Genomic DNA, 230,686 nt, shown 5'->3' on the forward strand with positions numbered 1-230,686 from the left:
ATAATCCAGATCAGTACGTACACAATACCCACTAGTTTTTTTGTGTAATAATGTGCCTGTTCGTAATCCCCTGCCCCCACGCACATTGCGATCACGGAGGTGATCGCAAGATTCAGTGCAATCCCCGGCAGAATTTGGAACAGAGCCACCGCATTGCTGACCGCATTTGCAGCGATCGCATAGGTACCAAATGTAGATACCAGGCTCAGCACCATAATTTTCCCCAGCTGGAACATGCTGTTTTCCAGGCCGTTGGGCACTCCGATCGACAGGATTCTTCGTATCATCCGCCAGTCCGGACGGTAATGGAAGCTCCTGCTGATGTGCAGCTGCCGCTTCTGGTCAGTCAGCAGCACGGTAATTATAACGGCCGCCACGACCCTGGAGATCAGTGTTGGAATTGCTACTCCTTCCGTTCCCCGATGGAATCCATATATCAGAAGCGCATTTCCTCCAATATTAATCAAATTCATAATGATCGAAACCTGCATGGACACCTTAGAGTTGCCCATGGCACGGAATATTGCCGCTCCGGCATTGTATAATGCCATGAACGGAATGGAAGCTGATACAATCAGCAGGTATGTATTCGCATGTGCCATTACATCCGCGTCGATCGCACCGAATACCACATGCAGGATAAACCATTTTCCACAGTAAATAATAGCCATAATCCCCACGGCTACGATCGTGATAAACCATACAATCTGATTGGAAGCTTCACAGGCGTTTTCGTCACTCTTCTGCCCCAGATACTGCCCCGATATAACCGCGCCTCCGGCGGCCAGAGCTCCAAAGGCATTAATAAAGAGCACCATGATATTGTCAACCAGTGACACCCCGGATACCGCCGCCTCTCCGACACTCGCTATCATAATCGAATCCGCCATACCGACCAGTATTGCAAGCAGCTGCTCGATAATCAGCGGAATTATCAATGCTCTCAGTGCCTTGTTATCAAATAAATAGGCGCTTCTGTCTCTTTGTTTTTTCATACTCTCATTCCTACTCTTTCATTCCCATATCAAAGTGGGCAGGCACACCTCAAATCACCACGCCCTCACTCAAGAGGGACTCGCACACTTTGGCCCGCATAAATAACAAAGTGGGCAAGACCACTCAACTCCCCACCATCTCACTCAAGAAGAGCATGCATACTTTGGCGCCGTCGCGATGCTGCTTTGCGGTTATATACCTTATTGCGGCGTGTACATCTCCCAGAGGGTTTTCTATAATAGGAAAGTGCCAGGCACTTTTCCTTCATAGAAAAAACTTCTCAGCGCGTACATTATACGCCGAGAAGTTTTGAGATGCAAGTTATACGCTTTGTTTGATTAATATCGCCCAGATATCGCAGTTAAATTACAGCCCGCACTGCCGCTTTTATGCCGCAGCGTACTTTGAGATTTCCTGTTTCAGGTCTTCGCAGTCCTCATCATAGATTTTCAGTTCAATGGGATGATTGAATCCCAGATTCATAATCCCAAGTATCGACTTGGCGTCTACTACGAATCTGCCTCTCTTCATATCCATATCATAAGGGTACTTAGCAACCTTATTTACAAAATCAAGCACTTCTTCAGGGTTTTGAAATTTTATGATCATTTGATTCATTGTTTTCTCTCCTTTTTTCAGACTATCTATGACGGCTTTCATTAGCTTCTGCTTTTTTGTTATCGACATCATAGCACAATTTTTTCCATTTACAAGGACGAAATTTCTGAAAAAGGTAGAAAAATTTAATAGACTGACTTACGAAACTCATTTGGAAGCATGCCCACTTCCTCTTTAAAAACCTTGCTCATATACTTGGGATCCGAGTATCCGGCCAGCTCTGCGATCTGATTTAGCTTCAGGTGCGTATCGGCTAAGAGCTGTTTCACCTTCTCAATCCGCAGCTTCCGGATTGTTTCTGAAAATGTGACGCCGGTTTCTTTTTTGAACTGTGCGCTCAGATATTCTTCCGAAACAAACAGTTTATTTGCCACTTCCTCCAGGGTGATGCCCTGGTCATAGTACTTTCGGATCATCTGCTGGGCCTTCTGCACAAGAACACTCACCGGCAGCTCCTCTTTTTCCTGCATATTAAGATCCAGCAGTTCAAAGAACTTTTCCATGCTGCGTTTAATCTGGTCCCAGCTCGCCGCCCCGGACACTTCTCCCAGGATCCCTTGAATCTCGAGTTCCGCATCCAGTTCCTGGATGTTCCCCCGCGAATTTGCTACAGCCCAGTTGAAACGTATGAGAGATTTCTTGATTTCTTCCGGCAGATGGGGAGACTCCGGATAATATTGGAACAGCTTCCTGTAACATTCTTTGAGCGCCTCCCGATCCCCCCTCTTGATCGCCTGGCATGCCTCGTCCTCCAGCTCAGCTGGATGCTTCAAGGGCACGATTTTTAACTTTTCAATCTCCTCTTTCCTAAGCAGGATTCCCTTATTCAAAAGAAGGTTCCATTCCTTTTCCTTCTGTATTCCGCTGACAGCCTCCGGTAAATCCAGAATCCGCTCCATGCTCTTCCAGATGCAGACCACTGGGCTTTTCAGATTGCTGCACAGCATAGGGACTACAGAATTCTGGAAGTATTCATATAAGGCACAGTCCCGTGGAACCCGGTAGAGTATCATAATCAGCATCTGCCACGCATCGGCTTCTATCACACAGGAGGCAAATTTAACAGTGTGGGCGCCCACATCCTCCAGCAGATCCTTTGCCGTTTTTTTCTGTTCTTCATACCCGTCTCCCAGCCACAGAGCGAAGACCTCGGCGGGATCTTCCACGGAGAATCCGTATTTTTCCATAGTCATATTATGAAACTGCTTGTCCGGAGCCAGCTGTCCGTTTAAGCATCCAATGAAGATGCCCTGGACGGTAAATACTTTATCCTGGCTTTTCTCTTTGTCCAACTCCTCCTCGATCTGTCCCAGAGCCCGTTTCAGCTCCGGGATCTTGATTGGCTTCAGGAGATAATTCTCAATATCAAGCTCTATTGCCTGTTTTGCATAATTAAAGTCTGAGTAAGCTGACAGGATGAGCACTCTGCAGTGGTTCTGCTCCTTCCGCAGCATTCTGAGCATCGACAGCCCATCCATCTTCGGCATCTGTATGTCCAGTATCACCAGATCGGGTTCCATTCTCCGGATCAGCTCATATCCGGCCTTTCCATCCCCGGCCTTCCCCACCAATTCATAATCCGGGTTTATTTTATGTAAAATTTTTGCAAGGCCTTCCCGAATCGGCGCCTCGTCTTCCACAATTACAATTCTCACTGCTGATCCTCCTTTCCGGGCACAAACAAATGCACCTTTGTCCAACTTCCCAGCATACTTTCAAAATAAATGGTGGCATCATCCCCGTAGTACAGTTTCAGGCGTTTCCGGACATTTACAATACCTACGTGTCCCTCCATGTCCTGCTCTTCATCATTCAATCTCTTCAACGTCTCCGGCCCAATGCCGAATCCGTTATCTTCTATAACCATGTGGATCTGCTCTTCTGTCCGGCGTATCACAATCGTCAGGCGGCAGTCCCCGTCCTTCCCCCCAAACCCATGTTTGATGGCATTTTCCACAAAGGGCTGCAGCAAAAGCTTATGGATCTTATATCCCATCATATCCTCAGGCACTTCTTCCAATATCGTCAGCGGCTTTCCGAGTTTTGCTCCCTGCAGCATACAGTAATGCCGAAGCCATCCCAGTTCCTGGCGCACGGTAGTCGTGCCTCCCGCATTTTTGACGGTATAGCGCAGAATATCCGCCAGCGCTCCAACCATCCCGCTGATGTCATACTGCTCATTTTCTATGGCCTTCCAGTTGATCGTGTCCAGCGTATTATACAGAAAATGAGGGTCTATCTGTGCTTCCAATGCGGAGAGTTCCGCGTTTTTCTGCTCCACAACAGCCGCCTTCACCTGGCCGATCAGGTCGTCAATATGGACAACCATCTCATTAAACCCTGTTCCAATCCGCCGTATTTCCGGCGGCATACTTTCAGGAATCTGGATGCTGACTCCAAAATCTCCTTCTTCCAGATCATTCATAGCATTTACGAGAGAATCCACTGCCGCCAGATACGGCTGCGTGGACATGTAAATCAAACATACCATAATTGCACAGGATACCACAGCAATCACGAAGAAAAACAACACCTGTTCCCAGATTGCCCTGTTATAATCAGCCAGCGGCTGCTCATTGCAGATTGTAAAACCGCTTTTCTCATGCAGCATCGCCGTATACTTACGATCAGCTGTATCCTTCTGACTGTTAAATTGGCTTCCGATAGCTGCAGAGTCCGGAGAACTGATCACCGTATTACCCTGCAGCAGATATGTGGCATTGTCCGTACCCGACACCAAAGTATCCCGTATCTGTTCCTCGTTGATGCTGATTACCACGATCCCCAGGGGATCATTGATATTCCTGTAATCGATCAGTTTTCTCCCGATCTGAAATAAATACGTTTTCCGTTCATTTGCAGTCACCGGATCTGTGAGCCCCTGATACACATATCCCTTCCCAATCTCCGGAACCGTGATTTTATCCGCCCAGACACTGTTTGTGGAGGAAGAATTCAACCGGTCATAGAATATAATACGCCCGTTCCGAAGCGATATCGTGATTCCTTCCACTCCCGGGTTACTATTGCAGATATGGCTCAGTTCATGACGCAGTGTACTGCTGTTAACGTCCAGATCATCCTGTTCCTTAATAATTTCAAGCACGGTATCTATAATCGTATCATCCGTACACATATCATACAGGATTGTCTCATACTTTTCCAATACCATGTCCAGGGATTTGTTGGCATTGTACAGGTTGCTGCTGATACGGCCGTCTATGTTGTCCTGCAGGCTGCTCCTGAGTCTCATCTGGGAAATAACAGCAAACAGACAGACCGGCACCAGCGCTGCCAGCAGAAATCTAAGAGACATCCTGGTTCTCAAGGTTCTTTCCCGTTTCATAAGTCTCCCCTCCTGATCTCAGCCATCCTTTCAGCTGCCTCCCTCAGAATCTCGTCCTCCGTTTTTTCTCCAATGACTGTCTCCCCCATTGCATCCGTAAGTACTCTGGATATGTACGGCCATTCCACGGAGAACTCTCTCGTCCTGGCAGATTTGGCAATCTCTATCATACTCCTATTCAACGGGTCTTCCACATACTGGTTTTCAAGCACATCCCGGCGGGGAGCCATATAAGCGGAACGGTCCATATAGGAAGACATTCTTTCCTTATCGCTGACATACTGCAGAAATTTGACCGCCGCATCCTGATGCGCTCCCTTCGTAACCCCAAAAATCTCCCCGCCCAGCACGGTTGTCCGGGTACCATCATCGGCCGCGGGCAGAACCGTTACCCCGTACTTCAGAAAAGGGTTTAAATCCCGGATAGAGGCAATCATAGACGAAGAGGTAATCATCATAGCAATATTGCCCTCAATAAACTGCCGCAGAAGATCGCCTTCTGTCAGGCTGATTGTCTGCCTGCTCATGGCCCCCGATTCCGTTAGCTGCCGAAGAAGATGGAATGCCTGCCTGCTTCCGGCCGAATCCAGTGAATCTACCTCTCCGCCCATCGACCACAAAAGGGGCAGGAAACTATATACACTTTCTTCACTCTCCACTGCCGGAAGGCCGAAACCATAATGACCGTGATCAGAGAGCTTCACTGCAGTATCATAAAGCTCCTGCCATGTCTGCGGTACTTTTGCCCCATGCACTTCCATGATGTTCTTATTATAATATAGGACCGCACAGTTCATTCCATAAGGCAGCCCCATCATCCGTCCCTCTACACTGCAGGCTTCCTTTATTTCCGGCAGATATTCCTCAAAATCCTTGATCTCATCTGTCAGATCCACAAAAGGTTCCATTGCATGAAAATAATGAAAATCCGATGAATCCACCAAAGCCAGCTCCGGCATATTACCATCCGCCATGCTTAGGGCCAGTTTTTTCTTAAAATCTTCATCCGGCACATACTGGGTCGTTACTTCAATCTCATCCTGGGTGCGGTTAAATCCATTTACCAAATTCGCCAGTTCTTTTTTTACATAGCTCTGGCTCCAGTAGTACCAGATCGTGATCTTCTCCTTTTCTTTCACCGTGTCCTGCTCTTTTTCTGCACATCCTGCGGCAGTCCCCGCTGTCAGCAAAAAAGCAAGCAGAAGTGCACAGATTCTCTTATATCTCTTCACAGTCGTTTCTCCTTTGTCACTATAACTGAACCTGTTGTCATTTACATTAGGCATTATTCCATTCTTCCAGTACATCATAAAATAAGTCGTCGTTCATTCATTTATGATGTGCCAGCTTGCTGTCCCGCCGGGAGGGCACCCCTTCCGCCGGTTATTTGACCTGCTCTATGCAGCACTGAACCGATGATGGTATAATGTCTAACCACATTATACCATAATCAAAGAATTCATGAAAACCCTGGCATCAGGCGGGGCACTTTGCCGATATCTATGACGTGCCTTCGACTCCACTGCTGTTACACGCAAAGTCTATATCTGTACACAATAAAATGCACCTAAGTACCGGGTTGTCTGATTCCCGGCGCCTAAGGTGCATTCTATCTGTATTTCTCCGTTTCGCTGTAGTTACTAGCATATCGTAAAATAAGTAACTGACTCATAAGCTGAGATAAATTTTCGAGAGTGCCGCTCCACAAACGCAGGCGTAGTGGGCTACGCTGAGGCTTGGAGAGCAGTGCTATCGGAAATTTAGGCCGGCTTATGCGGCAATTAATTATGATACGATGTCTAGTGCTGATGCAGATATTTTTCTCTGGTAGCAAGTCCGCCGCGTATATGGCGCTCAGACTTATTCATGTCCAGCACCTTCCGTGCCTCTCCCGCCAATGCAGGATTAATCTGTAGGAGCCGCTCCGTCACATCCTTATGTACCGTACTCTTGCTGATTCCAAACTGCTTCGCCGTCTGCCGAACTGTGGCACTGTTATCTATGATATAATTGGCGATTTCCACGGCTCTTTCCTCAATATAATCTTTCAAAAAAATCCCCCTGCAATCATTGTTTTTACAATGTATGCGCGGGGGAAGGAGAGTATGACTTGCTAATTGCCGCATGATTGTATTCTTTTCATACAAGCGTAAATTTCTCTCTATTATTAGGACTTCACCTCAAAGCCCAGTTCTTTCAGCATCTGCATATCCTGCTCTATGGTTATCCCTGCTGTCGTCAGCATATCTCCTGTAATAGCCGCATTGGCGCCTGACTGAAAGCACTGTTTACCTTTATCCGCCATCAATCCGCGGCCGCCCGCCAGGCGGATAAATGCATCCGGCACAAGAAACCGGAAAACTGCCGTTATCCTGCACATATCCTCAATCGTTAGCCGGGGATTCCTCTCATATGGCGTGCCTGGAATCGGGTTCAGCATATTAACCGGAATAGAACGCACCCCCAGATCTCTGACCGTTAAAGCCAGGTCAATCCGGTCTTCCATCGTCTCCCCAAGCCCCACAATCCCCCCGCTGCAGACGCTAAGCCCGGCTCGCTTAGCAGCCTTAACTGTCTCAATCTTTTCTTCATAAGAGTGTGTCGTACAGACCTCCGTAAAATAATTTCTGGAGGATTCCAAATTATTATGTACCCGGCAAGCACCTGCCTCTTTAATTTTCCGAAAAGCCATCTCATCCAGTAACCCAAAAGATACGCAGACCGAGATATCCACATTCTCCCGAATTGCCCGGATACTTTTACACACAGCCTCCACTTCACCGTCATCCAGCCTTTTCCCTGACGTCACAATCGAATATCTCATAACTCCCCGCTCTGCATTGTACTTGGCCTGTTCCAGCAGCTGCTCCGTCTTTAGAAGCGGGTAGCTCTCAACCTCTGTGGAATAAAATACCGACTGTGCACAATACTTACAATCCTCCGAACACTTTCCATTTTTCCCATTAATAATGGTGCAGAGATCAAAGCGTTTTCCACAAAACACCGCCCGGATCTCATCCGCAGCCTCACATAAAGGTTCCAGCGGCAGCTCTGCCAATTGCATAGCATCTTCCTTCAAAAGAAGATCGCCGGCAAGCACTCTATTCTTCATGTTATCCAGTAAATTTTCCATCAATTTGTCTCCCTTTGTTACTGTTTTTACTACTATATTATAAAATCCCGCCTCAATTGTCAACTCATCTTTGATAACAGTTTACATTCATCATAAGTTCTATTAAATCAGGATTTAGTTGGCAAGCTTTAGACTTGTCGACGTACGGGGACGCTTCATGACAGGGAGGCCGGGAAGGCACTGGGGCTGGCTCATCCAATCGGCAGGAAAGCCCACCAACCGGGTGGGATCCCGGACCAGGGCAGCGGATGTTGATTGGCTATGCGTATCCTTTCATCTTCAAGATGTGTATTGAATTATTTTGATACTGGAACCGTATCCCATTGCTTTTATACACCTACTAGGGACATAAAAGTACCACCAATTCTATATCCATACGCTGCCCCCGTTTGAGGCCCCACCTTAGGAACGAGTCCTTTTCCTGCCGGTTGGATGCGCCAGCTCCATAAAGGGATAGCCGAACACCTCCCGGAGAACATCCATGTCCTTTCAAAAACGCTCAAAGCGGACCTTAGAAATTCTTGGTGGGAAACAGCCCGGAAAATGGAGAGATTTTTGGATTCCGAATCCAAAAATCAGCTGACCCAGCGCGAGAAATCATCGGATTTCTCGTGATGTGTCAGTGGTGCTCCATTTTCCGGGCTGTTTCCCGCCTAGAATTTCTTAGGTTCGCGGCCGCGTTTTTGAAAGGACATGGATGTTCTCCGGGAGGTGTTCGGCTATCCCTTTATGGAGCGCCCCCATCCGCGCCGAGGCTAAAGCTCGTCGCTAAATCCCGATTCACGCAAAAAGCTCCTGATACAGTCTTTTCGCATAGTTATCCGTCATACCGCTGATATAGTCGGTTATCATTAATATTCTTAAATAAAGTTTTTCCTCCTCGCTTTTCCCCGCCGACTCATGCCTGTACATTGATTTATAGAATTCTGACACCGTATCAATTATCCTGCGGTCAATAAAATTGATTTTTTCTTTTGTATCATATCCGACCGCCGCCGGCATAAACTGGCTGAGCAGGGAATCGATCACACGCCGTCCGAATAATTCCCTCCGGGTTTTTACGGAACTGGTATAAATCTTCTCCTCGCTCAGATCCGAGATCGCGCAAATAATATGCCCGGAAACAGTATCTTTAAACAAATCTCCTGAAAAATGTCCCTGCATAATCAGCTCATATTCTCTTACAAAGGTTTCCCCCGCATCTCTTATCATAATCCCCTGCATGAACTGATTCCATCTCTGCACTGCCGTCAGTCCCGGTTTTCTTGTATTCTTTGCGGCTTCCTCCCGATACATTTCCGATAGTTTTTCCACACACTGGCAGACCCCCTGCTTGTTTTCATGATTGTCTTCCAGATTTTTTCCGCATTGCTCAAATGTTTCCATGATCTGCTCGAAACTGATCACTTTCTTTACCATTGCATCTTCCAGGTCAGACGTCCGGTATGCTATATCATCCGCGGCTTCCAGCAGATATGACAGCGGGTGGCGGGAACCATTCATTCCCGTTTTATTGTTTATCTCCTCAAATAACTTCCGTTCAGAATAATAGTACCCTATTTTCTTATAATGGTTCGGATTACTGTTCCTCAATTTTTCCGATGAAATGGGATATTTAATGATGGCACCCAGAACACTGTATGAAAGATTAAAGCCATTTTCCCTGCCAAGGTAAGGAGTCTTTGATAATAAGCGCAGGGACTGCGCGTTGCCCTCAAAAGTATACAGATCCAGAAGCTGCCAATTCGACAGGATCTCTGTAAGTTTCCGTTCTCCGAGAGCCAAATCTTTCAGATGTGTCTGGAACCATTCCCTGATCGCATATTCCCCAAAATGCCCAAAGGGGGGATTGCCGATATCATGGATCAGTCCGGCGCACAAGAGCACCTCCGAAAATTCCTTCTCAGAGTGATTCCCAAACCATGGATCTTTTCTGCTTTCTCTTGTTTTCTTAAAAGCATACTCACCCAGTTTTTTGCCTATGGCAGAAACCTCCAGAGAGTGTGTCAGACGTGTTCTTACATAGTCGTCCTCGTCAAGAGGAAATACTTGTGCTTTATCCTGCAGCCTGCGCAGAAAAGTACTGCAGATAATTGTCTCATAATCGTTTCTGTCCGCTATGCTGCTCTCATGCTGCATTTCAACAAAATGATCTTTTGAAAGTAATGTCTCCCATTCCATCTGTGTCCTCTCCTTTTAAAATGCCTTAGAGCGTGTCTGAAAATTGCTTGCTGCAAGATGTTTTCCCGGTTTGCGGGGGATTTACTGCCAAATGCAAGAGGCGTCGTGGGCTACATTAACTGGATTTGGCAGTAAATAGACCGTGAAGCGGGGCGGCATATTGCAGCAATGAATTTTCAGACACGCTCCAGCAGCGCTACTTAATGAATTTGTCTATAGCCTGATTCAGTTTTCGGATTGCCTCCTGGTCATTTTCCTCCACAGCTTCCACGATGCAATGGTCAATATGATTCTTCAGGACAACTTTTCCCGTATTATTGATAGCGGAACGCACCGCGGCCAGCTGGATCAGCACCTCGCTGCAGTCCTCATCCCTCTCGACCATTCGCTTGACCGCCTCCATATGTCCAATCGCTTTGGAAAGACGATTTATAACCGCCTTTTTCTCCGCCTCGCTGTGGACATGGCGGTGCGCCGTTCCATGCGCATGAGCCTCTTCGCTTCCGTGAGTATGTGTATGGAGATGAACGTGAAGTTTCCCGTTGTCATGCATGTGTTCCTGCTTATGCAGGCCGCTTGTCACGTCCAATTCCTGTTCCTGCATTTCTGTTTTCTTTTCCATGGCTGTTATTCTCTCTTTTTTCTGTTTTGGGCACTCTCAGAAACTCTCTTGCATCCATCTTTAAGGCTGAGTTTTCGAGAGTACTCGTTTTTACATTTATTCATCTTTATATTAAAATATCCCGTCCAGTACTTATATCTTAACAAATTTTGCCGGACATTGCTATTAGAAATCATTACTATGCACGGCCCCGGAAATAGTAATCAGATTTCATTCTGCCATGGTTTCGCTTACTGATCCATCTGTACCTGTCTGGTGCATACCCGGCCCAGCAGTTCCCGGTTATGGCTCACTGCAATCAGGCCGATCCCTCTCCTTTCTACTTCCCGGACAAGAAAATTCCAGATCTGGCTCTGGGTAATCAGATCCAGCATGGTACTGATCTCATCCGCAAGAAGGAAGCGGGTCCTCTTCCCCAGCGCCCTTGCCAGGCAGAAACGCTGGAGCTCCCCTCCAGAGAGCTCCGATGGAAAACGGTTCAGCCAGTCCGGCTCGATTCCCAGTTCCTGCAGGATCCGCTCCTCCACCTCGTCTCCCTCCAGAATCACGTCCCGCATGCGCATCCTTGGATTTACCGCAAGCTCCGGCTGCTGCCAGATCATCTGTACCGGACAGTATCCCCTATAAGTATGCAAGGGCTTCCCGTCCAGCAGGATTTCTCCGGTGTCCGGCTTCAGATACCCCGAGAGCAGCATACACAGCGTGGTCTTACCATACCCGCTGGGTGCAGCGAGTCCAACCCTTTCCGTATGCTCCACAGACAGATTAAAGTTCTCCAGAATCATCCGATCTTCTTTTTTATATTGATAAGAAACATTTCTTAATTCTAGTCTCATAACGGCTCCATCTCCCCAGACCTGTTCTCCCCTGGCTATATTTTTTCCGAATCAGCATTATGGTGTTAAGAACCCCCCCCGGTTGTTTATACGGCAGATAAACACCTCACCCGGCCGCCTCTCAGTTCCCTATAGGGAATCTCCTGGCTGCACTCCTGCGTACACCTTGCGCATCGGGGTGCAAACGCACAGCCCTTCGGCATATCTTTTGCATAGGGCTGTACGCCGTCTATACAATAGAATCCATTGCGCGGCATGGCCCGCCAGAGTGCTTTTGTATAAGGGTGCCGCAGGGTCTCCTCGTGATGGAAATCAGACACCCCGGCCTCCTCTATAGACTCTCCCGCATAAAAGACGACAATACGGTCTGCGGTTTCCAGCGCCAGTTCCAGATCGTGTGTAATGACCAGGACCCCGGCCCCCATATCCGCTAATTCCCGAAAATGGCCCATGGCCCGTTTGGCCACTCTGAGATCAAGCCCGGGGGTAGGTTCATCGGCAATTACAAGCTTCGGCTCTTCCATCAGGGCAGTTGAAATCAGGATCCTACGGCTCATCCCCCCCGACAGTTCAAAGGGATACAGCCCCTCCACGCTTTCTTCCAGATCATATCTTGTAAAGATATCTTTCAGCTTATTTCTTGTCCTTTTATCCTTTTTGCCCTTGCGTATCTGCGGCCCGATCTTCATCAGGGGATCGAGGCATGACAGGCTTTGGGGAACCATCACAATTTCACTGCCCCTGAGCTGTTTGATGCGTTCCGCAGTCAGTTCACTGCCGCAGTATGTGATCCTGCCGCCCGCCTTGGCATTGTAAGGAAGCAATCCCAGAACCGCATGTGCGAGCAGGCTTTTGCCCGAGCCGCTTGAACCCACAACCGCCACCATCTCACCCGCAAAAACGTTTAGATCCATATCCCGGATTACACTCATTGTCTTTCGGTACAGTCCCTGTTCATACCGGGTAAAGGAGATATTCAGGTGTTCTATTTTTAAGACAGGAGCCGCTTCTGTACTCTCCGTTTTTATGTCTTTATCTAATCCCATCATTATTTCATCCCTTCCGCAAAACTATTCGTGCATACTTCCTGGTTCCGTAAGCTTCCTCAGATTTTCTCCCGCCTTGTAGAATAAAACTACAACCAGTGCCAGCATAATGCCGGGGAACAGTGCAAGCCACCACTTTCCGGTGATCAGATATTTCATGGACTCCGAAAGGATAATGCCGATAGCCGGCTGCTCCGAAGACAGGCCGAACCCTAAAAATGTAAGGCTTGATTCATGCAGGACCGCATGCGGAAAGATCAGAACCAGGCCCACAAGAAACTGTGGCAGCAGGTGGGGAATAAGATGTTTCCTGACAATATACCATCTGCTTTTCCCCATCTTCTCTGCAACTTGTATATAAGGGCTTTCCCGAAGCTGAATCACTTCCGCACGGATCAGCCTCGCCAGGGAGGGCCAGTGTGTCAGCGCGATCCCTGCCGCCACCCCTCCAAACCCCTTCCCCATTGCAACGGATATCAGTATCAGAAGCAGAATATGGGGAATTCCCATGATCAGGTCGATGAAAAAGGTAATCACCGTATCCACTGCCTTTCCCAGCATCGCCGATGCGGCTCCCAGAATCAGCGCAATGACCGCGCTGGCCGCCGCCGCCAGAATTCCAAGCAGAATGCTGATGGAAAGCCCGCGCAGGGTGCGCACCAGCATATCCCGTCCCATCCAGTCCGTACCAAAAAGGCAGTTTAGCGAAGGAGCCAGGTTCTTTTTGGAAAAATCCGTGGCACGTGCTGCATCTGCGCATAGTGCGCCCACAATGCAGACAACAGTCAGAACCACGGCAGATATAGTCAGGCTTATGAGTACTTTTTGTCTCCGGTTCATTTCCCCCTGCCTCCTCTCCTGATTCTCGGATCCACGACGCCATAGAGGATATCCGCCAGCATATTACCGCCGAATACAATGAGAGCGGTGGTCACCGCGACCGCCATCAGAAGTGGCAGATCGCTTCCCAGCCCGGCAGTCACTGCAGCCTGTCCCAGCCCCGGATAGGAAAAGACCTGTTCCACCAGTACAGAGCCTCCGAATATTTCACTGATGGAGGCAAAATGAAGAGTGACTGCAGGCAGAAGGACATTGCGGAAGCCATGCTGGCAAAACAGCCGGAATCCCCGCTGTCCTCTCGCCCTTGCAAACATCATATAATCACTGTTCATGATCTCAATCATTTTTTCTCTGGTATGCAGCGCAATATTCGCTACTCCCGTAATACTCAGCGCCGCCGCCGGCAGAATTGCATGATAGATACGGTCCCAGACGGTAACCCCGGCAGCCTCCACACCGATAGGCACACTCAGGCCAATGGGCAGGACCTTCAGCCATACCCCGAATACCAGGAGCAGCACAAGCGCCAGCCAGAACGTGGGCGTGCCTGCTATCAAAAGGCAGTATCCTTTCACCGCTTTGTCCGCCCATCCGCCCTGATTCATCCCGGCAACTGCTCCCAGCGCAAATCCCAGTATTCCGGAAAGAATCCAGGCGGTAATCATCAGCACAAGGGAGTTCATCAGCTTAACCTTCAGCACCTCCGACACCGGCTGACGGTATAGCAGGGAAGTTCCCATATCCCCCCTGATAAAGTCCGACGCCCAGGATAAAAACTGCCGCACCGGAGAGCCATTTACGCCCCAGTATTCTCTCAGTTTCTCCACCTGATCCTGGCTCATGCTGCCCAGTGCTGCCTGCCCTACATTAGCCTGCAGCGGATCCACCGGTGAAGCTTTCATGAGCAAAAACGTAAGGAGACTGGCCGCGGTGACCAGAAGTAGCATATATATCAACTTTTTCCCTATGCGAATACTCCACTGCCGTACCATATGAAACTTCCTCCACTTCTGTCTCTCTAACGGGAAAACGGGACGCTTTCTTGTAAGGCAGCGTCCCTGATCTCTATTTCTCTTTATTCCCACGACCACTGATCGACATTGTTAATGATGGACCAGCCATGCCCGTGGGGATGTATTTTCTGTTCTGCAATCTGAAGCCCGTCCCTAACAAAATAAAGATGATCCACATTGCACAGCCAGATCCACGGAATGTCACCGTCCTGCGTAATCCCCTGCGTACCATCCCACTGTGCCTTCTGCCACAGCTCATAGGACTCCTCCAGAGTGCCTGTCTCCAGTGCTTCATCCATGTACTTGTCAACCGTCTCATTTGCGTAAGGCGAATACTCTGCCTGGCCTATGCCGGTATCCGAAAGTGTATGGTAAATGTTATAGAGCTCCATCGGTGTATGTGCGCCCCAGCCCCAGATCAGCGGTTCGGACTGTGCGCGGTCATAGGCTGTATCCCAGCCTACACCCTCGGTGGTCACGTCAATGCCCAGCTCCTTTAACTGGTTCGCAGAATCCTCCGCCAAAGCCTGGCGTACAGAATCTCCACTGCTGAACATCAGAGTAAACGCCGCTTTCACGCCGTCTTTCTCCCGGATGCCATCCTTCCCTTCTTTCCAGCCTGCATCGTCCAGAAGTTTTCTTGCCTCGTCAGGATCGTATTCCACTTCGCAGGCGCTGTTGTACCATGGCAGTTTATCGCATACGCTAAACGCTGTTGTACCATGCCCGTTCAGAACATTATCGATCATCTCAGCCCGGTCAATTCCGATATTGACCGCCCTTCTTACATTAACATCGGCTGTGAATGCATTACCATATGGAATGCCGTCCTTTTCTTCCGGTTCGGATGCAGGCAGATTAAATCCACGGTTATCCACGGTCTGCACCGCAAACAGTTCGTATCCGTCCACAGACTGTTCACTGTAGGATGCCGCCGTATGCGCCACGTCAGCCTCACCTGCCATCGCTGCCGCAAGTGCCGCATCCTCCTCCATGAACAGCACGGTTACCTTCTTCATCTTTGGCGCCTCCCCGTAGTAATCCGGATTTGCCTCAAAGATCACCTGCTGTCCCTTGTCCCACTGCTTCATAATGTAGCGCCCTGATCCGATGGGGTTCTGTCCGTAATTTTCATCGTAGGCGTGTTCCGGCACAATGCCCACAATGGCCATGGTATAAGGCCAGATGGAAAAGGGCTTCGTCATCCGGAATTCCACAGTCGTGTCATCCAGCGCAGATGCCCTGTCCAGCATCGTAAAATCATTGACCGTACTTTTTTCTTTGCAGTTATTATACGTAAAAGCAACATCAGACGCCGTCAGCGGCTCACCGTCGGTAAACTTCACATCATCCCGGATCGTAACCGTCCAGGTCAGCCCGTCTTCGCTTACCTGGTAATCAGCAGCCAAATCCTTTTCTATCTTCAGATCCTTTGTCGTCACCGTAAGTGTACTCTGAATGAGAGGCTCATGAACATGCTCCCCCGCGCCCCAGCCATAGGCCGGATCGAACCCGGCTTCGGGTTCTGACGTGGCCGGCATAGTGACTACAACAGAGTCCCGCTCTGCCTCTGCGGCGTTCTCTGCCTTGCTTTCTCTTCCTTGTCCGCAGCCCGCTGACAGACCTGCCATGAGTACTGCTGTGCATACGATACTGATCACTCTTTTCCTCATATTCCCCTCCCATTTTAAGCCGATTTTTGTCCAGTATAGCATCCTCTTTTTTCCGTCACAACCCCCTTGGGGGGATACTTTTCCAAAAGAAAAAACACAGACGGAAATTTCTTTCTGCCGCCTGTGTTCTCCATAATTATGCCACAACAATCTGATATTCCTTTCGAAATGTCTCCTGGCCTTCCAATCGGTTAATCCCTGGTTTTTCGGAAATGTCTCCTGCAAATCCATGATCATCACAGCGCCCGGCCCAAGGCTCCAGGCATACAAAAGGCGCATCCTTAACGGACCAGATGCCAAAATTAGGGAAGCCCTTACAGCAGAGCCCTGCATAAGGGGTCCCATCCTTATGGCAGATCCACACTTCCTCTATCTGCCCATTATCGAATATCAGCGCATCATTGGCAAACAGTTCCTCTGTCAGAGGGTACGTTTCATTTTCCAATTCCATTTTAAAAACCTCATCCGGATTACCCGCGCCGGATTCCGGATGAACCAGAATATACTCCAGCACTTCTTTTCTTGGAAATCTGAGACAGTAATCTTCTTTTTTCTCGTACTTTCCGGCAAAACGAAATGCCGGATGGCCCCCAATCGTAAAATACATCGGTTCATCGGAAGGATTTTTAACTTTCCACTGTACATGCAGCGTCTTTCTTTCCAGCCTGTATGTGATGTACAATTCAAAGTCAAATGGATAAACCTCCTTTGTCTCCTCGCTGGAGTGCAGAAGGAAGCTGGCCGTATCCTCTGTGGATTTGATACAGGTAAATGTGTTATCTCTGGCAAATCCATGCTGAGACGTAGGATACTGAAGCCCGTCTATACGGACCGTATTCTGGTAGGTCTTCCCCACATTCGGAAACAGTACCGGGGAATGGCGCTTCCAGTACAACGGATCCCCTTCCCACAGCACCTCTGTATCCTTTTGTTTGTCAAAGATTCTGGTTGCTTCTGCACCTGCTTCTTCGATGTCCACGCATAGAAATTCATTTTCCAGTCTCATATTCACTGCTCCTCCATTTCTGGTCTGCCGGCCGGTATAGGTCCCTTTTTCTTCTATTATTGATCAGTTCAGAAATATAACCGGTTACTATTCTACCATAATTTTTATGATTTCCTCGTTGGTCTCCCGCATGCCCTCTTTTCCCAAGCGTCCTACATTTGCTATGGTCTTTTCCACACCCTTTGTGATGATTCCATCCCCGCCGTAGAACTGCTGTCCCTGCATGTACATATGATACCCCAGGATTCCCGCATCTACCGACGCTGCTATCTTAGCCGCGCAGGATGCCTTTGCCCCGTCGCAGACCATTCCGGACACGATTGCCAGCGCATTTACCACCGTATGTGTAATCTCTTTATATCCGCCCCCGCAGAGATACGCAATTCCTGCCCCCGCAGCCGCACCTGCACTGACTGCCCCGCAGTATGCGGACAGCCTGCCGATCCCGGTCTTCTGATGGATCGCGACCAAATTGGACAATGCAAGAGCACGGTACATCTTTTCTCTGTCCACGTTCAGTTCCTTTGCGTACTCCAGAACCGGAAGGGAACAGGTCAGCCCCTGGTTTCCGCTGCCGGAATTGATAATCACCGGAAGCTCACAGCCGTTCATGCGGGCGTCTGATCCTGCAGCCGCCATGGCCTTTGCCCGGTTCCTGACATCATTTCCATAGGACTCCAGAATCACGCTTCCGATATTCGCGCCATAATTGCCACGCAGGCCTTCCTCGGCGATCTCGGTATTATAATCAATCTGGCGCTTCAATATGTCACGAATATCCTCAATATCCACTGTCTGTACAAAATCCCATATATCCTCCACAGACAACACCCCGCGGTCCGTCAGGCCCTCTTCGTTCTCCCCCCGCACCGGAATATCCAGCAGAATTTCCCCGTCTTTATCAATATGTACAATATTGGTGTGGTAATTGGCAATCCGCACCTGCGCGTAGGATTCCCCTGCAGAAACAGTTATGATAATGTCAAATGTAATGCCGTTATCTATGTGCTCTACCCGGATCTCTTTCTCATCCAGAAATTCCTGTATTTCTTCAATCTCTTCCCTGGACACTTCTGCAATTACTTCCAGCTCTTTTTCCGGTCTTCCGGCAATGATACCGGCAGCAGCAGCAGCAGGGATTCCTTTTAAATGGTCTGTATTGGGCACTATGACGCTTTTTACATTCTTAATGATACTGCCGCTTGCCCCGATATGGACACGCTCGGGTATACACCCCAGCACTTCTCTGGCCTTGGCCGCCGCATATGCAAGAGCTAACGGCTCGGTACATCCCACTGCCGGAACCAGCTCTTCCCTCAAAATCTGTATATACGCCTGATATTTTTGATCTGTTTTGTTCATCTGTACACGATCTCCTTCCAAAATCTACCGGCACTTCCTGTCCGGTCCGCATATTACAAATGTACACTATTCCGGAGGAAAGTGCAAGAACCATGAGTTACCAGACAACCTAATTTATCGTAACAATTCAGGCGGGCTGGAACTGCTGCGGTCTATTCTCCGTTTTTGTGGCTGCCTCCTGCCTATGCCCATATTTCCTCTGGCAGAAATTATCTGTATAACAAAGTGTGCATCCCCCGAAGGGTTTTTATGATATAGGAAATTCCAGAGGAATTTCCTATATCATAAAAAATCCCCGGCGGTCTATAAGACACCGGGGACTCTTCCTTTCATCTGCTTATGCAATTTTCCTGTCTTTGACATAATTCTGGAGACGATCCAGCAGTTCCTGGCATTCATCACTGTGAATGACAAGCTCTACGCCGTCAGCCTTACTGATTGCAATAACTCCTAACAATGATTTTGCGTCTACTATATTCTTTCCGCTTTTAAGATCCACGTCGTATTCAAACTGGTTGATAATATCCACAAACTCAGTAATATCTTCTGGCTGACGAAAACAAATTCCCAATTTATGCATGTCTTGTTTTCCTCCTTTACTTTGTGTATATGGTTATTTTATCCAGAATACTGGATTTTATTCCCAATGTCCAGGACTTTATTTGTAAATTTATATGTCGTTATTTGCAGAAATTTGTCGAACACCTAAAAACAGACCTTAGCTCATGGGCTTTAGATTCGTGAGCTGATAGAGAATGCTTAATGAAAGGACAGCCGCGAGCCTCCGCAGGAACATACCTGTCCTGAAAAACCGCTAAAACGGATCTTTGTAATTCTAGGCGGGAAACAGCCGTGAAAATGGAGAGATTTTTTGATCCCGAATCAAAAAATCAGCTGACACAGCACGAGAAATCATCAGATTTCTTGAGCTGTGTCAGCTGTGCTCCATTTTCACGGCTGGTTCCCGCCTATAATTACTTAGTTCCGTGTCCGCGATTTTTCAGGACAGGTATGTTCTTACGGAGGCTCGCGGCTGTCCTTTTATTGAGCGTCCTCATCCGTCGAGGCCACACCCCCAGTTCACTTACTTCTCTTCTTCACTGCTCTCAGACTGTTCTACCTGTACGCATTTATCTGCCAGATACTCTGCCACTTTCTGCTGCAGTATCGTTCTCTTGAGTACATCTTCTCCAACCTGCTCTTTGAACTCATCCGCATTCTCATAGCCTGAGCCCTTTGCGTATTCCGCGATCTGCTCTTCATATTCTTTGCTGGACGGCTCCAGTTTTTTCTCCTTAGCAATCAGTTCGCATGCCAAACTTCTCTGTACTGCTGTCTGGGCAGCTTCTTTTGCCTGTTTATTGAAATCATCTTCTGAAAGCCCCATGTACTGCTCAGCAAAATCTTTGAACTCCATACCGTAGGCTTCTGCCATACTGCTGTAATACTCATTGATGGACTGTATCTGATCTTCAACCTGGTCATCCGGATATTTCTTTACCTCGATCTGACCGAGCAGAGCTTCCATCACTTCGTTCTGCAGTGTACTCTCCGCACTTTGTTTACTGCTTTCTTCCAGCTGCTTTTTGATTTCCTTTTTATATTCTTCTACGGTCTTGGACTCTTCGCTGTTCTCTTTTACCCAATCGTCCGTCAGCTCCGGAACGGTAACTACAGAGATTCCGTTCAGTGTGATATTAAATACAGCTACTTTATCGGCCATTTCAGTATTTTTATAATCAGAAGGGAACTTTACCTCAATATCAAACTTCTCTCCTATTTTATGTCCTACGATCTGCTCTTCGAAACCCTTGTAATCTCCGTTTGCCCCGATGAAGCTGTTGGAGCCCAGTTCCAGGCTGGCGCCGGTGGCCGAACCGCCCTCGAACTCTACTCCATCCACAGATCCCTTATAGTCAATATTGACCGTATCTCCTTCTTTGGCTGCCCTGTCCTTGATCTCCTCTGATGTGGATTTTGAAGAAAGCGTGGAATTAATCGTAGACTCAACGCTCTCATCTGTTACCTCGCTTTGTTCCACTTTGGGAACTTCCAGACCCTCGTACTGCTTAACCGTGATATATTCGTTAGAAAGTTCCTTGCTGCATCCTGCCAGTGATGCCGCCATCAGAACGCTTAATGTCAATGCCAATATCTTTTTTTTCATTCTTTCACCTCATATTTTCTTATCTCCGGGCAGACTCCTGCCAACATACTTTGTTACTATACACGGCCTATGACCGTACATAGTAACGGCATCTGGCTCATTTAAAGTCGCCTATGGCGAAGAGCCAGATGCCCGCCCTATCACTTTATTGGCTCGGATGCCGTGCAGCAAAGTGCACGGCCCTGTGAATCGTAATCATACTTTAACGTTATATCATATTTTTTCTTCGTTGAAAAGGTTTTTCATAGTTATTTCACTTTTGTCTTTACAAAAGCGGCGAAAGCAACCGCGAAAACTGCTCTTTGATCCGGATCAGCAGGCTACGCTGGTCATAAACTTTGCGGGTGACATGGGTACATTTCGTCATGTCATTTTCAAATGCACGCTCCAGGCGCTGCACGGTCCGCTCGCTGTAGACAACTGCATTTACCTCAAAATTCAGGCCGAAACTGCGGATATCCATGTTGGCTGTGCCCACACAGGCCACCATGCCATCCACACTCAGGGTCTTTGCATGGAGAAATCCATTGTTGTACACATAGCACTTTGCCCCCGCTTCCACCATGTCTCCGAGATAGGAATAGGTTGCCCAGTACACAAACGGGTGATCCGGTTTGCACGGCACCATGATTCTAACATCGATCCCGGAACGGCTGGCGATCTTAAGTGCATCGAGTATGGAGTCGTCCGGTATAAAATACGGGGTCTGCAGGTATACATGGTCTTTTGCGCTGTGGATCAGGCGCAGATAATTATCGTGGATCGTCTTTATCTGGGAGTCAGGGCCGCTGGAAATAATCTGGACCGGATCATGTCCATTTCGCACGTAATCCGGTATCTCGAAGAGATGATCCTCCAGGAAAAGATTTTCCCTGGCAGCATAATTCCAGTCCAGCACAAAACGGACTGCCAAAGATGTTACGGCAGCCCCCTCTATACAGAGATGCGTATCGCGCCAATATCCAAACTTCTTGCTGTCCAGGCCAAGGTACTCCCGGCCCACGTTGAATCCGCCCACAAAGCCCACGCGGCCGTCGATTACCACAATCTTTCTGTGGTTCCGGTAATTCACACGAAGCTGAAGCTGTCCCAGCAGAGCCGGGAAGAATTCCGCCACCTGCACGCCTGCTTTTTCAAGGCGTTCCCAGTCCTTGTTATGCATGGTCCGGCATCCCATACTGTCAAACAGCACCCGGACTTCTATTCCTTCCCTTGCCTTCTGGGTCAGGACTGGTTCAATTTCCTGCCACAGCTCATCGTTACGGATAATGTAGTACTGCATATGGATGTATCGCTTCGCCTGTTTCATTTCTTCAATCAATGCCCGGAACTTTTCTCTGCCGTCCGTATAGATTCGGACATCGTTGTTGTCAGTCAGCACGGACTCCCCTGCCTCCAGATTGTAAAGAATCAGGTCCTTGAAGCGCGCCATCTCCGGATTGGCAAGCCTGAGCTGTTTTCTATAAATCGTTTCCTCCTGCCTTCGAACGGCATATTTCAGTTCGCCTTCAATCTCTTTCGCCTTAAACATCCTGCTTTTATGAAAATCCTGTCCGATAACCAGATAGAGGAAAAAACCAAGAATCGGGATAAAATAGAGCAGCAGCAGCCAGGTCCAGACTGTCTGCGGAGATCTGCGCTGAAAGAAAATTATGATCAGGGATAGGAGAATATTGATGATAACCAGATTATCCATTACAAAGTTATAAGCCGTTATCAACCCATTCCATATCGTTTCTGCCATATAATATTAACTCCTTTATTCATCGGTATGTAACATATTTGATTATACTATTATATTTCCAAAAAAGTAACCCTAAAATGTGACAGATCATAAATAAACAAGAAAAAACTTACTGTTCATACCCTGCGGACGTGCACAGTAACTGCTGAGCCTGCTTGGCACGTGCCCCTCTTTGAAAAGTTTCTTTATAAATTTAATTTTCTGAGCAGGCTGTATATATCAAGGGTTCCATATCCCCCATTTTTATTGGGGTAAGTGTATCCTTGGTTGCTTCTGTCTGCACCGCGTATGATCAGCCGATTGACATCGTATCCCGTAATGGTCGAATAATATCCCTTTACAACCGCCCATTCGAGCAGCATTGCAATCGTTCCTGCGGCATGGGCTTCCCCAAGTTCACAGGGATAAGGATTCGGATTCAAAACATTTATAATCGAATACCTGTCATTGATTTTTATGGCCTGACCGTTTTCTGATTCTGCATTTCTCACCAGCATATTATCGATAATCAGGTCTAGATAGTTTTCATCTATAATTTTATTCAATATTCTGCCTCACTGTATTTTTAATATATTATATTAAAACTTCCTTATTATAGAATATCAAATTGCTTGCACTTCCCTCCAAAGAATGGTACAATACTACTTGCATAATCGCGGAAAAAGAGTATTTATAGGAGGGTTCATCGTGAGTTTAGGATTGAAAATAATGCTCATTGTCTTGGTAGTACTGATCATCGCATTAATTTTACTGTATATTTTCGGCAAAAGATCAGAAAAAAAGCAGGCAGCACAAAGAGAGCAGATGGAAGCAGCCGCACAGCAGGTAACGATGCTGATTATCGATAAAGGAAAGATGAAGCTGAAAGACGCCGGTTTCCCTTCCGTTGTCGTGGACAATACCCCTAAGTATCTGAGACGTACGAAAGTACCGGTAGTAAAGGCAAAAGTCGGACCAAAGGTAATGACGCTGATGTGCGATGCACAGGTATTTCCTCTCATTCCTATTAAAAAGGAAGTTAAAGCAACCGTAAGCGGCATCTACATAACTGCCGTAAGAGGAGTCCGCGGATCACTGGAAACACCGCAGAAAAAGAAAGGGCTCTTCGCTAGATTTAAAAAGGACAAAAAGTAAATTCCTTATGATAAAAAATAACCGCAGTAATCTGATCATAATCAGAAACTGCGGTTATTTTCTTACAATGGAGCGCAAAGGGGTCAGACCCCTATGAAAAGGGGTCTGACCCCTTTGAGTAAATGTCCATCTTTATTTTACAATCAGCCAATGGTTCATGGTTCACATCCAGTTCGTAATCCACCCTGACTCCAATGTTGTCGTCCGTAACATTTACTTCCATGTTCTTTGTATTCACTCCGATCAGCATCTGCCCATAAGGTGTCTGATAATACGTGAGATTCTTTTTATTCTTTTCAAAAATCATATGGGCATTGGATATACCGGTTTTCATGATCTCCAGGCTGTCTGAACCGGTTATTTTTATTTTATTTTTTATTGTTCCGGGCATGCCTTCCATTACTTCATCATAAAGTACGTAATGGTTCCCGTTCCTGCAGTAATAACTGCCGGGTGTTACGACCTCGATGGCCTCGTTTTCTTCATCCGTCATGCCGGCGATAAAGTCCGTGTGCAGTCCGGATATGCTGACCAATACATCCTTTGTCATATGGTTCACCTAATATTCTTCAATGTTAACTACGTTTGTGGTTGATATGTCAAACGGCATGACCGTGTTTGCAAAATGCCGGAATTTTTCCGCAGCATCGCTGACAAAAAATTCATAACGGCTGTGGGGCTCCTGCTGCCCGCCATTCTCCATATCCTGCTCTTTCAGCAGCTTTTTCAGATCCATGGCTGTCTCATAGGCCGGATTCACAATCTGGATTCCCTCTCCCATGTAGGCACGAATCTTAGACCGAAGCAACGGGTAGTGGGTACATCCAAGTATCATGGCATCGATGTCTGTCTTCTTCATCGATTCCAGATAAAAATCAATAATCTCCCGTGTGACATGATGTTCTTTAAACCCTTCCTCCACGAGAGGGACAAACAATGGGCATGCCTTTTCTATCACCGTTATCTCTGGATTCATGCCATGGATAATCTTCGTATACATACCGCTCTGCACCGTGGCATCTGTTCCGACAACACCGACCTTTAAGTTCTGTGTCGCCTCCACTGCTGCCCTGGCCCCCGGGATAACCACCCCGAGGATTGGAACGTCAAATTCATCGCGGACCGCGTCCAGCGCCAGTGCACTCGCCGTATTGCAGGCAATCACAATGGCTTTTACCTTTTTGTTTTTCAAAAACCGGATGATCTGCTCGGAAAAGCGGATAATGGTATTCTGGGACTTGCTTCCGTACGGAACGCGCGCAGTATCCCCGAAATACACGATATTCTCATTCGGAAGCTGTCTTATCATCTCCCGTACGACCGTTAGGCCTCCAACGCCCGAATCAAACACACCGATCGGCGCCGTTTTTTTACATTCCGCACTCAATGTCACTCGTCTCCTAGATTGCTAATACTTTTGCAATTTCATACTGATGGGCGGGAATCTCTTTCTTCATGGAGAGAGCTTCCTCGATATCATAGTCTACAAATCTTCCGTTCTTATATCCGACTACCCGGTTCGTCTTGCCTGAGCAGAGCAGCTCTACCGCCATGGCTCCCATGGTGGATGCATATACTCTGTCCTTACATGTCGGGCTTCCGCCGCGCTGCATGTGTCCCAGGATCGTTGCCCTTGTCTCAATACCGGTTGCCTCTTCGATTCTCTTCGCCATATTGATGGAGTCGCCCACACCCTCGGCGTTGATAATGATATAATTCTTTTTACCGCGTTTTTTATTCTCCATAATGTCGGAAATAAGGGCTTCCTCATTATAATCTTTTTCTTCCGGCATCAGAATTCTTTCCGCACCATTTGCAATACCGCACCACAGTGCCAGGTATCCTGCATCTCTTCCCATAACTTCAATAATGCTGCAGCGTTCATGGGATGTGGAGGTATCGCGCACCTTGTCAATCGCCTCCATGGCTGTGTTGACTGCAGTGTCAAATCCGATTGTATAGTCTGTACAGGCGATATCCAGGTCAATAGTTCCCGGAAGCCCGATTGTATTCACTCCCAGATGAGAAAGCTTCTGCGCGCCGGCAAAAGAACCGTCCCCGCCGATTACCACAAGGCCGTCAATGCCGTATTTTTTACAGATAGCAGCCGCTTTCTGCTGCCCCTCTTCCGTGCGCATAGCCTGACAGCGTGCTGTCTGAAGAATGGTTCCGCCGCGCTGAATCGTATCGGATACATCGCGTGCTGACAGGTCGATAATCTCCTCTTTCAAAAGGCCATGATATCCTCTTCTGATCCCGCGTACCTTCAGCCCTTTGGAAAGTGCTGTTCTCGTAACCGCACGGATCGCCGCATTCATTCCCGGAGCATCTCCGCCGCTTGTGAGGATCCCGATGGTGCGGATCCGGTCTTCAATCTCTTCCAGGTTTATTTTACTAACCGATGCTTTTGTTTCTGCCATATTTTTATCCACCTTTCTAAAAATACCTACCTAACCAAATGTCGTTTTTCCGCAATTTCCTGAACCCTTGCCATCGGGAGGGCGAAAAAGCCTGCCCTGCAGGGATTGCTTAAATTTTAACACTTTGGGTACTATTCTAACCTATTTATAAATGGTTTTCAATAGGTTTTTCTACCACTTTTACCCGCTTATCCCCAAAATGGTTCATCAACCTGCTTAACACCTGAGGGCCGATACTGATATTACGGTTTCTCGGCAGACGCTTCACCGCCCGTTCCGCCTGGCAGTAGATCACGACCTCATCATCGCCCTCCGAATCCGCAAGGTACCCGTAGACGATCTGCTCTTCTTCCTGAAATGCGTTCTTATCCGGGAACTGGAGCCAAAGCTCTTTCTTTGTCTGTGTAAACGGAATGATCTTCTCACAAATCAGCTTACTCGCCTTTTCATCCTCCTCAGACACTCTCCCTCGGATAAACACCTTATTATCCACTTCCAACAGAGGGCGGTTCTTCTCATAATCCCGCGGGAACACCACAACTTCCACCGTTCCCAGCAGGTCTTCCAGTGTCAGGAACGCCATCATCTGATTATTCCTGGTGTTTTTCACCGTCTTGTCAGTAATCATTCCCCCGATAATCTCTTTGGCGCCGTCACGGACCTTGGGTGTCCCTGTCTCCTCATCCGGCTGAAAATCAGCGGTTGTGGCAGAAATGGACCTGCGCCACTTTTCCTCCTCTTCCTCCAGCGGATGCCCGCTGATATAAATCCCCAGCACCTCTTTTTCAAAAGCAAGCAGATTCTCTTTCGTATACTCGCCTACATCCGGCAGTTTGATTTCAAACTCGCTCTTTTGCTCATCATCCACCAGATCAAACAGTGTCATCTGCCCGGTCATGGCATATTTCTTTTCCTGGTTGACATGGTCCACGATCTGTACGTAAATGCTCATGAACTGTTTTCTGGTTCCACCCAGCCCATCCAGCGCCCCTGCCTTGATGAAGTTCTCAATTACCCTTTTATTGAGGGAATCCTTCACGGACATTCTGCTGATAAAGTCTTCCAGATTTTTAAACGGCCCGAATTCTTTCCGATCCTCGGCAATCGCTTCAATGACAGGCTTTCCTACGCTCTTAATCGCAGCCAGTCCATAGCGTATATTGCCCTCATCCACGGAAAAGTCAGCCACTCCGCGGTTGATATCCGGCGGAAGTATCCGGATGTCCATCTGCCGGCAGGTATAGATATATTCTGCCACCTTTGACGGATTTTCAATCACGGAAGTCATCAAAGCTGCCATAAATTCAACCGGATAATAGTATTTCAGATACGCCGTCTGGTAAGAAACCACCGCATAGGCCGCGGCGTGGGACTTATTAAAGGCGTATTTCGCAAAATCGATCATTTCATCGTAGATCTTATTGGCAGTTTTCTCATTGATCCCGTTAGCAACACAGCCCGGAACCCCGCTCTCTTCGTCGCCGTAGACAAAGGTCTGGCGCTCCTTCTGCATCACATCGCCCTTTTTCTTGGACATGGCGCGGCGCAGCAGATCGCTTCTCCCCAGCGTATAGCCGGCCAGATCACGCACAATCTGCATAACCTGCTCCTGATACACGATACACCCATACGTCGGCGCAAGAATCGGTTCCAGCTGCGGGCAGTCGTAAGTGATTGATCCCGCATCATTCTTTCCCCGTATATACTGCGGGATGAAGTCCATGGGCCCCGGACGGTACAGCGAGATCCCGGCGATAATATCCTCCAGGCTGTGGGGTTTCAGTTCCTTCATAAAGCTCTTCATCCCCGCGCTTTCCAGCTGGAATATACCGTCCGTCTTCCCTGTGCCTATATAGTCCAATACGTTCTTATCATTATAGTCAATCCGATCCATATCCAGTTCCGGGTTCTTATGCCTTACCATCCCAACCGCATTCTGTATCACCGTCAAGGTGCGCAGCCCCAGGAAATCCATTTTTAAAAGGCCCAGCTCCTCCAGTGTGGTCATCGTAAACTGTGTGGTGATGGAACCATCCTGCGCACGGGACAGCGGCACATACTCATCCACTGACTTCTGGCTGATCACAACCCCGGCCGCATGCATGGAACTGTGGCGCGGCAGACCCTCGAGGCGTTTTGACATATCGATGAGATACTTCACCTGCTCATCCGTCTCATAGGTTTTCCGCAGTTCCGGGTTCATTTTCAGTGCTTTATCAATTGTGATATTCAGTTCGGTAGGAATCATCTTTGCAATCGTATCTACAAAGGCATAGGGCAGATCCATGACGCGTCCGACATCGCGGATGACTCCCCGGGCCGCCAGGGTTCCGAATGTGACGATCTGCACTACCCGGTCCTTGCCATATTTGCGTACCACATAGTCTATGACTTCCTGCCGTCTTTCATAACAAAAATCCACGTCAATATCGGGCATGGATACACGTTCCGGGTTCAGGAACCGCTCAAACAGAAGCTGGTAGCGGATGGGATCGATGTTGGTAATCTCCAGGCAGTAGGACACGATACTTCCGGCGGCAGAGCCCCGCCCCGGACCTACCGCGATTCCATGATCCTTCGCATACTTTATAAAGTCCCACACAATCAGAAAATAATCCACATATCCCATATTTTTTATGGTATTCAGTTCATATTCCAACCGTTCCCTCAGTTCCTGGGGCGGCTCGTCATAATGTCTCTCCAGGCCCTCGAAACACAGCTTATTCAGATATTCCCAGGAAGTCATGCCCTCCGGCACATCGTATTTCGGCAGCTTGGTTACGCCGAATTCGATCTCCACCTCACATCTGTCGGCGATCCGCTGTGTGTTCTCCAGCGCCTGCAGCGCATAGGGAAAGAGCTGCGCCATCTCCTCGGGGGATTTGACATAGTACTGTCCGCCCTCATAGCGCATCCGGTTCTCATCATCCAGCTTTTTCGCAGTCTGGATGCAGAGCAGGATATCATGGGGCTTCTCATCCTCCGCGAGAGTATAGTGAACGTCATTGGTGGCAGCAAGTTCGATATCCAGTTCCTCCGACATCTGCAGAAGCCTCTGGTTCACCAGCGCCTGATCCGGAATGCCGTGATCCTGGAGTTCCAGAAAATAGTTCCCTTTCCCGAAAATATCCTGATATTCCAGGGCGGACTTCTTCGCCTCCTCATACAGTCCTTTTGTCAGATACCGCTGTACTTCTCCGGCCAGGCAGGCGCTCAGGGCAATGATTCCCTCGTGGTATTCCCTAAGCAGCGCCTTATCCACCCTTGGCTTATAATAATAGCCTTCCACAAATCCCTTTGACACAATCTTCATCAGATTGGCATAACCTGTATTGTTCTCGGCCAGCAGGACCAGGTGGTAATACCTGTCCTCGCCGCCGTTTACTTCCCTGTCAAACCGGGAATTCGGGGCTACATACACCTCACAGCCGAGTATGGGCTTAATCCCCTGCTTCTTTGCCTCCCGGTAAAAATCTATCACACCGTACATCACACCGTGGTCCGTTATAGCCGCGCTGTTCATGCCCAGTTCTTTCACTCTTGCCACATATTCTTTTATCTTGTTCGAGCCATCCAGAAGACTATATTCTGTATGGACATGTAAATGTGCAAAATTCATTCTTCACCTCTTGCTTCTATCTGCATCCGTGCAGACCTTTCCACTGCCGCCGCGGTCGTCTCTGCCGACAGGCCTTCTTTTGCCGCGGAGCAGACCATCGGATCCCATCTGCTTCACAGAGTGAAAAAGGGCGGTCCCCTGTAAGAGAACTACCCTCATATGCTTCCTTTTTATGTTGATCCAGGACCGCCGGCGCCCTTGCCGGCTATCAGGGACTCACCCGTTACTGTTCGCACCCCCAGGGTGTGAATAGTAACACTCCCCTTGCGGTTCTTCTATACTCCACCGTTGATCATAAAATTGATCAGTCTGTCTGTATCTTCTTTTTCGTATGCAATGATCTCCAATTCAGGAATCTCGCCGTTTGAGAAGATGTTCGCCATGGATACATACTGGGATAACTTAGACTTCAGATTCAGTCTGTCCCCCTCGCCTGTTACTAATTCTACTCTTCCCTGGCATGCATCTACTACCTTAAAAAATGCCTCTATGTCCGTAATATTCTGTACTTTCATCTTTACAATCTCTCCTTTCATTCAACTACGTCTTACTGTTTCATTATAACTTATTTCAAAGGGATTGCAAGATTTTTTAACGAATTCTGATGCATTTTTCCAGAATCTCAATCTTACCTGCCTTTAAAAGACGTCCCACTGCACGCTTGAACGCTGCCTTGCTCATATTGAATTCCCGCTTAATCGTCTCCGGGTCTGCTTTGTCCGTAAACGGCAGTTCTCCATCATAGCTTTGGATCACCTTAAGAATGTACTGAGCATCTTTATCCATCTGCTCCGGAATCTTATCTTTTACGCTCAGATCCAGTTTGCCGTCCGCCTTCACGGAGGTCACCCTGGCTTCCACCGTCTGGCCCACCGTCAGACCGCCGAATACGTCTTTTCTTGGAATCAGCGCGGAATACTGCTGGTCCACCGCTACAAAAATTCCGAACTCATCACTGGTATCGTAGATAATGCCGCTTACCTTGTCATCCTTCTTATACGGAGAATCCGTCCGCAGCATATGATAGACTTTCATAGTGGCACAAAGCCTGCTGCTCTTATCGATGTAAAGGGTTACGAGGCATTGGTCACCCTTTTTTACCTTTGCCGTCTGTTCCTTAAAAGGCAGGAATAAGTCTTTTTCCAGCCCCCAGTCGAGAAAAGCTCCCATCTTCCCCACATCTGCCACTTCCAGTATCGCCAGCTTTCCCAGGGTCACCTTAGGTTCATGGGTGGTCGCAATCATCCGGTCGTCAGAATCGCGGTACAAAAACACTTCAACAGGGTCTCCTATCTCAATGTCCCGGGGCACCTGCTTCTTCGGGAGCAGCACCCGCTCCTCATCGCTTCCGAGATACACTCCGAACTCTACTTTCTTTACAACCGTCAGAACCTGTTTTTCCCCTAACTTCATTTCCTGTTCTCCTTCTATCTATATCGGGACATGATTGGTCGGCCTGCCCCTGTTTCTAACACTGATACTATGTTAGTATACCTTGTCTTTCCTGATTTAGCAAACATTTTCCCGATGTTCTTGACTATTGGCTGCAGGCTATTATAATAAGACACAATGACCCGCACTCTTTATTGTATATCATCATGAAAGGATCGATCCCATGGATAAAAAAACAAATCTGCCTTCTACACGATACCATAGAGCGGTTAATCTGCTCTGCATTGCCGCAATGGCCGCTGTATTTCTCTATCTCATTATAAATTGGGATCACATCCCGGACCAGATTCCCGGACATTATAACGGTGCGGGTGAGATCGACCGCTGGGGAAATAAAAGCGAGCTGTGGTTCACTCCCATTCTTTCCGTCCTCATGTATCTCGGCATCTCTCTCTGTGAGCGCACGCCCGGCATCTGGAACACGGGCGTCGAGGTGACCAGAGAAAACAAGGTACGCATTTTCCGCATCATAAAAAATATGATTGTTACCATGAAACTTGTCATGGTGCTTACGTTTGTGTTCCTCTCCTTTTACTCTGCCCTAACAAAACCGCTTCCCGCCTGGTTCCTTCCCGCAGATATGATTTTGGTGTTCGGGCCCATGGCCTTTTTCCTGATACAGCTCTACCGGAAACGTTAAGACTGCGAGCTCTTTGACTTAAACTCGATCACCGCGTAAGGCTTCTCCTCCCTGTCACATAGCTCTACCACGGTCCGCTCGGCTTCAAAAGCGGCCTTTGGATAGATGGTGTCGCCATAGACTGCGGATTTTTTATAGTCCACCCTCAGCTGTCCGATCTTCATATCTTCCGGAAGGATTTCCAGCGCCATCTGAACATACTGGCAGTTATTGACATGCTCGTTGGTATCGATATGGTATTTGCGCACCGGAAAGGATGGCAGGTTTTTGCAGGATTCCGGCAGTTTTATCTTTCTGTCCTCATAGTGCATCTCCAGCGGCGGCTCCATACCGTAAGGCGCGATATCTTCCTCCCCCGGCCTTGCCGGCCGGCCCTTCTCTATATCCATGAATACCCATACGGAGTTGGCGCAGGCAGTCATATTTCCCTGTTCATCCTTCATGACAAAGTTACGGTTCCCGTATAGTCCCTTGAACCCGGTGGCAAATGTGCCTACCGTAATCTGCTCTCCCATTTTCGGAAAGCGGTCGATCACCACCTGCCAGTAGGAAAGGAGCCATGCCTTTTTTCTCTCTCTCAGGACCTCGAGGCCCACGCCGATGTCTTCCGACTGAAAGGTGCTGCAGTCCTGAAAATAGTTGATAAGCGCCGGAAGTGTCATGGTTCCCTGGTGGTCGATTTCGCTGTATCTTACTCTGCTGTCAAATGAGTACATTTATAATACCTTCTTTCTTATCCTGTCATTTCACTGTTCGTGTTTCTTAATCATTTTTGCTGGATTTAAAGCTATGTTCCATTGTGATCACGCACCGGTAACGGTGATCCGTCTCCCTCAGCCTTGCCGCCAGTTTTGCCTGCAGCTCCCGCCGCTTTTTTTCATGGTAAGAGATAGGCACTACCATATCGAAGATCAGATTGATCTGCTCTTTTCCCTCGACCACGCGGAAATCATGGATACTGCAACTGCTGTCCAGCCCTTTCAACGCCCCGTCCACCTGCATGCGTATTTTCATGACTTCTTCATTCTGCGTTTCGATCGGATCCATATGGACAACCAGGAAGATACCCAGTTCTTCTATGGCATCTCTCTCGATCCGGTCAATGATTTCGTGGGACTCTTCGATGCTGACATTGTTGGGGACTTCTGCATGGATCGATGCCATGCTCCGGTTTGGCCCGTAATTATGTACGATTAGGTCATGCGTCCCCTCAATGCCCTCATAGTTTTCTACAAATTTTCGAATCTTATCATACAGCTCCGGGTCTACCCCCTCGCCGATCAGCGGCTCCAGTGTGTCTTTGGCAATTCCTACGCCCGCCCACATGACCACGAGAGCTACGCCTACTCCAACAAAGCCGTCTATATTAATGCCGGTCACTTTGAAAAATACCAGAGAAAGGATCGTTGCTCCAGTTGTGATGACGTCTCCCATAGAGTCCGTAAATACGGCCATCATTACTTTTGAGTCAATTTTCCGTCCCAGTTTCCGGTTAAAAATGCCCAGCCACAGCTTGACGCCGATAGACAACAGCAGAATGATCACGGACAGGAGCTGAAAGTTAAGTTCCTCCGGCATTCTGATTTTAGCCAGAGAATCCTTCAGAAATGTGAATCCAACTTCCAATACCAGAAAGGCTACGACAAGAGCCGCTATGTACTCCACTCTGCCGTGGCCGAACGGGTGATCCTCATCAGCAGGTTTCCCTGCCATTTTTACTCCGACAAAGCTGATCACCGACGATCCTGCGTCGGAAAGGTTGTTGAACGCGTCCGCTGTTACGGAAACGCTGTGAAGAACGATTCCGACAACAAATTTTACAATGAACAGAAATACATTACAAAAGATGCCCACGATACTGGCTAATACGCCATAAGCTGTACGCACGGACACCTTTTCTACTTTTTCATAATCTTTTACAAAATGTTTTACTAAAAATTCAGTCATGTTCCCTCCGCCTGGATCTCCGGAGATTCCGCCTGCACATTCGGGCTCTGTGCCGTCCCTGTGACGCCGGCCGTTCTGTTATTTAAAACGCTCCAGGAAATACCATTTTATCTTAAAGTCTGATTGTGCCGTCACCTGGGAGTATTCGTCCTCTGTCAGCACGCTCTTCAATTCCTCTTTACCTTCTTCCGGCACAACTGCATTTGTGGCATCCGTAAAGCACAAATTCGGGTACAGTACGCACCACCAGTTATGTCCTTTTGCTGCGCCGATCTCAATTCTTAACGCTTCATAATTCCCCGCCGGAAACGTCACATCCCCGTATGTCTTATCCGGGAAATAACAGGTCGTCACCGCGGCGCTGACGGGATAGTCTTTGTTTTGCGCCAAGATCGTCTGTCTGGCAGTCTCTTCCAGTTCATCCGTATGCCTGCGCATCCATTCTTTTGTTTCGTCCACATTCATCCCTTCCGGCATTGCGGCTTTCAGGTAGGCCAGAACCTGTTCCTTGACATCCATTTTCAGGGCCTGGTCTTCCTCACTGTCGCTGTTTGCAAGAATGTGAAACCGCAGAACCTCCTGAGCCAGATGTTCCTGCGTCTTGGCCTGAGCGGTCAGCTGCACACGCCAGACGGCAAACCCCGTAATCAGAGTCGCGATGATGACCGCGAGCATTAAAATAATTCTGTTTGTCTGTCTTTCTATGTGAAATGTACGATCCATATGTAACTCCTTCCATGTTTCAGATGTGTCAGATCTGTTTGATAAAAGGAGTATTGACAGAAATCTCAGAATTATACAACAATGGAACTGTCGGGAAATGAAATCTATATACAAGATATTTTTGCAGGCTATGCGGCCAAACAGCAATATATAGTATATATAATTTGTTGTCCGACACCGCCACTGTTTTTATACTTATTTATGACGCAGTATATCGGTCACCGCCGCCACCTGGTTATCGATATGCTGGCTTGTGATTTTCGCAGCTTTATCTCTTTCCCCATTCTCTATGGCCCGGATAATGTCCTGATGCTCCGCCAGAAGCTTAGGGTGGCATTCTTTTTGCTTCAGGTACTCCACACGGTACCGATACATCTGTTCACGCAGGTTGTTCAGTAGCTGGATCAGCCTTGTATTATCTGTGGCAATATAGATCACGTCATGAAACGCTACGTCTGCCTCGGCAATCTGGGTGATATCATCGCTGTCCAGGACGGCTTCGAATTCCTTCGCAGACTTTTTCAGATTCCGGATTCCCTCTTTGTCTATCCGGTCGCAGGCCAGCTGTACCGCCAGCTCTTCCAGGGCCCCTCTTACTTCCAAGACATCTCGCAGGTTCTTCTCCGTGATTTCCGCAACTTCGGCACCCTTGCGCGGGATCATCAGTACAAGGCCTTCCAGCTCCAGCTTACGGATTGCCTCACGGATCGGTGTACGGCTTACGCCCAGCTTATTCGCAAGCTGGATCTCCATCAGACGCTCTCCCGGCTTTAGCTCGCCCCGCAGAATGGCTTGTCTCAGCGTGTTGAACACCACATCCCGCAAAGGCAGGTATTCGTTCATAGTCACTTCATATTTAGGCTCCATATTCTATCCTCCTCGCACCGTGTATGTTCGTCACATACACCTGCTTTGCCAGTGCTTTTTCTCTGATCTTATCCTGCGCTTTTCTGGCCTGCGCCTTGTTCTCAAACAGGCCGAATACGGTCGGGCCGCTGCCGCTCATCATCGCGTTGAGCGCTCCCGCCGCTTTCATTTCATTCTTGATATCTTCAATGACCGGATACATGGGGATCGTCACATCCTCCAGCACATTTCCCATGGCAGCTGCGATGTCCGGAAGGCTTCCTTGTTCTAAACCGGCTATCAGGGCTTCGATATCCGGATGTTTTAGGATCTCTTTTGCATCCAGCGCCTCGTACACGACCTTGGTGGATACACTAATCGCCGGCTTGGCAACAAGAACCGTGCATCTCGGCATGGCAGGCAGCACCGTGAGTTCTTCCCCGATCCCCTCTGCCAGTACGGTGCCGCGCATGATGCAGTAGGGCACATCCGCTCCCAGCTTCACGCCTCTTTCCATCAGGTCTTTTTGGGACAGGCCCAGGCCAAACATCCGGTTCATTCCAAAAAGCACGGCGGCGGCGTTGGAACTGCCGCCCGCCATACCTGCTGCCACCGGTATATGTTTATCCAGCGTAATAATAACACCTTCCTGAATTGCAAACTCCCTGATCATCATAGCCGCTGCTTTGTATGCAATATTATTCTCATCCGTGGGAAGAAAATACAGATTCGTCCTGACCTCGATCCCCTTCTTTTCCGTCCGCTCTATTTTCACATCGTCATACAGATATATTGACTGCATCACCATGCGTACATCGTGGTATCCATTCGCCCTTCTCCCCAGTACGTCCAGTCCCAGATTGATTTTGGCAAGCGCCTTTAATGCGATCTGTTTCATCCTGTGTCCTCCAAATTGTATCTTGTATACATTATACCTACAGTATACTCATATTTTCTTTAAAAATCAACAATTTGTCACCCGGTTTTATGGTATCTGATTCCAATTCATTGATTTCCTTGATACCGTCTATGGTGGTCATATAATTCTTTGCAAGCGTCCAGAGCTCATCTCCGTCTTTTACAATGTAGCCTACGATTCCCGGCCGTTTTTCCATCTCTTCCATCGAAACCGGGGACAGCTCCACATCCGTAATTACCTGCATGGGAACGGGCTTGCGCATAAATGTATCAAAGGCAAGCACAGCCTTCACCTCTACCGCCTCACTTCCTGCCAGATTGACGGAAAGCTGCTCTACATGATAGGAGATGTTATAGCGCACATCTTCCGTCATTCCCGGGCATTCCAACAGATAGGAGAAGGGCACCATTCCCTGCCAGCCCCCAAACGGCATTGCATCATCCGCTTTCAGATAAAGGAAGGAAATGTGCAGAATGCCTTCGATCTGGATTCCTTCCTCTACCAGCTCCATGTGTTCGATCTGCACGCTGCCGTCGCTGTGGCAGATCTGCAGCACGTCGTCTTTTAGCTCCGGAAGGGATAGACGCTCCGCTACTTTACATTTCGAATAATTCTGTACAAGGAGTTCTTCATAGACCGCCTCTCTCGTCTCAAATCCGCAGTTTTGCTCCAGGGAGTACATATCCTCCAGAAGTTCGATTTCTTCCTCCTGATAAATGTTCATCCTCAAATTCAGAGTCCCCTCTATCCCAAGAATGCGCATTTCCCCATCCTCATCCATGCGGACATCCATCAGGGTATCCTCCAGGCTGTTGTGGACATAATAGTACATGCCTTCCTCCACGCCGCCGCATTCGATCCTGCCTTCATACGGGACGCTCTGTTCCAGCCAGTCTGCCTTCCCATCCTCAGACAGATACATGCAGAACACCAGGAGTTCCCCTTTCAGCTGCATCTCATCCTGACCCAGGCGGATCTCCAGCTTCCTGCTGCTGACGTCCGTCAAAAGCAGCTGCCCGACGCTTTCCTTTGTTCCAGGAAGCGTAATTTCTTCCTTGATCCGGTAGGTGTCCTTTTTGGTGGTATGAAGCTCCAGGAGGTTTACATTTTTCATTTTTTTGTAAATCGGAACCGGGCTGTCGATATCCACTGTGGTTTCTTCGTCCTCCAGCTTTTCCCGGCCAATCTCCATCTCTACCATTGCACGGATACTCAGTTTTCTGGAATGTACCAGAGATACCGTGAATTCCACGCGGATATTCTGTATAAAATAGCTTTCCATTTCTCCGCCATCCGTATACACCATCTCTTCAAATGGAATCTTGCCTTCTAATACCGCGGGCTGCGGATCTCCAGTTGCAGTGACATATAGTATCTGAAAATACAATTTGCCCGAAATCCTTATGTAATTCTCAACCAGCTTAATATCCTCAATTTTAACCGTGCCGCTTCCCTGGATAATCTGCTGTACATCCTCCTTCGCATCGGGGACATTGTAATCCTCATCCAGATAAAACTGGTCAAAAGTCCGTTTTCCCTCCTGTGTGTAGTGCACCTGTTTCTTAATCAGTTCCATATACATCCTCCTCTAATCAAAAATCACATTTTTTTCAATATATTCCAGTTTGACTACCACATAGGGATAGGTAGTTACCTCTTCTGTTTTCTCTCCCTTTTCCGGCCCCAGCAGATTCGTATGTATATAAATGGCATTTTCTGTCTCATAAAGTCCCGTCACTTCTACGCTGTACCCGCTTTTGGGCTGCGGCCCGTATCCTTCCGCAATATACAGATACCCCTGGTCTGCGTATGTCAGCTTAAATGGCAGGTCCCTGTTTTCCAGAATCGCCGTCTTCAGTTCATTTGGCACTTTCTCCTTATCCATAACGGTAAAATCCAGGTCCCGCAGCTTTTCCGTCTTTTGTGGGCGCGATATGCATCCCGTAAGCATCAGCACAAGCAAAAATCCCGCCAGATACATCATTTTTCTCTTCATATCCAATCCCCGCGGTATATTCTCTCTATTATCATATTATTCAAGTGTCCTGAATATTCTCTTTCTGCTGGATTCTGTGCCAAATGCTTTTTTGGGGGAAGGTTGGCTTATGGGGAGGCATTTTTACGAGGGCGGTGTATTGATTCGTTTGGTGGGATTTGTCATCTGTATAGATTTATTGATAAACTGTATGTTATTTGACCGAAGTATGGATAGTAACAAACTAGTATTAGACAATTACTAGTTACTGTTCTCTGGGACTTATACCATACTGTACGGCTCATAAGCCGTGAATAATGTTCAAACTAATTTTTTACAGAATTATATTCTGTACATTACTTGTTTTTTGAAGCGGCTTTTTGTATAATTGGAGGGTATGGTATTCTGGATTCGGTACGTGTTAACACCGGTTTGAGAAATACATAGACAAGAACAGAAAAGAGGGTATTTCCTGATGTTTAGATTTATCTGTATTGTAATCTTCCTGGTTACATTTTTAATTCTTTCCATTCCGATCTTCTTCGTGGAATGGGTGATCGGCAAATTCAACCGCGAAAAAAGGGACTACAGCTCTCTTCGGCTCGTGCAGTGGGCATTTAAAGTTATCTTAAAAATGACGAGCGTCCGCGCCACCGTCATCGGGGAGGAGAATGTTCCCGACGAACCGGTGCTTTTCATCGGCAACCACCGCAGTTTTTTTGATATTCTGCTGACCTACTCCCGCTGTAAAAGGCTGACCGGATACGTTGCCAAGAAAGAGATGGAGCACATTCCGCTGCTTTCCACATGGATGCGCTATCTGTACTGCATCTTCCTGGACCGCGAAAATCCAAAAGAGGGGTTAAAGACCATTCTACAGGCTATCGACTACATAAAAAAGGGGATTTCCATCTGTATCTTTCCAGAGGGAACGCGCAACAATGGGGAAGAACTAAGTATGCTCCCGTTTAAAGACGGCGCCTTTAAGATCGCTACGAAAACAAACTGTGCTATTGTACCAGTATCCATGAATAATACATGTGCCATTTTCGAGAAACAATTTCCCAGGATTCGCAAAGTCCATGTCGTGATCGAATACGGAAAGCCAATCTATCCAGATCAGCTGGAAAAAGAAGATAAAAAACATATTGGGAATTACGTACAGAACATCATACAGGAAACAATTATTAAGAATGCAGAGATCGTGTCATAATCAATTGAATGAAATTAGAGGTGCTGTCGTCAACAGCACCTCATTATTTTCAGAGAGACTTCGGAGGGGTCTGACCCTTTTGCAAAGGGGTCAGACCCCTCTGCGAATTTTTTCGAAATAGGCAAACATTCCTTCTGCTATGACCGGGTCTATCACCGGCAGCCCCGTTGCTTCTTCCAGCTCTTTTGCCACGCCTATGGTGCCAAGGCCTGTGCACGCCAGCGCTATAACCTGGGCGCCCTGCTCTTTCAGCTCTATTCCTTTTTTGATGGTATTCTCCCGTCCTTCCGGCGTCATCAAATCCAGCGTGCTGTCGACTCCGTCCGGCTTACCAAGTATCATCTTTCCAGCCAGCATCCTCTCATAAGCCTTGGGTGCATAGTCGGTGATGCCCAGCACGCCTACTTTATCGCCATATTTTAACGCCAGGGCCACCGTAGTCTCGCCTCCGCCGGTAACCGGGATTCCTGGGATCGCCTCTCTGATTTCTTCAACGCCCGGATCGTCTGCACAGCTGACGATAAACATATCCACGTCTGTAAATGTTTTCGCTGTCTCTACAATTTTTGGAATGGCCAGTTCACATAATTCGTCGTTATGTATTCCCTCGTATTGATCCGGAATGCATTTTGTCTCTACATCAATACCAGGGAAATTTTCCATAATTACTTTGCCGTGTGCCTGCAGCACGTCCTGGTCTTCTGTCGTCAGGACGCGTATTAATCCTACCTTAAACCTTCCCATGCTTCTTCCTCCTCAAAAAGCGGGCGTGCATCAGACCGGTTCTTTCCGCCTTCAGCGCTCCCGCCAGACTTATCCTTCCCGCAGCTTTTCTTAAAGTGTGTTTGTAAATTTGCCCTCCTTTATCACCTGAACATCATCCAGATAAAGGGTGGGTTTCAATATGATTCCATCCATATGGCACTCTGCCTTATTCATTCCCCCGAATGAAGTGTTTGTTCCAAATGCAATATGAACCGTTCCGTATACCTTTTCGTCTTCCAGAATAATACCATTCAAAATGGCTGCCTCGTTGGTTCCGATCCCCAGTTCACAGAGAGTTCCGTTGGTTTCATTTTTGAGCAGTACCTCCAGGTTTTCACTTTTCTCCCCTGTAACAGACCGCAGTTTTCCGTCCGTGATTACCATATGAAGCGGGGCATCCAGCCTGCCAATGCCAACCATAGAACCGTCAATTATCATTTCTCCGTCAGAACCGTCCTCCAACGGTGCGATATACGCCTCACCTGATGGAAGATTCCCGCATTTTCCAGGCGCTTTATAGACACCGGGGCTTGGCACTCCATCACGGCCTTTCAATGAAATTGTCAAAACCTTTCCGTCTTTTTCTATGCGGGCCGTGTCAGCCCTGGTCAGCATTGCAGTGATCTTATCCGTCAGTTTTTCAACCTTCGTATAGTCTGCAGTCATCGCTCCCTTGCTGAACATCTCTTTCGTGATACCAGGCATCGTCGCGATTCTTGTGCCCGCTGCCGCCGCCTGAATCCGGGCGTTGGTGTGCGTCAGTGATTTCGCCGTCGGTGCTATCACGATATCGGCGCCTTTCATTGCTTCCGCTACTGCTTTGGGCGGCTCCTCCCCGCTTAGTTCCCTCTCCTTCATGACCAGCATCATGCCCTCGCAACCCAGATTCTTGGATGCCTCGTAAAGCGCTTCCCCGATTTCTCTCCGGCTGTCATCCGTCACAACTAAAACAGCCTCCCCGGCTTTTGCATCCAGACAAGATATCAGGACGCCCTCCGCTATTTTTACTAATTCACTCATTTCTTCTCTGTCTCCCTGTCTTCTGATTTATTCCGCAGCATCAGTCAGTTCAGATACCACACGCGCCAGGAGTGTCCTCGGCAGAACTACCATCTTTTTCGTCTTCCTGGCAAACATCTCTTTCATTTCCTGAGTATACCCGATACAGTCCAGAACTATGAGATCAGCATCCATATCTTTTACTTCATCGGCGGCCTTTTCCAAAGTCTCCCAATCGCCGTACGGTGAAGCCGCTACAGCTTTCACTTCTTTCACATAGTGTCTCCACTTCTCCTCCGTCTGCTCAATCTGAAGCGGAGACGGCGTCATACAGATAATACTGGATTTTTTGCTCATCAGAGGAACAAGCCTGTCCAGAACCTCGCAAGGATAAATTACAGGTATACTTTTTGTTGTAAGAGTCTCCGGGAAACTGCCGGTGCAAAACATCATAATCAGACGGCAGCCCTCTTCCTCCATCTTATTCATCGCCTCCTGAAGCCTCGGGAGAATATGGCGTTCTGCAAACGTCACAGAACTCCCGTCATTCAGCCGGGACACCAGTACATAGTCTCCCTCCCCGGGAGCAAACTCAGCAATGTCTTCCTTCGTAAGGCCATCCAGTCCGCCCGCCTGTATCAGCTCAGCTTTTCCGTCAAATATATCCATAATATCGACAGTCACATCCACCCTGGGGGCCTGTCCTATCGTAACCGCACCTATCTTCATCCAGTGCACCTCCTGCATTATATAATAACTTCGCATCTAAATTTTAAGAATATTCTGAAAATGGACTGCAAAGGGGTCAGACCCCTTTTTACTCTGCTCCCAGCGTCTGCAGATGTTTCATCGGTCCATAAAGTTTTTGGATCCGTGCATACTCTTCCTCGTCATAGAATTTGCATTGTCCGCGCCCAAATGCCTTTGCCGCCTCCAGCATGAATCTCGCCGCTTCTTCTACGTCTGACGCATGGCTTGCCCCGGTCGCGCATCCCGGCACCATGGTCTCCGCGGTGATTGCGACTCCTACTACAGGAGCATTTGTTGCGGTACATGGCTGGAGTACGCTGTTCAGGTGGTGCAGATCATTGCCGTAAGGCGTGATGTCCTGGGTCGCCAGCGGAAATACATATGGCAGCCTGCCGGTTGTGATCTGCATCAGGTCCAGCAGATCCTCGGATGTGCGGAGAATATACCCTTCTTTTACGGTTGGTGAGATTGCGAATCCTCTTGTATTGATGACGCGGTTGCCTTTTGTTGTGTCTACTGACAGGATGGCGTCCAGCTCGTCGGATACTTCTTCTCTGTTTACCTGGGACATTTCAACTGGTGAACCCATAAAAGGCACGGGATCATGCGGTGCAGTCGGCGCGTTCGGACAGATATGGGTGGAAATAAATACATCCCCGTCCAGCACATCCCCTTTGTTCTGCATATCCAGAAGTTTAGCCGCAAGGGCAACTGCTGCAAGGGCACCGTCTCCATCCGATACAAAGCCGATGCGCTCCGGACGTGCTCCAATCCCGCCCAGCCGGCCAAGAAGACCAATCGTCGGCGCACTGCCGCCCTTTATCTTGCCATTGCTTCCTGGGATTCTGACCTTCAGCATATCCGTAGTCCCCTTGGGTCCCTTCAGCTCATATACGGTGATGTCCGCATCAGGCTGTATTGTGCGCAGATACTCCTCAACTTTCTTCCCCGTCACATAAGCACTGTCCAGTACCTCGTAGGCATCGATAATTTGTTTCATTAACATAAATTTGTCCTCCTTATAATATGAATTCTTACTTCTCTGCCGCTATGCTGCCCTAGTATAAGTCAATCTAAACACCTTACTGTTTTACTGGCCTGATTTTCCGATAACACAGATACAAAAGCCTCAGCGTAGCCCCACTACGCCAGCGTTTTTACATCTGCACTCTTGGAAAATCATTTTCACCGAACCAGCAAGGCGATTAGCTTGTCTTATACTAGATATGATACCAGGTTTTTCCCAATCACTTTTTCCGTTTCCCGCAGAAGTTCCGGCTCAAACATCGTAGGCGCGAGCTTCAGATTCTCCCGGTTGGCCGCAATCACATAAACGTCCAGACCAGTTTCCATCATGGCCGTTGTCACAGGCTCGCCGCTCACGGCATTGACCGTCATAATAAGATCCGGGAAGGTCGCCAGACGTTCCCCGTCTTTCTCCGCCGTCGCGTATTCATTCCAGAAAGTCAGTTCACATCCATCCACCGAGGCATACCCCACGTCAAAGCCTCCCGTGGTTTCTATCGAAAATGCATCTACCTTTCCCTTTGCCAGAATCCTTCCGCCCAGAAATCCGCACACATTTTCCACAGCTGCCTCCACCGAATGCTCCAAGCCCTCCAAAAATGCTTTACCTGTCTCAATTGCATGGCTGACACCGCCCAGCGCACAGTTTTCCCTGGCATAGGAAGCCTTCACCGGATTCCTCGCCACGGCCACAAGTCCGCCGGCCTCAATGGACGCCATACGCACCAGCCGGGACGTATGCTCAATCGTCCCTTCAAAATAACATTCCACGCGGCTGCCCGCCTCCGGATTGCCGCCCGCACATGCCTGTACGGTCCGATAGTCCGCCTGCTTGTGCAGATTCATGCTTCCCATCACGCCAGTAGGATGGGCACGGCCATTGCAGGGGGCATCGATTACAGGGAGCCCCAGTACCGCGGCCTGAAGCCAGCCATTAACAGTCGCCTCTCCACCCTGTTCATTTGTGATAATGCCGCCGACCGTAAAGTCACAATTCTTCTTTAAAATCTCCACCGTGCGGACCAGATCCTTTGCGGCCATATACTGCTCTGCAGCATTAGGCGCTCCCACAAGAGAAGCCGTCAGCAGAACAGCATCCTCATCCACGGCCTCAATGGGAAGCAGGCGCAGATCATCATAATCCACCGCAATCTCTGCGAACTTCCTCCCCTTTTTCGCATCTCCGCCGCCCCCGCCGCCTAAAATCGTTCCGCCGGCAAGCGCTGCATCCAAAAGTTCTTTTGTCAAACGAATTCCTTTTTTAACCATTCCCGCTGCTCCTTCATAAGATATAAGCCAATGCATACATCTCCTACATTGGCTCTTTCTATCAGTATAACACGTCAAACCGCTAAAGTCCTTATTCACCGGTACCGAATCTGCGTCTATCTTTTGTGCACAGTGCACAATCACATGTATTCTTTCACCCTGCAGGCAAACCCCAGTTCCTCCAGCTGTCCGGCATCACTCAGGTCACACCCCAAAACCTCCTCGATCTGGTTCAGGCGGTAAGACATCGTATTCCGGTGAAGATACAGCCTTTCCGCGGCTGTCTTGCGCGAGCCCCGGCATGCAGAAAGCATCTCCAGCGTCTCCGCCAGATGGCTCTCATGTTCCCGGTCATAGATCTCCAGGGCCGCCAGCTTTTCCTGTACAAATGCCCGCACTTCCCGCTGTTGTGCCATATGCATCACAATCTGCTCATATCTCAGCTTTTCCACCCAGAGGACATTTCCGGACAGCCCCTTTTTTTCCCGGATACGGAAAACATCTTTTACATCCTTATAAACCGCCCCCAGTTCCAGATAATCGTAAAACTGCTGCGATACCCCGGCTGCCACTCGGTACTTCAACATGCTGCAGATCTTTTCAACCATCGTTGAACAGAGGCTGTCCGCCTTTTCCTCCTCCACATCCTTCATAATACAGATGTACTGGTACTGGCGCACAATACCGGCCCCCCAGATACCTGCCCGCTCCATGGCCCCTTTCATCATCTGGTAAATGCTCTCCATATCTTTCTCCTGAGCGGCAGCCATACGCGGATTCTGCTCTGTCTGAATTAATATCATACGCAGCGGTGGGAACGGCCAGCTCAGAGAATTCACCCGCTGCTCCGCTTCCTCCGCCTGTGTAATTTTGCCGCTCTGCAGATCCAAAAATAACTTCCCGTTCATCTCCATCTGGCTGTAAGTGCCAATCCGGTACCGGCTGGACATCTCGAGCTGATTTCTCGCCTCCACGATCGCCGTCATAACCGGATACACAACCTCAATAAACCCGACGTCATTATTCAGGAAAAAAAGCGGAATCTCACACTCATCAGCCAGAGCCAGGGCTTCTTTAGGAAATTCATCGAAAAACCGCGTCTTGATCGCCAGCGCCGATGCATTGACCTCCCGCAGATCCCGGATCAGATTCAGCAGCGCCTTTTTGTCATTGCGGATCGCATATCCCGTTGTAATCACCAGGAGATTCTCCCTGAGCCAGGGTTTAATATCCGGCTGCTCCATCATATCGTAAAACTCCACAATCCGGTCCAGTCCCCCTCTGCCTGCGACAAGTGCGGCAAATCTGTCCTTCCATAATTCTTCTATATCACGCACTCTGATCTTCATCTGTACTCCTTAACCTTCTTTTGACAGGCAAATCCTAATCCCGCCCCGCAGCGTGTATAATAATTCATTGCTGCAAACTGAGACGGCATCTTACGCCAAGCTATTTATAAACACACTCTAAAACGCTGTATTCAAAAACAGCAGTGGCAGTGTCACCATGCAGAGCAGCGTTGTTACCACCACAGCTGCAGAAGCATAATCCTCATTTAGCTTGTACTGTCTGGCAAGCATACTGGAGGAAGTCATAGTGGGTGCCCCGGTAATCAACATCAGCAGGAGACTCTCCATCTGCGGCAGAAACCGAGATGCAATAACATACACAATCACCGGCACAACCACAAGCTTGCAAGCGGCCAGAAGCAGTACCGATCTATACCGCAATATACCGCCAAATTTCATAAAGCCGATACTGCAACCCAGGTAAATCAGCCCCCAACTGTAGCTCGTATCTCCCACAGCGGTTACAACATCCATCACCAGTGCCGGGACCGGAACAGAAAATGTGGTCAGCGCCAGACCAATGAAAATAGAAATAAAAATAGGTGTGGTGACTACCTTCTTGCAGATATTTTCCCGTCTCCCGCTGCGGCCGAGAAACAAAAGCAGGCCCAGTGTCCATACCACTGCCGTATCCACAACCGAGCAGATCGGTATATACTTGTCCCCTCCCGTCTCCTCAAACAGCGCCAAAATCAGGGGAATCACCAGAAACCCAAAATTACCGCCCACCATACAGCCGCAGAATACATTTCTCACGGTACCCGGCAGCTTAAATATCCGGCTCGCCAGAAGTCCCACACAGGCCAGCAACAAATATGCACCGATCTGCCATAACACAATCCGGCCATAGTAAAGCAGGGAAAATACTGTAGTGTGGTTCTCCCAGATCAGAGAGACAACCAAAGCCGGCAGCACGATCTTAATTAAAAACCCCGAAATAGAAGTCAGCGCTTCCCTTTTTACAACCCCTAACCTGGACGCCAAAAACCCGATCAAAACCAAGAGCAGGAATCCGCCCATTTTGGGCAGAACAATCCAGAAATACTCCATAGCAGCATAACTCTCTTTCCTCTTTAATATGTAAAACCTTCTTTAGAGTCCACTTTACTACATTCTACAGAGCGCTTCAATGATAAAAATTTACTTTTTCCGATTTATTGCTGAGACCTCTGATAGAGCCTTCAATTTTTCAATTGACACTCCCGGCGGGCAGCTGTCGCTATTCGAAAGAATATACCCCCTCCCTTTCATAATATTCACAAGTTCAGCCGCTTGGCTTACAACCTCCTTTGTTGACAATTGTAATAATTGAGTGGGTTCTATTCCTCCGACAATAGAAATATGTTCCGGTAATATATTTTGAACTCTTTGCATTTCAACATTTCCTGTTGGGGCCGGCGTAACTGATTCTAAGACATCTATTTTGGAGTGAGCAATATCCTCCAATAAAGCATTCAATTCCCCACAGGCATGTTGAATATATTTTTTATCCTTTTGGTGCAATATATCGCACCACATATTTATCTCCGGCAATATATAATCTCTATAGAATTGAGGTGAAATATTTGTGGTAGATGTATCCTCCCATGAAAGGAAAAACTGGGAGGAGGACCCGGCTGCAATTTCTGCGGCATCTCTTGATACTCTATACATTGAGGTTAACGTTTCCTGCACAACTTCCGGAAAATCTACTAAGGAATATACGATAGACTCCGTTCCTGCCCAATGTTCTATGAGTGATTGAAAGGAAGACTTCAATTCAGGACAAATAATGGGTAATAGTAAACCTCTTTCCCCCAGCTTTTCTGCCTCCCGCTCAAATTTTTCATAATTAGCTTTAAGACAGGTGGAATCCATAATATACTTCAAAAGCAAAAAGTCCTTTTCTTCCTTTATAGGATGATCCACTAAAAACCACGTATTCCCTTCATTTACAAAACGATATCCAAATGTCAAATCACCTTTTGATGTATGATATGTAACCTGTTTCTCTTTGCCACACACTTTTGTTCTTATTTCACAATCCTCTATATGCCTGTCAAATAATAAAATATTTTCGCTGTTTTTACCGTAAAGGGGATAATATCCCCTAAATAGTGGATCTGCCCCTATACTTTCTAAAAATTCAAGCTGGCCTTTCTTTGTCAGCTTATCGTCCTGGGATTCCCACCAATATGCCAAAAATGGGGAATATGGGATTCTGTCACACTTTTTTCCTAAAAGAGCATTTATAATGCGTTCTCTGCTTGTCATTTTCTCACCTTAATCTTTCGTTGTAAATGTTTCAATCATATATAAAATATTTCCGGATGCACCTACCCTTTTACCGCGCCGGCTATCATACCGGATACAATGTATTTCTGTCCGGCTAAATAAACCAGAATTACCGGAAGGCTTGTCAACAGGATGTCTGCACATACCAAGTTCCACTCCTTGAAATACATGCCAAAAAAATTATATATAGACAGCGTCATCGGCCATTTATCAGAGCTGCTTAAAAAATACAGCGGTGATACAAATTCATTCCATGTATTTAAAAATGTAAGGACAATTACTGTTGCCAAAGCCGGTTTTAACAATGGTAAAATAATTGATATAAAAAGCCGTGTTGATCCGCAGCCGTCTATGACTGCCGCTTCATCCAGTTCTCTGGGGATTCTTGCTACGAATCCATGTATTAGGAAAACAGAGAATGGCAGCTGCATAGCCGCATACAATAGAATAATCCCTAATCTTGTATTGTTAATATGTAAAAACATCATAACTTTTGTCAAAGCAACGTAATTAATTGGCATCGTAATTCCTAACACAAGATACATATAGATTACTCTGTAAAACTTTGACCCATTTCTGGAGAGAACATAGGCCGCCATTGCTGCCAGTAATACACAGACTGCTACACTGCACACAGAATAAAGAATGCTGTTCGCAAAAGAGGAGGCCCCTAATTTCCCTTTTTCAATTACATTCAAAAAGTTGCTCCACTCGATTGACCCCGGAAGTTTCAAATTCATGTCCGATGCTGCATTGCTGTTTTTGAGAGAATTAAAAAGAATTAGTAAAAGCGGAATCATACATACTGCAGAAATAGCCCAGGCAATAACGTTTGTAAGAATCGCACTTAGTTTTTTTTTCATCCGCATTATTCCTGCACCTCATTTCTTGTCATCACTCGAATCATAAAATATCCAATCACGACCATAAAAACAAACATCACAGACGACAACGCAGTCCCAATTGCATATTGTCCCGTGCCAAAACGTTTAAATACTTCCGTATACAGCACCTCCGTAGTCGCCTTGCCAGGCCCGCCATTCGTCAGTGCATAAACCATGTCAAAAACTTTTAATCCATAGATTACATTCAACACTGTCGTTGTCGTCAGGGTAGGCAAAAGCAACGGAAACGTAATATAACGGAATTTTTGCCATCCGTTTGCTCCATCAATGCTTGCCGCTTCATAGTATTCAGCCGAAATGGAAAGTAAACCTGCCACCAAAATTGTCATAATATAACCAGTTCCCCGCCAGATATCAACTGCCATTACCGAAGGAAATGCCCAATCCACAGAAGTCAGCCATTGCATTGCCAGAGAGTCCAGGCCAATCATCCGGAGAAAATGATTCAAAATACCGTTCGCAGGATCTAATATAGATGAGAAAATCATACCAAGAATCAATGTTGACAATACAGAAGGCATAAACATAATCCCTCTGTGAAAATTCAATAGTTTTACCGCTTTTGTCATTAGAACGGCCAGCGCTAAACCAAATACATTTTTAAAAATAGTTGTCACAAACGTAAACTCTAATGTATTTCCTAATATTTTCATGTAATTCTCATCTTTTGAAAAGATAACCTTAAAATTGTCCAGCCCCACAAAATTTAATTTATCAGAATAAGCCGACCAATCTGTAAATGAATATCCAATACCTATGATTCCGGGTATCACAAATAATACGGAGTATATTAGAATTGCGCCTATCGCGAATCGTATTGGATAAAGTTTTTTCTTATTCATATCTTTATACCTCGCCCTTTAAATATAGGCTGGTAATAAATTACCAGCCTTTTTAAAACTTATTTCCAAGCTTCATCGTTCGCTGCCGCCGCCTGCTCGCTTCTCATTTTATCAATATTTTTTAGTAATTCCTCCGGTGTTACTTCTCCAAGAAACATTGCCGATAAGTCTGCTCCGATTTGATTCCACTGTGGATTTACATATTTGACCGCCACCTGATATACGGTATCTTCTTCAGAATATCTGTCATGAAACTCCTGAACACTGTCTAAATATCCGGAGGGCGCATTTTTAAATGGCAGTTTATTGAATCTGGCCACCTCTTCTGTCATAAAAGCCAAGCTTTCTTCTCTTGCCATAAACTCAAGGTATTGTTTTGCTTCTTCCTGATGTTTGGATCCTGAATAAACAAATCTTGTAGGACCAACCGGACTCACATTCAATTTTTGATTGTCTGCTAGAGGCATTACAAAATATCCGATATCCTCAGCGTCAAATTCAGCATCCGCCGCATTCACTTCCTGTCCAAGTCCCTGCTGGGCAATTGTCATCGCATATTCTCCCGATGCGATATTTTTTGCCGTATCTACATATGCATTAGACATATAATTCTGTCCCCAGTAGCCTTTGTCTATCATATCTTTCATTTGTTCTAATATGGTCACCATGGTTTGATTTCCTTCAAACTTTGCTTCATTTGCATTCAGCTTTTCTGCAAGTCCAGGCTCGGCAGTCTCAGCCGCAATAGCGCATTCCGGGAACCATAATGTGTGATGCCATCCATCCGATACGCATTCATAGATTGGCGTAATACCGGCATCTAAGATCTTCTTGCATACCGCATCAAAGCTTGCATAATCCGTAGGAATTTCAAGATCCAGTTCCTTAAAAATATTCTTGTTATAGGCTACTGCCCAAACATTTGACAAGTCATTCATTGGCTGTCCATACAATTTACCATCTGCAGAGATTTCTGCCGCAACCAGCTCATCAACATTTCCTGCCCATGATTCTCCACTTAAATCAACACCATTTTTCGCAATATTTAATTGTGTCTGAATATCAAATTTCCCACCTTGGGATCCAAAGATATCCGTACATTCTCCTGTATTGAGCTTAGTCATTAGAAGGCTTGTATACTGATCAGCTGGAACAATTTGATAATCCACCTTTATGCCTGTCTCTTCCGTAAATTTTTTGCCAAGCTCAACTTCTGCATCCTGCACCCAGTCCTGGCTGGCCATAAACGTCAGCGTTACATCTTTTGAGTCCTCCTCTTTTACTTCCTTCGACTTTTCACTTCCGCATCCTGCCATGCCTGCCAGCATTGATACTGTGATTCCCAGTGCCAACATTTTTTTTACTGCTTTCATTCGTATTTCCTCCTCACTTTCCCATCCCATATCTGAGATTTTCTTTCATGTTTTTATTATAGACATTGCGTTTCCTTTCGTGAATGTAAATATCCTCCCTTACACATGTTATTTTTTTACCTCTTTACAAATTGATTTTCTTTTTCTCTCCTTTATAAACCACTTGAACTTCCGTTACTTTTTCACTTGAAATCAAACGAATATGTAATCTCTCCCGCACTCTCATACTGCCTTCTGCATTTGCCAAATACAAGCTCTTCTCGTTATTTCGGTATTCCAGCCGCACGAGGCAGTACTCACCTATTTCATATGCATAACCGTCTCCTGCATCAAAATACATAGAAAAATTTCCATCCGCTCCATCATATACCTCTATTACGTTACATTTCCCTTGTCTCTCATCGGCATAGTCAATATCTCCGGATAGCGGTATGATCGCGCCGGCATGGACGAAAAGAGGAATTTTATCAATTGGAGTCTCACAGTTCACGCATTGCCCGCCCTCATATTTTTCTTTTGTCCAATAGTTATACCATACTGTCCCTTGCGGCAGATATACTTCTTTTTCTTTCCTTGGACAATCACATGCCTTACCGCCCGTCTCATAATACATAGGCCGAGTTACTGGGGAAACCAGGAATGCATCTCCAAACATGTAACTGTCCTGAATATCCCACACTCTTTTATCCTGCTTAAAATCAAAAAGCAGGCTCCTCATAATTGTTTTGTGTTCTCTTGTCACTGCTGCAGCAGATGAGTAAATGTACGGAAGCAGGCGATAACGTAGTCTGATAAATTTTAGAATTGCATCGTAAAATATGGTCCCTTTTTGGCCAAAATTCCAGGGCTCCCTTGGAGTATCCGTCCCGTGAGAACGGAATATCGGGAGAAATGTAGCATATTCAAGCCATCTGGTATAAAGCTCACAATATGCCGCGTCTTTCACACCGTCATTGTAATCGCCGTCCCAAAACCAGAGTGGATTTGGATCTCCCGCCATATTACATCCACGGTTTTCCCACTTATCCCGTACTGTGAAGAATCCGCCAATATCCAGCGTCCAATAGGGCATTCCTGTCATGCACATGTTCAGCCCTTCAGCAATCTGAATTTTCATTGTAGACCACTTGGCGGTGATATCACCTGACCACGGAATAATACCGTATTTTTGTCCGGAAATATAAGTCGACCTGCTGAGATTGACTACTCGTTTTGACGGGCACTGTAATCTCCAGTGTTCATAAATCCCCTTTCCATGCCAAAGCCCATAGCTGTTCACTTGGTTCCATGGAGCCGAATTATGTGCCTCCTTCATAATGATCTCAAAACGTTCCTTCTCGGATCTTTTTACCGCACCGCACCAGTCGGATGCTGTGAAAGGCTCTGAATTGTCACACCACCATGCGTCAATCCCGGCCCGGAACCACTCTTCACTGCATTGTTTCCAGTAAATATCCCTGGCCTTCTCCTTATACGCATCATATAAATTAGAGTTCGGAAGCAGCATTCCATTTTTTTCAAATTCTGAATGATTCTCTGTCCCTGCATCCATATTTGGCCATACAGACACCATCAGCTTAATATGCATGTCATGAAGCTGACTCACCATCCTGGGCAGATCAGGGTATCTATGTTTATCTACCGTCTTCTGCCCCCATTTTTTATCTTCCCAGGTGCACCAATCCTGAACCAGGCAGTCTATCGGAATGTCTTCCCTGCGGAAACGCTCCCCCGTCTCAAGTAATTCTTTCTGAGAACTGTACTTTTCTTTTGACTGCATATATCCAAACGCCCATCGTGGCAGCATGGATGCGCGTCCCGTAAGTTCTCTGAGATGATAGATGATTTCGTCAAAATCATCTCCTAAAATTACATAGTAAGACAGTTGTTCTTCTGCATAAATCAGGAAGGTCATCAATGTGTCCTTACTTTCAAATACCAGGCTGCTCTCCGTATCTATTAAAATTCCATAGTTGTCTGTAGACATCAAAAAAGGAATTGAAATTTTCATATTATTTTGATACAAATATTCTGTTTTTCCTTTATAATTATATGTCCCGTTCTCATGCTGGCCCAGGCCAAACAGCATCTCATCCTTTGATGATTCAAACGTCAGCCGGATCTGATGCATATATTTATCAAATTTTTTTACACCGTTCTTTAGTACCGTTACCGTACCGTTTGCGCTTTCCACCTGTTCATAAACCGGTGTGCCCTCTGGCACAAAATGAAAGGTTTCTATCTTTTGGAACTCACATCCTGTTTCTCTTAAGCATATTTGATGTCTGCCAAAACAAATTTCCTTTTCATTCCATGAAACCACATTCTCTCCCTGATTCTGTGATGACGAGATCCCTTCCATAATTCTGCCCGCCTTTTCTCCCTTTATATACTGTACATGTATTACATGCCTGTTAAGTTGTTCTATGCGCCTCTTCCAACAATCCATTTTGTCCCTCCCTCTTGACTTTTTATATTTTCACATTTATTCTAAAATGGCAGCAATAAAAATTGAATGTATAATCTGACTATTTCACATGTTATTTTTTTACTTATAGTGAGGAATGTTAATCATGATAAGAAGTAACAAAACGAAAATTAAAACAATACAATCCACTCTGATTTTTACATATTTTTTTATGCTGATCATCGTTTTTTTCAGTATTATGCTAATCTTTGCGGTAACCCAAACTCAGCGCATCAACAAAGAATCCTTCCAGCTTATCACACAAAACGTGAAAAATATTTCTTCATATCTCGAAAACGAAACAGATTCTTTAAAAACACTGGCAAACAACATTTCCTATTCCTCATTGGTGGAAAAGCACTTTCTGACATATCTGGAACACGACAGTATGGCCTCTGATACTGACATGGCTGATTATCATGATATCCAAAATACAAAAATCCTAATTGATATTCTGACCGCCATAATCGGGCCAGAACAGCCTGCCAGCCAGATTTATCTCCATTCTTTTACAGAAGGCACCTTTGGCGTAGGCTTAGATACAAGCACTTCTCAGGAATCTATTACGAATGCCGCCTGGTTCCCCCTGTTGAATTCTTCTCCTCATAAGAAAATATATCTCTGGGAAGAAGCTCCTCGTTTGGCATCATTCTTTAGTTATAAAGGCGGAGCTGACTGCCTGTCCTTTTATACCATGTATTACAACCAGTACAATAACGCCATTGGAATTATTGAAGTAAAGAAGACTTCTGCCGAGTTAAAGAGAAAAATAGAGCACATATCCAGTTCATACGGAGAGGATTTATATATTTATGACTCCTCCCAAAACTGTGTATATACCTCTTCTGCTACTCCAGCGGATTATAACAGCTTGATTCGTAAACCAAGTCGGGAAAGTAAAACCGATACCGTCATTCATACCTTTCGAAATAATAAAAATGTTTTCTATCAGACTTCGGAAAGCAATGGTTTTACAACCGTGATTGCCATAGAAAAAAGTGATTTATATGCGCCTATTTGGTCGTATATCCAGAAAAATATTTTGATATTTATTGGGTTTTCCTGCATTGCGCTGCTGCTTGCTTATCTCGTTTCCAAATCTATTTCCGCACCGATAAAGCAAATATATTCGCAGATAAAGAGCTTCCAACTCAGCCCCGCTTCCCAAAGCAGAGTCTCCGATCTCGTTTCTGTGAACACTGGAATTCTCGAGTTTAATACACTCTATGACGCTTTGATTGATATGCAGAAAAAGGCACAATTATCTATGGAACACGAAATCCTTATTCAGAATCAGGAGATGCACTCCCGGATGCTCGCGTTGCAAAGCCAGATGAATCCACATTTTCTTTATAATTCACTTGCAACAGTTCAGTCCATGGCCGAAGAGAACATGAACGAGGAAATTATCCAAATGTGTCAGACAATCAGCAAAATTCTCCGTTACATATCTTCTGACAAAGAACTGCTTGTTCCGCTAAAAGATGAAGCCTACCATACTGAAAACTACTTGAAATGTATGCAGATGCGTTACGAAGACGACATAGAATACTCCATTGACATACCAAAAGAAATGATGTCCATCCGCCTTCCAAAACTTTGTTTACAGCCTCTTGCAGAAAACTCAGTAAAATATTTAACCTCTTCAGTAAAAGCGCCTTGGAAAATCAAAATAGCCGGAAGGGTTACAACTACGTACTGGGAAGTTTCTGTCTCAGATAATGGTCTTGGGTTTACTGAGGAAGTAATCAACTCTCTGGAAGAGCAAATCAAGGAAATAGACAGAACCAGCCTGCTTCCATCTCTTGAAATTAATGGGATGGGGCTTATAAATATCTATATCAGATTTAAACTGTTTTATAAAGGATACCATATCTTCCGCGTTCGTAATAATATAGAAGGCGGGGCTACCATTACACTGGGAGGAAGTATATATGACGAATCATAAGTTTCCTGTAATCGTTGTCGATGATGAACGGTTAATTGCAAAGAATATCGCAAAAAATATTGAGCGGTGCAACTCATCTTTTCAAGTCGTAGCCATCGCTCACAACGGAGAAGATGCCCTTTCCCAGATTCAGGAACTTAGACCTTCATTTTTATTTACCGATATCCGGATGCCGGTCATGGATGGACTTCGTCTAATTCAAGAAGCCCAACATAATGTTCCTTTATTAAGATGCGTCATTATTAGCGGCTACGATGATTTTCATTATGCTAAAAAAGCCATCCAATTCGGTGTTGCAGACTATTTACTTAAGCCAGTCGATACTGAGGAACTATCCAGTCTTCTAACCCACTTAAAACAGGACATGCTGTCTGAAACAGAGCACTTTCATCTGAGTCAGAATCCAAAAGACTTTACCACCGGAGAAATTGTCCAGCTTGTAATAAATTATATCCAAAAAAACTACGCCTCTCCTTTGGATTTAAGTATTTTATCAGAACATCTTGGTTTTTCCTCATCCTATCTGACCAAAATATTTAACAAGCATAAAGGGCTTACTCCCAGCAAATATATTCGTAATTACCGCATGTCAATTGCACAGCAGCTTTTAGCTAATTCAGAATTGCCTGTCAATGACATAGCACTTGCTGTAGGTTACACAGATCCTTTCCATTTTAGTAAGTCCTTTAAAGCAGAAACCGGAGTCAGTCCTACAATATACCGTGAAAACCTGCATAACGGAAAATAGTTGAAAAGCTTTAGACTTGTCTGCGGATGGAGGCGCGAAATAAATGGATAGCCGCAAGGTCAAAATTTGCGTATTGAACGCCGTTTCTTGATACTGGCATGGGGAAGAAAGGGAACTGTCAGCGCGTGATGCTTCAGAAAAAAGTCTGCTTTTCTTTTACTTTTTTTTCACATGTGGTATACTAAATGCTGAAAACATGACGTGCGCCTCGCCGCGGTTACGCGAAGGCGCACTTGAATTTAAGGAGATTAATATGAGTGCTCAGAATCTTACATTGCTGACAGACCTGTACGAACTAACCATGATGCAGGGATATTTTGAAACTCAGGAAAATGAAACTGTTGTGTTCGATGTGTTCTTCCGGGACAATCCCAATAAAGGGGGATATTCCATTATGGCAGGACTCGAACAGGTTATAGACTATATCAAGAATCTGCATTTTTCCTATGAAGACGTAGATTACCTGAGAGGACTCGGAATATTCACCGAGAACTTTCTGAATTATCTGAGCGGGTTCCATTTCAGCGGAAGCATTTACGCCATCCCGGAGGGTTCGGTTATTTTTCCAAAAGAACCACTGGTTAAAGTAATCGCGCCCATTATGGAGGCCCAGCTTGTTGAAACTGCCATATTAAATATAATCAACCATCAGAGCCTGATTGCAACAAAGACCTCCCGCGTCGTATTTGCAGCACAGGGCGACGGAATTATGGAATTTGGGCTGAGGCGCGCCCAGGGCCCTGATGCAGGACTCTACGGCGCTAGAGCGGCCATGATCGGCGGCTGCGTAGGCACATCCAACGTACTGGCCGGCAAACTTTTTGACGTGCCCATCATGGGTACCCACGCCCACAGCTGGATCATGAGCTTCAAAGACGAATACACTGCATTTAAAGAATATGCAAAGTTATACCCCAACGCGTGCACGCTTCTGGTGGACACATACGATACGCTCAAATCCGGTGTCCCCAATGCCATCCGTGTATTCCGGGAGCTGCGCGAGGAAGGAATCCACCCCAGATCCTACGGCATCCGCCTGGACAGCGGGGACCTTGCCTACTTATCCAAGGAGGCCCGCAAGATGCTGGATGCCGCCGGCTTTACCGATGCAGTGATTGCGGCATCCAATGACCTGGACGAGCTGCTGATCCACGACCTGAAGATGCAGGGCGCAGCCATCACCTCCTGGGGAGTGGGCACTAACCTGATCACCTCCAAGGACTGTCCTTCTTTCGGCGGAGTATATAAACTCGCCGCAATTCAAAATGCAGAAGGAGAGTTCATACCCAAGATCAAGATTTCAGAGAATACGGAGAAAATCACAAATCCAGGCAACAAAACCATCTACCGTGTATATGATAAAGAGACGGGCAAAATCCGCGCCGATCTGATCTGTTTTGCCGATGAGACATACGACACCTCAGAAGAACTTTTATTATTTGACCCCAATGCAACCTGGAAGAAAACAAGGCTTCCCGGAGGCAGCTACACCATGAGAGAGATCTTAAAGCCTGTATTCATCCACGGTGAATGCGTATACAGCTCACCAACGGTTATGGAGATCGCCCATTACTGCCGTCAGGAAAAAGAGACGCTCTGGGACGAGACTAAGCGGCTCTTCTATCCGCACCGCGTTTATGTGGATTTATCCCAGAAGCTCTATGACACAAAATCACGCCTGCTGAACGATTTGAGCAGATAACGAAACGCTCCGCTCGCTGGTATAAACTCAATGAAGATAGGAGATTTAAGAAATGAAGATTATAGTATTAGCCGGAGGACTCAGCACAGAACGCGACGTATCCCTGTCCTCCAGTGCAGGCATCTGCAGAACCCTGCTTGAAAAAGGACACGATGCTTTTCTGCTGGATGTTTTCCTTGGTTTCCCCTACGATCCAGATCGCCTGGAAGAGGTATTTACCCTTCCTGACCACGGTCTCGGGATCGTCAAAAACATCGATACCACCGAACCGGACATCGAAGCGGTCAAAGCCTCCCGCCCGGATCAGCCGGACTGTTTCCTCGGCCCCAACGTCATCGAACTATGCCGCATGGCAGACATCACGTTCCTTGGGCTGCACGGCGGAGAGGGGGAGAACGGAAAACTGCAGGCTACCTTTGACCTGCTTGGAATCAGATACACCGGTCCGGATTCTCTTGGCTGCGCTGTTGCAATGGACAAAGGATTTACCAAACAGATCTTTCTGCAGTCGGGCATTGACACGCCGGCCGGAGCCTGCGTTCATAAAAAGGCAGCGGAAAAATCACTGCAGGCCCTCGGCCTCACACTTCCGGTTGTTGTAAAGCCGTGTTCCGGAGGTTCCAGCATTGGGGTATACATCGTTACCACAGAGAGCGAGTACGAAGAAGCGCTCAGCAGTTCTTTCCGCTACGAGGACGAAGTGGTAATTGAAGAATATATTAAAGGAAGAGAGTTTGCCTGCGGCATCATAGACGGAAAGGCCCTCCCTCCAATTGAGATCATACCCAGAACAGGGTTCTTCGATTATGCCAACAAGTACCAGGATGGCGCCACAGAGGAAGTCTGCCCCGCCGATATTGACGAAGATACTGCAAACCGGATGATGGAGCTCACCGTAAAGGCATACCGAGCCCTGAAGCTCAATGTATACAGCCGCGCAGATTTTCTCCTGGACAGCAGGGGAAATCTCTACTGCCTTGAGGTAAACACGCTGCCCGGCATGACAGCCGCCAGTCTACTGCCAAAGGAGGCGGCAGCAGCAGGCATTGAGTACGGTGATTTGTGTGAACTGATTATCCAAAAATCCCTGGAAGCCAGATACCAGTAAAGGACGGTACGAACGATGAAAAATATGACATTGAAGGAAATTGCCGTTGCATGCGGCGGAATCTATTACGGAGACGAGGAAAGCTATTACAAACAAGTCACATCCGTTACCATTGACAGCCGCAGGATCCAAAAAGACTGTCTGTTCATTGCACTTCGCGGCGCCCGGGTGGACGGCCATATGTTCATCCCCCAGTCCATTCAGGACGGAGCGCTGTGCGCCGTTTCAGAAAAGAGAATCGAGAGCGCTTCCTACCCCTATATCATGGTAAATTCCTGCGCCCAGGCCCTGAAGGATATCGCGGAGCACTACCGCCGTTCCCTCCGCCTGAAGGTGGTGGGTATCTCAGGCAGTGTGGGCAAGACAAGTACAAAAGAGATGATTGCCTCCGTGTTGGCACAAAAATACAGCGTCCTGAAAACCGAGGGCAATTTCAACAATGAGATCGGACTGCCCCTCACAATCTTTAACATTCGGGAAGATCATGAGGCTGCCATTCTGGAAATGGGCATCAGTGATTTTGGCGAGATGGAACGTCTTGCAAAAGTCGCGCGCCCGGATGTCTGCGTCCTGACCAATATCGGCTGTGCCCATCTGGAGCAGCTGAAGTCCCGCGAAGGCATTTTAAAAGCCAAAACGGAAATGTTTTTATATATGAATCCGGAAGGGGATATCATACTCAATGGGGATGATGATATGCTGGCATCCGTTAAGCCTGCCAACCATATTGAGCCTGTTTTCTTTGGCCTGAACCCGGATCTGGCATACTATGCAGACGAAATAGAGAACCTGGGATTAAAGGGTACGGCTGCACGCTTCCACACGCCTGATTCCGAATTCCGCGCACATATCTCCATCCCCGGGGCGCATATGGTATATAATGCACTGGCCGCCATTGCCGTCGGACGGGTTATGGGCATGAATGATAAGGAGATCCGGCAGGGAATCGAATCCCTGGCGCCTTTGGCCGGACGGAACCATCTGATTGAGACAGAGACTCTTACTATCATCGATGACTGTTACAATGCCAACCCGGCCTCCATGAAGGCTTCCCTGGATGTCCTCAGTAAGGCTGGCGGACGCACCGTCGCGATCCTTGGCGATATGTTTGAGCTTGGTCCAAAAGAACATGAGATGCACCGTGAGACGGGAGCATTCGCCGCAGATGCCGGCATAGACGAACTGATCTGCATTGGCTCCCTTGCAGAGGACATCGCCCGGGGAGCAATGGAAGTGAATCCGGAAATGCACGTGCACTATTATGAAACGAAGACCGAATTTCTGGAAAACATAGATCCCCTGATTAACACAAATGATACAATTCTGGTAAAAGCCTCCCATGCGATGGAGTTTCCGGAGATTGTCGAAGTATTAAAGAAGAGGTAAATATGGATTATCAAATGCTCGTGCTGGATCTGGACGGCACATTGACTAATTCCAGAAAAGAAATTACGGAACCCACAAGAAACGCTCTGATCGAGATCCAAAGAGAGGGGAAAAAAGTGGTTCTTGCCAGTGGACGTCCCATATTCGGAGTCCTTCCTCTGGCAGAAAAACTGCATCTGGATCATTTCGGCAGTTATATACTTTCCTATAATGGAGCCCGCATCACCCGATGCTCCGACGGTACCGATATTTATAACAAAACCCTCCCTCCGGAAATTATACCAGTTGTCTATGATATTGCGGCTTCGTTTCCAGGTGTGGATCTTCTGTCGTATAACAACAGCCATATATTGTCCGGAATCGCAGTCAACAAGTACACAGAGCAGGAATCCTTTCTTAACAAAATGCCCGTGGCAGAGATCCCTGATTTTGTCGGACACCTGAATTTCCCGGTTAATAAGCTGTTGGCTGCCGGGGATCCTGACATCATGGAAAAGATGATGGAAGCGCTGAAAAAACGTTTTCACACTTTCCTGAACATATACCGTTCCGAGCCCTTCTTTCTGGAGATTATGCCCAAGAAGATCGATAAGGCCTATTCCCTGCAGAAGCTGCTGAACAGCATCGGAATGACTGCAGACCAGATGATCTGCTGCGGAGACGGTTATAACGATGTATCCATGATTGAATATGCCGGTCTTGGCGTAGCTATGGAAAATGCCCAGAGTATCGTAAAGGATACCGCCGACTTTATTACCCGCTCCAACGATGATGACGGGATCCTCCATGTAATAGAAAAATTTATGAAAGAAAAATGAGGCCGATCAAATGGAATTACAAACATTTTATGAAAATATTGGCGCCGATTATCAAGTCGTTTTACAGAGACTGCGCAAAGAATCTCTGATCGATAAGTATCTGCATCTTCTTCTGAAAGATCCGGTTTTTGAAACTCTGGAGCATGCAGTGGAATCCAACGATCATGAAGAGATATTCAGAGCGGCTCATACAATCAAAGGAATGGCACTTAACCTGGAACTGCCCCCTCTTACGGCCGCAGCCTCTTCTTTAACAGAGTACTTAAGAACGTTGTCCCCCGGGGAGGCGGACAGCTCTGTGGTAAAAGAGAAATATGTGGATATTGTGAAGGAATATGAAACTGTCCGGGATCTGCTGGCCAGGTTCTGATTAGCCTAAGGAGCAAGTGAATGACAAGCACAGAACAAAAGAAAACCATTTTAATCGTAGATGATGCGGAACTGAACCGGGCCGTCCTGTCCGATATACTGCAGGAGGATTACAATATCATTGAGGCAGCCGATGGGACAGAGGCTATTGAGATTCTGAAAAAGAATGACGCTTCCATTTCCCTGATTCTGCTCGATATTTTAATGCCAAAAATGTCAGGATTTGATGTCCTGACAATTATGCAGAAGAACCACTGGCACGAGACTATCCCTGTAGTCATCATTTCATCGGAAAATTCCAGGGAATATATTGAAAAGGGTTACGAATACGGTGTTGTGGATTATATCAGCCGCCCCTTTGACTCGAATATCGTCCTTCAACGTGTAAAAAATACCATCATCCTTTACTCGAAACAAAAGGAGCTGGAAGGTCTCGTAAAGGAGCAGGTAATTGAGAAGGAGAGCAACAACGCTCTTATGATCAATATTCTCAGTACAATCGTCGAATTCCGTAATGGGGAATCCGGGCTCCACGTCATCCGCATACGCATTATAACTGAGATTCTACTGGAAGCGCTGCGGAAACGTTATCCGGAGTATGCGATGGATGAATCCCATATTGCACTGATCTCGAATGCGGCCGCTCTGCATGATATCGGTAAAATCGAGATTCCGGAAGAGATCTTGAATAAACCCGGCAAACTCACTGCTGAAGAGTTCGAAGTCATGAAAACCCACTCCGCACGCGGAGAGCAGATGCTGAATGAACTGCGTTTTGGCAGCAATGAGGAACTGGTAAAGTATGCAAGGCAGATCTGCCGCTGGCACCACGAACGCTGGGACGGTAATGGATACCCTGACCACTTGAAAGGGGATGAGATTCCGATCGCCGCACAGATTGTTTCCCTCGCGGATGTCTATGATGCGCTGGTTAGCGAGCGGGTATACAAACCTCCTTATACTCATAAACAGGCCATGCAGATGATCCTGAACGGAGAATGCGGCATGTTTAACAACAGGCTGATTGATTGTCTCAAAGCGGTCGATACCTATCTGGAGCATGCGGTCAGCCTGCGCAGCCGGGATCCCGCACACGTATTCAATATCAACCAGCTCTCAAAGGAACTGTTTCAAAAAAAAGGTGTCAAGCTCTCCGACCGCACGCTGTTTCTTCTGGAACAGGAACGGACCAAATATCAGTTTATCGCATCCTTATCAGAAGATGTTTTATTCGAATATGATTTCAGTACGGACACGGTCTTGTTCTCTGAAAAGTGTCAGGAAGAGTTTAATTTTCCATCTATCATAACAGATTTTGTCAAAAAGAGCCGGTTATATGGAGTCGTTGCGAAAAATGATTTTCAGGAATTGATGGAACGTATAGCGGCTACCACACCGTTCTCTCCTGTATTTCAGAAGAGAATGCTTCTGACTACTATTAGCGGGACGCAGGAATGGTATGAATTCATTGGCCGCACGCTTTGGGCCGATAATGAAGGAAATGAAGAGCTGTACAGCTGTGTCGGAAGGATATCGCTGTCCCGGAATGGAAAAGAACGGCAGATACAGGAGCTCCCCCACCGGGACGCTCTGACAAATCTGTACACACAGACAACAGCGCAAAAAATTATTGTGCAGAACATAACCAATAATCCGCAGACAACCGGCCTTATGATCATGTTTGACCTGGATAATTTCAAAAGACTGAACGAAAAAAACGGACATTTATTCGGGGATCAGATCTTAAAGCATATCGCCCGCCTTTCCGAAAACAATATCCGTAAAATGGATATCTGCTCACGGATCGGCGGAGACAGGTTCCTAATGTATTTCAGCGAACTCTTTTCAGAAGAATTTATCCAGCCATACTGTGCCTCTCTTACGAAGGCTCTGACGCAGAAGTATAAAGACTCCGAATACACGGTCAGCATGGGAGCCGCCATGTATCCGCAGGATGGGACTACATACGAAGAACTCTTCCGGCATACCAGTCAGGCTCTGGAGACATCAAAACGCAGAGGGAAAAATTGTTTTACCCGTTATCATGATTCTCTTTCCACACAGGGTTTTTCTCCGGAAGCTGTGCCAGAATAATTGCGGCAAACACCAAGGCACACCCAAACAATTCTTTCCCAGAAAGTGTTTCATGTATAATCAGCCAGCCGGTAAGCGCGGCAAATACGGATTCCAGGCTTAGTATAAGCGAAGCCACCGTGGGGTCCGTATTTTTTTGTGCAATGATCTGCAGCGTATAGGCGACACCGCAGGAGAGAACCCCCGCATAGAGAAGCGGCAGATACGCATCCAGAATACTCCCCATGGCTGGCTTTTCGCGGACAAACATCGGCACCGCGCAGAGAATCCCGCAGATAAAAAACTGTATGCAGGAGAGCTTCACGCCATCCACTTTCGGAGAAAAATAATCAATAATCAAAATATGTAACGAAAAAACAAAAGCGCAGATGATCATCAGAACATCTCCATAAGCTATGGAGAATCCCTCTTTCATACACAAGAAATACATCCCCACAACAGCCAGTCCAACACCGGCCCAGGTCTTCCCCCCTGCCCGCCGGCCCAGAAAAAGCCCAAGAACAGGTACAATCAAAATATACAGGGCCGTAATAAACCCGGCCTTCCCGGCGCTCGTATACACAAGCCCGATCTGCTGCAGCGAACTCGCCGCCGCAAGCGCAAGCCCACAGAGCAGACCCCCGATCCAGAGCGTCTTACCGATCCTATTCGCCTCGTCCCCCTGTACCTCTGTCCCTTCCGTCTTTTTCCTCCTGCCCATAACCCCAATAACAGGAAGCAGCACAATCCCGCCCAAAAAACACCGCAGAGAATTAAACGTAAACGGCCCGATATAATCCATCCCCACACTCTGAGCCACAAAAGCGCTCCCCCAGATCAGAGCGGTCAGCACAAGCATCACATTATTCTTAAACTTCGGATTCCTCATCATTCTCATCCTTTTCAACAAAATAATACATGGTAAAGTATAGCACCCCCCACCACATATTACCAGACGGAAATTTTGGGGGCGGCGGGGATTCGACTTGAAGGGCCGCCCCCCATCTCCGAATCCCCCGCGGCTAGGTGCATCAAGGCAGAACTGTACGCTGCCAGGGTGGGAATGCCGGACGGGGGCAGCGGATTGAGCTGAACTGGTGCATCGCAATGTACCCAGTTAGTTTTTATGGCTTATATTATGCTGGCTTCTGGGGCCAAGAAAGCCACGCCTTGCCCCTCCCCGTTCCGGCTTCGTCTCCCGACGGGATGCACCAGCCTGTGTGGATCGGGAGTGAGGGCTTCTCAGGGGACACATCCGGTGATTTCAGGGGCTTAGAATGCGCGTTAGAAACCGTTGCATCAAATCGGAAGCCCCGCATGGGCGGAATTTGCTCTCCAAAGCAAATTCCGAGACGACCTAAGCCGTGAAATTCATCAGAATTTCACGGTGAATGTCGTCGGTTCCATGCGGGGCTTCCGATTTGATGTTACGGTTTCTTCGCAAATGGCTGCCCCTGAAATCACCGGATGTGTCCCCTGAGAAGCCCTCACTCCCGATCCACGCAGGCGTCCCCCTTTGATGTTACGGTTTCTTCGCAAATGGCTGCCCCTGAAATCACCGGATGTGTCCACTGAGAAGCCCTCACTCCTGATTCATGCAGGCGTCCCCCCCCCCTAAAGTAACAGTTTTTTTAGGGACTGGATGTATTTTTCTATGTTTTCTTCCTGCAGGCAGTAGTATACTTTCCCGTCTTTTTTCTGAACGGTGACGAGGCCGCTGCCCATTAGAATGCTCATATGGTGTGAGGTGGTGGACGGAGAAAGATCCAGTGCTTCGGCCAGTTCCAAATTGTATTTGCTGGATTCTTTCAGGGAACATAAGATGTCCAGCTTACTTTTGTCAGCGAGGGCTTTCGACTGGCGGATAACTTCCTCTTTTATGCTGATCGATGCCGACTCGTTTTTCTCTAATTCTTCATTCAATATGCCCTCGTAACAGTAAGAATACAGTACCATCTGAAGCATTGGAAATACAAGGGTTGGGTAAACTATGGGATTGTCTCCGCATGTGTTGACAAGCTTCAGGAATCCGTTATTCTCATATTTGGCAAGACGTTTTAGCTGCTTCTCCAGTGGCTTTGCCACGCTTGCACGGGCTCTTTCGAATGCGGGCATATTGAGGCGTATAGTCTCAAACAGCTGTGAAAACCAGTAGTCGGGCCTTCGCAGGAGATCCAGCACATACCATTTTTCTTCGCTTTTCAAATCCGCTTTGTCCAAAAATTCCAGCATAGACTTTTCATCGGGCAGCTGGGGCATATCTTTTATCTCAGGCAGCTGGGCATGTTCTACCGTATCAGTAATGTAAAATGCGATAAAACTCCTGAGCTTCATAGGATCTAACTGCTCCTCTCCCTCCAGGTACTTCCGGTTCTCTACTGTCATTGTGAGAACCATCATAAATAACTCCTGCGATGTGTTCTGGAAGAAAAAACCCTCGGAAGGCGTCTCTACTTTATACTTTTGAAAAGTTTCTATATATTTTTCCACTGTCTTTAAATGTTTATTATAAAATGTTTCTCCATCTATCCCATAATCATCCATCGCTTTTATGACATCTGTCTTCCAGTCTCCGCCATGTGCAATGGTAAGAAGCCCCAGTATCTCAAATACCGGATCCAGTTCGTTATAAATCTCGATACTCATAAAATTCCCCCGTTCTTAATTTCATGAGTATAGAATATCATACAAGGAGCGCAAAGTGCAAGCTCAGAAGATAATACCCGCCCGTAAATTCCCTGCTCAGAACATTTTGTATACAGATTCCAGGGCATAATAGCTGGCATCAAATATTTTTTTCATCTTGTGGTAGACTTCCTCATTGTCCGTATTTGGGGTATATTCTTTCTGAATTTTAAGGAAACGGCTGATCTCTTCGAAACTGTGGTAAACACCTGCCCCCACGCCCGCCGTTACGGCGGCGGCTATGGAGGTTGCCTCCTCCACATGGTCCGGGGTGCGAAGCTTTGCCTCTAATACATCCGAAAGTATCTGGCACACGACATCCCCTTTGGCTCCTCCGCCCGTCAGGATCAGGGAATCAACAGATAGGTATTTCCGGTAGGCAGCCAGGATCAGTTCCAGATTATATGCCACGCCCTCAATTACCGCACGGATATAATCCTCTTTCGTATGGTGCATCTTGATGCCGAGAAAAGCCCCGCTCGTCTCTTCATTCCAGCGGGGACAGCGCTCACCCAGCATATACGGAAGGAAAAGCAGTTCTTTTGCCCCGGCAGGGGACTTTTCGATCATGGCGTTCAGCTCGCTATATGGTCTCCCCGGTTCTAAAAGTCCACGTATATAGGAATACGAACTCCCGGCCGCCTGCATGGCTCCGCAGGGCATATATTTTCCTGGGATGATATTCGCAAAGCAGAAGAAAATCTTCTCTTCATCCAGGAATTTTTCTTTTGTTGTTCCGCCGATCCAGGCCGATGTCCCAAATGTTGCAAAAAGCTCGTTGTCATGGATACAGCCGGCGCCAACCGCAGCGCAGGGGCCATCCCCTCCGCCGCAGATAACAGGAGTGCCTTCGCATAATCCCGATGCCTTGGCCGCCTCTTTGGTCACTTTTCCTATTATGTCTGTGGAGTTGTGCAGTTCCGGGAGCAGACTGCGCCGGATACCAGAGGCTTCCAGAATCTCATCCGACCAGCAGAGATGTTCCAGGTCCAGCGCATTGGTGCCTGAGGCATCCGAATAATCCGTGGCAAATTCGCCAGTCAGGCGGAATAGAATATAATCTTTCGCCTGAAGTGATCTGCTTGCCTTCTGATATATCTCGGGTTCATGTTCCTTCAACCACATAATCTTTTCCAGCGTATAACTGGGATTCAGGCGATGGCCTGTCAGTTCGTACATTCTGTCAAATCCAATCTCGCGGTTCAGATATTCCGTTTCTTTTACTGCGCGCTGGTCGGCCCATATAATAGACGGACGCAGTGGCTTTCCCTTGCCGTCTACCAACAGACAGCCCTGCATCTGCGCGGAAAAGGAAATTGCGATTACATCCGTTTTTTCGATACCCTCCATTACATTTTGGGTCGCCCGGCAGACCGCGGCCCACCAGTCCTCAGGATCCTGCTCTGCACAGTTCTTACCAAAAAAATGCACTTTATAGGGAATGGTACAGCTTTTTACGAAGCGGCCGTCGATATGGAATAAAGTCGCTTTATTCCCCGATGTTCCCAGGTCATGGGCAATGATATATTGAGCCATGTAGATGCCTCCTTTGTCTTCTTATAATTCGTAAATCCTTTTATCCCCATAGGTTGCTTCCCAATCGGCTGCAAAACCTGCAATTGCAGAATCAATCATCGGATTTTCCACCATCTGTGTGTAAAGTTCCGGAGATACCGTCACCGCCTGGGCTCCTGCCATAAGCGCATCCATAACCTGTTGTGTGTTTTTGAAGCTGGCGGCTACGATCTTCGTCTGAATCTGGTTGTGTTCAAACAGCCATGCCATATCACCGATTGCTTTTTTACTGTCCACATTTATATTGTTCATACGGTTAAAATATGGCGCCACATAGTCTGCGCCTACGGATGCTGCCAGCATGGCCTGCTGAGGCATATAGATTGCAGTCGCTGTCACACGGTTTCCGCGGGATTTCAGCACCTTCATCGTCTTGATTCCTTCCTCATTGGCGGGCACCTTAATGTAAGTGTCTTTTCCAAGCCTGCCTGTCAATGCTTCGGCCTCTTTCAGCATCTCCTCACATGTACTTCCTGTCACCTGCACATGGAGCTGCTTCTCCCCGATGATGCTGCGGATTTCCAGAAGGAGCGGGAAAAATTCCGCTTTCTCCTTTGCCAGTATAGTAGGATTGGATGTAATCCCTGTGATGTCATAAATGTCGTTGTACCTGCGAATGTCTTCCAGATTTGCTGTGTCCAATATGATTTCCATAATATTTATCTCCTTTTTAATAGATTCGTAACAGTTCAGACAGGTCTGAACTGGTGCACAAGATGCCCTTATGGTATATAAAGTTGGTTTATATAGTTGCCTTTATGATATGAATGCCATGATCGACAAGATCATCCAGTACATCATCCGGAAGCCCGGAATCTGTGATCAGATACTGCACCTCATCGAGAGAGCACAGCGATACAATGCCCTGTCTGGCAAACTTGGCGGATTCCGTAATAATTACAATCTCTTCTGCATTATCAGCCATATTTTTTAATGTCTCCACACGCAGATGGTTATCCCCGGTAAAACCGCTTCCCGGCCGGTATCCGTCCGTGCCTGCAAAGAACCTCTTCACATGGAAAGCCTGGGCCGTCAGCTTTGTGACAGGTCCTACTACAGACTGGGAATCCGCCTGATAATCGCCTCCGAGCAGCACAAGATGCACGTTTGGGCGTTTTCCTATGTACTCTGCCATAAAGGTGGAGTTCGTAATAATGGTGACATTCTGCTTTGTCCGGCTGAGTTCATCTGCCAGAAGAATGCAGCAGGAGCCGGATTCGATCATCACCGTGTCTCCGTCTGCCACGAGCGATGCAGCTGCTTTTGCAAGCTGAAGCTTGGTAGAATGGTTTACTGCAAGCCGCCGCCTCATATCGCTGTCATCATTCAGAATGGCATGGCCCTGTTCTCTTCGAAGCAGTCCCCGCTCTTCCAGCTCTGTCAAGTCTTTTCGAACCGTCACAAGAGAAACCTGGCAATGCTCAGCTATTGCCGTAACCTCGCATCTTCCTTTTTCACTTAATATTTCGAGTATCTTTGCCTGTCTTTCCTCAACTTTCCCCATATGGATTCCCCTTTTTTCTTTCGAACGAAATATTTTTATATTGCGTTTGTAAACATATTATATTACGTTTTTGATTATCAGTCAACCTCATTTTATAAATTCGATTTATATAATATTTATTTGACAATATTAGAATTCTATTGTATTCTATATTCATGAAATATATTGCAATATTGTCAAATTTACATATTATAAAGGAGTCTGTTTATGAGTTTATTTAAAAAAAAAGACCGCGTCCTTTTAGCAGGTGCTGTCTTAATCGGCGGAATCAATGCCGCACTCGCGGCTTTCATTTCTATCTTGCTGCAGCAAATTATAGATGTGGCTACACAGAAAGATCTGAGCGGCTTTTCCAATTTGTTCATCATCATGCTGATTTATCTGGCAGCCCTTGGTATTATGGGATTTCTGGAAGCATTTCTTGGAAAACTGCTGCTTCGCAATGTGTCCCGTCATCTGCGGGATGACATTTTCCGCGGAGTTATCACAAAGGAGCCCGTTGCATATACCTCCCGCAACACGGCAGATTATCTTTCGGCACTGGTGAATGATGTAAAGCTGGTGGAGGAAAATTATCTAACTCCCCTCATGCTTTGTTCCCAGATGGTCGTCCTGTTCCTGACTACGCTTGGAATCTTGTTCTATCTAAGTCCGGTTATCACAGGAATACTGCTGGTTTTCCTGGTTCTTATGTTTTTGATTCCTGCGCTGCTCGGAAAGCAGATGCAGAAACGACAGGATGCCTACTCGGAAAAATTGGCTGAATTCACGGCAAAAGCCAAAGATTACCTAAACGGATATGAGGTCATCCGTGGATACAGCATGCATTCTTTTATATTTAAAAAATATCGCACCGTCAATAAGGAAACCGCGAAAAAGAAGTTTGCTGCGGATACTCTTCTGGCAGTCAACGAATGTATTTCCGACATTCTATCTTCTCTAAGCGTGATTGTTATCGTATTCGCCGCTGCATATCTGCTGCTGAAAGGACAGATTACCATGGGTACTCTGCTGGCCCTCATCCAGTTGAGCAGCATGTTTGTAACCCCGGTCGTCATGCTGATGCAGAATATTCCCAAGGTCTCCAGTATGAAACCCGTTCTGAAGCACCTTGCCCAATATGCAGAAGCGGGCAGGCAGCTGCCGGACTCTGCGCTCCCAAGCACGCCCGCCTCCAGACCCGGGTCTTCTCAAAATGCAGAGAGGACAGCAGTCCAAAGTCCTGCTGTTTTCCAGGACGCCCTCGTCTGCCATGATGTTACTTTTCACTATCAGGACGGCCCGGACGTCTTAAAGAACTTAAATCTTTGCATTGAAGCCGGAAAGAAGTATGCCCTTCTGGGTGAGAGCGGCTGCGGCAAGTCAACATTAATCAAGCTTTTGACGGGATATTCCGGATGTTTCCAGGGAGAAATCTGCTATGACGGGCGGTCCGTGACGGATTTTACGCAGTCTGAGCTGAATCGTCTGGTCTCTGTAATCCATCAAAATGTGTTCCTGTTTGATGCGGATATCTACACCAATATCTGCCTGGGAGAAAGTTTTTTGGAGGAGGAACTGGAAGCTGCACTGGAGAACAGCGGGGTCAGCCAGTTTCTGCCGGGACTCAGCCAGGGCATCTACTCTCCTGTTGGGGAAAACGGCAGCCTCCTGTCCGGCGGCCAGCGTCAGCGTGTGGCTGTGGCCAGGGCACTCATCCGCCATACCCCGATCCTTATCATTGATGAGGGGACTTCCGCGGTGGATCAGCAGACCGCTTACGAGATTGAGAGCCGGCTGCTTGAGCAGAAGGAACTTACGGTCATCACCATCACTCACCATATGAACCACGATTTGGAAAACAGATACGATGATATCTTCCACCTTAAAGCTGCAGATATCAACTTTATTTAGAATACTTTTCTTTGTCTGCGCCTTTACCGCTGCCGGACACACTGATAAAGGGCTGTACACTAATCAAGTGCACAGCCCCGTATTTTACAATCTTCCTGCTTTCAAGTTACTGCCTTTTATATTTTTTTCTTACTACAATCACTATTCCGGCTCCTGCACATGCAAGTAAAATTCCCCACAATGCGATCATATTACCGCTCTCATCTCCAGTCTTTACTGTCTTCGCGGGTGTACCGCCGGAAGGCTTATTCGGATTAGAGCCACCCTGGTCCGGCTTATCTCCAGGCTCTTTTCCCGGATCTGTACCCGCCTTCACTAATCTATCGACCGCTTTCTGCAGCTCTGCAACAGCTTGGTTCAGCTCATCGTCTGTCTTCACTGTTCCAAGCGCCTCCTCTGCCGCTTTAATCGCATCCTGCAGTGCATTGTAACTTTCCTCCGTATAACCGTCACTCTTAATTGCCCTTGCTTTCTCAATCAGGTCTGATAATATGGATGTATCAAATTCGGGCTGGTCCGGATCTGGTTTGTCCGGGTCTGGCTTGTCTGGATCTGGTTCGTCCGGATCTGGTTCGTCCGGATCTGGATCTATGGGCTGCGCGTGCAGATTATACAATTCTTTTACCTGATCCCCATTTAATACTGTGTTATATACAGTGACCTCATCCAGTATGCCTTTCAGATTCATAACAGGTTCTCCTCCAGCATTATTCCGCATTGCACCAAACCATGTGGTATAAGGTGTCAGTGCATCTGAAATGCCTTCCTGGGTCTGTTCGGCAACGGCTTCACCGTTTAAATAAAGTATAACAGTATCGCCATTTTGTGACAGAGCAAACTGCTGCCATTTTCCGGCTTCTACTGCACTCTGCCCGCTCTCCAGCAGCATCGCGGTTTCTCCGTCTGCTTCGTGTCCCGGGTAGGCGCCTCTTCCGTTATTCATGCTGAATTTCAACTGTCCGTCTTCGATATACAGTTTCCACTTCCAACTGTCATAGGAATCCCGCTCTCTGCCCACTATGACCTGTATACCATCTGTATTTTCAACATTTATCCAGCCGTTGAGCGTATATTCACCGTTCCCTTTCAGAATATCTCCCAGATCCAGATAAGAAGTCACTCCATCCAGTGAAAGTCCCTGGCCCTCGATACCTTCTGTCCGTGCAAATGTCCCCTGTATTGCTCCTTCTATGCTTCCTTTACTGTTTTGTGCCGTATTGCCTTCTTCCTCTTCGAATTTATATTCTCCAAGATATCCGAATACAACCTTCAGAACATTCTCTTCGGTCATTTCATTTCCAACCAAATCTTTCACATGGTTTACGGATACATTGATCTCTTTCAACGCTTCCAGCGTTCCTTCTATCGTCAGAACGACGGATTTGCCGTCTTTTCCCTGCTCCGCCTTTATAACGGATCCGTTTTCTACTGTGTAGTTCTGAATATTTTCTGTGGTTTCTTTTTCTGTAAATTCGTTAAATGTAACTTGAATCTGGTTCTTAGAAACTGCTTCCGCTGAAACAGCCTGAGGTGCGGTATCATCGGCCATTGTGCTTACCCGGACTGCCGCGCCCTTACCTGCCACAGAATTATGGACTGCCATGATACTGTATTCATACTCCTGTTCTGCTGCAAGCGTGGTATCCATATACTCATTCGTAAAGGTTTTATCCAGATATTCCCCGTTTCGGTAGATATGATATTCCTTGACATTACGTCCTTCCATCTGCACCGGATCCCAGGCCAGTGATGCATGGTCTGATGCTGCTTCCTTTACCGATGCATTTTCCGGCGCCGGAATTTCAACGGTCTTAGCCGCGTCCTCCGGGATATTTTCAGGATCATATACTGTCAGCCATGTATAGGTATTCGGCTCTAATGTCAGTTCGACTTCGATATTTCCGTTGCTGTCGATGGTATAGTTCTTTCCATTCATATCCCCTATGCATACATAAGCCTCGTTTTCTGTAGGAACGGCATTCACTTCCGGAATCTCTGGTACCCCTGGCATCTTGACCAGCTCTGCGTAAACACCGCTTGCACGGTAATGGGAACCTTCCACCGGCGCCGGAGGGGATGCAAGGCCTGTCAGGCCGGTATAATACAGCGGGATTTTTACCGTCTGGGTCACGGTCTCCGTTGTCTGGTTGAAGAAGGCCGCCAGCCCTTTCTGCACACCATCACTGTCCACATGGATGATACCGTCTATCGCATCTGTTGTCAGGCTTGTATCGCTTGTGGCAAGCGGAGGTGCGATGTGAACAACGCTTTCCCCAAGAATATCCTTATACTTATTATAGAATTCTCCCCAGGTCTCGATTACATTCTGTGAAACTTCTCCCTGATACAGTCCGTTCCCTCCACGGTAGGAACCTGTAATTCCATACATCATATTCATGCCGATCATAAAATCATAAGCCATGATTTTCTCATCATACGGCCAGAAGGAAGAATCCGAACCGCCCTGATATGGTGACAGAGGCACCAGGGTCCATCCCATTGCCGGAACTTTCTCGAATGTACCGTAATATGCCATTTCCCTGCCGTAAATCAGCTGCCTCCATGGCGTTACATTAAACCCTGGCTCCTGATAGCCCATAACCGCCATGCTCGCTCCGACCGTAAAGTTCCAGTCCGGTGAATTGATATATACATTTCTAGCCCTTAATTCTCTGTAAAAATCATGTACTGCGTATTCCCACTGCTTTGTCTGGGAATCTTCCACGCCCTCATGTCCGCTGTGGTTTGCAGCCGTACAGATTGCACCCGGATAGATTCCGTCAACCTCCAGGCAGTCCAGGCCTGTCTGGTCAATGAATTCCAGCGTGTTCTCCAGGGTTTCATGTGCATCCGTTCCGCACATGCAGCGCATGGTTCCCCAGCATCCGCTGAAACTTTCATTACCGCCGCGCGCCGCCTGCATCACATACGCGCCAAGCAGCATTCCTTTCTTGTGGGCATAATCGCAGAGCGATTTATATTTTGCAATATTGGATGCGGAAGTATCTTCTACATTGACCCCGGAGCCAAAGGAAAGCAATACCATATTGAATCCTGCATTGTGCGCCTGGTCAATTCCCTTCTTGACCGTTGCATCGTCAGAGCTGATAATATGGTAAATTAATGGTGCATCCGCCGTCTGCGGAAACAGCACACGGTACATTTTCTTTACTTCCATCATCTGCCACTCATAATAACTATTCGAGTAGAACATCTGATACACCTTATAGGAATTAAAAGTCTCATCTTTTGCAAGGCGGTAATTTGGCCCGATATTCCCGGTATCATATCCCATACCTGAGGCAATCGTATTATCGCCCGCGGGAGCCGCATAACGGCTGATGATTTTCCCATTCGTGCCATCTACATCTTCCCATTGCTTGTAACGCTCTTTCCCATTATTCCGGTCATGGTTTTCATTGCCGGAGTTCATGGTTCCCTCTACATACAGGGCATCTTTCAGACTGACGGGCACGGGAAGTATTTCCACTTCCATTTTATCAACGATTACATCGTTATTTCCTTCGTTGGTCACATGTACGGACTTGGAGATGGATGGAATGCCGTCGTAGATCTCATATCTCACCTGGACTTTCACATCTGCAAAATCCTTGTCCGTTCCTTTTGGCGCTTTGTAGTTTACAACCAGCGCTTTGCCTGCCGCTGGCCACTGTGTATCCTTCATGGATTCCGGAGAGATTCTTTCGTCCCATTCCCAGTGGAATGGCTCTTCTGTTTTCTCTTCAATCTCATAATCAACAAACTGGAAGGAAGAAACATCCTGATTCTCAGCGCCAATGTAGAATAGCTGGTCGCCCTCCGTCGAATTATCCGCATATTCTTTATTTAATGTAATGCTCGCATCTGCCTGCAGATCCTCCGTATTCAGCAGTTCCAGTCCAGTGTACAGATTCTTATAGCTAATTGTCTGGAAGTTTTTCCCGATGTCAAATACCCTTTCCACCAGCCCGTTAGAAAGAATCAATTTCCCTTCTTTTTTCTCTACGGAAGACGTAACATCGACATCACCGGAAGCCCAGTAGTTTAAATCACTATTTTCAGAATCACCAGCCAGGTCAGTTGAGACAGAAAAGGTCCATTCTTTTTCCTGATTCACAGTTCCCTGTGCATTCACCGCAGCCCCTGCCGGTATATGATAGGTATAATTCATACCGCTCTTTAGCTTTTCAGTCGGATAGACTGCCAGCGTCTCTGTGCCTTCCACGGATTCATTGTGGTCTTCCGTCAATGCTTCCGTGGGAACCGGCTTTTTATCCTTGTCCAGAATCTGCGGCTTTTCACTGCCCAGCGCAATACTCATATTATATTCGATGCTGAGTTTTCCTTCTACGCTCAGCAGACTGCCTTCTGCAGGAGAGATACTGACTACTTCCGGCGGAATACTGTCTTTGATTCCTTCCGTACTTTTTTTAATCTGCTCTGCGGTCAGCGCTTTGTCATAAATGCGTACATCATCCATTCTTCCTTTGAATGCATGTCCATTAAACAGACCTGTGCCGTCTTTGTTGTATCCGCAGCCAATCAGCATAGAAAGCGGGTTGGTGTCCAGGTCCATTTCCGCAAATGTCTCCTGTGCAATCAGATCGCCGTTATAATACATGCTGTAAACTGTTCCGTCACAGGTCAGGGCAAGATGATTCCAGTTGTTAAACTCATAGGCTCCTGCCCCTGCTTCCATCCATCCGTTGTTTACATCATCCCTGATTTCTGCCTCAATATTTCCGTTATTCCTCACACAAAAATAAAATGCATCTCTCGGCACCGTTGTTTTATCCCTGCCGAATATTTTATTCAGGGAATTGGCGGATGAATTATCAATATTCGTCCACGCCTCGAACGTGTACTGCGTATGTATCTGCGGCCTTCCGATATCAACATAGGTCGTGGCCCCGTCAAACTCAATGGATTTATCATAGATACCAAAATTATCTACCCGGTAATTTCCATAGATGGGATATTCTTTCTGATCGGCATGATTGACGATTACCTTCTGCCCTTCCAGCTCTCCGGTTCCGTCTTTGACCTCATCCATCGTAAATTCATAAAGCGCGTCCGGTAGTACAATGTCCTCTCCGCCGCCACCGCCATTATCGATATCGGCCAGCGTTTGAATCTCCTCCTCGGATAAAGCACGGGAATAGAGTTTTACATCATCCATTCCCCCCTGGAACAAATGGTCAGGAAATACTGCCGATGCATCCGTATTCCAGCAGGAACCTAATAAGAGGTCCAAATCCCATTCCTCCGTGGGACCCGCACATGTTTCCTCTTTTACAACGGCTCCATTCAGATAGAGTCTCTGCACTGCGCCGTCATTCGTGACCGCTACGTGCTGCCACTCATCCATAGTTACCGTTCCGGGATCTGATGCGGACCATTCCGGACACTGTGCTTCCAAAGCCCCGTTCTGCCGCATGTAGAGCGAAAGTTCATTCTCCCCGGTAACTGCCGTTCTCCCCCTTCCGAAGATCCGCATCATACCGCTATGTGCAGAGTCCGGTTTTACCCAGGCGGCTATAGTAAGCGCATTTTCTGTAACCTGGTAGTCTTTCCCCAGGTTTACATAATTTGTTTTGCCGTCCATCAGCAGCGCTTTGCCATGTCCGTCTTTTCCGTCTGTCAGTGCAGGATTATCCCCCAAAACGGCATAAGCCTTGTTATCTGCTTTATTCAGTATTGAATTTCCTTCCAGTGAATCCATATCAAAATCAATCAGTAATCCATCATTTACCAGCGCCGCCGGTTCTACCGCCTCTTCTGTCCCCAGCGGGGCGGCCGCCGAGTTAAACGACGAGAACAACAGTGCAGCCGAAAGCAGCGCGGGCAGCGTGCGTTTTATTTTCTTTGATTTCACCTTAATCTCCTTTTCCTTTCTCATAATTCTTATTGGTGCAAGTGTTTAACAGCAGCCATTTTCCTTAACCTCTTTCCAAATAGACCGCGCCGGCCTCCCAGGAGTCCTGCGGCCAGATCTTTAGTTCCCCCTTTCCAAGTTCTAATCTGCATTTTCTGCCAAAAGCATCTGTTATTTTCCACTTTCCTTCCGGCAGAGTTCCCCCGATACTGGTCGGTGGATTCGAAAAAGCATGATATATTACTAATACTTTTCCATCCATTTCCCGGAATAGAATCTGAGCGCCCTCCAAATGGTGCTGATTGTTCCTGCCGGTCCGCACGAGCCTGCTTCTTCCCTTCTTGATGATTTTTCTTACCTTCCCGTAGAAACGCATGGCGTCCTCCACTTCCCGCCATTGTTCTGCGTTTAAATCCTGAACGGGACCCGACAGGCAGCAACGCCCCAGCATTCCGGAAATCAGGCGGTACTGGATTTCCTGCAGAACAAGTTCGGGAGAGATCACCGCCCAGACCTGGCACTGCCTGGGCAGCATCAGCTGATGAAGGTTTGCCGCTATATACGGGATCTCCCGGCACTCATGCGCATCGGAAAAAGAACTCATGGCGGTAAGTTTTACTAAGGAGGGTTCCAGCCGGTGTCCTCCCGATGCACAGTTTTCAATAACCAGTTCCGGATATTCCCTGCGGAGTATACAGAAGAATTGGTGAACCGCCTGCATCTGCTGCCGCAGCCCTTCTCCCAGGCTTTCCGCACCGTCGCACCCGTATCCGATGGAGCCGTTATAATCCACTTTTAAATATTGGATTTCGTTCTCTCTTAGAAAATCCAGCACCCTTTCTTTCAGATACTGCGTAACTTCCGTCTGCCTGAAATCCCAGAAGCGCCTGATTCCTCCTGTCTGTATCACCTCCCCGTTCCGGTATAAATGCATAGAATCATATGTGCCGCTGTGCACATTTGCCCCTTTTGTCGTCACCTCGAACTCCATCCAGATCCCGGTTCGAAGTCCTGCGTCCTTAAGACGCTGTGAAAGATACTTAAGGCCATGCGGAAATTTATCCTGATCAGGTTCCCATTCCCCGTTTCCGCTCTGAGGATCCCCGTCTTCACGCTCTTTTTTGCTCCACCCGGCATCAATCACCAGATACTTTGCCGGCGTTTCTTTTAATTTTTCTGCCAAAGTAAGTATTTCTTTTTCGGTCGGTTTCCCCCAGGTTGTACACCATTCATTAAAAAGAATCGGAAGTTCCTTTTCACACTCCGGCTGCAGATCCGCATATTTATGGAACATGTCCGTGATATTTTGGCACACATCCCACAGCCCGCAGGCGCTTACGCTTATATATGCCTTTGGAGGCAGAAAACTTGCGCCCGCGGGTATTTCTTTCCACCAGCCGCCGAACTCGCAGTCCGCCACGCCTCCGGATAAGGAATAGCAGTCCCCGTCCCTTGAAAATTCCATCTGCCAGGATGAGGCCGCTTCCATCTGGACCGCCCAGAATACCCCCGCATCCCGGTCTTCCACGCATCCGAACGGGAACCAGCGCTTTACCGTATGGGACCCCAGGCAGCCATAGCGCTCACTCTCCGGAAAGGCCCTAAACCAAGTGCCTTCCAGGTTCAGCTCTTCCACTGTATCCGCCTGGTGCTTTCCCTCCAGGCTCCAGCCGCCTCTGAATCGGTGCAGCCTCAGCTTATAGGGTGCATCATCTGGTTGAAAAGGACTCAGATTATCCAAAGAAAAGCTGGTCATCATATCTAATGTAAAGGGTCTCTCCGAACGATTTTGAAACTCATTTTCCACTTCAATGCCGCTTTCCCCCTCGGTATATGTCACCGTATGCCTGACGCAGTACCCCTCTTCGGCCTCCAATAAGGTAATAATACGGATCACATTTCCTTCTTTCGTTTTTTCCTGGCTTTTATACCGCAGCTTTTTCGTACTCTCTCCATATTTCAGTGTGCAGCCCGCACCGTTGCCCTGGGCATGGTGGCGCAGGGACAAGTGGCAGAGCGCCCCTATATCCCATGCATTACAGATGTTATCCCGCATTCTCATATAGGTCCTTCTCTTTTCAAAGCAGGAATCCATCCCCTTTGGCAGCAGCACCATGGAAATATGGTCTGTCAAATCATCCCGGATATAACGCAAGGTTATACCGCCTAAAATATAATCCCACTGTGTCATAATCTTTTACTCCGCGTTTTTATTTTTTGCCGCGCTACCCCTTAACCGCGCCGGCCGTTCCGCTGACAATGTACTTCTGTCCGCAGATGTAGATGATTAAAATCGGCGCGATTGTCAGGATAATGTCTGCAAATACCATATTCCAGTCATTGAAATGCTCGCCGAAGAAATTATAGATTGAGTTTGTCATTCCCAGTTTTTTATTATCACTGAGCAGATACAGCGGAGTGACAAAGTCATTCCATGCCCCCAGGAAATTCAGAACTATCCCCGTTATGGTTGCGGGCTTCAGCAGCGGAAAGATCACCTTGAAAAATAATTGAAATGGGGTACACCCGTCTATAACGGCCGCTTCATCCAGTTCCCGGGGGATATTATCGAAAAATCCATAGTACAGGAACACCAGGAATGGAATTCCCAGGGTCGCAAATTCCAGGATAATCCCCAGATATGTATTCTGCAGATGCAGAAACTTTAATGTAAACAATGTGGTAACATAATTCACGGGTGCAATCAGCCCCATGAAGAAGTACAGATACACCCTGTTATGCGCCTTTGAACGGCGCCGGCTCAAGGCATAGGCCGCCATGGAAGAAACCAGGACAGCGATCACCGTAGACACACCCGCCATCAGCATGCTGTTGCCAAAGGCCCGCACCAGGGAGCCTGCTTTGATTACCTCCAGGTAGTTCCCCCACTGGAAAACTTCTGGCAGACTGAAACTCAGCATCCTGGACTCTTCCACTGTTTTCAGGGAATTCACCACGATAAAATAGATCGGCACAAGTATGATGCAGCTGCTGGCGGCAATAAACAGAAACTTCAGTAATTTTCTTAGGTTTTTATATGTTTTGTTTTTATTCATTTTTCCCCTTTCCGCTCAGCACTCTCTGGAGCCCTACCGCTATGATGACTGTCATCAGGAATATGACGACATTCAGCGCATTCGCCATTCCATAACGGCCCATGCCGAATTCTTTGAATACCTGTGTGTTAATAACCTCCGTCAGGCCGCCCGGTCCTCCGCCTGTCAGTGAATAGATGATATCAAATACCCGCAGGCCGTGGATTGTGTTCAATACGGTCACTGTCATCAGTGACGGACGCAGAAACGGCAGCGTGATCTTTGTAAACTTTTTCCATGCCCCGGCTCCGTCTATGGATGCGGCTTCGTAATACTCTTCCGGTATCATCTGCAGCCCGGCCAGGAGAATCATCATATTCCAGCCTGCCATCCGCCACACCTCTACCATCATCGTGGAGCCCATGGCAGTGGCGCTCTCTGTCAGCCAGGAATGGGTCAGCCCAGACATCCCCAGGGCTTCCAGAATGATGTTCAGCGGTCCGTTGGGCTTGAGAACTGATACAAATGTAATACCTATAATCAGCGGAGCCAGTGCATAGGGCAGAAAGAATATCGTCCGAAACAGATTCCTGCTCTTCAGGCCCTTGTTCAGCAAAAGAGCCAGGCCTAAGCCCAAAAGCGTTTTCAAAATAACGGTAACTACCGTAAACTCAAACGTGTGTCCTATACTTGCCAGATAATTCCCGCCCTTTGATGTGAAGATGTCCACAAAATTCTGCAGACCGATAAACTGTATATCCGGACGTGTTACATTCCAGTCTGTCATTGAGATTACCATTCCTGCTATGGTGGGAATAATATACAAAACCGTATATAAAATAAATGCAGGCAGTATAAACCTCATCCCATATAATTTTTTCTTATACATATTTCGCCTCTAACTTTTTTAGTATTTTTTGTACCAAAAAGGAGAATGACCGACAAAAGCCATTCTCCCAGCCATACATTGTTCTGCAGCTTTGCTGCAGACCCGCCCGAAGGGCATGAGTTACGGGGTGCCCTTTGGTATAACTTATTCCCTATTTGCCAAAACTCGGCTGTCTGAGGTCATCAATCCCTTTGAGTACATCCTCTGCACTGGAGTTGCCCAGGAACATGCCCTGCATTAAGTTTCCAACCTGTGCGTTGTCCCAGTATAAAACACCGTCTTCCGCCGTAAACCCTGTGCCTGATGCATTGTTTATAACGTCTTCGTATGCCGCCGGAACATTTCCCGGGATATCGGTGAAGGAACATGGTCCCAAGTCTTTTCGTGCTTCATAATATGCGGTCAGGTTCTCCGGCTGTGATAAGAATTCAAAGTAGTCCATAACAGCGTCCGCCACTTCCGTATCCTTATTTACACAGCGTCCAATTCCGCCTGCGGATACGCCGAATTCTTTGTTGTCATTCAGCGGAATCGGGAACATGCCCCATGTATCCTGTGTCATTTCCGGGTTCACTGCCTCGACCTCTGCCGGGAATGTGGTGTATACAACGCCCATTGCATAGTCGCCGGATGCCATCTTAGCTACCATGTCTTCCCAAGTGTTTGCCATAAAGTCTTTGCCGAAGTAGCCGGCTTTTTCGAGTTCAGCCATCTGATCCAGTGATTTTGCCAGTCCTTCTTTTCCTGCAAAGACCTCACTGTTCTCATTCAGGCCTGCATAAAACCCTTCGTTCTCTGCCTCTTCCTGTGTTGTCATTCCACCCAGCCAGGTTCCCAGATGCCACTGTGCTGCGCCCGGCTCATAAATCGGAGTTTTTCCTGCTGCCAGGACTTTGTCGCATGCTGCTTTAAAGCTCTCATAGTCTTTCGGCACTTCTGTAATGCCGGCTTCTTTAAAAATGTCCTTGTTATACAGGATTCCCCAGCCATCTACGCTCCATGTCTGGAACTGTACTATTTTACCGTCGTTCGATACGCCTTCCTTTGCCCAGTCAGTATAACGGGACACCCATTCCTGATCCGACATATCCAGCATGTATTTCTCCGGCTGGTATTTGTTAATCGTTACTCCGGAACGTATGTAGAAGATATCCGCGCCTTCCCCTACCGATAATTTGGAGTTCAGTACATTCTCATACTGATCGTCCGGGCTGACCTGCCACTCAATCGTATTGCCTGATTCCTCCTCATACTTTGCCGCCAGTTCCTTATCAATGTCCTTTACCCATCCTGCGGACGCCGCGATTGTGATTGTTGATCCGCCTTTTGATGTCGTGGTGTCTTCTTTCTTGTCCGATGTATCAGAACCCGAATTCCCACATCCTGCAGCAAGCGTCATCATCATTGCCGCGGTGGCCGCCATAGCTGTCATTTTTACTAACTTTTTGTTTCTCATATCCTTCCTCCTTTTTCCTGTAAACCTTATAATGCTATTATATCGTCTATCTGAAATAAATCTTTAGAAAAAATCTACCTGATGTTGTGCACATTTTGTACCAGCTTTCCGGCTCTATTGATTTTTCTCATTCTTTCCTCTATAATTTTTATAAGTAATAGTTGAGTACTCTAATTGTGAAACGAGGTGCAATAAATGAAATCGCTACACTCTAAACTGTTTTTTAGATACGCTGCACTGATTTTCCCAATTATTGTTATTTTTATGGTTATTCTTTATATTATTTTAGGCAACACGCTCCAAAAGAATGCAACCAGCGAGCTCCAGGCCGACTGTGATAATATCTCCACACTCCTGGATACACAGATGGAGCAGATTGATGAGCTTTCCAAACGTATTGTCAGCTCTGACCCGCTCCACTCTTATCTTGTCCGGGATCTATATTCCCATGATATCGATTCCTATAATAATAAGCTGGCATTTTCCACCACGCTTTTTGATATTATTAAGCTTTCTTTCAACCATATGAGCCTCAACATTGCAGACATCGAAGGACATTATATCTATGTAGGCAATAACAGTATCTTTTCGATCCGGGATCCGAAAAGTTATCGCGAGATCTCCTGGTTTAACCCAACGCTTTTAGCTTATGGCAAGAAAAAGATTCTTCCGCCTCATCTCCCCGAGCTTAACAGCTCCGAGACCCCGGTCGTATCTCTCTGCCGTGCTTTTTCCCCGGATGATACCATGAATCAGACTGCGGTTTTGGAATTGCAGCTGGAGTATTCTTATTTAGATAAAAAGATAAAGAACGCGCTTCACAACCAAAGGGAAATCAAACATATTTACGTTTATGACAGCGGTGGGACACGGGTATATCCTTATGAGGCCAGACCCCCTCAGAACCTGGAAAAACGTATGCTGGAGCTCGCCCGGTCATCGGAGTCCGACTCCCAGACCACGATTTACCAAACACGGGATAACGCTTCCACGCTGTTCGCCTGTCATGCTTCCGACTTCACAAACTGGACCGTATTTGTCACTGCAGAAGAATCGAAGATTTTCGCTCCATTCTATCAATTCAGGACGCTTTTGATTACTGCCTCCTTCCTATTATTAATCCTGCTCCTGTTTATCACCTGGCAGATTGCCAATAAGATGACCATCCCGCTGAAGAAGCTGGAGCAGACGGCGCATGCCCTTACCTTTGACAACTTAAGCTCTTACGAACTGCCGGATTATAAAAGTACGTTCAGGGAACTGGATTCTCTGTACCACTCCTTTGAACAGATGCAGCAGAATCTGCAGGACTCGCTGCAGGATGCCATTTCCGCCCATACCATGGCTGCCGATGCCAAGATGCTGGCACTGCAGTCACAGATGAATCCCCATTTTCTATACAATACGCTGGCCTCTATCAGTATTCTGGCCGAAGATGGGGAAAATGAGCAGGCGGTTAAAATGTGTGATTCACTGTCTGTCCTTCTGCGCTATATGTCATCCAACTCTTCAATGGACGTGGCGCTCTGGCAGGAGCTGGAACATCTTCGTTCTTATATATATTTGATCAAGGTAAAATATGGTGAAAGAATCCAGTTTCATATCAATATGGATGATTCCCTTTCACCAATCAAGATTCCACGGCTGCTCATTCAGCCGCTGGTTGAAAACTGTATCAAATACGCGCTGAATGTGGATCCTCCCTGGGTTATACATATAACCGGATATATTAAGGACTCCTGCTGGATCATACAGGTTAAAGACAACGGTTCCGGTTTTCCGCCCGATTTTCTGGATTCTTTTCATAAGAAGGTTTTGGAAATCGACTGGAAAAAGCCGCTTCCCGAGCTTTCTATAAATGGCATGGGAATCTTGAATCTTTATATGAGGCTCTTTTTGAAATACAAGCAGGATCTCATTTTCAGTTTAGACAACCTTCCCGAAAATGGGGCGTGTGTTACCATCGGCGGTCCGCTGACACAAAACATAGGAGATAAGCACGATGAAAAATTATCCGATTAAAGTTTTAGTCGTAGAGGATGAGAACCTTCTGCTAAAAAATATTCAGAAGAAAATATCCGCAGTATCCCCCGATTTTCAGATTATTGGGGAGGCTTATAATGGAAAAGAGGCGCTGGAGATCATACGTGATAACCCGCCCGATATCGTTTTTACAGACATCAGAATGCCCATTATGGACGGGCTGGAACTGGCCCGGATTCTGTACGAAGAGTATCCCGATATTTCAACGGTCATCGTCAGTGGTTACGATGATTTCGAATACGCCCGCACAGTGCTGACCTACCGCGTAAAAGATTATCTCTTAAAGCCGCTGCAGCCGGAGCAGCTGAAGAGTATTTTATTTTCACTTAAGGATGCTATTGTGGAAAAAAAGAAGGCAGATATTTGCCGCACATTGCGGCACCAGCTGAACGCCGAAGAATTCCCCCCCGAATTGCTTAAGCTAAGCAGGACACTCAGTCAGACCTCTTTTTCCTTATTTTTAGTCTGCCTGGATAATCTGTATCTGCGCAGCCAGAAACACAAACACTTTTCTGAATCCGGCATCTGTTCCGGTATGCCGGATTCACTGACCCGCTTTTCCTGGGATCCGCTGGTCAGCAATACGGAATTTGTATGCTCCGGATACTGGATATTTCCCTTTGAAAGCAGGAATATATTCTTACTGGTAACGGCGGAGTTATCCCGGCCTCCAGAATGTACTGCACCGCTGATTTTCCAAAATATACAGAATTCCCAGTATACCTCCACCGTAAATCTTGTCTATGACAAGAATGACGTAACATTCCCGCAGCTGCATCAATCCCTCCAGTCATTAAAAAACCGGATGCTCTCTTCCCTTGTAATTGGAAAGTCTTCCTTAATTGCTTTGCCGGCAGAGGATCCTGTCCTTCCCCCCGCCATTCTTTCAAAGGTTTCTGTCAGCTACATACATACTATGATTTCATCCAATAACACTGCGGGTTTTAAAACAGCCCTGCTGCAGTTGTTTGAAGAATGGAAGGAGAATCCATATCCCCAGGCCTGGGTGGAAAAAGTACTGCTGCAGTTATTAAACATGTTGCAGCAAGACTTATATATCTCGGATGAAGACTATGAAAAGATGTACCTGTATGTCTTTGATATTCTGGAAACACAAAATGATCTGCTTGCTTCCGGTGAAATGATTGCTTCAGAACTTGCACACTGGATCGCCTTAACCTCAGCCATCCCTACTGATATAGAGGTTACGATAGAGGAACTGGATGCATATATCCGCCTCCATTACCGGGAAAATCTGAATCTAACCGATCTGGCCGATAAATATCATTTTAACCACTCCTATCTGACCAGAATATTTAAAAAGCAAAAGGGGCAGTCCCCTTTGAAGTTAATCAATTCGCTGAGGATCGAGGATGCAAAAGAGCTTTTATTGAATCCCGAGCTCTCCGTTCGGGAAATTAGCGAAATGCTCGGGTTCTCTGATCAGCATTATTTCAGCAGGAGCTTTAAGAACTCTACTGGTCTGTCCCCGAACGAATACAGGAACATAAAATAAGCACCGGAATAACCTGTATTCCAGTGCTTATTTTTAGGATACTTCTTCGATCTAGTAAGTCCACCCGTTTTTATTCATTTCTTCAATGGCATCGGCCACAAGCCCAACAAGGATATCCAGCATCTGATTCCCTTTTTCGATGCTTGCCTTGGTTGGATCTCCCGTAGCCCCGGTCTCTGTAATCTCTTTAATATCCCAGATGACACCCGTTGTCTCGTTGATCTCGATCACCTTCTCCGGTACCTGGCTCTTCGCATGCTCCAGGTTCACCAGTTCTGGACGTACAGCCATCATGATGGATGTCTCACCCTCTCCGCCGTGTCCCAGGCCGTTCCATACTTCGAAGCGGTCGCCCATGATCGGGCCTACCTTGGTCCACCAGTCAGGCAGATAGAGGAATTTGGCGTCTTTGTGGCGGTTCTTTACGTTATGCGCCGCAATCTCAAGCGCCGGAATATTTCCGTCATGCCCGTTCAGGATATAGATATGTTTGATTCCATTGTTGATCAAACTCTCGAATATGTCCTCTGCGATTGCGATTTCTGTATCATAACGAAGGGTGACTGACATTGGATACTGGTTGTAATGGATGGATGTTCCAAAGGGAACGCATGGAACTACAATGACATTATCCAGCTTTTCCGCCACTCTTTTTGCCACCTCTGTGGGGACAAAATAATCTGGTCCCAGACAGCAGTGCCAGCCGTGGCTCTCACAGGAACCAAAACAGGTGATTGCTGTTACCTGGTCTGCATTTTTCAATAATTCCTGCACCTCCAGAGCACTGAATTCATTTAAAAATACCTTTTTCATTGTAAAACCCCTTTCTTTTTTGATCTGCTAATTCCATGATACCTTATTTTTTTCAGCTTGCTGAAAAAACCTTCCGCAGGGCATGCATTACGGGATGCCCTTTGTGTATACCTTATTTTGCAGCGATACTACAAAGTCTCCATCAATTTCTCGTCTTCCTTCTTATCCGGTGTAAAACGATAGATGATATAGTAAACAAACAGGGATACGATCATTGCAAACAGACCTGCCGGCAGGTTGTACGGCAATGTTGTAACGTACTGGAAGATATATCCCAGTGCAGCGCCCACGATAAAGGAGACGATACCTGCCCAGCGCCATCTCGGCTGTTTATGAAGCAGTTTATGGTCATACTTCTTGTGTCCGATCAGATAGTAGTCTGCCAGAATCGGCGCGCAAAGCGGCGGCGCCATTGCCCCAAGTGTATTGATGAAATTTGCAAAGAATATCTGGTAAAATCCGATGGCGCCTAAGATAGTTCCCAGGATACCGCAGATCGCAACCAGTATTTTTCTGTTCGCCTTGATGCCGACAGCGTCCAGAATCGGCCCCGTATAAAGGGAGTTACAGTACAGCTCGCTGTTATCAGTTGTCCACAGGGACGTAGTCCACGCGAATACGCCGATAAATGCAAATACCACGTTCAGCCCCATCATCCATGCTACATAGTTATACTGTCCTACGCTAACACTTCCGATATAGCCTACAATGTTAAGCAGCGGATTGGTGAAAATGAAACAGGATGCGGCACACAGCCACACAGCCTTAACGCTCTTGTTAAAACGGAACATATCCACGCCCATAACCGCGCCGGCAATCCAGCTTCCTACAACCGCCGTAATACCAGTTCCAAGCCCCAGGCCGCCGAGCTGGTTTGCTTTATCCATAAAACTTCCAAAACCGCCGCCCTCTCTCATCATTCCTACGCCTACTACAATGGCAACTACCAGAATAATCGGGCATGCAAATTTGGCTACTTTTTCGATTGCGCTGATTCCTTTTACCGCACTGTATGTAAATACAATTCCCCATACAACTACCGCAATCAGGACTTCCAATGTTATATCCGGAACTGCTTCATATCCCCATGCTGCCGGACTGAATACAATAATGCCGGATGGATTGCCAATCAGGCCGCCCCAGATATCAGCCACCATACCTACAATACTGGAGAACCAGCCGAATGTCATAAGAGCCATCATCGCCATTGGAATGATAAATCCTTTGCTTCCATATGAGTACCTGGAAATCAAAGCCAGATTGAGTCCCGTCCTCTGTGCCGCTACCCCGAGCAGGGAGGTCATAACAAACAGGGCTCCCATCCCCAGTATAATCGCCAGGATTGCTTCACCTGGATTCAGTCCCGGCGCACCGCCATATCCCGCCAGCGTACCACCGACGAACAGGCCTGTTGCCACATAGCCGAAGCCTACCCATACCATGACCTGGCTGTAGGTAGAACGGCGCTTTTTCATAGGAACGGCTTCCAGCATAAATTCTTCGTCAACTGTTTCCTCCGGTACTATGTTTTTTTCTTGTTCCTGCATATAAACCTCCTTAGTCTAACCCTCATTCCCGGGCTAATTTCCATATCCCAGCGTAACCTCGCCGGCATAATCCGTATTAAATATTTCCCTCACTTTGCTGCTGTCTTCTGTCTGGCCCAAGGCCCACATCAGTTTTGTAACAATTGCCTCTGTCGTCATATCCCTTCCCTGTATCACCCCACAATCCAAAAGCTTCCTGCCCACTTCATAAAGAGAAAAATCACTCTTTTCATATAAACACTGGCTCCTTGCAACTACAGAAATCCCGCTGTGGATAAGTTTCTCCAGTTTAGGGACCAGGTTTCTTCTCTCAAAGTGAGTACCTCCGGCACCGAATGCCTCTATAATAATCCCCCGGTATTTCATTTCCAGCAGCCTGTCAAATATATCCGGGTTCGTTCCCGGTATCAGCTTCAGCAAAAACACATCGGGGCAGAGATTTTCTTTCAGGCAGAAATCCCTTCCCTCTCTGCCGCTGATATCCAGTTTGTCGTACAGATGTACGCCGTCTGCATACACCTCGCCCAGGTAGGGCGCCGAGATGCTTTCGAATGCATTAAATCCCAGGGTGCGGACCTTCACGCCCCTGCATCCATTGATGATCTTGTCGTCAAATGCTATCATAACCCTTGGGATCCCCGCGTCCACCGCGGCAAATGCCGTCTGCAGGTTCCGCTTAGCATCTGTAAACATCTGCTCAATCGGAATCTGTGCACCGGTGAATACCACCGGTTTATTCAGGTTCTGGAGCATATAGCTCAATGCGGAAGCCGTATAAGCCATTGTATCGGTTCCATGTGTAATAATGACTCCGTCAAAATCCGGAAGCCTTTCCGCCACAATTCTTGCAATGTACTGCCATTCTTCCGGCTGAATATTGGAACTGTCCAGATTCAGTATATCTTTGCTTTCTATCAGAAAATGCTGTTTTAATTCGGGAAGCATATCCAGAATATCCCCGCATTTAATATCCGGGGTAAGCCCCTGCTTTCCCTGTCTGGCCGCGATCGTGCCTCCCGTGGTCAATAACAATACCTTCTTCATAACCTAATTACACCTTTCCTGATATTCACGGGCACCTGTTCTACGCAATCGCCAGTGCCTGCTGCAGCATAGAAGCATCTATATTGCCGCCAGTAATGATAAAACATATTTTTCTGCCCGGCCTGGTATCAATTCTGCCAGTCATTGCCGCCGCTATCCCAACACATGCCGAAGGCTCCGCAGTAATCTTGCCCAAAAGAGCTGCTTCTTTCATCGCGCGTGAGATATGATCCTCATCTATGGTTAGAAGGTGGTCCACATGATCCCGGATCAGCTGGTAATTAATCTCTTCCGCCTTGCTTACCCGCAGGCCGTCTGCAATGGTCGCTCCCATCTCTACCGTAACCGGATGTCCCGCACGGAGGCTTTCTGTAAATCTGGGAACCTGCTCCGGTTCCACCGCTGTCACACAGACTCCCGAGTCCATCTGCTTCATTGCAAATGCTGCGCCGGCCGTCAGGCTTCCTGCTCCGCACGGCACTACAATCTCATCAAAACCGCCGCACTGTTCCCATGCCTCAACAGCCGCTGTCCCATGTCCGGCAATGACATAGGGATCCATGTGGGAATGCACCAGGCAGTATCCGTAATCCCGGATCAGCTCCTCACACTTCCGGTCCCGGTCTTCTCCGGTAAATCCGCAGAGCACCACCTCAGCCCCATACCCTTTTGCCCCCGCGACCTTTGTCCTTGGAGCATTTTCCGGCATCACAATCACCGCTTTGGTTCCCAGCATTCTGGCCATATAGCTTACAGCCTGCGCGTGGTTCCCGCTGGACGCAGCTGTAACCCCTTGTTTTCTCTCCTCTTCCGTCATGCTGAGCATCTTGTTGGCAACGCCCCGCACTTTAAAAGATCCCGTATGCTGCAGGTTTTCCAGCTTCAGCCAAACTTCTGCACCTCCAAAAAGTTTCTCAAGTCCTTCCGCCCGGATCAGCGGCGTTACTCTTGCATAATCCTGTATCCGTCTTTTAGCCATCATGACATCTGCAATCTGCAGATTTCCTGCGGAATCCATAATAATACCTCCTCTCGTCTTCCTCTATACTACAGCCGGCTTTAAAGTCCAGCATTGCAGTTTCGTCTGCTCAACAATATGCGGAGCATCAAAGTCTTCCGCCCATACGATCCAGTTGCCCCCAAACTGATATGACTCATCCACATGGTCGGCTGCCGCCAATCGTCCCGTCTGCACCTCCACGGTATCCGTGCCTTCCCGAAGCGCTTTCGCCAATGTGCAGAAGAGATCTGCCGGATTCAGAAAATGATCGCCCACCCGGTACAATGATTTCAACTGGGGATATCCCATCACGTAGTCCCGTTCAGTTAAGACTGCCTCCGCAAGTTCCTGCGCGCTGACGGTTGCTGCGTGAACAATAGACCGTTCTTCCTTCTCCGGTCCGTACAGAAGTTCCGGAACAAGCATTCTGCCTGTCACTGCCTTTGCAAGCAAAGTCAGCAGTTCTGACGGTGCAAGCATGCCGCCCTTTAGGGACTGATACGTAATTCCGCCGTCAAATCCCTCTGCATATTCCTTCAGATCTGATACCTGCAAGGGAACCAGCCTCTGCTTTTCATAGCGCATGGCCTCTGTGGCCGTTATGTATTCTACGTTCTCCTTCGCCCCCGTATATTTCAGAAATCCCCGGAGCGCCTCCAGATTATCTTCATATGCCTTCCGGCTGCGGAGCGGTGACGGCCGGCAGGTTACGGGGTTTACCCCTCCGGCAAAATTCACTTCATCCCAGAACTCTTCCGCTACTAACTCTGTCGGGTGATCATAAATACTTAGAAATACAACGTCCTCCCCACGCATATCCATTTCATCAAAAGCCTGGATCATGTGATCCAGCTGATTTGGCTCATGCCTGGAATGGATCAGATTCACAAGCCCGGTCATACAGTACAGGCCCGCATACCAGAATATCCCGCCATTCACGTCCATGATCGGATGTGCGTCCATATAAGTAGGTACTCCCATCCTCCTGGCTGCCGCAAATGCCTGCGGCGCCCATGCCACGCCCGGATGTCCGTAGCTCATCAAATGCTGTCCGGTAAGCTCCGCCAGCTTCAAAAAGCCCGGATATTCCCGCCGGAAGAATTCTTCCGTCCCCTCCCGGAACCCGTAATGTTCCAGGTATTCCGTGGGCAGCGGGTGTATACTGTGCTCCGTTGTATGGAAGCAAAGCTCATGCCGCTTTAACTTCTCAAGAATATCGGTGCGCCCCTTTTTCTGTAAAAGTTCCACCTTTTTTGTACAGAACTTCAGTGTCGCACGCACTCCATACTCATCCAGGATCCGGAGGATATCATAAAATGCATCGTCCGATTCCGCCGTCAGATAGTCTTCAACATCAAACCACAGCAATACTTTGATCTGTTTCATCTTCATCACCTCTTTTGCCTATTCTTAGTAACCTCTTGTGTCCCGAAAGTAAATACGGTATTCCGCACCTTCCAGCTCTCTTGCCACATACTGCTTTGCCTGCTCCACATCCCGCTTGATCAGCACCTCCACCAGCTCCATGTGTGCCTCCAGAAGCGCCTTGGCGCCAGAGCTCTTCCATTCTCGGACAAAGACCCTTCGGAGGTTGTTGAGCACATTCTCCAATGCAGACACCAGATACCTGTTGCGGGACAAATATGCCACGGACATGTGAAAATCCATATTCATCTCGCTGTATTCCTGATATGTACTGCCCTCTGCCTTCTTCACATGCTCCTCGGTCAGTTCCTGTAAAAACCTGAGTTCATCGGCTGTTGCATACTGGATCGCCATTTCCGCACAGGCCTTTTCCAAGATGCCTCTGTACTGAAACAGGCTCTGCAGCTCCATGACGGAAATCCCTTTAACCAGGTATCCCTTGTTCGGGATCTTCTCCAGAAATCCTTCCATACACAGGTAATTCAACGCTTCCCTGGACGGTGTCTTGCTCACTCCAAATTTCTGGGAGATCTCGGCCTCGGTAATCATATCGTTCTCATTGTAGTTCCAGTTGATAATATCATTCCGAAGTTCATTCAGCACCCTTTCTGTCATAGACTGTTTCTTTGCCATCTTAAACCTCCCTCCCCTGTCATATTCTAACGATGTATCAGTGATATATCACTGATGTATTTTAGTTAATATTAACAAGCCGCCTCTTTTTTGTCAATACTTATTGTGAACTTTGTATAGGGTCCAAGATGTTTTTGTGTTACAGTTCAGACAGGTCTGCGCATTTACTGCGCAGACCATACGAAAACTTTGTGGCTGCAGGCATTCAGCCCTTCGCCGCAGGCGAATTTCAATGGGCTGGATGCGTAACAGTTCAGACCTGTCTGAACTGTTACGTTTTTGTAACTATGCACGTCCCATAGGCAGTGCATAGTTACATGTTTTCCACAATATGGATATTAAAAGTAATCAATGACATCTCTTCTGTTAGCGTGTATAATAGATAAAAGTATATATCTTCCATTTAGACTATTGGTACAGCTGATAGCGGATAAGGAGTAATCATGAACCCTCATACTCTATCTACGCATTTTCATAATTCATTTCTGGCCAGGGCTATCAGGAACGGGTTGACACTTGCCATCCCGTTTCTGATTATGGGCTCCTTTTCGCTGCTGTTCAGAAATTTTCCGAACGACAGCTATCAGTATTTTCTGGAGACCTGGCAGGACGGGGGCGCGGCAACGCTTCTGGATACAGTTTACACCGTTACTCTGGGATCCCTTGCCATGGTGCTGTGCATCACGATCAGCCTGTCTTACGGACTTTTGGCGGAACCGGACCGCTTTATCCTTTATCCCATCATATCCATCTGCTCTTATCTGGCTTTCTGTGGAGGAATTCAAAACCACGACGATTACATATTCAGCGCAGAATGGGTGTTTACGGCTATGTGTATTACCCTGCTATCCTGTGTGCTGTTCCGAAAGATCCTGGAACTGGGCAGCCGGCTGGAGCGGCTTCACACAACAGGCGCCGAATATCTGTTCAACCTGTCGATCCAGAGCCTTGTCCCTGCTATATTAATTGTTTTAGTCTTTACCGTGGTTGGATATCTGCTGCGTTCTGCCTGGGGCAGCAGTAATATTACAAACTTTGGCTCCTATATATTCCTGCAGATCTTTCAGGGGATCAGTGGTAATATATTTGGCATCCTTCTATATGTTATTATCACTCATACACTTTGGTTTTTCGGTATCCACGGCACAAACACACTGGAAGCGGTGTCCCAGACATTATTTGAAGATAAAATAGCAATCAATCAAACTCTGCTGACCGCGGGAATGGCGCCGACAGAGATCTTTTCCAAGACGTTTCTGGACACCTTTGTATTCCTGGGCGGCTGCGGCTGTGCCCTGAGCTTTGTTCTGGCGCTGTGCATTGCATCGCGTAAAAGCCATCACAGGAAGATTGCACATGTGGCGCTGCCCTCCGTTTTGTTTAACATCAGCGAAATCGCAGTATTTGGGTTTCCTATCATCTTTAACTTTACGATGGCAGTTCCTTTCCTCCTGACACCGGTCGTACTGACGCTTACCAGCACCCTGGCTACCTGGTTTGGCCTGGTCCCCGTTGTAACACAGTCCGTAGAATGGACCATCCCCCTTTTCCTAAGTGGCTATGAGGCCACCGGTTCCATCGCGGGAAGTATACTGCAGCTTTTTAATGTAGCCCTCGGCATCCTGATCTATATCCCTTTTATCCGGCGTAGTGAAAAAAGGGAGACCCAGGATTTTCAACAGGCGGTCCGCCGCATGAGTGAAGATATGACAGCCGGCGAAAAGAGCGGCAGCATCCCGCTGTTCCTGAGCCACGACTATTCCGACAACTATTACGCTAAGACGCTTGCCATGGATTTGAGCAATGCTCTGCGCCGTAGCCAGATCGATCTGTTCTACCAGCCTCAGCTGACCGCAGAGGAAAAGGTCCATGGAGTCGAAGCCCTGCTCCGCTGGAAACATCCGGTAGCAGGATATATCGCCCCGCCGGTCATCATCGGCCTGGCATACGAGAGCGGCATTCTAAATGAACTGAGCTATTATCTCCTGAACCGGGCATGCAAAGACGCCCTGGAGATCCAGAAATATACAGAAGAAGAGATTTTCCTATCCTACAATATTTCGTCAAAGCAGATGGAAGAAGAGAATTTTTTTGAAAAGGTAAACGAAATCATACAGAGCTATCATTTAAAAACCGTCCACCTGGTACTGGAAGTAACTGAACGTGCAGCGATGCGCGTATCCGAAACGCTCAGCCAGGATGTCAAAATCCTCCAAAATTACGGAATCCAGTTCAGTCTGGACGATTTCGGCATGGGCCACAACTCCATCCTCTACCTGCAGGAAGGAATATTCAGCGAAGTAAAACTGGACGGCCAGCTCGTGTCCCAAATCCAGAACAACGAGCGCTCCAAAGAAATCATCTCCGGCATCATCCAAATGGCCGGAGGACTCGGCCTCCGGATCGTAGCCGAATTCGTAGAAACCAAAGAACAAAGGGACCTCCTCCTAACCCTGGGCTGCGAACTCTACCAGGGCTACTACTACAGCAGACCACTAGAACTTTCAGGGCTGAAAGAATATATAGAGGAGGGAACACGCCATTAACCAGCTAAAAGAAAAAGAAGACCACCCGTGCCCATGGGCATTCTTCCGCTTTTCAGCTCCCAGCTTTTTTGAAGTAGTGCCCCGGATGTGCATGACGCAATCTGGTAAAAGAGGTATAGGGGTGTCTTACGCCGCATCCAGGCACCCCTATACCCCTTTTATCAGATTGCGTCAAACACCCCCCGGGCACGATTTCAAGAAAGCGGACACAATCACCATCATGGGCCTCCGCATCTCCTCTTTCATCCCTGGCATCCCCATCATTTCCTCCGGCGGTTGTGGTTCGATAATATTTCTCAGTTCAAATCCATTTACCAGAAGTGTATTCAAATACGTAGTCAGCGTCCTGTGGTATTTTATCACCCGCTCCCCCAGGAATACCGCTTCTCTTTCCCCCTCGTAATAATAATTATCAACAGGGAAATGCAGGATATTCCCCTCGGCATCGTAATACCAGTCCTGTGAACCAGAGGCTGTAAAAACCGGATGCTCCGCGGAAAATACAAAGTTCCCTCCCGGTACCATCCAGCGGCTGATCTTACGCACGATCCCCTGGAAATCCTTCACATAGTGAAATGCCAGGGAGCTTAATACAATATCAAATGTATTGTCCGGAAATTCCAGGTCTTCCATTGCACACACACGGTATTCTATGCTCTCATGGCCGTTTTTTTCCTCCGCTGCCGCCAGCATTCTTTCTGAGATGTCGATGCCCAGTACGGACTCTGCCCCATTTTGAGCGGCATAGATGCAGTGCCAGCCATATCCGCAGCCCAGATCCAGTACCCTCTTTCCGTGGAAATCCGGCAGTACTTTTTGCAGCTCAGACCATTCGCCTGCGCCCGTCAGTCCATTCTTTGAACGGCTCATTTCGCTGTATTTCTCAAAAAATATCTTATCATCATATTTATTTTCTTTCATTTTATATTCCTCCCATGCAAAATGTTATTATTTTCCTGCTTCTGCATGGGCTGCTGCAATCTTCTGTGCAATAATTCCTCCGCACATATGCTTTCTCCTCCTGTGCATTTTCTTCTTTAATGATTCCTGGGAATCTTATCTGATTCCGCCCTGCCATTTTTCTGCTGCCAGGCCAGACAATTGGCGAGTGCATTCTTTAGATGTTCTATGGAAATAGGCTTCGCGATATGACCGCTCATCCCTGCCATCTGTGCCTGCTTTACATCTTCGGCATATGCATTGGCCGTCATTGCAATGATCGGCAGTTCATCAATGCATTCTTTTCCGGAACTCCGTATTCTGCGTACCGCATCGTAGCCATTCATTACCGGCATCTGAATATCCATAAAAACCAAGTCAAAGTAGAAGGGGGGCTTTGTAAGCACGGCGTCTACAGCCTGCTGTCCATCCCCGGCCGTCTCCACCTGCACGCCCAGAACTGCCAGCATCTCCGCCGCAATCTGCATATTAAGCTCATTATCTTCCACCAGCAAAACCCGCAGACCTGCAAATAATTCTTCGGATTGGGGCTGCTCTTCCTGTAAGGCGGTTACCGGAACAACGCATTTACTCAGACATAGGGAAATGACAAAGCGGGAGCCCTTCCCATACTCGCTCTCCACCTGGATATCACCGTTCATCATATCGACCAGGCTCTTCACAATAGTCATACCAAGTCCGGTTCCGGGAACCTTACTGGTCCGGCTGTCATCGGCCCTGCTGAATGGTTCAAAAATATGCTGAAGATACTCGGGTGTCATTCCTACACCAGCATCTTCTATTGTAAAACGATAGGTACCTGCCTGCTGCTCTTGTTTTTTTAGCTCTTCCAGGGAAAAAGTTATCTTCTTCCCTCTATTGGTATATTTAGAGGCATTCTCAAGAATGTTGACCAACACCTGCTTTATTCTTCTTGCATCACCGATCACCTGTGAATGCAGCTCTGGATCGATCCAAAGTTCAAACTCCTGCTGTCTGCGCTCCAGTGGAAGGCGGATCATCTCCGCCGCCTCCTCCATCAGAGACCGCAGATCAAACGGATGTTCTTCCAACTGAGCCGCACCGCTTTCAATCTTGCTTACGTCCAGAACCTCATTAATCAGACTAAGCAGATGCTGCCCCGAGGTGTCTATCTTTTCCAGATAATCCTGCAGTTTTTCTTCCTCCCCGGGATGAAGCCGTGCTAGTTCAGTTATACCAAGAATCGCATTCATCGGAGTGCGTATATCATGGCTCATCCTGGAGAGGAAATCGCTCTTGGCCTGACTGGCCTTTTCCACCTTCTCAAGTGCATCTTCCAGCAGCTGTTTGGCCCTCCGTTCCTTTTCCAGCATCTCTCTCTGCACACGGCGTTCCTCGTCAATATTTCTGGAGAGAGTGATTTCGATCAAATCATCTGTATAAGGGCTCTCCACTCTCACTACCTGAGTAAAGAACCAGTGGTACTCACCATCCTCCCCAAGATGGGGCACCTCCATCGTCACAATCCGTTCCCCATGTGAATAAACTTCGATCAGAGACTGCCTTGAAAATTTCCCGAAAAACTCCTCCCGATAGTCCGGATGAACCGTGGAGAGCTCCCGCTCAATCAGATCGTTAAAACAGCCGGCCTCTCCCGGTTTTTGAACCATATTTCTATCATACTCCAGCATGTGGTAAGTATTCTGCGTCAGGTTGACCGATATCAGCATCTGATAGGCGATCTGGGCAGCGGTCGCCAGCTGGCTGTTTTCCAGCTCTCTTTGCTGCTCCAGCAGGTATTCGTCTTGCACGTCACGGAAGACCAGGACGCACCAGCACTCTTCTTCTCCAATTTTATGGATCTTAGCAGCGGTAAATTCCACCATATGATAGATCCCCCCACTAACCTTCCTGCGAAGCCGCTTTGATATCTGCTTTTTTCCCTGCCCGAAACGCCTTAGCATAGCATCTCTGGAAAAATGATCATTGAAAGTCTGCAAATCATCCGGATGCATCACGGCTTTGGCGTATCTGTAGTTTTCCTTACCAAAGCTTCCCTGTTCCGGGATACTGGTCCACATCATATCTTTCTGGCAGTTGACATAATAGTCAGCCGTCAGGTTGGCAATGATACATTCGTCGAAGACTGTTACAAGGCTCTGAGCATACATCCGTTCAATTTTCTCCAGCCCCTGCTCCTCCTCGAAGTTCAAACGGTGCGGCGCAGCCGTTACTACTACTGCGTTGATACCTCCATCCCAAAGGATCCGGCTTGCAGTTGCATCCACTGTAGTTTTAAGCAGAGGATCATAACAGACAATATGGTTCGTCCCACTGTCTCCCAGACCATCGAGCGGACAATTCGCACACACTTCAGGCCATACGTCATGACATCTTGCCCCCAATGCAGCTTTGCCCCGCCCAGTATCCCGGCACCGCTGATTAAAATATAACAATTTATGTGTCTCTTCTTCTATTACATAGATACTTGTCTCAGTCAGTGAATCCAATAGATTAACGAGATTATCCGCAAGCATGGTTCCCCTCCTTATCTTTGCTATTACAATCTCAGCCCCTGACAGCAAATCAATTTTGCTCCCGTCCGGCATACCTTTGCAGTACCCCGAGAAGCCTGCTGAAATCAATCGGCTTCGGGATATGATCGTCCATCCCGGCTGTCTGTGCCTTTGCGATATCCTCTGCAAATGCATTGGCTGTCAGTGCTATGATCGGGATCCCCGCCGCCTGAGGATGGCGGCTCTTCCTGATCTCTCTGGCCGCCGTATATCCATCCATAACCGGCATCTGCAGATCCATGAGGATCGCCTGGTAGGTACCCGGCTCCGAACGCACGAACATTTGGAGGGCCTTCTCTCCATTTTCTGCGCAGTCTACTGCCATACCGGATTCTTCCAGTATTGTTTTGGCAATCTCCATGTTCAGTTCATTATCCTCCACCAGCATGATCCGTTGTCCCCACAGCGTACCGGGCGGAACCTGATCCTCTGTCTTAGAGCCCCAGGCGGCTTCCTCCCGGTCAGCTTTCCGTGCGTTCTTTTCCGATCCCGCTGTCTTCAGCGTAAGTGTAACAACAAAGCGGCTTCCCTTTCCTTTTTGGCTCTCTACCTGGATATTTCCCCGCATCGCATTTATAATTTCCTTCGCAATCGGCATCCCGAGCCCGGTTCCCTGTATGTTACGTGCCCTCACATCGTCTTCACGGTTAAAGGGAATAAAGATGCGTTCCACGAAATCCGGGGACATTCCAATGCCATTATCTTCCACCGTAAAGACAAAGCTACCGGCTCCCGGAGTTCCTGAAGATACCTCCCGCAGCGTGATATGTATTTTCCCGTGCTCTGGGGTATATTTCACCGAATTGCTGATTAGGTTCATCAGAACCTGGCTGAGCCTCCCCGCATCCCCGATCAGATTATCGTGAACCAAATCCGATATCTCAAGCCGCACCTCCTGGTTCTTTGCCTGCGCTTCCCCACGCATAATAGATACAAGCTCACTCAGCATACTGCTGAGAATAAAAGGGGCCTCCTCCAGCTCCAGACTCCCCTTCTCGATCTTTGCCATATCCAGAATCTTATTGATCAGCTCCAGCAGATGTCTGCTTGCGGAACCTATCTTGTCCAGGCAGTCTTTTACCTTATCCGGATGCTCCAGCTGTCCATACGCTATAGATGTCATTCCCATGATCGCATTCATCGGGGTCCTGATGTCATGTGACATCTGTGCCAGAAAGCTGCTCTTTGCCTCATTCGCATTCTTTGCCTTTTCATATGCCGCCATAAGTGCCTGCCGGTTCAGCTCCTCTTCCCTGATCTCCTGAAGCTTCTGCTCATGAATGCCCATATTTGCAAACACGACCTTCGTTACTTCTCCGTCCCGGATCTCCGCAATACTAAAACGGGAGCGCACCCATTTTGTTCCATCCGGATAGATTCTGCGGAAATCTATGTCATAGACCGGATGTTCTTCCGACAGAGTCTTCTGAAGAAACGCTTTGTCTCCGGCCCTCTTCATCTTCTCCCGGTCTTCCGGACAGACATAGTTCTGCACAAATTTATCATAGTAGAAATCCATTCTGCCTTTTGGGAACTCTTTCTTCCGGATGATATCCTCCTGCCAGATTGCTTCCTCTGTGTTCTGTTCCAGATCAAAGAGATAAATAGAATAGTAGCAGCTGCAGAGATTAGCCAGCACAGCCTCCCTTCGCTGCTGTTCCTGTCTGTCATCCACATTTCTCACCGTCATCAAAATACGCTCCTCAAAGTCTCTGCGTATACAGGCCGAATAATAAGCATAATAATGCAGGACTCCCTGGGGATCAAACATACGAAACGTCCCTTCCAGAGTTCCATATTTGCGATAGTTTTCTATACGGAAAATATGGTTCAGCTCCCGCCGGTCTTCGGATGGCATTTTCTGCGCTATCTGCCCGTATAATTCTGTAAAACTCCCCTGCTTTGAAAGCTGCAGCTGCTCTCCCGAATAGTGAACACAATGATACTCCGTTTTCTTTAAGTCCACACTGACAACCAAGCGGTACATCCGGGACACTGCCTCCTGGGATACCGCCTCATTCAGCCGTTTTTCCACTTCTCCGGCCTGATCCTCCAGAGTCACAAGTACCCAGGGATATTCCGCAGTATATCCTTTGAGCAGCAGTACCCGGACCCTGCACCATTTCCCTTCTTTGTTCTGGTAAAATGCCTCGGGTCCTGCTCCGTCCTCCGACAATTTTCCATGAATGGAATCGGCGGCAACGGCATTCATAAAGAGCTCCCGGCTCTGCTGCGCCACCTCCTCCTCGGCATAGCGGCGGAAAAAACCTTCATAATCTGGGAGGACATCGGAATGGATATCCAGCTGATTCATGTGTACGGATTTATAAGTTTTATCTATGATGTTACACAGATAGATTCCCCTGTAGTTTTCATTGAGCGTGCGGATCACTGTATCATACTCCTGCTTCAGCATCACCGTATTCGTAATGTTCTGATGGTATCCTATGAGGCAGACGCCGTCCTTATAACTCCAGTCCCTGACCCCTCCGCAGCGCACATAGACCTGCCCCCACACGGGATGAAGCCACGGGTACTGTACCTCCGCCCTCTCGTTGGCGCTAATCCGCTCCACTGCGTCGTAAACCATGGGGTAATATCCGGAGTCAATCCGACCGAACCATACATCATAACACTCCTCTGGTGACGGTTCCCGTTCAAACCCCAAAAGCTCCAGCATGGCTCTGTCGGCATACATCCTGGGCGGCTTTCCCTCGTCCAGCTCAATTGCCCACAAACCGGTCTGGGCCCCTTGCAGAAGCTCCTGAACTTTTTCTATATTTTTAAAATGATCCGACATCGTATAACTCCTCTCTCCTCGTTGTCAGGGGCCTTGTCTTCCTTTGTTTTCTGAAATAAATACAGCGTTTTCTATCATTATAACACGGATTTAAAGATTTCCAAATCCTCATGTATAAAATTTGACTGGCGAAATAGATTATTTTTTAATTATTTGTCCTTTTGCTCTACCAGTTCACCATTTTCAAAAACTACGATTTTGTCTTCAAATTCAATTGTCCATTTACAGGGATCTTCTTTCGTGCCAATTTCATCTTCCCAACCGCTTATGTCTTTTTCTGTACCACCGATTTTCCGAATTGATAAGACTTTTAAATATGACTCATTTTCTTTCGTTGTCCCCGTAAAATATATTTCGTAACCTGGTTTCGTTTCCAGCTCTATATATGCTATGTTCCCCCTGGTTCCATAGTTTAATTTTACCTCATCAAATTTTACGTGGCTGTAAAATCTCGGCAGCAGCAGAGCTGTAAGCATTGCTAAAACCAAAACCGCACCACATACCACCCCCAGTATCCTTTTTCGTCTCTGCCTTTTTATTTTTTTTATCAGTTCTACATCTTGGATCTCTTCCTCGCTTATAGGCACGGCTTCGCTGATTTCCCCTGTCATTTCCCGATAGTATTCTCTGCACTCTCTGCAGGTTTTCAGATGTTTATCAATCTCCTTATTACTCTCTTCGCTTGTCAGACCGTCAATATATAACGGTAATAAATCCCGAATCATTTCACATTTCATAATAAAGCTCCTTTCTTATCCTCTGCTTGCCACGGTAAAATGTAACTCTGGCCCAGTTTTCATCCCTGCCCAGGATCTCTCCGATCTCTTTAAAAGAAAAGTTTCCGTTTAACCGCAGATACATCACTTCCCTCAATGGCTCTTCCAATGTATGCAGTCTTTTATACAGTTCCAAAACTTCTGCTTTTTGAATGGCCGCGGTTTCCGGTCCGTGATCTAAAGACGCAGTTTCTTCCGTTATTTCTGCCGGCTTCTCCCGTTCTTTCTTTTTCAGCTCCTTATACCAGAGATGTTTGGCGATCTGGCACAGCCACACATACAGCTTACAGTCTCCCCGGAAATCATCAATGGTTTTCATGGCCTGATAGAAGGTTTCCTGTGTCAGTTCTTCGGTCAAATGCGCATTATGACAGAGACTGAACAGAAATTTATATACCTGCGGCATATACTTCTTATAAATCTGCTCCATATCATTCATGTTCCACCTCCTTGCCTATAAGTGCCTGTGAAATGATTTTCGTTACAGCTTTTTTCAGTATTTTTGTAAAAAGGCTGTTGCGGCAAAAAGCGGCAACAGCCTTGCGGATATAACTTAATTATTTCGATCAATTTTTATATCTAATTTTGGATTATTCGCATAACCACTATACTTTCAAGCATTTTGGAGTATAGAAAACCATTCATTTTACCACTAATTTACCACGATTGAATGAGCCTTGATATGACTATAAAATAACACCCAAAAGACATCATTACACCTAAATGGTGTCTTTTTAAAAAGCAGTCAATCATAAGACTAACTGCTTTGTATGTAGGGATATGAAGTTATCAGACAATTTACCAACAAGGTGTCTCCTACCGACCCGATAGCATAGGCAAGAAGAAATCAATTCCACCAGTAAATAGAAATAACCCTAATATTATTGCGACTATTGTTCCTATTCTAATTCTTTTAGTCAGAACAAATACTGCTGGGTGTTTTGGGTCAATATATATGCTATACATTTTTCCTTGCGTCATACCCTTATTTAATCGTTTATGAGATATATTCTGTGTTGTTTGCTCACGATAATATGTTCCGTTATATGTATATTCAAATACTGGAGCTTGTGTAGAAATACCATTGCCACCATAATATGTGTTGTAGCCACAATACACGCCGTCCACTTTTTTTCTACAACACAATAAAGAATACAAATCATTTACTCCAACCAAAATAGATATCAAACCAAAGACAATAGATCCTAATGGCATCACAAATATCTCCCCATATGGAACAAATGAATATACTAAGGAAATAATTCCAAAGCCAATGAAACAAATAAACATAATCAAACAGATAAGTGGCATGACTTTATAGCGTTTCTTTTTCATAATTACAAAACATACTATACCAAATGCTATTGTTAAAAAATAAAGAAAAAATTTCATTGTCTAATCACTCCTATTACAACATTCAATCAGAATTTGTTTCATTATTTTGATTTTGTTTTTTCCATTCCTTATAATCTTTTTTTGTTTCTTGTTGTCTTTTAACATCTTCCATTTTTTCTAAAATCGCTTCTACATCTGGTTGACTGTGCTGTTCTGGTAGAGAATAGAAAATAATGTTATCATCATTTGTATATACTGAAATATTAAAAACCAAATCACTTTCTATAATTTCCTGCATGATATAGGAAATTTCTTCTGCATATTCCTCGTCCGTTTTTCCCTCATTAAGATATATACTTGTTTCTATTTCATACTCTCTTTTTTTCAGATATTCTTCTACACTTTCCTTACCATTCCATTCTGTCGTTGTTGTATGCCCTTGTACTTCAAGTTGATAATTTCTTATAAAAGGTTTATCTTGAAATAAAGGAGTTGCAAGTTCTTCTATTTCATCAGAATAGTAATAAACATGATAACTATCCTCAAAAAATCCAGTATTTCGTGCATATACAGTAGCAATTTGAGAAGAATTTTCTTTACTAGAAACATTTGCCCTAATCCAGTTTAATCCTATTTTTTCTTCTTTGTACTCCTTTACTTCTGTAATGATAAATTCTTCATTGTATTTGCCCTTTAATTTGGATAAGATATATTTTTGTGCTTCTTCACTAGAGTTAAAATCATGCGAATAGCAACTACAACCATTTAATAGTCCCAGACAAAGCACACTTGCTATAATACTCAATACAATTTTTTTATATCGCATAATTGCCACCCCCCAATGTGATTTTATGATTTAATACAGTTCTACAAACTTGAATTTTCAAATTAGTCTTTGCAAATAACCTTTGAACCTTCACCATCAATTACAATTCCCTGACGGTTGTTAATTGGGCATAGATTCAAATCCGAAAACTCAGTCATTATTTTCTCGGTAACTTTCTTAAATGGTGCTGTAAGATAATGCGGAAGAACATAGAAATCAATCAAATCAAGCCCTGCATCATCTTCTTGTGAGTAGTCCTCTGGCTTTTCATCCATTTGCTCGATATATTGGATGCTTGGAGCGCATATAATTGCGCCTGCCGACTCGCCGATCATCAATTTTCCATTTGCCAATTCCTTTTTCAGTAGCCCATCAGCTCCCGTTTTACGGAGCTGGTCCATAAGAAAGAAAGAATTTCCGCCGGTAAAATATATCACATCTGCTTCTTCAAAAACAGACTGTATCGTTGAATAAGCCTCCGTTGAAATATCAATTTCAGTTACGATTGCTCCCAACTTTTTGAATAATTTTCGAGCCGAGCCGACATAACCGATGTAGCCTTCACGCAGTGAAGCTGTTGGAATAAATGCGACTTTCTTATTTTCAATTTCTTCCTTTATCAGACTTCCCACACTTGAAAAGTGCGAACATAAAAATAGTTTCATCAATATTCTCCTTTATAAATTCTAATTTACACATATGAAATATAGGCTTATAATCTTACCATTCATTTATGGCATACAAAATAGCAAGTCTTACATTTTTTAACAACTCAGAAGATAGAGTTTCGTATTCTTCAGATAACCCTTTTTTGTGAGCCATATATGCTGGGCTATCATTCCACGAACCCATTGCTCCAAAAACATCCGAAATACTTGCAGCTTCGAACATTTGAAGATTTTGCTGTGGAATTGGTGGTAAACTCAAACCATACTTTTCATCTGGATATTCGCTATAGCCATCTAAAAGGTTTATAGCAGAAGTAAAAATATTAGCAAAATTTTCACACTCAATTTTTTTAGCCAATTCTTTAATCGATAATAATACATCTCGAAATGAGTTAATGTTATTCTCAAAATATGGTTTTTTTGATGGTGGATTAGTCCACTCATGCTCTGAATATAGAATATTCCATTTTTTTTGCATAGAGTCAAATTGCCAATCAGCAGTAAAGTATGTTACTTTTCCGCTTTTGTAAAAACACAAAATGGAACTTTCTGTTGTATTTGAAAATCCTAAAAATTGTCTATCCTTTACTGAATATGGACATAGCAACTTTATATCCTGTATCCCATTTTTCTTTATTTGTTCAAACCACAATGAAACATTAGAAGCGGTATATTTTTCTGTCCTTAAAAATTTCTTTTGAGGTAAAAAGATAAATTCAATTTTATTCTCATATTCTAATTGAGAAAATCTAATTGGTTCTGATAATTGCAACGCTTTTTTGCTCGTCGCTACAATAGATGCAATTTGAAACATTTGTCCATTCATCATTTCGCCTCCTCTTAATATGAATAATACTGTTCTTTCAAAAATTCCAATTTGTCGCTTTTTTCATACCCATATTATAACAGTTCCATATATCCGCCACAATAAAAATCAGCATACCCTTTGAATATTTTCTGCATTGAACATACACACTTTTTCTTTCTTCCTCTTGATTACCCACCACAGAAAAGAAAAAGCCCTGTCAAGAGCCTTGCCACCAATGGTGGTGCTTTGCACTCTTTACTGGGCTTTTTGTTTGCTGTATCTTCCATTCAAGAGGAAATTAAAGACCTCTGTTCCATTTCGCCTTTAGATAATCTTCATAATCTCCCTCGTTAAAGTCTACTTGTGGAGAAGTATTAGGAATGTTTTTTCTGTTATCTACATCTGCAAGTTGACGGAATATCCAGTCATCATAAGGGTTGTGATATTTATACTCTTTCGGTTGTTCTCTGTATCGGTCTAAACCTCGCATTTCCTTATGTACTTTCATCATGCGTTCTATTTTTTGACGCTGTATCAACTGTTTGATTTCCATAAGTTCTTCCACTTCTACAACCTCATTAGAAAGATAATTGCTGATGTACCTAATCAATATGGTTTCCATGTAAAATTTGTATTCGTTTTCATCATCGAAAAATTCATTTTCAGACAGATAATCTAAGGAAACATTGAAGTCCTGTTCCCGTTTGATAATATCCATAATATATGGCTCGGTATGGTCGATATACTTCCATTCTCCCGACAATAATTCATTGGGCGTTACACCCAGCACGTCCATTATCTTCTCTAATGTATCAAAGGTAGGATAATTCACACCACGTTCAATCTTGGAAAGGCTCTGCATATTGATACCGATTTTGTCCGCAAGTTCCTGTTGTTTCATTCCTCTGTGTTTTCTTATGGTCTGTATGTTTTCTCCTAAGAAACTGATTTTCTTTTCATAATGCTCCATAACTTAGTATAACCGCTCCTTTCGTTGCTTCTCTTGGCATTTATAAGCATATCATACTTAATATATATCCAAAAGTCAACAAAAACTTCTTGACAAGTAATTCTAATGGCGTTATTATCGTATCAGATGGAGTGATTAAGCACGCTAGGGTCAATCACACGCTTGAGTAAGCATAGAGAAGATATATTTTCACTTTGATAGCATGAATAAGCATGGACTGTCAGACCGAAAATAGTGGTTTCCAAAAGGGGCTGGCTGGACGGGGCACGTCCCCCAGACGTGTTCGGACAGACAGTTCCTTTTGGAAAGGGAACGCCTTTAGGCGTTCGTAAAGGGCGTATATGTAACACCGCCCTGCGCATACATGTCATAGTACCTAGAAACTGTGATAAATAAAGGAAAAAACACGATTTTTACTCCGCAAAAAAACGGGAAGTACGAAAGGAGAAATGCACTATAACTACACACAAAAATTTATCCGTTAAGATTGATTACATCAGCATTGTATTTGATACTGCAACCGCTGAAGATGTAATCATGCACATTTTAGGTTTACCGACTGATATTTTCAATGTCTATCCGGCAAGCATTAAATACAAAACCTATCAAGCACGCTGGCAGATTGGAGATATTTATGTATCGGGGGACGCAAGAAAAACAGAGGATAACCCACAAGGGTTAGGCTGTTATCTTGTTATGACTGGCAGAGGGTGTGATGATATTTTCCGTATTCTCGACAGTAGGAATTATACCTTTGGTGATATGTTCCGACGCTGTGAGCGAAGATACGGACTGGATAACTTCCATTTCACAAGACTTGATATTGCCATTGATGATAAGAACGAAAAGCCATTCTTTACCATAGAGCAGATAAAGAAGAAATGCGAAAAAGAGGAATTTATTTCTAATAGTGAGGGCTACCACTTTGACGAAAGCAAGTTTGATGATTTCGACACCGCAAAGACTGTTTATATCGGTGCTGGAAAATCGGGATTGTCCTATCGCTTTTATGATAAGGATAAGGAAGTCTGTTCAAAACATAATAAGACGCTTGAGGAAGTCGGCAGTTGGAAACGGACAGAAATGCAACTGCGTGATGATAAGGCTCATGCTTTTGCCATGACATTCAATGACAGACCGCTGGAACTTGGAGAACTGGCTTTCGGGCTATTGGCAAACAACCTACGCTTTGTCGTACCAAACAGAAACGAAAGTAATAAGAGCAGGTGGAAAACTTGTCGGTTTTGGGAACGCTTTTTAGGGGCTGTGGAAGTCTTAAAACTGCAAGTACCAAAACAGCAAAATTCCCTTGAAGAAACACAGCAATGGCTCACAGAGGGTGGCGTGATTTCCGCTGTCAAAAGTTTTTACTTCTTGGAAGAACATGACGCATTAGGTGGACTGGAAAAAGTGGGAACTATGCTTGATAAGGCAAGATACAGCAATTCCCTTTCCAGTAAATTAACCGCTCATTTACAGAGGATAAACCGCACCGACCTTATTCCCTATATCCAGTATGACACGAAACATGGGAAAGGGGGTATCTGATGAATAACAACGATATTCCTGTATGGGAAAAATACACCCTTACCATTGAAGAAGCGTCAAGGTATTTCCGTATCGGAGAAAACAAGTTAAGACGATTGGCAGAGGAAAACAAGGACGCTGGCTGGTTCATTATGAATGGCAACCGCATACAGATTAAACGCCGACAATTTGAACAGGTCATTGACAAATTGAACGCAATCTAATGCAAATGAGCCTTGTATGTGTTATGATGAACACAAGTCATATCAAGGCTCTTTCCAACAAGGAAAGGAGCAGACACCATGAAAGAAAAAAGACGGGATAACAAAGGTCGTATCCTGCATACTGGAGAGAGCCAACGAACAGACGGGAAATACTTATATAAATATGTAGACGCATTTGGAAACACAAAATATGTGTATGCTTGGAGATTGACACCCACAGACCCGACACCAAAGGGAAAACGGGAAAAACCCTCACTTCGAGAACTGGAACAGCAGATAAGACGAGATATTGAGGACGGTATCGACAGCACAGGCAAGAAAATGACGCTTTGCCAACTTTATGCCAAACAGAACGCACAAAGGGCAAATGTGAAGAAAAGCACACAGAAACAACGGGAACAACTCATGCGGTTATTGAAAGAGGACAAGTTAGGTGCTAGGAGTATTGATACAATCAAGCCCTCTGACGCTAAAGAATGGGCGTTACGCATGAAAGACAAAGGCTTTTCCTACAATACCATTAACAACCATAAACGCTCGTTAAAAGCGTCATTCTATATCGCCATACAAGACGATTGCGTAAGGAAAAATCCCTTTGATTTCAAGTTAAGTGAAGTCCTAGAAAATGATACCAAAGAGAAAGTCGCATTGACAGAGGAACAGGAACAAGCCTTACTCTCATTTATCAAGACAGACAATGTGTATCACAAGCATTATGATGATGTGCTGATACTGTTAAAGACTGGACTTCGTATCTCGGAACTGTGCGGACTGACAGTAGCTGATATTGATTTCAAGAATGAAGTTGTAATTATCGACCACCAGTTACTAAAGAGCAAGGAACAGGGCTATTATATTGAAACGCCTAAGACGAAAAGCGGAATAAGACAAGTGCCATTAAGTAGAGAAACAATACAGGCATTTCAACGAGTTATGAAGAAACGCCCAAAGGCAGAACCATTTGTGATAGACGGACAGAGCAATTTCTTATTTGTCAATCATAAAGGCAAGCCCAAAGTTGCGATTGATTACAACGCCTTATTTGTCCGTATGGTAAAGAAATATAACAAGCACCACAAGGACAATCCCTTGCCACATATCACACCGCATACGCTACGCCATACATTCTGCACAAGACTGGCAAGCAAGAACATGAACCCAAAAGATTTACAGTATATCATGGGACATTCAAACATTAGTATCACAATGAACTGGTACGCTCATGCGTCCATAGATACCGCAAAATCAGAGGTTCAGCGTCTAATCGCATAGAAGTATTTACCACGATTTTAACCACGATTGACAGGGAAAATATAAGAAAATAGACCTAGATATGCGAGGTTTACCACAAAAGCAAAATGCCCGTAGAGCCGATAAAATAAGGCTTTGCGGACATTTAGGAAGATATAAAAAGATAGTCAAAAAGACATATATAATTTATACATAAACAATCCTGACATCTGCTATATCAGACTCTTTTTTTATATCTGACACAAATCCAGCCGGAAATTGCCGTGGCAATCAGGAAAACAATTAACGGTAATGTAATCCCCGGAAGAATATTCCATAAATAATCATTCACCTGGGATATATTATGAAGTAATATCACCGCCGCGATTGCTGTCAGATAGACACCGGCACAGCTAAATATGCAGATCTGTGAATCCCTTCTCTTCTTACTTTCCAGCTCCAGCTCCTGCTGCTTCTTCTCCAGTATCTCAGTCTTTATCGATAGCTCATCCAATTCAGAGGGTTTCAGCAGATAGTCTGTTGTAACTTGAAAAACCTCACTGAGAGCTATCAGTTTTTCCAACTCCGGAATCGTCTGTCCTGATTCCCATTTAGAGACAGATTGTCTCGATACATTTAGTTTTTCTGCGAGCTCCTCCTGCGTCAGATTATTTGCTTTTCTTAACTGTAAAACTTTTTCTGATATTTCCATGTTTGTTTCCTTCCTTTCTTTTTTCTGCCTCAACTATACCCGATCCGTCAGTTGCATTCCAGCGACTGCGCTGTATATCTGCGCAACCGATACGGGCATCGGACTGGCAATTGAAAGAAAGCCTCTAATATTCAGGAAATCTTTCTTTTCCCTTTTTTCCGCGTACTTTAGGTGCGGTCAAATCATAACTCTCGCAAATCATCCTCTGTATCTCTTCTTCCGGTACTGTTCCGTCCAATATGATTGAATTCCAATGTTCTTTGTTTAGATGATAGGCCGGCTCTACCGAAACAAATGCCTGTCGCCAGAAGTCCCTCCACTCAGGACTACATTTTACATTTATCCACACATATCCGTTTCTGTTAAATATCCATGCAAATACCTTCTTATTACTGCGATGCCTGATCACACACCAGTTCTGGTCATGAAAAGGATAGTCTTCAAAAACATTGGGCAGGGTCAGGCAGAAGGCGATGGCTTCTTTTTTCTCTGTCATATAATTTCCTCTAAGCATCCTTTCTGCACCAACATCCGATCCACTGGTGCAAGTTTATACCTTTGTAGTTGCTCTTTTTCTACCCAAATAATTTCACTGTGTACAGTAAGCCTGAAGCTTTCATCTATTGGAATGGCACTATATAATGCCATCACATATTCATTATCTTTCAGAGAAAACCGCTCTTCTCCCAAATATGCTTCAACCCTTATGCTTACCGCAAATTCTTCTGCAATTTCTCTTGTTAGGCATTCTTTATCTGATTCATTATCTTCTACTTTTCCTCCTGGGAATTCCCAATATCCTGCCAGGGATCCGTATTTACGCTTCGCTATTAAAATCTTATTTTCTTTTACGATGGCTGCTGCTATAATTCTACGCATATTCATCCCCTCATGCTTATTACAAACGAATAACTTTATTTTACTCTTCTTTAACACTTAGTCGTTTACTTTTACCACGGACGTTTTTTCCCCGTCCATCCTTTTTCATGCCAATAATTTGAATCTGTTTCATTCCAACCATTTTTTTGTACCAATCGCATGACACTAAAAAATGCCTTTGTTTTTATAGATGGTTTTACACTACCATAATTTTTTCTAATTCTTTTTGCCAAAGATGTGGTTTTTTTCTCTATTTTGTTTTTTATTTTATCATTCACTCTATTCCATGAAACTTCCCTCACGCCTACCCCATATTTATAGGTTTTTGCAACACCCCAATAGAAGGTACTGTCTGCCATATCCTTATTGGTGCTCTTCATACCTCCGCCTGCGGCTGTTGAAATGCAGACGGCCTGCTTGCTGAACATGCTTTCTTCCGGACGGTGCACCAGCCATCTATAACCATAATGATCTAAAAATACTTTCATTGCACCTGTTACATGATATACATATACCGGGCTTGCCAGAATGATTACATCTGCGTTATCTATGGCTTCCGTAATAGGTTTCAGTTTTTCGTAATGTGGGCATAATGTTTCAGATTTCGCAAAACAGTTTGTGCAACCTATACATAAGGAGCTAAACTCTCTCGGCAGGAAGAATTCTGCAATCTCTCCCTTCAGCTTTTCCGCAAGCATTTTAGCAATATGATAAGTCGAACCTCTATGGCTCTGTCCGTGTATAATCGTTATTTTCACCTTTTAATCCTCCATTCTAGTATGGCAATGCCACAGCCGCATAAACTCGTTTTCCCTGGGGATTAGTATTCTAAAGGCCTTGAAATAAGAATCCGGCAGATCAGGAGTTCAAAACTTTAGTTGCAGTTCAGATACATATCTCGCGGCAACAACGACTCTCTTGTATGTTATTATAACTCTATAATGCGAAAAAGGAAAGAAATCCAATCATAGTATGATATGGTTATGGCAATACTGTTACTGTTCACACCCTATGGGCGTGCACAGTAACAGCATCTGCCCATTTAAAGTCGCCTACGGCGAGGGGCAGATGCCCCGAGACCATCACTTCATCGGCTCCGATACCGTGCAGCGAAGTGCACGGCACGGTCTGAACAGTAACGCAATACTCAGTAACAGGTCAGACAGGTCTGCGCATTTACTGCGCAGACCATACGAAAACATGGTGGGGGCAGACATCCTGTCTCCGCTCTGCTTCGGTCCGTGCTAAACGTGCGCCGCTGGCGCACAGCCCTCCTCGCCGCAGACGAATTTCTATGGGCTGGATGCGTAACAGTTCATGGCTGTCTGAACTGTTACAATACTCATGAATAATTGGAGGTTCTGATTCATGAATATGGAAGAATTGAGAGAAGGCGTATTGGGATGCAGGGAGTGCCGTGAATTGTTTGGTTACGAACCGCATCCAATCTTTAACGGCTGTGTGGATTCGAAGATTATGCAGATTAGCCAGGCTCCATCGCTGCTTGTGCATGAAACCGGCAAGCCCTTTAATGATCTGAGTGGAAGACGTTTGCGGGAGAAATGGTACCAAATAGAAGATGACGTGTTTTATGATCCAAAGAATTTTTATATTACTTCAACAGCCCATTGCTATCCGGGTAAGAATCCGGGAGGAGGTGATCGAAGACCACCGCAGGGCTGTGCCAGGAAGTGGCTGCAGCAGGAATTGACATTAGTTGATAATCAGATCTATATATTAATTGGAAAATATGCAGCAGATTATTTTTTCCCGAAGGGTAATTTTACGGAAAATATATTTCGGGATCATCAGATTAATGGAAAACCAGCATATATTCTGCCACATCCTTCACCGCTGAATGTTAAATGGTTTAAAGATCATCCGGAATTTGAACGTGAAAGAATGCCGGAGATTAGAGCGGTTGTTCATCGGGTGTTGGAGATAGAATGATTTAAACAGGGAGGGCTTTATGGAAACTTACGGGTTCGTCTGTTTTCCCTAAGTCCTCCCTTTAAATATAAATCTAAGGCGTTTGCGTGAATCGTCTTGACCGTTGACTATCTAGGATGGGAATGCTATCTCTTTTTGTTGTATTCATCAAATATAATCAGAAATATACGGTGTTTCATGCAGTAAGACATCATCAAGTAAATGTATGGTCTGTTCATCTGCTTTCATTCTGCCCATTCGGTGCAGCTTCGCTGCCGTTTTATATCCTAACAGCATTGTAGTCAATGTAGCGATGGTGAGTTTTACTCGATGGTGCGTCTGTGCCTTTGTCAGTGAGCATTCTCCCTTGTGAAAGCGAACGGAAATCGTTTTGTTGTTCCATGACAGGAATTTATCCTCAACTTCAAAAGAAATACAAATATTATCCGCAGAGGAATCACAATGATATTTCTGGAAGAACTGTTCAATATCCACGATACGTCCCATGATGTAAGGACGAATGGTTTCCCGGATATCACCGTCCTCTAACTCAAACGCGATTGGATCATTGTAATAGGAACTCCCCCGCACTTCATCAATCATTGAATCGTGTGCCCGTATGTATTCCCATAATCCCTCATGCGCTTCTCTGGTTAAATAAATCATCTCTTTGATGTGCATCATATCATCTTTGATAAGATACACCATGTAACCGCAGGATTTCCCGTTTACATCGTAATAGACTGCAACCACAGTATCATCTTCATCCCAACGCCAGTATTCCTCCCACGCAAGTGCATTTCGGAATAGGCATCCATGTGTTGCGGCTGCAAACTGCGCATGCAGATTGCGAAAGTCCTCATTCTCCCAGTCAACTCGGCGTACATATCCCGGTGCAGACGCTTTGGTAGGAATTTGACGGTCTTTCACGGAGTAAGTAATTTTATTGGAAATAATCTCCCATCCCATTTTTCGGTACAGTGGAATCGAATACGGGAACAGCAAAGCCAGGGGCTGTTTCTTCTGACGCATATGTTCGAGACTCTGCAGCATCAGACGCTTCATAATGCCCTTTCCGGTATATTCCGGATAGGTACATACACTGGTAACAAATCCAACCGGATAAACAGCGCTGTAAATATTCATTTTCAGCGGGTATACGGCAATCTGCGAAACCAGCGTATCGTGATCAAAACACCCCAATACATCGGCGCGCTCCAAAATTGGAAACTTAGACTGCTTGATTTCATCGCCGCACCATCCATAAATCGAAAGGTCTTGTTCCGTGATTTGAAAGGCATAGCGCAAAAGTGAGTTATACTGTTCTAGATCATTTGTTTTTAGGTAACGTATATCATATTCTGTGTTAGGTAACATATTTTTCTCCATTTTCTTGATTAGATATTCATATTGTAAGTTGTATTAGGAAATATAGTCACTTATGTTTTGTCATGCAGCAAAAGCCGTTCTAATTCATCGGTAAAGTATGTAAGCGCCTGGACAAATTCATCTCCACTGAGCTGCTTATGGGACAAGAGCATAATACTTTCCACGATTCTAAACTCTGGGATCATATCTACATAAAATACCATATTTTTTCCAGCAGCTAATCAAATTCACTTCTATAATCTTTGTCTTGAATTGTCCTATCTGACCCATACAACTCAAGGTCTATATGCGGTTTATTTAACTCAATAAGTGATAACATATACTCTCACCTCCAGCTCATTACTGAAGCATTCCAACTACTTTGCCATTCTTCTTCATTCACTATCGCCTCAAATACAGGTTCAAGGAAAGTCTGGATTTCTGCAATTACAACAAAAAACTCAAGCATATCATCTTTTATTGTTTTCAAAAAAAATTTCCAACGCTTTTTCATATCCTCATCGCCGGCAAGTGCAACAATCCGTTTAAAACTATCTTTATCGTATGAAGTACCACGCCGCTGCAAAGTTTCAAAAAGAGCAGCTTGCAATTTTGCCCCATCAAAATCGTATGTTCTTGAAAGATAATAGATATCGTAAAAATCTTTCATTCTGCCTGTCAGTTCAAAGCGTTGCAAAGTTGCGTCAAACTTTTCCGCTATGGTGCTCTCAATAGAGTAAGTTTTTATCACAGGTTCTTCAAAGTCTGAAAGCTGCGTATTGATTTTACGCTGTTCTGCTTTTGGCACGATAACATCTCCTACACCTATATCAACATTGAACGGTACTCGTACATTCTTTATCTGTCCGATAATCTGTGTGCTGATACCATGATACTTTCTCTGCGGAGAAATTTCCTCAAAACCTTTTGCAATCATCTTGATATAATCATTGCCTGTCGGTGTGTCAATTATTTTGTAAATCAAATCCTTAACATTATCTATTGAATTTGAATATCCACGGAGCAGGAAATCAACATCAATGGTGGCTCGTCCTTCAAAGTTTGTAAGAGTATAGATGAATAACCCGCCTTTTAGCACCAGAAAGTCATCGTAACCAGATTTTGAGAGTTTTCTCAAAAATTCTTCCTGCATAAAAAGCTGTAAACACTGCTGATAACTGATACCAGAAGCCTTTGCTTTATTTTTAAGCTTTGCCAGAACAGAAGCCGCTATATCTGCCATTACAACCACACTCCTATCAATTCCTTAACTCTTTTTTGCACACGCAAAACTTTCGCATATTCCAAAAGATTCGGTATATTCTTTTTTGAGTCTTTTACATAGCCCTGTACCGCCTTATTAAAAATCTCCTTATCAATCTTATTCATATTCCGTAGCACATCGCAAATAGTACGGTCACGGTCATAAATGCGGACTTTATGGGAATCAATTTCACCCTGGGTTTCGCCCAGCGTAACCAACTTGGACTCTACACGATATGCCTTTATAAACGGATAATCGATTTTTGTTCGCCTCTTAGAGACATTTTTATCTATTGCAAAGCTCCATTCAGCAGGATTTCTGTCACTATATCTATAATAGAATAGAGCGGTCTCCATACAAATCACTGCATCGGGAAACAATCGATTGATAATGACAACTTCGCTTTCTCCGCAATCTTGCATCCAGTGATAGTAACCTTGCCTGACTCTTTCAATTAATCCTTCGTCTAAAAGTTGTTTTATATCTGCATAATATAACTTTGAGGCTGCAAGTTCAGCGGTAGTCATAACATAATTATAACTGCTAAACAACATTCTCAAAGTCTCAATATCTTTTTTCCGAAACATATCTTCACCTCTATTGAATTGCCCTTAATTAAATCAACGATTGGGTAATTTACTATATTGTATTCGATTTTTCTATTTAAGTCAATATATAGTAAAGTGACACTTTTAATTCTTTCAATGAGGCAGTTTGATAGTAAGCGTAAAACCCTACGCTTACAGATAAATTAACGCCGCTAGATTTTAGCGGCGTGCTTTTCTACATTCCGCTGGAAGTTCTGTTGACCAAGGCAACAGATGATCCAGTTTTGTAGAATCTATGTTTCCTTTCTCATCACGGAGTTTTGGAAGTTCTGTGAGCAGCTGTTTAAAATAATAATACGGTCTCAGATTGTTGAGCTTTGCTGTTTCGGATAAGCTGTAAATAACCGCACTTGCCTGTGCGCCCTTGACCGAATCATGGAACATCCAATTTTTCTTTCCAACACAAAATGTACGGATGGATCTTTCAGAGGCTGAATTATCAATCGGGACATTGCCATCAGTGAGAAATACTTTTAAATATTCTTCCTGATTCACACTGTATTTCAGACCCTCAGCAGTTTTCCCTTTGGGTGGTACTGTTATATCAGCAAGTTGTTTTTTTACCCACGTAAAATATTCCTCAACCAGTGGCTTTATGTTTTCCTGCCGCTCCTGAAGACGTTGTTCTGGGGAAAGTTTTTTTAAAGCACCTTTCAGTTCATATATTAACGCAATCCGGCTTAATGCCTGATACGAAACGGAGCGTTTTACCGCAGCTGCATCTGCTTTGTTTGCAACTTTTATTGCATCCGCATAATCGCGACGCGCATGTGCCCAGCAATTCGCGTTCGTTAATCCGGGAATCTTATCTTGAAGGAGATGATATTGTTTTAATCCATCAGTCACAAGCACTCCGTTATAATCCCGATAAAACGCAAGAGGCAGTTCATGATTTCTGCCTTTTTGGTATTCGTAGACAACAATCGGACGTTCTTTGAAATGTTCACCGGACCGGTGTACCCACATATAACTTTTGCTCCCGGGACTGCGATCATCATGAATTACCTGTGTAGGCGTCTCATCTGATTGTGTAACTGGAAGTTTAAGCAGCTCCTGCTTCATCCGTTCCACAAGTGCAGCGAAATAACGATTAGAGCTGTTAATAATCCAGTTTGCCATTGTCTGTCTGGAAATGTTTACCCCATTACGCTGGAATTCCTGTTCAATCCGGTAAAGCGGTGAAGAATTCACATACTTCACATTCAAAATAGAAGCAAGCAGAGATGGCGTGACAATACTATTAGGGAATATATCTTTTGGTCTGTCCCCGCGAAGAAATTCATCCTGATGGTAACCATCGGTACCAACATAAACTTCGACTGTATGAATTTCTACAGTCCAGGATTCCGGTTCATGGCGCAGACGTTTGTATGTTTCATCCGGCATACGTTTCCAGTTTCCCTTTCCGTAAAAAGCATCTAACGCTTCCTCTGAAACAGCATGAGGAGGGAGCAACTCTTCCGGGAAATTTTTAAGATCAATGTCTCGCTGGCCTTTTGTTTTCTTTTTGCGTGGCTTTACTGGAAGTAGTTCATCTGCTTCTGGTTCAGCTGCATTTTCATCATAGATAGCATCTGCTTCATCAAAAAAAGACAGCTGTCCATCAATAGACTTCATAGTTTCTGTACTGCGTCCAAAACGATTCTGATTGGCAATCCGCACCTGTTCAATGAGCTTTTCAATGTTTTCATTTAATGCATCAAGCTGTCCCTGCATCGTCAAGATGATCGTAATCAGTTCTTCACGATTCATACTATTCAGTTTATCAAGTGTATGTTTCTGACTCATCTGGACGCTCCTTCACTTTACTGTACTCTATTATACAATAAAGTATTAGAACTGGCGAATCTGTTATAAAGCAGGTTCCGTCAAAATGCCTATGGACAGAACAGTGTAAAACCTTCATATGCAGTAAGGAAATATAGAGTTTTCAAGGTTCATTTTCCCCTTCTGTAAAGTGGATATGACACTCCAGAGGGTTTCTGCCGGTGCTATAAACACATCACACAGACCATATATATCATTGAAAACAGAAGCATAAAATTTCTCTGTTTTGCACAATGATCATTTTTTTAGGATCGACATCTTTGATCTTCGGATCCAGGGGATTTAAACCTAACATCAGATAGTTGAATTGTTCTTCCGTCAGTTCAGCCGCTTCCTGTGTTGTCCGTGGCCAGGACATTCTTCCATCTTCAAATCTTTTATAAAGAAGTAAGAAGCCCGTTCCCATCCATAGCAGTCCTTTTAGGCGATCGGAACGTTTTCCGCAGAAGAGAAATAAAGTTCCCTTTTCGAATGGATTCTGTTAGTATTTATCACCTATGATCATAGCCAGTCCGTCAATCCCTTTTCGTAAATCAACGGTACCACAGGCCAGGACTACGCGGCGGATACCAGCAGTATCCTCAAGCATGACAAATCTCCTGTAGGATTTTTGACAAGAGCGTATCCGATATATCATTTGAAACTGCTATTGTCAAAGCTCCCGTTTTAATAACTGCAGATGCACGTATTATTTCGCTATGCTGATCATCAACAGCCATTCTTTCTGTCGGCATTGTCATTTCAGCAAAAGATATGTCTGTACAATTCGAGGATGATTGCAACGCTGGTAAAGCGATGCCTTGTTTTTCGAAGAGTTCATTTCGGAATTTCCGTTGCCAGTAATAATAAGATTTTTCGCTAACCTGATTTTCTTTCAGCCATTGTTTTGCTGACATTCCATCCGGTCTGTTCTGACATTGAAGCAGAATGTCTTTCCACATAGAGTACCGGACGGTGTGTGTTATTTGATCCATGGTAAGTGACCTCCTAAAAAAAACTAATAGTTTTTTGCATTTTTTTAATTTTGCCACAAAAACTCTAATTAATCTAGGCGAGCGATTTGACGCTTACTTCATTACCTCCTGAATTTTATTTTTATATGCAAAAAGTGCCGTTGATTTCTCAACGACACTCAATGTCCAAATCGATATAAACTTGTACTTTTAAATCTTGCCAAAAACCTTTACGAACAGTATGCCCTGTCAATTTCAGATACGCCAAGACTTGTTCTTATGTAAGCGTAAACTCAAATGAAAGAGCTATTTTAGATTGCACCCCTAGCAGCAACCTGTGCTGCTTCTAGGAGTGCAATCGTTAAAAAGAACTACAACTGCTCTCTATAAAAATGGTTCATCTAAGTCAGTTACATCTTCCTTTTTATCTAATAACCCCTTTGAAATTAAATACTCCTCATGCTCATAATATATCATATTGGAAAAATCATCTGCTTCTTCTAATTCGACAAAATCTGTTGCTCGCTTCTCCTTCATATCTGGTAATTCTTTATATATTTTATTGCCATTGTAGGCTTTTACGATATCTGGAAATAAACAAAGCGTGGATTCAGATAACTTCTGCAAATAACTAATACATTTATTTTTATAATTCTTTTCTATAGAATCTACATAAGCTATATATCCGCGTATTTTATCATTCATGGTATAATCACCAGTAGCTACTTCATAATGAATCATTGCTCGTATACTTCTTTTGATTTCTTTGGGAGCCTTTAATAAACTGTCATTTATTGTTACCCCTAATACTTCTTTATGATTTTTAGGCGTCATGAAAACAGTCTTCTTTGGATTTAAACAAAATCCTTCATCCTCAACTATCTTTTTAACCATACCATATATTTTTCTTAATAACTCTCTATCGTCACAGGAAAATGCCAAATCATCAGCGTACCTTGTGTATACAATATTTCTTTTATTACAATATCCTGCTATTCTCAGATCTAATTTTCTACAAATCAAATTTGCAAGATATGGCGATGTGACAGCTCCTTGCGGCAATTCATCATCAACAACGCATATATTTGTAAGCATATTTGATACATCGGCATTATATCCGATATTTAAAAAAGCATAATACACTTTTTCACGCTTGATAGACGGATAAAAATTTTTCAAATCTAATTTTAATACATACAAATTATTTTTATGCTTTTCTGCACAATACACCAATGGAGAACCTTTTCGCTTCCCTTTAGTAAATCCATATGAATATTGAGAAGTTTTTATTTTATATAAAATATTTTCCAAAACCCATCTTTGAACTATCTTCAACGCCAGTGACGGTGCATTGATCTTTCTTTTATCACCATCTTTTTTCCCAATAAAAAAGGTTTTATACCTTCCTTCTGCACCTTGTTTTGTTAACCAATAAACAAGCTTAACACTTAAGCTTAACTCCTTAACTAAATCATCAAAGCAAGTTAACATTGGAAGTTCCAAAGACTCAATAACTGTTTTATTACTATATTTTTTCATAAAATTAGCACCGCTTTCTTACCTTAAATCTCTTTGTCTCCAATCAATGGAGTAAGTTCACTGTCGTGGAGTTACTCCATTGATTGGAGTAACTCTGTGTTTGTTAATTTTCTTAGGAAGACAGAACCATCTTCCGTAAACAGATATGTATCTGTAACGTTCTAAGAAAGCAGTACTAATAATATTGGCTATATATAATTTTCAATCTTATTTTATCAATAATTCTCGTCCTATTTTCTAAAGAAACATATGATAAAAGAAGATTTGCAAAGCCATATCCTTTCTCTGTAAGCTTATATTTGATTACTTTCCCATTAGAATCTTCTTTTTTAATCAAGCCTTCTTTAAACAGTCTTTTTATAGCAGACGAATAAATAATATCAAATTCCTCTATATCGTACTTCTTTTTATACAAATTCTTAAGAACTGTTACCAAATTCTTTACATTTAATTCTTGATAAAAGTACAACAATAAAATTATAAAATAATATTGGCCAGAAATCAAGTTTAAATCCTTAAGTTTGGGTTCCTTCCTTTTATACCCTAAATACCAAAATCTATTTCGTAAATACTTTTTTATCTTTTCTACCGCCTCATCAATATTGTTATTAAAATAAATTATATTATTTTTATTTTTCATCCTAACATACTCGACAGGACCTTGCCTAATAAAGCTTTTAGCATTTTTATACTTTGTTTGCAATAAAACAACTACTTTTTCAAGCGTTTCGCTATTATTAACAAACGCTCCTAACTCTGTAAATGAGCCGGGACTTTCGCAAACAATCAAAATCACATCGCTGTTATTTGCCAAAAATTTTTCTAATGTTAGTAAATCATATTTCTTTCTATTGAGCATCTCCATAAACATATCTTCGGGATATAATATTGATAAATTGGTATTATCTTCTAATTTGCTCCTGATAATATCTCTATAAGAAGTCTTTTCTTTTGTGCTTGCCGCACCACATAAAAAAAGATCAATGTTTCCATGTTGTATATTACAGAAGATTTTATTATATATTTCATACACTATATCCAAGTCTTCCATTAGCAAATCCACCTCCTTTCACAGAAAATACTGTTAGGCATTTGCGAAACGCCGAAACCCGCATAATTACGGTGTTTTTTATTGCAAAAATAAAACAACTCCTCACTGGTTTATGGTAAAATTGAATTGCCTAAAAACAATCAACCATCCTCCTGAAAGGAGTTGCATAATACTATGATAACATACAAACAGCTTTCTTTGGCAGATATTTTCTCTGATTGCCAAAATAAATTCAACAACGATAAATATGAGTTCCTTGAACTTCTCTCTCATACCATTGACCTCGATGAAATTGTCCCGGTCTCCTTCGTTTCTCATTTCCACGCTGCCACCGGCAGACCTCGTACGCATCAACTCTATCCAATGCTCTGGGCCTTGTTATTGCAGCGTATTTTTTCCATTCCTACAGTTTCTCTTCTTATTGTGTTCCTCAAATATTCTCAGGAACTCCGTGACTTCTGTGGCTTTGATATCGTTCCTGATGATTCTAAATTCACACGTTTCAAGCAGGACTTTTTATTGGACTTACAATTGATGTTCCATCATCTCGTGGATTTGACGGAACCAATCTGCCAGGCACTGGATGCTTCTAAAGCTTCTATGTTCCTGTTTGATACCTCCGGTATTGAAGCCTGGGTCACGGAAAACAACCCCAAGTATGCTAATCGGATTATCAAGCAACTCAAAGCTTTTAAAAAAGCGAAAGGTCTGGATGATTCTTATGATCCTTATAAAGCCGCCTATGGTTCTATGCCTGCCCACGCTGCGGCTAATCCTGCCATTCAGCAGATGTACATCAACGACCATTTCTGCTACGCCTTTAAATTTGGTATCCTGACCAACGGGCTTGGTATTGTTCGTGATATCACCTTCTACAATAAAGCATTTCTTGATGCCCATCCGGACATCGTTGTAGAAAAAAGATCAGATTCTCCGGACGATGACAAGAGCCTTGCAGATTCCAAAGCCTTAATCCCTGTTTTAAAGGATTTCTTCCAGAAGCACCCACTCATTAACCCCAAGGTTTTCCTTGGTGATGCCGCCTTTGATTCCACCCAGATTTACAAATACCTTTTGGAGGAAGCGCCTTTCGAGAAAGCCTTTATTCCTCTGAACGGGCGGATTTCCCTGGAAGGTTCAGACTGCCCCCTCAACGAAGACGGCATTCCCTGCTGCCCCAAGGACCCCTCCCTGCCAATGAAACGGGAAGGAAGCAAATCGCATCTGCGCTGTGGTCTTTCCACCATGAAATTTGTCTGCCCCAAGATGAAGTGGAAATACAATAAAGAAACCAGGAAGACCAAACGGGTCTGCGAGTGTGGGAGCCCATGTACAGATTCTTCCTGTGGACGTATGTTCTATATCTATCCGGAAAAAAACCTCAGGGCATATCCTGGCACTGTACGGGGCACACAGGAGTGGGCTTCCACGTATAAAATCAGGGTAAATGTGGAAAAAGCAATTCACCATTTCAAGGACAGTTTTTGTGTAGCTGGACGGAAAACACGGAATGAGAAAACACTTCATGCAGATCTGCTGCTTGCGGGCATTTCCCAGCTCGTAACCGTTATGGTTGCAGATAAAATTCATAAGAATCAATATATCCGCAGCTTAAAGCCCCTTATAGCATAGCCGCTCCACAATAGAGAGAACCTGCCATTCCCGCTATCAGTGCGCCCTTTTTCCACCTTGCGCTCATTTTCTAAGGACATTTTCCACTTGACTGCTTATTCACCTTTCTTTGGCATTCCTATCCTTTCAAAATCCACTCGTTCTTACATTTTTAATGTGTTTCGCAATTACCTAAAAATACTGTTTATTCAATAACCCCAAAATATCTCAACGCATCCTTTATCGCTTCCACTTTCTCTGCCGTCGGATGTTTTCTCGGCTGTTTCAATTCCTCTACCGCATTAGGAGCATCATACATCGGCAAACCTAAATCTCTCTTAACCTCTGCAAAATATGCAGTATGCACTTTGAAGCCGTATTTCGCTTCTATGTACTCTTTTATTATTTTGTAGGTAACTCGTTCTTTAGGATTGTAGGCTTCTGCCCTTTCGGAGATTTCCTTTAAAGGAACTTTACCTTCTCCCTCGCCAAATTCGACTTTTACATTGATTACACTGTCAGGTTTTTTGTGGGAAAGCAGTACAACCGTCTCAACATGTGTCTCTTTCACCCGTAAAGCCTGTATCACATCTTCCTCAATCGGGAACGAATACACTATACTCTTCACTGCATGTCCTTCCTGCTTCTGTTCTTCTGGCATATACAGCTTGATTTCCTTTATCATGCATTTTATCAGTTCCCGTTTATCTCTGTCATTCATTTTATCATAAATCTTATCAAAGGACATTAAGATTTGATAAATCGCATCTATATTCATAGATTCCTGCTCCGCTATAAGCATTCTCTTTTTGCAGGATTCTATCATATCTTCGGTATCATATATCTTGTCATAGACCTTATTCAATCGGCGGTTGAACTCATTTCTTTTCCGCTCTGCATACTTATCATCCTGTAGGTTATCAATATCCTGTTCCAGATTCAAACGGTTTCTTGCAAGCTTTTTCAGCTCTTTTTCATGAGAACAGATTTCTTCTTGAATCTGTGTGATATCTACCGCTACACCTATCCGCTCTTTTATATCACGTGCAAACTTCTGGTTACGCAAGAGCTTCTTCGTATACTCCAACACTTCCTTTTCCAGTACATTTGCTGATATTCCATTACGTCTACATTGCTTTGTCCCTCTGGCTCGTTTATAATGACCGCAGACATACGCAAACCTCTCTCTTTTTGTGCCATCCTTATTTGTCCATTGATTACAGTCTGCATTCATTGCCGAACCACATTGCGGACAACGGGCAATTCCAGATAACAGATGTGCTCTCTCTTGACTTATATTATGATTACCCCATGATTTCTTTTTAGAGAGTTCACGCAATGCCTGTACCTTTTCAAAGTCTGCTTCTGATACAAGTGGTTCATGGCTCTGAACCTCACTCATTGTATACTCTTTTTGAGGTACGAGACGATATTCATTGTCTGTTCCCTGTATCTTCTCTGTTCTTCGTCTCCCCCATGCGATTTTGCCCGTATACAAGGGATTATCCAGTATACGTTTAATCTGGTCTGCTCTCCAATCTGTAAACTTTGGATTAACGGCATTAGGGGCTGGTTCTCTTGTGTATCCATTCCTATTAAAATAGGATGCTATCGTGGAATACCCCATTTCCTTATTCAGATACATATCAAATATCATGATTACTATTTCTTTCTGACCGTCACGTGGCACAAGCCGACTGTCTTTAAGCATATAACCATAAGGAGCAAAACCACCATTCCAGCCACCCGACTTTGCTTTTTCCTCCCGTCCTAACAGGCTTTGTGTTATAATATTCTCCCGTTCCAGCTCTGCCAATGCACCAAGAATTGTAATCATCATTTTTCCCATTGCCGTTGAAGAATCCAATCCATCCTCTGCACACATCAGATAGACACCATACTGCATGATAAACTCCAATGAATTTAGAACATCCTTTGCGTTTCTCCCAAAGCGTGACAGTTTATATACAATTACATAATCTGTTTTCAAAGTCCTTCTTTTTATTTCATCCAGCATTTTCTGGAAAGCCGTTCTCCCTTCAATGCTCTTTCCGCTTTTACCCTCTTCCACATAGACAAAAAGAACTTTCATTCCTTGCCTTTCCGCATATTCTTCTAAATACCGTTTCTGTCCTTCCAGACTATATCCTTTCACCTGCCGTTCACTGCTGACCCGAATATAAATGACACATGTTTTTCCCAGTTTAGAATTATACATACTTTTCCCTTACTTAGAAAACGGCCAGCCCCTTTTATTGAACTGACCGCCGATTTTATTCTTTCTCCACTTTATCTTCTGTAGCATACTTTGTGACTATGTTAGACAGTACATTGATAAAGTTCTGGTAACTCTGCTGTTGTTCCATTTCTGCATCTTCTCTATGATTAATCGGAACATTGATTTCTACTCCGTTTTCCATTCTGTATGTTTTATAACCATCGTAAGAATCTTTTTTCAAGAAATCCCCCCTTTCCTTGTATATTCGTATACCGAGGGGATTAAATCTTCTCTGTCTATTGCCCTTAAATGGCTAATCATTTTATTACTGAATGCTGGACTATATCCAGTGTTTTTCAGCATATGCTCTATTGTTTCCAATCCTCCCAATGCTCCATTTTCTTCCAAGAATGAAAATCCCTTTACGGCTGACAGCACGCCGCCGTCTTTAAGCCATCTCTGCGTTTCCAACAAGGTACTCTGGGAGGTATCAATATGTAATTTTAATGGTTCAACTGCTCCTAGAAACCTTGTCCAAAACTGACATGTTTTCCATCAGCTCTTATTTGACTGGTTCTTATCTTCTTTTACAAATCGCAGGTTACTACCGAGCAGATCGAAAGCCAACTGTCCTAAGTCCAAAGGATGTTTCTTGAATAACATGGCAAAGGCATGAGCCTTTTCATCTCTCAATTGAATTTCTGTTCTCTTCCAGCTCCCTACTGCTTCATATGATTTCTGATGCTTCATACAAATTTCTTTATCCTTATCATAGAAACGGTATGACATGCCCGATTTCCCAACACCGATATAAACCGTCTTAGCTGTTTCCTTTTCCGTATAGCTACTCTCAACAAATCTATAGCTGTTACTATTGGCAACAAATTCTTCTCTTTCACATTTTCTTTTAATCTGCTCTGGTGTAAAATATGGGATCTCATTTCTATCATCTATCGCTACATCCAGTCTGGTGAGATGAAAGTTATCCACTCCGCAGCGTTTCTCACACAGCCAGAAAAAGTTCCCAAAGGTACTACCTCTCATATTCATAATGCGGTATATTTCATCACATCCTCTACCACTTAGTACCAGATAACATCCGTGTTTCTTTGAGCCTTTCTCTTCTGTCTTTTCATCTCCGTAGACCTTAATACTTCCTGCTTGATATATACTCTGATATGCCTTATGCTTCACCTTCGCAGGACGCTTCATAAATATATCAACTGGCAATTCAAGAATTTTCGAAATCACCTCTTCCGCTGTTATGCTATCGAAAATAATGCTGATATAATCAATCTTAATACTCAGATTGTCCCGTTTTGGTATATTATCGTCTCCTTTCTTTTTTATCTATTTCAGCACATTTTAAAAATGGCTCTAAACGTTGATTCCTAGTCGTTTTTTTATTATCTGTCATGTATATACAGGGCGGTGTTACTTATTCGCCCTGTGGGAACGCCTGCCGGCGTCCCTCCCAGGCTCTTGGTACTTTCTGCCTTCGGCACAGTGCCAGAGCTACCGAAACCGTATTTCCCGCCTAAAAGTAGTAATTAACCCTTTTAGAATTAAAATAGTTATGTTATAATGCTTAAACAAAGCGATAATTAACGCCATTAGGTTTAATCAATCATTTAAATACATAATAACCCCGAAAAGCTTATTTGTCAACTCTTTTCTTGTTGATTAATATGTTTTTTAAGCCTGTTCGGTTAGAAAGGAATCCGCATATGAATTATGAACTATTAGGACAGAATATTCAGACTATAAGAAAAATGAAAGGCTGGACACAGCAGGAGCTGTCAGACAAAATAGGCATCAATTTACAAAGCCTGTCAAAGATTGAACGGGGAGTAAATTACCCTACCCTTGATACTTTAGAGAAACTCACACAAGCCTTAGAGGTCACACCAAATGAACTGTTATCGGGCAAGTTAAAAACCAGCTCACACATGATAACTAAAATATCTGAATTTCTTGTAAAGGAAGAAGCCCTCAACGTAGAACTTGCCTATGGGCAGTATGACAGTCCCCTTGATGAAGAGGACTGGATTGCATATGAATTAGAAAAGCTTCGGGCATATATACTTGAATATGTGAATGCCGATAAGCGAGTTGCGTCAGATCTCTATCCCGTCAAGGACTTTATCCAGAGCTTAAAGTTTAAAAAGCTCCTTTCCCGATATGACGATTACCTTTGTCATGACTTATTTGGTGAAACACTAAGCGGACATAAAGTGCCTAATCCATACGTGAAGGAAGTAGTTGAAAATATGATTATGGATGACACAGGCAAGGTTCATCGCTCGCTAGAATATCCAGACCATTTTGACTGATAACTGCTCCATCCTCTCACGGAAGATACAACAACCAGAAAAGCCTTGTCAAGAATGCTACGCACCACTACGTGGCAGGTTCTTGACAAGGCTTTTCTGGTTATTGTAGATGGTAGTCAAGAGGATAAAGCAAAAACTATACAAACTTGTTTGTCTTCTCCCCACATACCTATATTTTCTATTTCTCAAAGTTCATGTATATTTCTTTTGTCTTATGCTGTGATTCTATTAGAATGGATTCTACCGCCTTCATCGCTTCACTCCCCTTATCATGCAGAAGCTTTAATCCTTTAGATACATCCAGAAATATGGAATCATACATTTTCCGATAGACACCATCCGATATTTCCTGCACTTCTCTGCTTCTAATATAGTCCCCTTTTTTCATCATATCCAGCATAATCAAAAATCCTGCCTGCAATCCGATTTCGGTATAGACATCCGTCAATTCACTAGCCAATGCGTCCACAGCATCTATCAGCTTGGATTCTCTGTCAGCGTCGTAGGTTAAGGCTACTTCTTCAAATTCTTTAAATGCTTCATCCATCCTTATCTCGTAGCCTTTATCTTCTACATGTGGCTTTTCTTGATAGAGCAGATAATCTGCTATCCCTTTTATTGTAGCCTGTTCAAATACTTTCTCAACATAATTCATCTTTTCTCCTCCAATTAATGGTATACGGCTAATTTAGCACATTTTTATACGCAAGTCAACGGTACACCGTTAATATTTGAGTGCAAAAAGGCATATACTTTGGTTAACCGTACAAAGTTAACTGGAGGGAGAAATTATGACTTATTCTGATGCTGTTATTAAGAGATTAACTGAATTATGTAAAGAGCGTGATATTACCACAAATAAACTTGCTACTTTATCTGGTATCACACAATCCACTGTAGATAATTTAATGAAAGGCAAGACCAAGAATCCTAAATTGAAAACACTACATAAACTGGCTGTTGGATTAGATATGACCGTTTCTGAATTATTGGATTTTCCAGAGATGAACGAAACGGCATTTGAGGATGAATAAAATAGTCATCTGAATTACCACAATTATATTGTTAATATTTAGAAGAGGATTGTAGCTTATATGATTATTGACCTAAATTACAATCCTCTTATGTGGTCACACTAATAAGGTATCAGAATATATATTTTGAATTTAATGTATAACCATAAATACTTCTCATTTCCGCCAAAACAAATTCAACATAATTTTTAGCACTATGATACGTTAAATCCCATCTTTCTAAGGTTCTTGCCTCCATACTATGTCCTGCCATATTCCTTATATCTCCAAGTGCCGAGCCTATACTAGCTTGTTTATTATGTATTTTATTATCTATATTTCCTGCTGCATCTTTATTATTATATAAAGCATTGATGACCTGTCCAATACCATTTTTTGTAGATACATTGACCCCTGCTTGAGACGCCACTCTTCTAAGAAAATCTTCGAATGCCCTACCCGCACATTCTATAGCCCCTCTTGAGTCATTTGTACATTTTTTAAATGCATCAACCAATTCTCCGACTTCTGCAGACGATAACGATGAAAAAAACTCAGCTCCTAGTATATTACTTATATACAATCTGATTGTCATATCATCATCTAAATTAAAATCTGCTGTTGTACTGACTAATAATTGCGAGCTAATACGTTCTTCTAAAAAAATCTTGTTTGAATCATATGTAAATATACCCGTGGACATTCCCCAGGAAATAAATAAATCCTTGAGAAATTTATAATCTTTTCCTTCAATTTCGTATGATACATATACCTTCCTTGCTGCTTCATCTAATGTGGTATCATTTAATTGGTATTGTATAAATGTTATGAATGGCTCGTATTCCTGTATAAATTTCCTCATTACAGCAACCTTAATTTCATCATTAGGTGTTTTTCCTAATGTATCTGCAAATTGGTTAATATTTTCATCTTCATCTATTACATTTAATAATTTACAGATAGCCAGACTGCTTCGTACATATGCTACACTTTTACTCGTAAAATTTTGTAATTTTTTGATGTCGTACGATATATTATTATTGATATAACAGATAATATCAGCAACAAGTAGAAGTGGTACGTTATGACTTGGAAGTTTATTACCCATAGATATTTATTCCTCCTCAAACTTTCCATAAGCATACTTAAAAAATAGTTTTATTTTTTCATCTGGCCATTCACTCATATCAACCTTTATTGTAATATTTGGCATTCCTGCTGTGAATACCGGCTTATCCATTGCTTCCTCAACGTTTTCATTGTTAATCTTTAAAGAAGGACTTAACTCTCCAATCTCGTCTTCTACATCTAAACCATTATCTTGAACTATTTCCCCAGATTCCTCATCTTGCATTTCAATAACAGGGGTTACTTCGAGTATACTTTCTATTTTTTCTTTAATATCAGCAACCCACTCGATTCGAGTAGACTTATTTCCACGTCCAATTAAATAGTTGCCAAATTCAATAAAATCCATAATACTCATAAATAAGGTTGTCCCCTCAGTCCGGTTTCTCTCCGTAGAACCTATTGAAGCCATTCCCCATAAGTTTTTAATTGTATCAATGTCTGTTACCGTCACTTCAGTTTTCGACGCCAGTATACTATTTAATACTAACTCATACGGTTCATAACTCTTAACTATTTTTATAACAGCTTCTTTCTTATCATCTTCACTTGAAAAGGCTATCTCCCGTCCAATTTCTGTAAACTCGAAGCTATCCTTTTCGATTATTCCAAAAGTTTTAAGTGACGATTTAGTATTATCGTAAGCAGATTTAGCTTTACCAAAAAGTGCTTTTATCGAATCTTCATTTTTGCTATTTCTTTTTATAATATCGATTAAGCTTAATATATTTTCTACAGTGGTATAAGCTGGTAAAGCGTTAATATTTTTTTTTGACATTCCCCAATCCATCCTTTATATTTAATAACATTATTCTACACCACTTATTTCCATTTTTCAACACATAAAATGTGTTGAAACAATTTTGTGTGTTGTTTTTGTTCCTAAACATATTTTATGTGTGCCTATCAAAGAAGTAAATTCAATTCTTCTTTGCTTTATATAATATTAAAAACCTTTAAAGCCTCCTCAATTGCCTTGAATTTTTCTTCTGGACAAGGCGGATACTCTCTTTTAGGCGTATCAACTTTATTAGGTGCTTCATGCATAGGAACACCGTGTTTCCTCTTCACCTCTGCTATATACTTCGTATGCACATTAAATCCATACTTTTCTTTTATATACTCCTGTATTTTCTTATACGTGGCTTTTTCCGTTATATCCTCTTTATCCACTTCCATTTCAATGTCGATAGTCTCAATATCTTTTTTACGGGTCAAGAGTACAACCGTCTCCACATGCACCCCCATAGGGAACTGATCCACAGCCCTCCCTCTCACCAGCTCATACCCCGCCCCGCTAAGATACTTCAAATCCCGGGCCAAAGTAGCCGAGTCACAGCTCACATAAACAATCCGATCCGGTCCCATTTCCGCCATTGTCTCCAGCAGCGACTCCTCACAGCCTTTCCTGGGAGGATCAACTACTATCACATCGGCATGAGCCGTCTCCCCCGGATGTTCCTTGGCATACCGCCTATAATACTCCGGCAGCACATCCTCCGCTCTTCCAATATAAAATTCCGCATTCCCAATACCATTAATCTTAGCATTATTCCTTGCATCTTCAATTGCCTGAGGTACAATCTCCACCCCATAGACCTGTTTTGCCTTCTGGGCCAGAAACAGTGAAATCGTTCCGATCCCGCAGTATAGATCCCACACGGTCTCGTCCCCCTTAAGCCCCGCATACTCCAAGGCCAGACCATAAAGCTTCTCAGTCTGCACCGGATTGACCTGGTAAAAGGACAGCGGCGATATCTGATATTTTATGCTGCCAATATAATCTGTAATAAATCCCTGGCCCCACAGAACCTCGTAACTATCTCCCATAATAACGTTGGTATTCTTTCGATTCACGCTGACCGATACACTTGTCATTCCAGGAATCTTCCGCAGCTCCTTGATCAGTACCTCATTATGTGGGATCGTTTTCCCGTTAATCACCAGACATACCATGATTTCCTTTGTTACAAACCCATATCGGATCAACGCATGGCGGATCAGTCCATGCCCCGTCTTTTCGTCGTATGCAGCAATGCCATATTCTTTCATAAAGGCAAGTATCAACTCGAGAATCCGCTTATTAACCGGCACACCAAGCGCACAGTCTGTATTTGCAATAATATCATGGGTTCGTCCTGCATAAAAACCAGTTATGGAATTCCCATCCTTATCCATCCCAAAGGGAAACTGCGCCTTGTTCCTATAATAAAAAGGTACCTCCATTCCAACTGCAGGTTCCATAATCCGCTCCAGCAGCTCCGGAGCAAACCCGCCAATCCGTTCCAGATTTCCTTTTACCTTCTTTTCCTTGAATTCCAGCTGTTTCTCATAAGCCAGCTCCTGTATCTGGCAGCCTCCACATTTACGGGCAAACCGGCATTTCGGTATAACACGGTCGGCTGACGGCTCTATGATATCCATTAGCCTTGCATACCCGTAATTCTTTTTCGCTTTCATAAGCTTTGCCTTCACAACATCGCCAATCACCGCATCTTTAATAAATACGGTATAGCCATTCACCTTGCCTATACCTTCTCCATTTACACCCATATCTTCAATTGTCACTGTGACAATATCATTTTTCTGCATATCGAAACTCCTCTGATACGTTTTTGAGTGCATTTGACAATTCACAGTCACTGCCTGATTCGCCTATCATCTGCATAATCAAGCTGAAGTGCAATTGATCAAACACACTCTGGTATACATCTTTATGTTACAGTTCAGACTATTCAGAACTGTTACACATCCAGCCATTAAAATCCCTTTGCGATGGGCTGAATGCCTGCGGCCTCCGCGTTTTCCCAGGATCCGCATAACAATTACTTTTATATAGAAGTTTTTCTTAAATTTGACTCAAACAGACGATTATATCCCAGCCAGTCTGTTCCCGTCTTGTCCTTGAATATTTCCGTCAGCGTCTGCATCTTCGCGTCTGCATTATCTGCCAGGTTCAGTGCCATAGCCTCCGCCAGAGCCGGTTTTTTCGGAGATCCATATTCGAGTTCTCCATGATGTGCGATGATACAGTGTTTCAGCTCGCTCGCCAGCTTTTCCGGAAAGCCTGGGATCGCGCGGACTGCCTCACTTACCATTTCCACACCAATGATAATATGTCCCAGCAGCTGTCCGTCATCGGTATAGTCATTGTCCGGAAATGCGGACAGTTCTTTTGTTTTTCCTATGTCATGGCAGATCGCAGATGCATAGAGCAGGTCTTTATTCAGGATCGCATAGGCTCCGGCAAAGTATTCACACATTTTTACCACGCTCAGCGTATGCTCCAGCAAACCTCCGGCAAAACCATGATGTACTGTCTTCGCCGCAGAATGTCCCTTAAAGGCCTTTATGAATTCTTCATCCTCCACAAAGTAATACTCCACTGCCTGACGCAGGTAATCGTTGGATATCTGGCGTATGTAGGAACGCAGCTCCTCAAACATACCGTCCACACTCTTATCGGATGTCGGCATATAATCAGCCGGGTCGTATTCCCCCTCTGCGGCTTTTCTTATCTGTTTAATATTGAGCTGCCGATTGTTATTGTAGCTGATAACCTCGCCGAATACCTCAATAAAATCTTTCTCATCGTAATCGGCTATTCCCTGGGAATTGGGATCCCATACTTTTCCGTCCAGAGTCCCTGTTTTATCCTGAAGCAGCAGGTTATCATAAGGCTTTCCATTCCTGGTCTCCGCGGAACGTTTCCCCTTGCAGAGATAAATGCAGCGTATCGTCTCTCCTTCGTGTAAATCATTAATATATCTCATCATATCCTCCCATAATTGAGGCTGCCATCTACCCGGCAGCCTTTCTAAGTTTCCTTTTATCGTTTATTCCTGACTTCCAATTGTAACAGTAAAGTCTATATCCACATACCCATTCGCCCCGCGGCGCTTTCCTTTTATCTTGACGTTTTCTCCTGCTTTGCAGCTTATGACCGCCTTCTCATAGGAAAGGGTATTCGATATCTTTGTGCCCGCAACTTCCTGGATAATATCACCATTCTGTATTCCTGCAGACATGGCCGGGGAATCCGGATTGATCTCCATCACGTAGACTCCCGCGGGCATGTCCTGCGCTTCTGACAAAGTATCGTTGATAGTTGTGCCGTAAATGCCTACATACGGTACGCTCTCACCGTTCACCAGAAGTTCTATTGTGGCCTTTAAATCAGAGATCGCCAAGGCCTTGGCAGTATTGTTCTGCGCGCCGCCCCAGATTCCAGGGTCGATCATGCCGATTACTTCGCCATTCATATTGAATAATATCCCTGTGCCTCCGGCTTCTGTCGGAATATCGGTAGCCAGAATGCTTCTCTGACCGTCGGCCTGAGTTTCATCGTAAGAGTTGGAACTTACAACTCCATATCCAACTCCGTCCGCATACCCGAATGTATTGCCAAGGGCGAGAACCACATCCCCCTTAGTCGTAATGTTGGAATTTCCCAGAACCGCTACTTTCACAGCGTTCCAGGTCGTATTTGTAATCTTGGCCCGCGGAATCGCAAACACTGCAAATCCGCTGTTCTTGTCCTGCTTCTTCAAGGAGGCTCCGTACTGGCTGTCATCAGCAAAGGTGATCTTCCACTTTTCAGCATCCTGACATACGGAACTATCACAGAGTATCAGCAGCTCCTGCCCATTGTCCGCGGCAATGAGCCCTGCAGCTCCTGCACTAGGACCGGTATCCACAGAAAATGCGGTGTCTTCCCTGACCGGGTTCACAGAAACCACACACTTGTCCGCCTCTTTTGCAGTCTCGTACACACTTTTCATGATATCCTGAAAGCTGTCGGCATCAAGTACAGGCGGCACCGTCTCTCCTTCGGTAGATTCTGCGGTCTGCTGATCGTCCGTCTCCTCTTCGTCCTCCGGTATGGTTACGGTCTTGGGATTCCCCAGAAATTTGTTCTGCGCCCACGGTTTAAGCGCAAAAAAACTAAGGCAGGCGAACGCCCCGAAAATCAGTCCATATATCCCCACTCTCGCAAGCTGTGTGAGGATTTTCTTTCTGGTGACTGGTTTGGGTTTAATCGTCTCCTGCAGGAAAGAAAACTGTTCTTCCTTCTGCTCCTCATGGCCCTGGTCCGGCTTCTGTTTCGGATCTTCATCGTACGGCATAGACTCTAATCTCCTTTAGTTTATAGTATAACCGATTCATACGGATTGTTCAATATTTATCCTTTTCAATATGCGTTAAATAGGGTAGAATGTTACTGTACACCATTCGGACGTGTACAGTAAACGATAGAATTTACCTGTGAACTCAGATAAAAGGTGAAAAAGATGAATCAAAAGACTTTAAATAAACTGGAATACAATAAAATCATAGCTATATTGGAGGAGCAGGCCTCCTCTATGAGAGGCAGGCAGCTCTGCCGCAAGCTGAAGCCCATGACCGATTTGGAACGCATCAACACATGCCAGGAACAGACCTCAGCTGCATTTACCAGGATAATTAAAAAAGGGCGCCTTTCTTTAAGCGACGCATTCCCTGTAGGTGAATCCCTCAAGCGGCTGGAGATCGGAGGTACCCTTGGCAGCGGTGAATTGCTCCGCATCTGCAAGCTTCTGAAAACAGCAGCACGCGCCAAGTCATACGGGCGCCACGATACGCAGGATGATCTGGCGGACTGCCTGGATGTGTATTTTGAACAGTTGGAACCGCTGACACCTCTCACCACAGAGATCGAGCGCTGTATCCAGGGGGAGGACGAGATCAGTGACGATGCCAGCAGCACTTTGAAGAGTATCCGCCGCAGCATTGGCTCCCTGAATGATAAGGTGCACTCTACACTAACAAACCTTGTCAACGGATCGTTGCGCACCTATCTGCAGGATCCGATCATTACCATGCGCGGAGACCGTTACTGTGTCCCTGTCAAGGCCGAATACCGAAACCAGGTGAATGGGATGATCCATGACCAGTCTTCTACCGGATCCACCTTGTTTATAGAGCCGATGGCAGTGGTCCGGCTGAATAATGATTTGAAAGAACTGTACGCAAAGGAACAGGAGGAGATCCAGGTAATTCTTGCACGGCTGAGCGAAGACACTGCATTATATATAGAAGAGATCCGTAACAACTACAAACTTCTGACCGATCTGGACTTTATCTTTGCAAAAGGGGCACTGGCCCTTTCCATGAATGCAAGCCGTCCGGTTCTGAATCAGGAGGGGCGCATCCGCATCCGGGAAGGACGCCATCCACTGCTGGATCCACGCAAGGTAGTACCCATCTCCGTGACACTGGGAGAGGATTTCACCCTGCTGATTATAACCGGCCCCAACACCGGCGGCAAGACAGTCTCCCTCAAGACAGTGGGCCTGTTCACTCTTATGGGCCAGGCCGGCCTGCACATTCCTGCAGGAGACCGCTCAGAGCTTGCGATCTTCCGCCAGGTCTACGCAGATATCGGAGACGAACAGAGTATTGAGCAGAGCCTGAGTACCTTTTCTTCCCACATGACAAACATTGTCTCCTTTCTGCAGGAAGTGGATGAGAACTCTCTGGTGCTCTTTGACGAATTGGGCGCCGGCACCGATCCTACCGAGGGAGCCGCACTGGCGATTGCCATTTTATCATACCTGCATAAACGTAACATCCGCACCATGGCAACCACGCACTACAGTGAGTTAAAGGTCTATGCCCTCTCAACCCCCGGCGTTGAAAATGCCTGCTGTGAATTTGACGTAGAGAGCCTGAAGCCCACTTACCGCCTTCTGATCGGTATCCCGGGAAAGAGTAACGCATTTGCCATCTCCGGAAAGCTGGGGCTTCCGGATTATATCATAGAGGACGCAAAGCAGCATCTGACAGAACAGGATGCATCCTTTGAGGATCTGCTGACCGACCTGGAATCCAGCAAGCGCACCATAGAAAAAGAGCGCGAGGCCATCGAGACCTATAAGCGGGAAGTGGAAGCTTTAAAAAACCAGGCAAAGCAAAAGCAGGCAAAGATCGAGGAGCAGCGGGAACGTATCCTCAAGGAGGCAAATGAAAAGGCCGGAACTATTTTACGGGAGGCAAAAGAACTGGCCGATGAGACAATCAGGAATTTCCAGAAGTTCGGCAAAGAAGGCATCTCAGCCGCCGAGATGGAGAAAGAGCGCGCGCGGCTCCGCCAGAAGCTGAAAGAGACATCCTCTTCCGGCACAATGACCGTCAAAAAGCCTAAAAAAGCATATAAACCGAGTGATTTTAAACTCGGAGAATCCGTAAAGGTACTGAGCATGAACCTGACCGGAACCGTCAGTTCCTTGCCGGATTCCCGCGGCAATCTGACGGTGCAGATGGGGATCCTCCGGTCGCAGGTAAACATCTCCGATCTGGAGATCATAGAAGAGCCGGCATCCTACAGCGTTAAGAGTATGAAACGCACCTCGAAAGGAAAACTGAAGATGAGCAAATCCTTATCCGTCAGTCCGGAAATCAATCTTCTTGGAAAAACGGTGGATGAGGCAGTATCCGAACTGGATAAGTACCTGGACGATGCTATACTCTCTCATTTAAGTACCGTCCGTGTTGTACATGGAAAAGGCACCGGCGCGCTCCGCAAGGGAATCCACGAATTCCTGAGCCGCCAAAAACACGTCAAATCCTATCGTCTCGGAGAGTTCGGCGAGGGAGATGCCGGAGTCACAATCGTAGAACTGAAATAGCAAGGAGGCTAATCATGGTTGCAAAACAAAAGATTTTAATTGTCGATGACGACGAAAATATCGCAGAACTTATTTCCCTTTATCTCGTAAAGGAATGCTTTGATACAAAGATTGTATATAATGGAGAGGATGCGCTCTCCGCCTATGAAACCTATCATCCCAACCTGATTCTCCTTGATCTGATGCTTCCGGGAATCGACGGGTATCAGGTGTGCCGTGAGATACGCGCCAAGTCCTCTACTCCAATCATCATGCTTTCCGCAAAGGGCGAAGTCTTTGACAAGGTACTCGGACTCGAGCTCGGTGCCGATGACTATATTATGAAGCCCTTTGATTCCAAGGAAATGGTCGCACGGGTCCGCGCTGTCCTGCGCAGGTATCAGCCCGTCAAACCCGAGGAGCCTGCGGAAGATAAGACCAAATGCGTTGAATACGACGGCCTTACGATCAATCTGACTAACTATTCCGTTGTCTGCGACGGGCATCCCGTAGAGATGCCTCCCAAGGAACTGGAGCTGCTTTATTTTCTGGCTGCGTCCCCGAACCAGGTGTTCACACGGGAACAGCTCCTCGACCAGATCTGGGGATATGAATACATCGGAGACACCCGAACCGTCGACGTCCATATCAAACGGCTGAGGGAAAAGATCAAGGATCATCCGTCCTGGGGACTCAGCACCGTCTGGGGCATTGGTTACAAGTTTGAGGTCAAATAGCAGAGTGCCGCAGCGCACCTGGTACAAAAGGAAGTGCAGCATGAAAAGTACTTTGTACTTAAAATTTATTGTCATTTATATCATATTTGGTTTCCTGAGCTTCTTCACCGTAGGAATTCTGTCCAGCCAGCTCGTGCTGGACAGGCTGGAAAAGAACGACTCCCAGAACCTCTACCGGCAGGCCAATCTGGTTGCCAGCGATTACCTGCCCTCCTACTTCACCGGAGACTCCACCTCATATGCGGTACATTCGCAGCTGAACGGTATGAATCTGTACCTGAATTCTTCGCTTTGGTTTGTGGAGTCGGACGGAACTATGATCACCTCCTCTAATCTGGACAATACAAAGGCGCCTGAGGCCATCGACGATTTTGACCCGGCGGAGATCGGGAGCAACCAGTATATCACTGGAGATTATCACGGTTACTTCAATGAGGACATGATCACTGTTATGGCGCCTGTAACACAGGGTTTCTATATCAAAGGATATATCCTTATCCACAAACCCGTTTCTGCGATTCAGGAAGTATGCAGCCAGATGATGTTCCCGATCTATATTACTGTCGCCGTCATTTTTCTGCTCTCCTTCCTGCTTCTGCTGGGATTCCATTTCTTCATATACCGCCCCCTGCGCACCATCACAGAGGCGGCGACTCAGTATGCATCAGGCAACCTGACCTATGAGATTCCGGTCTATACCCACGATGAGATCGGTTATCTGTCCGCGTCCCTGAACTATATGTCCTCACAGCTCAAAGACATGGAAGAATACCAGAAAAAAATCGTGGCAAACGTATCCCACGATTTCCGCTCCCCGCTGACCTCGATCAAGGGCTATGTACAGGCCATGACGGACGGCACCATCCCGCCTGAACTCCATGGAAAATATCTCAGCATTATCCTGTTCGAGACAGAGCGGCTGACCGACCTGACCAAGGACCTGCTTACTCTTAATGAATTTGATACAAAGGAACTTCTCCTGCATAAAACAGAGTTTGATATCCAGGAAATGATCAAAAATACCGCTGCCTCATTTGAAGGCGCATGCACGAACAAGCGGATATCCATCGAACTTCTCCTGCTTCCGGATGTACAGCTTGTATACGCGGACAGACGTAAAATCCAGCAGGTGCTTTACAACTTGATGGACAACGCCATTAAATTCAGTGAGAATGAATCCACGGTAACAGTAGAAGTCACAGGCAGAAGCGAAAAGGTCTTCATATCCGTCAAAGACTCCGGCCTCGGAATCCCCCGCAAAGAACTGAATAAGATCTGGGAGCGCTTCTACAAATCCGATCTCTCCCGCGGCAAAGACAAAAAAGGAACCGGACTCGGTCTTGCAATCGTTAAAGAAGCCATCCAGGCTCATGATGAACACATTAACGTCATAAGCACAGAGGGTGTCGGAACCGAATTCATCTTCTCTCTCAGCCGGGCAGATTCCGGCAGATAAACGAAAAAGGCAGCTGCAAAATAGCATATTGCTATCTGCGGCTGCTTCTTTTATACTCTATTTACATTCTTAAGCAATCTATTCATACAGCATATTCTGTATAGATTCCTCTTCCATGTTCTCCTGCGTAACCCAGATATATCCGGTATTTACCTCTGCCTCATTGCCCACTTCCAGGACCGTACGTGCCGCTGCTATCACGGATGCATATCCAATGCCGAAGGGATTCTGTACAACCAGGCCTTTAATCTCTCCGTCCCGGAGGGCATCCAGCTGTTCTTTTCCTGCATCGAATCCCATAAGAACGATTTCTTCTGTTTTCTCTGCCTGGCTGAGTGCGGATACTGCCAGCTGAGTAGCCGTTACATTCGTTCCAAAGCAGCCTTTGATCTCAGGATGCTTTTCCAGATAATATTGGATCACATCCTCATCTGTGAGACTGTCCGCAGTGACTTCCTTGGCTTGTTCCTTTTCTTCCTTAACCTCTTCTTTATCCTCTTTGTCTTCTTTATTGGCCTTATTCTGCTCCTCTGCGATGGCCTTCTTCATATCATCCATCTTATCCAAATAAAGCGTTTCGGCAATTGTGACGTCCGGATGGCCGCTTTCGATCTCACTCTTAAAACTGCTTTCGCGCTCCCTGCCTGTAGCTGACTTCGAATCATGCACCAGAAGCAGGATACTGCCTTTATCCTCTATCTCGTCACAGAGTTTATATGCGCCGGTTCTTGCTGCCTCCGCGTTGTCCGTCTTAATGGTACACTGTATCCCCTGATAGGAATTTCCCGAGTCCAACGCGATAATCGGAATCCCGTTCTCCGTTGCCAGGTCAAACTGTACCGTACACGCCTCAGCATCAATGCTTGCAATCCCCAAAGCATCCGGATACCGGGCCAGTTCCTCATCCAGAATATTTACCTGCTCGTCAATGTCTTCCACTCCGCCCGGAGCATTATAGGTCACCTTTACTTTGTCATCCCCGCTGTATCCCAACGCCTTATTCAAATCCTCGGCAGCCTGTTCAACCCCTCTTTTAATCTCTTTCCAGTAGGCAGAACTGTTATCCTTTCCTATAATAGATATATAGGAGCCAGGTTCAAGCTTCAGGCCATCTGCGTTATCATATGCTGACGGGGAAATCGCATTCAAGTTCCCCTGATATGGCGGTTCCTCTGTAGTATCTCCGGTAAAGGTAGGAGTATCCTCCTTCTTGCTGCAAGCACAAACGGTCAAAATGATGCATAACATCGCAGTTGTGATGATTGTCCATTTTCTCTTCATAAAATAACTGCCTCCAGATCTTATATGCTGTCCCAGATTATTACCTATATACTATACACTAATCTTGTGAAAAAAAAAGGAATATTTTCTTAAATTTAATAAATTTTATGAAAATACCGGAAACTTGATGCCTGGAAGCCATGAATTCCATCCCGTAAGGTGATTAGGTTCCCACCCTAACGAACCTGATACTTGCCAGCCGCATATAGGGGTGGAAGTCCTATCCGTATTCAAGATAAATGCTTATTGAAAATTGTACCTGATTTAAAGCATAAAACTGCTTGTATATTTATCCCATTTGTATTAGAATGGGGATAGTGGCAGTAAGAATGATACGGCTGCCCATTTATATCATAAAGGAGGATACATACTATGGCACACGTAATTAATGATGAATGTGTAAGCTGTGGTTCTTGCGAAGGCGAATGCCCAGTAGGAGCTATCGCAGAAGGCGACGGCAAATACGTAATCGACGCTGATGCTTGCGTAGATTGTGGAGCATGTGAAGCAGCCTGTCCTACAGGTGCTATCGTAGCAGAATAATTTCAAAAATATACCGCAAAGTGATCACAAAGCAAAAGGGCGGCCACACGAAACAAGAAGTGTGGCCGCCCTTATTAACGGACAGTCTTGTGGACAATGAGCAGTGCCGCAAGGCAGATTACCGCAGTTGAGCCTATACCTGCCCTCGTCCCCAAAATCTGGCTGAAAAGCCCAATTGCCCAGCTGCCCCCTGCGCCGCCAAGCGCAGCAAATGCAAAGAAAGCTCCCATTGTGACCGCTGTGTTCTCATGACACTCGACCGAGATCCCCGCCCCCAGCGTCGGAAAAATTACCGACAGGAAAAGTCCAGATAATGGCAGAAGCACTGCTGCTTCCCCCGGTAATGTAACACCCAGAATAATACACAAGGCAGACAAAGCAAAATGCACGATTAATACTCTTCTAATGCCGAATCTGTCAACATACATACTCCCGATAAACCGGCCTGCAGTCAGAAAAACAAAGAACAAGCTCAGCCACAGCGCCGCCTGTTTCAGCGCCTGTCCCTTCTCATCTACAAAGAATGCAGTTATCCAGGTGATGATACCGGCTTCAGTCGCAATATACAGAGTTGCCAATGCATAATATTTTCCTGCTTTTTTAATAAGCATAGCCCCCAGAATATCCTTGATTCTTAATGGGCTGTCATTAAGATAGGTCTGTTTTGGGTAACCCGTATTGAGAAACAAAAGAACCGCCGCCAAAATAACTGGCAGTATGATCATAAATGCGGTCTTATAATCTCCGCCCTTCCTTAAGATCACCCCAAATGCCGCAGGTCCTATGATTGCGCCGATACCGTGCATCCCAGCCACCAAATTGGTATATTTTCCTCTTTTTTCTTCTGGATATATGTCCGCAACCGCCGTATTTCCTGCATACTCATAAAGCCCCAATGAAAAGCCGATCAACAGGATGCCGATTAAAAATATGTATATATTAGGGGCGCAGGTATAAATGAAAATTCCTGCTGCAATGTTAACATTTGAAACAATAAGAGCTGTCCTCCTGTGGATTTTACCTGTCATACTCCCAAAAAAGAGAGAAGAAGCGCAATATCCTATGTAGTGAACCACCATCAAAGCGCCGCCGACACCATAGCTGACTTTAAAAGCGCTCGTAACATCCGTCAGCGTTGCCCCTCTGACAGAATCGCAATACCCAAAAAGGAAAAAGCAAATCATCACGCCTGCTGTCACAGCTCTCAATCTGTTGTTTTCTGTCTTCATTTCCTCTTTCTCCTTTTTCATCTATTCCGCTCAGACGAATGGCTCCTGAAATATATAATGCCCCGATTTTACCTGCTTTTCCTTATAAGTCCCATTCCTGTGCGGTATGTATACCTTTGCCGCTGTCCCACAAGGAATCTCTGTCTCCATATATATCTGTCTATTCTTTACTTCCCAATAAACTTCGATATTTCCATAGGGGCTTCGATGCCTGCTCCATGCATATGTAATACGGGGATCTATAAGAGGCTTTACCACAATCTCCCTGTAGCCTTCGCAGGCTGCATGAATTCCGCCAATTTTCCTGTACATCCAGTCTCCTGCACAGCCAAAAGCATAATGATTATAAGAAGCGCAGGTTACTCCTCCATCCGGCTTAACCGCCTGCCACATCTCCCACACAGTAGTAGCTCCCATCTTCACTTCATAAAGCCAGGACGGGCATTCATCCTGAAAGAGAATGTCGAATGCGGTCTTTGTATATCCTGCTTCCACCAGCACATCCAGTAAAAACGGAATTGAGAGAAATCCAGTGTCAAGCCTGCCATCATTCTCCTCGATCAGTCTGACTAACATTGCGGATGTATGCTTCCTATATTCTTCTGGTATCAGATGAAACTGAAGCGCTAAAACATAAATCCCCTGTAATTTGGTCTTTATCATCCCTTTCCCGTCAGTAAATGCACGGATAAATGCATTTCTTACATTCTCATTTAATTGCTTATAGTATTGCACATCGTCATATTTTCCTAGGACTTGCGCAATTTGCGCCATCAACTCTGTAGAATAGGCGTAAAAGCAGGTGGGAACAATATCCATCGTGCGATAGGCGCTTCTCAGCATATCGACATCTCCGGTCTGTTGGTCTATGCTTACACTCGGCGTCAGCCAGTCTCCAAAGTGAAAATTCGTATTCCACAGATACTTTTCCCACTCTTCCCTTTTTTTATTTCCTCCGGTGCTGTCTGTGCTTTCCGGATATTCGTGTTCTGCCGTATATCGAATATATTCGATCCATTTTTCCATCATTGCATAGTTTTCTTCCAAAATGCTCTTTTGTCCGTATGCCTGATACAGCCGCCACGGCACGATCACGGCTGCATCCCCCCATCCCGCAGATGTATGGGTCTGATACGGAGTTGTACTATTAGGATGATATGCAGGCAGATAAGGAACAATAATGGGGATCTGGCCATCCTCCAGCTGCTCTTCCCGCATGAGCTTCAGCCAGCGCATAAAGAACTCCAGTACATCCATATTTCTGCATGCTGTCGGTATAAATATCTGCGCATCTCCTGTAAAACCTGCTTTCTCCCGCTGGGGGCAATCGGTGGGGACGGATACCATATTACTTTTTTGGCTCCACAGGATGTTGTGCTGTAATTGATTTAGACGCTCGTCAGAGCAGCAAAATCCACCTGTCATTTCCATATCCGTATATATTACCTGTATTTCAAAATCCTCTGGTTTTGGCTCTCCCGGATACCCGCTGATTCTGACATAACGGAAACCGTGATAGGTAAAGCTGGGTTCGAATATTTCCGGGCCTTCTCCATGGAGAATGTAGGTATCCGTCTGCAGTACGAATTCTCCGATGATATTGCGCACAAAATTTCCATGTTGATCCACCGTCTCGGTATGCTCCAGGACAACTTTTGTGCCACGCTTCCCGCATACTTTCATTTTTACCCTGCCGCATAGAACCTGCCCCGTATCGAGTATTGTTTCACCCCTGGGAGACTGATAGATGCGCGCTGGCCTCAGTGTCTCACATACACGTACCGGTTCCCCTGCCTGCGCACACAGGTTCTCATACCCATAATCTGCTGTACGAACCGGCCTTAATTCCCTCGACCGGTATCCCGGCAGGCTGAAATTTTTTTTCTCATCCCGCGCGTCATAACATTCCCCAACAAAAAGATCGGCATATTTTACCGGTCCCGTCTCGGAACAGCATGTCTCTCCCGAACCAAACCGTTCACGCTGTCCGTTTTCATACAAGACCTCTATCTGAAACAGCCCGGCCAATAATGTACCATACTGGCAGCTGTCTCCGGTCAGGCCTACCTTCCCGCAGTACCAGCCTGGGCATATAGTCATACCCAGCGCGTTATCTCCTGTCTTCAGACCGTCCGTGATATCATACGTCTGATACTCCAGACAACGGTTATAGGAGGAATTGCCTGGTGCATATTCCATATCTCCCACCCTGCGGCCATTCAGTTCAAGACGGTAAATCCCATGTGCGGTTGCATAGATTCTGGCGGAACGCAGACATGGTTTTACTTTGAATTCCATGCGTATCATTTGTCCCGGCTGCATTTTAATGTCTTCTATTTTAATGCTTGAATAGGATATTTCTGCGGTCTCCTGAGGTTTTTCACGGTAAGCCGGAACCTGCTTGGGCACCACCCACTTTGCGGTCCAATCCTCTTGATATAAAAGTCCCGTTTCGAACCATCCGCTGTATTCGGCGGCTTCCCCATGGTTACTCCAAATATTGGCTTCTATATCATACCTTGTAAAAGACTCCAGTTTCCGGCCTGCATACTTTATTCCAAACGACTGCCCGCTTTCCAGCGCGCCTGTATCCCATAATTTCCGTCCTTTGTCAAAAACCTGCAGCCGGTACTGTACTTGTCTGGTATCCGGCACTTTACTCTCATATATCCAGGAAAACTCAGGCCTCCTGGTATCAATCCCCATTGGATGAGTCCTGTGTTCACATCGAAACTCTGTAATTTTCATTTTTCTACCCTTGTCTTTGGACTATAGTCCAAATAGCTCCTTTGGATTTTGATATAAGATTCTTTCTGCAAATTTCTTTGCCTGCCCCATTGAATATGTGCCTTCTTCCACACACTGGGCAAGTACCATACTGATATTTTCGCGGGCCATCAGCTGGTGCCCGTAAACTGCATCCAAAAACAGGCTGTCTCCGCCAAATCCATTGATTTTCGTAACCGGAACTGTATCTAAGAACTCAGCAAGCGCGCATTTACTTGCATATGGAGAGATAACGTGTGCCCAGCACATATCTATATATACGTTTGGGAACATCTTAGCCAGCGCTGCCAGGCTTTTATGATACGGATATCCGATATGAAAAATATCGAATTTTATATCCGGGTATTCTATAAAGAAATCATTTAGCAATTCAGGATTGCTGTTTGCAAGAAAATTCGGATACCCCGCCTGCATGCCCGTATGTATTTGATAAACCAGCTTGTGTTCTGCAGCAAAATGAAGGACAAAATGCATCATATAGTTCTGTAAAGCTTCCCCCTCGTACAGCCCCCTTCTCCACGCAGGCAAGTGCCGCTCTTCAAACAGGTCCAGAAAATCTTTTTCCGCCTCACTCTTTGTAGAATGCCCGTATTTAAGGCTTCTTGCGTAGGCCAGCCCGAGCTTAAAGGCCACTGCCCCGTTTTCAACAGCTGTTTCCATTGACTGTGTACATGCTTTAAGCCAATCTTCAAATCCATTGATCCTGATTCCTGTGTCCGTTTCAATCTGTTCCAACTGCTGCCTTGTTTCCGGAAATATAAAAGCATCCAGCCTGTGCACTGGGCGGTAATACCGCCTGTCACATTCCAGGTCAAAAGTATCCTGGATGGCAGTTTCAATCTTACATTTCTCCCTTAACACTTCTTGAAACCTTCCCGGTCTTCTGGCGGCGAGGAACTTCTTATTCAACTCCAGGATGGAGTCCCACGGCGTCTGTGAGTCAGGAAAATGCATCCCATACAGTCCTTCCACCGTTCTGTCCAGCTGCCGGTAATATGCTGTGTTTTCAATTCTGCTTAAATATGGCTTTAACATCTGCCATTTTTCTTCCAGCTGTGTCTGCCCGGATTGCGCTGTTGTGCCTTGAGATAATGTTTCCATCTCTTCATTGCGCATTCCCGCACTGATCAAATCGTCCCGTAAATACGAAGATAAATATTCGCTGAAAAAATCCACCGGCTGTTCCAGTTCCTGTTCCCAGTTTGGCAGATGCTCATGTGTATCTATAATAGTAAGGTCATTGACATAGTCTTCTATCGTCTGATATAACGTATTCATTCTTCTTCTCCATCTGCCCAGGTAACGGTTCAGTCAGGCCTGCACTGTTACCTGCCCACGGCATTATCATTAAATTTGGTTTCTGACCACTTTAGAAATCATTAAAAACTTTTCATATTCTACGCCCGGGGGGCAGCTGTCGGAATTCGCAAGGATAAATGGGTATCCTTCCATGTCCTTCAACAACTTTTTTACATAGACCTCCAATTCACTGAGAGACCAATTCAAAAATTCTGTCGGCTCGATACCTCCCACAAGGAATTTTTCTTTAGGAAGCACCCTGCGCGCCTCTTTCATAACAATATTGCCGGTAGGCGCAGGAGATATCGACTCAATCCCATGCACCTTTGATCCGGCTATCAGCCCGAGAAGCGCCTGAAGGTGGCCGCAGGCATGCTGCATATACATCTTTCGGCGGCTCTCCAGTATTTCAGACCATTCATTTAATTCCGGCAGAATGTATTTTTCGTAATAGGACGGGGAGATATTGGTGGTGGATGTATCTTCCCAAGTGAGGAAGACTTCCGCATCTGACCCAGCGGATATTTCCACTGCAATCCGGTCCACCCTGCGTATACTTTCCAGTAATGCTTCCACTTCTTCCGGATAGTCCATCAAAGCATATACCAGTTCCTCCGTTCCAAGCCAGAATTCTAGCAATGACTGAAAGGCGCTTTTCAAATTTATCTCTGGCATCAGCATAGGCACAATGAGCGCTTCCTCTCCCACCTCTGCCGCCGCTTTATTGTACGCGGTATAATCCGGAATAAGTTCTATATGGTCAAAAAAGTATCTGGCAGTCTTAAAATCTTCCTCTTCTTTAATGGGATGTTCAGATAAAAACCACGTCTCACCATCCGGCGTAATGATATATCTGGCAGTCAGGCATCCTATGGGGGTACGGATTGTCATAGTTCTTTTATCCTTATCATATACGTCCTCAATGGAGCACCCCTTATAGAATGTCTGATACATTCTAAGATGTTCATATTCTATTTTTGTAGGATCAAATCCCCTGATTAATGGATCCGCACCCATTTCCTGCATGACCTGCATCATGCTCTTCCCCCTGGCCTCTTCCGGATTAAAATCATACCAATATGCCAGATTCGGGCACCATGGAGTGCGGTCTGTCTTCTCACCGCGCAGTGCGGCCAGCAGTCTCTGTTTTGGTGTCATTGTTTCTTTCGTCTCTATTATCTTCGTTGTCATTGAAACCTTCCTTTCTTCCTCCGTTTTAGCCCCTTTATCAGTCCGTCAATCCAGGTCTAAAACAACATATAACGTTTTTATCTCAAACGGCCTTACATCTATCCAGAGCGAATTGCCCCCGCAGCAGATATTCGATTCCATGTCCTGTATCAAATTTTCCATCAAATCGCATTCCCAGACCTCTTTCATACAGGAGCCAAATGTGATCTCTGCTTTGCAGCGCCGGTTAAATGCTTCATAAAACCTTACCAGTATTCCTTCACGCCCCTCCGCTTTTTTCACCGTTTCTATTACAATATTGTTCTGTTGTGCCTTCACAATACTATAACGGCCCGGGATCTTCCCCTCCTGCGGATCCAGCAGCTGTGTAAAGACCGTCTGGTTAAATGCTTTGGCGTACGGGATCACCCCGGCCTCCCGCCAGTCTCCTGCATGAGGATAAAAAGCATAACGAAACGTATGCTCCCCCTGATCCGCCTTAGCATTGGGATAGGTGGCTGATTTTAATAGGGTCAGACGCATATCCCCTCTATGAATATCGTATCCATACTTACAGTCGTTCAGAATAGCCGCGCCGTAACCATATTCAGACAAGTCAGCCCATTTCTGCCCGCACACCTCGAATTTTGCCGCATCCCAGCTGGTGTTGGAATGTGTCGGCCTCAGTATGCTGCCGAACTGAATATCATAGGCTGCAAAGTCCGAATGAATATCCACTTCAAAGGAAGTCTTTAAAAGCGTATGTTCTTCGTGCCAGTCGATCCATGTTTCAAACTCAATATACGGAAGTACATGATACATATGCATCTTTTGAACAATGCAGGATCTCTGATATTTTCTTGTAATTTCTATTGTCCACCGGAGTGGTCCGTTTTCCGTCACGGATATGGATTCAGCTTTGTTTATTTCCCACATTTTCAGGCGGTAGTATTCCGTGATATCCCATGCATCAAAATTATGGGGCATATCTTCAAAAGCCAGAAGTTGATTTCCTTTTCCACCCTTTTTCAGAACCTCTCTCTTCTCTTTCTTATCATATATCCCAGTGATAACGCCATTCGTATCCAGGCTGATCTTCCAGTATTGGTTTTCCATCTCTGCCGTAGTCGCTCTCACATCCGGGACCTGGTGTTCTGCGCATTTCGCTTCTTCCTTACCGGCTAACCGGTAAGTACGGTACCCAAAGGACGGAAGGCCTTCCAAAAGTACCAATGCTTTTCCGCTGTGGAGGGGCTGGGCCGGAACAAAGCCGTTCCTCTCATCTATAATTCCGCTGCACCAGTCCGGAAGTTTTGCCTCGGTAATCTGCGGACAGGTGCTCCCTGACGCATGGAAAGCTGCCAGTGAATGGCCGTCAGTGCTGATCAGCGCCGCAATCTCTTCTAACGCTTCACTTTTGATTCCTCCAAGGCATTGAAAAACAGTTTCGTATTCCATGTCAGACACTTCATACACCTCCGGGATAGATGTTCCGGGAAGAATATCGTGAAACTGATTGCGCAGTACAGTTTTCCACATTTGCTCCATCCTTCTGTGCGGATATTGATACCCCTCCCCTAAGACAGAAGCAAGCGCACCATGGAACTCTGCCTCCGACAGTAAGCTTTCGGCCCTCCGGTTGTATTTTTTTGTTTTGGCGCGGCTCGTATAAGTCCCCCGGTGATATTCCAGATACAGCTCCCCTACCCACTGGGGAAGGCAGGCTTCTTTCCTTTTTTCTTCCAAAAGCTCTGTAAAGCCGGATATACTGGAAAACTGGAACTTAGGGCAGCCAGATATGCCCTTTTCGAGGCGCCTGCCATATTCCAGCATCCAGTCTGTCGTGCCTCCGCCTCCGTCTCCATAACCATAAGGAAGAAGTACGGTGCCGCTCAACTCCTTCTGTTGGAACCTTTCATAAGTCTTGATCAACACATCCGGCTGCAGAAACCCATTATACGTACTGATCGGAAAGCCCTCATTCAGCCCCTGCAGGTCTTCTTTTGGAAGCACCGATGTTATAATATAAGCAAGAACACTGCTGTCATCAATCCCATGCCATTCAAACAAATCATAGGGAAGCCGGTTATATTCATTCCAGCAGATCTTGGCAGTCATAAAATATTTGATCCCAGATTTGTTTAGAATCTGGGGTAAGGTGCCGCTGAACCCAAAAGCGTCCGGCAGCCATAATACTTCGCATTCCTTCCCAAATTCCTCTCTAAAAAACTTCTTGCCATAGTATAACTGTCTGACCAGTGACTCTCCCGATGTAAGATTACAGTCGGCTTCCAGCCACATGCCTCCGTCTGCCTCCCACCGTCCTTCTTCCACCCGCCTTTTAATCTGACTGAAAATGCCGGGATAATCCTCCTTTATATATTCATACAGCTGGGGCTGGCTCGAAAAGAATTGGTATTCAGGATACCGCTCCATAAGCCTCAGCGCATTTGTAAAACTCCTGGCGGCCTTTTCCCGCGTCTGTTCTGCTGTCCAGAGCCATGCAACATCTATGTGGGTATGCCCGATCCCGTATACTGCAGGCCTCGACCTCTCCTCTGCCTTATTATAAAACGCATCGTCCAGATATAAAGACGCCTCCCGGAGGCTCTGTCTGAACATCTTTCCCGAAGTCCTGCTGTCCCTGAAGTCCAGAATGTTTACCGCACGCTCCAGAATCGTTCCAATTCTAATCCGTCTTTCGTCCCCCTCATGTAATTCCGCCATAACTTTCATCGGAACCTGGAGATCATAGATCACTTTATCCACAAGGGCATCAAACAGCCCATACGAAAGGCTGATAGGAAATACCGCATCATCCATGCCGGAATACACCGCTACCTCATACACCAGACATTCACCCGGTACCGCCTCTGTACAAAGGATCATTTCCCGGTGGTTAACATCCAGCCCCTGAATCAGTTCTTTATTTTGGAAAACCTTAAACTGAGGGTTGGCAATATTCCAGTCATCTGCGTGTTCCGTAGAAAACTCTGCCAGTAGTGTTTTTCCTGCAAACCTCTCTGGAACGATCATCTCAAATTTCATCCAGCAGTGGGCATCCTTCCCCCCCCCATCTGACAGAATTGCTACACTCCTCGTATCGGCCACATTCCGGTGGATATAAGGAAACGGGGCTCCTTTTATCTATGTACATCCTGTCCGGCCCTCTTTTATGAGTCACCCTGTATTTTTCCAATTCCTCTATCGTTCTGCTGACCCTTCCTATAATAAACATTCTGCCTCCATTCTCTGCACATCCCTATTACTGTACTGTTCATATACCCTGACGGCTTTCTACCCTTTTACGGCTCCGGCAGTCATTCCTGATACAACTTGTTCCTGCATCAGAAAATAGATAATAATTGTGGGCAGTATAATCAATATGGTCGCAGCAAACATGGCGCCGTAGTCTGTTGCATATGCGCTTTTAAAATAATAAAGTGCTACGGGTAATGTCCTGCTGTCATTTCCTGTCGTCAAAGTCAATGCAAACTGGAACTCATTCCATGCCTCTATGAACTGCAGCACGCCGGCTGTAGCCAGCGCAGGCTTTACTAGAGGCATAATAATTGCCGCAAATGTCCTGAAAAAACCAGCGCCGTCAATATAAGCGGATTCCTCCAGTTCCCTTGGGATTGTCATAAAGTAACTGCTGAGTATAAACAGGGATGTCGTAAGCCCAAATCCAGAATAGACAAGGATCAAGCCCGGAATCGTATCCAACAGCCCTATTGTCTTCACTGTATTATAGACCGGCAGCAAAAGCGCGGAACCCGGTATAAGCAAAGCCATAGAAAACATCAGGCGTAAAAATTTTCTTCCTCTGAATTGAAAACGGGCAATCACATAGGACGCCATACTCATCACCGCCAGGCATATGAGTGTGCTCATACCTGTCACTATAACGCTGTTCTTATAAAACTGTGCAATTGGAGCCAGTTTAAACGCTGTAAAATAATTCTTAACACTGAATTGGCCGCTAAAAATTGGCGCCGATGACAATATGTCCGCATTTCCCCTGAAGGATGACAGTAAAACCCACAAAAAAGGACCTACAGATATAAAACATATCAATATCACAAAAATTCCAATCATAATCTGAATCGTTTTCTTTTTCATGTAATCTCTCCCCGCTTATTTAACCTCTCCGACCTTGTATATCCGGTTTACTGCAAAAACCAGAACCAGGCCTGTAAGCATCATCACCACACCAATCGCATTGCCATAGCCAAAATTATTGTCACGCATTGCCGCATTGTAAAGCATCAGAGGCATACTCATAGTCCGGTTGCCCGGACCTCCGCCAGTGGTCATCATTATCGTGTCAAATTTGTGAAGCATACCGGTACCTGCAAGAATTGTACATATGCCTATAATGTTACGCAGAAGCGGCAGGGTAATGTATCGCATCTTCTGTGAATCGCTGGCTCCGTCTATTGCAGCCGCCTCATAGATGTCCTCATCAATCGAACTCATTTCTGCTAAAATTAATGCCGCATTAACAGCTGCAAAGGGAAGCCATGTCAGGGTAACTGCCCAAAATGCCGTTTTGGAATCCGCAAACCAGTTTTTTGCCAGACAGTCCAGACCCACAGCTTTTAAAAATTGGTTCACGGGGCCGAAGCTGGGGTTCAGTATGCACAAAAACAACATACCAATTGCAGCACTTGAGATAATGTTTGGGATCATAAATACGCCCCGTGCGAACTTGCAGTACCATTTTTTTCTTGCTATAACAAGCGCAAATGCGAGCGCGATCCCAACATGCAGCGTGCATTGCAGAAGTATCCAGACAATAGTGTTTCCAAAAGCAGTAAAAAAATTAGGATCCTGAAACATCCTGATATAATGATCCAGGCCAATAAAAGTCGGAGAAACCCCAATTCTCCATTCTGTAAACGATGTAGCCACCAGTGTCACCAGAGAGATCGCATACATAAATATAAACAGTGAAACTCCAGGGACAAGAAAAATAATAAGCCATCTCTTTTTAATTTTCATGATTTTTCGCCTTTCTTTAAATAGAGTTTCGCTTGCGAAACTCGCGCCTGCGGCGGTCGCACCGCGACATCTACTGCTTACGCCACAGTGCGCATCCCACCGGGAGGGTTTTTAATTTAATAGAGAAGTGCATATCACTTTCCTATTAAATAAACTTTCCGGTATGTGTTCCATACCGGAAAGTCCTGTGCTGCCGTTTTATTCGGCCTCCTTTATTGCCTCATCCATTTTTACGGTCATTTCCTGTGGTGTAATGTTTCCATATGCCATTTCCGGATAGTATTTGCTCATAGCATTCACAACACTTGGGAGCGCTGTAGAATCAATTGTTTTATACTCTACCTTTACATCTTTCTTTATTTCCATTAGTGATGCAAATAAAGGCTGCTCCTGTTTAAACTCTTCTGTCATCTCGATATTTGTAGTAAGCGGAACCACTCCGGTCATCTCCATCCGCATCTTCTGTGCTTCCCCGTCAGTGATACACTTCAGAAATTTTATAGCTGCATCCTTTGTCTCCTCTGTTTTTGCGCAAACAGAATATCCCAGCTCATAATTGGATATCAGGCTCTGGTTTGGAAATGCTGCAACGCCAATGCGGTCCATCAGCCCGTCTACTGCTACTTCCGGGTTCGAAAAATCAGCAGTTGCCCACATGCCGTTCGCTATCATGGCTGTCTTTTCCTGACAGAAACTGTTTGATGCAACAGGATATCCGCCGCCTAATGCATCCTCTGTTGTGTATTCCTTAAGAAGAGTCTGCATCATTGTGAGGCCTTTTACTACAGATTCATTTTGATAGGAGTCCGGATATACCGTATTCATAAATTTCTTTCCTGATTCCCCGTCTGTTCCAATCATTGCTGCCAGCACCAGATTTGCTGTCCAGCAATTCTCCCCTGTGCTTAGGGAAATCGGTATAAATCCGTTCTCCTTCAGAATCTTGCAGTTTTCCATAAATTCATCCCATGTCTCGGCTGGTTTTATTTTACATTTGTCAAACATATCTTTATTATAAAAGTATCCGATCTGAGTATTGGCGTCTGCCACAGAATATATCCCCCCGTCCGGCTGACGTACTGCCTCGATTGCGTCCTCTCCAATTTGTTCTTTAAATTCCGGATCAGCTTCCAAAACCTCCGTCAGTTCCATTGCCTGTCCGTTTTTAACCGCCAGATCCAGAACTCCGTTAATGGAGTATACGACATCCGGCAGTTCGTTCGTAGCCGCCAGCACTTTCATTTTATCCAGATAAGCTGTATCGCTGGGTAGCTCTTCCACTACAAGTTCAATTTCGTCTCCATACATTTGATTGAACCGCTCAATAAGTTTTTTCTCACATTCCGTGTTTGGACTGGTTCCGACTGCACTGGTTGCATAGCGCAAAATGACTTTTTCGTCATCTTTTTTGTTGTCATTCTTCTTTGCGCATCCGCCCGCAAGCATTGCTGCTGACATGATTCCAACAAGTGCCACAGCTGTAGACTTCTTAACTCCTCTTCTCATAACTTTTCTCCTCTTTTCGTTTTGTGTTTATTTGATAGGTATATTCTAACATTTCCGTCTTTCTTTTTTAATCGAATTTACTGTCCATATATTTATTTTATTATTGTTTTCCATTTCTCTACCTATACTTTTTTCACCCTGCTCTTATACATTTTTTACCTTATCCTTATATTTTTCAGCACTTGCCTGATATAATGCCAGATGATACACTATAAGAAATAGTTTTCGCAAACGGAGGTTTTATATGAAACGCCGTATTTCTATGCGCAGTAAGATAATTTCACTTTCTGTTATCCTCATCAGCCTTGCTCTTTTAATCCAAGGCGGCTGGTTTTTTTATCATTACTATAAGGCCCAGGTTTCTCTTGCCTATGATAACATGGAAGCTTCTGTTGAACAGATGCGCTTTAGTATAAACAAGGCTTTTTCTGATATAAATAACAGCGCGCTGTCACTGCTTACTAGTCCTACTATGCAGAATTGGCTTGCCGGCAGAATTAGTTTTAACAGGAATCTGCCCGGATTTCAGGAGAACGTCTATGCCATGCAGGAAGATTGCAAGAATAACAATCTGTTCGATAATACCTTCTATTCCTACGGGCTGAGTACGGCTTTTTTAATCACCCAGAATTCAGAAATACAGTTATACACTTACGGTACCCCGTATAATTCACCTTCGTTCACCTTTGAAGAGCTGAAAGTACTATTTAAAAAAGAAGCCGACGCGGCTGTTTTTATACCTCCCAGTCAAAATTCCAAAGATATTTTTTTTATTAAACAAGCACAGAATTACAATCGAAACGATACCGTCTTCTTTATTTTTATTATTAATCAATCCTGCTTTCAAGAGTTATTTTCCGGACTGACTTCAGATCTAATCGTTTCAGTCACTGATCGGAACGATATTGTTTTATTCAGCAACACGCCCGATATGGTTGGTAAGGTGTATCATCGTTATCTGGAAGAGAATGCCGACCGCTATCCTGGTAAAGACACGTTAGGTTATTCAAAACAGATAACCAGCGCTCCCTTCCATGTCAATCTGTTCACCTCAACGAAAAGTATCACCACCCCCATCGCCGTTACGCTTCTGCAGTATGTAGCAATCATGGCAGTCCTGCTGGTGGCTTTTATTTTGATCGCAGTCTGGTCTTTTTCTAACTATACGTATTTTATCAAAGATATGGTGTCCAATCTAAATGAGGTGAGGAATCAAAATTACCGGACCCGTATGAAAATATATAGGGAAACGGATTTGAACAGGATCAGTTTTACCTTTAATAAAATGACCGGTGAATTTGAAGAACTGATCGCAAAGGTATATAAAAATGAGCTGCTTTTGAAAGAATCGGAAATTCGGCTTCTGCATTCGCAGATGAACCCTCATTTTTTAACAAATACGCTGACTACCATTGGCGTCTCCGCACTGCTTAACAACGACTCGGAAGTCTATCAGATGATCAGTTCCCTTAATGTACTCGTGACGGCGAATCTGACCGGATCATTGAAGGGTGATTTGTATACGGTTGTAGAAAAGGAATATGAATGGATAAAAAGTTATCTATATATCCAGCAGCTTCGTTTTCAGGAACGCCTTAGCTGCGAAATAAATGTCCGGGATAAGCAGATTCTGAACTATTACATTCCTAGGCTGAGTGTGGAACCGATTGTTGAAAATGCTGTAATCCACGGTATTGAAAATTCCTCTAACAAAATTAATCATATTAAAATGGACATATACACGGAAAATGGGGATTTATTTTTTGAAGTATCCGATAACGGCTGCGGCTGTGATTTCGATCCGCTGAAAACCTCTTCCGGGGATGACTCCGGCCGTCAGCATATCGGGATTTCAAATATAGTTGAACGCATCCATCTGCTGTTTGGGGATTCTTATGGCCTAGAGTTTCACAGTTCTTCCGGTATCGGTACAACTGTCATTATTAAGCTTCCTGTGCTGAAAGACCGCCCTGACCAGGATTCTAAGACACTTGAAAATGAAAGGGAGGAATAACTTATGTTCCGTTTGATTATTGTAGAAGATGAGGCGATTCTGAGAAAGGGGATCTGCAATATTATCGATTGGACCAGTCTGGGATTCCAATTAGAGGGTGATTTTGCTAACGCTCCCGAAGCACTTGCTTTTTTCAGGGAACACCCCGTGGACCTTGTCGTAACAGATATCAAGATGCCCGAAATGTCCGGTATAGAGCTTGCCCGTAAGATACATGCGCTCTCTCCCGCCACTAAGGTTATTATATTAACCGCCTTTTCTGACTTTGATCTGGCGGTAGACGCTCTTAGGGCGGGAGTGTCTGATTATATTGTAAAATCAGATTTTATCAGCCAGCTTCCCGTATCTGTGAAAAAGGTGTACGCTCTGCTGGAAAACGAAAAGGCGAAAATCAGCTGTTCTTCACGTGCATTTTCTGCCCTCATTTCTGGAATTGCCACATCGTCCATCACTAACCTGGAAGACATTCAATACTGGTTTTGCCAGATGCAGCTGCAGCCTCAGCAGTATATGGCCGTTAAATTCTCGGTCTGTGCTGATACGTCCGCCCATGAAGAGGAACAGACGCGCATGTTTGAAAAGATCATTGGTTTTATTAAAACTGCTGCCGAGCCTTTCCCATCCGCTGTAAAAAGCGATGCACAGAATTCCGTTTACGTGCTTCTTTATGCGGCAAATACAGTCCGGCTGCCCCAGATGCCCGAATTCGGTGAGAGCATCATCTCCGCTGCGAAGACCCTTTTTGCCTGCGGGATCAGCCTCTCCTATTCTTCTGTGCATCAGGATATTGCTGAATTTCCCTCTGCACTTTACGAATGTTTGGACGCAGCAGACAGCGGTGTTTTGAATGCAGCGCATGGCCTTCCGGAATTTCCTGGCGGAAGTACCGGTCAGCTGTTAGATCCTATTGGGATAACCACCGCTTTTACAGAAAATATCTGCGCCGGGGACACGGTAGCATGTGCGGGCCTTTTGACGTATTTTTTTGGTGAACTTGAAAGCAAACGGTATTCTTTAAATAAAGTAAAAAATATGGCAATTAATATATGCACACTCTGCTGGGACAAGCTATATAGTCCTGTAGACACTATGTACCAATTTCATGCAATAAAAGATATGACCCTGGCCAGGCTGAAAAATTCTGCCGCTGTAGTGGGGTTGGTGGATTCTCTTCTTGACTTTGCTGATAAATGTATTCATCTAAAAGTCTGTTCTGCTAGTGGGATTCCGGTCCCTGTGCTGGAAATCAGCGCCTATATCCAGCACCATTTTGACCAGCCCGTCAGGATCGATGATATAGCACATGCCCTTCATATGAACAGCAGCTATCTAAGCCGTACTTATAAAAACTGCACCGGACATTCTATCATCCACGCACTTAACTATTATCGTATCGAGCACGCGAAGGTGCTCTTAGAGACCGGAAAGTATAAGATTACAGAGATTGCTTCCATGGTGGGAATCGAGGAACCGGCATATTTTACAACTGTTTTCACAAAATATACCGGCTGCAGTCCTTCGTCGTATAAAGTGTTTGATATAAAGGAGTGATTTTATGAGAATCAAAGATATTGCTGAACGTGCTGGCGTAAGTACCGCCGCTGTATCGTATGTACTGCACGAAAAAACATCACACGTCTCTGCAGAGACGCAGAAAAAAATCAAAAAAGTACTGGAAGAGATGAATTATGTTCCTAACATGGGAGCAAGAATGCTTGCCGGAAAGCAGTCCCGGTTAATTGGAGTTATTCTGCAGGATTTCTATAAATATGACCGGGAAGTCATAGCCGATCCCTTTTATGCGGAAATCTTAAGTTCTATTGAGGCAGAGATCAGTGCAAATGGATATTACATGCTGCTTAAGACCGTACCTGATGAATCAGCCATTCAGAAGCTGGCGGCGGAATGGAATGTCGACGGCCTAATTATACTGAACTGGTCCGGTATTACCCCCAAAAAATATCTCGCTCTAAAGAAAAAATTGGATAAACCGTTCCTCTTTATCGATTCCCCCTGTGGTGATATCCCCGATCTGGTAAACATAGGGTCCGACGATGAATTTGGCGGGTTTCTAATGGCCGATTACCTGATTCAGAACGGTCATCATAAAATCATGTATTTAACCGATGCCGATGATCCCATCTCAGCCCTTCGCTTACAAGGCGTTCGAAATGCTTATAAAAAAAATAAAACATCACTCATCGGTTTGTCTCACCAACTGCTTCCTGCCACCAAAGAAGACCGCAGAAAACTTTATACAAATTCCAATTCCGGTTTGAGAGACCATACGGCTTTGTTTTTTGTATCCGATTATTTTGCGGCTGAGGCAATGGGCTTTCTCCAGGATGCCGGTATCCGCATACCAGAAGATATCTCAATTGCCGGTTATGACTGTAGTTACTTGAGTGCGATGTGCCGCCCGCAGCTTACGACTGTCCGGCAGAATATCCATAAAAAGGGGACTGCTGCCGTCCACTCTCTCCTTTCATTCATCAATGGAGAGGAGCCGCCGCATTCACAGACACACTTTAAGGTAGATCTGATTGTAAGAAAATCGGTATCGTCTAATGATTAACAAAATATAAAATCTCTATATTGACACAGTTATGCCGCCGTGTTAAGATACATCTAATCATTAGGTTATGCGCATAACCTCGAGGGGGGGGTGTTAACTTGTGTATTCTCCCAGAATAGACCGCGCCTTTTTTCGTATGGTTTTTACTTTGGTACTTCCCATAGCTGTGCAGCAGCTCATCAATGCCTGTATTACATCTGCTGATATTATGATGCTTGGAAGAGTAAGCGAATCTGCTATTGCAGGGGTATCGCTGGCTGGTCAGGTTTCCTTCCTTCTGAACCTGATTCTCATAGGGATCTCCTCCGGCGCTTCTATTCTCTGCTCCCAATACTGGGGTAAGAAAGATTTACGTTCAATAGAAGAACTCATGGGATTCTCTTTATGCGCCGGGCTTTTTTTTTTCCGTAATCTTTACGGTTACTGCATTTTGCGCTCCCTTGTCAGTCATGGGCCTTTTCACTTCAGATCCGGTAATTGCAGATCAGGGAGCACAATATCTGCGGATCGTATGCTTTTCTTATCCCTTAAATTGTGGTACTTTTATCTATTTAAGTATCATGAGAAGCATGGAGCATGTGAAAATATCTTTTATTATTTACCTGTTTTCGCTCCTGATTAATGTATTTCTGAATTACATATTTATATTTGGTCATTTTGGAAGCCCTGCATTAGGGACTGCCGGGGCCGCAGCCGGTACATGCGGAGCACGCTTATTTGAGCTGCTTTTGGTATGGATATATGAGGAAAAATGTAACCGCACGGCGCGGTTCCATCTCCGTAGCCTATTCGTAAAGAATATTGCATTAGTCAGAAGATTTTTACACTTTGCGCTTCCGGTGCTTATGAATGAGCTGGCCTGGGGTCTTGGGTACACCGTGCTTGCTTCTATCATAGGACATCTTGGCCAAAATGTAGTTGCCGCTAATTCGGTCATCACAGTATTAAGGCAGCTTTCCATGATTTTTTCAGCAGGGCTTGCATCTGCTGCCGCCATCATAACCGGCAAAACCATCGGCGAAGGCAACAGGCCATTAGTTTTGAATTATTCCAGAAACTTTATAAAGCTTTCTGTCGTATTTGGTTGTTTGGGATCCGCCGCAATTTTAATTCTCGCATTTGCTTCAGGTTCTTTCATACGCCTTAGCCCACAATCCGGGAATTATTTAAATATTATGACTGTATTGACCAGTTTTATATGCATTTTTCAAAGTATAAACAGTACCATTGTTTTAGGTATCCTCCGCTCAGGCGGCGACACAAAGGCGGGTATGATTATGGATCTGGTGTCACTTTGGGGGATCGCATTACTTTTCGGATGGCTGTCCGCATTTATCTGGAAGCTTCCTTTTCCAGTAATTTATATGTTTTTAGTCTGTGATGAACTCGTGAAATTCCCATTTGCCATAAAACGTTATTTCTCCTATAAATGGCTAAATGATGTAACAAGATAAAAATCTCGTATCTATTTTTATAATAAGGAGGTATTAAAAATGACCGCTGATTGGTGGAAAGAGGCTGTGGTATATCAGATTTATCCGGCCAGTTTCAATGATTCTAATAATGATGGTTTTGGTGATATTAATGGCATTACCCAGAAGCTGGACTATCTTTGCAGCCTGGGGGTCCGGATTATATGGATTTCTCCGTATTTTAAATCCCCCTATATTGACAATGGGTATGACATATCAGACTACAGGGCAATTGACCCACGGTTTGGTACAATGGAGGACTGGGAAAATATGCTCAGCGAAATGCATAAACGGGGGCTTAAGCTGATTATGGATTTGGTGGTAAATCACTGTTCTGATCAGCACAAGTGGTTCCAGGAAGCCAAAAAAAGCAAAGATAATCCTTATAGAGACTATTTTATCTGGAAAGACCCAAAACCGGATGGCATGCCGCCTAATAACTGGACCTCTTATTTTAGCGGCCCCGCATGGGAATACGAACCCTTGACGAACCAGTATTATCTCCATCTTTTTTCAAAGGAACAACCTGATCTCAACTGGCAAAATCCACGGCTGCGCGAGGAGATTTACGATATCATGCACTACTGGATCGGCAAAGGCGTGGATGGCTTCCGTCTGGATGTCATGCATGCATATGGGAAAACACCAGGCCTGCCCGACGGCCGGATGGACGGAACCCTTCCAGTTGGGGCGGAACACTTCTCTTCGCTTCCTTTAAACCACGCTTATATGAAAGAAATGAACCGGGAGGTTTTCTCTAAATACGATATCTTTACCGTTGGAGAAACGGACGGGATCACTATTGATGATGCCCTGCAATATACCTCAGAAGCCGCAGGAGAGGTAAATACGGTTTTTCAATTCCAGCATGTTAATATCGACAGCGTATATGAGGAGCGGTGGCTGGCTGATTCCCCGCTCCCCGTAAAAGCTTTCAAAAGCTGTCTGGCGGACTGGCAGCGGGGACTGGACCTTGAAGGCTGGAACAGCCTCTATCTGTCAAACCACGACCAGCCGCGCCAGGTTTCCAGATTTGGCAATGATGAAAAATACTGGGCAGAGAGCGCCAAGATGCTGGCAACTATTATGCACCTGCAAAAGGGAACTCCCTTTGTCTATCAGGGGGAAGAGATTGGCATGACAAACTGCCCCGTCCATGATATAAACGAGGTTCAGGATATTGAATCGATCCATGCATACAATGAATATCTATCAAAGGGCCTGGCAACTCGTGAGGAGATGCTTGCAGGAATCAGCCGGAGGGGACGGGATAACAGCCGAACCCCTATGCAATGGGACCGCACTGCTAATGCAGGTTTTTCCGAAAATACACCCTGGCTTCATGTGAATAAGAATTATAAAGAGATTAATGTAGAATCACAAATAAACTGTGATGATTCTATCTATCATTACTATCGGAAGTTAATCCACCTAAGATCGCAGAATCCCGTAGTTGTATACGGCAGTTTTACGGAATTCTACCGAGATAGTGACTCCATTTTCTGCTTTACCCGTTCACTTGGAAACCAGGTGCTTCTGGTCACTGCAAATATGACAGCGGAAAGTGTGGAATACAAAGTACCGGGAGCAGTCACCTATACAAAAAGCTCGCTTTATATTTCGAATTATCCCACTGGTCAGTCACCCCATGACCGTGTCCTGCGTCCCTATGAGGCATCTGCATATCTACTGTTGAAACATTGAGTATTCACACTTTGAAAAGGAGGAGTTAACTATGGAAATACTGCAAAAATCCTGGTGGAAAGAAGCTGTTGTCTACCAAATTTACCCCGCCAGTTTTTATGATTCAAATGGAGATGGCATTGGCGATCTCAGGGGCATAGCGGAAAAACTTGATTATCTCGTTGATTTGGGAGTGGATGTGGTCTGGATATCCCCCTATTTTGAATCTCCCTATGTGGATAACGGTTACGACATTTCAGATTATTACAAGATAGACAAACGATTTGGCACTATGGATGACTGGGATCACCTGCTTTCTGAAATGCATAAACGCGGATTAAAGCTGGTTATGGATCTGGTGGTTAACCACTGTTCCTCATCCCATTTCTGGTTCCAGGATGCATTGCAAAGTAAGGACAGCCCATACCGTAACTTTTTTATATGGAAAGACAGAAAACAAAATGGTCAGGTCCCCAATAACTGGACATCTTACTTTGGAGGCTCCGCCTGGGAATACAGCCCAATTACAGATCAATGCTACCTTCATCTGTTCAGCAAAGAGCAGCCCGACCTAAACTGGGAAAATCCCGCGCTCAGACAGGAAATCTATAAGATGATGCGGTTCTGGGCCGATAAAGGAGTGGATGGTTTCAGGCTGGATGTCATGCATGCATATGGGAAGGAGCCAGGGCTGCCTGATGGAGTTTTTCAGCGCTCTGCATCCGGAGCTCCGGTAGGAATTGAACATTTTTCGAGTATAGAGAAAACCCACGGCTATATTCGGGAGATGAACGAACAAGTATTTTCCCGCTATGATCTTATGACTGTTGGCGAAACAGGCGACGTGACGATTCAGGACGCTATAAAATTTACGAACGAGGCATCTCGTGAAGTAAATATGGTATTTCAGTTCGACCACGTTGATATTGAACCTGAGAAAGATGAAAATGGAATCTGTTTATCCAGAGCCTGCACATACACTTTGAAAAAGATGCTTTCCAAATGGCAGACGGGATTACTCGGAAAAGGATGGAACAGCCTGTATCTTTCAAACCACGACCAGCCGCGCCAGGTATCTAAGTTTGGGGATGACAAAGAGTATTGGTCAGAAAGCGCGAAGATGCTGGCCGCGGTCATGCACCTGCAGCAAGGCACCCCCTTTATCTATCAGGGGGAAGAAATCGGCATGACCAATCTTAAGGTAAATAGTATTCAAGAAGTAAATGATATCATGTCAGTAGGCAATTATTATGAAAGGCTATACAGTAGAAAGGCTTCAGAGGAACAGCTACTTGCTGAAATTAATGCAGTCGGAAGAGATAATGCCCGAACGCCTATGCAATGGGACAGATCCGCAAATGCCGGATTTACTACGGGAACTCCTTGGCTGAAAGTAAATCCTAACTTTCAAACAATCAACGTGCGTGATTCTATGGAGAGCCCTGATTCCATATATCATTTCTATAAAAAACTCATAAAACTCCGCCATAAAAACCCAGTTGCTGTTTATGGAGATTACAGAGAATATTACAAGGACTCACAGGAATTGTTTGTCTTCACCCGACGGCTTGGACATACCCTGTTGCTGACTGCGGCAAATATCACAGGCTCCTGCGCTGAATTCAGGATGCCTGAAGATATACATTATACTCATAGTGACCTTTATATCTCAAACTATGAAGGCACTCAGACCCCAGGCGATTGTTTATTAAGGCCTTATGAAGTACAGGCCTTTTTGCTGGAAGAGACCTGCACAGGGGTCTGACCCCCTTGCAGCATCACCGTCTTAATTTGCAAAGGGGTCTGACCCCTTTGCACCATCTCTGTCTTAAATTTTCTGGCAGAATTTGACGAACGATTTCTGGCTTGTCCTTAACACTCCTATGGTATAATAACACAGAGCGAAGAATATATTAAGGCACCATTTTTTAAGGAGGTATAGGTATAATATGGGTGAAGTCAGGTTTATGATTTCTGAGGCCGCCAAACAGGTTAAAGTCGAATCCCACGTACTGCGCTATTGGGAAGAAGAGCTGAATCTGGAAATCGGGCGCACAGAAATGGGGCATCGATATTATACGAAAGATGATATACAACTTTTCCGCTGTATTAAAAAACTTAAAGATGAAGGGATGCTTCTGAAAGACTTAAAACCACTCATCCCAGAATTAAGAGAAACACGTTTAAAACTTCAGAAATCCACTGATCAGGAGCCGGTCAAGGCAAAATCCTCAGAAAAACCAGCAAAGCCTGAAGAAAAAGCAGCCTCCTCGGCAATTAAAAAAGCGGTTTTCTCAAATAGCAGTTCTCAGAAAAAGGAGCCGGACAAGCAGGCTGCCTCTCCGGGAAAGTCCTCTCTGCCGCTTACGGCAGCCACACCAGACAGTCCGTCCGGGCAAAAGGCAGAAAGCGCCGCCCTGACTGTAGCTCAGGCAGAAGTCATTCCTATTACGCAGCTTGAACAGGTACGTTCACTGATCGGTGATGTGCTGACAGAAGTAGTAACAACAAACAACGAGACCCTGAAAAAAGACATCACCAGTACGGTCACACAAGACGTCATCCGGGAGATGGATTTTATGTTTCAGGCCAAGGAACGCCAGGAAGAAGAGCACTTCCGCAAATTGGACTGCCTCATCCGGCAGCAGCAGGCGAACCGCCGCGAAGCAGCGCGGGAAAATCCATTTGGCAAGCTCAAGAAACTGCTTACATAACAACTCAATCAGAATGTCCGTAACTGACACGGCATTTTTAAAGGGCGGAATAACAATTTCCGCCTTTTTTGCATTGTCCTTCAAGCTGCATTTACTTGTTTTTTCCTCTTGCCATGTTATAATAAAAAGAGTGCATTTCTAAATCTAAATCCCTGTTTACAGCCTATGTCCTGAATGCCCTGACAGCCAGTTTAATCGTGCCACGAGTTGAGAAGGCATAAGCAGGCCCATATAACCCGGAAATCGGAGGAACCCTATGATAAAGAAAAGAAGAAACAGTAAGACCCAAAAAAGCAGATCCATTTCAGCGAAGCTCAATACTAGCATAGTCATCATTCTGGTTCCCTTACTGGCAGTCTTAACCGTCGTCTCATGTGGTGTTGCTGTACGCTCCATTAAATCCCTAAGCGATAAAATCCTGAATACGCAGTCCGATTATGCTGTATCCATCGTAGATGATTTCTTCAGCAGCAAGGAAGCCGCTGTCAGTATGTTCGAGACAAATGAAGAACTGCAGGAATATTTTCGGTCAATAAGCACCCCCCAGGATATTGAGGCCTATCCCGGTAAGGAGGAACTGACCGTACATCTGTCAGAGATATTAGAGAAGATGGCTGGTGAAAATGCGCAGGAGGCATGGCTGGCTGATGACCGAACGGACAGATTCCTGTTATCCACCGGACGTATTGTTCCGTCTTCACTGAAAGACCTGCCGTGGTATGAAACCGTTCTTTCCAGCAAGGCTGCAGCCATCAGCGAACCTTATCAGGATCCAGCCACAGATCATTCCATCATATCCATTGTGGCTCCCGTGTTTGATGCCCAGACTGATCATGTGATTGGATTTATAGGTCTCGATGTGTTTCTTGACAGCCTGGCAGACTCTCTGTCCCAAATTCATGTGGGAGAGAACGGCTATCTGGAACTGATATCCAACAGCTCCGACTATATTTACAGTAATGATCCTACTGCTACAGGTAAAAATGTAACAGAATTGGATATCAGTGAACAATATAAGACTAATGTTCTAAACAAAAATACCGGCAGCATGGAGTTTGAATATGAAGGCATTGATTATGTTTCCATGTCCCGGGTGTCGCGTACCACCGGCTGGCTGGCTATCGCAACGCTTCCGGTATCCGAAGTGAATGCTCCCCGCAATCGGCTGATCACTGTACTTGCGGTTGTATCCATCCTGATAATTGCCCTGCTGATCTTTGTGATCCTGAAGACAGTCCGGAGGTTGGTAAAGCCGCTTGCAGACATCAGTGCCGATATGCACAGCTTTTCCGAGGGCCGCCTTTCCATTGATATAGATATCCACGGTAATGATGAGATCGGCCTGCTTGCAGATAGTATCCGCTCGTCCACCCACACCCTCAGGGAGATGATCTTAGACTTGGCTCATGTACTAAAGGAAATCTCAGACGGCAATCTCAACGTCGACGTAACCGGGCATTACACCGGTGATTTTGCCGCCATCCGGGAAGCGCTGGAGCAGATTCTGCTGTCACTGAACAACGCCCTGGGACAGATTAACATTGCAGCGGATCAGGTTTCTTCCGGGGCCGAGCAGGTGTCTACAAGTGCGCAGGAGCTGTCCCTCGGCGCATCCGAACAGGCCGGTTCCGTGGAAGAACTGGCGGTCACAGTCAGCGAAATTTCGAGACATGTATCACAAAATGCCCGCAATGCCCTCGAAGCCAGCAGGGATGCCGGAGCCGTCAAAAACGAAGCCGACGCAGGCAATCAGCAGATGCAGGAGCTTTTAGCTGCAATGGAGAATATCGTCAGCAGTTCCCGGAAAATACGGAAAATTCTGAAAACCATAGAAGAAATCGCATTTCAGACCAACATCCTCTCTCTGAATGCATCCGTAGAGGCAGCCCGCGCCGGGGCAGCCGGCAAGGGGTTTGCCGTAGTTGCGGAAGAGATTCGCAGCCTTGCCGCCAAAAGCGCACAAGCATCTACCAACACCAATACCTTGATAAACGATTCCTTAACCGCCGCAGAGGCAGGATCCAAAATAGCCGCAGAAACAGCCCAGGCTATGCAGAAAGTCATGGAAGGAGTGGACAAAGTCGCCGCCTCCATCACCAGCATCTCCAGTGCATCCCAAGATCAGTCCGATTCCATCCGCCAGGTAACAAGTGGAATCAATCAGATCTCCGACATCATACAGACCAACTCCGCCACCGCAGAAGAAAGCGCAGCGGCAAGCGAAGAACTCTCCGCACAGGCACAGCTCCTCAAAGAGTTGGCGGGGCGGTTCTCACTTAGGGAGTTGGAGTAGGCCGTGTGATGTGAGAGGGCGAACGGAGGGGACGAAAGCGTATGCCGGTTTGTTGGGGCTTTCCATTCACTAACTGACACTAAGAAAAAACAGCCTGATTTTATGGAACCAAAGAGATTCACTGCGCTGTCTTGATGACAGCGCAGCTCAGCTCTTTTTGAAATTTGTTTTGGAGAACAAATTTCATCCATAAAATCAGGCTGTTTTTTCTAAGTGTCAGTAAGCTCATTCTACGCCCCTGCAAACCGGCATACGCTTCCGCCCCCTCCGTTCGCCCCCTCACATCACACTACGTGCATCCAATAACTGTAATTGAAACCCGGGGGGGCCGCAGACGGGGGGAGGTGGATCGTATTGAATTTTCGCATGGCTCATCCTCAAGTAGTTCCCCCCCCCCAAGGAGATTCCGAATGTAATTTCTTGCCGTTGTCCATAGCCATCCTTCTTCCCAACCAGACAGCCCCCCAGACATTCCTACCGATTGGGTGCGCCTAGCTGATTGAAAGCGGAGTCTGGTACCGGCGGGACTTTACATGCCGTTTTAAACTCCTTATAGCCTGCCTAGAGCCCGTTGCAGGAAAAATGAGGAAAATGGAGGGTTGGATTTGATTCACAAAATCAAATCCAATAGCCGCCTTTGGATCAAAATCATCAGATTTTGGACCAAATGCGGCTAGTCCCTCCATTTTCCTCATTTTTACTGTTACGGGCTCTTGGCAAGCGGTGCGGAGTTTAAAACGGCATGTAAAGTCCCGCCGGTACCAGACTCCGCTTTCAATCAGCGCCCCCCATAATTCTACTCCTGCCTCAACTCATTCCCGAAACGCGTGTATTGCGGCATCCATGCAAGCCGTACTGTTCCCACCGGCCCGTTTCTTTGTTTTGCAATGATGATCTCCGCAATTCCTTTGTCTTCGGTATCCGGGATATAGTAATCCTCACGGTAAATGAACATGCATACGTCGGCGTCCTGCTCAATGGCTCCGGACTCACGGAGGTCCGAGAGCATGGGCCGCTTGTCGGTTCTCTGTTCTACGGCACGGCTTAGCTGCGACAATGCGATAACCGGCACGTTCAGTTCCCTTGCGAGGCCTTTGAGAGAACGGGAGATCTCTGAGATCTCCTGCTGACGGCTCTCGTTGCTTTTGCCGCCGCTTCCGCTCATCAGCTGCAGGTAGTCGATGATGATCAGGTCCAGGCCGAGTTCCAGCTTATATTTTCTGCACTTGGAACGCATTTCCGTAATTGAGATACCTGACGTATCGTCTATGACAAGCCGGGATTTTCCGATTCTCCCGGCCCCTTCTATCAGTTTTTCCCAGTCTGTGTCCTTTAAGTTACCGGTACGCAGAAGCTGGGCATCTACATGGGCTTCCAGGGAGAACAGACGGTTCACCAGCTGTTCCTTTGACATCTCCAGACTGAAGATTGCCACGCCCAGATTCTGTCTGAATGCCGCATGCTGGGCGATATTCAGTACGAAGGCAGTCTTCCCCATGGAAGGTCTCGCCGCGACCAGGACCAGGTCAGAGCGCTGAAGCCCCGACAGCTTATAATCCAGGTCAATGAATCCTGTGGGAATACCCGTTACGCTTCCCGTCGTCTTGGATGCCTTTTCGATCACATCCAAGGCGTTGAGTACTACCTGTTTGATCGGAGTGTATTCCTGGACATTGCCCCTCTCTACCAGTTCAAATACCCCTTTTTCCGCCTTGTCAAGTATCTCTGCCAGCGGCCGGTTCTCCTGGTAGCATATGTTCGCCACTTCTTCGTTAACCTTAATCAGTCTGCGCAGGGTAGACTTCTCCTGTACGATTTCTGCATAGTATTTTACATTTGCAGAGGTCTGCACGCTTACAAGCAGGTCCCTTGCAAACTCCATGCTGCTGATCTCAGGGGGCACGTCTTTTTCCTTCAGGTGCTCCTGCAGCGTAATCAAATCCACCGGTTTTCCTGCCTGAAACAGCTCTACCATAGAATCAAACAAAATGCCGTAAGCGGTCTGATAAAAATCTTCTCCCGTGATAATCTCGGATGCGGCCATAATTGCATCTTTGTTCATCAGCATAGCTCCCACGACAGCCTGCTCTGCTTCTGCGCTGTGTGGGAGTATTCTCTTAATCGCTGCTTCCATTTCCATAAAGCAAGTCCCCTTATGCCTCTTCTACAACAGCCACTTTTAACTCGGCTGTCACTTCCGGATGTAGTTTAATCGGAACGTTGTGTGTCCCAAGCGTTTTAATCGTCTCTTTCAGCTGGATCTTCTTCTTATCTACATCCAGCCCCATCTGTTCTTTTACAGCGGCGGCAATTTCCTTGCTGGATACGGAGCCGAACGTTCTTCCGCCCTCTCCCACCTTAATAGCAAGCTCCACCTTGCCGTCCTTAAGACTGGCTGCCAGCTGTTTTGCCGCATCCAGATGATCCTGTGCGATCTTCTCTTCTTTTTTCTTCTGCAGGCGCAGATCGTTCATGTTCTTATTATTTGCCTCAAGCCCGAGTTTCTTCGGCAGAATAAAGTTTCTTGCGTATCCGTCATTTACATTGACAATCTCGCCTTTCTTACCAAGTGATTTTACATCCTGCAATAATATTACTTTCATTTATATATCTCCTTCCTCTATCATCTGGTCAATTGTTTCTTTCACCCTTCTGATTGCATCAAATATATTCGTGTGGTCAAACTGTGCGCCGGCTGAATTGATATGTCCGCCGCCGCCGAGCTTTTCGGCGATAATCTGTACATTAACCTCATCTATAGAGCGGGCGCTCAGATAGATCCTGCCCTCATAGACAGTCAGCACAAAAGAGGCCTTGATTCCGCTGATATCCAGCAGTTCGTTGGCTGCCTGCGCCGCCAGGACTGTCGGGCTGTCAATGTCACCCGGACACTGCGCAATCGCATATTCTTCCCTGTATACCTCTGCCATACGCACTGCTTCCGCCTTGGCACGGTAAGATTCCATATCATCCCGGAACATCTTTCTGACACGGGTAATGTCAGCTCCACACCTTCTCAAAAATGCGGCCGCCTCAAAGGTACGCACGCCGGTCCTATTCATAAAGTTGCGGGTATCAATCATTATCCCTGCATACAGGCAGTCCGCCTCAACCGACGGAAACTTAATGTCATCTACAATATACTGCAGCACCTCAGCCACCATCTCACTGGTGGAGGAAGAATACGGTTCTACATAGGAAAGCACCGCATTCTCAATCACATTGCTGCTCTGTCTGTGATGGTCAAGCACTGCTATGGTGCGGGATTTCTTTAATAGTTCCGGACATTCCGTCATCTGCGGCTTATTCGTGTCCACGACAATGACCATGGTACTGTCAGTAATATAATCCAGCGCCTGCTCTGAAGTCAGGAAAATATCCTTGCCGTAAGCAGGGCTCTCTGCAATCTCATCGTACAAAGGCCGCACAGAAGTCGTTACCTCATTGATCACAACATGGGCTTTCTTTTCTAGTTCCACCGCCGCCCGGTAAATCCCCATACAGGCTCCCAGTGAATCCGCATCCGCAATCTTATGCCCCATCACGATAACCTGGTCTTTTGCCACAATAAACTCACGCAGGGCTTCCGCCTTAACACGCGCCTTAACGCGGGTATTCTTCGCTGTCTGTTCCTTTTTGCCTCCGAAATATGTAATTCCTTTGCAATCTTTGATGACAGCCTGGTCACCGCCACGCGCCAGGGCCAGATCTATGGCCACGCGGGCAAAGTTATAGCTCTGGGCATAGGTTGAAGTATTCAGCCCCAGACCAATACTCAGAGTCGCAGAACGGGCATTCCCGATATTCACCTGTTTTACATCCTCCAGAAGGGAAAACTTATCCGCCTCAATCGACCGGTAACTCTCCTTCTTAATCGCTATAAAATACTTGTCCTTCTCCAGCTTCTTGACAATCCCGTCCACATCGCCGATATATTTATTAATCTTCCTGTCTATCAGCGCTACAAGCAGTGACTGTCGCACTTCCTCCACACTTTCCATTACTTCATCGTAATTGTCAATGTAGATTAGACCCGCAATCAGCCTCTGATCCTCAATCTCTTTAATGTAAGAATTCAGCTCCGTAACGTCCTTCATATATACCGCAATGAAAAATTCCTTTTCTCTTGGAATCTGCAGCAGCTGTTCCGCTTCGCTGAACCCTTCCAGAGAAACCCGGCGCAGCACAACCTGATAATCTCGTTCTCTGTATGTGACTTCAAGCTCTACATGGTCATTGTCATCCTTGGGGAAGACCCCGTTGTTAAGCTCAGGAATCAGCTTGTTCAGATACTTCTCCCGTTTCTGGTTCTCTACCATATGGGAAAAGCTGTCGTTCTTCCACAAGATACGCCCATCCTCCAGCGTGATTGCGTACGGGACTGCCAATTCCTTCAACAGCGTGTTTTGGATCCCTTTGTATTGGGTAGAAAACTGAATCAGATCCGCCAGAATCAGGGACCTGTTGTAAAAATACAAAAGCCCTGCAATTACCAGATAGATTACGATAAAGACAGACATCATAAGCCCTGCCCGCTTGTCAATCATGTACATCCAGACATTCATGGCTATCAGCAGCACCGTCATAATCAACGGCCACTGCATATACATCCTAAGCTGCCCCTTCAATCGCATATTCTTTTTACTCATGCTTTTCTTCCTCATATAACCTACTAAAAAGTTGCATAAACTCTCTGCCAATATTTCTAGTATAGCACTTTTTTGCCTATTATTCTACTTTTAGTTTTCTTTCCCAGTATTCTCTTTCCTGAGTCTCAGTTCCCCGGAACTATTGTCAACTGAAAAGCCTCTTTTATCCAGACGCCCGTAAACATTATTCCGTAATAGCGTATAAAGCACAGATACGATCGGAATGAATACCAGCATGCCGACAACCCCCATAAGGCTGCCCCCAATGCTGACAGCTGCCAGCACCCAGATGGACGGAAGCCCTACAGAGCTGCCCACCACCTTCGGATAGATCAGATTTCCTTCAATCTGCTGGAGAACAAGGAACATAATCACAAAGATAACTGCCTTCATCGGCGCATCCATAAGAATCAGAAACGCCCCCACAATGCATCCGATAAAAGCACCAAAAATCGGAATCAACGCGGTAAAGGCAATCAGAACCCCCACCAGCAGCGCATAAGGCAGCCGGAAAATCGTCATGGCAATGACAAACATGGTTCCCAGTATCACCGCCTCCACGCACTGCCCGGTCAGGAAACTGGAAAACGTTTTATAAGTCAGGGAACAAACATCCAGCACCTTTTTCACAAGACCTTTCTTCAGATAGGCATACATAACCTTACGGATCTGAATATTCAGCCGTTCCTTCTGAAGCAGAATATAACATGCAAATACAAAGGCAATCACAAAAGTAGTCATACCGCTCACAATGCTTTTAGCCACCGTAAAAGTAGACCCCAGCACACTGCCGGCCCCATTTTTAAAAAACTGCATCATACCGTTAAGTATTTTGTCCCAATCAATCTTAACATCATTAATCAACGACACAATTTCCTTATTATTATCAAACAGTTCTTCCACCCAATGCTGCACTTTCGGCACAAAGTCCTGGATGCTGGCCCCCAAAGAATAAACGGTGCTTCCCAGCTTCGGAACCACAACAAATATAACAAGGGATATCACCCCAAGCACAAACAATATCGTAAGCACCAGGCTGAGAGGCCTTGCAAGTTTCTGCGCCCAAGTCTTCCCTGCTGTCTTCTTATTAGAAAACAAAGTCTTCTCCAAAAAATGCATCGGAACATTCAATATAAAAGCAATTGCGCCGCCCAGCAGAAAAGGAAATACAATCCCCAGCCCAAAGCCCAGAGCATCCAAAACAAGACTATACTTCCACAGAACAATCAGTACCACAATCGTAAACAAAATCAGGCCCCTGATCTTCTTCAAATTCTCTTTGTCCAAATTCATAAATTACCTGCCTTTTTCCACTAATTAATCAGATTGTAACCATTTAATCCACATTCTAACATATGTCGGGGGAAATGTGAAGTGGGGGGGGGGGTGTTGGCTGGTATGGGGCCGCCTGACCAGGAGGGGGAGGCTGGACGCATCCGAGCGGAACATATTACTACACATTTGGTGGGCCCTTGACGGGGGCGGCGGATTGGGTTGGTTACACAAGAAGTTCAACTTCAAGCATTTCCTTATGAGAAGCATAAGAAACTCTGGGGCAGCACTTTCCCGTGCCGCCGGCAACAATACGCTGCTCCCGTCCGGGATCCCCTCCCGGTATTGGCCACTTGCCGGCTGGGATACACCAGCTGTCCAAAATTGCACTGCGGCAGGCCATCCCTGACCCGAAAACAGGGGTGTCTGGAAGCGTCTTATGGCTGTTAGCAGGAGTTAAGCAAAAAGAATGAAAAACTGAGGGAAATATTGTAATTCCGAATTACAATATTTCCTGGCCCCAGCGCGCGAAGCCATCAGGCTTCGGGTGATGTGGCCAGGTTCCCTCAGTTTTCCATTCTTTTTACTTTACTCCTGCTTACAGACCATAACCAGTTTCCAGACACCCCTGTTTTCGGGTCAGGGATGGCCTGCCGCAGTGCAATTTTGGACAGCGTCCGTTCCCCATTCGCCTGCTCACTCCAATACCTGATACAAAGCCACCTCATCGGTTTCTCGGTTTGCTGATATGAGGATGTCCTCTCCATCTCTGGTGAAGTGATATACGTTTGCGGGGCCGCAGTCATGATCCAGTATTTCTGACTGGTAGGATTTTGTTTCCTTATTGTATGTAAAGGCGATGAGGTTTCTTTCCCCCTGTCTGTGGCCTACGACAAGGGCCGGACGGTTCAGCAGATTTCCGCCGTAGATCGCGTGGGTGAACTCCGCTGGTTTCCCGTATTCGTATACCTGGGTAAATACGCCTTCTTTTCTTTTGTAAATGCTGATCTTATCTCCATGGAACGGAGACAAAACTGCCAGTTCTTTTTCTCCGTCTTCGTCCAGATCAATCAGGACGGCATCACTTGCTGCTGTGTCAAGCAGGGTGCGGATCGTCCAGTCGCCTCCGGCAGACTCCGGCGGGATAAACTGGAATACTCCGCAGTCTGCAGAAATAATGCAGGTGTCGGTTCCCTGGTCGTCTACCCGGTAGTAGCCGTGGTTTTTCAGCATATTGTCTTTTATGACTTTCAATTCCAGCTGGTTGTCTTCCCCGAAACCGCTTAGATCCTCCGGGAGGACTGCTGCATATACTTTGCCCGGCATCGACCAGTCGTCTTTGTATTCATGGCCCGATTTGAGGGCACAGGCGATTAGATATCTTATACCGTTTCGCTCTACGATATCAAATCGGTGTACGTGGGGAAGCTCTGCCAGCGTCCTCACTTCCCAGTTCCCTTTCGAGATCGGAGTGACTATGACGATCCTGGCTTCTTTGGAGTCGTTGGGTGAGTAGAATTTGTGTGTGGCCAGGAACTGACCGTTTGTTCCCGGTACCTGCACCATACTCATTACCCCGCCAGGTTCTTTCCACACGGTGTCCACCTCGCGTCCCTCCTGGTCAAACAGGATGCATCTGTCCACTTTCTCCGCTGCCACCAGGAAATAATTGCTTCCATTATATTTTAACGGCGCTATAGAATAGCACTTTGTCAGATTCGATATTACTTGCTTGCATACTTTCACGAAATCGTTATCTCCTTTCCTCGTCATCCAGTATCTTTCTGAACATTTTGCTCGCTGACTTTAGATCCTCCGCCCAGGTATCGCTTCCGGTATACCAGAATTCGGTGACATACTTACGGATGCCTAATTCCCAAGCCGTATGGACAGCATTTTCAAAATCCACGTGCCCGGTGCCGTATGGAATTTCGCGGAATCTGCCCGGTACCGTCTCTTTGAGATGCATTGCAACCAGATGTCCTTTTCCGATATAGAGGTCTTCCAGCACATCTGTCTTATAGGTATGCGCGGCATTTGTTATATTTCCGATATCCGGGTATACATTCAAATAACTGGACCCCACCAGGGTTACATATTTCATTGCCTTTTCCACGGTGTTCATAAACTCATTTTCCATCGTCTCAAATCCCAGAAGCACACCGGTCCGTTCCGCCATATTGACCGCCTTCTTCAGATTTGTCAAAAATCTTTTTTTCGTTTCCAGGCTGGATTCTTCGTAGTATACGTCATAACCTGCGAGCTGTATGATCCGGACTCCCAGGTCATCCGCAAGCTGTATCGCTTTCTGCATAATCTCCATACCCCGGCCGCAGACCTGCGGGTCACTGCTTCCGAGGGGGTATTTCCTGTGCCCGCTCAGGCACATGGTGCGGATCGGTATTCCAGTCTCTGCCATCAGACGGACCAGCTCCAGCCTCTCCTGGCTGGTCATTTCCAGACGGCTCAGCTTCTCATCGGTCTCGTCTATACTGATCTCCACAAAATCATATCCGGCACTTTTTGCAGCCAGCAGCTTTTCTTTCCACGTTAAGCTGCCGGGCATTGCTTTCTCATAAAGCCCAAGCGTATATCCTTTCATCAAACTATCTCCTTTAAGCCTATTCTTCCAGCAGCCGCATCACAGAATCTATGACAGGCTGTTTCATTACTTCACCGGCAAGCCTCTGTGCCTCTTCATAGGAGGTACTGCGGATCTGGTGTTTTACCCCCGCCGCCTCGCCAGGTGACACACTGAATTCATCCAGTCCCATTCCCAGCAGCATTTTTACCGCTTTTGTATCGCTGGCAAACTCTCCGCACATACCCACCTTTCGGTTATACTTGTGCCCTGCCTGTATGGTCTTGTATATTGCGCGCAGAACCGCAGGATGGTAAGAATTGTACATAGCCGCAATCTTCTGATTTCCTCTGTCCACCGCCAGAAAATACTGGGTCAGGTCGTTTGTCCCGATACTGAAGAAATCTACCTTCTCTGCCAGTTCTTCCGCCATCATAACTGCCGCAGGCGTCTCAATCATAACCCCTGCCTCTATCTCTTCCTGGAACGGAATGCCTTCTTTGTGAAGTTCGTCCTTGCATTCCTCCAGCACCGCATATGCGTCCACCACTTCTTCAATGGAAATGATCATGGGGAACATAATGCGGATATGTCCATATGTACCTGCCCGCAGAAGAGCCCTGAGCTGTGTCTTCAGAATCTCTTTCTGATCCAGGCCGATGCGGATTGCCCGGTATCCAAGGAAAGGATTTTCTTCCTTTGGAAACTCAAAATAATCCAGGCCTTTATCGCCGCCGATGTCCAAAGTCCGGATGGTCAGCTCACGTTCTCCCAGAAGCTCAGCCGCCTGTCTGTATACATTGAACTGCTCTTCCTCCGTTGGAAAATGGTCGCTCTCCATGTAGAGGAACTCACTTCTGAAAAGTCCGATTCCGTCAATCCGGAACTTCACGGCATTTTTCACGTCTTCCAGGCTTCCCACGTTTCCGCATACCTCCAGCTTTCTGCCGTCTGCCGTAACGGTGGGAAGAGCGCTGGATTCTTCCAGTTCCTTCTGGCATCTATCAAACTCGTTTGCTTTCTTTTTATATTCTTCAATTACTTCCGGTTCAGGGTTAATAATAATTACACCACGGGAGGCGTCCATGATTACAAAGTCACCGGGACGTACCGCGTCCATAATTCCTTCTACCCCGACAAGCGCAGGGATACCCATCCCTCTTGCCATGATAGATACGTGGCTTGTCACACCGCCCAGCTCTGTGATAAATCCCAGAATATATTCCAGGTTCAGCTTCGCCGTATCCGACGGCGCCAGATCCCTTGCAACCAGGATCACTTTTTCGGTAATCGAATCAAAATCCCCGTCACCGATCCCTTTCAGCTTACGCATCAGGCGGTTTCTGATATCCAGTATATCTGCAGCACGCTCACGCATGTACTCGTCTTCCATCATCTCAAAGATCATGCGGAATTCTTCCGCGGTTTCATGCAGCGCCTTCTGTGCGCAGTATGACTGCGTTTGAATCCGGTTCAGCACGCCCTCCTTTAACGCGATATCTTTTGCCAGCTCCAGATGCCCTGCAAATATGTCCGACTTCTCGGCCAAAGGCTCCAGATCTGCAATGACTTCCTCGACAGCACGCTCATAAGCTGCCTTCTCAGCGTCCGCCTGCCCGACTTCAATTACTTTTTCCTCCGGACTCAGATCCTGCTCCCTGGCCACGAACACATTTCCCATAACAATGCCTTTTGAAGACGTTTTACTCACTTCAATCCTTTTCATTGCCCTGACTCCTTACTCTCCTAATCCGCTTGCAATCGCATCAATGATGGTCTTTAAATCATCTGCTTCCGACTCACCTGCACATTCCACTGTTATCTCATCTCCGCATTTGATGCCCGCTGCCATAAGAACCAGCACGCTCTTAGGATTCACTCTCTTGTCTCCTTTTACGAGAGTAACGTCAGATACGCATTTTGATGCGATATTGGACAGGATTCCTGCCGGTCTTAAATGTAATCCTGAAGGGTTCTTGACTGTGATTTTTTCGCTTACCATGGTTGAATTCTCCTTTTCTTCTTCACTTTTTTACTTTTTCTTCTTTAACAGAAAGTACTGCATTTTGCAAGTTGGCCTGTGTCTGGTATTCCGCTTTGCGAAAGGCCCGCCCCGCAGGGGCATACATCATCAAGTGCGCTTTATTTATACGCACTTTTTCATACTCAGGACGTCATCGAGTGAACTCTGAATATATATATTGGAAACATGCTGTTCCAGCACCCGTAAAACCTCTTTCAGTTTATACTTGCTGAAATACAGCTTATGTTTGCCTTTCTCCGTCTGACAGACCACTTTGATCCTGGAGGTCTGGTATTCATCAATATGTACGGATTGAACCAGATCCCAGTTCACCGTGTAAAATACCTTTTCCATTCCCTTTTCGGAAAACCCTCTCTTAATGCCGGCTGACCCGAAAATAGCCACAAGTATCAGGATATTCCGGATATTCTCTACCACGCTGCCCATGTCCGAGAGCGGAAAGATCATCAATGCAAAAAGTACAATCAGCGTAAATGTAAAGAAATCATCCTTGCCCTTCATCACAATCTTACGGTTTCTTTTGAGGATAAACACCACCTCAACAATTAGAACAACAATAAACACGAAACATAACATATAATTCCATATCATAGCTCTCCGCTCCTTTCTTTATGTTCATTATATCACCGCGTTTTTTATAAATCAATCACTTTGTTCTTAATTATATGATTATTTATCCTATTTATAAGATCATTTTCGCCTTATAATAAATACAAAAGAACTTTATGAACTTTTTTCATAAAAATTCACATTAGCAATATACACTGTTCTGCCTTGAACATAAACAAAGTGGGCAAGCCCGCTTAAGCTACCTCCCCTCCACATACAAATTGAAAAAACCGCCCACTTCTGAGCGGCCCTTTTCCTGCCTATCCGGACTATTCAATCCTGAACCGCCCCCATGTACCGCCCAGGCCCTCAATTACTGCTCGGTAAGTCCTGTATTTTTCTTCATATACTTCTTTATAAAACGGACGCGGCAGTACGGTCTTTGTAATCTTGACGGTGCGATTCACTGCCTCCCGGTAATCCCGGTAAATTCCTGCTGCAATTCCTGCTGCCATCGCCGCTCCCTGGGCTCCCAGTTCCTTATCTTCTATCACATCCACCGGGATCTGCAGAGCATCTGCAAAGATCTGTACCCACACATCCGAATTGGCAGCACCGCCTGACAGACGGATGGACTTTGGCGCTTCCCGGTTCTGCAGAAGTTTTTTCACATGTGTAAGATGAGAGAATACAACTCCTTCGTACACCGCCCTCAGCATATGCTTTTTACTGTGGTAAGCGCTTAGGCCTGCAAATGTACCTTTTGCAAGTGCATCCTCATTAGAGCCATTCAGAAACGGCAGGAAAATGAGATTGCAATCCTGCGGTTCTACTGATTCCGCCCAGTCATTGGTCAACTCATAGACCGAGCCCCCCGCTGTCCTGCATTCTTCTTTCTCATGGCTCATCAGATTCGTGATAAACCACTCCATATTGCCGGCCGAGGTAGGGCTGCTCTCTTCCACAAGGAAATATCCTGGGATACAGAACATGGAATTGAGCGACACGCTGCCGTTGGTCACTGGTTCCCGGCGGATAAATTCGTTAATGCTCCAGGTTCCCGCTACCATGCACATCTGTTCCTCATCGCACAGCCCGGAGGCAATTCCGCAGGCATCCACATCAAACATTCCCGCCGCCACCGGAATACCGGCCGGCAGATTCGTCTGCCGGGCAGCCTCCTTCGTCACATAACCGCAGATATCGGCGGCATATCTGAGCGGAGGGAGTTTGTCATAGATCTCTTCCAGCCCGAACAGCCCCAAAAGCTCTCTGTCATATTCTTTTGTGGTCAGGTTTACCAAATTAGCACCGGAAAAGTCCGTATACTCCGCATATGCCTCCCCTGTAATCTGAAAACGGATATAATCCTTTACCGCAAATATGTTCTTCACATCCCGGAGCACCTCCGGATAGTGGTCCCGGAACCATGCCAGCAGGCTGACAGGCTGACAGGCAAGGATCGTCTGACAGGATCTTTCGAATACCTTGTCCATCGTACCGTCTTTCTCCCATCTTTCTACATACTCCCATGCCCGCGTGTCCGTAGAAATGATCCCATTATACGCGGGAGTCCCGTCTCCCTTCACCATGTACAGCCCTTTCCCGTGCCCGGAAAAAGAGACACCTGCAATATCAGACGGGCAGATGCCGCTCTTTTCAATTGCCGTGCGCACTGCCAGTACGTTAACCTCCCACAGCTGTGTCATATCCCGCTCCGTGTACCCCGGTTTGGGAGTAATGGTTGTTGTCGGCACGCTGGCCGCGGCGATTTGACTCCCGTCTTCATCAAAGACAGCGGCTTTTGAAAACGTTCCCCCGTTGTCTATCCCAACCAAATATCTCATGTTCCGCCTCCTTCTGTGTCCATATTTCCACCCTTATCTCAAATGGCACCCTGCTCGTTGTTATCAGCGGCACTGTACCGGCATGCCAATTTTGCTTTCAACACACCGGCACTTCTTTCACTGTTTTTATCCGCAGACACTTCTCGGCACATCCGGATGGTTCGGGCCAAAATGTTTTAAGAGCACCAGTGGTTCCACCCGGCTCAGGTTCGTAATCGTGACCCCTCTCCCGGCTGCGTCCTCTGAAACAAAAAACTCATCCGTACTCTGCTGCCCAAAGCGGAGCAAGGCAGCCGCTTCCGCATCGTAGCCCCCTATTTTTCCGTGTCCCTGTATAAAGATGCAGCCATAAGCAGCACCATCCTTAATCGTAACCGTCCGGCCCGGATAAACGGTCAGCTCTTTTGCGGCAATATACTCATTGGCATAGGTGATCCAATTTTCAGTATAGTCTTCCGTCCGGGATGCGGTTACCGGCGGCCGGAAGTAATGTTTCCGATAATGCGGATCCACATTTTTCTCCCAGTCCAGGAGGCTGAAAATATAGTCAATGTCGCCCTGTCTGTCCGCCGGGCATTCCTCATCCAACATCTCCGGAGGATACACCTCCCCGGAAACTATATTTTCATAAACAGAATTGACATCGGAGTTCCACTGCGGCTCATAGGTCAGCACCGATGCAGGCGCATGAATGACCCCTGCCGGCGTATACCATCCCGTCCCCAGTTCGATCCTGTACGCACGGGAAAGTTCCGTAATCCTCGTATCATCGTCCCCAAAATGTCGGATTCTTTCTTTGACCTCTTCCGGCGTCACATCCGGGTCAAACCCGAAGTAGGTGTAGCCTGCTTCTCCGAAATAATTGTTCAGCTGTTTCGGGAAATAATAACACTCCGGTTTGCCAAGCTTGCCTACCCTTGCCGCGTCTTCAAACATCAGATGGACATGGTGGAAGAGAGGATTTTCATTATCGAAAAACTTGGAATACATGGGCCAGCCGTTATACCGCCCCATCAGCTCTTCTCCCACCAGTTCTTTCCCCAGAACCTTGACCGCATCCCGCAGGGCAAACTTTTCATCAGAATCATATGAGACGCTTACATAGCTCATCCCTTCATCTGCTTTAGACAATTCTCCGTTTTGTGCGGCAATAGTAGATGCAAACCAGCGCTCCGTTATGGAACCTCTGGCCATTCCGAATGCAAAATAGTCGTCCGGGTGCAGTTTTAATCTGCGGCCTGCTTTCCCAAACCTTCTGGGAACAAATGCAGGAAATAAGCGGAGGATCCCTTCGCCCGCCTCAAATGTTTTCCGAATGACCGCCTCATCTTCTGTTGCATCCTTTACCACAAGATTGCCGCTCTTCTTTGCCTCACGTAGTCTCTCATCCAGCTCTTCGCTGCTTTTTATGATTAATTCTTTTTCCGTCATATGTGATGTCTCCTTTTCTTTAACCCAGATTTGCAATCTCCTCACGGCAGATTTCAACCCAGCGGCATGCATTATACGGGTTATGTCCCAGCGTATTATTATCCTTCATGATCAATTCCGGGATGCAGTCCCTGGTGCAGGCCAGCGCCTTTCTCACCGTTTTCCTGACCTCATCCTCGTTCATTACCGGAGAGGCAAGCGCTGTAGGCTGCGGTTTGAGCGATGCTATATACCGGTTTCCCAGAAGCTCCGGTATCAATGTCCAGTCCGCCCATGCAGACATGGAGACTCTTCTCAGGTTCGGAATTTGTTTAGCATACTCAAATCTCTCAGTAACAGACTCACAGCACCCAAAGCAGTTCAGCCCGAACCGGCTGGCCAGCCTTTTATGGTATGGGAGTATGAACTCTCCGTACATTTCTGCACTCACGGTATTCGTCTCCTGGCTTTCCACAAATCCCCACATCTCCTTTGTGGTCACCGGCCGTTTCAGTTCCTGCTCTGTCGGAAGCTGATTTGTCCAGCCGAATCCGCCCGAGCCCACATATGCCCCCTCTGTATTTAAGGCAAGCAGGCGCTCCTTCTCGAACCAGTCCAGCCGTTTTTCGATCCCCGTCGTCATCAGGTCCATCACCTTATGTATGTACTCCGGCTCCAGAATGAAGTCACATAAAAAGTTATCAAATCCCCTGAGCATAATGTAATCCACCGTCATCCCCAGGGACCACCACCACACCGGATGCCGCCTGACCGTCAGAATCCCGTCAAAAACCTCATGCGCCAGATTCAGCACACGGTCGGACTCTTCATAGTCGATAGTAATAACAGGATAATGCAGTTTTTCAAAGTCTTCCTCATAGTCCCTCAATCCGCCGATCATCTTGTAGGCGCCGCCCATCTCGCCGCCCTCTTTTTTCATCTCTACGCCCCATCCATCGTCGGAAAAGGAATAATGTACGTCAAAATATGGTTCAATCACTTTGTCATCTTTTAGATTTTCATGCCAGTAGATCTGTTTCAGAAGATGCATTTCCCATACCCTGGCCATATTGTCGTGACATTCCAGCATCTCCGGCGTGATGATCTCATTCCAGCCATTTTCCGGATCTATGAATACAAGCGGCTGGGTGGTCTGCAGGTCATTGTGGGCAGTCCAGAGCCTGGCCTTTTCCTTTTGAACGGGCAGCGCCGCAATTTCCGCGACCCGCTTTCCCAACGTGCGGAGACGTTCTATCTCCTGAGGTGTGAACATAAGACTGCTGTTCATCGCCTGGATCGGCGGAAATCCCGTCGCCAGATGCTCTTTGGCCGGATCCCAGGATGTATGATTGCTGTTGCTCACGCTTAAAATAGCGCTTTTCTCTTTTCTCATTTTATCTGCCTCTCTTTCTGTTTCCAACTGCTTCCCCGTCTCTAAATTCCGGCCAGTTCGTCTTCCCTCTTCCGGTTGTTCCATGCATCCAGGATGACAATCGCAACAACAACTGCACCCTGTATCAGCTGCTGGAGATATGCATATGCATTGATATGGGTAAATATCTGGCTCAGCATTCCGATAAATACCATCCCCAGGAAGGTACGAAATACGCTTCCCCTGCCGCCGGACAGGCTTGTTCCCCCTAAAACCGTAGCAGATACTACAGACATGGAAACGTCGCTTCCATATAAAGGGGAACCAGCCTGCAGTCTGCAAGTCAGAAGAACTCCCGCAAAAGCTGAAGCAAATCCCAAAATCACAAATAACAGAAACTTGATCTTTTTCACACTGATCCCGGCATACTCTGCCACATTATAATTGCCGCCGGTTGCAAATACATTTCGCCCGAAAGCAGTCTTTGTAAGCACATAATGGGTAATAAGGACACAGATAAAAAATAAAATGGCAATGTATGCAATTCCGCCAATATTTCCCGTCCCGAACGCCCTGGTCGCTTGATTGACGGCTGGGATCGGCATCCCATTGCAGAAAGTGAGCATAATCCCTTCCACGGCAAGCATTGTAGACAGAGTCACAATAAAGGCATTCAACTTCAGGATCGAAACAAAGAAACCATTCACCGCACCGATCACGCCCCCCGTGATCAATATAAGGACAATAGACGCAAAGATCCCGATCCTGGGCATCAGATAAGCAAAAAGCAGGGTAGAAAACGGCAGAATAGACCCGACACTCAAGTCGAATTCCCCTCCGATGATCGCTATCGTCATCGCGCATGCCACGATCCCATATACAGAAATCTGTATCAGCAGTCCTTTAAAAGTAGAGAAGGAAAAGTAACTCGGATAAAAAATGGCCATAAACACAAGTAATACTGCAATACAGACAATTACCAGATAAGATTTACAAAATTTGCTGACTCGTTTTATCATCTTTTCCACCTCACACTTTCGTCGCAAGCATCTCGTTTTCAGCCTTTGCGCTGCGCAGATCCATCAGAACCGCTGCCAGTATGATGGCGCCTCTTACAATTTTCTGCGGATAAGCAGTTACACCGACTACGTTCAGGGCATTTGTAAGAACACCCATAATCACAACGCCCATCAGAGTTTTCCAAATACTTCCCGCACCGCCGCCCATCCGGCTGCCTCCCAACAGTACCACTGCTATGGCGTCCAGCTCATATCCGGTTCCCTGTGTGGGCGATGCGCTGCGCACACGCGAACACAGGCAGATCCCTCCAGCCGCTGCCATAAGTCCGGATATCGCATATACGCTGATTCTGATCAGCCTTGTCCGAATTCCGGACAGGCGCGTAGCCTCTTCATTGACCCCGATACAGTACACTAATCTCCCGAAACTGGTCTTCTTCAGGATGATCTGCGTCGCTACAATAAAGATAAGAAAGATTGCAACTGTAATCGGTATCACGCCCCAGTAGCCCTGTCCGATCACCATATAGCTTTTATACTTTGACGCGTATGCGATAGCTCCGTTGGTAATACACAGTGCAGCGGAGCCTAATACCGTTGACATTCCAAAAGTGATAATAAAAGAGCTTCCCATCGTCCCGCCAGTCGCCGATACAAAAATACCGTTAAAAACTCCCAGTACAAGCCCTGACAGCAATGCCAGAACCATGGCGCCAGGAACGCCAACCTGTGGGATCAGCACAACGGAGATTACCCCGCAAATAGACATCAAAGATCCAACCGACAGATCAACGCCTCCTGATATGATAACAAAGGTCATTCCAATGGCCAAAAGCCCGGTCGCCGAAATCTGCTTGAAAATATTAATGATGTTCTGGCCCGTTAAGAAAGCCGGGTTAATGATACCTGCAACAATTATGATAAGGATCAGAATCGAAAGCATGCCGTATTTACTTGCAATATAGTTCAGCTTTCTTCCCGCCTGATTACCCTGACTTTTTATCAATGTATTCTGCCTCCTCTCATTCAATGGCGTATTTCAGCACGGCTTCTGGATTGATCTCTGCGCCCTCAAGTTCGCCGCGTATTTCTCCGTCATGCATCACGATTACCCTGTCACTCATTGCTACCACTTCATTCATATCAGAGGAAATCATAATGATCGCTTTTCCCTGTGCTGCCAGCTCGTTCATGACCATGTAGATTTCGTACTTCGCCCCCACATCAATGCCCCGTGTCGGTTCATCAAAAATCAGGATATCAGCGCCTGAAAACAGCCATTTTGCAATAACTACCTTCTGCTGGTTCCCGCCTGACAGGAAGGAAACCCTCTGCGTAGCGGAGGGCGCCTTAATCTTTAGTGTCTTGAAGTACTTCTGCGCTTCTTCTTTTTCAATGCTTTCACCGATCAGGCGGAATTTATTTTTGACTTTCTCCAGCCCCACCACGCTGATGTTCTGCGTAATGGGCATTTCCAAAAGCAGGCCCTGCGTCTTCCTGTCCTCGGGAAGCAAGACGATTCCGTTCTTTTTTGCCTCCAGGGGGGATTTCATATTCAGCTTCTGCCCTTTTATCTCCACTGTTCCACTGACGGCCTTGTCCGCGCCGACCAGCAGCCTCACTGCCTCGGTCCTGCCGGCGCCAACCAGGCCTGCCAGACCCAGTATCTCTCCTTTTCGCAATTCAAAAGAGACGTTTTTTACTTTATTTCCACGATTTAGCGCGCTTACCTTCAGCACCGTCTCTCCTAATACCGCATCCCTTGCCGGGAATTCCTGCTCCAGTTTTCTGCCGACCATTTTTTCGATCAGCTGCTGTTTTGTCGTATCTTTTACAGCCGATGTATCAATAATCTGCCCGTCTCTGAGTACCGTTACGGAGTCACATATCTGGAAGATCTCCTCCAGGCGGTGCGAAATATAGATAACCGTAATTCCCTTACTTTTCAGATCCAGAACAATATCGAATAAATTCTTCAGTTCATTTTCCGTAAGCACGGCTGACGGTTCATCCATAATAATCACCTTTGCATCAACAGACAGCGCCTTGGTGATCTCGATCATCTGCTTCTCGGCGACACTTAAATTCTCAACGGCCTCTCTCACATCAATGTTGTAATTAAGGCTGTGCATCAGTTCTTCGGCCTTTTTATTAATATCTTTCCATTGAATTGCCTTCTTCCCCTTTTTCAGCCGCCCAATAAAAATATTCTCTGCTACGCTTAAAGACGGAACCAGGTTAAATTCCTGATAAATGATCGACAAGCCATTTTTCTGGGCCTCTAGGGGATTTTTATTCATAACCCGTTTGCCGTGCATCCATATCTCCCCGCTATCCGCAGAGTATACTCCATTGAGTATCTTCATCAGGGTAGACTTTCCAGCGCCGTTTTCTCCTACCAGCGCTCGGATCTCTCCTTTATTGACGCGAAATGAAACATCATCTAAAGCAATAACTCCGGGAAATCTTTTGGTAATATTCTTCATTTCCAATATAACATCTGACATGTCTGACCTCCTAAGTTAAACGGATATTCAACATCCGCATGCTGTTTTATTACAGCCGGCAGCCCGGTGAACAGGCTGCCGTTGAAACAGTAAGGGAGGCGGGCCTCCCTTACGTTTGTTATTGATTATAACCATGATCAATACTTTCACAGTTTTCTTTTGTAACAGCCAGACATTCTGTCTTATACCAGGTATCAACCTCTTTGCCTTTGATCACATCTATGGCAACATCAAGAGCGGTAATACCTTCCCATGACGGAGACTGCGTGCAGGTACCAAGGAGGCTGCCGTCCAACAGAGCTTCTTTGGATTCATCGCCCATATAACCAAGGCCCATAACTTTAATCTGGTCTTCTTTCCCCGCTGCCTTTACCGCTTCGATCGCTCCCAGAGCCATAGAGTCATCCTGTGCAAAGATCATCGCCAAATCCGGATAAGCCGCAATCATATCGTCTGTCGCTGACATTGCTTTTGCCTTGTCCCAGTCGCAGATCACCTGCTGTACGATCTCAATCTTGCTTCCCTTAATTCCTTTTTGGAAACCTTCTGTTCTGTAAATCTGCGCCTCCTGGCCTGCAAAACCTTCCAGTGTGACGCATTTTCCGCCTTCCGGCAGCTGCTCAACGGCAAGCTTCCCAACGACTTCACCCTCATAACTCGGGTCACAGCAGACCAGAGAATCAGTCAATGCTTCCACAGATTCGTCGACACGTGTATTGCAGACAATTAAGGGCAGCCCGGCATCGTGGATTGCTTCTACAATCGAAACAGAACCCGCCATATCGCTTGGCGTCAATATCACTGCATCAAAATCCTGCTCGATAATGCTCAGTGCCTGGTCGTACATCACCTGATTATCCGTTTTTCCGTCCAGGATCTGTAGTTCAACCCCCAGCTCCTTCGCATGCCCTTCCATAGCACTGTTTAAGTATCCGAAATATGGGGTTGAAACCAGTGCATTCAAATAGGCAATTTTATACCCGCCGCTCTTTGCTTCCCCATCCGTCTTTTCCTCTTTGGTCTCTTTCGTATCTTCTGTTTTTGTTTCCGCACTCTTTTTCTCTGATTCCCCTGAGCCACATCCGATTAACATAGACGTAACCAATGCAACACTAAGAACTACACTCAACATTTTCTTTTTCATACGATTTCCTCCTGTTTTTAAATTGTTTTTTGATTATCATTAAAGCTTTCGTCCCAGCTTTAATTTCATTGCATTGATCATGAAAACAAATCAATTTTCCTCAAACTTTCCTGCCAGCTGCTGATTCAGGTCAAACACTTTGCGAAGGCCATTTACATCATCCCTGGCCTTGCCGGATGCATCTGCAAAAGGACTCTCCTCAATAAAATCTGCTACGTATTCAAGCCACTTTTTTCCGACCTCGCTTTTCCCGAACTTCTCCGTATACGTCTTCATATCCTCACACTCAACGAATACCAATGCTTTGTTTCCCAGCATAAATATGTACTCTTCCTTTGTTCCCGCAGCCTTCAGACATTCCAGCAGCTCATCCCATGGATGCAGATGTGCATTTACGTACTCCTCGAAACGCTCCGGTTTAATTTCATTTACAATACAATATTTTTTCATACCCTCACGATGCCCTCCATCACTTTCTCTTTGCGTGAATCCGTTACTTCGCTAATCTGCCTGACGCGGCAGTATAAAATCCCCCCTTCCCTTCTCTGTATCTTTTCCGTTTTATCTGGTTGGTATTTTTTCAATTCCAGAAAAACGTTTTTCTAAGAGTCAAAAAAAATTTTGATTGATTGTGTGCCGTCCCTTTTTTACTCTTAAAACTTGTCTTAAGCATATTCCCATAACCCCCTTTTGTCAATGCTTTTAACAGAAAAACGATTTTTTTGTATAAAATATAAGATACCACACCCCAAATTTTATACACAATTCACAAAAAACGTTTTTCTCTGGGCGGTTTTTGTGTAAGGGGGGGCGCTGCGGGAAGCGGACATAAGGGGGGCTGGAAACGGGTTAGGGCTGTGAGAAGGAGTAAAGCAAAAAAGAAGGGAACTCCGGGCAACCTGGACACATCACCCAAAGCCCGATGGCTTTGCGCGCTGGGTCCAGGAAAATGTGTAATTCGGTATTACAAATTTTGCCCGGGTCTACCAATCGGCCAATATCCAGTCTTCGGGGGCATCTGCCACTGTTGATTTTCGTACCACAAGCCTGCTGTCCATTTTGATTCCCACGGGTGCTCTTTTTTCCCCGGGATTATCGATCCGTTCCATCAGCAGCTTTGCCGCCTCGATTCCGGCATGGCGTTTTCGTATGTGTATGGTGGATATAGCCGGTTCTACAACGCTTGATATGAATACATCATCGTATCCAATCAGTTTTACTTCCTCGGGTATTTTTTTTCCGTATTCCCTCAGGAGCTTCAATGCTCCTACGGCCATCTGGTCGTTTGCACAGAAGACACCGTCCAGGCCCGGTACGTTGTCCAACAGCGCTTTCATTCCCCTGTATCCGCTTTGGTGGCTGTAATCGCCCCTCACGATCATCGTGTTTTCATCCACTGGTAAATCGTTTTTTTCCATGCTGGTTAAATAACCCTGCACACGCTCTTCCGCGACCTCCATGATTTCAGGGCCTGAAATATGAACAATTTTCCTGCAGCCGCAGTCTACCAGATGCTGCACTGCCTTCTGCGAATTCTCATAGGCATCAAAATAGACGGAATCTATACCAAACTGGGTGAAATCTCTTTCCATACTGACAAGTGGGATCGGCTTATACCGCTGGGACGCCTTGATCAGCTTACTCAAATACTTCTCCCTGTCCTCACCGGAAACAAGAGACACAAAAATAATGCCGTCAACACGGCTTGAAATCAGATTCTTGAATATATCCTGCTCCCGTTTTGCAGCATCCTTGTCCCCATATTCCCCCCGCGTGTCGCAGATAACCATATGGTAACCGGCACGCTCGGTAATCGAAGCAATCCCTTTTATAATATAGGGATAAAAAACACCGCAGATATCTTCCGTTATGATTCCGATCGTCCCCGATCTGTTACTCTTCATACTTCTTGCAATTGGATTTACCTCATATGACAATTCCTCTACTGCCGCTTCCACCTTGCGAACCAGTTCGGGACTGACATATTTTGTTTTATTTAAAACATTTGAAACCGTAGAAATAGAAACTCCGGCCTTTTGCGCCACATCTTTTATTCCATGCATCTTCGTTATCCGTACCTCCTCTGAAGGTCCTGCACCGCTATCAATCCATTACATTATAAAGTATTTCCCCAAACATATCAATCGGGATTTAGCGGCGGGTTTTAGCCCGCCCAGGCGCGGATGGAAGGGGGACGCTTACCGTGAGCCGGGAGATGCTGCGGCTCACGGTAAACTGGTTCATCCGACCGGTAGGTTATGCCCCGTTACTAAGGTGGCGCTCAAACGGGGGCAGCGGATGAAGTGGGCTATGCGTATCATGCATCTTGCTTAAATAAATTTTAAGGCTTTTATGTATGGGTCCTTTGGGACTGTTTTTGAAGACCAGTATATTCACGGATAACAAGGCAATCTAAAACTTACACCAACAGAAACGAATCACCAGTTCTATCCCATCCGCTGCTACCGTACGGGACCTCTCCAGGGAATGAGCTCTTAACTACCGTTTGGATGCAACAGCTCCCGCACTCACCTCGTCATTCGCGTCCCCCCCATCCGTCAACGAGTCTAAAGCTCGTTACTACTCCCATATTGATTTGCGGTTTTTATGAGTGCGCAGAGGTTTTCATAAGGTACATCCTCCTGGATCTCCTGGGACGGCCCTGTAATATACCCTCCATTTTCTTTCATGGCTTCTATGACTTTTCTGGCCTCCGCTTCCACTTCCTCCGCAGTCCCATAAGGCAGCACTCTTTGTGTGCTGATCCCCCCATAGAATGCGATGCGCTTTCCATAATCCTTTTTTAGCCGGTAGATATCCATGCACTCGGGCTGGATGGGATTCAGGCACTCTACTCCCATCTCTGCAAGGTCATCCATAATCCGTATGATATTTCCACATGAATGTACAAAAACATTTTTCTTGTATTTTTTTATTAACTTATACTCTTGGATCTCGCCTTCTTTGATAAGGGTGCGGAAGCACTCGGGGGACATGATCAGGTCATTTTGTGTTCCCCAGTCTGATCCTAGAAGCACGCCGTCTATATATGGGCATGTCAAGATGTTTTCGAGCATAACAAGGTTTTTTCTGATGATGAGCTCCAGCAGTTTACGGCACCACTCTGGGGCAGCCGCCAGGTCGCACAGAAAGTTTTCTATGCCCCGGCTGAAATAGGCCTTTTCCCAGTGGCTTCCCCAAATGGTAACCAAAATGTATGCATCGTAATTCTTTTTCAGATATTCCACCTTTTCAAAAAATGCTTCATAGCTTCCTTTTCCGATTGTATCAGGTAATCCCTCGGGAGTGTCCTCTTCTTTAAACTCTGCCGGAAGGTTAATCCAGTCCCACCAAGGTGCTTCAGCATAAAGAATAAAATTACCAATTGCAAGGGATGCAGCTTCCTTTTGGCTTAGCTTACCCTGCCGATAGTCCGTCTGTATTTTTTCATTTCCATAGTCGTCAATCAGACGGTCTCCGTATAGCCCATACCCCTCTTCTGTCAGATATATAGAATATGGCACTATTCCGGGATCTTCAAAATTCAGAGATTTCTTTACAATCTGCGTTCGGTTCATTACATCCTCCTATCGTTTATACTCTTGCTCCTAAGATAATCTTACTTCCACAATCTGGTGTCCGTTCACCTCCGGGACATGGAATATCACTCTTTCCTTTTCAGATCGGTACTCAAGCGGAACATTCTGCGGCTGGCAGTATACTCCTTTCACTTCTCCCGGTACTTCTACACTGCACTCAATATTATAAACAGGCAGCACATCCTCAATGACGTCAATAGATTCGCAGCGCCTTTCAGGAATGTAATGCAGCAGATGCACAATCCTTCTGTTTTGGGCCGGCTGGTCATTTACAGCGGTAAGCAGTGCGGAAGGTCCGTTATGTGTGATAATCCGTTCCTGAAGAAGCAGACATACCGCATCCTTCACCATTTTTTTGCACCAGAGAGGTGCATTGTATTGATATTGTATGAAGACAGGATGTGAAAAATAAATGCTGTTTCCGTTTTGTACGACAGCCGGCTGTGCTATTTCTCCCGAGCAGGGCGACTGCCTGTGTGAACAAAAGTACCGGTAATCTCTGTCAAAAACAGAGGCATACGCATTTACAAGCACGTTTGCTCCCTCTTTTGCATCCACGTCGACGCCTCTCGCATACATGACATGATAGTCCTTTGGCAGATCCTTTCCGATCACATCCCCCGGAAGAATATACTGGCAGTAATCTCCTCTGTCATAGATCTTTCCGACTACATCTTCTCCGTATACGTCAACTGGCTGTTCCTCTCTCTTTGTTACGCCGATATCCAGTGCGAAGCTGGCTTCGTCGGGAGTGAGTCCCGATTTACACGTAAATATAGCCTTTCCTCCATTTTCCATATAAATGGAAAGTTTATCGGCAAACAGCGGATCAACAGGGATTTGGTCCGGAAGGATCAGCAGCCTGTATTTTGCGAAGTCACTCTGCGTGTCCACCACGTCAAATTGAAATGCGCATTCCTGAAGCATCCTGACTGCTCCCTGGAGTGATTTCGGCAGATTGTCATTTGAGGCACCCACAAATTCCTCTGCGGTAAATACGCCTATTTCCACTGCGGGTTTCACGTCATCGCACCAGGCCTCTTTTTCTTCTACCTGCTCATACACTTTTCCTATAAGGTCATAAACCGCAGGTGACAGCCTCCCGTCTGGATTGAGCTGATCCCCGATTAGGCACTTTGCCCCCATTGCCAGCATATGAAAACATTCAAATTCCAGAGCTGCCTGGTTCTTGTAGGAATGAAAATCACCCCACATGGTATGGAATTTGCCTGTCTGGGCGAGATATTCTTTCCCCAGGTTCCTGGCATAGCGCACTGTGGAGGGAAAGTGAAGATATCCCCAGATACCGCTCGGGAGCGACTCCAGCTCGTAATGGGTATAGGTATCCCCATTGCGCCTCTGATCCGTCCCCACATGTCCTCTGTTGTAAAAGATCGTGGTATTCTCAGATTTGCTGTGGATAAATTCTGTCATTTCTCGCTGCCATTCGTCGATTGTTTTCTTATAAAATTCCAGCCTGTCCCCGCGGTCCAGAGGATTGTATCCGTTCTGTTCCATCAGCTTTCTGCAGGCAGGACATGCACAGGGCACGGGAAAAACAATGTCCAGAAACAATCCGTCGATTACCTCAAATGTATCCAGAATCTCTTCCACGTGCTCTTTCAAAAATTCCCGGTAACCGGTATTCAGGCACAGCGTCTCGTAAAAGCCTGCCTCAAACGGCTCCTGCTTCCTGCCGGACTCACCGATTGACTGCCCGTTCTCATCGATACAAAGCCACTCCCTGTGCCTCTGTGAGGTGTAGTAGTCCCACTGCACCGTTGTATAGACCGGAGTACGGATTCCAATTTTACGGCAGGCCTCAATCTGCTCCTTAAGAAGATTTTTATTCACAAGATTTGGATGCACACGCTCCGGATTCTTTTTGGAGTCATAATAAATCATGCCGTGATGGCATCTTGCAAACAGAGTGACCGAATTTACATGTGCTTTCTTTAATGTCTGCGCAAATTCTTCGGGGTCAAATCTCTCCCCTATATTTTTTATCGTCTCATTTGTGTGAAAATCCAGATGAATTTCACGAAATGGCAGTTTTCCCATATATACCTCCAATTTATAATGTTAGCAGTTCGGGCATGGCTGAACTGCTGCTGCCCATGCGGGGGTTCCCCCCGCCAGACTATCCGCACTTTTCCGGGCGCGCCTAACCTTTGACCGCTCCCGCCGTCATACCCGCAATGATATTCTCCTGGAAGATGAAGTAAATCAGCATCGTAGGAAGAACTCCTATCATAACGGCTGCACACATCCCCGGAAAATTTGAAAACCGGTCCCCGGCAAACATATTTAATGCCAGCGAAACTGTTTTGAGTTCATTTTTCTTTAATAATATCAGCGCAATAATCATTTCATTCCATGTTCCAATAAAAGACAGCATTCCCATCGTTGCAATCGCGGGCCTGCTCAGCGGTACCACAATTTTAGTAAACGTTTTGAGCCCATTGCAGCCGTCAATCAGGCCGGCCTCCATCAGTTCTTTGGGCAGATTTTTCATAAACCCGCAGATTACAAATATCATATATGGCATTCCCGTAGCTATGTATACGCAGATCAAAAACGGAAGGTTGTTGTATCCGTCCATGTACTTTGCCATGATTGAGATTGGTATAATTAACACCTGGGCAGGAATCAGCATCCCGATTACAAACAGTCCCAGAACTTTATTGGAACTTTTAAAGCGAATCTGTGTAATGACAAAGGATACCATACAGCTGATGACCAGCTGGCACACGACTGTAGTTATGGTGATAAAGAAGCTGTTAAAAATGCTTTTTCCAAACCCCATATCCGCAAACAGCCCTGCATAATTTTCAAAGTGCCAGGTTTCCGGAAGGCCGAACATATTTGTATACATGGAGGTCTGTGTTTTAAACGATGTCAGAAAGGTATAGATCAGCGGGTAGATCGTAATAACCGCCCAAATTATCAGTACAATATAACAGATCAGTTTTCCAATGCTAAAACCACGCTTAATCATCCGAAGCATCTCCTTTCTTTCCCTGGAACCCCTTGAAATACACAAAAACAGATGCAATTGCGCCGACCAGCATGACAAACAGGGCCATCACGCTTCCCCTGCCGAAATCATTTCCCCGAAAGGAGGTGATGTACATATACCCCATAGGAACCATATTGGCTTCTCCAGGTCCGAATGTTCCGCTGGTGATTACATAAAAGACATCGAAGGCTTTCATGGAATTAGACAGAACTAGAATTGTCGCCACCGCCAGTATTTCTTTCATCATTGGGATTGTGATTTTAAAGACCATATTCCAGCTGTTGGCTCCGTCAATCGCAGCCGCCTCATACAGTTCACCCGGTATGCCGATCAGTCCAGCGAGCAGGATTACAAAGGGCATCCCTACCTGAAGCCATGTATTAATCAGCGTAATCACGGTAAAACAAATGTCCGGATCCGTCAGCCAGGACCTTGCCAGTGTCCCCAGACCCATGTTGTTCAAAAGCATGTTCAGCATGCCTTCATTGGTAGATAAAATCATCTTCCACATGAGGGATACAGCGGTTACAGACAATACCGCCGGCAGGAAAAAGGTCAGCTTGAAGAATCTCGAGCCCTTCAGTTTTAAAGAGACAAGATATGCCAGTATAAATCCGATTACCATTTGGGATACAACACTGATCACAACAAAATATATCAAACGCCCAAAGCTGGTCCAGAACTTCGGGTCCGTAAACACCTTTGCATAATTCCGAAGCCCGATAAATGAGAATTCACTGCCTCCAATTCCGCGCCACTTAAAAAAAGACAAAAACGCTGTCTCAAATACAGGGCTTATCATAAATATAATATAAAAAGCGAATGCCGGGAGCAAAAATGCAATTGCGAGCTTTTTATTCTTTTTAAAATCCAGCAACTGTTACACCTCCTGTTTTTCCGGGGCAGGGCATGCCCGGCGCCCGGAAGGGGCGCTCTTCCCCGCATGCTCTGTTTGATCCCTCATTCTTTACTCGCTGTACATTTCCACTTCCGCATCAAGTTCTTTTCCGGCCTGTTCCGGGGTTAGCTGCCCGTTCACCAGTGCAGAGGCCACGTCTCTGATTTTGGTTAGCATTGTGGATACTTTGTCGTAGTTGGTCACGTCGGTCGTTGCTGCGTCCGCGTTATTAATGACATCGGCAAATTTACTATTCAGACGGTTTACCTTTTCAGGATCCGCCTCCACATCTTTATTAGCTACAAGCACCGCATTACTGTTGGCAAGAACCGTCTGTCCCTCAACACCGCAAAGTGCCTTGCAGAGTTTCCAGGATGCTTCAATCTGTTCATCCGAAGCATTGGTTGCAATTCCCAGGGCGATGTCTCCGCCCCCGAAGTTATTCTTCGCAAATTCTTCTTTTCCTTCAAATACAGGCATCTCAAAGAAGTCAATGTCATCACCGACCTCAGAATCCGGGCCCGTATACGCCTCCGCATGAGCTGAGATTCCAAAGTTCAAAGCCGCTTTCCCTGTCTGGAGCATCGTCATTTCGTTCGAAAAATCTACAGATGCAGGCTCCGGCCCAAAGGCTTCCATATCTACCAGCTTCTGCAGTTCCTCCCATGCAGCCACCGCTTCAGGAGAAGAATATTTCATGCTTCGATCGCCAAGCGCCTTGGCCCCTTCTACTCCGTTCATCCTATAGAAAATTGCAGAATACAGGTGTTCTACACGCCATCCGTCTTTTGCGCCTAAAGCCCAGGGAATGACATCCACCGCCTTTAATTTTTCCACACAATCCAAAAGCTCGTCCCAGGTAGCGGGAACCTCTTTGATTCCGGCTTTTTCAAATAAAGCTTTATTATAATAGAATCCGCCCGATACGCTGGAGAACGGTACGCCCCACATCCCCTCTATGTCATCATACCGCAGATTCAGGGCATTCAGGGTAACATCAGCAAACTGTGCCTTAAACTCCGGTTCTGCATCCATCTTCTCCGTCATATCCAAAACTTTTCCAGACTGCACTGCCTCATACATCTCAGCGCCGCCCCAGTGCATAAACACATTAGCAAGAGTATCGGAGGCGATCTCGGATACCAGTTTCTCGTGATATTGTGAGCTGGACTGTACCTCCAGTTCCACTTTGATATCCGGATTATCCTTCTCAAACTGTTCTACAAGTTCCATAACCGGTTTGTATCCCGGTTCCGCTTCGCCTAAAGTTGAATAGAATCTGATCGTTACAGGTTCTTTATCAGAACCGGAATCCTCCTGCTTGCTGCTGCATCCTGCCGCAAGTGATGTAACCATTGCCGCCGCAAGCCCTACACTTATTACTTTCTTTAATGCTCTCATTTTCTACCTCCTGTAAATTATAAATTTTCTTTTTCTAAATAAAGTATACGGAAAAATAAGGGAAAGGAAAAGAAACTGAATTCTTATTTTCTATGGCAAAATTCTTTTCCTATATCCAAAGCAATTGCATATTTCCGGTAAATGTTATAACCTAAATTTAATTTAAATAGGAAGGGGGATTTTCATGTTCCGCTCATTCAAAAAACAGCTGACCGCTTTTACCATAGGCTTTGTACTGGCTATAGCCGTTATTATGGCGCTGCTCTGCTACCGGTTTATCTATCAGAATATTATTTCTGTCTCCGTACAGTACAATAATCAGATCGCGAACCAACTGTGCAAAAATATTGAACTATTCATGGAGGGGATTGACGAACAGATCGAGTCTGTGGCCTATTCTTCCGAGATCCGTTTTTTCGGAAGCCATTTTATTACTCCCGGCATTTCTTCTTCCCGCAGCGATGTAAAAAAGGTACTGTGGAGTGCAGCCACCCAGCAGAATGGTTTCGATGATATTTCTATTATATATAACGGCAAAAAAATGATCTCCTTGTTTAACATGTATGATGAAAAAAGCCTGCTTGAACTCTGCGATTATTATGACAAGAGCGAGGTTTATCTTAATGCCCGATTCGTCCCTCTGATTCACAGCAATAACAATGGGCATTACTCGCTGTCCTGTATTAAGTCCGTATCGAATTCCTCCGTTACAAGCGGATATTACGTGATTGGCAGCATTATCATAGATGATATTTTTGAGATGCTCAATAACGTCGATCTGGGGGACGGCAGCGGCGCCTGCCTCGTAGATGCCAATGGCTCTGTACAATATTCCACGCTCGTGGAGGGTACCTTTACCCAGGATATGACGAATCTGATACAGACAACTAATTTCAAGAAAGACTCCGGTTTTACTGCACGCCTGAACCGTGAAAATTATATTATATCGGTCTATCCGCTGAATCATTCCGACCTGAGTACGGTTGTCTATATCCCTTTGTCCAACGTCACGAAGGCAGCCGCGCCTCTGCTCTATACAATGCTGACCATCATTTTTCTTTTCTTAATCGTCAGTATTGTAATCAGTGTCAAGCTGTCCAACCGCCTGACTTACCCTGTCACCGCCCTGGCCGTTCATGTGCGGAACTGGGATGGCTGCAGCAATCAGTTCCCAAAGGTAAAGGGAACGGAAGAAACTGATATTCTTTATCATTCATTCCAGAAGATGACCGAACATATCCAACTGCTGATGGAGAAAAATGCGCAGGAAAACCGGCAGAAGAGAAAGGCCGAACTGCTGGCCCTGCAGGCACAGATTAACCCCCATTTTCTTTATAATACGCTGGATTCCATCAATGCCCTTGCAATATTGAATGACGATCAGGATATCTCCAATATGACAACCTTCCTCGCCCATCTGCTGCGGCTTTCCATCGGGCAGCCGGATGAATTTGTAACAATTGATGATGAGATCAAGCATATAAAGGCCTATCTCACCATCCAGAAAATCCGATACAATGATAAATTTGATGTGGAGTTTCATGTAGACAGCAGTATCGGCCAGTTTCCAATTATCAGGCTAATCCTGCAGCCACTGATAGAAAACTGCATTTATCATGGATTTGAGACTAAGGAGGGAAAAGGGCATATCATAATAAGTGCAGGGGAAAGCGCCGGCCAGATCGTCATTCAGATCATGGACGACGGTTTGGGTACAGATCCCGTGACGGAAAAAGAAATCCAGAATAATCTGGCTTCCGTAAAAAAACCCGGGAATGGTTGTTCTGTCGGAATCTACAATGTTAACGAACGCCTGCGGCTGTACTATGGCGATAAATCCTCGCTCACTTTCCACAGTGTCCAAAATAAAGAAACCGTAGTCACAATCCGTCTGCCAAAAGAAAAAGGAGAATTGTAATGTTTAAAATAGTGATTGCCGAAGATGAATTTCTGCTCCAGAAGGCCCTTCAAAAAATAATTATCGGACAAACCCGCTATGAGATCAGCTTTACGGCCTCTAACGGCAAGGCCGCATTAGATTACCTGCTTTTGCACAGAGCCGATATTCTAATTACGGATATCCGCATGCCTGTGATGGACGGCCTTGAACTTGTCACAAAGATCAAGGATTCCGGTATTAGAATAAAAACCATTGTAATCAGCGGATACAATGATTTTGAGTACGCTAAGCATATGCTGAAACACGGCGCTTTTTCCTACCTGCTGAAGCCTCTTGTTACGGAAGAGCTTCTCTCAACTTTGGCTGAGGCCACCCGTACCATCCAGGAAGAAGAGAGTAAGCGCAATATCTTGAAGTCTCACAAGTTTAATGCGCTTCAGCAGAATGGCTATGTACATTTTACGGACGAGCTCCCCTCTGTTTTACTGAATTCCCACAGGCTTTTTGCCTGTTGTACGGATTTCAAAAGTTCACCGGCCAAAACCGACATAGCGGATTTTCAGTTTGACCTGGAGACCCGCTTCTACCCCTGCTGCTGTTTCATGCTGGACAACTATCTATATCTGGTTACCAGTCTGGAGGACCCGGAACGAGACCGGATAGAAATTGTGACCGAACTGCAGTCTTATTTTACTGACAGAAATATTTCGGTTAAGATTGGAATCGGGCTCGCTGTTTTGAGCATGATGGAGGTATACCAGTCTATGAAACAGGCCCGCCATGCCCTGCGTTTCTATAAAGCGCTTCCCTTCGATGAGTTCGTGGACTATGAAAGGATCCCCTTACTGGAAGTTCCTGCAATCCCCTACCCGCTCACCGAAGAAAAGAACCTGCTGGAAAGTGTCTACTCTCACAGCCCTGACCGGATCCAGCAGCACATCACACAGTTTTATACCTATCTCTCCGGCCAGGATAAAGATGTCATCTACCAGACGCTGGCGGAGCTGGCAGTAAGCTGCAAACGCGAATTTTCCGGCTATCAGCTGGAATACTGCGATTGGGATGAGATTCATTTCCAAATCCAGCACCGGCAGAAATGGAGCGGCATCCTATACGGGATAAGAAAAATCCTCCTGTACATACAGCTGCAGCTGACGGAGAGCAGAAGACTGGCAAACTGTTCCACCGCTATGACAGCCCGGAAATACATCGAGGATCACATGAAGGAACCGCTCACACTCGATGAGGTTGCGAATGCCTGCTTCCTGAGCAAAAGCCACTTCTGCAAGATATTCAAGGAGGAGACCGGCCGAACATTCAAAGCTTATTTGAACGACATACGGATCGAACGCGCAAAAGACCTGTTGAAAAACAGTACTCTGAAAAACTACGAGATCGCACAGGAAATAGGCATTGAAGACGCCAGTTATTTTAATGAACTCTTCAAGAAAATAACGGGAATGACGCCTGTCGAATTCCGTGCGCTTTAAACTACTCAGCAGGCCAGTACTTGAAAGGAGCGGCCCCTGGCAGCGTATGCTCACACTTACAGTAACAGTAAGGTATTTAGTGTAACTTAATACCAGGAACCGCTCCTCCTTTAAAGCATCCTTCTGCTGCGGTATTCTCTGGGAGGCATTTTTTCGTATTTGCGGAAAAACCTGGAAAAATAAAAAGCATCCTCAAAGCCTAATTCCACGGCGATCTCGGATATCCTCATATCCGTTGCTGCCAGCAGCCTTTTGGCCCTGTTCATTAACAGCGTTTCCATATACTCCTTGAGTCCGATCCCCGTATCCCTCTTAAAATTCCTGGAGACAGCGTAATACGATTCCCCTAAAGCTGCTGCGACTTCACTTACCTTTAATGCCCCGCTCAGATGGTTTTCCACATAACTTATGGCTCTCTGTTGTTTTTCATACCCGCTGTAATTTTCCTCCATGCCTTCCCGCCTGGCTATTTCCAAAAAGCGTGATATGACCGCGAGCAGCAGGGACTTTGCAGCTATGACTTTATCCATTGTTTTCTGTTTCAGATTCTCCAGCAGCAGCTCCATTTCTTTTGGTATCTGGGGCAGTTCCATTGCCACCATACACCGGGAAAACAGGTCGATCCCCGGTATCAGCTGTATCTGGAAATGTATATAAAGCTTTTTCATACGGCCCTCCGCTTTATAATCGTAGGTAGCTCCTGCCGGTATCAAATATAGGTGTCCTTCTTTCAGGTCCATCTGCTGCATGTCGTTGTGTATATGGCCTTCCCCCTCCAGTATAAAGTATAATCTGTTAAACGGGGATACTACCTGTTTATAGTCCCACTCCTCCCCCGCCGTAAGAAGCCCGCTCTCCACAATTTCGAATTTAATCTCATTTATCTTTTCTTCCAGCATTGCAAATTTTTGATTTTCCATAGCAAAAAACTCCATTTATTTTTATATTAATTGCATGTACATTTTCCCTATATTTTCTATAATTATAGTATACAAAATAATAAGCAGGAAGGAAAGTGATAATTAATATGTCTTATGAAAATAGCCTCAGCGCCCTAAATCTCGAGATGCCGCCAAAAATTCCCCGCACAGAGTATTCCGCACACTTCCACTGGGATCTTGTGCAAAAAGTTACAGGAATTGAAGTCTCTTCATACAGTTCCGGGCAGACCCGCATACATGCCTCAGAAGAATTCATTAAAGCATGGGACTACGGCTTTTTCTGGAACATTATTCCTTTTGATGAACAATTCGGCGAGAATCACACAAAAATGGGACATGCGTCCTATCAGCAGAATAGCACGGATTATTCAGACGATGTCCGTGTATTCATCGAGGAGCCGGAAGATGTTTTCGATTTGGATTTTTTCGAGACCTATGGGGAAAAGGATAAAAGCAGGCTGATTACAGATTTTAATCAGGACTACCAGAAAATGATCCGGGAACATCCGGATACCGTAAACATGACCGGAATTTACACAACCTGTATGTCCGGGGCCATAGAGATCCTCGGCTGGGATATGCTGCTTCTGGCGGCAGGTGTGGACAGCAGGCTGTTCGGAGAATTTATGAACCGTTATACAGAGTGGAATCTGCAGTATTTTGAAGCATTAGCCGAATGCGAATCTCCTGTTGTCATGGTACACGATGATATTGTATGGACAAGCGGAGCTTTTCTGGCGCCCGAATTCTACAAAACCTTTATTTTTCCTAATTTAAAAAAGCTTCTGGCGCCTTTGCAGGAAAAAGGTAAAAAGATACTTTTTACATCGGACGGTAATTTTACACAATTTGTGGATGATATCGCAGCTTGCAGTGTCAATGGTTTTGTTATGGAGCCATGTACCGATATGTCTTATATCTGCGAAAAATACGGAAGTACACACGTCATTGTAGGAAATGCCGACACCCGGATCCTGTTGTGCGGGGATAAAGATGATATAGAAAATGAAGTAAAAAGGTGTATCGCTCTCGGAAGAGACTGCCCCGGATATTTTATGGCCGTAGGCAACCACATCCCGCCCAATACACCTGTTGATAATTGTTTATATTACAATGATTTTTACGAAAAATACAGCCGGAGATAGCGGCATGTTTATGTACCGTTGAAATCTAAATATCACAAAAAGCGGGCTGAACCTGCCCGCTTTCTCCAATCTTCTTTAACGCTTTACGCTATTTACCCTGCCCGTAGTATGCCCCTGGCCCATGTTTTCTCAAATAATGTTTATCCTGCAGTACCTGCGGAGCAGAAGTCACTTCTCTGTTCAGCTGTTCCGTACGGAAAGCCATCTTTGCCACTTCTTCCAGAACAACCGCATTGTGCACAGCCTCAGCAGCATCTTTCCCCCAGGTAAACGGTCCGTGGTTGGAGCACAGAACCCCAGGCACACTGGCAGGATCTTTTTCTTTAAATGTTTCGATAATCACAAGCCCCGTATTCTTTTCGTACTCCCCGTTGATCTCTTCCGCGGTCAGGGATCTCGCGCAGGGAATCTCTCCGTAATAATAGTCCGCATGTGTGGTCCCATAGCAGGGAACGCTTCTGCAGGCCTGCGCCCAGGATGTTGCCCAGGAAGAATGGGTATGTACGATTCCGCCTACCCCCGGAAATGCCCTGTACAGTTCCAGGTGGGTCGGCGTGTCTGAAGAAGGATTATATCTGCCTTCTATTTTGTTTCCTTCCAGATCCATCACAACCATATCGTCCGGCATCAGCGTCTCATAATCCACACCGCTGGGCTTAATAACAAAAAAACCGGACTCTCTGTCTATCCCGCTGACATTGCCCCATGTATAGGTCACAAGGCCGCGGCGCGGCAGTTCCATGTTTGCTTCATATACCTTCTGCTTTAACTCTTCTAACATCTCTTTCTCCTCTTCCTTTATTCCTGGAAATCCACAGGTACCCCATCTTTTGTTACCTGCACTACGTTTACTTCATACTCCCGGAAACCATCGACAATCTCTTGGGGCGCTTTTTCATCTGTAATTACATTCAGAATAGAGTCCGTAGGGCAGCTCACAAAGCTGCTGTTTCTACCCAGCTTGGTGTGGTCGGCTAGGATGTAGGAGGTGTCTGTAACCCGCTGCAGCATCAGCTGGTTAATATTTACCTCGTTCAGTATCTCCGTAGTCATCCCGCTTTCCAGGCTCAGACCGGAACATCCTATAAAGCTCTTCTTCGCAGTTACTTTACTGATATTGTTGGAGGCAAATTCGCCCACCATGGCCTCTTTGATCTCGCGCAGCTCCCCTCCGCTTAGTATCACTGATACCTTGGAAGAATGCTCCGTATAGATGGCTTTCCCATTGTTTGTGATCACAATCACTCTTTTATCCTTAATGTATTTTATCATCTGCAGCGCCGTCGCGCTGGTATTTATAAATATAGTATCTCCGTCCTCTACCAGAGATGCCGCATACTGGGCGATCCTCTTCCTGTAAAGCTTGATCTCATCCTCTTCTGTATTAATCTCGGTTACGCGGTCGGTCACGGTAGCCCCGCCGTAAAAACGTTCCAGCTTTTTCTGGTCCTCAAGATACTGAAGATCCCTTCGGATGGTAAGGGGAGATACCTGCAGCTCTTCTGCCAGTTCCTGCACTTTTACAAAGCCGTTGTTCTTCAGCGACTGCAGCACTTTATTTCTTCTGTTATCAACTAATGCTCTGCTTCTTTTCATATCTTTTCCTCTTTCCACCACTTTGACAGGCTTTACTTTCTAAAGAATATATGATTAGATCATGTTATTAAGACAATTATATGAATGTTTTTCTGAATCGTCAAGTAGTCTTGATAATTGTTGGACGGGAGGGGAGGCTTGCGTCTGTCCCTTCATTTCGCTGGGTGCATCCAATCGGTAGAAAAACTTGTCAACCCGGGGAGGCTCCGAAGCGGGTCAGCGTATGAATTCGCTTGGCGGAACATATACCCTTACGATGTCTCCCGGCTATCACTTTATGGTGCGCCAACCTTGAACCTGTCTCAAAAGCTACCGTACTTTTCAAAGCACTCCAGCGCATAGAGCATGGATTCCTTGGTTGTGCCAATGGCATCCAGATAACCATATTCCACTCCTATAAGACCGCCTTTGGGCGTAGCCCACTTCTCTACCAGTTCTTTTGCTTCCTGTTCGATCAGTTCCTTGTCGCCTGTCGGGAGCGTTGCCTGAATGTCGATGGCTGCTTCGAAGCAGATGCGGCCCTGTGCGATCTTTGATACTTCGTCTATACCGACCAGTCTTGGCTGATGAATGTTGATTATGTCTACCCCCAGTTCGATCAGGTCCTCCAGGATATCATTGATCTTACCATCGGTATGGAAACGGATATCCATGCCGCACTCATGCGCTTTATCAAATATCCTTTTATACTGCGGTTTGAATATTTCTCTGAATATGTCCGGGGATATCATCAGATTGTTCTGTGTCCCCCAGTCATCGGTTGTATCATAACAGTGAATTCTGCCTTTGCCCAGTCTGTAGGCTTCTTCGATAATGCCAATCTGATAATCCGCAAGCCTTTCAGCCATAACCTCAATCTCTTCGGGCTCCACAAGACAGTCCATTAATGTATTTTCAAAACCTCTTAAGAAATGCATGCGTTCAAAGATACACTGCGGGCTGTTCAGCTGCACGTAGAGGCCTTTTTTCTCCGCCTCATCAAGTGCCTCCTGAAGTCCCTCAAAACGCCCTTCCGCCTTAGGATCCGGGAATACATAATCATCCATATCGTCCCATTCCTCTATCGGAATGTTCGTTACCTGGCCCATATCAGAGCCGCTGGCATCATCGCTTTCCCACATACATCCCCATTCATCATATTCCCCGTTCTTAGGGCGCACCTTTTTGGAAACTGTATAGTCCGCGCCCTCCGGCCATGTGCTTTTTGGCGGCAGGACGAAAATACGGCATACGTCCCCTTTACCGGCGATCCGGTCAAAGCGGAGTCCAATTCGATCCGGCCCCGTAAATTTCACGTTTCCTTTGATAATCTCATAACCAGTCATTTTCATCCTCCTAAAAATCTAAACAGTTAACGAGTGCCTCCCGGCGTAAATATACCGGTAGGCACTAAGCCTTACTTTATTTCATTTGGGAAATGTTCTTTTACTGCGGCGAGAAGCGTCTCTGTCACAGCAGCCGTATCAATCAGGTTCTTTGTCTCTGCAATGACAGCATTGCTTGGCGGAAGCATCCCCGCCCACTCAGGACTGGTCAGAACCAGATCCGTTGTTGTGATAAAAGACAGCGCCTCACCAAATGAACATGATTCCACAGCGGCGTCAATATTGTGCTCATCACAAATTTTCTTTACACTGATCTTTAAAATCGTGCTGGTTCCCATACCATTTCCGCACACACATAAAATATTAAGCATCTTTTTTACCTCCTGTTTTAATTGTTCAGATCCATGAACAGTTACCTTGTTTTTTCAGTGAATTACCTAACCTGCTATCGGAATTCCCAACAGACTTCCAATTCCTTTGAAGATCGCGATAATTACTACCCATATTGTCGCATAATCTGCGCTTCCCTGCCACCATGTTATTTCCATCATCTTAACAGCAAGGGCGGAACCAAGTATCTGAACCAGACCATTTGCCGTACAGATCAGGGCTGCTGCCTTCCAGCCGCCAAACTTGTTTGCAAAGATTGCGATGGTCGCATTGTCGAAGAATAGCGGTATAAAGCCGGGTACCAGGAAGATCGGGGACTTGAATACCAACAGTCCGACAAGACCGATGATCTGTCCCAGAGCTCCGAAGAGCAGACCAAGTACTACTGATTTAGGAGCGAATGCAAAGATCGCTGCACAGTCAACACCTGCTACCGCGCCCGGAAGCAATTTCTCTGAGATACCCTTGAAGGACATCATCAGCTCACCCACGAACATACGCACACCACTCAGCAATACGACGATGTTGGCTGTCAGTGTGATGGCAATCCAGATAAGAAATACAACGTTGTTTGTCAGGCCCGCCTGATTCAGCCCTTCTGCTCCCCGGAGCCAGTCGATCTGCTCTTTTCCTACCACAAGCATAATAATTGCAGTGGAAATGAACATAACAAGGGCCGTTGCAATAATGTTATCCTGAAGGAAATTCAGTGATTCCGGTAATTTCTTTTTCTCAATATCATCTTTTTCCGGGTTGCCGATCTTTGGAGCCACTTTGTAGGCAATATAGTCAACAACCATCTGCTGATGGGCTACCGTAAAATCTGCGCCTGTGATTTTCTTTGTAGGCTCGATCAGCAATGTGGAACAAATACCCCAGTAAAGAGCGGTAACTACGGCTGCTATCAGGACTGTCGGCAGCATTCCGAGTCCCAGGAATCTCCAGACAATATATGTACTGATACCTGCCTGAACGATCATAGCGTTACCTGTCAGGTAAACGGCACGGATTCTTGTAAACTTTCTCAGCGCCACAAGAACCAGATTCAGGATAAATGCTACAAGCAGCGTGTAAATCCCCCATGCAGCCCCTGTTCCCTCTCCGAGAATCGCATCTATCTTCTCGTAACCGGCAGTCATGGTCGGGTATGTATTAAGTCCTGCCCCCTGGATACCTGTTGCGTTCTGAAGAGCCGTCAGAAGTTTTCCGAAGTTCGCAATCAGGGCGCCGGATCCCATCCCCATAACAATAATACCGATGGATGCTTTTGCTGCACCCGCAATTGCCTTGGACACCTTCTGTTTCATCGCAATATAACCGATAAATACGATGATTGCCATCAACAGAAAAGGCTGTCCGAAGATTTGTTTTAAGAGTAAATCAAGAATTGAGTTTAACATTATTCCTCTCCTTCCTTTGTAACAAGATTTTCCTATCTCTTTGTGCAAAATGCATTCTTGATACTTTGTATTATAGTGTTCGTTATGATAATTGTCAATCTTATTATATGATTATTTATCGTTTTATATAAACCTTTTTTTTCTTTAAATAAGTTTTACGCCTCATTAATCACCATTTCATTGCTATATATTCGTTTTATGTTCGTTATAATTCATATAATCGCTGTTTGGTCACAATTCCCAACTCTTTTTCCAGGTATCTCGCCACACCATCGTCATTATTGCTGAATGTCACACTGCTGGCCGCGTCTTTCAGTGCCTTTACGCCGTTTTCCATGCAAATTCTATAATCCGCGCATGCAAACATACTCAGATCGTTCTCATAATCCCCGAATACACAGACGTTTTCTTTACCGATCTTCTTCTCCTGCATAATTGTCTCAAGAGCAGTTTTTTTGGAGACCTGGCTCTGAAATGCACCTAAAAGGCCATACCCCGTTGGTTCATGGTGCACGTTTGCCAGACTGTCAACGAAACTTATGTACGCTTCCATTGCTGTTTCGTTTTCCTCGTAGGCCACGATTTTTGCAGCAGTCTTGTACCCCAGCACAGAGCCGCTCCGGAGAAACTCCCTGACCTTGAGTTTTACCGGGCAGCCTGCTTTCTGAGACAGCGCCTCGTAATCCCGGATCCTCTTTTTCAATTTTTCGCTTCCCTCAGAAAAATACATTTGTTCTGCAGAATACATCATAAATGTCATCTGCTGTTCATTCAGATAAGCCAGAAGACTGGCGGTATCCTCCTCTGCCAGAAAATTACAGCAGATCACCCGCTTACCGCTTCGCACAAGTGCGCCATTATCAGACAACATGTATTCACAGCCGCCAAGCTGTTTTTCATAGATGGACATCATCTGTTCATCCCGTCCGGAGGCAAGGCAGACAGCAATCCCCATCTCCCTGACTTTTTTCATCACAGATACCGTATAGGGGGTGATCATTTTCTCGTCATTTAAAAGTGTCCCGTCCAGATCGCAGACGACAAGCTTAATTTCGCTCATAGTTCTCTCCTTCTTTTATACAGCGTATTTGTTCCTGCAGCTCCCGGCATATAAGTTCAAATAATTCCCTGCCTTTTTCCGCAGTCGCTGCGGATGCATCTCCGAAGGCCCCGCTCTCTATAAAAGTTCTCCATGGCAACGGCTTTTTACCATAAAGAAGCGGAACCGGCGGGAATTCTGCGGTCGCAGCTTTCATATCCACCAGTTCCTCCTTAACATAGAGCATCAGAGAAGTCTCCAGCTCTCCCGCATGCCATACACTTCCGTTCCACAGAGGCGTAGTCAGAATATGTCCTGCTTTCTTTTCAATTCCGGCAGCCTTCATATGATACACATGATCCCCGGTCCCGCGATCGGCCAAAGTTCGAAGAATCTCTTCAATGACCTTATGATTTCCATTATGGAAAGAATACAAAATAATCCGCCTGGGGCTGGCACGCATCACACTTTCCACTGCCTGCAGGCAGTAATTTTCAAGACATGCCGGACTGATGGATATAGTGCTCTCAAACTCCCTGGCGGACCATACCTGTCCATAGGTTATACATGGATAATAATACATGTCCTCTCTTTCACAGATCTCTTGTGCAAATGCATGCGCCAGTATTGTATCCGTCCCGAGAGGCAGGTGGAGGCCATGCTCCTCCACCGAACCAAGGGTTAACAGAACACCTTCGCTCTCCCGTATATTCCTGCTCGCAGTTGTCCAGTTCTGATAAAAAAGATTTCTCATAGCTCAGAATACTTTGCATCCAGTGCAAGAAGTTCTTCTTCATCCTTAACATTCATCAATGCATCCATGATATCGGCTGTCAACAGCATATTGGCCAGTTTTTCCATGTTTTTCATATGTTCGTCGTGGTCTTTGGAAGCCAGAACAAAGAACAGCTTGGCGTCTTTTTCCGGATTACCTTCTTCAAAATGTACAGGTTCCTCCAGTTTCATGAATGATACTGCCGTGTCATTCACTCCCACAGCGCCTTCCTGCGAATGCGGCATTGCGATATTAGGTGCAAACACTATGTAAGGGCCATATTTTTTCACGCAGCCGATTACAGCATCAATATATGCCTGCTCGATAGAGCCATCGTCCAGAAGAGGCTGGCAGGATGCCGCTACCGCTTCTTCCCATGTATCAAATCCTTTATGAAAGCAAACTCGTTTTTTCTCCACTAATTCTCTTAATAACATTTCCGCATTCTCCTTTTTCCCGAATATTTTTTTACAGAATGGAACGGTAAGGCACGTTTGGCTCATCTGTAAAGCAGTCTTCAAATCCTCTTCTATAATGGAACTGTTTTTTATCTTTGTCCAGAGGCCAGATATATTTTCCACCCACATCCCAGATGAATGGTGTGAACTGATACTGTAACACATCTTTTTTAAAGTTGTAAAGCATCAAAATCTCCGCCGGGTCTGCCTTAAAGTTCGTCCATACATCATAATGGAACGGAATCACGACCTTACACTGCAGAGCCTCTGCCATTCGAAGGATATCCACAGATGTCATCTTATCCTGATTTCCGGCCGGGTTTTCACCATAAGAACCAAAAGCAATGTCTATATCATAGTCTTTGCCATGTTTTGCATAATATGTAGAGTAATGAGAGTCCCCGCTGTGATAAACGGTTCCAGCCGGTGTTTTGATCAGGTAATTGACCGCTTTTTCATCCATATCGTTGGGGCAGGTATTTCGAATATCCTCATCCGCGGTTACAAGACAGGTTCTGTCAAAGGAATCCAGTACCACAATCTCGCAGTCTTTTACCCGAATCACATCTCCCGGTTTTACAATTCTGCATCTTTCTTCCGGAACTCCATAGCTGAGCCACTTTTCAACGCTCTTAAGGGGCCCGATAAATGGGACATCAGGCTCACAGTTCTGCATAACTGCTGCCGCAAAGAACGGGTCAATGTGGTCATTGTGGTAGTGGGTGGACAGTACCGCATCCACAGCTGTAACGGCAAACGGATCGTAAACAATCGGCGCCGCACGCAGGTTTGGCTGCGTCATCCTTCCCCCTGTCATATTGCGCATCTGATGGAACGGAGCCATCTCCTTTGTCTTTTTGCTTCTTTTACCATTGCCGAACCACAGGTCGATTGCAATGTTCGTACTGTTCTCGGATTTGATCCAGAGCCCGGTGCATCCAATCCACCACATGGCGAATGTTCCCGGGGCAACTACTTCCTCATCAATTTCCTCGTTCAGCCAGGTTCCCCATTCCGGAAATGCTCCGAGTACCCATTTCTCTCTTGTAAGTTCATTCACTTTGCTCATTTTGCTTCCTCCTGCCTTAAATGATTGTTATTTTTCATTAAAACTATCGTTTATTATCTTTTCACGCTTATTTTATCATTTATTATGAATGTTTTCAATGCATTTATATGATTATTTTGTTTTTATATGAATATTTCACGTATCACTTGACTAATCATAAATCTCATGCTATCCTATAGGTGTATTTTCATCGGAGTTAGATTTCACATATTTTTGTAAGTCATTATGTTCCATTGATAATGCCTTACAAAAATATGTGATTTTTTATTTTCTGAGATTTACAAATATTATATTTAGGAGGTACCTATTATGAATAACGGTACAGTAAAATGGTTTAACGCACAAAAAGGATTTGGATTTATCACAAACGATGCTAACGGAGAAGACGTATTCGTACACTTTTCAGGAATCGCTTCCGATGGTTACAAATCTCTGGAAGAAGGACAGAAAGTATCATTTGACATCACAGAAGGAAACCGCGGACCTCAGGCTGTTAACGTAGTTGGAGCATAATCCGGTTTTAGTGATTCGTCAGATTTGAATTCTATGCAAACCTAAGTCAAATACCCCGCAGGCGTCTGCGGGGTATTTGTTTTTTCTTGTATTGTCCGTGGATATAATAACTGACATTCATCAGATAATCCGGATTTGTAATCTATCTGAAAGAGGTGCTGTCTATTGACGGTTTAAGACCAGAGAATATTATGTTACAAACTGTTACCAACTTAAAATCAAGCATGCTTTAATTAGAATCTACGTTGGTTCTTTGCAAAATAGGTCGAAAAACGGTCGATATATAGTACTGAAAGACATCAATATGTACTATATTATAGATGTTGCCAACATCGCAAATGTTTGTAATTACGGTATTCTCTACGCATGTAGTACTGAGAATTGGAAAACTTTTTATTAAGCATTGCTGCATAAGCCTTCCCCGACGCTTAACGTTCGGCAGAACTCAGATCCCATCAGCCGCAGCCGGGCAGCTATGGATACGGTCTTCACCTGGCCTGGCAGCAATTCGAAATAATTGTCGGAACAGTCATTGACCCCCTCTATATATACACCATGGAGGAACACGTCACTTGTGATGGTCAGATGCAGGCCTCCGTCCTGCTCGACACACAGCACTCTTGGCTCACCGTCCGGCATATCCAGGCACCTTGTCTCACAAGCAAACAAACGTTCGGGGGCTATCTCCATACTTTCCGGTATGACAGCGACTACGCCGCGTTCAAGGTCACCTTCCGGAAAGTCAGTCTCCAGGATATGGCTGCGACTATATGGCAGCAATGTCAGCGGAACGATTCTAGTGTCCCGTACTCTTCCATCCAGGGAGATATAACCTACCTCAGCCATCGTGTCGACCTGATCCGGGGTGTCATTACATCCGGTGACGACGAGCTTACCGTCCACCTGACGCAAGATCAGCTTCCTGTGAGAGAAAGCCCGCTTCACACCGTAGTATGAAGGCTTTTTCTGCAGACAATAGTCCACGACGGACCAGCCCACCTCTCCCCATGAGTCATTAAACATCCAGAACAATGCGCCGGAGCAACGCGGCTTGAAGCGGAGCGCCTCAAGCGAATATCCATACATAAGGGACTGGACCATGCCAGAATACAGAATGTAGCCATCCAGATCCAGCGACTGGGGATTGTCCATATAATGCTTGACGATACCGCCATACACGGTGCCTTTTTCGAAGTCGTTGTTATGATGATCCCAGATCCCGGACAAGCGGTCTACAGGCTGCCCGTCGAAATACGACTCTATAGCCACACGCGAGGGTGCGCCAAAATACCCGTATTCCGACACAAAAGCATGGTTAATCAGGTCATAGGCCATCGGATCGATGCGTTTCTCCATATCAGGATGCATCGAGCAATTCCAATGATGGGTGTCTCCTACCTGCTCTGAGTCCGGAAATTCGCCGCCGAACGGAGAGCTGTTCCAATAAGGTATCCTAGAACAGTTGGCATGCACAGCCTTCTTAGAGACATAGTTGGATATCCTGAGCCCGAACTGCCGGTCGGGATTCTTTTTCAGCAGCGAGATATACCAGAAATAGCGGTGCAACTCGTTATCACCGCACCACAGGCACATAGACGGATGGTTCCTAAGGCGCCTGGTCTGATAGTCAGCCTCGTTTTCCATCTCTCGGACGAAATCCGGGTCATGATCCGGGAATGCACCGCATGCAAGCATAAAGTCGTGCCAGATCAGAATGCCGTAGCGGTCGCACAATCGATAAAATATTTCCCTCTCATAAATGCCGCCGCCCCAGATCCGCAGCATGTTGAAGTTGGCATCATGGGCCGCGCGGATCAGCTCCTCATACTTTGCATCGCAGACGCGGGCATAGATCGGGTCATTGGGTACCCAGTTGCTCCCTTTGCAGAATATCTTAACGCCGTTGACCACAATGCCAAATCCTCTTCGGCCGTCCTCCTGCCGGGAGATATCCAGCCTGATCGTGCGTATGCCATACTGAAACTTAGGATAAGCGGTCTTAGAGCCGCAGCATTCCAGGCACACCTCCACGTCATACAGCGGTTGCGCGCCGCTTCCTGCAGGCCACCAGAGCTTTGCGTCCTGAACATCCACGTCCAGGTCGATCCAGTTGATACCGGCGGTCAGCAGAATGTCATCCACGCGGGCATAGGCGCAGAGTACGCCATCCATTCTGAGCATGATATCAAGATCCGCGTCGGCACATCCTATAGGATTGAAATACTCGACCTCCGCCCTCAGACGCAGATGGGCATCCTTTCCGGCTTCCAGCGTCTCCAAGTCAACAGAGCGTATTTCAGCGACTGAAAGGCAGCGGACATATGCTCCGCCCGTGATGCCGATGCTAAATGCCTTGGGCAGGAAGTCCCAGCCGGCATTGTACTGGGGCCGGCGCAGCCATGTGCGGCGATGGTCCCCGCGTTCCGGGTGCCCCGCATCCTTTTCATGACAAATGCTCCATTCGAGTTCCGCCAACTGCTCCTCGGTTACCTTTTCCAGACCTGTTGTCAGCCGTATGCATAAAACGTTTTTGCCCGGTCGCAGATAGCACTTTATGTCAAAAGTGAACGGGTAGTGCGCACTTTTGTGGGTGCCTATGTGACTCCCGTTCAGGAAGATCTCCGCCCATGTATCCAAAGACTCCAGTGTCAGTTCCACCGGACCATCGCCTATATCCAGCTCGGAGATATCAAATTCCCGGACGAACCACCAAGAGCGGTTTGAAATCCACTCACATTCCCGCGAATAGTCTGCCAGGACCGGATCCTTGATAACTCCGCTCTCGATCAGCGGCATCCTGACATCGCATGGGAGTGCACAGTCCATCCACCCATCCTCAAACGCCATAACGCGTCCGATATCGCTCACGCCCCAGCGGAGAGGCGCCTCGTGCAGTTTCCAGCCGGTGTGCAAAGCCAACTCTTTCATATAAAACCCTCCTTCTCTATTAAGTACTAATCAATTATTTCTATCATACAGCGATAATTGTCGCACTGACTTCTTCAAGACCCTCAGTCTTCGCTGATATTTTTATGATTCCGGCTTTTCCGGTACTCCTGGCTATAGCCAGCGCCCTGCCGTGCCATGATGTATATCTTCCGCTGAAAAAATCTTCTTCTGTAACGGGATTGGCGCTTCCTACAGCCAGAAGTTCTCCTTCACCTTCCACGCTGACGTGAACAGCTTTATCTTCATACATATTCAGTATCCCTTCGCAATCCTGCAACTCTATCCAAACATACGATATATTATCCACATCCGCATGTATCTTCTCCTCCTCCGGACATATAACTATCCTACTTACCTGACCGGCGCTTTGAAGCTCACATCGCGCTATTTCTTTTCCTTCCTCATCAAAACTGACTGCTTCCAAACTGCCTGCACTGTATGGAACTGTGAAATCACACCTATAATCGATAAGAGGTTTCCTTGCAATCAGATGTCCATCCTTAAACAGCTCAACTTCGCTGCCTTGACTGTACACCTCAATCTGCGCATCTGAACCCTCATATCCGGGCCACGTCCAACTGGCAACAGCATCTGACTGACGCCAATTTCCAAGAGTAAAAGCCTCCCCTGAGTGTTCCAGCGGCCTCACCGCAATGTACGGTTTTTGATACTCTCCCCAGATAATGGCAGAATAATATGCTTGTGTCTCTGGAGTCCCATTTAGATCAAAAGAACCACAGGCCGCTGTAAGACACGGATATGGCTTTGAAAACGGTGCCTTATCTGTTCCGTATGTCGGAAGCCCGACACCTGTCTCTCCGAGATAATCCCATGCCGTCCACATGAAATCACCGATGACATAGGGGTGGTGCATGACAGCCTTCCAGTTATCTGCCATACGCTGCGGGAACGTCTCGGAGCTAAGGATAACCCTCTCCTTTACAAGCTCATGCGTTCCCTCGTAGAGGTTATGCCCGTAGTTGTATCCGACTATGTCAACATTCTTTACACATTCACCTATCAACGCCTCAAGGCTTTCCGGAGTGATAGATGCCATTATCTTGGGAAGCAGTGCGACGATATCGTTTACCTCCTGACTTCCTACAGCCTTATCGCCTTCAGCCTTCTGCGCGATAATCTCCTCCTCGCCGCTCGCCTTGCGTTCTTTAGCCTCATTTGCGGCTTTCTCGACCTCCATCTTCTTCTTAGCCTGCATATTGGCGAGCATGGAAAGCATACTGTTTATCGCTATAGTAGTGGGTCTTGTATCATCCAGCTCATGAAAAGCATCGCTAAGCATTTTGCTTATCACTGCACCATGAGGAAAGCCGGTATCGGTTATCTCATTTCCGATGCAGTACATTATGACGCAGGGATGGTTGTAATCCTTTGATACCAAGGCCTCTACATCCCTCCGCCATTCAGCGTCAAAATGATTTGCATAATCGTGAGCTGACTGCGGCACCTTCCACTGGTCAAAGCTTTCATCAAGCACATACATTCCGAGTTCATCACAGATATCAAGGAAATTCTTCCCTGCTGGGTTATGGGAATAGCGGATCGCGTTGAAGCCGAAATCCTTAAGCCTCTGCACCCTCCTGCGCTCCGCCTTATCATAGGTTCTTGCACCTAAAAGTCCGTTATCATGGTGGATGCAGCCGCCCTTTAGCTTAACCGTCCTTCCGTTGACCATAAAACCGTCGACAGCATTCCACGAGAGCATACGGACCCCAAACCGGGTATAGGTTTCATCTACGGTAATGCCATTTCTTTTTAACATTGTATGGAGCATGTACAGGCTCGGATGCTCCGCATCCCAAAGCTTCGCGTCAGGTATCTCTATCTTTGCGCAGGCTCCGCCTGCCTCACAGAGCTTCTCATCCCCCAATATTACCTCATGGACTATTTCAGCATCCTCAAGCTCATACGCATCGACGCAGATGCTCACAACGGCGGGTGATACAGACATTGTGGTTATCTTCACTCCCTCCGGCTTTATGCCGTTCTTAGCTCCTACCCAAAGATTCACCGGGCGGTATATGCCGCTGCCTGAATACCAGCGCGAATTAGGCGTCTGCGAATTGTCCGCTATGACAAGAAGCTCATTTTCTTTGCCTGTCTGTATCCTTCCGGTCAGATCGACATAAAAATTTGTATATCCGTAGATGTGCCCGCCTATTTCCTCGCCGTTAAACAATACCTTGGAATTCATGTACACACCCTCGAATTCCAGCATGACCCTCTTGTCCGCGAAAGACTCATCGCCGTAGATACTTGTAGAATAAAAGTATTTCCCGCCAGGAAAATATCCGGTTGCGTTCCCGTTTTCAAGAGCTGCGTCTCTGTTCTCATAGATCATGGCATCATGAGGCAGATATATCTCCTGCTTGTCATATTCGCAGCCGTCCTTCCAAAACAGCCATTTTTGTCTTAATCTTTTGCTTGTCATTTTGCCCTCCTTAATTTCACAAAAAGACGCTACATCTCATCTTAATAGCTTTCATCTTGATAGCTTGCCCTGAATAAATTCGGTATAGGCAGATTCGGCAAACCATCTTAATCAAATTTCCGTCCCACTATCTGCAAGGATTTATCAGTGTACTCCATAAGCTCAATACGATTGCCGTCCGGGTCCGCGAACCAGCATTGATAGGTGAAGTCAGGGCCAAGGGTGATATTTGAGGTAGGCATAATACCTTTATTCTTCAAATCCTCTACGGCCTCTTTTATATTATCAACCTGAAGACTCAAATGTGAATATCCGACTCTTTCTTTGCCGAGTTCCCTAAGCGGCTCCAGCATAACGAAATTTCCCATTGGATAGAAAAACTCCAATAACTGTCCCGGAACTATTTCCAGATACACCACCCATGGCATATCTCTTATTGCTGAAAACTTTCTGATCATACCGTCAATAATTTCTCCGGTTTTTTCTCCTAATGTCTTTGCTGCAACATACAATTCCCTGTTTTCAGAAATAGTTTTTTCATAGTCTGCATAAGTCAGCAGCGCTTTTTTCTTGAAACCAAAACCATCACAATAAAATTTCAAGGTCTTATCCATATCCGTAGGGTTAAATGCAAGATGAGAGATAGACTCCACTTTCCAATTACGATTCGTTGTTTGCATACTTTATAAACCTCCTTAAAAATTACCTGTCTTAAATTGTTGATCGAAGGGTATATACCTGACCGCATTCACTGCTCTTGCGGAATCCCTCGATTATCTCCACTACATGAGCGGCCCTCTCACCGCACGCAGCAGGCCGCCGTCCATGCATGATTGCATCAGCCATCTCCGATACACCGATTCCCCGCTGATCGTCAACCGGACCGGGAAGCAGTTCGACCGGCTGCGGAACAGAGCCGAAAAGCTGTTCTATTACCTTCTTGTTCTCTTCTAACGCTAACCATTTAGGTGTCAAGCCTTGGGGATTCCCAAACATCAGACGCTCTGCCCCGTCAACATTTTTCTGCAGCCTAACCTCACCGTTAAAATGATCCATATTCGGGAGATACAAAACGCCCTCGGTCCCATATATGATGAAGTGGTGCTGTTCCGGCACGATGGAATCTCCATCCATCATCATAGAACCAATCAATCCGTTTTCGAACTGTAGTATCGCTGCCCCGACATTTTCTGTTTTCACCTCGAATTCCTCTCCGGTAACGGTGCTCTTCCTATTCGGGCGGTTGATCTTCTGCATGCAGGATACCCTTGCAACAGGACCAAACAGATCAAGCAGGGCATTTAAATAATAAGGCGAAAAGTCACCAAGAATGTCCCCTCCGGGCCCCAATAAAAAGCGCATGTGCCCATACAACATATTTAAATTTCGTTCTATTGTTACAGTAACCCCGCTCACCTCTCCGATCACACCTTTTGCAATCAGATTCTTTGCTGTCTGTAACGGTGTGCCCAAAAATGTATCAGGAGAAGCACCTATCTTTACATTCTTTTCATCAGCGATACACAAAAGCTCCTTTGCTTCTTCATGCGTTATTGTAAAGGCTTTTTCCGTATAGGCATGCTTTCCGGCAAGCACGATCCGTTTTATGAGCTCATAGTGCGTATCCGCAGGCGTGAGCACAACCACTAATCCTATGCTTTCATCCGCTAATATCTCTTCAAACGAGCAGGCTACAACACCATATTTTTCACCCTGTCTTTTGGCGGACTCCCCATGCTTCGAACAGCATTTGACCAATTCCAGATTGTCATACCTGTTCTTGATATTTGAATAATAAATATCACTGATCTTACCTGCGCCGACTATGGCCACCCTCATTTTATTAATACTATCCATTTCGCTCCTCCGATAAACTCATAAATATTTTTTTATATTTTCCAGTCCCCGCCTTAAATCCTCCAGCAAATCATTCGGACTGGCATCCTGATCAATAACAATACCGGTATCAATAAGATTCAGCCCTTTGGCTTCTCTTATGATTTCCTTTAGAGGAATGATCCCTTCTCCGACAGCGGCAAAGCGGTCCGCCCCAGCTTTTTTATCAGCGTTTTCGACAAAATCCTTTAAATGAAGAACCGAAATTTTACTGCCGTAATTTCTTATGATCTCCAGAGAGTCTTTTCCCGCGAACTCTATCCAGCCTGCATCCGGTTCAATCTTCAAGCCGGAAACTTCACGGATATAGTACTCAAAAACCGTGTCATCTCCGTCATCCGCCAGCTCATTAAAATGATTGTGGAATAAAAAATCTATATTGTCCTCCGCTAATTCTGAAATAGCCATTTTAAGATCGGGAATATCGCTACTTGCATCGGATATCTTTGATTTCTGAGGACTGTATGCGTAATAGCAAAGCCCCGTATTTCTGCCAACCTCCCTCATTCCGGACAGCGCCTTTTCCATGCTGCATCCCAGCATGGGAGAAAGCATTACATGAGCTCCTGTTACATCAAAGCCCTTATTCCTTACCTGTTCGATCTTTTCCCCTGCCTCCTTAGAGGACCAGATACCGGCATCACTGATCCCTAGCTTTCTAAGATGTTCCCGCATCCGCTCCTCCGGAATGCTAAGAGCATCCTCAAAAAGCACACACGGCTCGATAAAGTCAAATCCTATTTTCCTGAGCCTTTCCAGAGTCCCTTCAAAATCAGTTTCAAACAAGCTGCCAAGCCCATATGTATTTACACCGACTCTCATAACAAATCCTCCACATATTTCCTGCCTCGGATAAGGCTTTCTTTATAATCATCGCCATTGTCGTAAACAAATTCAACCGTAAGGAAGCCATCGTATCCATGGCGCTTAAAGCAGCCCATCAAGGCTTTGAAATCGACCATTCCGGTGCCTGTTGCGGCTCCCGCCATCCTGCTGCCATCTGCGCAGGTGTCGGCAAACATTTCTTTGTCTGATGCTACGCGCATATCCTTCAGATGGATGTGTGCTGTCCGATCTGCAAATTTTTCATAGTAATCAGTCGGATCCTCCTTTACAAGCAGCATATTCCCGCTGTCAAAGACAAGCTCCAGCTGCGGTGCCTTTGAGAATACATCCTCCAACTCGGCGGCGGTGCAGAAATGAAGTTTAAGGTCGGGCGTATCCTCCACGACAGGATGTATTCCGTATTTTACTGCCTGATCTGCTATTGGCGCAAATCTGGCGGCAAGATGCTCCCTTATATCCTCTGGCTTCTCATTCTCAATGCCCTTGTGGGCCTGAGGAACCAGCATCAATACCCCGGTCCCCAGCTCTTCTGCCATTTCCACGGCCTCGCAGCCTCTTTTATACAGCGCATCATTCATATCCTTGTCCGGATTGGCATATTCATCCATATAAATGAAGCTGGACACCTCAATGCCACGTTTGTCCAATTCCCGTCTTACATAGTCCATCCCGAAGGCTTTGACCTCCTCGCCCCATACATCCACAGCGCTGTATCCGCTTTCCTTTACCAGATCCAGCATCTCCTCGTATGTGTCCTTGAACTCATCCCTATCGCCGGTAATGATATATTTAAAATATGCCGGCAATATCATATTGATTGTCATTAAGCTGATCTTCATAATGCATTTACCTCAAGGTTTAAATATTTACATTCTTCAGGAGTAAGATTTAGCTCGTATGCGTTTATATTTTCGCGCATCCGCTCGATGCTCTTAGTACTGACGATCGCAAAAGCATTTATATCCTGACGGAATATCCATGCCATCGCTATCTGCGCTACATTTACCTGCTTCCTTTCAGCCAGCTCTTCACAGCGCCTTAACCGTTCAAAATTCTCCTCACAGGCATAGCCCTTTTTTCCTGCATCGTCCAAAACATTATCAATATCGGACAGATCGTCGCTCTTGAGCCTGCCGGAGAAAAGGCCGCGGGCCAAGCTGGAATATGCTATCACGGGCATCTGAGTATTTCGGTACCAATCCCTGTCGCCCTTGTGGGAGCTTCCTGTTATTGACTCGCAGCCGCCTCCCCAAGGGTCGCCGATCTGCTCCGCGAGCCCATAATTGGGACTTGAGACCGCAAACGGTATCAGACCGTGCTTATCGGCATATTCATTGGCCTCGGCTATACGCTCGTACCTCCAGTTCGATCCTCCGAATGCCCTGATCTTTCCCTTTTCGTGCAGTTCATTTAATACTTCGACTATCTCTCCCGCAGGTACGGAAGGGTCGTCTCTATGAAGCAGGAAGATATCGACATAATCCGTATGAAGCTGCTGCAGCGAGCGGTTCAGATCGCTCTTTATTTCCCTTTCATTCACCCGGCTGCGTCCGAAGATGCTCGGATGCGCACACTTCGTCAAAAGGACGATCTTTTCACGGTTGTCACTTTTTTCAATCCATTTCCCTAAGGATGTCTCGGCGCCCAAATAGTTATGGGCTGTATCAAAGGCTGTAATTCCGGCCCCAAGCATGGAATCTAAAAGCTCATTCTGCTCACGCCCCATCATAAACGAACCAAACGCCGTTCCGAAAAAGATACGGGATACCGGTTTTTCAACAAGAGGGAGTCTTGTATAAAAATCATCTTTCATACTTACACCTATCCTTTATCTTTTATTCTTTATCAGAGGCATATTTACCTTCTTTAAGGTCTGCTTCGATCGCTGAATACTTCTTGTCAAGGTCATACCTAGACATACAGAAAACACATAATGCGCTAATTATCGCAGGTATCACAATATAAATGCTGTTGATTGATGTGATAGCACTCTTCGACTGTACCGCAAGACTGGCATCAAAGTTTCCTAAGCTCAATATTGCCCCAAGCGTAGCCGTGCCAAGTCCCTGACCTATCTTAAACGCAAAGGTTATGGCAGCATTGCCCATTCCGACCGGGTTAAACCCGTTCTTCCACATACCATAGGTAATGGCATCCTGAACGATACTATTCATTGAAGCTCCTCCAAAACCGAATCCAAAGCCTTTTAAGAGCATTCCCGCGATCAGGACAGGGGTCGCTGTAGAAATGAGGGGAAGTAAAAATCCTATGGCGGATGTACCCATTCCGATCATCAAGCAATTACGTTTTCCGAGTTTACCGATCAAAGCTATCCCCAATACAAGCGTTGGAATCATTGAAAGCGAATAGACTGCCGATAACAGTGCCTGAAGGCTCACGTTCCCCAATACATACTGCGTATAATATACTGTGGCGCTTCCTGTGGTTCCCATAAGGAACATGATCAATGTACCTGTAGCGCAGGAAAGAAGCCAATATTTGTTTGTAAAAAGCGATTTTAATATCCTGCCGATACCAACCGTATTTCCATGATTGTCCTTTACCGTATTATCCACCTGCTCATTATCACCTTTATTGATACTCACGCGCTCTCTTGTCAGAGCAACACAAATTCCCGTTGCAATCACATATATGATCATGTAAACGATGACCGCTCCGATAAAACCCTTCTGTGTATAGAGCTCGCCGCCGCCGATAGCTCCCGATATCTTCAGAAAGAAGCTATTGACAAGGATGGTAAAGAGCACATTGGTACCAAGAGAATTCAGACCGCCGTTGATACCGCGAGATTTCTGGTTCATAGTGGCAAGACCGCAGAGAGATGAATATGGCACCGCAAGCGCCGTATAGCACACTGTATTTGCCAGATTATACGTTATAAACATATAAATGATCTGCGCGGTACGGCCCCATGTGGCAGGCACGAAAAATGCCAGCACCGCACATATGACCGTAGGAGCCATCATGCGCAGCAGCCACGGACGGGCCTTTCCGAGCTTGCTTTTTGTATGATCGACCAGATATCCCATTACAAGGTCTGAAATTCCATCCAAAACCTTTGAGATTGCAATTACCGTGGCCGCCAGACCTGCGTTTATCCCTGCAACATTAGTATAATAAACCAGCAGGAAGGTTCCGAATAATGCCTGCTGTACATTTACGCCGCTGCCCAAAAAATACCCGAAATGCTCCGAGAATCCTAGTTTTGCATCTACACTCATATCACGTTGTTTCTTCATTTCCAGCTTTCTCCTTTCATTATTACACTGTAAATTTATATTAATTATTATGTATCTGGCGGTTCGGATGATCCGCCGCCAGCCAATTACGGATTATCAATAAAGCGTTAGTTCAAATATTTCTAACTCGTTGGCTTCCTCAAAGGACAACCGCAGCTCATATTTTCCGGCATCAGCGTTCAATTTTCCTCCGCTTTGTAAACCGTCCGCGATAGTGATATCACCACAGAAGGCATCATCCATATATACTTTGATCCTTCCGCTCCCGGCACAAACCATCTCAATGCGGTTCCATCTTTCATCGTTCTTTATATAGCGGAAAACTACCTCATCTCCTGAACCTATGTTTGTTATCACTTCGGGATACATTTCGCTCGCAGCCGCATCCTTATTTAAGCCGATATATGCGCTGCCCTTTAACGCACATGCCTGATAACCCATTATCCTTTCGCCCGGAGCAAACGGCTCCCCGACTCCTTGGGACGTCATTTTGACCTCCGGGATACTCCCATCCGGCAGTATCGTTATCGGTTCTATACAAAGACGCCTGTTTTCCTTTACTCCTCTGCTGCATCTGTGATAAAAAACATACCATTGGCCATTTACGCACTCTATAGAGCCGTGGTTGTTCCAGCTTGCAGGATCGCAGTCGGCATTATCAATGATGATCCCCCTGTACTCAAAAGGCCCAAGAGGGGATTTTGATGTGGAATATCCCAGCGCCGTAGGCTTCCCTCTCTCCATATCCGCATATATGTAATAGTAGGTATCACCTATCCTACGCATGGAGGAGCCTTCATGGAAAAAGTGTTCCTCTTCTCTTACGAGATTATCCACTACAGAATCCTCGTCAAATGAAACCATATCGGGATTTAACTTAACTCCGTGAGATGCAAGCTGTCCCCAATAAAAGTATGCCTGTCCGTCATCATCGACAAAAACTGCCGGGTCTATCCCCCCGCAGGGAAGCTGCTTCGGCTCCTTAAAGGGCCCCTCCGGCCTGTCAGAAATCGCTACTCCCTCGCTGTCATCAGCCATGCAGAAATAGAGATAGTACCTTCCGTTTTTTTCAATGCAGTCAGGGGCATATAAAAACGGCACTTCATTTGACTTAAACTGATCCTCCAGCTTCAGATCCCCGCCTCCTTTTTCGCGGGCAATTTGTATCATCTTCAAAACAAACGGCGTAAGATGCTCTAGATCGACCCCCGGATACTTCGGCGCGTCCGGATTGCCAAACCACGGGATCTCATTTCCGTTTAATGACTCATCATGTATCGTCCAGTGCTCCATATCCGGCGTTGAGACAACATGATACTTCTCACTGCAGAATGCGCCGTCTTTATCATCATAGCTTCCATACAGATAAAGACTGCCATCCGGCATAACATGGCCCTCACTGTCCGGAACATGATATTGCAGCGGCAATATGGGATTCCTTTTGTTTACATAAGTCTCCATTTAAACCTCCTATCTCTGCAAAACCATCACACAACAACTTTTGCATTTTTTGCTTTTATCACTACGATTGACTCGCCGCAGCCCTCTGCTTTAAACCTGACCTTGATCTCTCCGGTCTTGCCCGTGCTGCGCACTGCTGCCATCACCTCGCCCTCGTACGTTTCCCACACGTTCTCGCCGTATCCTCTTGTTGTCTGCGGGTTTGCGCTTCCGTATCCCTGAAGAACTCCCTCGCCTGTAACCTCAACAGCCACCTCTTTTACAGCAAACAGGTTGGGAGCACCCTTGCTATCCTGCAAGCGGCATGTCACAAAAGCTATATCATGCCCGTCGGCTGCAATCTCATAACGGTCTGAATCAACACTAAGCAAAACGTCACTCTCTGCTGTATTAAGTACATATCTCCCCGTCTGCGCACCGTTGCTATAGCCTATAGCCGCAAGCTCTCCGGGCTCATAGCAGACCTCCCATACCGCAGTAAAACCGTTTTTTCTTCCGGCAGGCTTTTTACCGAGGCTTCTGCCATTTAGGATAAGCTCAACCTCCCCGTCGCAGGAATATACATCAACCTCCGTCTTCATGCCCTCCATTCCCGGCCATGTCCAGCTTGATATGTTATCCTTGGGAATATACTGATTGAATCCGTGCTCCTTTCCGTAGCGATCCACCTTGACTACGGCGATATACGGTTCTTTCCTGATGCCATATACGATCTCCCTAAGGTAGCTTGTCGGCCTGCGGCAGCCGATAATATTGATATCGCCAAAATAAGCTATCCGATCCGGGAAATGCGAACCGAAGCTCTTCGTACCGTCATAGTGGAACATTCCTGCGCCGGCCTCTCCCAGATAGTCGTATCCGGTCCATGTAAAATCGCCCAGCACATGATGATTATCCTCAACAGCCTTCCAAATGCGGACAATATCCGCGGGAAAGTTTTCCGTAAACACGATGGGCTTATTTGGATGTATTTCCTTCTCAAGCTCGGCGCGCGATGTAAGATAGTTATATCCGCAGATATCAGGCGCCTGTCCGGGCTCCTCCAAAACTTCACTCAAAACAGGATGCGCATTAAACTCATCCTGACTGACAAGCGGGAGCAGCATGTTCATGGCGCTCACTGTATCCTCGGCGGAGGCTGCCGCACTGCCGATATCCGGGCCCGTAATGCCGTGCTCCTCCATAAGCGCAGCCAGAAGCTTCGGCAGTTTCCCCGCTGCGGCAACCGCGTTAAGGCCGCTGCAGCCCGTAGTGGTAAATCTCGTGTTATCTAATTCATGAAGCTTGTTACAGAATGTGCGGTTATTCCTTCCCCCGCTTTCACGCCCTATGTCTAATATCTCATTGCCGGATGAGTACATTATCACGCACGGATGGTTATAATCCTTGCACACCATCCTCTCCGATTCTTCCTCCCAGCACCGATCGAACACCGTTGAAAAGTCGCAGGTATTTTTCTCCTCAAACCACATATCAGACAGCTCATCCATAACGTAGATACCGTATTCATCACAGGCCGAAAGCATTTCCCTGCTTAATGGATTATGGGCTGATCTTATGGCGTTAAATCCTGCCTCCTTGATCTCACGCGCCCTTTTATTTTCCGCTGCTTGGAATGTTGCCGCCCCAAGAATCCCATTGTCATGGTGGATACAGGCACCCCTGAGCTTTATCTCCCTTCCGTTGACCCGCATACCGCGCCCGGCATCAACGGTGATCATCCTAAAGCCTGTCCTGACCTCTGAACGGTCGATTGTTTCATCCTCCTCGACAAGATCCGCTCCGACCGTATACAAAACAGGGCTTTCGTCATCCCACAGCTTCGCGCCCCGTATAAATATATTCTGGCGCAGGGTCTCTGTTTCGCCGCCGAATATCGTGGCCCTTACACTATCCTCCTTGACAGTACCCTCTGCTCCTGTGATAACAATATGAAGCTTAATATGATGGCTTCTTCTGCTCACGTTTCGGAGCTTTGTCTCCACCTCCACGATAATACCGTCTTCATCAATATGCTTTGTTGTGACCCGCACGCCATCCTCTGCTTTATGGACGGGTCCTCCTGTGAGCAGCTCCACGCTCCTGTAAATCCCGGATCCGGTGTACCAGCGGCTGTTAGGCATTGCTGTATTGTTTGCGACTACCTTTATCTCATTACTTTCTCCGAATTTAAGGTATTTATCGATATCCACATAAAATTCGCCGTATCCGTGGAGATTATTGTATGCAAAGCAGCCATTTATCATCACCTTGGCCGTTTGGTAAACTCCGCCGAAAAATAATTTCACGGACCTATCCGCCCAGTCTGCCGGCACATCTATATTTTTTGTGTAGGTGTACTGGCCTCCGGGATAAAATCCCGTCTGTGCCCCGTTGCGCGTATCCGGCGTAGGTGTCTCATATACCATCGCGTCATAAGGCAGAACAACATCACTCACCACCTGAGCCTGCCCCGTAAGTTGCTCAAGAAGGCTACCTTTCATAACACTCCAGCCGTCATTTAGCAAAACTCGTTTCATACAACAATCCTCCTTGCTTTATCATCCCTCTGTCATTATTTTCAATCAACTCCGCATTACTCATAATCCTCTATCCGCCATTCGTCCTTCCAGTCGATTATGACCTGTCCATAGGGATGCGCATCGTCGGGGTCGGCAAACCTGATAGGAAGCCAGACATAATCCGATATGGATGTATTTGCCTTCAATGCCTTGCTAAATGGAATGTTTTCTGTTGCCTTTGCAAACTCTGCCTGAAGGTTTTTATCAGTATAAAAGCTTGGATCAGTGTACAGCTTAACTGCCTTTTCAACATCAGCGTATCTGATTTCCGTAAACTCCGGCAGCCAACGATCCGCGCAGGCCATATAAAGATCCTTTTTACCCGGGACCTTAAATACTGACGCAATCTGCGAATGGAATGATGTATCAGTAGGATCGCCAGGATGCACCCCTCCTATATCTACATACGGCCCATGCCATGTATCTGCTATGGCTGCCTCTGTAGGATTCGGAAAATATCCTGTTATCCCACTTGTAAGAAGATAATGCTTTCCCTTTCTATAGAAGTGCGCCGGGGCCTCTCGTATATAAGGGGCGCACGGCCTTGTAAGATGCGTAGAATAATATCCTGTTATATCTGTGTAATCATCGGTTATATCGGCGCATATTATCTCACTATGCACCCTCTCGAAATAGTAATATGCCTTTCCGTCAGGCGCTATCGCAAGATCGAAATCACCTGCGCTCATCCCCAGCGGCTTGATGCCCTCTTTTACAACCGTATATGGCCCAAGAAAATGATCCGCTGTCAATATTGTCGTCATCTGAAAATCATCATAGCTCATTATTTTCAGCCAGCACACATACTTTTTTGCGGCGCGATTATAGATAATGTGCGGCCTGTCCATATTGCGGTACGGGTGAAGCGTAGACTTCTCATCATCAATATCAGGTTCTATTATGATCCCCCTGTCCTCCCAATTATAAAGATCCTTGGATGAATAACAGCGCACGCCCCAATGCCATATTTTATCTTCCCCTGTTGTTTTCTCCTTGTTCTCACCATACCAATAGTAGGTTCCGTCCTCATAAAACAACTGCGGTGCGTGAGCCTGTATCCGCTTTCCTTCGGTGTCAAGCCAAACCTCTCCCGGTCTGATAGAATTGTATACCATTTCCTTCTCCCTTCGATAAATGTTTCAGACGATTACCGGAGCAGACTAATCCTGCGAAAATGTATCCCTTATGCGCATATCTACTACCGTTCTTTTGTTACGCATTAATATTAAGACCATTTTTCCCTCCCAACAATATCACTGAACGTATTACAGGGCATATTTTTGTATCATATTACGTCATATGTTTTCTGTCGTGAATTAATTGTATCTTATTTCGTCCATTTATCTGCTGTTTTATAACATATTACGTCCATATCTTTTCTTATTTTTTAAATTATGTTAGAATGTGATAAACACAATATACGGGAGGCGCTTAAGACATGTCGATTTCTATGAGACCATCCTTTCATGGTGGTAAGGATAACCTGAACCAGATTTTTTCTCTCTACTATAATCCTGATTCTGATTTTTTCTATCAGAAGACAGAGATTTCCTTTTTTATCCTGCTTTTAAACGTACATTCTGGCTTCAAGGAAGAAAGCACCTATTCTATTTTCACGCCTGAATCACAGTACAACGGTCCTATAAGCTCTATAGCCGGAAGAACAAGCAATATGCTCCACCAACATAACACCTTTGAATTCACCTATGTCGTATCCGGCGGGATGTATCAGCTTGTAGAGGGGAAACGCTTTTTTTATCCCACCGGAAGCTGCTGTCTTATGAACCGCAATACCTTACACACTGAGGATGTTTCCTCCTCGGATTTTACCTGCATTTTCTTTTCGGTGTCATCGGAGTTTGTGCAGCTCCTTGACCAGCAGGCGCAATCCCTGCTGTTTCCACAGGAGAAAAAGCGCTTTGATAACCTGATATTTCATTTCATGAAGGATAATTCAGAAAAAGAGCACAAAGGCTCCAAGGACTTTCTCGATTTCGTGCCGCGCATCACGGAGGATGAGCAGAAAGTTATGGTGCATGATATTTTTGAAAGTATGCTGTACACCCTGCTGAACCCGTATTACGGGGCGACATACCGCCTTCAGGATCTCTTCTTCCAGCTCATCGATATCTTATGCAATCCAACATATTATATCGCCACGCATGTTACGGCACAAAGCAGTATGGACTCCCTGCTCTTCTCACGCATTGACCAACTCTTAAAGGAGCGTAACGGACGCATCAGTAACAAGGAGCTTTCCCTTCTCCTCAACTATGACGGCTCCTACCTAGGCAGGATCGTAAAAAAGCATACCGGCAAAAGCCTTTTCGACTACAGCATGACCTTCACGATGGCCGCCGCAAAGGAAATGCTTTCCAGAACAAAAAAAAGCGTGTCCGAGATCGCAGACGAGCTGCATTTTTCAAATCGAACACACTTTTATAAATTATTTGAGCAAAATTGTGGGATGACCCCGAGGCAGTACAGAAAAATGAATGTCAAAGAATGACATCAGATATGCAGTGCCTCTACATCAATCCTCTGACCGACCTGTACACTTTTGCGTACCTCTTATAAGCCGCCATATATTTATCATTAACCTCTTTTTTAGGCCGATAGGTGCGAACCTTCCTGACCATTCTATCCGCCGCATCATCGAGGTCTTTAAAGCAGCCTACAGCTATCCCCGTCAGCATCGCGCTTCCGACGGTCCCGGCATCGACGGTCTCAAGCGCTGTCACCGGCATACCCAGCATATCGGCCTTCATCTGCATCCAGACGCTTGAGCGCGCCCCGGCGCGTACGTCCGGCCTTCATGCTGTTCTTCATACTTGTTTTCAAGGTATTCGTTTCCGCGGGCCATGACCTTCATATCGGGTATCCCGTCATATATGGGTAATGCACTCATCCGTCCACTCGCCGTCAACCGCTATATCGGAGATAAAGACTCCCGTGCCGACGGCAGGCGCTATCTGGTCGTGGCTTATGCAGACTATCCTTGCAGATTTTGACAATCCGGTCCTCTCCATCGTCCTTGTAGCAAGGGAGTAGTCTATCTTCGCCTGCCCTGTATGATGGAATACTACAAAATCCTCCATCAAAAACACGCGCCTGGCCCTTGCGAAGATATCCGGCTTGTTGCCGCGGAGCCACATGAGCTTAGGCAGGGAGTACATCTCATGCGGCTTTATCCCGGAAATCTCCGCGTACCAACTCATCCTGTGGGAGGATGATTTACATCATCCCGAAAAAATCTCTAAGCCTATCCCGGCGTCAGCCGTGGCTCTGTCGAATGGAATAAGACCTATAAAATCCATCAGCATCAATACATACGCAGTTTAAGACCACTCATCGCATAAAGGCTGCTCAACTTCATATCTGTATGAAGCTTATTTCAGTGCGTCAAAAATATGAGATCACCGCCTGCATCTAAATAATTCTGTTAAATTCTTTCACCGCGTCAATCATTGCTACTACATTTTCCACAGGAGTCATTGCCTGAATGTTATGTATCGTGTTAAAAACAAACCCGCCGCCTTCTGAGAAAATACGGCACATTTCCAGTACTTCTTCCCGTACCTGCTCAGCTTTTCCAAAGGCAAATGTTTTCTGCGTATCCACTCCGCCGCCCCAGAATACAATATCTTTTCCGAACTCCCTTTTCAGCTCCCGGGGATCCATATTTTCCGCTGTCCACTGGACCGGATTCAGAATATCAAATCCGCATTCGATCAGCTCTGGGATCAGAGCCTTAATTGACCCACAGGAGTGCTTAAATGTCTTCCACGATGTATTTGCATGGATCCATTTATTAATCTTCTTATAGTAAGGCATATACAGTTCCCGGAAAGTTTCATTCGAGCAGAATGGACACTTCTGGGTACCAAAATCTGTACCGCAGGTAAATGCGGCCTGAGGAACATCTCCCACCGTCTCTTTTATTTTTTTCAGATTCTCAAGAGCTATATCCGTCTGTTTTTCAAAAACCGAATGAAGATAATCCTGGTTAGTCAGAGTGGCAATATACCATTCCTCAATATCCCGGATACCCTTTGGATGCTTCAGCATACTGCCGGGTACAAATGCCACATCACCGATACCGGTGCCTCCGAACGCAGCTATAACGCCATAACCACGTTTCTCTGCCGAAACGCACTGTGTGCGGATAGATTTCAGATCTTCATCCGATATATAACCGAATTCTTCCAGGTTATCCTCCACATGCAGATTGTCCTCATCATAGTCCTCTCCCCTTAACAGGCAATCAAAAAAATAGCCGCCCAGAGGC

The 230,686-nt window shown here is 45.8% G+C and carries 187 protein-coding genes and 5 pseudogenes (2 of these 192 cut by a window edge); 42 read left to right on the top strand and 150 right to left on the bottom strand.

Annotated features, from left to right (window positions below):
- From MWG26_RS19625 to MWG26_RS19720, 20 genes are all read right to left on the bottom strand, one after another.
- Positions 1-995 carry the 5' portion of an MATE family efflux transporter gene (locus tag MWG26_RS19625; protein WP_025655938.1) on the bottom strand. 361 nt of this gene lie to the left of the window's left edge, so only the first 995 of its 1,356 coding nucleotides appear in the window; it begins with the start codon at positions 993-995; its stop codon lies off the left edge, out of view.
- Positions 996-1,383: 388 nt separating this feature from the next.
- Complete coding sequence (locus MWG26_RS19630) at positions 1,384-1,614, bottom strand: HPr family phosphocarrier protein (protein WP_025655937.1); 231 nt, start codon at positions 1,612-1,614, stop codon at positions 1,384-1,386.
- A gap of 125 nt (positions 1,615-1,739) precedes the next feature.
- Positions 1,740-3,269, bottom strand: coding sequence for a response regulator (locus MWG26_RS19635; protein ID WP_025655936.1), 1,530 nt, complete (start codon positions 3,267-3,269; stop codon positions 1,740-1,742).
- Positions 3,266-4,960 carry a sensor histidine kinase gene (locus MWG26_RS19640; RefSeq protein ID WP_025655935.1) on the bottom strand — a complete coding sequence of 565 codons (1,695 nt, stop codon included), beginning with the start codon at positions 4,958-4,960 and terminating at the stop codon, positions 3,266-3,268. The genes MWG26_RS19635 and MWG26_RS19640 overlap by 4 nt, the downstream gene beginning before the upstream one ends.
- The gene (locus MWG26_RS19645) at positions 4,957-6,192 is read right to left on the bottom strand and encodes an extracellular solute-binding protein (protein WP_044926912.1); all 1,236 of its coding nucleotides are present in this window, start codon (positions 6,190-6,192) and stop codon (positions 4,957-4,959) included. Before MWG26_RS19645 ends, MWG26_RS19640 begins: the two co-directional genes overlap by 4 nt.
- A gap of 567 nt (positions 6,193-6,759) precedes the next feature.
- A complete protein-coding gene (gene spoIIID / locus MWG26_RS19650; RefSeq protein WP_025655933.1) occupies positions 6,760-7,011 on the bottom strand; it encodes a sporulation transcriptional regulator SpoIIID in 252 nt (83 codons plus the stop codon).
- Positions 7,012-7,127: 116 nt separating this feature from the next.
- The gene (gene bioB, locus MWG26_RS19655) at positions 7,128-8,093 is read right to left on the bottom strand and encodes a biotin synthase BioB (protein ID WP_025655932.1); all 966 of its coding nucleotides are present in this window, start codon (positions 8,091-8,093) and stop codon (positions 7,128-7,130) included.
- Between the two features lie 780 nt (positions 8,094-8,873).
- Positions 8,874-10,274 (bottom strand): dGTP triphosphohydrolase, encoded by a 1,401-nt coding sequence (gene dgt, locus MWG26_RS19660; protein ID WP_025655931.1) that lies wholly within the window; start codon positions 10,272-10,274, stop codon positions 8,874-8,876.
- A 196-nt stretch (positions 10,275-10,470) separates the two neighbouring features.
- Entirely contained in the window at positions 10,471-10,827 is a 357-nt protein-coding gene (locus tag MWG26_RS19665; protein ID WP_025655930.1) for a metal-sensing transcriptional repressor, read from the bottom strand.
- A gap of 299 nt (positions 10,828-11,126) precedes the next feature.
- A complete protein-coding gene (locus tag MWG26_RS19670; protein WP_025655929.1) occupies positions 11,127-11,732 on the bottom strand; it encodes an ABC transporter ATP-binding protein in 606 nt (201 codons plus the stop codon).
- A gap of 86 nt (positions 11,733-11,818) precedes the next feature.
- Positions 11,819-12,778, bottom strand: coding sequence for an ABC transporter ATP-binding protein (locus MWG26_RS19675; protein WP_117440632.1), 960 nt, complete (start codon positions 12,776-12,778; stop codon positions 11,819-11,821).
- A 24-nt stretch (positions 12,779-12,802) separates the two neighbouring features.
- Positions 12,803-13,618: an ABC transporter permease gene (locus MWG26_RS19680; RefSeq protein ID WP_025655928.1), complete on the bottom strand. Its 816-nt coding sequence runs from the start codon at positions 13,616-13,618 to the stop codon at positions 12,803-12,805.
- Positions 13,615-14,610, bottom strand: a complete 996-nt coding sequence (locus MWG26_RS19685) for an ABC transporter permease (protein WP_025655927.1) — start codon at positions 14,608-14,610, stop codon at positions 13,615-13,617. The genes MWG26_RS19680 and MWG26_RS19685 overlap by 4 nt, the downstream gene beginning before the upstream one ends.
- 83 nt (positions 14,611-14,693) lie before the next feature.
- Complete coding sequence (locus MWG26_RS19690) at positions 14,694-16,304, bottom strand: ABC transporter substrate-binding protein (RefSeq protein WP_025655926.1); 1,611 nt, start codon at positions 16,302-16,304, stop codon at positions 14,694-14,696.
- A 136-nt stretch (positions 16,305-16,440) separates the two neighbouring features.
- Complete coding sequence (locus MWG26_RS19695; protein ID WP_025655925.1) at positions 16,441-17,310, bottom strand: aldose 1-epimerase family protein; 870 nt, start codon at positions 17,308-17,310, stop codon at positions 16,441-16,443.
- A gap of 87 nt (positions 17,311-17,397) precedes the next feature.
- A complete protein-coding gene (locus MWG26_RS19700; protein WP_025655924.1) occupies positions 17,398-18,672 on the bottom strand; it encodes an L-cysteine desulfidase family protein in 1,275 nt (424 codons plus the stop codon).
- A 337-nt stretch (positions 18,673-19,009) separates the two neighbouring features.
- Positions 19,010-19,252, bottom strand: coding sequence for an HPr family phosphocarrier protein (locus MWG26_RS19705; RefSeq protein WP_025655923.1), 243 nt, complete (start codon positions 19,250-19,252; stop codon positions 19,010-19,012).
- Positions 19,253-19,756: 504 nt separating this feature from the next.
- Complete coding sequence (gene tig / locus MWG26_RS19710) at positions 19,757-20,839, bottom strand: trigger factor (RefSeq protein ID WP_025655922.1); 1,083 nt, start codon at positions 20,837-20,839, stop codon at positions 19,757-19,759.
- Positions 20,840-21,104: 265 nt separating this feature from the next.
- The gene (cls, locus tag MWG26_RS19715) at positions 21,105-22,583 is read right to left on the bottom strand and encodes a cardiolipin synthase (RefSeq protein ID WP_025655921.1); all 1,479 of its coding nucleotides are present in this window, start codon (positions 22,581-22,583) and stop codon (positions 21,105-21,107) included.
- 185 nt (positions 22,584-22,768) lie between these two features.
- A complete protein-coding gene (locus MWG26_RS19720; RefSeq protein ID WP_025655920.1) occupies positions 22,769-23,128 on the bottom strand; it encodes a hypothetical protein in 360 nt (119 codons plus the stop codon).
- A 163-nt stretch (positions 23,129-23,291) separates the two neighbouring features.
- Between MWG26_RS19720 and MWG26_RS19725 the strand changes: the two genes are divergently transcribed.
- Positions 23,292-23,717, top strand: coding sequence for a hypothetical protein (locus MWG26_RS19725; protein WP_154253349.1), 426 nt, complete (start codon positions 23,292-23,294; stop codon positions 23,715-23,717).
- Between the two features lie 91 nt (positions 23,718-23,808).
- On the opposite strand, the gene MWG26_RS19730 is transcribed toward MWG26_RS19725, so the two are convergent.
- From MWG26_RS19730 to MWG26_RS19745, 4 genes are all read right to left on the bottom strand, one after another.
- The gene (locus MWG26_RS19730) at positions 23,809-24,267 is read right to left on the bottom strand and encodes a YwiB family protein (RefSeq protein WP_025655918.1); all 459 of its coding nucleotides are present in this window, start codon (positions 24,265-24,267) and stop codon (positions 23,809-23,811) included.
- Between the two features lie 9 nt (positions 24,268-24,276).
- Entirely contained in the window at positions 24,277-25,104 is an 828-nt protein-coding gene (gene murI / locus MWG26_RS19735; protein WP_025655917.1) for a glutamate racemase, read from the bottom strand.
- A gap of 13 nt (positions 25,105-25,117) precedes the next feature.
- Positions 25,118-26,137 (bottom strand): 6-phosphofructokinase, encoded by a 1,020-nt coding sequence (gene pfkA, locus MWG26_RS19740; RefSeq protein WP_025655916.1) that lies wholly within the window; start codon positions 26,135-26,137, stop codon positions 25,118-25,120.
- 145 nt (positions 26,138-26,282) lie between these two features.
- Positions 26,283-29,756 (bottom strand): DNA polymerase III subunit alpha, encoded by a 3,474-nt coding sequence (locus MWG26_RS19745; protein WP_117440595.1) that lies wholly within the window; start codon positions 29,754-29,756, stop codon positions 26,283-26,285.
- Between MWG26_RS19745 and MWG26_RS19750 the strand changes: the two genes are divergently transcribed.
- Positions 29,742-29,900 (top strand): hypothetical protein, encoded by a 159-nt coding sequence (locus MWG26_RS19750; RefSeq protein WP_153920582.1) that lies wholly within the window; start codon positions 29,742-29,744, stop codon positions 29,898-29,900. The two genes, MWG26_RS19745 and MWG26_RS19750, sit on opposite strands and share 15 nt — an antisense overlap.
- Positions 29,901-30,031: 131 nt before the next feature.
- Here MWG26_RS19750 and MWG26_RS19755 read toward each other — a convergent pair whose 3' ends face one another.
- Together MWG26_RS19755 and MWG26_RS19760 are read right to left on the bottom strand one after the other, a co-directional pair.
- On the bottom strand, positions 30,032-30,271 hold the full coding sequence (locus tag MWG26_RS19755; protein ID WP_025655915.1) for a hypothetical protein: 240 nt from the start codon (positions 30,269-30,271) through the stop codon (positions 30,032-30,034).
- Between the two features lie 76 nt (positions 30,272-30,347).
- Positions 30,348-31,169, bottom strand: a complete 822-nt coding sequence (locus tag MWG26_RS19760; protein ID WP_025655914.1) for a CvfB family protein — start codon at positions 31,167-31,169, stop codon at positions 30,348-30,350.
- A 202-nt stretch (positions 31,170-31,371) separates the two neighbouring features.
- Between MWG26_RS19760 and MWG26_RS19765 the strand changes: the two genes are divergently transcribed.
- Positions 31,372-31,848, top strand: coding sequence for a DUF1648 domain-containing protein (locus MWG26_RS19765; protein WP_025655913.1), 477 nt, complete (start codon positions 31,372-31,374; stop codon positions 31,846-31,848).
- On the opposite strand, the gene MWG26_RS19770 is transcribed toward MWG26_RS19765, so the two are convergent.
- The 7 genes from MWG26_RS19770 to MWG26_RS19800 all read right to left on the bottom strand — a co-directional run bounded on the left by MWG26_RS19770 (position 31,845) and on the right by MWG26_RS19800 (position 38,279).
- Positions 31,845-32,564, bottom strand: a complete 720-nt coding sequence (locus tag MWG26_RS19770) for an acyl-[acyl-carrier-protein] thioesterase (protein WP_025655912.1) — start codon at positions 32,562-32,564, stop codon at positions 31,845-31,847. The genes MWG26_RS19765 and MWG26_RS19770 overlap by 4 nt on opposite strands.
- 46 nt (positions 32,565-32,610) lie before the next feature.
- On the bottom strand, positions 32,611-33,795 hold the full coding sequence (locus MWG26_RS19775) for a cation diffusion facilitator family transporter (RefSeq protein WP_025655911.1): 1,185 nt from the start codon (positions 33,793-33,795) through the stop codon (positions 32,611-32,613).
- Between the two features lie 78 nt (positions 33,796-33,873).
- The gene (gene spoIIR, locus MWG26_RS19780) at positions 33,874-34,518 is read right to left on the bottom strand and encodes a stage II sporulation protein R (protein ID WP_025655910.1); all 645 of its coding nucleotides are present in this window, start codon (positions 34,516-34,518) and stop codon (positions 33,874-33,876) included.
- A 195-nt stretch (positions 34,519-34,713) separates the two neighbouring features.
- A complete protein-coding gene (locus MWG26_RS19785) occupies positions 34,714-35,385 on the bottom strand; it encodes a GntR family transcriptional regulator (RefSeq protein ID WP_025655909.1) in 672 nt (223 codons plus the stop codon).
- On the bottom strand, positions 35,375-36,262 hold the full coding sequence (ispE, locus tag MWG26_RS19790; protein WP_025655908.1) for a 4-(cytidine 5'-diphospho)-2-C-methyl-D-erythritol kinase: 888 nt from the start codon (positions 36,260-36,262) through the stop codon (positions 35,375-35,377). The genes MWG26_RS19785 and ispE overlap by 11 nt, the downstream gene beginning before the upstream one ends.
- A gap of 37 nt (positions 36,263-36,299) precedes the next feature.
- The gene (locus tag MWG26_RS19795) at positions 36,300-37,859 is read right to left on the bottom strand and encodes a DUF3794 and LysM peptidoglycan-binding domain-containing protein (protein ID WP_025655907.1); all 1,560 of its coding nucleotides are present in this window, start codon (positions 37,857-37,859) and stop codon (positions 36,300-36,302) included.
- A 12-nt stretch (positions 37,860-37,871) separates the two neighbouring features.
- Positions 37,872-38,279, bottom strand: a complete 408-nt coding sequence (locus tag MWG26_RS19800; protein ID WP_025655906.1) for a protease complex subunit PrcB family protein — start codon at positions 38,277-38,279, stop codon at positions 37,872-37,874.
- 454 nt (positions 38,280-38,733) lie between these two features.
- On the opposite strand from MWG26_RS19800, the gene MWG26_RS19805 reads away from it, so the two are divergent.
- Positions 38,734-39,471, top strand: coding sequence for a lysophospholipid acyltransferase family protein (locus tag MWG26_RS19805; protein ID WP_025655905.1), 738 nt, complete (start codon positions 38,734-38,736; stop codon positions 39,469-39,471).
- A gap of 90 nt (positions 39,472-39,561) precedes the next feature.
- Here MWG26_RS19805 and MWG26_RS19810 read toward each other — a convergent pair whose 3' ends face one another.
- The 12 genes from MWG26_RS19810 to MWG26_RS19865 all read right to left on the bottom strand — a co-directional run bounded on the left by MWG26_RS19810 (position 39,562) and on the right by MWG26_RS19865 (position 53,472).
- The gene (locus MWG26_RS19810) at positions 39,562-40,215 is read right to left on the bottom strand and encodes an aspartate/glutamate racemase family protein (RefSeq protein WP_025655904.1); all 654 of its coding nucleotides are present in this window, start codon (positions 40,213-40,215) and stop codon (positions 39,562-39,564) included.
- A gap of 90 nt (positions 40,216-40,305) precedes the next feature.
- Complete coding sequence (locus MWG26_RS19815; protein WP_025655903.1) at positions 40,306-41,256, bottom strand: aminopeptidase; 951 nt, start codon at positions 41,254-41,256, stop codon at positions 40,306-40,308.
- 27 nt (positions 41,257-41,283) lie between these two features.
- The gene (locus MWG26_RS19820; RefSeq protein WP_025655902.1) at positions 41,284-41,964 is read right to left on the bottom strand and encodes an AroM family protein; all 681 of its coding nucleotides are present in this window, start codon (positions 41,962-41,964) and stop codon (positions 41,284-41,286) included.
- 88 nt (positions 41,965-42,052) lie between these two features.
- The gene (locus tag MWG26_RS19825) at positions 42,053-42,991 is read right to left on the bottom strand and encodes a DUF1177 domain-containing protein (protein WP_025655901.1); all 939 of its coding nucleotides are present in this window, start codon (positions 42,989-42,991) and stop codon (positions 42,053-42,055) included.
- 209 nt (positions 42,992-43,200) lie between these two features.
- Positions 43,201-44,280, bottom strand: a complete 1,080-nt coding sequence (locus tag MWG26_RS19830) for a DUF917 domain-containing protein (protein WP_025655900.1) — start codon at positions 44,278-44,280, stop codon at positions 43,201-43,203.
- 140 nt (positions 44,281-44,420) lie between these two features.
- Positions 44,421-45,629, bottom strand: coding sequence for a PucR family transcriptional regulator (locus MWG26_RS19835; RefSeq protein ID WP_025655899.1), 1,209 nt, complete (start codon positions 45,627-45,629; stop codon positions 44,421-44,423).
- A 117-nt stretch (positions 45,630-45,746) separates the two neighbouring features.
- Positions 45,747-46,679: an AEC family transporter gene (locus MWG26_RS19840; RefSeq protein ID WP_025655898.1), complete on the bottom strand. Its 933-nt coding sequence runs from the start codon at positions 46,677-46,679 to the stop codon at positions 45,747-45,749.
- Between the two features lie 90 nt (positions 46,680-46,769).
- Positions 46,770-47,882 carry a uroporphyrinogen decarboxylase family protein gene (locus tag MWG26_RS19845; RefSeq protein WP_025655897.1) on the bottom strand — a complete coding sequence of 371 codons (1,113 nt, stop codon included), beginning with the start codon at positions 47,880-47,882 and terminating at the stop codon, positions 46,770-46,772.
- A 62-nt stretch (positions 47,883-47,944) separates the two neighbouring features.
- Entirely contained in the window at positions 47,945-48,766 is an 822-nt protein-coding gene (locus tag MWG26_RS19850) for a carbohydrate ABC transporter permease (RefSeq protein WP_309295993.1), read from the bottom strand.
- A gap of 5 nt (positions 48,767-48,771) precedes the next feature.
- Positions 48,772-49,650 (bottom strand): carbohydrate ABC transporter permease, encoded by an 879-nt coding sequence (locus tag MWG26_RS19855; RefSeq protein WP_025655895.1) that lies wholly within the window; start codon positions 49,648-49,650, stop codon positions 48,772-48,774.
- Between the two features lie 59 nt (positions 49,651-49,709).
- Positions 49,710-51,023, bottom strand: coding sequence for an ABC transporter substrate-binding protein (locus tag MWG26_RS19860; protein ID WP_117440593.1), 1,314 nt, complete (start codon positions 51,021-51,023; stop codon positions 49,710-49,712).
- A gap of 124 nt (positions 51,024-51,147) precedes the next feature.
- Positions 51,148-53,472 carry a glycoside hydrolase family 31 protein gene (locus MWG26_RS19865; protein WP_025655893.1) on the bottom strand — a complete coding sequence of 775 codons (2,325 nt, stop codon included), beginning with the start codon at positions 53,470-53,472 and terminating at the stop codon, positions 51,148-51,150.
- 124 nt (positions 53,473-53,596) lie between these two features.
- On the opposite strand from MWG26_RS19865, the gene MWG26_RS19870 reads away from it, so the two are divergent.
- From MWG26_RS19870 to MWG26_RS19905, 8 genes are all read left to right on the top strand, one after another.
- Positions 53,597-55,438, top strand: a complete 1,842-nt coding sequence (locus MWG26_RS19870) for a sensor histidine kinase (protein WP_025655892.1) — start codon at positions 53,597-53,599, stop codon at positions 55,436-55,438.
- Positions 55,425-56,186: a response regulator transcription factor gene (locus MWG26_RS19875; RefSeq protein WP_025655891.1), complete on the top strand. Its 762-nt coding sequence runs from the start codon at positions 55,425-55,427 to the stop codon at positions 56,184-56,186. The genes MWG26_RS19870 and MWG26_RS19875 overlap by 14 nt, the downstream gene beginning before the upstream one ends.
- Before the next feature lie 253 nt (positions 56,187-56,439).
- Complete coding sequence (locus MWG26_RS19880; protein ID WP_025655890.1) at positions 56,440-57,888, top strand: nicotinate phosphoribosyltransferase; 1,449 nt, start codon at positions 56,440-56,442, stop codon at positions 57,886-57,888.
- A gap of 52 nt (positions 57,889-57,940) precedes the next feature.
- Positions 57,941-58,996: a D-alanine--D-alanine ligase family protein gene (locus MWG26_RS19885; protein ID WP_025655889.1), complete on the top strand. Its 1,056-nt coding sequence runs from the start codon at positions 57,941-57,943 to the stop codon at positions 58,994-58,996.
- A gap of 15 nt (positions 58,997-59,011) precedes the next feature.
- Entirely contained in the window at positions 59,012-60,382 is a 1,371-nt protein-coding gene (locus tag MWG26_RS19890; protein ID WP_025655888.1) for a UDP-N-acetylmuramoyl-tripeptide--D-alanyl-D-alanine ligase, read from the top strand.
- Positions 60,383-60,384: 2 nt separating this feature from the next.
- Entirely contained in the window at positions 60,385-61,200 is an 816-nt protein-coding gene (locus MWG26_RS19895) for a Cof-type HAD-IIB family hydrolase (protein ID WP_025655887.1), read from the top strand.
- Between the two features lie 10 nt (positions 61,201-61,210).
- Positions 61,211-61,570 carry an Hpt domain-containing protein gene (locus tag MWG26_RS19900; RefSeq protein ID WP_025655886.1) on the top strand — a complete coding sequence of 120 codons (360 nt, stop codon included), beginning with the start codon at positions 61,211-61,213 and terminating at the stop codon, positions 61,568-61,570.
- Between the two features lie 20 nt (positions 61,571-61,590).
- Complete coding sequence (locus tag MWG26_RS19905; RefSeq protein WP_117440592.1) at positions 61,591-63,663, top strand: GGDEF/HDGYP domain-containing response regulator; 2,073 nt, start codon at positions 61,591-61,593, stop codon at positions 63,661-63,663.
- Here MWG26_RS19905 and MWG26_RS19910 read toward each other — a convergent pair.
- From MWG26_RS19910 to MWG26_RS19930, 5 genes are all read right to left on the bottom strand, one after another.
- Positions 63,602-64,531, bottom strand: a complete 930-nt coding sequence (locus MWG26_RS19910) for a DMT family transporter (RefSeq protein ID WP_025655884.1) — start codon at positions 64,529-64,531, stop codon at positions 63,602-63,604. The genes MWG26_RS19905 and MWG26_RS19910 overlap by 62 nt on opposite strands.
- A gap of 725 nt (positions 64,532-65,256) precedes the next feature.
- The gene (locus tag MWG26_RS19915; RefSeq protein ID WP_025655883.1) at positions 65,257-66,288 is read right to left on the bottom strand and encodes an ArsR/SmtB family transcription factor; all 1,032 of its coding nucleotides are present in this window, start codon (positions 66,286-66,288) and stop codon (positions 65,257-65,259) included.
- Positions 66,289-66,384: 96 nt separating this feature from the next.
- Positions 66,385-67,863 carry a xylulokinase gene (gene xylB, locus MWG26_RS19920; protein ID WP_025655882.1) on the bottom strand — a complete coding sequence of 493 codons (1,479 nt, stop codon included), beginning with the start codon at positions 67,861-67,863 and terminating at the stop codon, positions 66,385-66,387.
- A 21-nt stretch (positions 67,864-67,884) separates the two neighbouring features.
- Positions 67,885-68,556, bottom strand: coding sequence for a fructose-6-phosphate aldolase (locus tag MWG26_RS19925; protein ID WP_025655881.1), 672 nt, complete (start codon positions 68,554-68,556; stop codon positions 67,885-67,887).
- An 88-nt stretch (positions 68,557-68,644) separates the two neighbouring features.
- Positions 68,645-69,406, bottom strand: coding sequence for a DeoR/GlpR family DNA-binding transcription regulator (locus MWG26_RS19930; RefSeq protein WP_025655880.1), 762 nt, complete (start codon positions 69,404-69,406; stop codon positions 68,645-68,647).
- A gap of 207 nt (positions 69,407-69,613) precedes the next feature.
- Here MWG26_RS19930 and MWG26_RS19935 point away from each other — a divergent pair, with 207 nt between their 5' ends.
- Positions 69,614-71,299 (top strand): ABC transporter ATP-binding protein, encoded by a 1,686-nt coding sequence (locus tag MWG26_RS19935; RefSeq protein WP_117440591.1) that lies wholly within the window; start codon positions 69,614-69,616, stop codon positions 71,297-71,299.
- A gap of 106 nt (positions 71,300-71,405) precedes the next feature.
- Here MWG26_RS19935 and MWG26_RS19940 read toward each other — a convergent pair whose 3' ends face one another.
- From MWG26_RS19940 to MWG26_RS19960, 5 genes are all read right to left on the bottom strand, one after another.
- A complete protein-coding gene (locus MWG26_RS19940; protein ID WP_117440590.1) occupies positions 71,406-77,198 on the bottom strand; it encodes a LamG-like jellyroll fold domain-containing protein in 5,793 nt (1,930 codons plus the stop codon).
- 40 nt (positions 77,199-77,238) lie between these two features.
- Complete coding sequence (locus MWG26_RS19945) at positions 77,239-79,365, bottom strand: glycoside hydrolase family 36 protein (protein ID WP_025655877.1); 2,127 nt, start codon at positions 79,363-79,365, stop codon at positions 77,239-77,241.
- 34 nt (positions 79,366-79,399) lie between these two features.
- Positions 79,400-80,230 (bottom strand): carbohydrate ABC transporter permease, encoded by an 831-nt coding sequence (locus MWG26_RS19950; protein ID WP_025655876.1) that lies wholly within the window; start codon positions 80,228-80,230, stop codon positions 79,400-79,402.
- Entirely contained in the window at positions 80,223-81,098 is an 876-nt protein-coding gene (locus MWG26_RS19955; RefSeq protein WP_025655875.1) for a carbohydrate ABC transporter permease, read from the bottom strand. Before MWG26_RS19955 ends, MWG26_RS19950 begins: the two co-directional genes overlap by 8 nt.
- 151 nt (positions 81,099-81,249) lie before the next feature.
- Positions 81,250-82,554, bottom strand: coding sequence for an ABC transporter substrate-binding protein (locus tag MWG26_RS19960; protein ID WP_025655874.1), 1,305 nt, complete (start codon positions 82,552-82,554; stop codon positions 81,250-81,252).
- Positions 82,555-82,818: 264 nt separating this feature from the next.
- On the opposite strand from MWG26_RS19960, the gene MWG26_RS19965 reads away from it, so the two are divergent.
- Positions 82,819-84,576: a cache domain-containing sensor histidine kinase gene (locus MWG26_RS19965; protein WP_244062768.1), complete on the top strand. Its 1,758-nt coding sequence runs from the start codon at positions 82,819-82,821 to the stop codon at positions 84,574-84,576.
- Positions 84,557-86,113, top strand: coding sequence for a response regulator transcription factor (locus MWG26_RS19970; protein WP_117440588.1), 1,557 nt, complete (start codon positions 84,557-84,559; stop codon positions 86,111-86,113). Before MWG26_RS19965 ends, MWG26_RS19970 begins: the two co-directional genes overlap by 20 nt.
- Before the next feature lie 51 nt (positions 86,114-86,164).
- Here the strand turns inward: MWG26_RS19970 and MWG26_RS19975 are convergent, their stop codons facing one another.
- From MWG26_RS19975 to MWG26_RS20000, 6 genes are all read right to left on the bottom strand, one after another.
- Entirely contained in the window at positions 86,165-86,926 is a 762-nt protein-coding gene (locus MWG26_RS19975; RefSeq protein ID WP_025655871.1) for a creatininase family protein, read from the bottom strand.
- Between the two features lie 128 nt (positions 86,927-87,054).
- Positions 87,055-88,473: a purine-cytosine permease family protein gene (locus tag MWG26_RS19980; RefSeq protein WP_117440587.1), complete on the bottom strand. Its 1,419-nt coding sequence runs from the start codon at positions 88,471-88,473 to the stop codon at positions 87,055-87,057.
- A 33-nt stretch (positions 88,474-88,506) separates the two neighbouring features.
- The gene (locus tag MWG26_RS19985; protein WP_025655869.1) at positions 88,507-89,517 is read right to left on the bottom strand and encodes an asparaginase; all 1,011 of its coding nucleotides are present in this window, start codon (positions 89,515-89,517) and stop codon (positions 88,507-88,509) included.
- Between the two features lie 40 nt (positions 89,518-89,557).
- Positions 89,558-90,535 (bottom strand): threonine ammonia-lyase, encoded by a 978-nt coding sequence (locus MWG26_RS19990; RefSeq protein WP_025655868.1) that lies wholly within the window; start codon positions 90,533-90,535, stop codon positions 89,558-89,560.
- Positions 90,536-90,559: 24 nt separating this feature from the next.
- Positions 90,560-91,903 carry a polysaccharide deacetylase family protein gene (locus MWG26_RS19995; protein ID WP_240285550.1) on the bottom strand — a complete coding sequence of 448 codons (1,344 nt, stop codon included), beginning with the start codon at positions 91,901-91,903 and terminating at the stop codon, positions 90,560-90,562.
- Between the two features lie 24 nt (positions 91,904-91,927).
- Positions 91,928-92,575: a GntR family transcriptional regulator gene (locus MWG26_RS20000; RefSeq protein WP_025655867.1), complete on the bottom strand. Its 648-nt coding sequence runs from the start codon at positions 92,573-92,575 to the stop codon at positions 91,928-91,930.
- A gap of 443 nt (positions 92,576-93,018) precedes the next feature.
- Here MWG26_RS20000 and MWG26_RS20005 point away from each other — a divergent pair, with 443 nt between their 5' ends.
- A complete protein-coding gene (locus MWG26_RS20005) occupies positions 93,019-95,121 on the top strand; it encodes a PTS sugar transporter subunit IIC/EAL domain-containing protein (RefSeq protein ID WP_025655866.1) in 2,103 nt (700 codons plus the stop codon).
- A gap of 171 nt (positions 95,122-95,292) precedes the next feature.
- On the opposite strand, the gene MWG26_RS20010 is transcribed toward MWG26_RS20005, so the two are convergent.
- The 10 genes from MWG26_RS20010 to MWG26_RS20055 form a co-directional block, all read right to left on the bottom strand.
- Positions 95,293-96,042, bottom strand: a complete 750-nt coding sequence (locus MWG26_RS20010; RefSeq protein ID WP_025655865.1) for a class I SAM-dependent methyltransferase — start codon at positions 96,040-96,042, stop codon at positions 95,293-95,295.
- A 116-nt stretch (positions 96,043-96,158) separates the two neighbouring features.
- Complete coding sequence (locus MWG26_RS20015; protein ID WP_025655864.1) at positions 96,159-98,579, bottom strand: ATP-binding protein; 2,421 nt, start codon at positions 98,577-98,579, stop codon at positions 96,159-96,161.
- 49 nt (positions 98,580-98,628) lie between these two features.
- Complete coding sequence (locus MWG26_RS20020; RefSeq protein ID WP_025655863.1) at positions 98,629-101,418, bottom strand: hybrid sensor histidine kinase/response regulator; 2,790 nt, start codon at positions 101,416-101,418, stop codon at positions 98,629-98,631.
- 149 nt (positions 101,419-101,567) lie between these two features.
- A complete protein-coding gene (locus MWG26_RS20025; RefSeq protein ID WP_117440585.1) occupies positions 101,568-102,155 on the bottom strand; it encodes a zf-HC2 domain-containing protein in 588 nt (195 codons plus the stop codon).
- Positions 102,145-102,633, bottom strand: a complete 489-nt coding sequence (locus MWG26_RS20030) for an RNA polymerase sigma factor (RefSeq protein WP_025655860.1) — start codon at positions 102,631-102,633, stop codon at positions 102,145-102,147. The genes MWG26_RS20025 and MWG26_RS20030 overlap by 11 nt, the downstream gene beginning before the upstream one ends.
- Before the next feature lie 377 nt (positions 102,634-103,010).
- Entirely contained in the window at positions 103,011-103,586 is a 576-nt protein-coding gene (locus MWG26_RS20035; protein WP_010775384.1) for a hypothetical protein, read from the bottom strand.
- Between the two features lie 25 nt (positions 103,587-103,611).
- A complete protein-coding gene (locus MWG26_RS20040) occupies positions 103,612-104,355 on the bottom strand; it encodes a hypothetical protein (RefSeq protein ID WP_009587569.1) in 744 nt (247 codons plus the stop codon).
- A 62-nt stretch (positions 104,356-104,417) separates the two neighbouring features.
- Entirely contained in the window at positions 104,418-105,020 is a 603-nt protein-coding gene (locus MWG26_RS20045) for a Type 1 glutamine amidotransferase-like domain-containing protein (protein ID WP_009587616.1), read from the bottom strand.
- A gap of 55 nt (positions 105,021-105,075) precedes the next feature.
- Complete coding sequence (locus MWG26_RS20050) at positions 105,076-105,849, bottom strand: hypothetical protein (protein ID WP_025655408.1); 774 nt, start codon at positions 105,847-105,849, stop codon at positions 105,076-105,078.
- Positions 105,850-106,129: 280 nt separating this feature from the next.
- The gene (locus tag MWG26_RS20055; RefSeq protein WP_009587591.1) at positions 106,130-106,801 is read right to left on the bottom strand and encodes a helix-turn-helix domain-containing protein; all 672 of its coding nucleotides are present in this window, start codon (positions 106,799-106,801) and stop codon (positions 106,130-106,132) included.
- Positions 106,802-107,287: 486 nt separating this feature from the next.
- Here MWG26_RS20055 and MWG26_RS20060 point away from each other — a divergent pair, with 486 nt between their 5' ends.
- From MWG26_RS20060 to MWG26_RS20070, 3 genes are all read left to right on the top strand, one after another.
- Positions 107,288-108,349 carry a replication initiation factor domain-containing protein gene (locus tag MWG26_RS20060; RefSeq protein WP_276519072.1) on the top strand — a complete coding sequence of 354 codons (1,062 nt, stop codon included), beginning with the start codon at positions 107,288-107,290 and terminating at the stop codon, positions 108,347-108,349.
- On the top strand, positions 108,349-108,552 hold the full coding sequence (locus MWG26_RS20065; protein WP_015527885.1) for an excisionase: 204 nt from the start codon (positions 108,349-108,351) through the stop codon (positions 108,550-108,552). The genes MWG26_RS20060 and MWG26_RS20065 overlap by 1 nt, the downstream gene beginning before the upstream one ends.
- A 78-nt stretch (positions 108,553-108,630) precedes the next feature.
- Positions 108,631-109,824: a site-specific integrase gene (locus tag MWG26_RS20070; protein WP_009587548.1), complete on the top strand. Its 1,194-nt coding sequence runs from the start codon at positions 108,631-108,633 to the stop codon at positions 109,822-109,824.
- 196 nt (positions 109,825-110,020) lie between these two features.
- Here the strand turns inward: MWG26_RS20070 and MWG26_RS20075 are convergent, their stop codons facing one another.
- The 4 genes from MWG26_RS20075 to MWG26_RS20090 form a co-directional block, all read right to left on the bottom strand.
- Positions 110,021-110,494: a helix-turn-helix domain-containing protein gene (locus MWG26_RS20075; protein ID WP_025655859.1), complete on the bottom strand. Its 474-nt coding sequence runs from the start codon at positions 110,492-110,494 to the stop codon at positions 110,021-110,023.
- Positions 110,495-110,618: 124 nt separating this feature from the next.
- On the bottom strand, positions 110,619-110,990 hold the full coding sequence (locus MWG26_RS20080) for an MmcQ/YjbR family DNA-binding protein (RefSeq protein WP_025655858.1): 372 nt from the start codon (positions 110,988-110,990) through the stop codon (positions 110,619-110,621).
- Positions 110,987-111,373: a (deoxy)nucleoside triphosphate pyrophosphohydrolase gene (locus tag MWG26_RS20085; RefSeq protein WP_025655857.1), complete on the bottom strand. Its 387-nt coding sequence runs from the start codon at positions 111,371-111,373 to the stop codon at positions 110,987-110,989. Before MWG26_RS20085 ends, MWG26_RS20080 begins: the two co-directional genes overlap by 4 nt.
- A 71-nt stretch (positions 111,374-111,444) precedes the next feature.
- Positions 111,445-112,131 (bottom strand): flavodoxin family protein, encoded by a 687-nt coding sequence (locus MWG26_RS20090; RefSeq protein WP_044926851.1) that lies wholly within the window; start codon positions 112,129-112,131, stop codon positions 111,445-111,447.
- Between the two features lie 610 nt (positions 112,132-112,741).
- On the opposite strand from MWG26_RS20090, the gene MWG26_RS20095 reads away from it, so the two are divergent.
- Positions 112,742-113,323, top strand: coding sequence for a uracil-DNA glycosylase family protein (locus tag MWG26_RS20095; protein ID WP_025655856.1), 582 nt, complete (start codon positions 112,742-112,744; stop codon positions 113,321-113,323).
- A 147-nt stretch (positions 113,324-113,470) separates the two neighbouring features.
- Here MWG26_RS20095 and MWG26_RS20100 read toward each other — a convergent pair whose 3' ends face one another.
- The 9 genes and pseudogenes from MWG26_RS20100 to MWG26_RS20140 all read right to left on the bottom strand — a co-directional run bounded on the left by MWG26_RS20100 (position 113,471) and on the right by MWG26_RS20140 (position 121,912).
- Positions 113,471-114,679 (bottom strand): GNAT family N-acetyltransferase, encoded by a 1,209-nt coding sequence (locus MWG26_RS20100; protein WP_049915618.1) that lies wholly within the window; start codon positions 114,677-114,679, stop codon positions 113,471-113,473.
- A gap of 62 nt (positions 114,680-114,741) precedes the next feature.
- Positions 114,742-114,894: a hypothetical protein gene (locus tag MWG26_RS20105; protein ID WP_153920646.1), complete on the bottom strand. Its 153-nt coding sequence runs from the start codon at positions 114,892-114,894 to the stop codon at positions 114,742-114,744.
- A gap of 122 nt (positions 114,895-115,016) precedes the next feature.
- Complete coding sequence (locus MWG26_RS20110; RefSeq protein WP_025655854.1) at positions 115,017-115,913, bottom strand: nucleotidyl transferase AbiEii/AbiGii toxin family protein; 897 nt, start codon at positions 115,911-115,913, stop codon at positions 115,017-115,019.
- On the bottom strand, positions 115,913-116,521 hold the full coding sequence (locus MWG26_RS20115) for a type IV toxin-antitoxin system AbiEi family antitoxin domain-containing protein (RefSeq protein WP_025655853.1): 609 nt from the start codon (positions 116,519-116,521) through the stop codon (positions 115,913-115,915). Before MWG26_RS20115 ends, MWG26_RS20110 begins: the two co-directional genes overlap by 1 nt.
- A gap of 180 nt (positions 116,522-116,701) precedes the next feature.
- The gene (tnpC, locus tag MWG26_RS20120; RefSeq protein ID WP_025655852.1) at positions 116,702-118,330 is read right to left on the bottom strand and encodes an IS66 family transposase; all 1,629 of its coding nucleotides are present in this window, start codon (positions 118,328-118,330) and stop codon (positions 116,702-116,704) included.
- Positions 118,331-118,562: 232 nt separating this feature from the next.
- Positions 118,563-118,826: pseudogene (gene tnpB / locus MWG26_RS23200) on the bottom strand (IS66 family insertion sequence element accessory protein TnpB); the annotation flags it as partial.
- Positions 118,827-118,950: 124 nt separating this feature from the next.
- Positions 118,951-119,343, bottom strand: a complete 393-nt coding sequence (locus MWG26_RS20130; RefSeq protein ID WP_025655851.1) for a hypothetical protein — start codon at positions 119,341-119,343, stop codon at positions 118,951-118,953.
- A gap of 363 nt (positions 119,344-119,706) precedes the next feature.
- Entirely contained in the window at positions 119,707-120,861 is a 1,155-nt protein-coding gene (locus tag MWG26_RS20135) for a retron St85 family RNA-directed DNA polymerase (protein ID WP_025655850.1), read from the bottom strand.
- Between the two features lie 175 nt (positions 120,862-121,036).
- Positions 121,037-121,912 carry a retron St85 family effector protein gene (locus MWG26_RS20140; RefSeq protein WP_025655849.1) on the bottom strand — a complete coding sequence of 292 codons (876 nt, stop codon included), beginning with the start codon at positions 121,910-121,912 and terminating at the stop codon, positions 121,037-121,039.
- Positions 121,913-122,086: 174 nt separating this feature from the next.
- On the opposite strand from MWG26_RS20140, the pseudogene MWG26_RS20145 reads away from it, so the two are divergent.
- Positions 122,087-123,476, top strand: a pseudogene (locus MWG26_RS20145) (transposase).
- Between the two features lie 252 nt (positions 123,477-123,728).
- Here MWG26_RS20145 and MWG26_RS20150 read toward each other — a convergent pair.
- The 4 genes from MWG26_RS20150 to MWG26_RS20165 all read right to left on the bottom strand — a co-directional run bounded on the left by MWG26_RS20150 (position 123,729) and on the right by MWG26_RS20165 (position 127,091).
- A complete protein-coding gene (locus MWG26_RS20150) occupies positions 123,729-125,741 on the bottom strand; it encodes a recombinase family protein (RefSeq protein ID WP_025655848.1) in 2,013 nt (670 codons plus the stop codon).
- Between the two features lie 55 nt (positions 125,742-125,796).
- The gene (locus MWG26_RS20155) at positions 125,797-125,943 is read right to left on the bottom strand and encodes a hypothetical protein (RefSeq protein WP_244062769.1); all 147 of its coding nucleotides are present in this window, start codon (positions 125,941-125,943) and stop codon (positions 125,797-125,799) included.
- 35 nt (positions 125,944-125,978) lie between these two features.
- On the bottom strand, positions 125,979-126,215 hold the full coding sequence (locus MWG26_RS23235) for a hypothetical protein (RefSeq protein ID WP_244062770.1): 237 nt from the start codon (positions 126,213-126,215) through the stop codon (positions 125,979-125,981).
- Positions 126,216-126,296: 81 nt separating this feature from the next.
- Positions 126,297-127,091 carry a replication initiation factor domain-containing protein gene (locus MWG26_RS20165; protein WP_309295997.1) on the bottom strand — a complete coding sequence of 265 codons (795 nt, stop codon included), beginning with the start codon at positions 127,089-127,091 and terminating at the stop codon, positions 126,297-126,299.
- A 377-nt stretch (positions 127,092-127,468) separates the two neighbouring features.
- On the opposite strand from MWG26_RS20165, the gene MWG26_RS20170 reads away from it, so the two are divergent.
- On the top strand, positions 127,469-128,074 hold the full coding sequence (locus MWG26_RS20170; protein ID WP_025655846.1) for a helix-turn-helix domain-containing protein: 606 nt from the start codon (positions 127,469-127,471) through the stop codon (positions 128,072-128,074).
- A 178-nt stretch (positions 128,075-128,252) separates the two neighbouring features.
- Here the strand turns inward: MWG26_RS20170 and MWG26_RS20175 are convergent, their stop codons facing one another.
- Positions 128,253-128,729 (bottom strand): hypothetical protein, encoded by a 477-nt coding sequence (locus tag MWG26_RS20175; protein ID WP_025655845.1) that lies wholly within the window; start codon positions 128,727-128,729, stop codon positions 128,253-128,255.
- Between the two features lie 136 nt (positions 128,730-128,865).
- Between MWG26_RS20175 and MWG26_RS20180 the strand changes: the two genes are divergently transcribed.
- Positions 128,866-129,108, top strand: a complete 243-nt coding sequence (locus MWG26_RS20180; protein ID WP_025655844.1) for a helix-turn-helix domain-containing protein — start codon at positions 128,866-128,868, stop codon at positions 129,106-129,108.
- A 112-nt stretch (positions 129,109-129,220) separates the two neighbouring features.
- On the opposite strand, the gene MWG26_RS20185 is transcribed toward MWG26_RS20180, so the two are convergent.
- The 5 genes from MWG26_RS20185 to MWG26_RS20205 all read right to left on the bottom strand — a co-directional run bounded on the left by MWG26_RS20185 (position 129,221) and on the right by MWG26_RS20205 (position 135,341).
- Positions 129,221-130,195: a hypothetical protein gene (locus MWG26_RS20185; protein ID WP_025655843.1), complete on the bottom strand. Its 975-nt coding sequence runs from the start codon at positions 130,193-130,195 to the stop codon at positions 129,221-129,223.
- A gap of 6 nt (positions 130,196-130,201) precedes the next feature.
- Positions 130,202-130,993, bottom strand: coding sequence for a hypothetical protein (locus tag MWG26_RS20190; RefSeq protein ID WP_025655842.1), 792 nt, complete (start codon positions 130,991-130,993; stop codon positions 130,202-130,204).
- A 158-nt stretch (positions 130,994-131,151) separates the two neighbouring features.
- Positions 131,152-132,807: a 23S rRNA (uracil(1939)-C(5))-methyltransferase RlmD gene (rlmD, locus tag MWG26_RS20195; protein WP_025655841.1), complete on the bottom strand. Its 1,656-nt coding sequence runs from the start codon at positions 132,805-132,807 to the stop codon at positions 131,152-131,154.
- Between the two features lie 239 nt (positions 132,808-133,046).
- Positions 133,047-133,988: a 3'-5' exoribonuclease YhaM family protein gene (locus MWG26_RS20200; protein ID WP_025655840.1), complete on the bottom strand. Its 942-nt coding sequence runs from the start codon at positions 133,986-133,988 to the stop codon at positions 133,047-133,049.
- Positions 133,989-134,051: 63 nt separating this feature from the next.
- Positions 134,052-135,341, bottom strand: coding sequence for a S1C family serine protease (locus MWG26_RS20205; RefSeq protein ID WP_025655839.1), 1,290 nt, complete (start codon positions 135,339-135,341; stop codon positions 134,052-134,054).
- Positions 135,342-135,506: 165 nt separating this feature from the next.
- Here MWG26_RS20205 and MWG26_RS20210 point away from each other — a divergent pair, with 165 nt between their 5' ends.
- The 3 genes from MWG26_RS20210 to MWG26_RS20220 are packed head-to-tail and all read left to right on the top strand — an operon-like array spanning position 135,507 to position 140,054.
- On the top strand, positions 135,507-137,882 hold the full coding sequence (locus tag MWG26_RS20210; RefSeq protein WP_117440800.1) for an endonuclease MutS2: 2,376 nt from the start codon (positions 135,507-135,509) through the stop codon (positions 137,880-137,882).
- A 14-nt stretch (positions 137,883-137,896) separates the two neighbouring features.
- Positions 137,897-138,598 (top strand): response regulator transcription factor, encoded by a 702-nt coding sequence (locus MWG26_RS20215; RefSeq protein ID WP_025655837.1) that lies wholly within the window; start codon positions 137,897-137,899, stop codon positions 138,596-138,598.
- A gap of 40 nt (positions 138,599-138,638) precedes the next feature.
- Positions 138,639-140,054, top strand: a complete 1,416-nt coding sequence (locus tag MWG26_RS20220) for a sensor histidine kinase (RefSeq protein ID WP_025655836.1) — start codon at positions 138,639-138,641, stop codon at positions 140,052-140,054.
- Between the two features lie 78 nt (positions 140,055-140,132).
- Here the strand turns inward: MWG26_RS20220 and MWG26_RS20225 are convergent, their stop codons facing one another.
- Positions 140,133-141,335 carry a substrate-binding domain-containing protein gene (locus MWG26_RS20225; RefSeq protein ID WP_025655835.1) on the bottom strand — a complete coding sequence of 401 codons (1,203 nt, stop codon included), beginning with the start codon at positions 141,333-141,335 and terminating at the stop codon, positions 140,133-140,135.
- Between the two features lie 372 nt (positions 141,336-141,707).
- Between MWG26_RS20225 and MWG26_RS20230 the strand changes: the two genes are divergently transcribed.
- Complete coding sequence (locus MWG26_RS20230) at positions 141,708-141,878, top strand: DUF362 domain-containing protein (RefSeq protein WP_025655834.1); 171 nt, start codon at positions 141,708-141,710, stop codon at positions 141,876-141,878.
- Positions 141,879-141,952: 74 nt separating this feature from the next.
- Here MWG26_RS20230 and MWG26_RS20235 read toward each other — a convergent pair whose 3' ends face one another.
- From MWG26_RS20235 to MWG26_RS20270, 8 genes are all read right to left on the bottom strand, one after another.
- Positions 141,953-143,107: an MFS transporter gene (locus MWG26_RS20235; RefSeq protein ID WP_162149265.1), complete on the bottom strand. Its 1,155-nt coding sequence runs from the start codon at positions 143,105-143,107 to the stop codon at positions 141,953-141,955.
- A gap of 30 nt (positions 143,108-143,137) precedes the next feature.
- On the bottom strand, positions 143,138-145,855 hold the full coding sequence (locus MWG26_RS20240) for an alpha-L-rhamnosidase (protein WP_025655832.1): 2,718 nt from the start codon (positions 145,853-145,855) through the stop codon (positions 143,138-143,140).
- Between the two features lie 21 nt (positions 145,856-145,876).
- Complete coding sequence (locus MWG26_RS20245) at positions 145,877-147,172, bottom strand: amidohydrolase family protein (RefSeq protein ID WP_025655831.1); 1,296 nt, start codon at positions 147,170-147,172, stop codon at positions 145,877-145,879.
- Between the two features lie 69 nt (positions 147,173-147,241).
- On the bottom strand, positions 147,242-148,384 hold the full coding sequence (locus MWG26_RS20250) for a uroporphyrinogen decarboxylase family protein (RefSeq protein WP_025655830.1): 1,143 nt from the start codon (positions 148,382-148,384) through the stop codon (positions 147,242-147,244).
- Between the two features lie 45 nt (positions 148,385-148,429).
- Positions 148,430-151,411, bottom strand: a complete 2,982-nt coding sequence (locus tag MWG26_RS20255; RefSeq protein WP_117440801.1) for an alpha-mannosidase — start codon at positions 151,409-151,411, stop codon at positions 148,430-148,432.
- Positions 151,412-151,660: 249 nt separating this feature from the next.
- Positions 151,661-152,485: a carbohydrate ABC transporter permease gene (locus MWG26_RS20260; RefSeq protein ID WP_025655828.1), complete on the bottom strand. Its 825-nt coding sequence runs from the start codon at positions 152,483-152,485 to the stop codon at positions 151,661-151,663.
- 15 nt (positions 152,486-152,500) lie between these two features.
- On the bottom strand, positions 152,501-153,367 hold the full coding sequence (locus tag MWG26_RS20265; protein ID WP_117440803.1) for a carbohydrate ABC transporter permease: 867 nt from the start codon (positions 153,365-153,367) through the stop codon (positions 152,501-152,503).
- A gap of 198 nt (positions 153,368-153,565) precedes the next feature.
- Positions 153,566-154,873, bottom strand: a complete 1,308-nt coding sequence (locus MWG26_RS20270) for an ABC transporter substrate-binding protein (RefSeq protein WP_025655826.1) — start codon at positions 154,871-154,873, stop codon at positions 153,566-153,568.
- A 244-nt stretch (positions 154,874-155,117) separates the two neighbouring features.
- Between MWG26_RS20270 and MWG26_RS20275 the strand changes: the two genes are divergently transcribed.
- From MWG26_RS20275 to MWG26_RS20315, 10 genes and pseudogenes are all read left to right on the top strand, one after another.
- Positions 155,118-156,887, top strand: a complete 1,770-nt coding sequence (locus MWG26_RS20275) for a sensor histidine kinase (RefSeq protein WP_025655825.1) — start codon at positions 155,118-155,120, stop codon at positions 156,885-156,887.
- Between the two features lie 3 nt (positions 156,888-156,890).
- Positions 156,891-158,438 carry a response regulator transcription factor gene (locus MWG26_RS20280; RefSeq protein ID WP_025655824.1) on the top strand — a complete coding sequence of 516 codons (1,548 nt, stop codon included), beginning with the start codon at positions 156,891-156,893 and terminating at the stop codon, positions 158,436-158,438.
- Positions 158,439-158,442: 4 nt separating this feature from the next.
- Positions 158,443-159,462 (top strand): LacI family DNA-binding transcriptional regulator, encoded by a 1,020-nt coding sequence (locus tag MWG26_RS20285; protein ID WP_025655823.1) that lies wholly within the window; start codon positions 158,443-158,445, stop codon positions 159,460-159,462.
- Between the two features lie 136 nt (positions 159,463-159,598).
- Positions 159,599-159,844, top strand: a pseudogene (locus tag MWG26_RS23205) (MATE family efflux transporter); the annotation flags it as partial.
- 25 nt (positions 159,845-159,869) lie between these two features.
- A pseudogene (locus MWG26_RS22760) lies at positions 159,870-160,091 on the top strand (MATE family efflux transporter); the annotation flags it as partial.
- Between the two features lie 15 nt (positions 160,092-160,106).
- Positions 160,107-160,916 (top strand): MATE family efflux transporter, encoded by an 810-nt coding sequence (locus tag MWG26_RS20295; protein WP_347554622.1) that lies wholly within the window; start codon positions 160,107-160,109, stop codon positions 160,914-160,916.
- A gap of 39 nt (positions 160,917-160,955) precedes the next feature.
- Positions 160,956-162,638 (top strand): glycoside hydrolase family 13 protein, encoded by a 1,683-nt coding sequence (locus tag MWG26_RS20300; RefSeq protein WP_025655821.1) that lies wholly within the window; start codon positions 160,956-160,958, stop codon positions 162,636-162,638.
- Positions 162,639-162,669: 31 nt separating this feature from the next.
- Entirely contained in the window at positions 162,670-164,382 is a 1,713-nt protein-coding gene (locus MWG26_RS20305) for an alpha-glucosidase (RefSeq protein ID WP_240285553.1), read from the top strand.
- 184 nt (positions 164,383-164,566) lie between these two features.
- Entirely contained in the window at positions 164,567-165,331 is a 765-nt protein-coding gene (locus MWG26_RS20310) for a helix-turn-helix domain-containing protein (protein WP_117440806.1), read from the top strand.
- 256 nt (positions 165,332-165,587) lie between these two features.
- Positions 165,588-167,624 carry a methyl-accepting chemotaxis protein gene (locus tag MWG26_RS20315; protein ID WP_117440807.1) on the top strand — a complete coding sequence of 679 codons (2,037 nt, stop codon included), beginning with the start codon at positions 165,588-165,590 and terminating at the stop codon, positions 167,622-167,624.
- 796 nt (positions 167,625-168,420) lie between these two features.
- On the opposite strand, the gene dnaB is transcribed toward MWG26_RS20315, so the two are convergent.
- The 23 genes from dnaB to MWG26_RS20430 form a co-directional block, all read right to left on the bottom strand.
- Positions 168,421-169,764 carry a replicative DNA helicase gene (gene dnaB / locus MWG26_RS20320; RefSeq protein WP_025655816.1) on the bottom strand — a complete coding sequence of 448 codons (1,344 nt, stop codon included), beginning with the start codon at positions 169,762-169,764 and terminating at the stop codon, positions 168,421-168,423.
- Positions 169,765-169,777: 13 nt separating this feature from the next.
- Positions 169,778-170,227 carry a 50S ribosomal protein L9 gene (gene rplI, locus MWG26_RS20325; RefSeq protein WP_025655815.1) on the bottom strand — a complete coding sequence of 150 codons (450 nt, stop codon included), beginning with the start codon at positions 170,225-170,227 and terminating at the stop codon, positions 169,778-169,780.
- Entirely contained in the window at positions 170,228-172,273 is a 2,046-nt protein-coding gene (locus tag MWG26_RS20330) for a DHH family phosphoesterase (RefSeq protein ID WP_117440808.1), read from the bottom strand.
- A gap of 90 nt (positions 172,274-172,363) precedes the next feature.
- Positions 172,364-173,566, bottom strand: a complete 1,203-nt coding sequence (locus tag MWG26_RS20335) for an AI-2E family transporter (RefSeq protein ID WP_025655813.1) — start codon at positions 173,564-173,566, stop codon at positions 172,364-172,366.
- Positions 173,567-174,241: 675 nt separating this feature from the next.
- Entirely contained in the window at positions 174,242-175,291 is a 1,050-nt protein-coding gene (locus MWG26_RS20340; protein WP_025655812.1) for a hypothetical protein, read from the bottom strand.
- A gap of 7 nt (positions 175,292-175,298) precedes the next feature.
- Positions 175,299-176,147, bottom strand: coding sequence for an L-ribulose-5-phosphate 3-epimerase (locus MWG26_RS20345; protein ID WP_025655811.1), 849 nt, complete (start codon positions 176,145-176,147; stop codon positions 175,299-175,301).
- A 19-nt stretch (positions 176,148-176,166) separates the two neighbouring features.
- Entirely contained in the window at positions 176,167-177,852 is a 1,686-nt protein-coding gene (gene ptsP / locus MWG26_RS20350) for a phosphoenolpyruvate--protein phosphotransferase (RefSeq protein ID WP_025655810.1), read from the bottom strand.
- Positions 177,853-177,864: 12 nt separating this feature from the next.
- The gene (locus MWG26_RS20355) at positions 177,865-178,128 is read right to left on the bottom strand and encodes an HPr family phosphocarrier protein (protein WP_025655809.1); all 264 of its coding nucleotides are present in this window, start codon (positions 178,126-178,128) and stop codon (positions 177,865-177,867) included.
- 144 nt (positions 178,129-178,272) lie between these two features.
- Positions 178,273-178,761, bottom strand: a complete 489-nt coding sequence (locus tag MWG26_RS20360) for a hypothetical protein (RefSeq protein ID WP_025655808.1) — start codon at positions 178,759-178,761, stop codon at positions 178,273-178,275.
- Positions 178,762-179,048: 287 nt separating this feature from the next.
- The gene (locus MWG26_RS20365; RefSeq protein ID WP_025655807.1) at positions 179,049-180,566 is read right to left on the bottom strand and encodes an FGGY-family carbohydrate kinase; all 1,518 of its coding nucleotides are present in this window, start codon (positions 180,564-180,566) and stop codon (positions 179,049-179,051) included.
- A gap of 126 nt (positions 180,567-180,692) precedes the next feature.
- Positions 180,693-181,997 carry a cupin domain-containing protein gene (locus MWG26_RS20370; protein WP_025655806.1) on the bottom strand — a complete coding sequence of 435 codons (1,305 nt, stop codon included), beginning with the start codon at positions 181,995-181,997 and terminating at the stop codon, positions 180,693-180,695.
- 19 nt (positions 181,998-182,016) lie between these two features.
- Positions 182,017-183,369 carry a uroporphyrinogen decarboxylase/cobalamine-independent methonine synthase family protein gene (locus MWG26_RS20375; RefSeq protein WP_025655805.1) on the bottom strand — a complete coding sequence of 451 codons (1,353 nt, stop codon included), beginning with the start codon at positions 183,367-183,369 and terminating at the stop codon, positions 182,017-182,019.
- A gap of 41 nt (positions 183,370-183,410) precedes the next feature.
- Complete coding sequence (locus MWG26_RS20380; protein WP_025655804.1) at positions 183,411-184,367, bottom strand: ABC transporter permease; 957 nt, start codon at positions 184,365-184,367, stop codon at positions 183,411-183,413.
- A 10-nt stretch (positions 184,368-184,377) separates the two neighbouring features.
- Positions 184,378-185,373, bottom strand: a complete 996-nt coding sequence (locus tag MWG26_RS20385; protein ID WP_025655803.1) for an ABC transporter permease — start codon at positions 185,371-185,373, stop codon at positions 184,378-184,380.
- A gap of 16 nt (positions 185,374-185,389) precedes the next feature.
- Positions 185,390-186,874 carry a sugar ABC transporter ATP-binding protein gene (locus MWG26_RS20390; RefSeq protein WP_044926797.1) on the bottom strand — a complete coding sequence of 495 codons (1,485 nt, stop codon included), beginning with the start codon at positions 186,872-186,874 and terminating at the stop codon, positions 185,390-185,392.
- A gap of 118 nt (positions 186,875-186,992) precedes the next feature.
- Positions 186,993-188,018 carry a sugar ABC transporter substrate-binding protein gene (locus tag MWG26_RS20395; protein WP_025655802.1) on the bottom strand — a complete coding sequence of 342 codons (1,026 nt, stop codon included), beginning with the start codon at positions 188,016-188,018 and terminating at the stop codon, positions 186,993-186,995.
- 90 nt (positions 188,019-188,108) lie between these two features.
- A complete protein-coding gene (locus MWG26_RS20400) occupies positions 188,109-188,468 on the bottom strand; it encodes an L-rhamnose mutarotase (protein WP_025655801.1) in 360 nt (119 codons plus the stop codon).
- A 533-nt stretch (positions 188,469-189,001) separates the two neighbouring features.
- Positions 189,002-190,081 (bottom strand): LacI family DNA-binding transcriptional regulator, encoded by a 1,080-nt coding sequence (locus tag MWG26_RS20405; protein WP_117440809.1) that lies wholly within the window; start codon positions 190,079-190,081, stop codon positions 189,002-189,004.
- Positions 190,082-190,585: 504 nt separating this feature from the next.
- Positions 190,586-191,596, bottom strand: coding sequence for a uroporphyrinogen decarboxylase family protein (locus MWG26_RS20410; RefSeq protein WP_025655800.1), 1,011 nt, complete (start codon positions 191,594-191,596; stop codon positions 190,586-190,588).
- 30 nt (positions 191,597-191,626) lie between these two features.
- Positions 191,627-193,678 (bottom strand): alpha-amylase family protein, encoded by a 2,052-nt coding sequence (locus MWG26_RS20415; protein ID WP_025655799.1) that lies wholly within the window; start codon positions 193,676-193,678, stop codon positions 191,627-191,629.
- A gap of 103 nt (positions 193,679-193,781) precedes the next feature.
- Positions 193,782-194,615, bottom strand: coding sequence for a carbohydrate ABC transporter permease (locus MWG26_RS20420; protein ID WP_025655798.1), 834 nt, complete (start codon positions 194,613-194,615; stop codon positions 193,782-193,784).
- A complete protein-coding gene (locus MWG26_RS20425) occupies positions 194,608-195,513 on the bottom strand; it encodes a carbohydrate ABC transporter permease (protein WP_025655797.1) in 906 nt (301 codons plus the stop codon). Before MWG26_RS20425 ends, MWG26_RS20420 begins: the two co-directional genes overlap by 8 nt.
- A 90-nt stretch (positions 195,514-195,603) precedes the next feature.
- Positions 195,604-196,935 carry an ABC transporter substrate-binding protein gene (locus MWG26_RS20430; protein WP_025655796.1) on the bottom strand — a complete coding sequence of 444 codons (1,332 nt, stop codon included), beginning with the start codon at positions 196,933-196,935 and terminating at the stop codon, positions 195,604-195,606.
- A 184-nt stretch (positions 196,936-197,119) separates the two neighbouring features.
- Between MWG26_RS20430 and MWG26_RS20435 the strand changes: the two genes are divergently transcribed.
- On the top strand, positions 197,120-198,853 hold the full coding sequence (locus MWG26_RS20435; protein ID WP_025655795.1) for a sensor histidine kinase: 1,734 nt from the start codon (positions 197,120-197,122) through the stop codon (positions 198,851-198,853).
- Positions 198,853-200,325 carry a response regulator gene (locus MWG26_RS20440; RefSeq protein ID WP_025655794.1) on the top strand — a complete coding sequence of 491 codons (1,473 nt, stop codon included), beginning with the start codon at positions 198,853-198,855 and terminating at the stop codon, positions 200,323-200,325. Before MWG26_RS20435 ends, MWG26_RS20440 begins: the two co-directional genes overlap by 1 nt.
- Before the next feature lie 110 nt (positions 200,326-200,435).
- Here the strand turns inward: MWG26_RS20440 and MWG26_RS20445 are convergent, their stop codons facing one another.
- Positions 200,436-201,245 carry an AraC family transcriptional regulator gene (locus MWG26_RS20445; protein WP_181969574.1) on the bottom strand — a complete coding sequence of 270 codons (810 nt, stop codon included), beginning with the start codon at positions 201,243-201,245 and terminating at the stop codon, positions 200,436-200,438.
- Positions 201,246-201,352: 107 nt separating this feature from the next.
- Here MWG26_RS20445 and MWG26_RS20450 point away from each other — a divergent pair, with 107 nt between their 5' ends.
- On the top strand, positions 201,353-202,411 hold the full coding sequence (locus MWG26_RS20450; RefSeq protein ID WP_025655792.1) for a uroporphyrinogen decarboxylase family protein: 1,059 nt from the start codon (positions 201,353-201,355) through the stop codon (positions 202,409-202,411).
- A gap of 88 nt (positions 202,412-202,499) precedes the next feature.
- Here MWG26_RS20450 and MWG26_RS20455 read toward each other — a convergent pair whose 3' ends face one another.
- The 9 genes from MWG26_RS20455 to ulaG all read right to left on the bottom strand — a co-directional run bounded on the left by MWG26_RS20455 (position 202,500) and on the right by ulaG (position 210,463).
- Entirely contained in the window at positions 202,500-203,192 is a 693-nt protein-coding gene (locus MWG26_RS20455) for an L-ribulose-5-phosphate 4-epimerase (RefSeq protein ID WP_025655791.1), read from the bottom strand.
- 17 nt (positions 203,193-203,209) lie between these two features.
- Entirely contained in the window at positions 203,210-204,007 is a 798-nt protein-coding gene (locus MWG26_RS20460; protein WP_025655790.1) for a DeoR/GlpR family DNA-binding transcription regulator, read from the bottom strand.
- 302 nt (positions 204,008-204,309) lie between these two features.
- Entirely contained in the window at positions 204,310-205,332 is a 1,023-nt protein-coding gene (locus MWG26_RS20465; protein ID WP_025655789.1) for a uroporphyrinogen decarboxylase family protein, read from the bottom strand.
- Between the two features lie 71 nt (positions 205,333-205,403).
- A complete protein-coding gene (locus MWG26_RS20470; RefSeq protein ID WP_025655788.1) occupies positions 205,404-205,703 on the bottom strand; it encodes a PTS sugar transporter subunit IIB in 300 nt (99 codons plus the stop codon).
- Between the two features lie 66 nt (positions 205,704-205,769).
- Positions 205,770-207,122, bottom strand: coding sequence for a PTS transporter subunit IIC (locus tag MWG26_RS20475; RefSeq protein ID WP_025655787.1), 1,353 nt, complete (start codon positions 207,120-207,122; stop codon positions 205,770-205,772).
- 205 nt (positions 207,123-207,327) lie between these two features.
- On the bottom strand, positions 207,328-208,182 hold the full coding sequence (locus MWG26_RS20480) for a Cof-type HAD-IIB family hydrolase (protein WP_117440811.1): 855 nt from the start codon (positions 208,180-208,182) through the stop codon (positions 207,328-207,330).
- Positions 208,169-208,915, bottom strand: a complete 747-nt coding sequence (locus tag MWG26_RS20485; RefSeq protein WP_025655785.1) for a creatininase family protein — start codon at positions 208,913-208,915, stop codon at positions 208,169-208,171. Before MWG26_RS20485 ends, MWG26_RS20480 begins: the two co-directional genes overlap by 14 nt.
- Complete coding sequence (locus MWG26_RS20490; RefSeq protein WP_025655784.1) at positions 208,912-209,373, bottom strand: PTS sugar transporter subunit IIA; 462 nt, start codon at positions 209,371-209,373, stop codon at positions 208,912-208,914. The genes MWG26_RS20485 and MWG26_RS20490 overlap by 4 nt, the downstream gene beginning before the upstream one ends.
- A 31-nt stretch (positions 209,374-209,404) precedes the next feature.
- Entirely contained in the window at positions 209,405-210,463 is a 1,059-nt protein-coding gene (ulaG, locus tag MWG26_RS20495; protein WP_025655783.1) for an L-ascorbate 6-phosphate lactonase, read from the bottom strand.
- A gap of 309 nt (positions 210,464-210,772) precedes the next feature.
- Here ulaG and MWG26_RS20500 point away from each other — a divergent pair, with 309 nt between their 5' ends.
- Positions 210,773-210,976, top strand: a complete 204-nt coding sequence (locus MWG26_RS20500; protein ID WP_009001509.1) for a cold-shock protein — start codon at positions 210,773-210,775, stop codon at positions 210,974-210,976.
- 396 nt (positions 210,977-211,372) lie between these two features.
- Here MWG26_RS20500 and MWG26_RS20505 read toward each other — a convergent pair whose 3' ends face one another.
- The 11 genes from MWG26_RS20505 to MWG26_RS20555 all read right to left on the bottom strand — a co-directional run bounded on the left by MWG26_RS20505 (position 211,373) and on the right by MWG26_RS20555 (position 227,513).
- Complete coding sequence (locus tag MWG26_RS20505) at positions 211,373-213,904, bottom strand: glycoside hydrolase family 2 protein (RefSeq protein ID WP_025655782.1); 2,532 nt, start codon at positions 213,902-213,904, stop codon at positions 211,373-211,375.
- Between the two features lie 43 nt (positions 213,905-213,947).
- The gene (locus MWG26_RS20510) at positions 213,948-216,284 is read right to left on the bottom strand and encodes a glycoside hydrolase family 2 TIM barrel-domain containing protein (protein WP_244062771.1); all 2,337 of its coding nucleotides are present in this window, start codon (positions 216,282-216,284) and stop codon (positions 213,948-213,950) included.
- Positions 216,285-216,481: 197 nt separating this feature from the next.
- The gene (locus tag MWG26_RS20515; RefSeq protein ID WP_025655779.1) at positions 216,482-217,054 is read right to left on the bottom strand and encodes a VOC family protein; all 573 of its coding nucleotides are present in this window, start codon (positions 217,052-217,054) and stop codon (positions 216,482-216,484) included.
- A 31-nt stretch (positions 217,055-217,085) separates the two neighbouring features.
- Positions 217,086-218,231 (bottom strand): Gfo/Idh/MocA family protein, encoded by a 1,146-nt coding sequence (locus MWG26_RS20520; RefSeq protein ID WP_117440813.1) that lies wholly within the window; start codon positions 218,229-218,231, stop codon positions 217,086-217,088.
- Positions 218,232-218,249: 18 nt separating this feature from the next.
- Positions 218,250-219,092 carry a sugar phosphate isomerase/epimerase family protein gene (locus MWG26_RS20525; RefSeq protein ID WP_025655777.1) on the bottom strand — a complete coding sequence of 281 codons (843 nt, stop codon included), beginning with the start codon at positions 219,090-219,092 and terminating at the stop codon, positions 218,250-218,252.
- Positions 219,089-219,955 (bottom strand): sugar phosphate isomerase/epimerase family protein, encoded by an 867-nt coding sequence (locus tag MWG26_RS20530; RefSeq protein WP_025655776.1) that lies wholly within the window; start codon positions 219,953-219,955, stop codon positions 219,089-219,091. The genes MWG26_RS20525 and MWG26_RS20530 overlap by 4 nt, the downstream gene beginning before the upstream one ends.
- The gene (locus MWG26_RS20535) at positions 219,952-220,929 is read right to left on the bottom strand and encodes an aldo/keto reductase (protein ID WP_025655775.1); all 978 of its coding nucleotides are present in this window, start codon (positions 220,927-220,929) and stop codon (positions 219,952-219,954) included. Before MWG26_RS20535 ends, MWG26_RS20530 begins: the two co-directional genes overlap by 4 nt.
- A 22-nt stretch (positions 220,930-220,951) precedes the next feature.
- The gene (locus tag MWG26_RS20540) at positions 220,952-222,376 is read right to left on the bottom strand and encodes an MFS transporter (RefSeq protein WP_025655774.1); all 1,425 of its coding nucleotides are present in this window, start codon (positions 222,374-222,376) and stop codon (positions 220,952-220,954) included.
- Positions 222,377-222,472: 96 nt separating this feature from the next.
- The gene (locus tag MWG26_RS20545; RefSeq protein WP_025655773.1) at positions 222,473-223,837 is read right to left on the bottom strand and encodes a family 43 glycosylhydrolase; all 1,365 of its coding nucleotides are present in this window, start codon (positions 223,835-223,837) and stop codon (positions 222,473-222,475) included.
- A gap of 26 nt (positions 223,838-223,863) precedes the next feature.
- Positions 223,864-226,356, bottom strand: coding sequence for a glycoside hydrolase family 2 TIM barrel-domain containing protein (locus MWG26_RS20550; protein WP_025655772.1), 2,493 nt, complete (start codon positions 226,354-226,356; stop codon positions 223,864-223,866).
- Between the two features lie 56 nt (positions 226,357-226,412).
- The gene (locus MWG26_RS20555; protein WP_025655771.1) at positions 226,413-227,513 is read right to left on the bottom strand and encodes a family 43 glycosylhydrolase; all 1,101 of its coding nucleotides are present in this window, start codon (positions 227,511-227,513) and stop codon (positions 226,413-226,415) included.
- A 323-nt stretch (positions 227,514-227,836) separates the two neighbouring features.
- Between MWG26_RS20555 and MWG26_RS20560 the strand changes: the two genes are divergently transcribed.
- Positions 227,837-228,907: a helix-turn-helix domain-containing protein gene (locus tag MWG26_RS20560; protein WP_025655770.1), complete on the top strand. Its 1,071-nt coding sequence runs from the start codon at positions 227,837-227,839 to the stop codon at positions 228,905-228,907.
- Between the two features lie 19 nt (positions 228,908-228,926).
- Here MWG26_RS20560 and MWG26_RS20565 read toward each other — a convergent pair.
- The 3 genes and pseudogenes from MWG26_RS20565 to MWG26_RS20575 form a co-directional block, all read right to left on the bottom strand.
- A pseudogene (locus MWG26_RS20565) lies at positions 228,927-229,181 on the bottom strand (FGGY-family carbohydrate kinase); the annotation flags it as partial.
- Positions 229,182-229,283: 102 nt separating this feature from the next.
- The gene (locus MWG26_RS20570) at positions 229,284-229,616 is read right to left on the bottom strand and encodes an FGGY family carbohydrate kinase (RefSeq protein ID WP_025655768.1); all 333 of its coding nucleotides are present in this window, start codon (positions 229,614-229,616) and stop codon (positions 229,284-229,286) included.
- Positions 229,617-229,827: 211 nt separating this feature from the next.
- Positions 229,828-230,686 carry the 3' portion of a uroporphyrinogen decarboxylase family protein gene (locus tag MWG26_RS20575; protein WP_240285555.1) on the bottom strand. 398 nt of this gene lie beyond the right edge of the window, so 859 of the gene's 1,257 nt are visible here — the last part of the coding sequence; its start codon lies off the right edge, out of view; its stop codon occupies positions 229,828-229,830.

It is taken from the genome of Faecalicatena contorta (assembly GCF_022835095.1).
In the GTDB taxonomy this organism is placed as follows: Bacteria; Bacillota; Clostridia; order Lachnospirales; family Lachnospiraceae; genus Faecalicatena; species Faecalicatena contorta.

What these genes read in the sequence shown, in the direction of transcription:
- MWG26_RS20260 (WP_025655828.1), bottom strand. Translation starts at nt 152,485, where the DNA reads ATGAAAAAGAAAACGATTCAGATTATGATTGGAATTTTTGTGATATTG.
- MWG26_RS20215 (WP_025655837.1), top strand. Translation starts at nt 137,897, where the DNA reads ATGGTTGCAAAACAAAAGATTTTAATTGTCGATGACGACGAAAATATC.
- MWG26_RS20455 (WP_025655791.1), bottom strand. Translation starts at nt 203,192, where the DNA reads ATGTTAGAAGAGTTAAAGCAGAAGGTATATGAAGCAAACATGGAACTG.
- ulaG (WP_025655783.1), bottom strand. Translation starts at nt 210,463, where the DNA reads ATGAGCAAAGTGAATGAACTTACAAGAGAGAAATGGGTACTCGGAGCA.
- MWG26_RS20040 (WP_009587569.1), bottom strand. Translation starts at nt 104,355, where the DNA reads ATGCGATATAAAAAAATTGTATTGAGTATTATAGCAAGTGTGCTTTGT.
- MWG26_RS20240 (WP_025655832.1), bottom strand. Translation starts at nt 145,855, where the DNA reads ATGAAAATTACAGAGTTTCGATGTGAACACAGGACTCATCCAATGGGG.
- MWG26_RS20080 (WP_025655858.1), bottom strand. Translation starts at nt 110,990, where the DNA reads ATGACAGAGAAAAAAGAAGCCATCGCCTTCTGCCTGACCCTGCCCAAT.
- MWG26_RS19850 (WP_309295993.1), bottom strand. Translation starts at nt 48,766, where the DNA reads ATGAAAAAAAAACTAAGTGCGATTCTTACAAACGTTATTGCCTGGGCT.
- MWG26_RS19960 (WP_025655874.1), bottom strand. Translation starts at nt 82,554, where the DNA reads ATGAGAAACAAAAAGTTAGTAAAAATGACAGCTATGGCGGCCACCGCG.
- MWG26_RS20520 (WP_117440813.1), bottom strand. Translation starts at nt 218,231, where the DNA reads ATGGATAGTATTAATAAAATGAGGGTGGCCATAGTCGGCGCAGGTAAG.
- MWG26_RS20440 (WP_025655794.1), top strand. Translation starts at nt 198,853, where the DNA reads ATGTTTAAAATAGTGATTGCCGAAGATGAATTTCTGCTCCAGAAGGCC.
- MWG26_RS19835 (WP_025655899.1), bottom strand. Translation starts at nt 45,629, where the DNA reads ATGAAGATCAGAGTGCGTGATATAGAAGAATTATGGAAGGACAGATTT.
- MWG26_RS19695 (WP_025655925.1), bottom strand. Translation starts at nt 17,310, where the DNA reads ATGAGACTGGAAAATGAATTTCTATGCGTGGACATCGAAGAAGCAGGT.
- MWG26_RS20545 (WP_025655773.1), bottom strand. Translation starts at nt 223,837, where the DNA reads ATGGAGACTTATGTAAACAAAAGGAATCCCATATTGCCGCTGCAATAT.
- MWG26_RS19970 (WP_117440588.1), top strand. Translation starts at nt 84,557, where the DNA reads ATGAAAAATTATCCGATTAAAGTTTTAGTCGTAGAGGATGAGAACCTT.
- MWG26_RS19860 (WP_117440593.1), bottom strand. Translation starts at nt 51,023, where the DNA reads ATGAAAGCAGTAAAAAAAATGTTGGCACTGGGAATCACAGTATCAATG.
- spoIIR (WP_025655910.1), bottom strand. Translation starts at nt 34,518, where the DNA reads ATGGATCGTACATTTCACATAGAAAGACAGACAAACAGAATTATTTTA.
- MWG26_RS19690 (WP_025655926.1), bottom strand. Translation starts at nt 16,304, where the DNA reads ATGAGGAAAAGAGTGATCAGTATCGTATGCACAGCAGTACTCATGGCA.
- MWG26_RS19670 (WP_025655929.1), bottom strand. Translation starts at nt 11,732, where the DNA reads ATGAGACTAGAATTAAGAAATGTTTCTTATCAATATAAAAAAGAAGAT.
- MWG26_RS20135 (WP_025655850.1), bottom strand. Translation starts at nt 120,861, where the DNA reads ATGAAAAAATATAGTAATAAAACAGTTATTGAGTCTTTGGAACTTCCA.
- MWG26_RS19905 (WP_117440592.1), top strand. Translation starts at nt 61,591, where the DNA reads ATGACAAGCACAGAACAAAAGAAAACCATTTTAATCGTAGATGATGCG.
- MWG26_RS20360 (WP_025655808.1), bottom strand. Translation starts at nt 178,761, where the DNA reads ATGATATGGAATTATATGTTATGTTTCGTGTTTATTGTTGTTCTAATT.
- MWG26_RS20110 (WP_025655854.1), bottom strand. Translation starts at nt 115,913, where the DNA reads ATGGCAGATATAGCGGCTTCTGTTCTGGCAAAGCTTAAAAATAAAGCA.
- MWG26_RS20485 (WP_025655785.1), bottom strand. Translation starts at nt 208,915, where the DNA reads ATGAGAAATCTTTTTTATCAGAACTGGACAACTGCGAGCAGGAATATA.
- xylB (WP_025655882.1), bottom strand. Translation starts at nt 67,863, where the DNA reads ATGGCTCAATATATCATTGCCCATGACCTGGGAACATCGGGGAATAAA.
- MWG26_RS19725 (WP_154253349.1), top strand. Translation starts at nt 23,292, where the DNA reads ATGCTCATTGTCTTGGTAGTACTGATCATCGCATTAATTTTACTGTAT.
- MWG26_RS19825 (WP_025655901.1), bottom strand. Translation starts at nt 42,991, where the DNA reads ATGTTAATGAAACAAATTATCGATGCCTACGAGGTACTGGACAGTGCT.
- MWG26_RS19880 (WP_025655890.1), top strand. Translation starts at nt 56,440, where the DNA reads ATGAGTGCTCAGAATCTTACATTGCTGACAGACCTGTACGAACTAACC.
- tig (WP_025655922.1), bottom strand. Translation starts at nt 20,839, where the DNA reads ATGAAAAAAAAGATATTGGCATTGACATTAAGCGTTCTGATGGCGGCA.
- MWG26_RS20395 (WP_025655802.1), bottom strand. Translation starts at nt 188,018, where the DNA reads ATGAAAAAGAAAATGTTGAGTGTAGTTCTTAGTGTTGCATTGGTTACG.
- MWG26_RS20555 (WP_025655771.1), bottom strand. Translation starts at nt 227,513, where the DNA reads ATGGTATACAATTCTATCAGACCGGGAGAGGTTTGGCTTGACACCGAA.
- MWG26_RS20450 (WP_025655792.1), top strand. Translation starts at nt 201,353, where the DNA reads ATGTCTTATGAAAATAGCCTCAGCGCCCTAAATCTCGAGATGCCGCCA.
- MWG26_RS20475 (WP_025655787.1), bottom strand. Translation starts at nt 207,122, where the DNA reads ATGTTAAACTCAATTCTTGATTTACTCTTAAAACAAATCTTCGGACAG.
- MWG26_RS20185 (WP_025655843.1), bottom strand. Translation starts at nt 130,195, where the DNA reads ATGGGTAATAAACTTCCAAGTCATAACGTACCACTTCTACTTGTTGCT.
- MWG26_RS20230 (WP_025655834.1), top strand. Translation starts at nt 141,708, where the DNA reads ATGGCACACGTAATTAATGATGAATGTGTAAGCTGTGGTTCTTGCGAA.
- rplI (WP_025655815.1), bottom strand. Translation starts at nt 170,227, where the DNA reads ATGAAAGTAATATTATTGCAGGATGTAAAATCACTTGGTAAGAAAGGC.
- cls (WP_025655921.1), bottom strand. Translation starts at nt 22,583, where the DNA reads ATGGCAGAAACGATATGGAATGGGTTGATAACGGCTTATAACTTTGTA.
- MWG26_RS20500 (WP_009001509.1), top strand. Translation starts at nt 210,773, where the DNA reads ATGAATAACGGTACAGTAAAATGGTTTAACGCACAAAAAGGATTTGGA.
- MWG26_RS19865 (WP_025655893.1), bottom strand. Translation starts at nt 53,472, where the DNA reads ATGGATTGTTGGAAGAGGCGCATAGAACAACTTAACAGGCATGTAATA.
- MWG26_RS20190 (WP_025655842.1), bottom strand. Translation starts at nt 130,993, where the DNA reads ATGTCAAAAAAAAATATTAACGCTTTACCAGCTTATACCACTGTAGAA.
- MWG26_RS20365 (WP_025655807.1), bottom strand. Translation starts at nt 180,566, where the DNA reads ATGAGATATTTGGTTGGGATAGACAACGGGGGAACGTTTTCAAAAGCC.
- pfkA (WP_025655916.1), bottom strand. Translation starts at nt 26,137, where the DNA reads ATGGCAGAAACAAAAGCATCGGTTAGTAAAATAAACCTGGAAGAGATT.
- MWG26_RS20035 (WP_010775384.1), bottom strand. Translation starts at nt 103,586, where the DNA reads ATGAAATTTTTTCTTTATTTTTTAACAATAGCATTTGGTATAGTATGT.
- MWG26_RS20180 (WP_025655844.1), top strand. Translation starts at nt 128,866, where the DNA reads ATGACTTATTCTGATGCTGTTATTAAGAGATTAACTGAATTATGTAAA.
- MWG26_RS20255 (WP_117440801.1), bottom strand. Translation starts at nt 151,411, where the DNA reads ATGAAATTTGAGATGATCGTTCCAGAGAGGTTTGCAGGAAAAACACTA.
- MWG26_RS20390 (WP_044926797.1), bottom strand. Translation starts at nt 186,874, where the DNA reads ATGTCAGATGTTATATTGGAAATGAAGAATATTACCAAAAGATTTCCC.
- MWG26_RS19930 (WP_025655880.1), bottom strand. Translation starts at nt 69,406, where the DNA reads ATGGGGAAAGTTGAGGAAAGACAGGCAAAGATACTCGAAATATTAAGT.
- MWG26_RS20065 (WP_015527885.1), top strand. Translation starts at nt 108,349, where the DNA reads ATGAATAACAACGATATTCCTGTATGGGAAAAATACACCCTTACCATT.
- MWG26_RS19900 (WP_025655886.1), top strand. Translation starts at nt 61,211, where the DNA reads ATGGAATTACAAACATTTTATGAAAATATTGGCGCCGATTATCAAGTC.
- MWG26_RS19995 (WP_240285550.1), bottom strand. Translation starts at nt 91,903, where the DNA reads ATGAAACAGATCAAAGTATTGCTGTGGTTTGATGTTGAAGACTATCTG.
- MWG26_RS20300 (WP_025655821.1), top strand. Translation starts at nt 160,956, where the DNA reads ATGACCGCTGATTGGTGGAAAGAGGCTGTGGTATATCAGATTTATCCG.
- MWG26_RS19675 (WP_117440632.1), bottom strand. Translation starts at nt 12,778, where the DNA reads ATGGGATTAGATAAAGACATAAAAACGGAGAGTACAGAAGCGGCTCCT.
- dnaB (WP_025655816.1), bottom strand. Translation starts at nt 169,764, where the DNA reads ATGGAAATGGAAGCAGCGATTAAGAGAATACTCCCACACAGCGCAGAA.
- MWG26_RS19965 (WP_244062768.1), top strand. Translation starts at nt 82,819, where the DNA reads ATGGTTATTCTTTATATTATTTTAGGCAACACGCTCCAAAAGAATGCA.
- bioB (WP_025655932.1), bottom strand. Translation starts at nt 8,093, where the DNA reads ATGGAAAATTTACTGGATAACATGAAGAATAGAGTGCTTGCCGGCGAT.
- MWG26_RS20550 (WP_025655772.1), bottom strand. Translation starts at nt 226,356, where the DNA reads ATGAAACGAGTTTTGCTAAATGACGGCTGGAGTGTTATGAAAGGTAGC.
- MWG26_RS19785 (WP_025655909.1), bottom strand. Translation starts at nt 35,385, where the DNA reads ATGGAGCCTAAATATGAAGTGACTATGAACGAATACCTGCCTTTGCGG.
- MWG26_RS20525 (WP_025655777.1), bottom strand. Translation starts at nt 219,092, where the DNA reads ATGAGAGTCGGTGTAAATACATATGGGCTTGGCAGCTTGTTTGAAACT.
- MWG26_RS20430 (WP_025655796.1), bottom strand. Translation starts at nt 196,935, where the DNA reads ATGAGAGCATTAAAGAAAGTAATAAGTGTAGGGCTTGCGGCGGCAATG.
- MWG26_RS20070 (WP_009587548.1), top strand. Translation starts at nt 108,631, where the DNA reads ATGAAAGAAAAAAGACGGGATAACAAAGGTCGTATCCTGCATACTGGA.
- MWG26_RS20560 (WP_025655770.1), top strand. Translation starts at nt 227,837, where the DNA reads ATGTCGATTTCTATGAGACCATCCTTTCATGGTGGTAAGGATAACCTG.
- MWG26_RS20105 (WP_153920646.1), bottom strand. Translation starts at nt 114,894, where the DNA reads ATGGTATTTTATGTAGATATGATCCCAGAGTTTAGAATCGTGGAAAGT.
- MWG26_RS19760 (WP_025655914.1), bottom strand. Translation starts at nt 31,169, where the DNA reads ATGAAGTTAGGGGAAAAACAGGTTCTGACGGTTGTAAAGAAAGTAGAG.
- MWG26_RS20345 (WP_025655811.1), bottom strand. Translation starts at nt 176,147, where the DNA reads ATGAAAGGATATACGCTTGGGCTTTATGAGAAAGCAATGCCCGGCAGC.
- MWG26_RS20400 (WP_025655801.1), bottom strand. Translation starts at nt 188,468, where the DNA reads ATGAAAAAATATTGTATTGTAAATGAAATTAAACCGGAGCGTTTCGAG.
- MWG26_RS20175 (WP_025655845.1), bottom strand. Translation starts at nt 128,729, where the DNA reads ATGAATTATGTTGAGAAAGTATTTGAACAGGCTACAATAAAAGGGATA.
- MWG26_RS19775 (WP_025655911.1), bottom strand. Translation starts at nt 33,795, where the DNA reads ATGACTGAATTTTTAGTAAAACATTTTGTAAAAGATTATGAAAAAGTA.
- MWG26_RS19890 (WP_025655888.1), top strand. Translation starts at nt 59,012, where the DNA reads ATGAAAAATATGACATTGAAGGAAATTGCCGTTGCATGCGGCGGAATC.
- MWG26_RS19935 (WP_117440591.1), top strand. Translation starts at nt 69,614, where the DNA reads ATGAGTTTATTTAAAAAAAAAGACCGCGTCCTTTTAGCAGGTGCTGTC.
- MWG26_RS20140 (WP_025655849.1), bottom strand. Translation starts at nt 121,912, where the DNA reads ATGGAAGACTTGGATATAGTGTATGAAATATATAATAAAATCTTCTGT.
- tnpC (WP_025655852.1), bottom strand. Translation starts at nt 118,330, where the DNA reads ATGAGTCAGAAACATACACTTGATAAACTGAATAGTATGAATCGTGAA.
- MWG26_RS20275 (WP_025655825.1), top strand. Translation starts at nt 155,118, where the DNA reads ATGAAACGCCGTATTTCTATGCGCAGTAAGATAATTTCACTTTCTGTT.
- MWG26_RS20095 (WP_025655856.1), top strand. Translation starts at nt 112,742, where the DNA reads ATGAATATGGAAGAATTGAGAGAAGGCGTATTGGGATGCAGGGAGTGC.
- MWG26_RS20480 (WP_117440811.1), bottom strand. Translation starts at nt 208,182, where the DNA reads ATGAGCGAAATTAAGCTTGTCGTCTGCGATCTGGACGGGACACTTTTA.
- MWG26_RS20205 (WP_025655839.1), bottom strand. Translation starts at nt 135,341, where the DNA reads ATGCCGTACGATGAAGATCCGAAACAGAAGCCGGACCAGGGCCATGAG.
- MWG26_RS19980 (WP_117440587.1), bottom strand. Translation starts at nt 88,473, where the DNA reads ATGCAGGAACAAGAAAAAAACATAGTACCGGAGGAAACAGTTGACGAA.
- MWG26_RS20005 (WP_025655866.1), top strand. Translation starts at nt 93,019, where the DNA reads ATGAACCCTCATACTCTATCTACGCATTTTCATAATTCATTTCTGGCC.
- MWG26_RS19810 (WP_025655904.1), bottom strand. Translation starts at nt 40,215, where the DNA reads ATGGGAAGGTTTAAGGTAGGATTAATACGCGTCCTGACGACAGAAGAC.
- MWG26_RS20050 (WP_025655408.1), bottom strand. Translation starts at nt 105,849, where the DNA reads ATGAATGGACAAATGTTTCAAATTGCATCTATTGTAGCGACGAGCAAA.
- MWG26_RS20235 (WP_162149265.1), bottom strand. Translation starts at nt 143,107, where the DNA reads ATGAAGACAGAAAACAACAGATTGAGAGCTGTGACAGCAGGCGTGATG.
- MWG26_RS20285 (WP_025655823.1), top strand. Translation starts at nt 158,443, where the DNA reads ATGAGAATCAAAGATATTGCTGAACGTGCTGGCGTAAGTACCGCCGCT.
- MWG26_RS19755 (WP_025655915.1), bottom strand. Translation starts at nt 30,271, where the DNA reads ATGAAAGTACAGAATATTACGGACATAGAGGCATTTTTTAAGGTAGTA.
- MWG26_RS20115 (WP_025655853.1), bottom strand. Translation starts at nt 116,521, where the DNA reads ATGTTTCGGAAAAAAGATATTGAGACTTTGAGAATGTTGTTTAGCAGT.
- MWG26_RS20460 (WP_025655790.1), bottom strand. Translation starts at nt 204,007, where the DNA reads ATGAAAAGAAGCAGAGCATTAGTTGATAACAGAAGAAATAAAGTGCTG.
- MWG26_RS20335 (WP_025655813.1), bottom strand. Translation starts at nt 173,566, where the DNA reads ATGAATTTGGACAAAGAGAATTTGAAGAAGATCAGGGGCCTGATTTTG.
- MWG26_RS20380 (WP_025655804.1), bottom strand. Translation starts at nt 184,367, where the DNA reads ATGATAAAACGAGTCAGCAAATTTTGTAAATCTTATCTGGTAATTGTC.
- MWG26_RS20055 (WP_009587591.1), bottom strand. Translation starts at nt 106,801, where the DNA reads ATGGAGCATTATGAAAAGAAAATCAGTTTCTTAGGAGAAAACATACAG.
- MWG26_RS20030 (WP_025655860.1), bottom strand. Translation starts at nt 102,633, where the DNA reads ATGAATGATATGGAGCAGATTTATAAGAAGTATATGCCGCAGGTATAT.
- MWG26_RS20515 (WP_025655779.1), bottom strand. Translation starts at nt 217,054, where the DNA reads ATGCAAACAACGAATCGTAATTGGAAAGTGGAGTCTATCTCTCATCTT.
- MWG26_RS20170 (WP_025655846.1), top strand. Translation starts at nt 127,469, where the DNA reads ATGAATTATGAACTATTAGGACAGAATATTCAGACTATAAGAAAAATG.
- ptsP (WP_025655810.1), bottom strand. Translation starts at nt 177,852, where the DNA reads ATGAAAAGGATTGAAGTGAGTAAAACGTCTTCAAAAGGCATTGTTATG.
- MWG26_RS20370 (WP_025655806.1), bottom strand. Translation starts at nt 181,997, where the DNA reads ATGACGGAAAAAGAATTAATCATAAAAAGCAGCGAAGAGCTGGATGAG.
- MWG26_RS20435 (WP_025655795.1), top strand. Translation starts at nt 197,120, where the DNA reads ATGTTCCGCTCATTCAAAAAACAGCTGACCGCTTTTACCATAGGCTTT.
- MWG26_RS19955 (WP_025655875.1), bottom strand. Translation starts at nt 81,098, where the DNA reads ATGTATAAGAAAAAATTATATGGGATGAGGTTTATACTGCCTGCATTT.
- MWG26_RS20025 (WP_117440585.1), bottom strand. Translation starts at nt 102,155, where the DNA reads ATGAAATGTGAAATGATTCGGGATTTATTACCGTTATATATTGACGGT.
- ispE (WP_025655908.1), bottom strand. Translation starts at nt 36,262, where the DNA reads ATGAAACAGATCGCATTAAAGGCGCTTGCCAAAATCAATCTGGGACTG.
- MWG26_RS19750 (WP_153920582.1), top strand. Translation starts at nt 29,742, where the DNA reads ATGTGCAAAATTCATTCTTCACCTCTTGCTTCTATCTGCATCCGTGCA.
- MWG26_RS19855 (WP_025655895.1), bottom strand. Translation starts at nt 49,650, where the DNA reads ATGAATAAGAAAAAACTTTATCCAATACGATTCGCGATAGGCGCAATT.
- MWG26_RS20330 (WP_117440808.1), bottom strand. Translation starts at nt 172,273, where the DNA reads ATGAGTAAAAAGAATATGCGATTGAAGGGGCAGCTTAGGATGTATATG.
- MWG26_RS20075 (WP_025655859.1), bottom strand. Translation starts at nt 110,494, where the DNA reads ATGGAAATATCAGAAAAAGTTTTACAGTTAAGAAAAGCAAATAATCTG.
- MWG26_RS20415 (WP_025655799.1), bottom strand. Translation starts at nt 193,678, where the DNA reads ATGGGAAAACTGCCATTTCGTGAAATTCATCTGGATTTTCACACAAAT.
- MWG26_RS20010 (WP_025655865.1), bottom strand. Translation starts at nt 96,042, where the DNA reads ATGAAAGAAAATAAATATGATGATAAGATATTTTTTGAGAAATACAGC.
- MWG26_RS19745 (WP_117440595.1), bottom strand. Translation starts at nt 29,756, where the DNA reads ATGAATTTTGCACATTTACATGTCCATACAGAATATAGTCTTCTGGAT.
- MWG26_RS20315 (WP_117440807.1), top strand. Translation starts at nt 165,588, where the DNA reads ATGATAAAGAAAAGAAGAAACAGTAAGACCCAAAAAAGCAGATCCATT.
- MWG26_RS20270 (WP_025655826.1), bottom strand. Translation starts at nt 154,873, where the DNA reads ATGAGAAGAGGAGTTAAGAAGTCTACAGCTGTGGCACTTGTTGGAATC.
- MWG26_RS20250 (WP_025655830.1), bottom strand. Translation starts at nt 148,384, where the DNA reads ATGACAACGAAGATAATAGAGACGAAAGAAACAATGACACCAAAACAG.
- MWG26_RS19945 (WP_025655877.1), bottom strand. Translation starts at nt 79,365, where the DNA reads ATGACACAGTGGGATTATATTTTAGGCGGTATAACCTTGCGTTATATC.
- MWG26_RS19875 (WP_025655891.1), top strand. Translation starts at nt 55,425, where the DNA reads ATGACGAATCATAAGTTTCCTGTAATCGTTGTCGATGATGAACGGTTA.
- MWG26_RS19870 (WP_025655892.1), top strand. Translation starts at nt 53,597, where the DNA reads ATGATAAGAAGTAACAAAACGAAAATTAAAACAATACAATCCACTCTG.
- MWG26_RS20420 (WP_025655798.1), bottom strand. Translation starts at nt 194,615, where the DNA reads ATGATTAAGCGTGGTTTTAGCATTGGAAAACTGATCTGTTATATTGTA.
- rlmD (WP_025655841.1), bottom strand. Translation starts at nt 132,807, where the DNA reads ATGCAGAAAAATGATATTGTCACAGTGACAATTGAAGATATGGGTGTA.
- MWG26_RS20355 (WP_025655809.1), bottom strand. Translation starts at nt 178,128, where the DNA reads ATGGTAAGCGAAAAAATCACAGTCAAGAACCCTTCAGGATTACATTTA.
- MWG26_RS19915 (WP_025655883.1), bottom strand. Translation starts at nt 66,288, where the DNA reads ATGAGTATCGAGATTTATAACGAACTGGATCCGGTATTTGAGATACTG.
- MWG26_RS20510 (WP_244062771.1), bottom strand. Translation starts at nt 216,284, where the DNA reads ATGATCTATGAGAACAGAGACGCAGCTCTTGAAAACGGGAACGCAACC.
- MWG26_RS19805 (WP_025655905.1), top strand. Translation starts at nt 38,734, where the DNA reads ATGTTTAGATTTATCTGTATTGTAATCTTCCTGGTTACATTTTTAATT.
- MWG26_RS19640 (WP_025655935.1), bottom strand. Translation starts at nt 4,960, where the DNA reads ATGAAACGGGAAAGAACCTTGAGAACCAGGATGTCTCTTAGATTTCTG.
- MWG26_RS20540 (WP_025655774.1), bottom strand. Translation starts at nt 222,376, where the DNA reads ATGAAGAAACAACGTGATATGAGTGTAGATGCAAAACTAGGATTCTCG.
- MWG26_RS19950 (WP_025655876.1), bottom strand. Translation starts at nt 80,230, where the DNA reads ATGAATAAAAACAAAACATATAAAAACCTAAGAAAATTACTGAAGTTT.
- MWG26_RS19685 (WP_025655927.1), bottom strand. Translation starts at nt 14,610, where the DNA reads ATGGTACGGCAGTGGAGTATTCGCATAGGGAAAAAGTTGATATATATG.
- MWG26_RS20570 (WP_025655768.1), bottom strand. Translation starts at nt 229,616, where the DNA reads ATGAGTTGGTACGCGGAGATTTCCGGGATAAAGCCGCATGAGATGTAC.
- MWG26_RS19840 (WP_025655898.1), bottom strand. Translation starts at nt 46,679, where the DNA reads ATGGAGTATTTCTGGATTGTTCTGCCCAAAATGGGCGGATTCCTGCTC.
- MWG26_RS19815 (WP_025655903.1), bottom strand. Translation starts at nt 41,256, where the DNA reads ATGAGTGAATTAGTAAAAATAGCGGAGGGCGTCCTGATATCTTGTCTG.
- MWG26_RS20535 (WP_025655775.1), bottom strand. Translation starts at nt 220,929, where the DNA reads ATGAAAGATGATTTTTATACAAGACTCCCTCTTGTTGAAAAACCGGTA.
- dgt (WP_025655931.1), bottom strand. Translation starts at nt 10,274, where the DNA reads ATGGAATGGGAGACATTACTTTCAAAAGATCATTTTGTTGAAATGCAG.
- MWG26_RS20100 (WP_049915618.1), bottom strand. Translation starts at nt 114,679, where the DNA reads ATGTTACCTAACACAGAATATGATATACGTTACCTAAAAACAAATGAT.
- MWG26_RS19630 (WP_025655937.1), bottom strand. Translation starts at nt 1,614, where the DNA reads ATGAATCAAATGATCATAAAATTTCAAAACCCTGAAGAAGTGCTTGAT.
- MWG26_RS20265 (WP_117440803.1), bottom strand. Translation starts at nt 153,367, where the DNA reads ATGAAAATTAAAAAGAGATGGCTTATTATTTTTCTTGTCCCTGGAGTT.
- MWG26_RS19820 (WP_025655902.1), bottom strand. Translation starts at nt 41,964, where the DNA reads ATGAAGATAGGTGCGGTTACGATAGGACAGGCCCCCAGGGTGGATGTG.
- MWG26_RS20310 (WP_117440806.1), top strand. Translation starts at nt 164,567, where the DNA reads ATGGGTGAAGTCAGGTTTATGATTTCTGAGGCCGCCAAACAGGTTAAA.
- MWG26_RS20220 (WP_025655836.1), top strand. Translation starts at nt 138,639, where the DNA reads ATGAAAAGTACTTTGTACTTAAAATTTATTGTCATTTATATCATATTT.
- MWG26_RS20085 (WP_025655857.1), bottom strand. Translation starts at nt 111,373, where the DNA reads ATGCGTAGAATTATAGCAGCAGCCATCGTAAAAGAAAATAAGATTTTA.
- MWG26_RS19800 (WP_025655906.1), bottom strand. Translation starts at nt 38,279, where the DNA reads ATGAAGAGAAAAATGATGTATCTGGCGGGATTTTTGCTTGTGCTGATG.
- MWG26_RS20210 (WP_117440800.1), top strand. Translation starts at nt 135,507, where the DNA reads ATGAATCAAAAGACTTTAAATAAACTGGAATACAATAAAATCATAGCT.
- MWG26_RS19795 (WP_025655907.1), bottom strand. Translation starts at nt 37,859, where the DNA reads ATGGAACTGATTAAGAAACAGGTGCACTACACACAGGAGGGAAAACGG.
- MWG26_RS20530 (WP_025655776.1), bottom strand. Translation starts at nt 219,955, where the DNA reads ATGAAGATCAGCTTAATGACAATCAATATGATATTGCCGGCATATTTT.
- MWG26_RS19940 (WP_117440590.1), bottom strand. Translation starts at nt 77,198, where the DNA reads ATGAGAAAGGAAAAGGAGATTAAGGTGAAATCAAAGAAAATAAAACGC.
- MWG26_RS20375 (WP_025655805.1), bottom strand. Translation starts at nt 183,369, where the DNA reads ATGAGAAAAGAGAAAAGCGCTATTTTAAGCGTGAGCAACAGCAATCAT.
- MWG26_RS19770 (WP_025655912.1), bottom strand. Translation starts at nt 32,564, where the DNA reads ATGTACTCATTTGACAGCAGAGTAAGATACAGCGAAATCGACCACCAG.
- MWG26_RS20200 (WP_025655840.1), bottom strand. Translation starts at nt 133,988, where the DNA reads ATGAGATATATTAATGATTTACACGAAGGAGAGACGATACGCTGCATT.
- MWG26_RS20280 (WP_025655824.1), top strand. Translation starts at nt 156,891, where the DNA reads ATGTTCCGTTTGATTATTGTAGAAGATGAGGCGATTCTGAGAAAGGGG.
- MWG26_RS19680 (WP_025655928.1), bottom strand. Translation starts at nt 13,618, where the DNA reads ATGAACCGGAGACAAAAAGTACTCATAAGCCTGACTATATCTGCCGTG.
- MWG26_RS19765 (WP_025655913.1), top strand. Translation starts at nt 31,372, where the DNA reads ATGGATAAAAAAACAAATCTGCCTTCTACACGATACCATAGAGCGGTT.
- MWG26_RS20020 (WP_025655863.1), bottom strand. Translation starts at nt 101,418, where the DNA reads ATGTCGGATCATTTTAAAAATATAGAAAAAGTTCAGGAGCTTCTGCAA.
- MWG26_RS19885 (WP_025655889.1), top strand. Translation starts at nt 57,941, where the DNA reads ATGAAGATTATAGTATTAGCCGGAGGACTCAGCACAGAACGCGACGTA.
- MWG26_RS20470 (WP_025655788.1), bottom strand. Translation starts at nt 205,703, where the DNA reads ATGCTTAATATTTTATGTGTGTGCGGAAATGGTATGGGAACCAGCACG.
- MWG26_RS20410 (WP_025655800.1), bottom strand. Translation starts at nt 191,596, where the DNA reads ATGAACCGAACGCAGATTGTAAAGAAATCTCTGAATTTTGAAGATCCC.
- MWG26_RS20155 (WP_244062769.1), bottom strand. Translation starts at nt 125,943, where the DNA reads ATGGAAAACGGAGTAGAAATCAATGTTCCGATTAATCATAGAGAAGAT.
- MWG26_RS19975 (WP_025655871.1), bottom strand. Translation starts at nt 86,926, where the DNA reads ATGAAAAAGGTATTTTTAAATGAATTCAGTGCTCTGGAGGTGCAGGAA.
- MWG26_RS19700 (WP_025655924.1), bottom strand. Translation starts at nt 18,672, where the DNA reads ATGAACAAAACAGATCAAAAATATCAGGCGTATATACAGATTTTGAGG.
- MWG26_RS19845 (WP_025655897.1), bottom strand. Translation starts at nt 47,882, where the DNA reads ATGACAAGCAGAGAACGCATTATAAATGCTCTTTTAGGAAAAAAGTGT.
- MWG26_RS20305 (WP_240285553.1), top strand. Translation starts at nt 162,670, where the DNA reads ATGGAAATACTGCAAAAATCCTGGTGGAAAGAAGCTGTTGTCTACCAA.
- MWG26_RS20405 (WP_117440809.1), bottom strand. Translation starts at nt 190,081, where the DNA reads ATGCATGGAATAAAAGATGTGGCGCAAAAGGCCGGAGTTTCTATTTCT.
- MWG26_RS20045 (WP_009587616.1), bottom strand. Translation starts at nt 105,020, where the DNA reads ATGAAACTATTTTTATGTTCGCACTTTTCAAGTGTGGGAAGTCTGATA.
- MWG26_RS20000 (WP_025655867.1), bottom strand. Translation starts at nt 92,575, where the DNA reads ATGGCAAAGAAACAGTCTATGACAGAAAGGGTGCTGAATGAACTTCGG.
- MWG26_RS19985 (WP_025655869.1), bottom strand. Translation starts at nt 89,517, where the DNA reads ATGAAGAAGGTATTGTTATTGACCACGGGAGGCACGATCGCGGCCAGA.
- MWG26_RS19990 (WP_025655868.1), bottom strand. Translation starts at nt 90,535, where the DNA reads ATGGATTCCGCAGGAAATCTGCAGATTGCAGATGTCATGATGGCTAAA.
- MWG26_RS20130 (WP_025655851.1), bottom strand. Translation starts at nt 119,343, where the DNA reads ATGGATCAAATAACACACACCGTCCGGTACTCTATGTGGAAAGACATT.
- MWG26_RS20015 (WP_025655864.1), bottom strand. Translation starts at nt 98,579, where the DNA reads ATGCTTGCGGATAATCTCGTTAATCTATTGGATTCACTGACTGAGACA.
- MWG26_RS19705 (WP_025655923.1), bottom strand. Translation starts at nt 19,252, where the DNA reads ATGCATAAATTGGGAATTTGTTTTCGTCAGCCAGAAGATATTACTGAG.
- MWG26_RS20245 (WP_025655831.1), bottom strand. Translation starts at nt 147,172, where the DNA reads ATGAATACGTTATATCAGACGATAGAAGACTATGTCAATGACCTTACT.
- MWG26_RS19665 (WP_025655930.1), bottom strand. Translation starts at nt 10,827, where the DNA reads ATGCATGACAACGGGAAACTTCACGTTCATCTCCATACACATACTCAC.
- MWG26_RS19895 (WP_025655887.1), top strand. Translation starts at nt 60,385, where the DNA reads ATGGATTATCAAATGCTCGTGCTGGATCTGGACGGCACATTGACTAAT.
- MWG26_RS20490 (WP_025655784.1), bottom strand. Translation starts at nt 209,373, where the DNA reads ATGTTATTAAGAGAATTAGTGGAGAAAAAACGAGTTTGCTTTCATAAA.
- MWG26_RS20505 (WP_025655782.1), bottom strand. Translation starts at nt 213,904, where the DNA reads ATGAAAGAGTTGGCTTTGCACACCGGCTGGAAACTGCACGAGGCGCCT.
- MWG26_RS19910 (WP_025655884.1), bottom strand. Translation starts at nt 64,531, where the DNA reads ATGAGGAATCCGAAGTTTAAGAATAATGTGATGCTTGTGCTGACCGCT.
- MWG26_RS19925 (WP_025655881.1), bottom strand. Translation starts at nt 68,556, where the DNA reads ATGGAAATCATATTGGACACAGCAAATCTGGAAGACATTCGCAGGTAC.
- MWG26_RS19830 (WP_025655900.1), bottom strand. Translation starts at nt 44,280, where the DNA reads ATGGTTAAAAAAGGAATTCGTTTGACAAAAGAACTTTTGGATGCAGCG.
- MWG26_RS20225 (WP_025655835.1), bottom strand. Translation starts at nt 141,335, where the DNA reads ATGAAGAGAAAATGGACAATCATCACAACTGCGATGTTATGCATCATT.
- MWG26_RS20445 (WP_181969574.1), bottom strand. Translation starts at nt 201,245, where the DNA reads ATGGAAAATCAAAAATTTGCAATGCTGGAAGAAAAGATAAATGAGATT.
- MWG26_RS20465 (WP_025655789.1), bottom strand. Translation starts at nt 205,332, where the DNA reads ATGACTGGTTATGAGATTATCAAAGGAAACGTGAAATTTACGGGGCCG.
- MWG26_RS19730 (WP_025655918.1), bottom strand. Translation starts at nt 24,267, where the DNA reads ATGACAAAGGATGTATTGGTCAGCATATCCGGACTGCACACGGACTTT.
- MWG26_RS20150 (WP_025655848.1), bottom strand. Translation starts at nt 125,741, where the DNA reads ATGTATAATTCTAAACTGGGAAAAACATGTGTCATTTATATTCGGGTC.